We start from the raw sequence: 230686 nt of genomic DNA, 5'->3' as shown, positions 1-230686 counted from the left end.
GGGGGAAACGGATGTACCGGTGTTATCGAGTGACAATGTCCAATTGGTCGCTAATATTCCTGAAGCGACGATCATTTCGGCTTCTTTTTCGAAGGATGAACCTTATATGTATGCAAATACACTATCAGGGATTTCGGTTTATGATATCTCGGATCCTGCCAATCCGAAGCTGACTGGAAAAACGGCTCAGGCTCATTTTGAAAATGAAGATGGTGCTTTTGGGGAACGTCCTGATGGGAGCAAATTCATGCTGATCGGATACGATCCTGTCGGCGTCACCCCGACTTTTGAGGATAAAAGCATTTCGACTGGGAAAGAAATTGCAGTAGTTAATGTGTCAGACCCTGAAAATCCCTTTATCGCATCACGGATCAAGACAACGACCCGGACCCATACGGTGACTTGCTTATCGGAAGCATGTGAGTATGCCTATACGTCAGGAAGTGTGGATGATGAAGGGAACCCCGCCTTTTCCATCATCAATTTAAAAGACCTTACAAAACCATTTGAAGAGAAAGTACATGCGAGTTCAGTCGGTACGACCGGACACGATTGGGATATTGATTCAGCGGGAATAGCATGGCTTACAGGATTGCAAGGAACGGTGGCATATGACATATCAGACCCGTTGAACCCAGTCGTGCTTAATTCAACTGATGAACAAGGATTGCACGGGACAGAGTGGAATTCTTTCATCCACCATAATACACTCCGGCCGGATGGAGACCAATTCAAAAATCGCGGCAAAGGGGATATGGAAACGGATGAAAGTACAGAAAGGACCGGAGACCAAATCCGTCCTGGAGAAGTGTTGATGGTGACGGAAGAGGACTATCTCCATCCGGGAACGTGTGAAGATGAAGGATCATTCCAGACGTGGCATGTCCAGCATCTCAAAAAAACGCCAGGGCAGGATAAGTCTGCCATTGAACCGGGAACAGGAACGATCGAGCCTTTGGATTCCTGGAATTCGAAAATCCTGGATACAAATATCGATACACAGGCTGGATTCATCTGTTCGGCACATTACTCGTCCTATCATGAGGAAGGATTCGTTTCAATCGGTTTTTACCAGCAAGGTGTCAGGATCCTGGATGTAAGGAACCCGGCTGATATCAAACAGGTCGGCTACTGGTTCACCGGAATGCAAGAAGTTTGGGGAGCGGATTGGGTCCCTGCCCGCGATATGAATGGAGTCATGACCGGGGGGCAGTCGAACTTTGTTTATGCATACGATCCGACAAGAGGACTCGATATCCTTAAAGTCACTCTTCCAGATAAAGCTCCTGAACAAACGTCAGCGATTGAAGCTCCGATCAGTACAGAAATGATCCAGGTTCCAGCTTCACAATTATCAGATGCACTACAGGAAAAAATGTCCCATAAACACTAGGGACGTAAAATACACTAAGGCTGTCATACATGTCTTTTTTTGCGCCAATGATTATTCACACTTGAAGAATAAGTGTAACGAAGCTTGGTTTTATTTAAGCGAAATTCGCTACACTCCTGCGGGAAAAGCGAGCCAGGCGAGACCTTCGTTGCTGACCGGGTGCCTTCCGCTTTTTTATTGATAATGATGATATATAGGGATAGAATGATTCTATCACTTAAATGACTTCACGAAGTCGATGGTAAAGGAAGTGGTCCATTTGGGGATAGAACAGAAAATATTGCCCGCAATCCGGAATATGAAAGATTTCGAGAAATTACTCGACAGCAATTATGAATATCTTGTCCTGCTCGACAGCCATATCAGCCAACTCCGGAGCATTACACAAACCGCAAAACGTCATGGCAAGAAGCTCCTGGTTCATGTCGACCTGATCCAGGGATTGAAAAATGACGAGCATGCAGCAGCATTCCTAGCCCAGGATATAAAAGTCGACGGGGTCATTTCGACCAGGGCAAGCGTGATCATGACCGCTAAGAAAAAAGGGGTTCTTGCCATACAAAGGCTGTTTCTACTCGATTCAAGCGCCTTGAAGAAAAGCTATGCGTTACTTGAAAAAACGCAGCCTGATTATATTGAGGTCCTGCCAGGCATTATGCCGGAAATCATAACGGAAGTACATGAAAAAACAGGGATCCCTATTTTTGCCGGCGGACTGGTCCGTACGGTCGAAGATGTCGAAAATGCCCTATCAGCCGGTGCGACAGCTGCCACCACATCAAGGGCGAGTCTCTGGAAACATTTTGTAATAGGAATGTAATGAAAACAGATATTGACAGCGCTTTCCTCATCGTGTAACGTAGTGTACAAGTTAATAGCCATGTGACGGAGACGAGGAGATCCACACCTGTCCACTCATTTTTATAAATGAGTGGATATGTGTGGACTTTTCTATTTTCATCAGGCATGGCGAAACATATGAAGATCATTCTGCGCAGATGATCCCTACAACTACTTATTTTTTGTAAAGGTTTCCAATCTATCAATAGGAGGAAGCATCATGTCGACATTCATGGCAGAAATTATAGGAACAATGATTTTGATCATTTTGGGAGGTGGCGTCGTCGGTGGTGTCGTATTAAAAAAGACAAAGGCACAAGATTCCGGCTGGATCGTCATTACGATGGGATGGGGCTTGGCTGTTGCAGTAGCTGTCTATGCCGTCGGCGGGTTCAGTGGGGCACATATCAATCCTGCAGTAACACTGGGTCTTGCTTCGATCGGTGAATTTCCTTGGTCACAGGTCCCTATGTATATAACAGCCCAGATGATCGGAGCATTTTTTGGGGCTGTCATCGTGTACTTCCATTACCTGCCTCACTGGAGGGAAACGGAAGAACCGGAATTGAAGTTAGCGGTTTTTTCAACAGACCCTGCAATCAGGCATTCCTTTTCGAACCTGTTAAGTGAGGTTATCGGTACGTTCGTCCTTCTGCTTGGGTTGCTGGCGATCGGGGCGAATCAGTTTACGGAAGGGTTGAACCCGCTCATTGTCGGATTTTTGATTGTAGCGATCGGCTTGTCACTTGGAGGAACAACGGGTTACGCGATCAATCCTGCACGTGACTTAGGTCCCCGCATCGCACATTTTCTCCTGCCTATTGCAGGTAAAGGGACATCAGATTGGGGATATGCCTGGATCCCTATCGTCGGGCCGATTCTCGGAGGGGTGTATGGAGCCCTATTTTATAAAAAGATATTCTTAGGCATCGATTCGTTGGCCTTCTGGATCGTAGGAGCCATGATTTTACTCGTGTTGTCAGCAGCTTATATGACGAGTGAAAAAGAGTTGCCGATCAAAAATAAAGCAACGACAGCAAGCCTTAAAGAAACAATTCAATAATAGGGGAGGAATTGACATGGAAAAATACATTCTATCATTGGACCAGGGGACGACAAGCTCACGGGCGATCTTGTTCAATAAGGAAGGGGAAATTGTCCATACTGCACAAAGGGAATTTAAACAGCACTTTCCAAAGTCAGGCTGGGTGGAGCATAATGCCAATGAAATTTGGGGGTCGGTCCTGGCCGTCATTGCGCAGGTTTTATCCGAAACCAATACAAACCCTGAACAAATTGCTGCTATTGGTATCACGAACCAGCGGGAAACCACTGTGGTTTGGGACAAGACGACGGAAAAACCGATCTATCACGCAATCGTATGGCAATCCCGGCAGACGGCTGGTATTTGTGAAGAGCTGAAAGGAAAAGGTTACAATGATACATTCCGAGAAAAAACCGGCCTTTTGATCGATGCTTATTTCTCTGGAACCAAAGTGAAGTGGATCCTTGACAATGTAGAAGGTGCGAGAGAAAAAGCTGAAGCTGGAGACTTGTTGTTCGGAACCATCGATTCGTGGCTGATTTGGAAACTGACAGGCGGACAAGCCCATGTCACCGACTATTCCAATGCTTCGAGGACATTGTTGTTCAATATCCATGAATTGAAATGGGATGAAGAACTTCTCGATATTCTCGAAGTACCGAAGTCTATGCTTCCAGAAGTAAAACCATCGTCCGAAGTTTATGGCCATACGGTAGAGCATCATTTCTTCGGCCAGTCGATCCCAATTGCCGGGGTTGCAGGTGACCAGCAAGCAGCTCTGTTCGGACAAGCCTGTTATGAAGAAGGAATGGCGAAAAACACATACGGGACCGGCTGCTTCATGCTGATGAATACAGGTGAAAAAGCAGTGAGCTCCGATCATGGGCTCTTGACGACAATCGCTTGGGGAATCGATGGCAAAGTCGAATATGCGCTTGAAGGCAGTATTTTTGTTGCAGGTTCAGCGGTCCAGTGGCTCCGTGATGGGTTGAGGATGTTCAGCCATGCTTCTGACAGTGAAAAATATGCCGAGCGTGTAGAATCGACCGAAGGGGTCTATGTCGTTCCAGCTTTTGTAGGACTTGGTACCCCATATTGGGATAGTGATGTAAGAGGGGCGGTATTCGGGATCACCCGCGGAACCTCCAAGGAACATTTCGTAAGAGCTACGCTTGAATCATTGGCTTATCAGACGAAGGATGTATTGACAGCAATGGAGGCAGATTCAGGTATATCATTAAAGGCTTTACGTGTAGACGGCGGTGCAGTGAAGAACAATTTTCTCGCACAATTCCAGAGCGACATACTGGGAGTGGCAGTCGAACGTCCTGTCGTAAACGAAACGACTGCATTGGGCGCGGCATATTTGGCAGGCCTTGCTGTAGGATATTGGAAGGACCGTTCTGAAATTTCGAAACAGTGGAAAGTGGATCATACCTTTAAAGACAACATGGGTGAAGAGGAACGTAATTCGCTTTATGAAGGTTGGAAAAAAGCGGTACACGCAACTATGGCATTCAAATAAAAAGTATGCTACGATAAAAGTAAGTTAATATTGCTGGTCGGAGAAACGGAGAGACCACAACACCCGATAAGGTCATATGATTTTATAGGGAAGTTGTGGTCTCTTTTTGTTTTTTAAAACCAAAAATCGATAAACGTATTGTGGAAGAAACTTTGTAAGGGTTCTATAAAAAAGGAGTGCAAATGATGAAACCATCTTTTACAAGCAGAGACCGTATAGAGAAACTGCAAACCATGGAAAGTGAAGAATATGATGTATTCGTGATCGGAGGCGGAATTACCGGGGCTGGCATTGCGCTTGATGCAGCTGCCAGAGGGATGAATATCGCCCTTGTCGACATGCAGGATTTTGCAGCTGGAACATCGAGCCGTTCGACGAAACTGGTTCATGGGGGTCTTCGCTATTTGAAACAGTTTGAAATCAAGATGGTTGCAGAAGTCGGTAAAGAGCGTGCAATCGTGTATGAAAATGGACCTCATGTCACCACCCCGGAATGGATGCTTTTGCCAATCTATAAAGGGGGGACATTCGGTCGTTTCAGTACATCGTTCGGTTTGTGGGTTTATGACTTTTTAGCAGGTGTAAGACGAGGCGAAAGACGGAAGATGCTCAGCGCTGCCGAGACACTTGAGAAAGAACCGACTTTGAAAAAAGAAGGTTTGAAAGGCGGCGGCTACTATGTAGAATATCGTACCGATGACGCCAGACTGACAATTGAAGTCCTCAAGAAAGGTGTTGAACATGGCGTTCATGCACTCAATTATGTGAAAGTGGAAGAATTCATATACGAAGACGGTCGGGCAGTGGGCGTGGTCCTGAAGGATCAATTAAGTAATGGAACGTATAAGGTTCGGGCGAAAAAGATCATCAATGCTGCCGGTCCATGGGTCGACACTCTGAGAGACCGTGACAAATCGAAACAGGGGAAAACGTTGCATTTGACGAAAGGGATCCATCTCGTCTTCGGCCAGAAACGGTTCCCTTTACAGCAGGCGATTTACTTTGATACACCAGATGGGCGGATGGTCTTTGCGATTCCGAGGAACGGTAAGACCTATGTAGGTACCACGGATACGAATTATGAATCCGATATGAAGACACCAAGGATGACACATGCGGATCGTGAATATGTATTGGATGCGATTGATTTCATATTCCCGGACTTGAAGATAACCGCTGAGGACGTCGAGTCCAGCTGGGCCGGACTGCGACCCTTAATCCATGAGGAAGGTAAAGATCCGTCGGAGATTTCCCGTAAAGATGAAATTTTCATATCTGAATCGGGACTGATTACGATCGCTGGAGGAAAGTTGACGGGATATCGTAAAATGGCAGAAAGCATCGTCAATTTAGTGACAGAGCAATTGAACGAACAGGGATTCGGAACATTCCCTGGTTGCAGAACAAAGCACATGCCGATTTCTGGAGGAGACGTCGGTGGGTCTAAGAATTTTCTTGCATTCAAAGAAGAGAAGACTGAACAAGGTGTCCGGCTCGGGCTTGATGAAAACCTCGCTGAAAGATTAGTCCAACGTTACGGTTCGAACATCGATCATATATATGATATCTATACAAGTCTTGAAGAGGAAGTATCGATGCCCAAGTACCTCCATGCTATCCTCCAATACAGTATCGATGCAGAAATGGCAAGCAAGCCGATCGATTTTTTCATCCGTCGTACCGGAGCGCTTTTCTTCGATATCGAATGGGTCTACAAATGGAAAAGAGCTGTAATCGAATGGATGGCAGACCAGCTTGAATGGACAGAGGAAGAAAAGCATAGGTATGAGGCAGAGCTTCAAGAACACCTCACCCATTCCATCACCCCGCTTGATCTGAAAGAAGAGGAAACGGCGATATAACCGCTTTAAGAAGGTACCGACTTGCAAATTGACTAAGCAAAGTTAGGAATAAACAACCTAAAGTTAGGAATAAACACTAAAAAGTTGAGATTAGACATGAAACCGCATATCAAAACAGAATGAAAAAAGCTGGCCGTATAAAGGGCCAGCTTCATATTTGAAAGTATAAAAAGATTGTTGCGCTTTTCTCATATCCAGCCCAACGCCCAACCACTTGGATCACTTCAGTCCTCCTGCAGCGGTCGATACATTGATTTAAATCGAAGTGTTGACCCGCGCAGAACCGAACTTTGTTTGGTTCGAGCCTCCTCGTCGGACTCCCAGTGACCTTCGTGGCTGACCAGGGCGTTTGCGCTTTTCATATCATTGTCTGTATTGATTCTGCTGGATGTTTTGAGCGGGTGCATAGCTTTGCAGCATTTGCGTCATATCCTGTTGAGCAAGCTGTGCCACCTGATAATAATTATGCTTGTTTTGGTACAGGTAGATTTCATAGGCCATTTCGATAAAGTTCGGCACACTATCCGCAATGACCCTCCTTAATACAGGATTGGTCATCTCCAATGCTGCCATCGCAAATAACGATGCAGTGGATTTAGCCAAACCTAGCATATACCCTGACACACTTTCATCATTCACCTGGTTGGCAGAGGTGAATGGCTTTTTCGGTTGGCCAGGTGTCAGCCCATAAATCGTGTCATTGTTTTGCTGCATCTTATACACGCGTGTTGAGTGAGTCGGCTTTTGTCCTGTCGTGAAGGTTTCTACTATGGTGTTATACAGGTCGGTAATGAAGCTGTGTTGGCGATAAAGCATCGTGCGCAGCTCTTGATCCTTGATGAATTGATCATAAAGGAGATACTGATCGAGCATGCCTTTGATTGAAGATAATACTTCATGGCTATCGAATATTTCGTGGCCGCCATGTGCCATACTTGGGGGAACCAGGTTTGGTGTTGGATTCATGTTCTGCTGTGACTGGGGTTGCTGTTGTAAGTTTCCATTTTGGATTCCAAACGGCTTTGTATTCGGCTGTTGGGAAATGTTTGGATTCATTTGATTCTGCATTCCTTTTCCTCCTGCGTAAGTTTTTACGTCATTAGTGTTTCTACTAAGGTGGAAAACATGTATTAAAAAGAAGAAACTTATATTTTCAATACCTCTTTATTTACGGAATTATCTGACTTTGCTAAGATAAAGAAAGCGCCTATATATGGGATGTGCCTGTATTTTTTTAAAAAAATTTTCTCTTTTTGGGAGTGATTGCAGTGAGTTTAGTATTGCAAGAAGGGCAGCAGATCAAGGAATTTTTCCATCAACATCAAACGGAAATTGAAGAAAATTTGCTGGCAGAAGCAGTAAATGTAAAAGAGAAAATCGAAGAGATCCAAATGATCGGGAACATTAATCTCATTAAAAACGCCCATAGGCTTATCGGATATGTTGTGGAGCAGAATACAGAAGATCTTGAGAAATTTGCTGAGCAAGAAGGAATCGTATGGGCGAGGCATTCTATGACATTGACCTTCAAACTGGATTGGGTGCACGCAATCAGAAGAACCCTCTGGAGTTTCCTCTATAGATATGATCAAACACAGAATAAATCTGATTGTATAGAAGAATTTTATGCATTGGAAAAAACGATCAATGAACAGATCGACAAATTTCTAAATGTATTTTTTATCAGTTACTCAACGTATAAAGATAAGTTGCTTGAAGCAGAACGGAAATTGGTGGAAAATCTATCTGTACAAATCATACCGATCAGCTCAACGACGGCGATATTTCCATTAATCGGAACGATTGATAGCTCCCGGTCCGAAACAATAAAAGATAAAGTTTTGGCTGAAGTGGGCAAGGGAAGAATTCAAACCTTGATTATCGACCTATCAGGAGTAGCAGACATGGAGGGTGAAGGCACTCACCACTTGTTGAAAGTCATTGATGGCATTTCATTGATGGGCTGTGAAGCGATCATCACAGGAACGCGTGCCGATATAGCAAGCAAGATGGTGAAAGAAGGACTTTCCTTCAGGGATAAAGCTGAAGTGAAAGCGAACTTACAGCAAGCAATCACAGATGTCTTTACAGGGGAAGAACAATCTGACTAATAGGCAAGCGATACACTTCAAACCCAATTCACACCCCCACTACTATATCCAATTAGGTCCCACCTAGTAGTATCGACTCATATAAAGTAAACCTGTTTCGTCGTTTCCTCCGCAGGGTACATCCCTAATGTGTAATCATTATTACATAATAAACGTCCTAAGGAGGAAGGCGTGATGAGCGATAAACAAAATAAGAAACATGAACAGCTTGAACAAGACCGTGTGGATGATTCAGGTAAGAAATTGACGACCAACCAGGGTGTTAAAGTGTCTGAGGATGAATTTTCATTAAAAGCTGGTGAACGTGGTCCGACATTGATGGAGGACTTTCATTTTCGAGAAAAAATGACGCATTTCGATCATGAGCGTATTCCGGAACGGATCGTACACGCTCGCGGATTTGCTGCTCACGGTGAATTCCAGGTCTATGAATCGATGAAAAAATACACCAAGGCCGATTTCTTGCAAGACCCATCTAAGAAAACGCCTGTATTTGTCCGTTTTTCAACCGTGGCTGGATCAAAAGGTTCTGCTGAAACAGTACGGGACGCACGCGGTTTTGCGACGAAATTTTATACAGATGAAGGGAACTTCGATCTAGTAGGAAACAATATTCCGGTCTTCTTCATCCAGGATGCAATGAAATTTCCGGATCTTGTGCATGCGCTAAAACCTGAGCCACATAATGAAATACCGCAAGCTGCTTCAGCCCATGACACCTTCTGGGATTTCGTAGCAAATAACCAGGAGTCTGCTCATATGGTGATGTGGGCGATGTCTGGACGGGCAATACCAAGGAGCTTCCGGATGATGGAAGGTTTCGGTGTCCATACATTCCGGTTCGTAAACGAAAGAGGAGAAGCCCATTTTATTAAGTTCCATTGGAAGCCAGTACTCGGAACGCACGCTCTCGTATGGGATGAAGCACAGAAAATATCCGGAAAGAACCCGGACTTCCATCGTGTAGACCTTTATGAATCGATTGAAAATGGAAAATATCCAGAGTACGAATTAGGTGTGCAGATCATAAAAGAAGATGATGAGTTCAAGTTTGATTTCGACATCCTTGACCCGACAAAAATTTGGCCGGAAGAAGAGATTCCAGTAAAGTTGATCGGGAAATTGACCTTGAACCGTAATGTAGATAACGTATTTGCAGAAACGGAGCAAGTGGCGTTCCATCCGGGACACGTTGTCCCAGGCATTGATTTTTCAAACGATCCGTTACTGCAAGGCCGATTATTCTCATATACAGATACCCAGTTGATCCGCCTAGGCGGTCCGAATTTCCATGAGCTGCCGATCAACAGGCCAGTATGTCCATTCCATAACAATCAACGTGATGGTTACGGGCGCCATACAATCAACAAAGGACAAGTCAGCTATCATAAAAACTCACTTGCCCAAAACACCCCAGAAACAGCGAGTGAAGAAGAGGGTGGATTCAAACACTACCAAGAAAAAGTGGAAGGTCATAAAATCCGTGCCAGAAGTGATAGCTTCAAGGATCATTTCTCACAAGCAACCTTGTTTTGGAACAGCATGACCAAGCATGAAAAAGAGGATATCAAACAAGCCTTCAGTTTTGAACTTGGAAAAGTGGAGAGCAAATCTGTGCAGCAGCAAGTGGTCGACATGTTCGCAAATGTAAGCAAAGAATTAGCAACCGATGTGGCTGATGCTATCGGGGCTGAAAAACCTCAAGGCGAGGATTCCAATGTCACAAAAGCTTCGCCTGCGTTAAGCATGGATAATACAGTAAAGAAACCTGATACTCGGAAAGTTGCAGTTATCATTGCCGCTGACTTCAATAGTAAAGGGGTTACCTCAGTGTTGGATGAACTAAAGGAAAAAGGCGTTCAACCTGAAATCGTCAGTAATAAGCTGGGCGAGGTCTATACCTCAGATGGTAAGACGCTTGAGGTGGACCATACATTCCTGACTGCTGAATCTGTCTTGTTCGATGCGGTCTATGCTGTAGGTGGAAATGAGGGGGACAAGAAGTTTTATAATGATACAGCCTACTTCATCTCCGAAGCATTCAACCATTTCAAACCGATCGGAGCAACGCATGAAGGGACAGAATGGATCAAAAAATTAGGATTAGACAAAAGCCCTGGCGTTGTGATCGGTGACAATATCAACGAATTCACTAATCAATTCGTAGAGGCAATCGCCGTACACCGCCATTGGGATAGAGAACTAGTTTAAATGGATGAAAGCCGACTCGACACCTTCAGTGTTGGGATCGGCTTTATTAAATATAAAAGGCTATTCTCGATGAAGGAATGTCTAACTCCAACGTCCATCCACTTGGATCACTTCAGTCCTCCTGGGGCTGTCGACACATTGATTTAGGTCGAAGTGTTATCCCACGCAGAACCGAACTTTGTTTGGTTTGAGCCTTTTCGTCGGACTTCCAGTGACCTGTGGACTAAACAGGGCGCTTTTCTTATTTTTAGAAAGGGATTTAATGGTTTGTGACGAAAATATAACATATCCACATACTGGAAAATTCGCAAATATGGATGAATAAGCAGCAGATATGTACATAGAAACAACATTTGCTAAAGGAGAATATGATGCAGGATTTAAAATTACGTCTAAAAAAGATAAAGCATTTGACCGAAGAGAATCTCCAAATAGTTGATAAAGAAAACCTTGTACAGGATATGTTAGGACACATCGGGGATACAGATCCTGAACTGCGGGATACGTTAATCTATAGTACATTTGTGAGATTGATCACAAAAAAACATCTATCTGAGTCATTGATGATGGACCTTTTACAGACAAGCATAAATGAAGATCATTTGTTTCATCGTATTGAAGAAAGCGAGGGAGACGCTGTATTCGTACGTTCTTTTTCTGCTCTATTAGCAGCATTATTGTTAAAAGTAGATGCAGAAAGGCGTTTTCTTCCTGACCCCCTTATAGAAGAAGCTTGCAATCGATCAGTTGATTACATACTGCGTGAAAAAGACTATCGAGGTTTTGTAGAAGGGAAAGGATGGGCACATGCAGTGGCACACGGAGCTGATTTACTTGCTTCTGCAGTTGAGCACCCGGTTATCGACTCTGATAGGTTATTTCCAATTTATTTGGAAGGAATCAAGACATGCATAGGACGGGAAGATGGAGTTTATACCGACAATGAAGATGAACGCTTGACGGTCGTAATTGATCGGATGCTTCGGAAAGGTTTGACACCTAGCCAATTGAATATGTGGTTGGACTCGATCTGTTCTCAAATTCAAATAAAAGAGGAAGAAGGTTGGTCTCATTCCTTCTTTCTTTTTCGTACCAATACTACGAACTTTCTAAAGACGCTTTACTTTTTACTCAAGTCGAAAAAAGATACTCAACATTGCTGTAATACGATTGAAAGTCACCTTATAAAAGATTACCAAACACTTTATACTTGAAAGATAGATTATTTTCAGCTTTTAAATCAATGATGGTTTCCATTTTTTAAAAAATCTCAAAAGTACGAACAATTGTTCTTGTTATAATGTAAATTAAAGAGTATAATGATGAAGTGACCAAACTTAATTTAGGAGAGTGGAACAATGAAAAATCAAGCTGTACCTTATCTGACGTTTGATGGAAATGCGAAGGAAGCACTAGGTTTTTACAAGGATCTTTTTGACGGTGAGATCATTGAAAGCCAAACATTCGGTGAGGCGGATTTCCCCACTCCTCCAGAAGTGGATGAACGGATCATGCATGCCAAGTTCAAGAAGGGTCAGTTATTCTTCATGGTTTCTGATACTTTTCCAGGACACGGTATTGAAAAAGGCAGCAATATCTCATTGGTTCTTGAACTGGAAAATGAGGACGAAATCCAAAGCCTCTACGATCGTCTAAGTAAAGATGGTACAGTTCAGATGGAACTGCAGGATACATTTTGGGGAGCGAAATATGGCAAGGTGACGGATGCATACGGAATAACGTGGGACTTGAACTGCACCAAATAATGAATGACACTCTATAACTCAACGACGAAGCCGATTCTGATAAAAAGGATCGGCTTTCATATGAAGTTACGAACCTATACGAAAGCCCATTTTCACATTTGTTCTTTAAGTAAGCTGTGTTTGTCTAATTTAACCCAAATGACTGCCCCTTTCGGATGATCATATGGATGAGGTGTTTCAAACAAGTTCGGGTCAGTTAGTATCCATGCATAGGTATTCTTGTAGGGCAATGAGATACCATTTTCTTGAGAAACACAATGAAAGGATTCTCCCTTTTTGTACTCTTCAAAGCTTATTTTTCTACAACCAATCAGATCGGCTGTACCGAATATCATCCCCGTACCCCTTTTGATCAAAGCAATTCGGCTTCGGATTTTAGTATTTGAGCCTCTAATTTCCCACGTTTTCTTCCCGTCTAAAATAAAATCGATCCAAGATGATTTGATTAATAAACCATTCATAGTAAACTCCTTTTCTGACGGTGATTTTTCTGGCCATTTAGCAAAATACAAGCGATAATACTCTCATGCCCAGAAAAGCTGAATTCATTATGATCTCTATCATGACTAAAAGAAAACGTATTAAACGGTTCCCAATAGATTTAAACAAAGATCACCCATTAAATCACCTACAATTATAGACGAAACAAACCGGATTTGGTGGAAAATTACTTTTATTGGTGGAACCTTGCTAAGTCACCTTTCGCTATGATAAACGGGGAGCTGCAAGAAAACTAGGGCTATTACGAGAGAAGAAACTTAAAAGGAAATAAAATAAAAGCACAGTTGCCCTGCTCTGGAAATTGGCAGGGCTTATCGCTGAAATCTATAGTATGGATTGAAGAGGATACATGCATAACGTTTACTTTAAGAGGTGCATACAGGTGCTTTCAGTTCGTTAAAATTGCTAGCCGTTTACATTCGTGTTGGTAATGAATTTGATCCCTTTGACCCGCTCACAATCGACAATAAATGGATTATCATCGGTGGGATCGATCAATGTTACACAACAATCTTTATGATCAAGGCATGTAAATATATAGTCTTGATCTTCAAAAAATTCATCATCCCCAAAAGTAATTTGGACGACATCCCCTACGTTCAGTTTTTTAAACTGATTACATACACACCCTTTGCAATCTTTGTTATTGCATCCACAACTCATATCGATATCCCTCCCTTATTTTATTCATTCCTTCAGTTAATTCTCGATGATCTTCACTCCAGCTATCCGAGTACAATCAACGAATACGATAGAATCCTCTTGAGGTCTATTCAGGGTTATACAACATTTCTTTTCATCTAGACAAATGAATGTAAAATCTTCATTTTCAAAAAATTCATCTGTGTCATCAATTGCAAATTGGATCGTTGTTCCAGAATCCAATTTACGGAACAACTTACAAATACAACTATTGCACTCATCAAAATCTTTTCTCATGATTCCTCCTCCTTTAATTTGTAATTCTTAGGTGGCAGTTCCTGGTGCTGGGCCGTTTACGTTAACTATCTCGAATACGACAAGGTCGTTACAATCCAAGATAAAAACATTGTTATCTGTAGGATCGATCAATGTCACACAGCACGTTTTATCATCAAAACAAACGAAACGATATTCCTGATCTGCTTCAAAAAAGTCTTCTAGAAAAGCCAATCTGATCAAAGTACCTCTTTCCAGATCTCTTAGCAGATCACATAGACAACTTTTACATTTGTTTTCCTTTTTACCGTGTCGGGCTGTTTCCCCTTTATCCAAAAGCCCTTTTTTCCTCAATCTGAATCCCTCCCTTGATTTAGATAAAAAGATATACTACATCCTATGAGTACTGTGCATATATGTATAGACGGGCACCTAACAATTCCCTAAGGTAATTTCATTCACGCTTGTAACTTAAATCGATAGATACCTAAAAAATATTTGGTTTATGGTAATAAACCCGCCTATTTTAACTACCTTGCCGTGACCGGAATCTACTAAATTACGTAAACTATTACTAAAAATGGTAGAAAGAGGTAAGAGCTAAAATGAATTACTCCCCTGATAGACTCCTCATCCGTTTTCGTGATAATACTCCTCCTCAGAAATGTGCTCAAATCCATCGACTAGCCAACGCCAAAGTAATCCGGGATATAAAGGAATTGGCAGTCCAGGTCGTTGAGACAGATCCTTTCCAAATCAATACTTGCCTGCAATGTTACTCGCATTGTGATGAAGTTGAATACGTGGAAAGAGAAGCTATCGTCCAAAAGCGGCTTGTCCCGAATGACCCCTTGTTTCCCTATCAGTGGGGGGTTATGAAGGTTGTTGCCACTCGAGCCTGGAATATAACCAGAGGTTCGACAAAAGTCCCGATTGCAATTCTTGACACAGGCATTGATATGACCCACCCGGATCTTCAAGCTAAAATCATTTTGACTGCCAATTTTTCAAATTCCTCGCCTTTACAAGACTTAGATGGCCATGGAACTCATGTCGCTGGAATAGCAGCCGCTGTCACAAGAAATGGGATGGGAGTTGCTGGCCTAGCGATCAATCCCACCTTGATGAACATCAAAGTTCTCGATGATGATGGGACAGGCACTTTAAGCAGTGTCGTCCAGGGAATCGTCTACGCTGCAGATAACGGGGCGAAGGTCATCAACATGAGCCTCGGGACAACGGCCTTCAGTGCCACACTTCATAATGCGGTGAAATATGCCCAAAGCAAGGGTGTATTGATGGCGGCAGCGGCTGGTAATGATGGATTGAACCAGCAAAATTATCCAGCTGCTTTTGCTCAATGTATCAGTGTAGCAGCCGTTGATCTGAATGATACGAAAGCAATCTTTTCAAATTTCGGAGCTTCTTGGGTGGACGTCGCTGCCCCTGGGGTCGATATATTATCTACGATGCCGACCTATCCAAACCGCACCGGGCCGCAAAACTACGGTTACCTGTCAGGAACATCCATGGCGACACCATTAGTAAGTGGGCTGGCTGCTTTACTACTATCACTCAATCAAAATCCGAAGGTAGTCCGACAGACCATCGAGTCGACCACCGTATCTATTATTGGTACAGGGGTACTTTATCAATATGGTCGAATCAATGCTTACAATGCCCTGCTGAACCTTCCGCGCTAAAAAACACCTTCACAGCGAAGGTAGTTAGCTTGAGTAAGGAACAAATTGCCGCGATATTTTTTGATGATGTCACGATTTTTCATAACATTGTCGCAATAATCGCTGAATCTGTCGCGATTCCCCCCGATGATCGCTGGTCACCCTTCAAAGCGTCTTGACTGACTTCCGCTCAATCAAACGGAAAGGCATCTGCCTGTTACGGACAGGATCAGGTTTCAACACTGCGCCAAGAAGTTCCTTCCCCATTTGCTCCAATGGGAGATCGATCGTTGTCAGTTGTAAATATTCGGAAATCGGGTGGTTGTCAAAACTGATGATAGAAAGTTCATCTGCGATACGGATGTGTTCTTTTGAACACTGCATCAGAATCCCGGCAGCAACCTGATCGCTTGTCACCAACAAGGCAGTTGGTCTTTCTACTAGATGCATAAAACGATGGACCACTTTCTCACCATCGACAATCGTATAGGCCTGATCGAAAATCCAATCTTCATGAACAGGTTCATCGATCTTCTCCAACGTATCAAGATAGGCTGCTTCTCTTTGTTCACTGTTCTTGCCTGTCCGCCTGCCGATGCAATAACCTATTCGTTTATGGCCGCGATTGACCAGATGATCCAACCCGGTTTTAAAAGCTTGATAGTGATCGATGTAAACTGATTTAACTCCTAGATTTTCTCCGTCCTCACATACGACAATAGGTCCATATGTTTCATACTCCTCGATAATGCTCCATTTACATTCACGTGAGCAGATGATCAGGCTGTCAATTTGCTTCATCCTCAACATTTCCAGTGCTTCGATTTCCTTGTCCAAATCATAATCGGTTTGAAAAAGAATCAACTTGTAATCATTCTTACGAGCTTCGTTCGCAATCCCATCCAGAATGGAACTGAAATAGGGGTGATTGATGAAAGGGATGACAACGCCAATCAGTTTTGTCACACCCTTCGTTAAATGGACAGCGTTGATATTGATATGATATTTCATCTCTTCAATCGCTTTCAGGACAAGCTTTCTTTTTTCTTCACTCACATAAGGATGGTTGTTCAGCACTCTTGAAACCGTCGTTACTGAAACTCCAGCTGACTTCGCCACATCCCGGATATTCGTCACGTAACTCACCTCTTTTTTCGTAAAAACACTTGCTCTGAAACGCATTTCATACATTATAGTCAAATCAATTAAATCATATAAAGGACGTGGTAAGCATGTTAAGTGGTTTCATTGTATTGATCTCTCTATGTCTGCTGGAATTGGCAGGAGCTCATTTTGTTCTGAAAACAAACCCGGAGACCAGTGACAAGCCATATGACAGATACGAGGATTTTTTTTATGAATAAAGATAACCAGGACATTAGGCGCGCTTTTCTCAATGAGAAGTGTGCTTTTTAAAAGTTCATATACCATTTTTACCAATTTATTGATATTATTTTATAAAAGGTCTTCTCAAAATACAGAAAGAATATGAAAATAGGCATGTCCTTTTCTAATGTGAATTTTGGGTGGTAAAAAATCAAAAACGGGGGATTGGGTTATGAATTCATTACCTTTGGATACCATCGCCGTTCTAGACAAAATAGGAGACAATATTTTTATCCTGGATACTCATCTTGATTTTTTATTCATCAATGATCATGCGGTAAACTTGATTGATCAAATGAACTTCAAGCTGGATATAACGGGAAAAGAAGACCTCATTGGAAAAAACATCGAATTTTTGGACATGGATGGCTGTGAGACACTCTTGAATCTGCTCTACAATGGTCCTTTTCCAACCAAAGCGAACATCAATTTGCGCAACGGTTCTTCAGTCAAAATCCTCATTGATCGTTTCTACATAGGAGGAGAGTTGAAGGGGTATGTTCTGACATGGAAAGATGTTTCAGAATATGAAAGGGAATTGAAGGATATCAAGGCTGCACTCGACGAGTCCTTGATAGTCGCCTTCACAGACCGCCTGGGCAACATCACCCATGCCAATGAGAAGTTTTGTGAATTATCAAAGTATACAAGGGGTGAATTAATCGGACGTAACTATAAGATGTTAAGGTCGGGATACCATCCAGATCAATTTTTCAAAGATACCCAGCGCTATGTCAACAAAGGGAACTTATGGCAAGGGCAGATCATGGACAAAGCTAAGGATGGTTCGTGTTACTGGACGCAGACGACAATCTTCCCGTTAGGAAGCAATGATGGGAAACCTTATCAACAGGTTGTGATCCAAACCGATATTACAGAACAGAAACGTACAGAAGAGAAACTCCAGGCCACCTTGAAAGAATTGTCCGATTTCAGGTTTGCTTTGGACCAAGCTTCCATCCTCGGTATCCTCGACGACAACTATAGATTCATCTATGTGAATGATAACTTCTGCAAAATATCTAAATACGAAAGACAAGAACTTATAGGAAAAAGTCCTCGACTATTAAGTTCAGAGGCGTATCCGAATAACCAGTTCGATAGGATTTTAGATACGGTTAAAAAAGGCCAAATATGGCAAGGAGAGTTGAAGAAGTTTGCCAAGGACGGCTCGGAATATTGGGTTGAAATTACCGTCGTTCCACTATTGGAAAAAGACGGTAAACCTTATCAGTTCATAAGTTTTCAGCAGGATATCACAGTCCGGAAAAAGACAGAAGAAATGTTGCAGAGGACTGAAAAGTTGTCTGTAATTGGAGAGCTGGCGGCTGGACTTGCACATGAAATCCGCAATCCTCTTACCGCGATAAAAGGATTTGCACAGCTTATCGATATTAATACGGTATACAAGCAAGTCATTTTGGATGAAATCGATCGGATCAATTTCATAGTAAGTGAGTTTATGGTTTTAGCGAAGCCCCATGCCATCAAATTCGTATCCAAGCCTGTCATTCCTATGATCAAACAAATAGTCACAATTCTGGAATCAGAAGCAAACCTGAGGAATGTCCAGTTCGAAGTCGATCTGAACCAAAGTTCCCCACTAGTTTTATGTGAGCAGAATCAGTTGAAACAAGTGTTCTTGAATTTGATGAAGAATGCTATGGAAGCGATGCCGCATGGAGGCAAAGTGCACATTGATCTTGAAGTAATTGGCGGAATGGTAGAAATATCCATTAGAGATGAAGGAATAGGGATTGCCCCTGATAAGATCAAAAAGTTGGGAGAACCGTTCTTTACGACCAAAGAAAGGGGCAATGGCCTTGGGTTAATGGTCAGTTACAATATAATCCAAATCCACGGCGGGCATGTGCGGGTGGAAAGCGAACCGAACATCGGTACCTGTTTTACGATAACGATCCCTTTATGTAAAGAACCGATGATGTTTTAGAAAAAAAGCGCAAAACCAACTCGGAGTAGAGTTGGTTTTTTATACAGATAAGACAGTATAAAAATTTTGTTTCGAGAAGTGATGTCTAGCTCTACAGCCTAACCACTTGGATCACTTCAGACCTCCTGCGGTGGTCGACACATTGATTTAGTTCGCAGTGTTTGCCCACGCAGAACCGAACTTTCTTTGGTTCGAGCCTCCTCGTCGGACTTCCAGTGACCTTCGTGGCTGATCAGGGCGTTTTCGCTTTTCTTGACAAAAGAGGATTTTTGATAATGATAGAGAAAAAGAAGAAGAACTGAAAATGGAACGGAGGACATGATATGAAAAAGGATTTTGATAAGTTATAACGTTCCACGACTCCAACTTATGCCCGACCTCCACCTTAATGGCACCGAGTCAATCGTAAAAAAACAAAAATATGGAGGTTTGGTTATGAGAACGGAGAAAGAAATGATGGATTTGATCCTGTCAAAAGCTGAAAGGGATGAAAGGATAAGAGCAGTTGTATTGAATGGTTCCCGAGCGAACCCAAACGTCAAAAGAGACATCTTCCAGGACTATGACATTGTTTATCTTGTAAACGATATCGCCTCTTTCACGGATGATCATAGCTGGGTGGATTACTTTGGAGAGAGGATCATGATGCAGATGCCAGAGGAGAAAGTTTTACCTCTGGCCAACGATGACGGCAGATTCCCTTACCTCATGCAATTCATCGACGGTAATCGGATCGACTTGACGCTGATCTCTATTAATAAAATAGATGAGCTCAATTGGGAAAGCCTCAGCATTCCACTTCTGGATAAGGATGATCTTGTAAGTGACCTGCCCCCATCGGATGATCGGGATTTCCATATTAAGAGGCCGGGTAAAAAGGAATACGAGGATACATGTAATGAGTTCTGGTGGATTTGTCTGAATATCAGCAAAGGGCTTTGGCGGGAAGAATTGTCATATGTCATGTTCATGTATGAGCAGGTGAATCGGAATGTTCTGATCCGAATGGTCGAGTGGGATATCGGCATCCAGACGAACTTCAGTAAAAGTTCAGGCAAATTCGGGAAGTACTTCAGAGACTTCTTGAACGATGAGGACTGGGATCAATTTGTAGTCACATATCCTGGGCCAGGTTATGATAGGATTTGGGATGCCCTGTTTGCGATGTGCGACCTTTTCAGGAAAAAAGCGATAAGTGTAGCCGATTATTTCAGCTATGACTACCCTTATGAAGATGATCAGAAGGTTTCGGCATACCTGAGACGTGTTCAGCATCTTCCTAAGGGTTCAGAAACACAGGGACTGTAAGGTGGAAGTCTCATGATTCAAGTAGTTCCAGCAGAATTACAAGATACAGAGGACCTTTTACAAATTGATAAATCCGTGATCGGGAACACCAGTCGGAAATCCACGATTGAAAAAGCGATCCGGGAGGGAAGATGTCTTGTTGCACGCTTAGATTTTCCCGTTGGTTTTTTAATCTATAACACTGAATTTTTTGATTGCAGCTTCATTTCTCTTATCATCGTCCATCCATCGGAAAGAAGGAAGGGGAATGCTAGAAGCTTGATAGAATACTTTGAAACAATCTCCCCTACTAAGAAAATATTTTCCTCTACGAACGAATCCAATGGTCGAATGGCTAAGGTATTTTCATCATTGGGGTATGTGGTAAGCGGATATGTTGAAAACCTGGATGAAGGAGACCCGGAAATCTTCTACTTTAAAAGAACAGAATGAAAAAATGGGCGCTGTCTTATAGATGGCGTCTTTCTGCTTCTTAGAGCGAACCAATAAACTTGAGTCTGGTGCAATAAACCTTTGAACGGTGCAATACCGTTCTAGAAAAATGCAATTAATTTTCAAGCCGTTCATTGATCTACTGAAACCGTGCAATCATCCGCCGAAACCGTGCAATTATTTTTATAATCGTGCAATCTTCATTCAAAACGGTGCAATTATCTTCTGAATGCATTATCAAGGTCGTGATTTAAGATTGAAAAACAGTATGAAGTCCACCCATAGGGTTCCGTGGTACCGAAACTTACGTAGAATTTGCAAAAAAGCAGTTTAAACTGTAGTTTTGAGCCGACCAAATGGTCCTGCGCAGTAAAGTCCATCAAGTTTTGGTGTAGATACACTGCAGGCCAGGCATTACCAATCCACACGGCATCCATAAAAAATCCACCTCTGCTGTGAATCGATTGAATTGAGTGCAGGATTAAAAAGCTCGGAACAGAAATTGAATAAGATATATAAGTTGGACAGGAGATGACAACATGCATACTACCATAGCAATTGACAACATGGCTGAAAAGGACTGGGATCAGGTAAAGAAGATCTATCAGGAAGGTGTTGACACCGGGCATGCTACTTTTGAAACGGAAACACCAGCTTGGGAAAGTTGGGGCAGAAGCCATTTACCTGACTGCCGGTTCGTGGCAAGGTACGGTAAAGAAATTCTGGGATGGGCTGCGCTAAGTCCTGTTTCCAGTAGGTGTGTCTATGCCGGTGTTGCAGAAGTGAGTATTTACGTGAGTCAAAAGAGTCAGGGAAGAGGGATTGGAACTAAACTGCTCGATGTCCTGATCAAATGTAGTGAAAAACACTCCATATGGACGCTTCATGCTGGTATATTTTCTGAAAACATATCCAGCTTGGCAATGCATCAAAAGACAGGCTTCCGAGAAGTGGGACACAGAGAAAGAATCGGTAAAATGGCTGGAGTGTGGCGGGATATCATACTATTGGAACGGAGAAGCAGGAAGATAGGAATTGATTAAAAGCGATTGGAAGGGTGGAACATGATGAATTATAAAAAGCGTTAGATGATTACATATCCGCAACGAACATTCATGATTTTGACAATGTAGAGAGACTATTGGTTCTGGATAAAACGAGTGTAACGAAAGAGGAGATCAAAGATTACTTAGAAAACGCTTGGGATATAATCCGCGACGGAATATATCGGACCACCGATGTCCAGTAGGCCTCTGTTGATGGCCACTCAGCAGTCTGCATGTATAAATACAGATGGGAAGGATTCTATAAAAGGAGAATATACCTCTAGTTTAGGGCGTGCTACCAATGTCTTTGTAAAAGATCAAAAGGGCTAATGGAACCTGAAGCATGAGCCCTTGAGCAGATAACTTTCGCCTTCTTTAATCCCCGGATCAACTATGAAGAATTAGACAGCAAGAAAAGCGATGAATATCTTGAACTTCATTGATAGTGTGAAAGGGAAAGAAGGGGTGGAGAAGATGAAAAAGTCAATTGGTTTATTTGAAGGGATTGCATTGTATATTGCTGCGATTTTAGGTTCAGGCGTACTGTTTTTGACGGGTGTTACAGCATCAATTGCAGGACCAGCATCGTTGGTATCCTGGTTGATTGTCATCATGATTGGTTTTCCGCTTGCCTATTCATTTGCTTGTCTTTCCCGTGAATATGCTGATCCTGGGGGAGCTGCCACATTTGTCCGAAAAGCATTCGGCTATCATTTTGGAAACATCGTCGGTTGGTTTTATTTTGTTACGGCAGCGGTGGGGCAAACAATCGTGTCTATGACAGGCGCTTTTTATGTCAGCCAGGCCTTCGGGTTTACTAAAGTCGAACAGATGGCCGTTGCGTTACTTATACTTGTTATCGCTGGTATTTCGAATTTTTACGGCATAGAAGTGAGTGGTAAACTAGCCTTGCTCTTGAGTGCTTGTTTGCTTGGGTTATTGTTGTTAGCGGTATCAGTTTCCATTACAAGAATCGAATGGGGTCATTTCACTCCTTTCGTTTCAAATGGCTGGTATTCAATAGGTACAGCAGTCACCATCATATTCTATTCATTTTTTGGATGGGAAGCCATTTGTAATCTTGCAAACAACTTCAAAAACCCAGAGAAAGATATTGTAAGAAGTACTCTCATCAGTGCGATCATCATCGGTCTTCTATTCATGGCGTTAAGTTTTGTCACGATTGGTACTGGAACCTTCGGGAATACAGAAAGTGAGCTATCTCCCATTGGTGTTATTATGGGGGACATCATAGGATTGAATGCGAAAGGGATAACAGCAATCCTTGCGTTTGTCATTTGTGCAGGGACTTCGAATGCTTTTGTTGCAAGTCTCGCTCAGTTAGGCTTTTCGTTAAGCCGGGATGGTGCCTTTCCAAAAACACTGTCCATTTTGCACCCGATCAAACAAATTCCGAGGAGGATGGTCGCTTTTGTGATCGGTTTTGCTGCTTCAGGTGTGGTTTTAACAGAGTGGGTAGCGATGACATTCAATGATATACTATTCATCCCAACATCCTTAGGGATTTTAGTGTATATCTTGTCGATGGCATCTGGTATAAAATTATTGAAATTCAAAACTTTTCCATGGTGGTGTTCATTGGCTGCGCTGATCCTTTGTTTCCTTGTCCTTCCGTTTTTCGAATTGTATATATTTGTTCCGGTCATCGTCCTAGGATTATATACGATATATATGGTGTGCCAACGATATTTTGTTCATCAAAAAGGTAAGAAAACAAATGATTGCATCAAAAGATCTGACAATCGAAAAAATGTGGAAAGCAACAATCAGATGTGACGTGCGTTTTGACCACATATTCTATTATGTGGTCAAATCGAGCGGTATCTTCTGATGACATTCATGTAAATCCCAAGCTCCTAAATATGAAAACATCATCCTTTTCGGAACAGTGGAAAATGCCATTTAAGTGGGTTTCAATCTTGCAAAAGATGTCGGCCAGATCTGTATGAAATGGATTACGATCCCCAAATGCTCTCGTAGAAAAGGCTAAAAGGTAATTGGAAGAAACCTATCATGAAAAGCTAACTTTGAATCATTTAGCTGAGCCAGTTTTATCGATTCGGATCTTCAAAGAAAAAAACCAATTAAACACCTCGCAAGTATTTAGAAAAGTTAAGAATTCGAAAAGCGATCGACCTTTTAGAGTCGACCAGAATTTCAAGCACGGATATAAGCTTCCGTACCGGTTACGAGACATTGTCTAGTTTTTATAAAGCCTTTAAAAAGGAAACCGGCATCTCACCAAAAGATTTTTGTAAAATGATTGAATAAGAGGACGAGTTACAAGAACTTCCCTTTCCCTCTCTAGCTGCATTACCGATCATTGAAGGTGTTTTGGCGAAGGTGAGGTGTTGTTTTCAACTTCAGAAAACAAATCCTTTGTCTGGTTTTCTTGAGCTTGTGGTTGATTGATTGCTGTATTGGGATTCAACATCCTTTTTAGATCCCCGATATCTTGCTTTAATTGTTGGAATTCCTTCTTTGTCACAGGTTGTGCCACATTTTTCAGCATAAAACCGACTTGACCATTGGGTTCAAGAGTTGCCCATTTCACATCCTCGATAGCAGTCACATTTTGTTGGCGTAATTTCATTTCAAGTTGATCGACAGTTAATCGCATTTTTTTTAGATTTGATTCATTCAAGGTCCCATTTTCAATGACAATTTTTGATTTCCCAGTAATCAATTTCTCAGCAGGATTGAATTTAAGTTGTATGAATTCCATAACAACCAACGTCAATACAAGAATGGTGCCGACAAGAAATGTAGTCCATATATTTTTACCTGCAACGGGCTGTATCAAAAGGGATCCGATACCGACCATAATGACAGTTTGGGCCAAGGTCATCTGTGAGATGGATTTTCTCCCTGCAATACGTAATAAAAGAGTACCAAACAATATGATTAATACGGCTTTCCATATCCAATCTAAATCCATTCTTACACCTCCATTTCATATCCTTTCCTTCAAAAGGTCGCTTTTATACAACTCTTGATCAGCAATTTTTATTCCCTGTAAAATATTGTCCATATGGTTTTAGGATAGCTTAAAGGTTCTTCGGAGAAACTTTTATAACGAAAAATAAAAACGTGGAGGCTTTAATATGGATTCGAAAAAGAAGGACTTTAAAGATAGCGGAAAGGTTGCAGAAAAAAACTACGATCCCTCAGATTACGGAAAGAATTCAGTCGTAAATTCAGGCCTGGCAACAACCCATGAGCAAACAAGTGATACGTTGGCTGAAGGGACGATTGATGGCAAAATCGATGATATCAATGGGAAAGACGAAAAAATACCTAGAAAAGGGTACGATCGTTAAGTAAATAAGACGGGGTGTGAAACAGTATGCCAGGGAAAATCATGTTAATAGGGGGTCATGAAGATAAGCAAGGAAATAAAGAGATCCTGAAAATGTTTGCAGAACTCTGTGATTATGGAAGCATTGGAGTCGTTACGACCGCAAGCAGTGTCCCAGATGATGTATTCAAAGACTACAAGAAGGCATTTCACGCTTTGAAAGTGAAAGATATCATTCATTTTGATATTAAGGAGATCGACAAGGATAAGGAATTCATCGATAAACTGGACGAAATCGATGCATTGTTTTTTTCAGGCGGCGATCAACAGAAATTGTCTGATGTTTTTATCGAGAGTGAGTTCCTGACTAAAATGATGGAAAAGTGGGAGAATGGATTGCTTTTAGCAGGGACAAGTGCAGGAGCTTCCATATGGGGATGTAAAATGATTGTTCAGACTGAAGAAGAGAATCATGAAATCAAAGATATATCGATGATGGATGGGTTCGGACTGATCAATAACCTGATCATCGACCAGCACTTCTCACAAAGGGAAAGGTTCAGAAGGTTGATCTATGAGGTTGGAACGACAAAAGGGATCGGAATCGGAATTGATGAAAATACAGCTGCCATCTTTGAACAAAATCACCTGAAAGCGGTGGGAGAGAATATGGTGACGGTCATGGACGGGCGCAATATCTCCTTTTATGCTGCTGATAGGACCAATGAAGGCTCCGTGTCGGGAATCGAACTTCACCTAATGGAGAGCGGAGACAAATTTTCCATAGAGACAGGTGAATTAATAGTAGACATGGATGAGGGCTGAGAACTCCTTGATAGGAAGTTTTCAGCCCTCATTTCAGGTTAGAATCAATTAGTCCTGCTCGTGGTCCTTGTTAAGATCTGGCTTAGGTTCTTCGGAAAACTCAGTTGCATATTCATCATGCCGTGCATTACGATTACGTGCGTTTTCGTCATCAGGTAAGATTTGATTCACCATATAACTGTGGAAGAACCATTCTCCAACTGTTATTCCTATTGCTGCATATAATGAAGCAAGGCCTAATGGAATGTTCTCTTCTATGAATCCTCCACCAATCAACCAGGTCCCTAAAAACGCCAACCCGAAATCTGCCATCGTCGCGACTGCATTGCCGAATCGAGGCAAGATCACCAAATCACCTATGATATAGGCTGCAATCGTAAGAAAAAGGCTGATTGCAAAGATATCTCCGAAATTCACCCCATAAAATAGGCCAAGTACAATCCAAAGAACTGCAGTCACCATAACGAATTTGACTATTAATGCTCTAATATGCTTCATTTCATTCCCTCCTTGTTACTAATTTCTCCTAATATCCGACTGATATGCGGATTTGCCTGAAACGATGTAAAATAAAGGAATAGTCCGCCTTTGAGAAGAATAATAAGCATTAGAATGAAATGGAGGCGATTGCATTGGATCAAGTAGTGGACCTATATAAATATAATGCATAGGATAGGTCCTATAATAGAAAAGGCATAACTCTTGTCCCGAGATACGTTTTTTTATGATTACTCAGTGGCCAAATAGATTAATGGAGATTGTCATCTTAATTTCATAAAGTGTAAGGATGAACCAAGAAAACTTCACTAAGATTTGAAGTCAAGGTAACTCTGTAATCTAGACAAATATACAATCCGAATAGTTGTCTCGCCATAAACTGATAAAAGAATGAATAAAAGGGTGAGGAAATGAAAAGAGACAACTATTTGAAGTGGTCAGAGGTTGCTTATGGAGGAGAAAAGAACCCGCCGGATAACCCAGTTGACCTCCATGCCGGTTCATGGCCAACTTATTTTATCAAACGAAGGGGAAACCGTTTTGCAAATCCCCATGGATTTATAGATTTTAATCTTCGGAACCCCCAACATATTGATTGGGAAAATGAATTGAAGTCGGTACAGCAGACGTTGGCCAATATTACTCCTAAACAGATCAAGATTGCACAATACTGGGGAACAGGAGTTGCTACAAAACAATGGACACCGATCATCGATAGGCTGATCGACACATATGGTCTGACCCCGCCGTATGCGGCTAGAGTTTTGGCTGCTGTACACGCAGGGATAAACGATACGTTTGTTGTCGTATGGCATTACAAATACAGGTGGGATGTCGCCCGTCCAATCCAATACGATCCAAAATTAAAACCTATCCTATGTACACCTCGATTTCCGGCTTATGTTTCCGGGCATTCTGCAATCTCCAGTTGCGCAGCGGTTATCCTTAGCCATTTTTTCCCTGGGGAAGCTAAACGGCTCCAAAAACTTGCTGAACAAGCTTCCATTTCAAGGGTTTATTCAGGAATCCATTTCCCAGTCGATACTGAACAGGGGATGAAACTTGGAAAACGTGTCGGAGAAATTGTTGTTTCACGATTAAGCCAACAAAAAGATTCCAAAGGAAACCGTGTGGATAATCCGTCCTTCGAAAACCGGAATGCGGACTTGCTACCACCTCCTTACAACCAGGCTATACCATATCCATTCAATCAAAATTGTACTTCAAACACGAGATCCCCAAATCCTGAACGTTCTATAAACCGACCAAAGTTCTTTTACTCTGAAATATTCAATAAACTTTTATAAGAGGTTAATACTACGTTTACAATCAGCTGGTAGTATTTGAAATAACAACAAATCAGATTACATGCCCAGCATTTAAAGTATATATTACATTTCAGTAGAGGAGTTGTTTGAAGTGAAAAAGATCACAGTAGTGGGAACAGGGAATGTCGCCATGCGTACAGGACTTGAATTGGTCCGTCTTGGACATAAAGTGACTTGTCAGCAGGAACAACGAGATGCAAAGGCCCTATTGATTTCTCGAAATCACAATATGGAACTGACAGATGATAAGAAAGCTGCCTATAAAAACTCCTCGATCATTTTCTTAGACGTTGAAATTCCCATCCTAGGAGAAGACGAAGTGGACATGTCTGAAGCAGAAAAAATCATCGACGATATCTCTGAGTTTGTAAGACATGATTTCACCCTTGTCATAAACAGTGAAGTACCAGTGGGCACGAATAAGTGGGTACTGGACCAGCTTCGCGAAAAATTCGGTGACCTACCAATCAGGTTTGATGTTGTATCCAAAACCGATCTTTCCCATATCAATGGAAAAATCGTCATCGGCACACATAATGAAAGTTCAGCTGAAACCATCGATGCCATTTATAAAACATATAAGCACAAAATCATATTTACCACACCGGAGAATGCTGAATTCCACAACTTTGACCTAGCCTATGCCAACTAAAGATACAATACGAATCATATAAAAAGAGGCTGATCAATATTTGATCAGCCTCTTTTCTATAAACGATATCAAAATCAATACATTTAACTAGATCTTTCCAAGTGCTTTTTGGGTTGCTGGACCTACCACTCCGTCAACTTTCAGTTTCTTTGCTTTTTGGAATTTACGGACAGCGGCATCGGTATTGTGCCCGAATATGCCATCGATTCCATTCGTGCTATACCCTAACTCAGTCAGTCGTTTCTGTAGATTCTTCACCTCTGTCCCGCGGCTGCCCTTTTTCAAAACAGTGGTGGAAACAGGGACTGTTGAACGACTTGCTACTTTAAAACCATTTGCAGATGCAAGGGTGGTGAAGGATTTTCCTGAAGTCGTAATGATGACAGGGGTGTTCACAGGAACCCTGTTATATAGCCACTGCACCTCATTATTGTGCATCCGGATACACCCAGCACTTACATATTGACCAATCAGATTGGCGTTGTTGTTCCCATGGATGGCGTATGTGGTGCCCCATGTCCCTCTCGCGTTCAGGCCAAGCCAGCGGTTTCCTAGTGGGTTCCTCGGATCTCCACCTGGTATTTTCCCTGTATAATAGGGGCGGTTCACAATTTTATTGACAACTTTGAACCTGCCTTCTGGTGTATAGGAAGGCTTTTTCCCGGTAGCGACATGGAACACTTTGATCAATTGATTGTTTTCAAAGTATGCAAGTTGATTGTTCGATTTATTGATGATGATGTAAGAAGCTGATGAGGCTGACGCTGGTTGATGCACAAAGAAAAACATGAAACCGAACACTAACAAACCGACGATTATTTTCTTCAATCCTGTCTTCATTTCTCTCCGTCCATTCCCCTATAGATTTCAAAGCCTCTTATTCTATGTTGGAGAAGGGTAGAAGTATTACATTCCTGTAAAGAAATTTAAAGAAAAAATCATGAATCATTTTCAGGTTTTGTAAAATAAAAATTTCATAAGAAGGATGCTCTGATATGCTTGATTACTTCAAAAGGGATTGAAATCCTTTTGGGGCATTTTCTTTTCTGGATCAAAAAAATTGGGATTGTTTGTAACAACCGATTCTTCATATATCGTTCCTTTTCCTATGGTGAAAACCTCATGAAAGCAAGCGCTTACAAGGATTTTAAGCAATCTTTTTATTTGATTATCCGGAAGATTCTGATAACATATTACAAAACGGGCGAGCTGCCAATGACGTCTCAAATAATAAAATAGAGGAAGGTGAAAGTGTGACTTTACAAAAAATAGAACAAGAAAAAGCAAGTGATCCAATTACACCTTTACGACGTGATGTGAACCTTTTGGGTAATATGCTCGGTGAGATTCTGGTCCATCATGGCGGGGAAGAATTATTGGACAAAGTTGAAACGATCCGTAAATTGACAAAAGAACTTAGAAGAAATCGTGAAACCTCCACGTATGAAAAATTGAAAAATGAAATAAAGTCTTTAAAACCTCCGATCCGTTCCCAAGTGATCCGTGCATTCTCAATCTATTTCCACCTTGTGAACATTGCAGAACAGAACCATCGCATTCGCCGCCGCCGCGAATATCAGCTTTTTGAAGACCAGGGTGTACAGCCTTATTCGATTGAGAGTGCGGTCCTGTCGTTGAAAGACCATAACATCGATGAAAAGGCCCTTCAGAAGGTGCTCGATGAATTATCGCTTGAATTGATCATTACAGCACATCCGACTGAAGCAATGAAGCGTACTGTACTCGAAATTCAAAAAAGGATTGCAACGATCTTGAAACAACTCGATCATCCGCAATTGACGACTAACGAACGTGAACGGATACTGGAGAGCCTGTTCAATGAGGTGACTGTCCTATGGCAGACTGATGAATTGAGACAACGGAAACCGACCGTCATGGATGAAGTGCGTAATGGCCTTTATTATTTTGATCAGACATTATTTGACGTCCTCCCTGACATCCACCAGGAGCTGGAGGATCGGTTGGAAGAAAGTTACCCTGAGGAAAACTGGAACGTCCCGAACTTCCTCCGTTTCGGTTCATGGATAGGCGGAGATAGGGACGGAAATCCGAATGTTACACCAGAGATAACCTGGGAAACGCTAACCAGACAAAGAAATCTAGTGTTGAAAAAGTATGATGAAGTACTTGTCGAATTGATGAAGCGGTTCAGCCATTCCACTACTCGAGTCAACGTGAGTGAGGAACTTCAGGCTTCTGTAGAAAAGGAAGAATCCTTGATTCAAAAAGAAAACCGATGGCCGATAAAAGAAGAAATGTACCGCCGGAAGTTCGCCATCATCTTAGAGCGGTTGCGTCAGGTTGGAAAATCTGAAACAGGTTATCAATCCGCCGATCAATTGCTCATGGATCTTCAAATGATCCAGACAAGTGTAAAGCACCATCAGCCTTCAAAGCGCGAATTGAAGATGCTACGCAAACTGGTACGTCAGGTGAAACTGTTCGGTTTCCACTTGGCTACACTTGATATCCGTAACCACAGCGGAGAACATGAAGCAGCGATAGCTGAACTTTTACAAAAGGTGAACATCCAAAGCGATTATAGCAACCTCCCGGAAACTGAAAAGATTGAACTGTTGGAGGCGGTGTTGAAAGACCCGCGGCCTATAACACTGCTGAATGAAGACTATAGTGAAGAGACACAGGAAATGTTGAAAACCTTCCAATTGATCCGTGATGCCCATAAAGAATTCGGTGAAAACTCGATCGAAGTATATTTGGTCAGTATGACGGAATCAGCAAGTGATCTATTGGAAGTATTAGTCCTGGCGAAAGAAGCGGGCATTTACCGTCTTCATGCGAACGGAGAGGTCGAAAGTGATCTGAATGTAGCCCCACTGCTTGAGACCGTAGATGATTTGGTGGCAGGACCAGAGATTCTGAAAACGTTGTTCGAAATGGACGTCTATCGAAAACATCTGGACAAACGCAACAACCATCAAGAAGTCATGTTGGGCTACTCTGACGGAAGTAAGGACGGTGGAACGTTGACAGCTAACTGGAAGCTGTATAAAGCTCAGCAAGAAATTCATGAAATGGCAAAACAATACGATGTCCGCTTGAAATTTTTTCATGGGCGTGGAGGCTCACTTGGCCGAGGCGGAGGTCCGTTACACAGAAGTATTCTATCACAGCCTGCTGAAACGTTAGGTGATAGTGTGAAAATCACGGAACAAGGCGAGGTTTTATCGTCCCGTTACCTGTTGAGAGATATTGCATACAGAAGTCTTGAGCAAGGCGTTTCTACATTAGTTGAAGGTGCGGCCCAAATATCGAAGGAGACAGAGAAGGTACACAATCGCAATGAGTGGGATCAAGCGATGGAAGATATTGCGGATGTATCTCTTTCAAAATATCAATCTCTTGTATTTGCAGATAATGATTTCCTGACCTATTTCAATGAAGCCACTCCTCTTCAAGAATTAGGTGAATTGAATATCGGTTCCCGCCCGATGAAACGGAAGGACAGTACCAAGTTTGAAAACTTGAGGGCGATTCCATGGGTGTTCGCCTGGACACAAAACCGCCAGTTGATTCCAGCGTGGTACGCTGCAGGTACAGGATTGGCGGATTATGCTTCCAGAAGTGATGATCACCTGAAGCAATTACAGCAAATGTATGAGAACTGGCCATTCTTCAAGTCTACGATCGCTAACCTGCAGATGGCATTGACGAAAGCGGATATCCATACCGCTGAAGAGTATACAACTCTCGTCGGCGATCAGGTTATTGGTAAACGTATCTTTGAAAATATTGTGGACGAATACAACAAGACGAAACAGGTGCTCCTACAAATTACGGGTGATAACGAGCTTCTCGATCAGCAGCCGACGATCCAAGAATCCGTCAAGCTGCGGAACCCATATGTGGATCCATTGAACTTCCTACAAGTGGAACTGATCAAGGAACTGCGTGAAAACAAGACAGAAGATGCCGATACACTGACAGAAGTGTTACTCACAATCAGTGGCATTGCAGCAGGATTGCGTAATACAGGCTGATTGCCGGTCATTAAAAACTAGCAGGTGATTTTCAAAATTAAATCACTCTGCTAGTTTACTTTTTAAAAGATAAGAAAGTATAAATTCGATGAAGTGATGTTTAGCTTCAACGCCTAACCACTTGGATCACTTCAATTCTCCTGCGGCGGTCGACACATTGGCTGAGGTCGAAAGGGTTTACCCACGCAGAACCGAACTTTGTTTGGTTCGAGCCCCTCGTCGGACTTCCAGAAAAGCAAGGATTTAAAAGAGAGGGTTTGTGCTGGGACATTATGAATATACTTTTTGGCAAATTCGGTGATTTGTATATGTCCTCCATCTTAAGGGGAGGCACCAAATTTATTTTATGAGGGATGTTTATGTCAGTAATACAATACTCGATCGTAGATGTTTTTTCTCAAGGGAAATATACTGGAAACCAATTAGCTGTATTCAAGCTGACCGGATATGTTTCCGACCATGAAATGCAACAAATAGCCAAAGAAATAAACTTTTCGGAAACAACTTTTGTATTACCGGAAACGAATGAAAACTGTTACGATGTCCGTATTTTTACACCTAATCAGGAGATCCCTTTTGCTGGACACCCCGCTTTAGGCACTGCATTTATCATCCGAAACGAAATAGTACAGGAACCCCTGGATAAACTTAACTTAAAATTCAAAGCTGGGAACGTTACAGTTTCGTTTGATAATGAAAAAGAAATTCTATGGATGGAACAAAATACGCCGGCATTTGGAAAAATCCTGCACCCTGGTCAAGTAGCTGAAGTACTGAGTATTGATAAGCAACATATAGAGAATAGGTTTCCAATACAAGAGGTTTCTACTGGACTTCCTGTTATTGTCGTCCCTTTAAAATCATTAGACGCTGTTAAAAAAGTAAAGATAGATAAGGATAAATACTTCAAGTTAATTGAAGCTCTGGATGCTAAAGGAGTAATGGTTTTTTCTCCAGAAACCTATCATACGGAAAATGATTTGAATGTCAGGGATTTTGCAGAGTATTATGGTATTCCTGAAGATCCAGCTACCGGAAGTTCTAATGGCTGTTTGGCATATTATCTGGTTAAATATCGCTTCTTTGAAAGCGGTGAAATTAACCTTCGTGTAGAACAAGGATATGAAATCGATCGACCTTCCCTGTTGTTTTTAAACGCATGGGGAGTTAATGGGGAAATCAATGTTCATGTAGGAGGAAGAGTGGAAAAAATCGCTCAGGGTGAATGGTTCATATAGCATTAAGGGTTAAAAATTTTGTTTGTCAGAATAGTAGATTCTTACATTTTACAGAATTCAAAGGGGAAATGGGTACAGGGGCTTGTTTAAAATTAGGACAAGTCTTTTTTTTGATAAAATAACATTGAGGTTGAATTCCTTAATTTGAAATAATTGGTGTCATAATCAGGCCTAATTCTTATTCATTGTCTAAAGCTATGTCTTGAGAAACCAAACCGTGACGGTTGCCTATTATTCAAAAGGATTCCATGGGAGACTAACAATTGATCGGTCAGAATCTATAGATTTCAAATTCTTTTATCCTGACGAGACTCCTGAGAATACCGTTAAAAGTCACAAAGTGATATTAGATGAGTTTTTATCAATTCATAGGTAGTACAAACTTATTATTATTGGCTTGATAAAGCATTTTTTTATTAAAACGATATGGGTTGATAGTATGATTATTTTGTAGTTGAAAAATGGAGGTTGGAGGGGCTGTTTATGGATATTAAATTAGATGACTTGACTGGGACTGAAATAGGTGAATTGGTAAGGGGGCATCTTCAAGGCATGACACTCCATTCCCCGCCCGAAAGTATACATGCTCTTGATCTTGAGGCATTACGGAAACCAGAAATAACATTCTGGAGTGCATGGGAAGAGGGAGAATTAGCTGGATGCGGAGCCCTGAAGGAGCTTGACACCCACCATGGAGAAATCAAGTCAATGCGAACTTCTACATCACATCTCAGAAAGGGTGTTGCAAAGCGAATCCTTGAATACATAATTGAAGAAGCCAGGAAACGGAGTTATCGACGGTTAAGTTTGGAAACAGGATCAATGGATGCATTCATCCCAGCAAGAAGACTTTATGAGAATTTTGGATTTCAATATTGCAAGCCCTTTGCTGATTATATGGAGGACCCTAACAGCATGTTCATGACGATGGAACTTTAAGTGTTTTCATCCAATAGAAGGCTTGTCCATCAAGATTATCTTCTTTTTTATAAAGATTGAATTGATTTCACTGTTTTGAAATAATTGGTATCAAATACAGGAGTCTTGAAGGAGAGTGAGAGACTATGGGCATCGGCCAATTAGTGGATATAGGGGGAACAGATTTATATTACGAGTATGTTGGAGAGTCAAATGACGGTCCTACGATAGTGTTTGAGTCTGGATATGGATGGTCACTAGACAAATGGAACCCAATTAGAGAAGAGATCTCCAAGTTTGCAAGGATGTTTATGTATGACAGGGAAGGTGTAGGGAGAAGCGGTAATAGTGATCGACCAAAACATAGTCTGCAAATTATAGAAAATCTTAGAAACTTGCTTAAGAAAGCTGATATCAAACCACCTTACATATTGGTAGGACACTCATTCGGTGGCATCAATGTCAGATTATATGCTAGTAGATATCCTGCCGAGGTAAAAGGTATCATCCTTCTGGATTCCGCTCACGAAGATCAAAACAAGAAAATGGTTCCATTATTTACGAAGGATATTCAGCAAGTATATTTAGGACAATTCGTAGTAGAAGCATCTTTGGATGAATTTGAGGAGAGCCTGGAACAAGTACGTGGAACTACTCTCAAAAATATTCCACTCATTGTCATGACAGGGGGTACACAACAGCATCATACACAGGAGTCTATGGCTGCTTGGATGGATTTTCAAAAAGAACTTAAAAATTTATCCACAAAAAGCAAACACATTATCGTAAAAGAGGCTGGACATGCTATCCACCATGACAGCCCCAACATAGTAATAGATGCTATAAAAGAAATGGTATGCTCTATAGATAGCAGAAACTAAAGGAGCGTATTCCCGGAGGAAAAGATCCTTCTAGTTATAAGGATAGTTTTATGGATTAGACGAGCTCAACTTTTCGGTTAGGATAGTCCATTATCAAACGACTATCCTTGGCAATGTCACTACCGAAAATGCCATCTAGCTTAAAGAAAGTCGCATATTCTGTTAACAGCTTCCGCATGTTACTTAAGTTGTTTACTTTGTTCGATCCACTTTAGATAAATTTTCCGACCGTAAAAGGACAAAATTTGCTCTGACCGAAAAGGAATTCAAATGGTTGGATAGAAGTATAAGTACAGTCTTAATCCTTAATATAACTGTCGCTACTAGAAAGGAGCACCCTGTGAATATTGAATTTATTAAATTAACTGAAGCTACTTCATCCCATGTGGAGAAGTTAAACATGTGGGAAAACGATCCCACTTTGATTCCGTTGACTAGACCTAACCAAAACAAGGAGGAATTTGAACGCAAGAGAATAATCACCTTAGATGAACTGGCACAACGAATTGAACATAGTCATGTATATCTGATTTATCTCGATGACAAGTTGATTGGAGAAATGAACTATACGGTTGACCCGGATCACCTTTACAAAAAAGAACCTGGAACCGCCTGGATCGGGATTACAATAGGTGAAAAGGAAGGCAGGGGGAAGGGAGTCGGCGAAATGGCGATGTGCCATTTAGAGGAACAGATCAAGCTTCATGGGCTTAAGCGTATTGAACTTGGCGTTTTTGAATTTAATAAACAGGCGCACAAACTGTATCAGAAGTTGGGTTACCAGGAAATCAGACGGATCAAAGACTTCACCTATTGGAATGATAAAATGTGGTATGACATTCGTATGGAAAAGTATCTGGATTAGGGACAGAGGAGAGAGTTGAGTAGAGATTAAGGGTTCGATTTTGTATACATACATTACGCTTTAAAACGCATGTAATTTTCACAAAGGAAAATCGCATGTGTTTTTTCTTGTGAAATTTTATGTTCATTTGTTACGATTAAGATTGTTTAGGAGCGGACTAAGATTTTCCCTGTAGAATCCCAGTATCGAGGGAAATATCTTTAGCATCAAGCAAAGTTCATTAGGACATCAACCATTAGATAAGCACCCTTTTATGATTTATTTTAAGATGATTTGAAATTTGACAAATTGAATAAATTTCCTCAGGAGTGAACACGTTGACACATAAAGCCTATTTGGCACTTGCGCTTCCTCTGACCATCACCACCATCACCACCCCTTTATTGGGAGCAGTAGATACAGCTGTTGTGGGACATATGCCTGACCCGGCTTACATCGCTGCGGTAGCTGTCGGAACCATCATATTCAACACCATGTATTGGCTATTTGGCTTTTTACGGGTCAGCACAACCGGATTTACCACCCAATCTCATGGTGCTGATGATAAAGAGGGTATGATGCTTGCATTAATAAGACCTTTACTAATCGCTCTCCTTGTAGGGATTACTCTCATTATTCTCCAGTGGTCGATCACCCGTTTGTTTTTACCTTTGTTAACCCCTGATCAGAATGTACAGTCTCTTGCAACAGAGTATTTTAGTATAAGGATATGGGGAGCACCTTTTGGATTATTGAACTACGTGATTATCGGCTGGTTGATGGGAATGCTCATGATAAAAAAAACGCTGTTTCTTCAGCTTTATCTAAACCTTACGAATATTGTACTCGACCTCTTCTTTGTCATTATTTTAAACTGGGGAGTGCCAGGAGTAGCTAGTGCAACCTTGATTTCAGAAATCACCACGTTTGTGATAGGTCTGATTATAGTCTTGAAAGTGTCACCCTTTGAATTAAAGATACCTTCTATGTCAAAATTCATGAATACTTCGTCGTTTAAAAAAATGATGCAGATGAACCGTGATCTATTTATCCGTACATTTTGCCTATTGATCGTATTTAATTTGTTGACGGCAAAAGGGGCTTCATTTGGAACTGAAATACTTGCTGCTAATGCCATACTGATCCAGGTCCATTTCATCATGGCCTACCTTTTTGATGGTTTTGCAAACGCATCAAGTATAATGGCAGGAAGGGCGATCGGTTCAAGGGATCATTTATTGTATAAAATGACCATAAGGCTTTCTTGCCAGTGGGCTGTTTTCACCTCTCTAATCATAGCCGGTACCTACTACCTATTTGATTACCGCATTTTCCGCCTGTTCACAAAAATTCCAGAAGTTCTGGAGGAAGCACAGACCTATCAGAGCTGGATACTGCTTTTCCCGCTCCTCGCCAGTTTTGGTATAGTCCTTCATGGGTTGTATGTTGGTTCAACAGAAGCAGCCCCTATACGAAATAGTATGATATATGCCCTTATCTTATTTTTAATGGCTCTTTTCTTAACGGTTCCTAGTCTGGGAAACCATGGGTTGTGGTTCGCTTTCATCCTCTTTAGTGTAGCGCGTTCCTTTTTTTTACTCTTGTTTGTCCCAGGTTTACAAAAGAAGCTTTTTCCTTCAAATGAAATTTATGATGGAAAGAGGGGAAAAATCTATATAGGAATGCGTTCTTAGAAGAACAATAAATCTGCTAATGGCGAATCGTGTGATCGAACCGCACTGAAACGGTTAACTGCTATTGATGAGTTTCCTGTTTAATTGTAAATAAGTGGTAGAATATATACAAGAAAGCATATTCAGCTTATTTTCACGAGTGGGATCGTCAAAACCTTATTGACTGATAATTTACTGCGAAAGGAAGAAGGGGCTACCTCAAACATAGGTTTAGGTGCCCCTTTAATCGTTAAACTCGCACTAGCTCGAACCTGGATAGATCCACTATTAATATCCGTGTCTCTGTACCAAAGAGTGTCCCGACTTGATAGGCGAAGGTACCACATCTAGATTGATCATCAGTACAAAGTAAGGTGAAGATTGTCGGGCAGTCTGCTCCCGTTAAACATAATGGACCTTTACTCCCGACAAGGATAAATCGATCTCTCCCGCCAATAATTAATGATCGTTTTGTCAATTCTAGGACGATGAACGCGGTTTCCCCTTCATTTACGTTAACCATCTCGGTAGATGGATTGTAACCACTTGCTGCGGCATTTACTCGGTACGTTCCAGCCTCCAGTCCTGTAAATGCAAACAGTCCATCGGTGGTCGTAATCGAATCGATTATGGTTCCATCTAGCATACGGAGGACAACAAACGCTACATCAATGCGATTTCCTGTTGTTGCATCTATGACTTCCCCACGGATGGTGGAATGAACTTGCTGTGGACTAAGTGTAAAGGAGACAATCGTTTGCTCACCAGCGGTTAAAATGACGATCCGAGTAACTGGTGTAAGGCCGCTTGCACTGGCTAATACCTCAACTTCTCCAGGCGGCAGATTTCCAATTACATACTCCCCATTCAAATCTGTTGCTCCTCGACCAATTAACAGCCCGTTTTCATCGAACACACTGACAGATGCCGTTCGAACCGGATTCCCCTCTGAATCGGTGACAAATCCTCTAATTGAAGCCGGATTAGGTTCCAACTGGAAGGAAACTGTTGTCGTTTCATTAGGGGAAACCGTTTCCAATACTGCCTTGGATATGAAGTTGGATGCTGTTGCTCTTACCGTGTATTCACCAGGAGCAAGACCCTCAATCGTATAATTTCCATTTTGGTCAGTTATGGCATTGGTAATCGGTCTATTTTCGTTATTTAACACGACCAGGATAGCGCCAGGGATCGGATCACTGTTCATGTCGGCTACCGTTCCAACAATCCGTCCTGGCAACGGATTTAGGGCGAAATTAATTTCACGCGTTTCCTGGTTTTCAATGGTAAATTGTTGATAGCCATTTTGGAACTCAGGGTTCAATGCAACAAGATCATTAACACCTGGCTCGATTTTATTGAGCAAGTAGTTACCATTAATGTCAGTCTGGACTTCTTTCACAACCGTTCCTCCTGCATTCGTAAGCCGGATGCGAGTGTTAGGCAGCCCTTCCCCTGTAACTGCACTTGTAACGCGTCCAAAGACAGAGGCATGTAGTGGAGATAATAGGAAATCTTGTTCGGTTACTTGGTCACTGAAGACTTCATCGCTAGCATCGGCATTCCTGAAACCTTCTTTACTAGCTATAAACGTATAAACACCAGGAGTCAGTCCATTGATGACATATCTCCCCTGGAAATTAGTAGCCGTTGAAGCGATGATTGGACCAGCTGGTGAGAACAATCGTACGATAATGGTGGCACCCACAATCGGGGTCCCGTTTTCGTTTGCTTCTGTAAGCCCAAGAGATATAGCACCTGTCTCATCATTGTCCATGAATACCTCCCCCGCTACAGCACCAGGGTTCGGTAATAAGACAAAATCATTTGTCGTCGTTTCATTGGGAACGACTTCCGTACTCCACGATTCAGTACTGAAATTCAATTTGCTAATAATCAATTGGTAGTTGCCAGGCTCCAACCCAGTTACCTGGTAAAAGCCGTTGTTATCCGATAACACGGTGTGTAGGACTACCTGTGTCCGATCGAGAACTTGAACTGCCGCACCAGGAATTGGTTCTTCGGTCTGACGATTTGTAATGACCCCGTTAAGAGACCCCGGTTCAGGAGCCAATATCAGTTCTGTCTCCACTTGTTCACCAGGATCAACCACAATACCAACGGAAGTACTTCCGAATCTTTCCCTCCTTGCTGATACATTCAACGATCCAGGAGGTAAATCAGTAATAACGAACCTGCCGTCTTGATTCGCAAGCCCTGCAGCGATACTGATTCCATCTTCATTCGCGACTGTAATTTCCGAACCAGGTACTGGTTCTTCGGTCAACCGGCTTAGGACAATACCTACGATCGTGCTACTTAAAGGTTGCAAAACGAAAGGAACATTCGTTGTTTCATCTGGCCGTACAATAACCCCGACAGTAACGGTTTCATAACCATTAGCGGCTACATTAAGCAAATAGTTTCCTGGTGAGAGATTGATGAAACCAAATACCCCATCAGTTGAGGCCAGTACGGTCTGAAGGATGATATTTTCCGGAGTCATCAATCTTATAGACGTATTTCGCCCTATGATTGGCCGCCCTTGTTCATCCAGTACTGTTCCTCTAATTTCACCTGGATTCGATTGTAAAAATAAATTCACATTTGTTTCCTGTTCGCTTACAACATTTACTCCAACAGTTGCTTGTGCAAACCCATCTTTTATAGCGATCAGCGTATAGAAACCTTGGGGTAATTCCTGAAATAAATAGGATCCTGTTTGTGTCGTTACTGTCGTGGCAATTACAATGCCATTTCCATTTAGAACGGAAACAGTCACGTCTTCCTGAGGCTCACCAGTTTCAACTTCAAGGACAAAACCTCTGATAGACCCAGGATTTGCAGTCAAGGAAAAATCGAGGTCATTTAAGGCCTCTCCTTGTTCAAGGGTTATGCCTGTAGATTCTGCTGCAAACCCTGACGCCTTGACAAGTACAAGATATGTCCCCCTTTTCAAGTTCGTTATCGCATAGTTTCCGTTGCTATCTGTTGTAGCAAACCCGACGACAACATTATTCAGGTCGATTAATTTAACAGTCGCATTCGCTATAGGATCTCCAATTGAGTCAGTTACAGTTCCACTGACCGAAGCTGGCAATGGATCCAAAGAGAGATTGGCTATTGATGTTTCGCCCGACATTACCGTCGCCCCGACCGATTCTTGAGAATACTTGAGTGCGGAGGCAACAACATTGTATACACCTGGCAATAGTCCTGTAATTGAGTAATTCCCTAAACTATCCGAAACGGCTCTAGCGACGGGATCAATACTAGTCGACTTATAGACAAGTACAAGCGCTCCGACAATAGGTGCATGGGTTTGGCTATCCGTCACTTTACCACCAATGTTTCCTGTGTTCGGCTGAATATTGATATTCACCGTTTCTACTTGATCAGATACGATCGTGACTCCGACTACAGGACGGTTGAAATTTTCTTTGACGACGACCAGGCGATATTGATCAGGTGTAACCCCAGGGAAACGATAGAAACCATTCTGATCAGTATCAATCGATAAGATGCGGATACCCGTCTCCGTATATAGAATGACAGTTGCATTTGGAACTACCTCACCCGTCTCACTATTGCGGACAACCCCATTTACAAAACCGGGGTTTTGCGGCAGCAATAGATCAACCGTTTTGCTTTCATTTGCTATAACCATAGTGGTCGCCTCAGCTGTTCCAAATCCTTTTGCAAACCCGATGAGTGTGTATGAGTTCGGTTCTAATCCAAAGACCGTGTAATATCCGTCATCGTCACTCAGGGTAGAGGCAATGAGTGGACCTGATGGTGATAGCAACCTCACAAAAACCGTCGCTCCTGCAATTGCCTCTCCAGTTTCCTGATTTCGCACGATTCCATTTATACTCCCGACAATTGGAGTCAATGCAAAGCTAAGGATAGCAGTAGCTTCAGGTTCAATAGTGATGGTAGCTGTTTGAGTGGAGACATCCATTCCACCTGCAACGACCCGATAATTGCCTGGCTCCAATCCTTCAACTAAATATTGACCCGAGAGATCAGTTGTCGTACGGGTGATTTCTGATCCCGTGACGGTTGATATGACAACGACTGTACCCGGAATCGCATTCCCTGAGATAATATTTGTTATGAAACCCGTCAGAGAACCAGGATTCGGATGGAGTTGAACGGTTACGTTCGTTGTCTCATTTGGAATTAAGTTCACTGTCAAGGCATCGGAACCAAAACTTGATGCAGAAATACTTACTACAACCGTTTGAGGTGGCAGGTTGGTCAGTTCAAACGTACCGTCTTGATTACTTACGGTATAAGCCAGAAAGATTCCAGTCAGTGAATTCACTTCAACCCTTGCCCCAGCAATAGGGTCACCAGTTAGTTCATTCCTTACAATACCGGCCAACGTAGATGTAATTGGCGATAATGATACGGTTACGTTTGTTGTACTGCCTGCAGTAACATCGACTGAAACGGTTTTGGCAGCAAATCCTTCCTTACTCGCGTTGATCAAATAACGTCCCGGTGCCAGGTCATCGAAACGGAAGGTCCCATCCGACTGTGCGACAGCGGTTTGCAGAAGAAAACTGACTTCATTCAACAGTTTCAGTTGAATGTTACTTCCCGTAATCGGCTGACCGTTCTCATCAACTACTCGACCGCTAATATCACCGACTACATTCGTCAACGTTATATTCGCAGATGAAACCTGATTGCTCTGGATAATCACACCGATGGTTTCTGTGGAGAAGTTAGGTGCTGTCGCGACAATGTTATAACTTCCCGGTGACAAATCCTCAAATTTATATGCACCGAAGCTGTTTGAAAGGACCGAAGCAATAAACCCTCCATGCTCATCACGTAAAATTACCGTCACACCTGAAATTGGATCCCCATTTGGATTGAAGATTTCACCGATAGCCGAACCTGGATCAAATGTCAGCACAAAATCCAGTGATTGTGAAGACCCTGGAGTGAGTGTGACTCCAGTCATCTGGCTTCCTGTATTTGGAGCACTGACAACGACTTGAAACGATCCTGGCGGTAAATTTCCTATTGAATACCTTCCATTTGCTTCTGTAGCCCCGGTCCTGATCACATTTTCATTCAAGTCGATGACCCTGATGATCGCATTTCCAATCGGCTGTCCATCTGTACCTGAAACTTGCCCGGAAATCATCGATGGGTCCGGGATTAACGAAAGTGTTACTTCAGTCGTCTGATTCGATATGACAGCCGCACCGACTACATCTGCAGCAAAATTAGGTGCAGCTGCAGAGATGACGTAGGAACCAGGTGCCAAGTTTGGAAATATGAATTCACCCGACTGTGTTGCGACAGTTGAGGAGACCAACACACTGTCACTCGTAAACAAATTGATAATGGTATTGTCTACTATTGGGGTCACAGCACCTGAAATACTTCCCGGATTCGGCTCTAATGAGATGTTCCGCACCTTCGTATAGTTTTGTTCGACCACGACACCTGTGATCGCAGTCTGGAAGCTTTCGGCTGAAACGACAATCGTATAATCTCCCGGGGGGAGGCCATTAAACAAGTATTCTCCCTCTGAATCTGATAGGGTCGATTGTACCCTTACCCCGTTCTGATTGTTGATTAAAATCTCAGCCCCTGTTAAGGTTTCACCTGTTTGTGCATTTCGAATCGTTCCAGTAAGAGCACCTGGACTAGGTAATAAGCTTATATTGACTGTTTCAAGTTCGTTTGGACCAAGTACGATGGAGGCGGCATTCGTCTGGAAATCCTTTGCGGATGCGACGATGCTATAAAAGCCTGGGCTTAACCCCGTAACGAGGAATTGCCCGCCAGGATCAGTAAACGTATTCGAAATGACAGCTCCATTCAAATCAAGAATACGAACCTCAACAGACGCCCCAGCGATCGGGTCCCCCGTGGTACCATTCAGGACAGAACCTGTAATTGCAGAAGGTTGGGGAACCAATTGGAAGTTAGCAATACTCGTTTGATTCGAAAGCACATTCACTCCCGTAACGATACTTTGGAAGTCAGTCGCCAGGCTCGCCAATTGATACATACCTGGTTCTATGGAAGGAAGAGAATATACACCTTCATTATTCGTGACCGTTCTGGCAACGATAATATCCGACTGAGCCTGGCGTAAAACGAGTACAGCCCCTCCTATTGGATTTCCCTGGTTGTCAGTCACGTTTCCAGCTATATTCCCAGCCAGAGCCGTCATTGTAATTTCAACTATTGAGGTTTCGTCCGAACGAACAATGACACCTTGAGAGTGTGTTGCGAAGTTTTCTGCACTGACCGTAACCGAATAGGATCCAGGTGTAAGGTTGGAGAATCCGAATCTGCCCGTATTGTCCGTAACGATCGAACTTACTAACACATTTTCGGAAAACAATCGGACAAGCGCTCCCGAAATCGGATTCCCGGTTTGATCTGTAACTGATCCATCGATAGAACCGACAAGCCGTTGCATGGTTGCATTGACGGTGGTTGATTGGTTTTCCTCAACGACCCCGCCTAGGATTGTAGAGCCATATCCATCTGCAGAAAAGATGATACTGTAGCTTCCAGGGCGTAAGCTGCCAATTGTATAGGATCCATTACTGCTTGTAACCGTACTTGTGACGTCGATTCCAGATTGATCGATGACACGGACATTTGCAGATGGAAGGGGTATATTCGTTCTTTCATCCCTGACCGTTCCGGTGAATGTACCGAAAACGGTAACAAGCCGGAACGTTAATGTTTCGGTTTCACCTGCACTAAGGGTGGTACCCAGTGTCTGCTTGGCAAAATCATCCGCGCTCGCCTGGAGGAAATAGGTGCCAGGTGCTATTGAATTGAACGCAAATTGCCCATTTGTATCCGTAAAGGTAAAGGCTACAATAATGCCTGCTTCATTTTTAACTTGGACAAGAGCATCTGCAATCGGTTGTCCTGTCGTATTTTCCACAGTCCCATTAACAGTCGCAGGGTTTGGACTAAGGACAAAGTTCACCGTGGAAACACTATTTGGTGATACTTCCACACCTTCTGTTTTTGATTGGTAATTATCACGTGAAACACTGAGCGTATAATGACCTGGTTTTACTTGGGGGAAGTAATATGAACCTCCTGCATCTGTGACCGTTTGGCCAATCAACGCTCCGAATGTGTCCGTCAAGGTAACTCGTGCGTTCTGAAGCACACCACCACCCTGCGCAGTGACACTTCCATTAATTGAGCCTGGAAGCGGCGGGAGGGCTAAGTTCAACGTACTGATTCTATTGGACGAAACTGTTACTGGCTGAGTAACAGTTGTATATGCAGTCTTCGAAAAACGAACCGTATAACTCCCGGGTTCAATCGAAGTAAAGCTATAGTCTCCACTTCCATTCGTCGAAGTCGTCCCTATCTCGGTACCATTTTGAAGAAGTTCCACCGTAACGCCCGATAAGGATAAACCAGTGTTCCCATCTAAAACGGTCCCTGATAATCCACCAGTTTCAATAACTTGTAGATTTGTAACTTCTGTAGCTGGCGTAATCACACCACCGGTTGATAGATCATTCCCTGATGCTTTTGCATTTTCGAAGATCCGGGTTCCGGATGTAGTGAATGCCCCCTCCACATTGAAGATTAGTGATACGGAAGCCCCCGCTGAAAGGTTTCCGATCGTCCAATTCAGCGACTTGGCAGTGGTATTGAACGTTGCAGTTCCTAGTCCAACTGACTCTATAGTGAAACTGCTTATATTATCCAATCCAATAATGTCATTTACAGTAACATTTGTCGCTGCGCTTTCACCTGGATTAGACACTGTCAAACGGGCTCTATACGTATTGAATTGCCCAGCTATCACAGAAGACGGACCACTTAGAAGTGTTTTTTCGACATTCAGATCGGCCCTTATATCAGAATCTGAAACTGAAACAGGCTCAGAGAGAGTCTCTACAAATTGGAACCCTTCAATAAATCGTAACGAATCTTTGTTATAATTGTTTTCGTTTGTAGCGGTGAAGCCGATGAACTGTAACGCACTTACTTCTGTTACTCCTAAAATGGAAAACAGGGTAGAGGCAGGAATGAAAAAATCAAGGAAGAAATCCGGGTTTGAACTGAAGTTCGAATCAGCCGGGGTAACCCGGGCTACATCGAAATTGATGATTGGCCGGCTGTAACTCGGTTCCCCTCGACCATCCAATCCTTCAGCAGGATCATTCCACGAATTGAATTCCTTCACTGTATTTTTGATCAGGTTCAACTGTGCTCTCAAACCATTTACGGCTAAAAGGTAATCGTATGTTCCAGCTTCACCGCTTGAATTGATCAGAATCCCCCAAGAAAAACTCCGGAATGAAGTTTGAGCTATATTTCTTGGATCTCCGTTTAGACGTAAACGGAAATAGACGTTAGTGCCATCATAAGCAAAAAATAAAGAGGGATACGTTTGATTTCCTACAATGTCCGTCGAAATTGGACTTTCATCACCCGATGCATCAAACATAAAACGGTCATCATCAAGTCTTATCGGCAGATACTGAACGTTTTCTGGAAAAGACATCTCATTTTTTCATCTCCTCACATAACATTTCTAGGTATGTTATTCACTTACCAAACAATCTGCTAATGGAAAGTCGTAGAGTAGTACTTATGCCATACGATTGTAGGTACTGTGGTGTATGACTGGTTTGTGTTGTGGAGTTGATGAGGTGCATAAATGGTAAATTATGAAGTGGAAATTGGATGTAAAGTACTTGGCTAGGGTTTCTGAATACCTTACGAAATGAAAAACCGGGCGTAAGGTACTCATCGAGGGTTTCTGAGTACCTTATGAAGCGAAAAACCGGGCGTAAGGTACTCATCGAGGGTTTCTGAGTACCTTATGAAGCGAAAAACCGGGTGTAAGGTACTCATCGCGGGTTTCTGAGTACCTTATGAAGCGAAAAACCGGGTGTAAGGTACTCATCGTGGGTTTTAATGGGGAAAGTCAATGATATAAATATGCTCTATCTTTTATCCGCACAAAAGGATATCGTGAATAGAGTTAGGTGATTTTTGATTTTAGGCAGTATGAATATTTAAGTTCATAAGAATTACTCCATTTAGAAATCTTAAGGAAAAAGGAGGTATTTCTTATGATGGGTTTTATTGTAAAACTTTTTGTATGTCCACTAACCGTATTTTTTGCTGATCTTATTTTTCCAAATGTAAATTATGAGGCTTTTTATCAACCTATAATCGTAGGGTTAATCCTCGCTGTATCTGCCCATATGATGGAAGTGTTGTTATTGAAAAGAGGTACATTTTGGACTAGAACTATTTTGGATTTTATGGCCGCAACCGTGATTGTTTACTTTGTTTCATTATTTCAAGTGGCAACAGTCACTTTTTTTGGAGCTGTCTTGACTGCCATCCTCTTGACGATAACAGAGATCGTTCAACATCGCTGGTTGATTAACACTGGAAAAACTCAGAAATCGCGGGTTACTATTAGAACCCTTCCCTTAAGGAGAAACAATATTATCTAACTTTATATAAAAGTAGGGGAATCGATAACCATGAGCTTTTATACCATTATGAGAAACTAAATAAAAAACATATTTGCCTATTCAGCTTGTCCACACCAAAGGACTTGCTTCAGCATAAAAATAAATATCTCTTATAAAAAGGAGGTGGATTATATTGTCATATAAAGATGAAAACATCAACGTTGAAAACAGGCTTAAAGATGAAAACGTCAACGTATCAGAAAACGAACTTAAAGATAAAAACATTAACAAAGCTTACGTGAAAAAAAGCGGGAACTCTTACGTTGATATTGTAATTGATGTAGACAGTGAATCTAAAACTCGTGTTAAAGCACGTGCTAACCAGGACCAAGATCAGGACCAGGATCAAGATCAAGACCAAGACCAGGATCAAAAACAGCGACAAAAACAATTCGACTAATTTATTGACTAGGGACTGACCCCTAAAAAGGTGTAGACCTTCAATTACATTTAGTATTAACATTGAAGGAATTGTACACTTTTCGGGGGCCACTCCTTTTAATTTCCCAAAAGGAGGCTTGAATTTGGGCATGGACAACCAATCCGCCGTTAATCACAGTGGAAACTCTGACGTAGATGTGAATATCACGATCGATACGACCGCATTAGCTTATGCTTATGCTTGTTATATGCATGCTTCTGGCAAACTTAGTGATGAAGAGTTTGATAGGATGATTCGTAAATTAGATAAGCTTTTAGAAAAAAATAAACATATAAGCTCCCGTGATGCTGTATTAGAATCAAAGAAAAGCAAGAGAAAATCAAGTTCGTTTTCCCGACAATCCTCAAGAACAAAAGAGGAGGAAGATCATTTCATGTTCTTTTAGAATAATAAACGATTCAGAATCAGATTACCTTTTAGCCTATTACAATGGGGTGTTTTATTTAAAGCACTCCATTTACAAAACCTAAAACAATAATCAGTCAATTTCATACTTCCGAACTCTATCTATCACTATCAAAAATAAACCATGTATACGACTCCTGCCAAGACAATCCGGTAAATCGCGAAAGGAATCAGTTTGATTCGGTTGATCATTCTCAGAAAAAATTGTATGGAGAGTAAAGCAAAGATAAAAGCGCTAACAAACCCGACGATGAAAAACGGCAGAGCATCCATCGAAAAGTACTGCCAGTTTTTGACTAAGGAAAGGAAACTTGCTCCTGCCATGATCGGGACTGCCATGATAAAAGTGAAGTCTGCTGCTGCACGGTGGCTCATTCCCACAAGAACCCCACCGGAGATCGTTGAGCCAGACCGGGAGAATCCTGGCCAAAGGGAAAAACATTGAATAAGACCTACCGTAAGAGCTTGTTTGTACGTAATTTGGTCCACCGTTTTGACAGTAGCTTCTTTTTTACTGAAAAAATCCGCGAAAATCATGAAAAATGCCCCGATAACGAGACCAACCAAAACTGTTTCAGTCGAAAATAGATACTCATCGATATAGTCCTCAAACAATACCCCCAATACCCCAGCAGGCAATAATCCGACGATCACTTGGGACAATCTTAGTCGATTTTGTGGTTCATCACTATTAATGCCTTTCTTTCGTTTCAAACCGATCAGTCCGATCAATCTGTCCCAAAAAACGACGACAACAGCTAATATGGATCCAAGCTGGATGACGACCTTGAATGTATTGGCAACATATTTTGTCAGGAACTCTTTCGATTGAAGCCACATGTCATCAACGATAATCATATGCCCGGTTGACGAAATAGGGGCGAATTCAGTCAGTCCTTCGACCATTCCTAAGATAATCGCTTTTAAAAATAAAATCAGATCCATCAATCATTTATCCTCTCATTTAATGATCGTTCTTTCTCTTCTTAATAACAGATGTGATGAAGAATAGGAGGCCAGCAGCAATGATGATATAAATGATACTGGAGTAGATGTCCATAAATTCCAATATTTTATCCCATGAATGTCCTAACGCAGATCCAATCAGGACAAGAAATACGTTCCAAATCAGTGTACCGATTGTAGTAAAAAGGAGAAAAAGCTTGAACTTCATGTTTGACATGCCCGCTGGAATTGAAATTAAGCTTCGAATAAGCGGGACCATCCGACAGAAAAGCACCGTCCAATAGCCGTAATCGTCAAACCACTTGTCGGCTTTCCGGATATCCGATTTCTTGATCCGCAAAAGGGTTCCCCATCGATCGATGATCCTTTCAAGACGGGCTACATCCAAGAACAGACCCAACTGGTATAAAATCAAAGCCCCTGCTACAGAACCTGCCGTTGCGGATAAAATTACATAGGGGATACTCAGTGTGGAATAGGTTGTCAAAAAGCCACCAAAGGGCAAAATCACTTCAGATGGAATCGGTGGGAAAATGTTTTCCAGCGCCATCATTATAAAAATCCCGAAATAACCATAATGTTCCATGAAACTAGTAATCCAATTCTGCATCGGTTTCTCCATATCTAAGTTTGTCTTTGTTATATTAATCTATTTTTCAGCAGAAAGGAATATGAAAAAATACACATTTGTTTAGAACAAGGTTAGAACAGCTATCTGAGTTTTAACAGTGGGATCAGCGGGAATGGATAAGTGAAAAAAGCGAAACATTCAGGAGGGAGTTTACATGAAACACTACAGTGTTGTCCCAGACCGCGATGTGAACGGCTGGTTTGTGAAAATCGAGGAAACTGCACCTGCAGATCATTATGAAATGAAATCAGCTGCGATCGAATACGCAGAAGAAATTGCGAAAGAAAACAAACCGAGCAAGCTATCTATCCTTGATAAAAATTTGGAAGTCGAAGAAGAGAGGACATATTGATGAAAGGGCGACCAGAACATAAGTAAAGCCGATGTGCGGTCGCCTTTTTATCATTTAACATCATTTATTTCAACAACTAAAGGGTCAAACGCTACAATTATGAAAATATCTCGACAACTCAAGAATTATCTCGACATTTGAAAATATCCTGAAAACTAGATATTAAGGTCGGCTTGTTCAAGGTGGATGTCCTTTGCACCGTTAAAGGCGGCGAAAGCTTCGAGTGCATTTCGGATCGCATCACGCAGCTCGGTTGTTTTCTCCACCCAGGGTTCCAGCTGCAACAAGCGGACGATCAACACTTCATTTTTCCGATCGATTTGCGGATCCATCCTTCCGATCAGGCGATCGCCATATAGGATCGGCATCGCATAGGGGCCGTATTTCCGTTTAGAGCGAGGAGTATAGATTTCCCACTTATAATCGAATTCAAATAAATCCTTGATACGCTCCCGGCTCCATAAAAGATTATCGAGCGGGGATAAAAAGGTGGCAGTACCTTCCAACGACTTACCATCACCAACAAACTGTCCGAGCTCATCCATATCTTCAGCTAGCATGTAATATTGCCGTTCTGTTCCGTCAACTTCAAGTGGGATGACGGCTCCTGCATCGACTCTCCGCTCAACTTCTGCACGCCGTTCGACAGCTTTCAATTTTTGCCATCCGAATCTGGGGTCACGCGGTTCAAAGACACTATAGGCTCTGAGATATTTGTCAATCAGCATTTTCCGGGCTGTTTCTTCTTCCATTGCTCGGGTCTTTTCCAATAGATCTGAGCTGACTGTCCGTTCTGTAAGATCAAAATAACGCTCTGTCCGATCTCTTCTCACAACTCGTATAATGCCTGAATCCAACAACAGATTCAGCGCAAGCGAAGTTTCTTTCGTCTTTGGTAGCTTGTTGTCCCAGTATCCGTGGACGCGTTTTTCAGATTGGAAAGCCCGGGAAGGAAGCGGTCCTTCTGATCTCAATTGCTCGATCACTGCGTCTACCACAAGCCCTAGCTTTTCCAATGATTCAGCAACTTTCAGCTGGATTCGTTTACGCGTCGGTTCGAACAGCGGGAAATCCTCCATCGGGATGACACAGGCTGCATTCGCGAAATACTCGAACACTTTTCCTTCTGCTAAAAGACCATCCAGATGCCTCGTTTCATACCCTGGAATACGTGAAGCCAGTACTAAATGCTGGTTTCGTTCCACGACAGAGACAGGATCAAGCTGCACACATTCAAGTTTTTTTACCATTTGTAATGCGTCCGAACAACCTGCCTCCAATAAAGCTTGTTTAGATAAAAGGAATCTGCGCAGAGCAGATTTTTCCACAGGAAATTTTGCTGTCATGACTATCCCCCTGATTTATTAAAAGAATGCTTTTGAAAATCCTCAATCAGAACATATGGATCGCTGAAAACTTGGCGAAAGCCATAACCGACAAACAATGGGGTTGTTGGATATCGGGGGACGATCTTGATGTATATCTTATCCAGCCAATGGTAGAAAAAGAGATTATAGCTTGAGCAGCCTTTGTCATTATAATGATGAAGGATATAGTGTACAGTTTTCTGGATATAGTCCGCAGCCTGATCGATTCCGGTAAGATCATCATCCATGGCGATATTGAATTCGGTAAAACCGATCATCGGCATCGTCGATAGGTTTAGTTGGATCCCGTTGAAAGAATGGATTTCATCTCCCTTGAAATAATCCTCCTTCAGGTTTTCCCTGTAATCTGCGTCATGGAAGCCTATGATCTGCATGTGCGGGTGACGGACGGATCCTCCTGAAAGTGGACCATAGTTTTTAAAGAAAGAAACAGATTTATAGTTTCCTTGTTCCTCCATTTCAAACCATTTCTTGACTCCGAATCGGATCAGTTTATAAAGATGAGGTTTCGAATACTCGGAAAGTTCAGATTCACAATCGTCCGTTTCGATCAGCACAGTTTGAAATGCATCTTGGACTACAGGGTATTTATTCTTCACAAGGATGATCGAGTCCTGTGTCTCTAAAATTTCTGAAAGTCCTTCTGACACACAAAAAGGACAAGGTTTTTCCTGATGGATGTTATTCGGTTTTTTACGGGCGATCAATTTATCAAACTTCAGAATCGTATCCTTTTTCATAATATCACCATCGTGTTCATTCATATTAAAAAAACATCTTCTACCTAATTATACGGCTGATCAATTCGGTTCGTCCATGCTCAGGCATTTTCTTTTATATACCATCGGCAAAAAACCATGAACATATCCATTTCTATAATGAACGTATTTAGGATATTATGACCTTTGAACGTGGTCCATCATCTCTAAGGTAAGAAACACTTCAGTTATGATTCTTGAATCCGGTTCTATTCTTTGCTTCCTCCAAGAGTAGGCAGTTACAGGACGAACGTAGTGGTCGAATTCGGATTAGCCATGGACTAGTTGTGGAAAGTAGACTGATAGAGGAGTTGATAGGAAATGGATAGGAACATTGTTACTTATACTTTGGATAAGGTCAGAAAGGAAAAGCCGCTGGTGCACAATATCACGAATATCGTCGTGACGAACTTTACCGCAAATGGTCTGTTAGCTTTAGGGGTATCACCTGTCATGGCGTATGCGAAAGAGGAAGTTGCAGATATGGCCAAGATTGCAGGAGCGGTTGTTCTCAACATCGGCACATTAGATGAGACTGTGGTCGAGTCGATGATCATCGCCGGGAAGGCAGCGAACGAACATGGCGTCCCCGTCATTCTTGATCCAGTAGGCGCAGGGGCGACACCTTACCGGACAGAGACCGCACAGAAACTTTTAAACGAAATCAAAATTTCGATTTTACGGGGAAATGCTGCAGAAGTGGCCAATGTGATCGGAGAACAGTGGACGATAAAAGGTGTAGATGCTGGGGAAAGGAACCGTGATGTTATCGAACTAACAAGAAGTGCTTCAGAGAAGCTCGGGATTGTAGTAGTAGTTACTGGAGCGGATGACGTCATCTCAGATGGTGATAAGGCTTATGTGGTACGGAACGGTCATTTTATGCTCACGAGAGTCACTGGGACAGGCTGTCTGCTTAGTTCAGTCATCGGGGCTTTTTCGGCAGTGGAAAAAGATATGGTCAAGGCAGCAACCTCGGCTGTAGCAAGCTATGGGGTAGCAGCTGAAATTGCTGCTGAACGAAAGGGAAGTGAAGGGCCAGGGAGCTTCCAGGTCGAATTCCTGAATGCTCTTTCACAGGTTTCTGCTGAGGATATCCAGAAACTTGCTTCGATCGTGGAGCGATCGTTTCATCCGTTTTAATGTCGTACAAAAAATAGGATAGGGACTGGTGTAAGGGAACGGACTCTTTGCTGAAAATGTGTTGTCTGATAATCCGGTGTAATTCTTTTGTAAATAAATGATAAAGGGACTGTATATGGAAAAATTCAGGTGAAGTTGTCGAATGACTCACTAACCTGCAAGAAACATTCCCTATATAATCCCCACTTACTTCCATAATCGATTAAAAATCGAACTCTTTCAATGATGACTGAGACGTTTCAGGCAGTCCAATAGTAGGGATATTTATGAAGCTTGTCGATTTCTTTTTTAAATGAAGTTCATCGGAAATTCATACTGATTTTAATTAACCATCTTATAATCCCAAGTGTACCTATAAACTGAAGGGAGATTTTCTGATGAACCGAAAAGATTTGTTTCAGGATCCTGAAAAATTATTGCATCGGTCGATGAACCGGAAGGATTTTTTGGACAAGGTGAGTAAAATGGCAGTTGTCGGTTTGGGTATGGCACTGACACAGCCCTTGAACAATTTGAGAGTAGAAGCTGCTCCTCAGTTTACAAGTTATCCTTTCACGTTGGGGGTTGCTTCTGGTGATCCGTTATCTGACAGTGTGGTGTTATGGACAAGGCTTGCTCCGGAACCACTGAATGGCGGGGGGATGCCGAATTATAATGTACCGGTCCAATGGGAATTGGCTGAGGATGAAGCTTTCCGAAAAATCGTGCAGCAAGGAACGGAGCTTGCAACCCCTGAACTCGGTCATTCAGTACATGTAGAAGTTGGTGACATGGAAGCGAATAAACAATACTACTACCGCTTTAAAGCAGGTAACGAAATCAGCCCGGTCGGGAAAACCAAAACACTGCCTGCACCGGGACAACCTCTATCCAAACTGACTTTCGCTTTCGCCTCCTGCCAACAGTTCGAACACGGCTACTACACCGCTTACCGCCACATGGCGGAAGAAAAGCTCGATCTGGTTTTCCATCTCGGCGACTATATTTATGAATACGGCCCAAATGAATATATCTCCAAAACAGGTAATGTACGCACCCACAACGGCCCGGAAATCATCACGCTTGATGATTATCGGAACAGGTTGGCCCAATATAAAAGCGACAAAGACTTGATAGCTGCACATGCTGCCTGTCCTTGGATCGTAACATGGGATGACCATGAAGTTGAAAACAACTATGCCGATGAAATTCCTGAAAAAGGACAATCCGTTGAAGAATTCATCCAGCGTCGTATAAATGCTTACCAAGCCTACTATGAACATATGCCGTTGAGAAAATCATCCATCCCTCAAGGTCCGGATATGAACCTGTATCGTCGGTTTACATACGGTGATCTGGTTGAATTCAATGTGCTTGATACCAGGCAATACCGTGATGATCAAGCGAATGACGATGGAATAAAACCTCCAAGTGAAGAATCGATGGACCCGAATCGTACATTGACTGGTGAAGACCAGGAAAGATGGTTGCTTGAAGGGCTCGGCAGGTCGCAAGCCAGGTGGAATGTGTTGGCCCAGCAGGTTTTCTTCAATCAATTGAACTTTAATACTGCAGATGCACCTAAATACAATATGGATGCCTGGGATGGATATGCGGCTAACCGTGAACGTATCATTGATTTTATCAGTGAAAACCAGGTCGGAAATTTTGTCGTTTTGACCGGTGACGTACATGCTAATTGGGCTGGGGATATCAAAAAGGACTATAATGCCCCTGACTCAGCAACTCTTGGCTCTGAATTTGTCGGAACCTCCATCACCTCTGGCGGGGACGGAGCTGATAAACGGAAAGATACAGCCCAATTCCTGGCTGAGAATCCACATATCAAATTTTTCAATGATCACCGAGGTTACGTACGTTGCACGATAACGCCTCAAAAGTGGACAGCTGATTACCGTGTTGTACCATATGTCAGCCAACCTGGTGCACCGGTTGCTACCCGGGCTGTTTTCGAAATCAAGCACAATGAACCTGGCTTGAAACTGAAGGTTGATCAACCATTGTCCAATACGAAAAAACAATCTGCTGAAGTTGAAGGCGACCGGATTGAAGCCCAGGAAAAAGCCCATGAAAAACAAGTGAATAAAATCAAAATTGGAAATCGGTAGAATGAAGAGTGGACTAGCTTTTTCTAAAAGGCTAGTTCATTTTTTTATGCAAAGCAGAATGATCTAAAAATAAGCACTGAAACGGCAAAAATAAAAAATGATCTACAACACGGAAAATGGAATATAAGTAGGCACTTCTCAAAAACTCCGCCATAAAATGATAGGAGTTAGTTCATTTCTTCCGTGTTTGGAAGGGTGACTTTGGAGGTGGACCTATGGTGATGAAACCGCGGATGTTGAGAAGAGGGGACACGATTGGAGTGGTTACCCTTGGAAGTCCATTAGCAAGAGAAGTGATCGATGCCAGGATCAGTACGTTAAGAAACATGGGGTTCAATGTCATCGTCGGTAATCATGTTTACGATGTTGACGGCTTTCTTGCCGGCTCCCCGCAAGAGCGGGCATCCGATTTGATGAGCATGTTCCAGAACCCGCAAGTGAAAATGATTTTACCAACACGGGGTGGAGTCGGTGTAGCAGGCATCCTTCCGTATCTCGATTATAATCTTATCAAACAGAATCCTAAGATTGTTACAGGATATAGTGATATCACTGTCCTGCTGAATGTCCTATACCAGTTTGCAGATCTATTAACCTTTCATAGCTTGATGCTGATTGATTTCACGCCGGAAACTCCACCGTATAATATCAACCAGTTCTATACTATGACCTCGACTTTTTCACCAGTACGGCAAATAACGAACCCCCCTGGCATGCAATTGGTGGGAAGGGTTCCTGGCATTGTATCGGGAAGGATCGTCGGTGGGAACCTTACAGCTTTTGTCGGCTTGCTCGGAACACCGGCTGAAATCGATACGAGGGGTAAAATCCTTTTCTTGGAAGACACGCATGAACCGGTCAATACCGTATACCGTTATCTTGAACACTTACGATTGGCAGGGAAATTCGATGACTGTACTGGCATCATTATGGGTGAATGTACTGAATGTCCGGTAGCGTATGGGAAGACATACGAAGATCTGATCAATGACTTCCTGGTACCACTCGGGAAGCCGCTTATGACCAATCTCGCTTCTGGCCATGGGATGTTTAAAGCTGCAATTCCGATCGGGGCTAAGGTGCTTATGGACACGATCAACCGTACATTGACCGTCGTAGAACCGACAGTCATGCCTTGAGTGGAACGCAAAAACTTCCTGGAAATGAAAAAGTGCCTGTCCCAAAGAAATGGGAAACAGACACTCGTATTTATTCTTTTACTTGAATGCGATCTGTAACGGGAGCTTCAATAGGATTGCCCTGATTTTCCACATAGTCAATCATTGCATCTAAGGTAAGAGGTCCTGTTTCCTGGTTAGCTCCTTGTTTCAATATCGTAAAACCGTCCCCGCCAGTAGCAATATAATTATTGACGGTTACTGTATATTGTTTTTGCGGATCGACCGGATTTCCTTCTGAATCTGTGATTTCAAGAACTTTTGCACCCTCGGGAGCAGACTTGTCCCACGTATATTTCAAGCCGGAAATTTGGAGGATTCGTTTGGTTTCACCATTCCATTGCTGTTCTAATAATTTCTTGATTTGATCACCAGTCAATGTCATTTTCACAAGGTTGTTGCCAAATGGGAGCATTGTATACAACTCGCCCCATGTGGTTTCTCCTTGATCGAGGTCGGATCGTATACCGCCAGGGTTCATGAAAGCAAAGTCCGTTTCCATAGCGGCACGTTGGGAATCAGCTACTAGATTTCCGAGTGGTGATTCACCGCTTTCATCTGATTTCCTTGTAATGGGCTCTGATGTTTGACCGATTATCTCGTTGATCAGTGGTCCGACTTCTTCTTTATAGTGATCGACCATTCCTTTCACTTTTGCATCCGGAGTAATGCTGTCATGGTAAGTGGTCACGATTTCAGCCTGCTTTTTAACAATGTCTTTCGTTGTCGGATCGATCATCAAATCGACATCTGAAAAAGCCGTGCCATAAGAATAAGACTGGACAATCAATTTACCGTCAACTAGAGCATTGGAATAAGCATGGTTGTGGCCGCCGAAAATGACATCAACTTCATCATCGATCTCAGGGGCTAGTTCTGCCAATTCCCCAGAAGGATTTGTCCCGTCCGTGTTCGAGGATGCTGGCACATGTCCAAGTACAACGATGGATTTTACACCCTTTTCTTTTAATTCTTCAGCAGCCTCATTGATCGCTTCACCTTCATCTGTGAATTCCACATTTTCAATTCCACTTGGAAGGACGATGTTTTCCGTATCGGTAGTGACGACTCCGATGAAACCGATCTGTATTCCATTTACCCTTTCAATGACATAAGGAGGGAGAATCGGTTCCCCGGTAATCTTATCTTTGACATTAGCGACAGTATACGGGAAGTCAGCTCCTTCAAAATCTCCGGTAACCTCATGGGAACCGCCATTGATCAGTCTCTTCATTTCATCGACGCCTTCATCGAATTCATGATTACCGACTGTACCGACATCAAAACCGATTTCATTCAAAATTTCGATCGTAGGTTCGTCCTGAAGAAGGGAAGATACAGGAGAACTTGCACCAACAACATCACCAGCATGGACAAGCAAAGTATTTTTATTGTCTTTCTCATGCTTTTTTATGTAAGCTGCCAAGTATTCAGCTCCACCAGCTTTCCGTCCATTGATATTTTGATAAACATCGATCTGACCGTGAAAGTCATTGATACCTAAAAGCTGTACGGGAATATACTTGTTTTCTTCACTAGGGCCTAAAGGCTTTTTTTCTGGAGTGCCGGCGAATACAGATGTACAAGCCAACGAAAACGATAATAGGAAAGCGGGTATTATTTTTCTGAAATCTATCATTCTTTTAACCTCCTTATCACTTATTAAGATTAGCAAGCAAATTTTAATAGAAGGTTCAACTTCTATTACAGAAGTGTAAAAAATGATAGGCCAAAAAATTTGGCAGCAAGGCCGTTGATTATAGGTGTTGAGCAGAGCAGAATGGGAGGAAACAATCAGGGGAGGAATATAATGGGATCTAGTATGAGCATTGAAGAGTGGAGCCCCTCCGAAAGAAACAGGTCAAGAAGTCCAACCCAGAACTGATGAAATACGCATTGTATTATTTTCCGAATTGGGATGCTGCTCTCGACAGTGTAAGGTCTGATATGACATGCTAATTTATAAAACGTATACAAAAAAGGAGCTGCCTCGTACTCGTGGCCAGCCCCTTTTTACGTTTCTAGGATGTCTTGTTCAATTGCTTCTTCTCAAGCTTTATCTCGATCTTTTCCATCTCTTGTGGATTATTGATCAAGTTGTTTCTATTTTCTATGACTAGTTGTTTAAATGAGGTTTTACGCTTACGCATTGTCATCAACTCCTTCAATGCTATTGTACCACCTATTCCTTTTTAATAATCATGATAATTTTTAAAATTATGTGACAATTCATTCAATCATGAAAGGTCACTTTGTTTTTCTTTTATTTTCCGCACTTGATAATAGTTTCTATGTTCTAACACACCTGTCCCCAAAACAACTCCTGAAACGATGAATATGAATCCGAAGAGCTGGGCGGCCGCAATCGTTTCGTCTAGAAATAGATACGATCCAGTCAACGAGAAGAACGGTGTAAGATTGATGAAGATAGCCGTTTCACCTGCACCTAGCTGATGGATGGCACGATTATAAAACATATGGCCGATTCCAGTCGCTAAGATGGCAGATGAAGCGAACACAGCCCAGATCCAAGGCTTACCTGTCGTCAGGCTTTCAAGACCTTGAGGTTCAACTTTCAGGCTGATAAGGAACAAGAAGGCGGCCCCTATGATTTGCATCCAAAATGTGATGAGTCTCGCATCCATCGTTTCCGTCGCTTTTTTGATATAGATGAAACTGACAGCCTGAGCGAGCACACAAAGGAAAATATAAAAATCCCCTCGAGAGATGCTTGAAAGTTCTCCTGCACCATTCAATACGATAAAAGAAACCCCGATAAAGCCGAGGAATATACCGATGAACCTTAAGAGCGTCAACCGATCACCAAGGAACACGATCGCGAGGAGAGAAGTCATCAACGGAACCAGGGCGATGATAAGACCCGTATTCGAAGCTGTTGTCATCGTCAGGCCCATCGAGAGAAAGTAGTGATGACCAGTAATCCCTGTCAAAGAGCCGATCGTAACATAGACAAGCTGCTGACGTGTCATTTTGCGGAATTCCTTTTTGGAAGCTAAAAAAATCAGGACCACGATCCCAGCCGTCAATATACGGAAAGCGGTTATTGTGACCGGTTCAAAGTACTCGACGACCAGTTTGATGGCTATGACATTGAATCCCCAGATCATCATAAGCAAGAGTAATAGGATATAGGTTGCTGGTTTAGACAAAGCCCTCATCTCTTTCCTGTCTGTTCGAATGATAAGTGTATGTTACTCCTATCAAAACAGGTAGTCAAAAGAAATGTTTCGGGGTACGAATCAACACATTCTCCTTTTAATTTCAGAAAAAGAATATACTCCCTGTTTTGTAGTCAGAAAATGACGGTTTACTCGTGGGTGGGAATAGTCATTTCTACTCAAAGATTAAGATGTTGATTTCTTCATGTAGGAGGATATCATTATTTCAGAATAACTTTAAAGGAATAGGCAGATTTCTGTAGAATCCACTCGCTATACCTTACAACTTTATAGGTCAATACATATGGGAGTGATTCTATGTTAAAGCGTTTCGTGGCTTTTGCGGCATCCATATCCCTTGTCGCATCCATGGCAATACCAGTGTCTGCTGAAGGTTCTGGTGAAAAAGCACCTTCTTTTACCTCTAATACTGAGCAGTCAGCACCACAAGAGATTATCGTCCATACGAAAGACTCAAGTATCACTTCAGTCGCAAAGAAAGTCATCTCTGGAATTGATGGTGAAATCGTTGATGCTACCGATGAGTTTTTCGTTGTAAAAGTAAATGGCAATGTCTCAGAAGCAGTCGAGGCACTCGAAGCTCTTGATGCTGTAACGTTTGCTGAACCAAACGTCGAACTCCATGCAAGCTATATACCTGACGATCCTGCCTATCATTCGCTCCAATATGCCCCACAAAAAGTCGGTGCAGAAGAAGCCTGGGATGTTACCCTGAGCGATCCATCGGTTAAGATTGCCGTCATAGATACTGGAGTTGACTACAATCATCCAGATTTGGACGGAAAAGTACTGCAAGGCTATGATTTCGTGGATGATGATAACGATGCGATCGATGAGAATGAACATGGCACTCATGTTGCCGGGATTGCAGCAGCGAATACGGATAATGGTGAGGGGATTGCCGGAATGGCACCTAAAGCCTCTATTCTCCCAGTACGTGTGCTGGATGCGGATGGCAGCGGTACGATGGATGACGTCGCACAAGGTATCCGCTATGCTGCCGATCAGGGTGCTCAAGTGATCAACCTGAGCCTTGGCGGAAAAATCGGATCCAAGACGTTGGAAGCAGCCGTCAACTATGCATGGGAACAAGGCTCTGTCGTAGTGGCTGCTGCTGGGAACGAAAGTACACCGCTTCCCAGCTATCCGGCATATTACGAAAACGCCATAGCGGTAGCAGCGACTGATGAAAATGATGCGATTGCTTACTTCTCCAACTACGGATTATGGGTGGATATCGCAGCTCCTGGTGTCGACATCCATTCAACGATTCCAAACGGTGGGTATGCCACCTATTCAGGTACATCGATGGCTTCACCCCTCGTAGCAGGTGTAGCAGGTTTGCTTGCAGCCCAGGGTAAAAGCGCCGAACAAATCCGTACAGCCCTTGAGGAAACAGCAGTTGAGGTGACTGGTACATGCATACTTTTCCAAAATGGACGGGTAAACGCAGCAAACGCTGTAACACAATAAGCAAGTTAATGGTGGCTCAAAACCCCATGCTTTACAAAAAATAGAGGACACCAGATACCTTATTGGATGAAATTCAGAGTTTAACGACGAAATTGAGGAGTTTAACGACGGAAAAACTACTTTTAACGACGTTAACTGTACATTTATCGGGGAAACTAAAAATCAGCCTCCTTTTACCAAAATAGCGGTATAGATGTCCACTCTTTTTGTCACAAATGAGGGTAAATTGTCCTGTAAATCCTGAGGATAGGACCGCATGTTTCAGAAAAAACATAAGAACGATAAACCCTTGGAGATTTTCATTTTCTCCTTGGATTTTTCTTAAAGGATAAGAGAGTATAAAAAATTTTCTTGCGGTGAAGAAATATCTAGCTCCAACGCCCAACCACTCGGATCACTTCAGTCCTCCTGCGGCGGTCGACACATTGATTTAGGTCGAAATGTTTACCCACGCAGAACCGAACTTTGTTTGGTTCGAGCCTCCCCGTCGGACTTCCAGTGACCTTCGTGGCTGATCTGGGTGTTGGAGCTTTTATAAGGGCTTTAGGTCGGAAGTCCAAAATCTAATCGTAGAGCCATCAATTGTCCTTATCTTCCTGAAAATCTTTATTAAATAGAGACAGGTTGATCAGTAACAACGCCCACCCCTCCATCATACTGTGTTGAAGAGAGTAAAAGCTCAATCTCTTGTTTTTATTTTACACTCAACTCCAGTAATGAAGGATAGGGGGAAAGGCAATGAAAGAGTTCCGACAAGATCTTCAAGGGCTGGACATTGGCGATTATAATGCGAATGACTTTGTCCCGAGTGATTATTATGAAGAGTACGAAGATGAGTCACGCTTGTGTGTATTCGTAGGCCCTTGTTTCGGGCCATGCTTTGGTTCTTGCTTTGGTCCGTGTGGCAGGTGTTTCGGTCCATGCGGAAGATGCTTCGGCCCGTGCAGCAGATGTTTCGGCCATTGTGGTGGAAGATGTGGTGGCAGATGCGGTGGCAGATGCGGTGGTCCGTGCGGCGGCTGATAATTGGTCAACGTTTAAGAAGAATCCCAGTTTCAACGCTGGGGTTCTTTTCGTCTATCAAGCATATAAGACAAATTGACCTACATAAACTCATATGAAGCATTCAGAACAGCTCTCGGGTAAAGGAGGAGCGGAATGATGAGATTAAGCCCTTCGATGCGTATGAAAATGAACAGGGATACTTTCTTTCTGCCTGATCCAAAAGGCAGTGTGTATTTCAGGAACAACGCGGGTTCGTTTCAGATGGAAGGTAAGTCAATCGATCAGTGGGTAGAAAAATTGCTGCCGATGTACAACGGTGATTTTACATTGGAACAGATGACGGAAGGATTGCCCGGGCCATACAGGGATCGGGTTTTTGAGATTACAGAAACCTTGTACAAGAATGGATTCTTACGGGATTTGAGTCAAGACAGCCCTCATCAATTGGAAGAGGAAATCTTGAAAAAGTATGCTCATCAAATCGAGTTTCTGAACAGTTTCAGAGGCTCAGGGGCTTATCGTTTCCAGGAATACCGGAAAGCAAAAGTTCTTGCAATCGGTTCCGGACCAATCTTCCATTCATTGGTTTCGTCATTGCTTGAGTCCGGGTTGCCGAAATTCCACCTTTTGATCACTGATACGATGCAGACGAATCGAAAGCGATTGTCCGAACTGGTAACGCATGCACGGAAAACAGATCCCGACGTAGCGATCCAAATCATCTCTCAGGCAGAGAGCGGGAACTCCTGGAACGATGTCATCGAGCCCTTTGATTGTATATTGTACGTCTCCCAACAGGGCGAATTGGAGGAACTGCGTACAGTTGAATCCGCTTGTCAAAAAGGGAGAAAGATGTTCATCCCCGCTGTATTTATAGAGGGACTTGGTGTTGCTGGTCCAGTCATCCAACCTGGTTCAGAAGGATGTTGGTCGTCTGTATGGCAAAGCATCCACAAAACCGTATTTGAAAAAGAACGGGTATCAGAGTCCTATTCCACTACTGCTGGAGCGATGCTCACCAATCTATGTTCCTTTGAAATGTTCAAAAGCCTGACAGATGTTGCTGGTAGGGACCGCCTGCAATTCTACCTGCTGGATCCTTATACTCTGGAAGGAAAGTGGCATACTTTTATACCGAAACCGCGTAAGCTTGAACCTGTTAAATGGTTGGAGGAAGAACAGTTATTGGAAGGGTCGAAAGGAAAACCGGGTAATTTGTTCATGGCTCTCACCCAAATGACTTCTGATGTTTCAGGGGTCTTCCATCGCTGGGAGGAAGGTGATTTAAATCAAATCCCGTTGTCACAATGTGAAATCCAGGTAATTGATCCCCGCTCAGACGGCCCGGCTGAACTTTTACCAGCCGAAATTTGCGGCGGCCTCACTCATGAAGAGGCCCGGCGGGAGGCAGGATTGATCGGTTTAGAGACCTATGGCGAAAGGTTATTGGAGGAATTACAGCAGCCGAGTGATTCTGACACATTGATCGGAATTGGAGCAGGAGAAACGAATTCGGAGGGTGTGTACCGTGGCCTGCAAAAATGTCTTCTTAAGGAGCTGCGGACCCAAGCAGAGAATCATCAGTTCCCGGTTATCCCGGTCCATGTAAAGGCGATCAAGGATGACCATTGCAGCTTTCTTTTACAGTCCTTGAAAACGATGGGAAAAGAACCGGGAATCTTTGCTGGAAGAGAAGTGGCTGGTTTTCCAGTCATATGGATTGAGGTAAGAGACCGTTGGTACGGAAGTGTCGGTCTAGATCGTACGACTGCCCTCCGCAATGTACTTAAACATGCAGTCATGAAAGGGCAGAACAAACAAACCAATATCCATACGTTGGTGATTGAACATCCTTCCATCGCTGTGAATGAAAAGAATCTGGCAGAGTTTGAGGTTGTGCAGTCAGATGTGGATGAAAGTCTTCAGGATGCAAAGGAGGTATTAAGTAAAAGCAGGAGAACGCTCAATGTATTTGCGTTACCGATGGAACCATTGCTGAAAAAAGAACAGGCGGTCTTACTCGGTGTCATGCTAAGGAAGGAGGCCCCATTACTGTGAGGGACATAGTGCTGGTAGTTGGATACGGCATGCTCGTTGACAAAGTCTGTGAAAGGCTGGATATAGATTTTAAAGTCATACGTCGTGCCTCAATCGAAGAAGATATACCGGAAATGACCGAATTGGTCCTCGTTCTCCACGATACATGGGTCCCCTCTGTACATCAGCAGGCAGAAAATGTGTTCCGGCATCTGCGTATTCCATGGTTGAGAGGGTTCCTTTCATTCGGGGAAGGTGTGATCGGCCCACTCGTCCAACCCGATAAGGAAGGATGCTCTTATTGTGCTGACACCAGATTATTGGTTGCTGGTCGTGAGACACCGGAGATGTGGGGGTTGAGGGAACAAAGGATGGCACACGAAGACAGTCTCTCCCCAGATCCCTGGTCCTCTAATACAGGCCTCTTACAGCTTGCTTACCTGATTGCAGGGGAAGCGAAAAAGGCGCTCGAGGGAGACGACCCACAATCTGCCGATCACATTTATTTGATGAACATGAAAACATTGGAGGGATCATGGCGCTTTATCTTGCCAGAAGCCGTGTGTCCGGTTTGCAGCAATCTCCCGGAGGATGCTGAACAAAGTGCACGTATTACACTGAAGCCTAGTCCGAAAGTGAGTCCGGGCAGTTTCCGAACAAGGTCGATGGATGATCTGGAGAAGGTTTTGGAACACGATTACCTCAATACCCGGACAGGGATAACGAATCATAAGATGTATGATTCTGTGACGGTGTTCGCCGATGTCATCGTGAACCTCCCGCTTTTCAGCAGAAGTGAGGGGACAGGTGGGAGGACGTATTCCTATAAGCTGAGTGAAATGACAGGGATTTTAGAAGCATTGGAACGATCCTGTGGAATCGGTGCCCGCGGGAAGAGGACCGTGGTTTTTGACAGTTATCGGCATCTTGGACACCATGCGTTGGATCCGTTGGAGGTCGGGGTTCATGAGGATGAACATTATGACAAGCCAGATTTCCCTTACCAGAAGTTCAATCCTGATCGAAAAATGAACTGGGTATGGGGCCATTCGTTTTTACAAGACCGCCAGATCCTTGTTCCTGAACGGCTTGCCTATTACAGTTTGGGATGCGGGGATGGGTTCGTCTATGAAACATCGAATGGGTGCGCGCTCGGTGGTAGTCTTGAGGAAGCGGTCTTTCATGGGATCATGGAAGTTATCGAGCGTGATGCCTTCCTGATGACCTGGTATGCCCAGCTGAATCTTCCACGTCTGGACCCTTATTCTGCTGACGACAAGGAATTGCACTTGATGATCGGACGGATGAAGGAAATCGGCGGGTACGACTTTCACCTGTATAATGCCACGATGGAGCATGGGATCCCGAGTGTTTGGGCGCTGGTCAAAAACCGGAAGCAAAAAGGGATGAACCTCCTCTGTGCAGCGGGTGCCCACCTTGATCCGATAAGAGCGGTGAAGAGTGCGGTTTACGAACTGGCAGGAATGGTGATGTCGCTTGAAGATAAATTCGAGTCCCATAAAAGTAACTATGTGAAATTGTATCAGGATTCTTCGCAAGTTAATACGATGGATGATCACGGCATGCTTTATGGATTGAAAGAGGCTGAAGGAAGGCTCCAGTTTTTACTCGATGAAGATCGCCAGGTACAGTCATTTGCTGAAGCCTTCCACTGGGAAACCCATCACCGTGATCTGACAGAAGACCTGAAGAAAGTCCTAGACGCATTCAAGAATTTGGGGCTTGATGTGATCGTTGTGGATCAGACGACAGCTGAAATTAGGCGGAATGGATTGCATTGCGTAAAAGTATTGATCCCAGGCATGCTGCCGATGACTTTCGGTCATGACCTTACCCGGGTGAAAGGGCTGAAACGCGTTCTAACCGTACCAGCAGAGCTCGGCTATTATGATCGACCGCTGACGTACGACCAGCTTAATCCACATCCACATCCATTCCCATGACCAGCGAAAGGAGGGTGAAGGGTGAACCTTGATGAGTTTCTCCATAATCTCCATTATGACATCGATCAGGTGAAACCTCCGGATTTTGAGATCGATTGGGAGGATGCACCCTTGCCGTATAAACTTTATCGGGATCTGCCAACTATCCCTCTTTCTACCCAACTTCCATTGAAAGCGTCTGGCAGGAAACCAATGGCTTCACTCGAAACGATCGGCACTTTCCTCTGGCACGCTTATGGAATTACCCAATTCTCGGAGTCGATCTACATGGACTCGCCAGACCTTCTGCAACAGTTGCGACGCTTCGTTCCCTCGGGAGGAGGATTGTATCCGAACGAAGTGTACGTCTATTTAAAAGTAGAAGGGTTGGCGGATGGCGTCTATCATTATGATGCGGCCCATCACAGGCTTGGAATGCTCAGGGAAGGCAGTTTCGACAGCTATCTTACTCAAGCGCTCGGTTGGCGTTGTAACATTGAAAATTGTTTCGGAGCGGTTTTCGTGACGACGATGTTCTGGAAAAACTTTTTCAAGTACAATCATTTCGCCTATCGATTACAAGGGCTCGATGCTGGTGCGTTAATCGGCCAGATCCTTGAATTGGGGAAACGCTTCGGGTATTCATCCTATGTGTTTTTCCAGTTTCTCGACCGTGCCGTCAACCACCTGCTTGGATTGAAAGAGGAAGAGGAAAGTATCTATGCTGTCATCCCGCTATCCCATAAACCGGAATTCGGGTTGTTGTCGGGAGGAAAGGGTGACATTTCAGCTGATAGACTGATCAATCTCATGCCGGAATTGGAAACTGACTATTTCATCCGTTCGAAAAATATCCTGGATTATCCGATGATTACGAAAATGAATGAAGCAGCGATGTTCGACTCGATAGGATGCTTTTCTCCGAACAAAACCACGGAAACTGTAAAAGAAGAGGGGGAAACCATCTTTCTGCCCCAACACGACCGCCTAGAATACGATTTTACGACCGTTTGCCGGAAACGTTACTCGCCTGATATGGACTTTGCCATGAAAAAGGTGACTCAACGGGAATTATCAATCCTCCTGCAAGAGGTCGCAAAAAACTTTATCAACCAGAACGATTTGGGTGATTCTGGCGACAAGATCGAACTATATGGCTGTTTTTACAATGTTGAAGATATTCCGGATGGGGCATATCGCTACAATTCCTCAGCTCACTCTCTAGAGCTGATCCGGTCGGGCGATTTACGCCTTCGCTTGCAGTCAGGGATGACCGCCCATAACGTGAACCTCTATCAAGTACCGATTTGCCTGCATATCGTCGGTTCAGTAGATCATTTGAAAGAGGACTTGGGTTATCGAGGCTACCGTATCCAACAGATGAAAGCCGGAATGCTCATTCAGCGCTTACTCTTAGCAGCCTCTGCACTCGATATGGGAGGACATCCATTACTCGGATTCGATGTGGCAATGTCCGATACTTTATATGGATTCGAAGGGAAAAAATCGAGTCTTATCCAGATCCCGATTGGAACCCACCAACCACGCCCCTGGCTGAAAGGGATATTGATTTGAACGCATATTTGACCAGCTTGGACTAATAGAATGGAATGATGGAATTTAAAATGAAGGGGGTTACTTGATGCCATATATCAGTGTAGAAGAAGATCAGGTGGAATTGTACTATGAAGATGTGGGGGAAGGGGTACCAGTCCTATTCATCCATGGGGTGTGGATGAGCAGCCGCTTCTTCAAGAATCAAACCGAGCACTTCAGGAAGGATCACCGTATCATCCTTTTGGATATGCGGGGGCACGGTCAATCGGCGAAAGTACACCATGGCCATACTGTGGCGAATTATGCGAGGGATCTGCACAGTTTCATTGAAAAAATGGAGCTGAAGAATGTTGTCCTTGTCGGCTGGTCGATGGGAGCATTCGTCGTATGGGATTATTTGCAGCAGTTCGGTGATGACAATGTCAAAGGAACGGTCATTGTCGATGAATTGGCCTCCGACTTCAAGTGGGAAGATTTTCCGAGTGGTACTTTCGATTTCCCGACATTGATCCATCTGATGCGGGAAGTGCAGAATAATCGGGTAGGCTTCCTGACCGAGTTCATACCGCTCATGTTCAAGGAAGAGCTTGATCCAAAAGATTTCAATTGGATGCTGGAGGAAACTACGAAGCTTCCGGAGTCTGTCGCAAGTGCAATCCTGTTCGATCAGACGGTGGTCGATTATCGCGATCAGTTTAAAAACATCAAGGTGCCGACCCTGCTCTGTTTCGGGAGAGCGGAAAAACTGATTCCTGTCGAAGCAGGTGTGTTTTTGAATGAACACATCGAAAATTCCCATCTGGTCGTATTCGAAGACAGCTGTCACTGTCCATTCCTAGAGGAAGCTGAAGTGTTCAACGAGGTCGTAACAGAGTTCGTACAATCATTATAAAAGGATAAGGGGCTGTCCCATTAGTGTCTGACTCTCACCGTCCCTAGCAACATTTTGAGAAAAAGTGTGTTTTTGAAACAAAATGTTGTGTGGTGGTGTCTGACACTATTGTTTTGGGACAGCCCTACTTTTATGGTTTAAGTACAAAATGCTGGTTCATTAATGTACAGGGCCGTGCAATTCCTTGCCCGGTAATTCTATTATCTAAGGAGCTGTGCAATTTTTTGAAAATGATGCAATGCATTTTTGAAATAGTGCAATTAATTTTAAAACAGAGCAATTGTTTTTGAAAACGGTGCAATCGTCTCCGAAAACGGTGCAATTAAGAGGTCTGCACGTTCCAATAGATGAAAAAAATCGGTCTCTCACCGATTTTAACGATCATAAAAGTGAAAAACGATTGGATGGCAGTCTTTTTTAGCAAAAAACTTCAACTTGTACGCTGTTTCTGTCTCTACATCTCGACCACCGCTTTTGATGTAACTTATCACACAAAAATCTCGCGAATACCTTTTCCTATTTTTTCAACACCGATTTTTATTTTGGCATCGGGTACTTGCGATACGCTCAGCCGGATCCGGTTTTCCTTCCGATAGTCTGGCAGATACATATTCGTCGCGTCTTGGACGAGGACATTCTTTTTCTTCAAATGATCGACAAGGTGCCTTGCCTTTAATCGTCCTGGCACCTTAATCGTTGAATAAAAACCGGAGTCTCCTCCTGTAAATTCAGCTTCGGGTGGAAGGTACTGAAGATAGGACTGCTTAAGGATAGTACCCTTTTTCTTATATTGCTTTCTAAGTTTATCGATATGCGACATGAACATCCCGCTCTGCAAATAAATTTCTAGGGCCCCCTGGGTGAGGACTGGGGTATGGACATCTGCCGCAAATTTGGCTTTGGTAAAGCTTTCAAGCAGCGCCTCTGGCAACACCGCTAATCCTAACCTTAGACCTGGCAACAGCACTTTGGAGAAGCTTTTTGTATAGATGATCCTGCCGGATGGATCATAGGCAAACATCGGGTCTGCCTTTCTCCGTGTGTCCAGGTCTCCCATATAATCGTCTTCAATGATATATACGTCATATTTCTGGGCCAGCTCCACGATTTTTCGTTTTTCCTCGTTCGAATAGCTGTAACCTGTTGGATTCTGAAATCGTGATACGGTGTAAAAAAATTTGATGTTTCCTTCCTTGAAGGTTTCCTCTAGATGGTCCAAGTCGATCCCGCTGTTGGTCATTTCAATTCCAATTGCTTTCAAACCACGAGTGGATAAGGATTCGATAAAGCTGAAATGTGTCGGCTGTTCAACACAGATTTCAGCTTTTCCGTTTGGAAAGGGAAGAGAAACAAGGAGATCAAGTGCTTGTTGTGATCCTGAAACAATACAAATCCTCTCTGGAGGAGTAAAAACCTGGAGATCCTGCAGCTGTTTTGAAAGCTGGTGGCGCAGTGAGGTCAACCCTAAAGGCTCCGAGTAATGAAACATTTCCTCCTTGTAAAGGTCGATCGCTTGATTCATGCAATGTTGATAATCCCGATAAGGCATCTTGCTGGGGTCAGGACCTGCAGAGCAGAAATCGATCAATCCTTGTACGATGTCACCATCTGTCTTATTCCTGCCGACAAGGAAATAACCGCTTTTTGGGACAGAGTAAATCCTGTGTCCTTTTTCTAGTTCATTATAGGCTTTGATGACCGAATTGATACTGCATTGAAGCTCTTTCGAAAAAGCACGGACCGAGGGAAGTCGTGAACCGGGTTTCAGGCGGCCATCCCCCATCCTGACCTCGATTTCCTTTATGATTTGTTCATATTTCGTAGACAATCAGGATCCTCCCCTTTCGATCTGTATGGGTACAGATCGAAAAAATGAACCTTTTAGACATAAATCATGTTACGTATAGTTAATGATATCACAAGCTTGTTGATCATTGAGAAATACCTATCAAAAGAAGGAGGATGTAAAATGAAGATGTTGAGGACTGCCGCCTTACTTGTATTTTCTGCTTTGTTTGTATTTATGGGATTGGGTACAGTAACAGGTGCCGAGCACCAAAAGCCGAAGGACTTGGAAATCGGGGAGTTTTTTAATGATAAAGAAGGGACAATGGTATTGAAAAATCTCCAGAACGATCAGGTGTATGTATACAATAAAGAGAGAAGCATGGAAAGCTTCACACCTGAATCCACTTTTAAAGTTCCGAATGCATTGATCGGATTGGAAACCTTGGCGGTCAGGGATGAATATGAAGTAAAACGCTGGGATGGGGTCACCAGGCAATTTGCAGATTGGAATAGAGATCATACTTTAGCTTCAGGTATGAGACATTCGGTTATCTGGTATTATCAAGACATGGCACGTGATATTGGTGAAGAACAAATGCAGAGTCATGTTGATCTTATACAGTATGGAAACCAGGATATAAGCGGTGGAATTGATTCTTTTTGGCTGGACAGCAGCATGGAAATCTCAGCTTTGGAACAAGCGGATTTTATTGAAAAGCTGGTGGAGGAAGAGCTTCCTTTTGAAGAAAGACATCAAAAAACCGTTAAACGTATGATGATCCAGGATGAGCAGGATGAATATACCCTCTATGGGAAAACAGGGACAAGGCTGTCAGACTTTGGTCTTGGATGGTTTGTCGGGTTTGTCGAGACAGGAAATACGACATGGGTTTATGCAGTTAACATTGATGGCAGCGGAACCCAAGCGAAAAATATTACACTAGAGACTCTAAAAAAGAAGAACATAATTAACTAGAAAAAAGCAATCAGACGCGTTTCCATATAACGCGTCCCTTTTAATATCCTGCCAATTACTATACATTTCTTTTAACAGCCTGGACTGCATCTATAAGAGTTTTAAGGATTATCTAGGTTTGATCCTGGTTTTGACACCGTAATTATTTGCTCACTCTATTGTTTTTTGCGGAAATAATTGCTTCTTTGATTTGATTCGATGGGTTATGAAGCATTCTTCCGTGTCCTACCATTAGAACACTAGGGTCGTAGTCTAAAAGCTTTTCTGCTGATCGTATGGCTATATCTTTATCCCATGTAGCTAATGCAGGAAAAGGGAAGGACCAACGTATATCTCCTGAAACCGCTAATCCGCCTTTGGTTTGAAATGCATCACCTGCTATCAGGGTGTTGCTTCGTGTATCCAAAAAAGACATCATTCCAGGAGTGTGTCCTGGAGAGTGAATTGCTAGTAAAGAGCCGATCCGGTCTCCATCTTCTAGTAAAGTATCTGGTTTTGTCTTCACATTTTTCGGGATTCCACCTCTAATAGATTTAAAGCCTTCTCCTTCTTCAAGTGAAACATCCCCAGCCAAAATTTTTTCCTCTCGTTTTGGTAAAAGAACCTCTGCATTGGGGATCTGCTCTTTTAGTTCATCAAGTGCTCCAACATGATCACTATGGGCATGGGTTAATACTATCTTCTGAATTGGTTTACCGATCGACTCAGCTGTTTTAATAATTCCATTTTTACAGAACGGCATTCCTGTATCCACGATGGTGATGTAATACTCTTCCTCAACAAGATAGCAATTAATAGGGAATAAACGTGGCATGAAAGCTAACTGATATACTTCATTCTCTTTGATTACCTTCATTTTCTTTCCTCCAATAAACGAATGGCGTTAGCTTTATTTTAGCTCATACAATTCCTTTTTTATTAAAATTTGGAAAATTAATTTCTTGAAATAGGCTAATCAGTAAGTCCTTATAAAATAACTGGACATTTAGGAGTGTGTAAGATTGCCGGTTTATTCGGATTGAGTGGGTGAAATTGCAACTATTAACTGTTTGTCCTTTCGTTTATACTTTAAATATCCTTTGTAAACTACTGGAAGTGTTTAATAATGTTTAATCATTTAAAATCAGATTGCAAGAATTGCTTTGGGTTGTGCTGTGTTGCATTGCCTTATGCGGAATCAGCAGATTTTCCATTCAACAAAGATGGTGGAGAACCTTGCCGACATTTGTGTTCAAATAATTTGTGTTCTATACATGATCAATTGAGGGGAAGAGGCTTTCATGGTTGTGTATCTTATGAGTGCTTCGGTGCAGGTCAGCATGTTTCACAGTCTATTTATAAAGGTGAAGACTGGCGTGAGGATCTTGAACATGCTGAAGAGATGTTTACCGTATTTCCTCTTGTGCAACAACTTTTTGAAATGCTCTGGTATCTCAAACAAGCGCTTACCTTAAAAGAAACTCAATCGTTTCATGCAGGTCTTCAAAAAATGTACGAAGAAACCGTTGAACTAACCGAAAAAAAGCCAAAAGAGATTTTGGAAATAGATATTGTCGCACATAGAAACTGTGTCAACGATCTATTAAAAGCGACAAGTAAAGTGTACCGAGCTGATATCGTTAAAAAAGGTAAAAAGAAGAGAATAAAGAAAGGTTTAGACTACATTGGCGCAAATTTAAAAGGGCTAAATTTACAAGGTGAAGACTTTCGCGGAAAACTGATGATAGCAGCAAATTTAAGCCAGAGTGATTTGAGAAAGGCAGATTTTATTGGGGCTGATCTTAGAGGTGCAGATTTGAGAGGTGCTGACCTGACAAAGGCTCTTTTTCTTACACAATCGCAAATCAATTCAGCAACCGGGAACACTAATACTAGAATTCCAGGTCATCTGGATAAGCCAAGCCATTGGTTGAACAAAAAAATTTCTTAATCTGAAATTTGAGACCTCCCATTAGGGAAATGACAATAAAGTATCAATCATATCGAAACGATTTAGCGAGTTCTTCTATCTGGTGTCTTTCCAAAGCAGGGGTGGTTGAAGTCAATAGATACGAATGTTCATCATCGACTGGAAAGAGAAAATGAAAACGTTGGGTAACTTCCATGCTCTTGACATGCTCTAACACAAATCGGGTATTGTTATAGTACCAGTCTGATTTAATTTCATCGCCATGAAGTCCCCCTTCAAAATCAGGGATGATTTCAGTATCAAATTCTTCTGTCTTGATGTATTGAAGGGTGGCGACTTCTTTGTCATTTTTTTGAAGGGACCATCCGTTTTTTTCGTCCATGGTAATCTTTTCATAGATATCATCTTCCGTTTCAAATGTAAACATGCCACTTTCCTCGGACATCGTAGTCCCGCATCCGCTAAGGATAACAAGAAAAGCGATCATGCTTATTACAAAAAGACCTCTCATAGTATCCACCTTCCTGTTAAAATTCCCTTATAATAGCCTATTCTAACAAAAATAGGAAATACCTTTATATGAATTAAAAAGAGCTTCGTATTGGCGAACTTGTACGATTAAATGAAATGCCCACCAGTTTTTCATCCATCGCTTTCAATCCTTCATCCATCACTTCCGATTCTTTCTTTGTATTCCTATGCACAGTCTCCTTATGACCACATGATAGAGTTTGCACTCAACAAGCACGAAAAGAAGATGTTAGGTATCTTTACAAACAAAGAAAGATGTAAAGTTAAAAGTAAAAACCATGTTAGATATTCTTACATCATTATGTTCGTAACAGAAAAAATATGAAATACTTTTATCCAATACTTCGACAGCTTAACTAAAGCGAGAAGCTGAGGGGGAAAAATATATTTAGTTAGTAATCGATCTAACCAGATGATTAAAACCCAAGCATTATTGTCTGCGAAGCAATAGTTTACGGCCAATGGCCTGAAAAAAAACAGGTCGACAATTATGCTTTAACAATTTAAAGCGTTCATTGAACAAATGTCTTTCATTCTTTTGATGGATAGGAGGGAATACAATGATCCGAAAAACGAGGGATATTGGTGTACTAAGCTTTTTGATTTTAGCCATTCAAGTCTGGTTCCAGAGATTTTAATTCAACCGTAAGAGGAGGCATTCATTCATAGTGAAGGACCAAAAAGCTGCTTTATGGATTTCAACCATCGCAATGATACTATCGTTTACTGTTTGGTCGTTGATTGCCCAGGCTGCGCCCATGATACAGAGCATGTACCACTTAAGCGATACGAAACTCAGCCTGCTTATCGCGATACCTGTCCTTTTAGGTTCAGTGATGCGGATTCCACTAGGTATTGCCGCTGACCGTTTTGGCGGGAGGAAGGTCTATACGTTGACAATGCTTACTCTGATCCTTCCTTTAATAGGGGCAGGGTTCTCAACATCCTTTGAAATGCTGTTATTTTGGGCTTTTTTGATAGGACTAGGCGGGGCTACATTTGCGATTGCCGTTACTTACGTTTCTCAATGGTATTCATCGAAAAGCCAGGGGTATGTATTAGGGATTGTAGGATTAGGGAATATCGGAACTGCTGTTTCAGCCTTCACTGTCCCTACTGTGGTTTCGAAGTTCGGCTTATCATGGACTTTTTGGGGAGGTGCCCTATTAATGGGCTTGATGAGCATCATTTTTTGGCTGTGTACAAAAGAGGCACCTCTTACCCATAAAAAAACAACAGTGAAAGAACAGTTATCTGTTATGAAATATCAATCGCTATGGATATTATCTCTATTCTACTTTCTTACCTTTGGAGGGTTCGTAGCGTTCAGTCTTTATTTACCAACATTATTAAAAGGACTTTACGACGTTTCTTTAATCGACGTAGGGGTAAAAACCGCAGGATTTGTGGTGGTTGCTACATTCGTAAGACCTTTAGGAGGATACCTTGCTGATCGTTTTGGAGCTATAAAGCTATTAACGATTCTGTTTATCGGTATGGTAGGTACTTCGATTTTGATTCCTTTCGCAGTAGGAAATTTTATAGTATTCAGCATGGGATTCTTATTGATGGGTGCTTTTCTGGGAGCAGGAAATGGTGCAGTATTTAAACTTGTTCCCGATGTTGCACCTGGACAAACAGGAGCATCATCCGGAATCATTGGCGCAATCGGGGGGATCGGAGGGTTCGTCTTGCCATTGATTCTTGGATTCACAAAAGAGCTGACAGGGAGTTACACACTGGGATTCGGGCTTTTTTCGATCAATGCCATCATATGTCTGGTGGGATTAAAACATATGATCAGAGATGGAGAAACAAGTAAACAGAAGAAAAATGTCAAAGCTCTACCATCTATTCACTAAAACGGAGGGAACATAAATGGAGAAGAAAAAATTAGTATTAGTTGGAAATGGAATGGCAGGGGTTCGTTGTATTGAAGAAATTTTGAAAATCGATCCAGAAGCATTCGATATTACGATTTTCGGCCGTGAACCGCATCCAAACTATAACCGTATCCTTTTATCGACCGTACTTCAAGGGGACACCTCTATAGATGACATCACGCTCAACGAAAGAGATTGGTATGCAAAGAATAACATCCAACTCTACACAGGAGAATCTGTGATAAAGATTGATAAAGACAGCAAACAAGTGCATACAGACAAAGGGAAGCAAGTACAATACGATGAATTGATCCTTGCGACAGGTTCCTTACCATTCATGCTTCCGTTACCAGGTGCAGACAAGGAAGGTGTAACAGCTTTTCGGGACATAAAAGATTGTCAAACCATGATCGAAACGTCCCGGCAGTATGAAAAGGCCGTAGTCATTGGTGGAGGACTCTTAGGATTAGAAGCTGCCAGGGGATTGCTCAATCTTGGCATGGAAGTGGATGTCGTCCATATATGCGACTATCTGATGGAAAGACAGCTTGATCCAACTGCTTCTAAAATGCTTCAAAAAGAACTTGAGTCACAAGGAATGAACTTTCTCCTGAACAAACAGACTGAAAAGATCCTCGGAAAAGAGCGCGTGAAGGGTTTGCGTTTTAAAGATGGATCAAAAGTCTCTGCTGATTTGGTTGTCATGGCTGTCGGAATCAGACCAGACGTACAGTTAGCTAAGAACAGCGGTATCCAGGTCAATCGAGGAATTGTTGTGGATGATTATATGCAGACGGATAACCCTAATATTTATGCAGTTGGGGAGTGTGCAGAACACCGGGAAATTGTTTACGGCTTGGTAGCACCTCTTTATGATCAAGGTAAAATTTTAGCAGAGAAAATCTGCGGTGTGGAAGGGAAGAAGTACGAAGGTTCAGTGGTTTCGACACAATTGAAAGTATCAGGGGTGGATGTTTTCTCTGCAGGTCACTTTTTGGATAGCGATGATACGAATTCCATCAAAGTGTATGACGATTTTGATGGGACATATAAAAAGGTTGTAATCAGTGGGAACAAGGTTATTGGGGCTGTATTATTCGGTGAAATTAAAGAAGGGCCAAAACTATTGAGTATGATCAATAACGGCACTGATATTTCAGAACTTCCTAAGGTTTCGTTCCTTCAGGACTCGGGTGCTGAATCAACTGAGAGTGCAGTTGTTTCGATGGATAACAGTGAAGTTATTTGCGGATGCAATGGGGTCACAAAGGGTGAAATCTGTGAATCCATTGTGGAAAACGGGCTGACCACAGCTGATCAAGTAAAGGATCATACAAATGCCTCACGATCCTGCGGGGGATGTAAACCACTTGTTCAGGATCTTTTAGAATACACATTGGGTGACGAGTTTGACCAAAGTGAAATGAAGGAAGCAATTTGTGGATGCACCACATTAAGCCGTGAAGAAGTAATTGAAGAGATCAAGGATAAAAACTTAAAGTTTGTCAAAGAGATCATGAATGTCCTCGAATGGAAGAACGATGAGGGGTGCTCAAAATGCAGACCCGCACTCAATTACTACTTAGGAATGCTAAATCCTTCCGACTATGACGATGAAGAAGAATCCCGGTTCGTCAATGAACGTTTGCATGCCAATATCCAGGCAGATGGAACCTATTCTGTCGTTCCGAGGATGTATGGCGGTGTGACCAATGCCAATGATTTAAGAAAAATTGCAGATGTAGCCGATAAATATCAAGTTCCTATGATCAAATTGACTGGTGGACAACGTATTGATCTTTTGGGAATCAAGAAAGAGGATCTTCCCAAAGTATGGGCTGACCTGGACATGCCATCGGGATATGCGTATGGGAAGGCATTAAGAACCGTAAAAACATGTGTTGGCAGCCAATTCTGTCGTTTTGGAACCCAGGATTCCACTCAGCTTGGCATCGACTTAGAAAAGAAATTTGAACGTCTTAATACGCCACATAAAGTAAAAATGTCCGTGTCCGCTTGCCCAAGAAATTGTGCGGAATCAGGAATTAAAGATGTAGGAATCGTAGGGGTTGAAGGCGGTTTTGAAATTTATGTAGGTGGAAACGGCGGAACTCATTTGCGTGGTGGAGATTTATTATGCACAGTGAAGACGGAACAAGAGGTCTTCGATATCACTGCATCTTTCCTCCAATATTACCGTGAAACGGCAAATTACTTGGAAAGAACATCGAAGTGGGTGAACCGTATGGGGATCGAGCAAATCCGAGAGGTAATATTTGAAGAGGAACACAGAAAACGGTTGATCGAGCGGATGGATGAAGCATTGACGCATACAAGAGACCCTTGGAAAGAAATCACAGAAAACCAAGAGAAACAAGAAAAGTTATTCCAAAATTTATAAATATGTGTTCACTGCATTGAGTGTGTCTAAGGAGGAAAAGACGGATGGAGCGAATACAAGTAGCCAATGTTCGTGATCTGCCAGAAAAGATAGGTAAATCTATGAAAATTGGAAACTTCGACTTAGCTTTATTTAAGCTATCGAATGGAAATATACGGGCGGTTGAAAACAAGTGTCCTCACAATGGAGGTATGCTTTCTCAGGGGCTCGTCAGCGGTGACTATGTATTTTGTCCATTACACGATTGGAAAATTTGTATGAAAGAACGTATATGTGTATGTATAACAGAGCAATCAAAAGGTGGACCAGTTATGAATGATTTTCTAAGTTACTACCGTCAAAAAGAGAAAGAAACGGATACCGAAAAAGTTTCGGATACACAATGCCCTTACTGCAGTGTACAATGTACGATGCAACTCGTTGAACAACGTATTGTCGGCCGTGAAAATTACAAAGTTATCCCGAAGGATAATCCTACTTCAGAGGGCAGATTATGCATAAAGGGGTTACATGCCCACCAACACGCACTGCATAAAGAACGGATCCATTATCCTTTGTTAAAAAAGAACGGAGTGTTCGAACGGATTTCATGGCAAGAAGCATTGGCGTATATAAAGGATAAGTTTTCTGATATCCAACAGAAAACTGGCTTTGACGGTATAGGGGTTTATGGGGGAGGGTCACTTACAAATGAATCGGCTTATCTACTTGGGAAATTCGCTCGTGTGGCACTTAAAACAAAGTATATCGATTATAACGGTCGATTTTGCATGTCAGCCGCTGCTTCAGCAGCTAATGAAGCTTTCGGTATCGATCGAGGGTTTACAAACAAATTATCGGAAATCCCCTTTGCCCGGTGCATTATTCTTGCGGGAACGAACATTGCTGAATGCCAACCGACATTAATGCCGTATTTTACGAAGGCAAAGGAAAATGGTTCATTTATCATTGCGATCGATCCGAGGGAAACAGCCACTACAGAAATTGCGGATTTACATCTAAAAATTAAACCGGGCACGGATGCAGCATTAGTCAATGGTTTCCTTAAAGTGATCATGAATGAGGGACTGGCCGATGAGTCGTTCATAAATGAAAAAACAAACGGATTTCAAGAACTGAAAGAACATATTGGCACCATCTGTTTAGAGGATATTTCGACAATCACCGGAATTCCAGTTGAATTGATTCGATCTGCAGCCGTAAACTACGCTGCAAACTCAACAGGGATGATCTTCACGGCCAGGGGAGTCGAACAACAAACAGATGGTTATATGGCAGTCAGAAATTTTTTGAACCTTATATTAGTAACAGGGAAAATAGGGAAGATTGGTTGTGGTTATGGGGCTATAACAGGCCAAGGAAATGGTCAGGGAGGTAGGGAACACGGCCAAAAGGCAGACCAGCTTCCTGGGTACCGTCATTTAGAAAATGAAGAGCATCGCCACTATATTTCAAAGGTTTGGGGAATTGAGGAAACAGATTTACCTCGAAAGGGCGTTTCAGCTTATGAAATGATGGAAAAAATCGATGCTGGTGAAATCCAAGGCCTATTCGTAATGGGATCAAATCCTTTGGTTTCGAATCCCAATGCGAACTTTGTTGAGCAATCACTAAAAAAACTATCATGTCTTGTCGTTGTTGATTTATTCGCTTCTGAAACTGCAAAATTGGCAGACTTGATCCTGCCGTCAGCCTCTTACCTGGAAAATGAAGGGACAATGACGAATTTAGAAGGACGTGTGACGCTAAGGCGAGCAACCCGGAAATGTCCTGGTGAAGCAAAGCAGGACTGGAAAATCATTTGTGAGTTGGCAGCCGTCCTTGGAAAAAGTGAGTTTTTCCCATACGCTTCATCGGAAGATATTTTTAATGAGCTTAGGGAGGCAAGTCGTGGAGGGGTAGCGGATTACTATGGGATCACTTATGATCGTTTAAAGAATGAACGCGTCTATTGGCCATGCCCTGAACTAGACCATCCTGGAGAAAGTCGTCTTTTCACGAAAACGTTCACCCATCCAGATGGAAAGGGAAGATTAGTATCTGTTCAAAACAACTTTCCAAAAGAACGTCCCGACGGAGAATTTCCTCTTTACCTTACGACGGGAAGAGTCATATCCCACTATTTGACAGGTGTGCAAACAAGGAACAGTCCTACATTGAAGTCTCGGAATGTTGAATCGTTTCTGGAAATTCACCCGACTACTGCAAAGAAATATAAAATTGAAAACCAGGTATTGGTGAAAATTACATCCAAAAGAGGACAGATCACGGTGAGAAGCAAATATACGGATAAAATAAGGGAGGATACCATTTTTGTTCCCTTCCATTGGGGCGATGACCAAAATGTGAACCGGATTACACATGAAGCACTAGATCCAACCTGTAAAATGCCTGGCTTTAAAGTTTGTGCCGTGAACGTTAGCCCGGTTACAGACCTGAGTATAAATTAATCGTGGGAAGTTTGTTATAACCCTTGACACTATTGGTGTTCGGGTTTTTCTTTTGGGGATTTCTGATGAATTTCAAATGCCAAGGTAAGTAACAAATTAACATAAACCTACATTATCGGTTCATAACACTGATTGTTATCATGTACTATTTAGGACATTCTGTTCACTTTCCTGGACATTCTGTTCACTTTCGCAAATAATCTGTTCACTTCCCGGGACATTCTGTTCACTTCCCGGGACATTCTGTTCACTTTCGCGAATATTCTGTGCACTTCTCGTAATAATCTGTTCACTGCAAAACAAGGCTCTATGTACTTTTAACAATTTATTTGGTAAACCAGGTTCGTCCCAGAAACACAAAAAAGAGCTTGGAATCCAAGCTCTGTTCTTGTAATTCGTTAATGTATTTTTGCATTGCACAAGCTCTTAAATCTTTTCCGGTTACGCTTTCTGTTCCTGGAATTCAGGGTCCTTGTAAGGATGAGCTACCCAGCCGGATGGATCGATGAATAAGCGGACAGCGACCACCTGGCGATCATCCATCAAGGTGAAGAAATGCGGCGTCTCAACCGGTACGGAAATGACATCTCCAGCTTCCAATTCGACATCGAAATACCCGAGGTCATCTTGCCCCTTGATGATAAAAATACCGTGGCCAGCTGTGATTGCACGGACTTCATCTTCTGTATGCACATGGACTTGCTCGAACTTCTTCAATAAAGCTTCGAGATCTGGAGTATCTTCAGATAGCGCGACGACATCCCAGCTTACATAGCCATTCCGTTGAGCAAGTGAACGGATCTCTTCATCGAATATATCGAGTGTCTGCTGCTTCTGTTCATCATTGATCTTGCAGTTTCCTTTCAATTCGTCCGGGAGCTTGCTGGTATCCCATTTTTCGTAAAGGACACCTTGCTTCTCTAAAAATTCGCCGACTGCCTTGTCGCCATCGATCACTTCGTTCGTATTCCTGATTTTGATGACTGCCATTTTCAATCTCCTCCTTAAAATTATGAAAGACTTAAGCTTTTATATGATTTGATTTTCAGGTGATAGGAAAATAAAAATTCGAATGCCTCCAAGAATTTCTTTGCCTCAAATGCGCTTTTTCCCCAGACAGTGATCCCGTGGTTCCGGATCAGAATCCCATGAACCCCTTCACCCAGGTTTGCCGTCAACTCCTCTGTCAATGTCGGAATATCCGCATGGTTTTCCACGATCGGAACCATGATTTCTGCATCCTCATCCCATAGTCCGAAGGCTTTGATCAGCTCCTGTCCTGTAAACACGACACGCTTTTCATCGCCGTAAAGCTCTGAAATGACATTGTTGTCGACGGTGTGCACATGCAGACAGCAACTTGCATCCGTCCGCTGATAGATTTCCTTATGGATAAGCGTTTCTGCTGAAGGACGCAATAATGTTTCCTCAACCGGTACACAGTTTTCATCCACAAGGACGAAATCTTCTGCTGTCCTTTTCCGTTTATCTTTCCCGCTTGCTGTCACAAGGAACTGGAGTGGGTCGGACTGGACTTTGATTGATAGGTTTCCGCTTGTGCCAGGGAACCAGTCGCGGGCAGCAAGTTCATCTTTTACATCAGCAAGCTCATTCCAGCACTCATTCGATTTACTCATACTAGCTCCTCCTGTCTTTGTTTCAGTATTCCGATGACGTCATAGAAGGTTTCGAATGGTTTATAGACCAGGTCCAATTCACGGCATTTCTCGGTTAAAAAGCCCCTTGCGATCACCTGATCTGCCAGTTTCGCAGCTTGCAAGTCTGTAATTGAATCCCCGATCACGATCCTGTCAGATTTTTCAGGATCATAGTTTCTTAAAATCGAAGGCTTGCAGCAGCCACAGTCATTGTTGCAAAACCGATCACACGGATGCGGCCAGGTAATCCTAATCCTCTCGCCTGAGAAATCACTGCCGTTGCAGTAAATATCCTCGCGCGCAATGTCAAAAGGCTCAAGCAATCGATAGACGAAAAAATCGATGCCTCCGCTGACAATAAGCAGTTTGCTGTTCTGTTCTTTCGTAAACGCTACAAAGTCTTCAAAACCTGGCCGGAATTCCGCCTGCCGGATTGCGTATTCTTTGATATCATTTTTCAACTAGGCCGGAAGGAGGGAAAACATCTTTCCGACACCTTCACGGATTGAAATCCGCTGAGCTAAAATCGCATCCTTTAGTTCCTCCCATTCAGGTGGTGCAAACTTTTTCATGATGGCAATGATATTGTCGCTTTTCGTAATTGTACCGTCAAAATCACAAAAGATGATCGGTTGTCTGCTCATGATTTCACCTTCGCAGGACCCCATAGATCAAGCGCTTTTTTCAGTGGATCACTTCCTTCAGCCACCTGCTCCAATGATCGGCCGTCCAACACACCATCAATCGCATCACGGAATGCCCGGCCCCCAGCGTCAGCTCCGTCCGGATGACCGTGGATTCCCCCGCCTGCGTTGATGATGCTGTCGATACCGAAGTCATTGATGAGCAATTGTGTCAGTCCCGGGTGTATGCCGGCAGATGGGACAGGGAAGGCTTTTTTCAAAGGACTTTCATCTATTGTCAACGCTTCAGCAATTTCTTGGGTCTCTCCCTTATCCAGCGCTACACTTCCATAAGGTGAGGGGAACAGTACATAATCTGCACCAGCCAGGCGTAACAGTTTTCCGAGCAGGACTTTATTCGAAACACCGTAGAAGGGGGAAGGGGTAATCGCACCGCTGAATGCGGGATGCGCCATGATCGGCACATTGATTTCAGGGTCTTCCGCCAAAGCCTGCAGGGTATCCAACCCATAGGCGAATACATTGAACAACAGAGAGTTGGCGCCAAGTTCCACTGCACGCTTCGCTTTATCCTTCAAATCAAAGGTGCGTCCAGTCAAATTGACGGCATACAATGTGCGGTGGCCAGTTTCTTCATAAACTTCCTGCAAAACCTGCAGTCCGGACTTGATCCTTGATTCGAAAGGCGTCCTGTCGTTTTCGAAGAGGATTTCGTCATCCTTGACGAGATCGACACCGCCAAGTGACTGAAGACGCATTTGCTTGTCAAGGTCCTGTTGCTCCTTGCCGATCACGCCTTTGAAAATGCTCATCAGCAACGGACGGTTAAAAACACCCAGTTGTTTGCGGATACCGGAAATTCCATATTGCGGACCAGGATATTTTGAAACCAATGAATCCGACAGCTCGATATCGATCAGCTTGATTTCCCCATCCAATGAAAGCTTACCGAAGATCGTGGTCAAGATGGCAGGGATATCGTTGCTGAAATTAGCGGAAGGATAGGCGATCTTGATGATCCCTTTCGTCCGTTTTTCCCCAAAAAAGCGATCAGCCTTTTCATCTTCAGGAAGGTAGGTGACGCCAACCACCCTCCCTTTATGTATGCTCAACTGCTTTTGTTCCAAAACAGGCAGGTTCGTCCATGATCCGACGGTCAACCCGAGTGCGATCGATTCCGCTTTTTTCTCGAGACTTTCCTTTTTGTCATGCAGCAGATAGGTTGCAATGATTTCACTCATGACTTTCATCCTTTCAAGTAATCAACTATAGACTTTAAAGTTTATTAGAACCGGCACTGGCTAAAAGCATCACTTCTATGACTGAGCTGGTACTCGTACTCCTGTACGTTGAAGGTCATACAAAACCGGGTAACACAGAAATTCGCAGGTTATAAATTCGATAACCCATATGAAAAACCTCTTCCCACAAGAGGAAGAGGTCGAATGATCTCGGCTCCGTCCTCTCATCTGTCAGCTCTATGCTGCGAGAATTAGCACCTTGTTTTTAACAACAGTTAAAAGTCGGTTGCCGGGCTTCTTCGGGCTCGTCCCTCCACCTCTCTTGATAAGAGTCATGCAATTGAATTTCCAGTCAAATAGATTTATACCACGGATTATTACATGGAAAGTCATTCATGTCAATTCCTTGATTTGAATTTTTTCCACGATGCAATTGAAAAGCCTATGTTCAAATATTTTTCTTTTCTTTGGAAAAACCTGTTGACAGTTCAGAAGGTGTTCTGTAATATTCATTTCAAAGTTATCCAAAAATTTATATCTCTTATCAAGAGCAGGCTGAGGGAATTGGCCCTATGACGCCCAGCAACCGACCTTTTTGATCTATGTTCCAATAAAAGGCACGGTGCTACTTCCAACAGGATGATATTATTCATTCTGGCAGATGAGAGGGATGAAGACTACATACCTTCAACCTCTTTCATCAGAAAGAGGTTTTTTTGCACTATAAGGAAGTATAACACCTTTCCTAAGAAGTATAAGTACAGCTGCTCAGCCATCGCCAAGTTTTCTATATATTCAGAATCAGGAGGTTATCCCATATGTTAACGAAGCAATCAACCTATGAGCCTTTCACAACGGGGAAGGTCGTGGAGTACTTAAAAGAAGGAAATTACATTTCTAAGGGCAGTCCGGTGACATGTAAAGAGATCGGAGATGGAAATCTCAATTATGTTTTTCACGTAAAAGAAGAGGATACCGGAAAGTCGTTGATTGTCAAACAGGCCCTTCCATACGCAAAAGTGGTTGGCGAATCCTGGCCACTAACGCTGGACCGGGCACGGATCGAAAGTGAATCCTTGAAAGAGGCAGCAAAATATGTACCCGATCTTGTTCCACAGGTTTATGGGACAGATGAGGTATATGCTGCTACGATCATGGAGGATTTATCAGACTATACCATATTGAGAAATGGGCTGATTGAAGGAAGAAAGTATCCGAAACTGGCTAAAGATATCGGGACATTCATCGCCCATACCTTGTTCCATTCATCCGATTTCGGGTTGGAACCATCTGAGAAAAAGCTTCTTGCGACGAGATTCGTGAATCCTGAACTCTGTAAAATCACGGAGGATCTCGTATTTACAGATCCATTCTTCGATCATGACACCAATGATTTTCCTGAGGAATTACATCCCGAGGTCGAAGCCTTATGGGAGGATGATGAACTGAAGCTTGAAGCAGCCAAGCTTAAACATCTGTTTCTTACGAAAGGGGAAGCGCTGATCCATGGCGATCTGCATTCCGGAAGCATTTTTGCCACCGAAGACTCCACGAAAGTGATCGATCCTGAGTTCAGCTTTTTCGGTCCGATCGGATTCGATGTAGGTGCCTTTATCGCCAATCTGATCCTGAACAGCCTTGCCCAGGAAGCTCGGATTGAAGATGAAACTGTTCGTCGTGATTTCCAAGGCTATCTGCTCGATGTCATCAAAGAAACCTGGAACGTCTTTACGGCAGAGTTTACGAGGTTATGGGTTGAAAAAGGGATAGATCCGTTCCTTTCCGTACCTGGCTATCTCGATGCTGTATTGGATGACATCCTTCAGGATACGGTAGGATTTTCCGGTAACAAGATCATCAGGCGGACGATCGGCCTCTCACATGTAGAGGACGTCCATGGCATCGAAGACCCGGAAAAACGGTTGAATGTCCAACGAGAGGCACTCAAGACCGGTAGGCACTTGATCCTTAACCGACGTAATGTAAATACCATCGAAGACCTCATCAACCTTATAAAAGGAGTTTGACAGAATGATAGAAACAAAATTCATCCGATCAGTCAGCTGGGAAAACGATCGAGTCGTGCTGCTCGACCAACAAAAGCTGCCTCTCAAAACCGAATACATCCACCTTGATGATATAGAGGGCGTGTGGGAAAGCATCCATTCATTGAAAGTGAGGGGAGCTCCAGCGATCGGAATTGCTGCGGCATTCGGTCTTGCACTCTGGGCGAACAAGTTTCCGGGTCATTCGATTGAAGATTTCAAAACAGGTCTCCAGATACAGCGGGATTACCTTGCAGGTTCCCGGCCGACAGCGGTCAACCTATTCTGGGCGATCGATCGGGTGGTTGCAGCTGCATCCCTGGCGAATACCATCGATGAGGGAAAACAGATTGTCCTGGCAGAAGCCCTTAAAATCCAAACCGAGGATGAAGCAGTGTGCAGAAAGATTGGTGAATATGGCTTATCACTGCTTCAACAAGGGGATACCGTCCTGACGCACTGCAACGCTGGCGGGATTGCGACTGCCAAATACGGAACAGCTCTTGCACCTTTTTATCTCGCGAAAGAACAGGGTATCAACCTTTCCGTTTATGCGACAGAAACACGGCCCGTCTTGCAAGGGGCACGCCTGACAGCCTGGGAGCTACATGAAATCGGAGTGGATGTCACCCTGATCACGGACAACATGGCAGCACACGTATTGAAAAACAAGGTCATCTCAGCCGTAATCGTCGGTACAGACCGGATTGCAGCAAATGGGGATGTCGCCAATAAAATTGGGACACTTGGACTTGCCGTGCTTGCAAAAGCGTTCAATATCCCATTCTACGTTGCTTCACCTTTATCGACGATCGATTTGACCGTTTTATCCGGGGAAGAAATTCCGATCGAGGAACGAAACGGAGATGAAGTGACTCACTGGAACGGCACACGTGTAGCGGCCGAGGGAGTCAACATCTACAACCCTGCATTTGACGTGACGCCGCACGAATATGTGACAGGAATCATTACCGAAAAGGGCATCATAACAGGGAACTTGAAAGAGGGGTTGTTTAAAGTGAAAACGTCATAAAAGGAGGAGATGCAATCCGCAGCTTCCTGTCACTTTTAATAGGATAAGATATTTTGCGGTGAAGAAATGTCCAGCTCCACGGTCCAAACCACTTGGCTCACTAAAGTTTCTCCTGCGACGGCGACAGCCTCCTCGTCGGAGACCTTCGTGACTGAACAGGGCGATTCCGCTTTTCTTGATGTCCAGCTCCACCGAAACAGGGCTTTACACTTTTTTAACCAAGTATTCCGATGAAAAAACGGAGAATAATGAGGGGGAAAACCATTGAAACCATTTAAAACAGCATTCATCTTTCTTATACTATTTACCTTGATCCTGTCGGCTTGTACAAATGAGCAAGATACTGTAGCACCACAAGATACGGCGAAGGCGGAAAACAATGACAAATCAACAGAGGAAAAGGAGAGCACCTCTTCTGGTGATGTTTCAGCAGATATTCCTGAAGGCGTACAAGAACCTTTGAAAATCGCAGCGATCATGCAAATGTCGATCGGGACATTCTCCTCGCAATATGTACAAGGAGTAAAAGAACAGGTCGAAGCATTCGGTGGCGAAGTGCAGATCTATAATGCCGACAATGATCTTTCGAAAATGGCGACACACCTTGAAACGGCAATCAACCAGGGTGTCGACGGAATCTTGATCGATCATGGCCGTGCAGACGCACTTGAAAGCGGGGTAAAAGAAGCACTGGATAAAGGGATTCCAGTCGTAGCCTTTGATAGTGATCTGAACCTGCCAGGTGTGACGGTCATCGACCAGGACGACTACAGCCTAGCCTGGAGTTCATTGAAAACCCTCGCCCAGGATTTGAACGGGGAAGGGGAGATCGTCTACGTCTGGGTCGGCGGATTCGCCCCGATGGAGCGCCGTAATACGATCTATAAAGCCTTTAAAGAACGATATCCGAACATTAAAGAAGTCGCGAAGTTTGGAAATGCGACTGCAAACACAGCGCTTGATACGCAGAACCAGATGGAAGCGATCCTGAAAAAATACCCGGATGAAGGGGATATCGATGCGGTATTCGCTCCATGGGATGAATTCGCGAAAGGTGTAACCCGGGCACTGGAGCAGGCTGGACGTACAGAAATCAAAGTGTATGGAATTGACTTGAGTGACGAAGACCTTCAGATCATCCAGAAGGAAAACAGCCCTTGGGTAGCGACCGCAGCCACCGATCCAGCTGAAGTCGGCCGGGCTCAAGTCCGCTTTCTATACCAGAAGGCAGCTGGAGAAGAAACACCATCCATCTATTCATTGGACCCGCATCTCGTCAAACAATCTGAACTTCCTGATCAAACGATCTCCATGGGTGAAATCGGTGAGTATGTCAACGGATGGGGGAGTTCTGATGCAGGTGTATCCCCATGGATGAAATCATTAGAGGAAAAGGCCAAATAATATGAGCCAGTTGATCATGCGGAACATCAATAAACGATTCGACAAGATGGAGGTCCTCAAGAACGTTACATTTTCGGTCAAGGCTGGTGAAGTCCATGCGCTATTAGGTGTGAATGGTGCTGGCAAAAGTACATTGATGAAAATCCTTGCCGGTGATTATGAAAAGGATGGAGGGACGATCGAGATGGATGGAAAGGAAATCGCGATCGGCTCCCCGTCGGATGCTAAACGGCACGGAATCGGGATCGTTGTTCAGGAAGTGGATACCGCCCTTTTCCCGACTTTATCGATAGCTGAAAACCTCGTCATTGATGATTACACGAGCGGTTTCAAACTCTCGAGGTTATCGTGGAGGTCGATCCGAAAACAGGCTGAGGCGATTTTAACAGAGATGAACATCCTGCTGGATGTCAATAAACAGGTGGCAGATTGCAGCTTGTCTGAAAAACAAATGATCCTAATTGCCCGTGCAATAGCAGGCAATGTACGTTACTTGATCCTTGATGAACCGACTGCTCCTTTGAGCGAAAACGAAACGGAGACCCTCTTCAGGTTGATCAAAAAGCTTCGTGAAAAAGGCGTCGGTATCATCTACATCTCCCATCGTATGCCTGAAATTAAAAGGATCAGTGACCGATTCACGGTTTTAAGAGACGGTAAACTGATCACAACTGAAGAAATAAAGAATACGACGACAGGGCAGATCATCCGACAGATGCTCGGGAAATCGCTTCAGAACGTAAAACGACAACCGAAACCGATCTCGCCCAACACACTTCTTGAAGTGAAAAAGCTCCACGTTCCTGACACAGGTAAAGAAATCACCCTTAAAGTCCATGAAGGGGAAATCGTCGGGATTGCAGGTTTGGTCGGGGCAGGGAAAAGTGAAACAGCGAAAGCGCTGTTCGGAGCAGGAAGTGCGAAGGGATCCTGGATCATCAACGGGAAAGACAGGAAAATAGTTTCACCCTATGATGCCCTCAAACATGGGCTGAGCCTCGTACCTGAGGAACGCAGGAAGGAAGGGATCGTGACTGGACACAGCGTTGCTCACAATCTATCGCTTCCATCCTTAAAATCCTTCACGAAATTCGGCTGGCTCCAATTGAAAAAAGAAAAGGTTTTTTCCAAGGATAAAATAAAGCAACTTGGAATTGTCGCACCGTCCGAAGAAAGCCTTTTAAAGAATTTGAGCGGCGGGAACCAGCAGAAGGTTGCGATCGGTAAATGGATTTCACAGGACCGGAATGTCTTCCTTTTCGATGAACCGACTAAAGGGATCGATGTCAATGCGAAAAGGGAGATCTTCCAATTGATCGATTTACTTGCCGGCCAGGGGAAAGGAATCGTTTATTTTACAAGTGAAATAGAGGAACTGCTCCTGATTGCAGACCGGATCCTTGTCATGTATGACGGGGAGATAACATCGTCATTCACTGGTGCAGAAGCTACACGTGAAAATATCATGCAAGCAGCTACTGGAGGGAAGCTAAGTGAAACAAACAGTTGAAGTCAAAGGGCAATATTCTCCAGGAGCGAATTTCGTTATCAAGGAAAAACTCGTCCATTTTCTTTTCAGATATGGAACACTTCTAGTCATCGCCCTGTTGATTTTATTTTTCAGCGTCACGAACGAACGGTTTTTGACCTACAGCAATTTCACCGATATTTTACGATCGATTTCCATTGTTACGTTGGTGGCGCTTGGTGTCACCTTCACTTTGATCGTCGGTGGATTCGACTTGTCTGTTGGATCGACGGTGAGTTTGGCGACGATCGGAAGCGCTGCAGCACTTGTCTGGTATCGCCAGGAATTGCTGATCGCCCTTCTGATTCCGTTATTATTGGGGCTCGTGGTCGGCTTGATCAATTCCTTCATCGTGGTCAAAATAAAAATACCCGATCTACTTGCAACACTTGCAGTCATGTACATCGTCAACGGGATCCAGCTAACCTATACGAAGGGATTCTCGATATACAACAACATGCCGATGGCCGATGGAGGAACAGCTCCTGGCGTGTTCATACCTTCCTTCCTGTTCATCGGGCAAGGTAAACTGTTTTCGATTCCGTTCCCTGCCATTCTGATGATTTTCTTCGTTATCATCGTCCATTTGTTTTTATCGTACACAAAAGCGGGGAGACTGTTATATGTGACGGGTGCGAATCGGGAAGCAGCCCGCCTTTCTGGAGTTCCTGTCGAACGGTACCGGATGTATGCTTATGTGTTGAGCGGATTGTTCGCATCCATCGCTGGAATCGTACTCGCTTCAAGAATCGGCACTGGCCAGATCTCTGCCGGAGCACCACTCCTTATGGACGGGGTCGCAGCAGCATTGATCGGTTATTCCGTCCTCGGACAGGGGAAACCGAATCCGTTCGGCACATTCATCGGAGCTGTCTTGATCGGGATCCTGCTCAATGGGCTGACGATGATGAATGTACCTTACTACGCCCAGGATATCGTCAAAGGAACCATCCTTGTCGCAGCACTAGCCTTCACCTTTTATCAGAAAAAAGCAGCAGATTTTAAAATATAGAACGATCCATTAGCTTATTAAAAAAAGAAACCAACGGAGAAAACCGTGAAGGGTACCGATTATAGGGTGCATGACTATAAATCACACTTAGGAAGGGGCTGTCCCATTAGTGTCTGACTCTCACCGTCCCTAGCAACATTTTGAGAAAAAGTGTGTTTTTGAAACAAAATGTTGTGTGGTGGTGTCTGACACAATTGTTTTGGGACAGCCCCTTTTGCTTTAAAGGATAAGAAAGCATAAAAATTTTGGTTGCGGTGAAGAGATGTCTGGCTCCACCGCCCAACCACTTGGATCACTTCAGTCCTCCTGCGGCGGTCGACACATTGATTTAGTTCGAAGTGTTTGCCCACGCAGAACCGAACTTTGTTTGGTTCGAGCCTACTCGTCGGACTTCCAGTGACCTTCGTGGCTGATCAGGGCGTTTACGCTTTTTTTAATGTCTAGGTCCACCTCCTATCTGTATAAATGAATACGATTTTCAGCTTTCTTTCTTGTCCTTCAATCACATCACTTATAAGTTAAACGTACCTTCGAACTGCAGCTATCCCTAACAAAAGCAGTGGAATAAAAAGCCCGAATGTTAAAGCGTAAGATGGCCATACATAGAGAACAACGCTAGCTAAATAGACGATATTGGGACTGCTTACAAGGGAAAGAACAATAAGAATCATCCCTAAAGGGAATACAAGCATCCGGTACTCTTTTAGGTTTAAAATTTGGGCAAGACTTAAAGTAGATACAAAAAAGCAAATGGTCAGTTTATAAAAGATAGAAATAAACCACACGATTGCTACGATGGCTTCTATCCTTTGCAAAAAATCACCTATATTTATTTTTTGGGCCAGATAATAGCTGGGGTATAAATTTCTCGTCGTTTGATCTGCACCAATAACCAGGATAGTCAGAGCCGTCAGCACGATTAAAATCACTCCCCCCATCCAAGTTCCCATGAGAAGAGCCTTTCCAGCTTCTTTTGGTCTATTCACATAGGGGAAGATCATCAAGAAAAGAACCAGCTCAAGGAAAGGAAAACCGATAATTAGAAAGGAACTACGTAGTACGGGATTTATTCCCTCTTCAAGAATCGGCTGCATTTTTTCCAGCTCGATTTGAGGAGAAATAAAGATGACAAGCAATAGGAAAAGAACGATAAACCACGGAAAAAAAAGTTCTGCCGAGCGCGCCAAAGTTTCGAGCCCAAGGCGTGTACCCATAAGAACAATCAGGAGAAATAGGATATGGATGGATTTGATCGGCGTTTCCGGCATGAATTGCGTTGTAATGAAATCCCCCATATTGCGAAGAACGAGTGCTGCCAGGAGAAATGAGAAAGTAAAAAACAAAAAAGAGATGACTTTTCCGATCCATTTTCCAAGTATTTTTTCACTATATTCAACCAAAGTCATATCGGAATATAAATTTCCTAGAGAATGATATAACCATGCTAATAAAACCCCTACTACCACTCCAAGAATTGCAGCTAACCAAGCATCCTGTTTGGCTTCGGAAGCAAGCATGGAGGGGGCCAATATGAAAGAGCTTCCAGTCGTAAACATAAACACCAATACTGTAAATTGCTTACCGTCGATTTTACCGCTTTCGAGCATCTCTTTCCCTACTTTCCTTTCTACCTTAATATACCGAAAATAAAATCACTGATTGGCTTATAAATAACATTGATCCAATCCATAGGATTCGGGATAACGACCTGCAATCCCTGAGCTATATTTAACCCTGTCCCAAAAAGGAGCAGGATCCCAAATACCCATAATTCCTTTTTTAATCCTTTTTTCAACAGGGAAGGAGCTTCGATAAGCACAATCACAATAACTACTAAAAGAGTTCCTAAGATTACAATCATACAGATTTACCCCTTTCCTTCTTCTAGGAAGGATTGCCCATTGTACCTACTCGTCGTATTTGACATCTACCTCACCTGTACGGGAAATTTCACAAATTCCTGAATACGGTCGTTTGGTGTTATTTATGATAGGAAGAGGAGTGTGTTTCATCCTGAATCAACTCTTCAATATTATCGCTTTCAAACCAAAAATGAGGTTATTGGAATGTTTTTTCTTAATTGAGAAATTTTACATTAGTATAGTGTAACACTTATTTTTGAGATTTATTCTATTCTCATCTTCCAATTTTCCGTGTCCGTTTTTTAGTCTAGCTTCACTCTGACTATTAAACTGTTCACTTTTCGGAATTATCTGTTCACTTCTGGACTTAATCTGATCACTCTCCGAGGTAATCTGTTCATTTTTCGAAATAATCTGTTCACTTTTGCCATTATTCTGTTCAAATCAGTAACGTATCTTTTTTGCCTCCACTTCATGTTTTTCTCTCATCTATAAAGGGTAGATTTTTATATAGAGTTGAGTTGAAATCGATTAGTAAAGGAGTTTTGCGCTGAATCAAATAACACGGGATTGGACAGAATTAGTTCAAACCTATGAGAAATTAGATGAAAGTGAAAAGAAGAATGTTCAACAGAATTATCCGTTTGCTAGTGATTTGAGTGAGTTGGAGAACATGGCAGCACAATGGTATGATACGGTAAGTTAACTTTAAGAGAAAAAGAAACTAAGTGAAACCTCCTGGACTGGGGGTTTTGCTTTGGAAAAAACATAGAGATGGAGTGAAATGGAATGAAAGCAATCGTTATAGAACAATACGGCGGAAAAGATCAGCTCATCGAAAAGGAAGTTACGACTCCCACTCCGGGTGATGGCCAAATCCTGATTGAAATGCACGCAACGTCCATAAACCCGATTGATTGGAAGCTGCGAGAAGGGTATTTGAAAGAGATGCTTCCTTTCGAATTCCCGATCATTCTGGGTTGGGATGCTGCCGGAACTGTAAAAGAGATCGGCTCTAATGTTTCCCGCTTTAAAAAAGGGGATAAAGTATTCTCAAGGCCGGCGACCACAAATAAGGGGACTTATGCCGAATATGTCATAGCCGAGGAGTCATTAGTCACGAAAATGCCGGAAAATCTGGAATATGGCGAGGCTGCATCTGTGCCTCTCACCGGTTTGACGGCATGGCAGTGCCTATTTGATTTTGGCGGAGTAAAAGAAGGCGATAAGGTGCTGATCCATGCTGGTTCTGGAGGGGTCGGAACGATAGCGATCCAACTGGCCAAGAATGCTGGAGCGTATGTCGCGACTACCGCAAGTGAAAGAAACATCGAGTTCCTGGAATCACTAGGGGCTGATGAAGTCATCAATTACAAAGAAACAGACTTTAAAGATATACTGCATGACTATGATTTCGTTTTGGATTCCCTCGGGGGAGATATACAGGAAAAAAGCTTCGAGGTCTTGAAAAATGGGGGCAGACTTGCCTCGATCGTCGCTCCCCCGAACGAAGATCTTGCTAAACTGAAAGGCGTCAAAGCAGGCTTTGTATGGTTGGAACCTAATGGAGAACAACTCGATCAAATAAGGAAATTGATTGAGGAAGGTAAAGTCAAACCGCATGTCGGCCATACGTTTGAATTCTCTGAAGAAGGCCTGCGAAAAGCTCACGAACTCAGCGAATCACACCATGCAAGAGGAAAAATCGTGATACCGATAAAAGCATAATGAAACAAGTAAGCCACAGGCAATCGATCCGTCTGTGGCTTTTGCATTATACATCTACATTTCAATGTTAAACACTTCCTGAAGACCTGTCTTTCCTGTTGTGGTGACTTTGACAGCTCGAATGGTCGGCACCCGTTCGATCCATTTTAAATCAATAAGTCTTTCTAAAAGGGCATTTCCGACAGCCCCTGCGATGTGGTGACGCCTTTCACTCCAGTCCAAACACTTATGAATATAGGTACGACGCTTCTTTCTAACCTGTTCCAGATCGATTTCAAAATCATGGAAGAATGTTTCCCCTTCAGGAGTCAGGTTGAAGGTATTATCCTTATGTTCGAGGAAACCATGATCAAGCAATGAATCTGTCATTTTGACACCTAACTGCCCGGCAAGATGATCATAACAGGTTCGTGCATACCGAATGGCTTTATCATTTGTCGCCTGCTTGAATGATTTCACTTCAACTTTTGGAGCTAAAGACAAAAGTGATTCCAACACTTCTGCAACTTCATAGTTTTCAAGACCGTAGTATCTGTGTCTACCATGTTTTTCTACACGAACGACATTTGCCTCAATCATCTTCTTCAGATGGAAACTTGCCGTTTGGGGTTTGATTCCAGCGGTATAAGCAAGGCTGCTGGCGGGATGAAACCTGCCATCCAGCAATGCGGTCAGTATGACAGCACGGGATGGTTCGCTGATCAGCTTTGCGACTGCTGCTATATTTGGGCCAGCATTCATAATGATCCCTCCTATGTAATCCATATTTCGATGATAATGGAAACATCTATGTTTTACAATAGGGATATACAAAAAGGAGGCATTTATATGAACCAAATAGCTGAATTCTGTGAAACCAGGACCATCCATCCTAAAATCCTTTATTACGGAACACCGGTAATTTTATTGGTGACACTTAATGAGGATGAAACCGTCAATATCAGTCCTATGTCCTCTTCCTGGGCTTTGGGGGATATTCTTGTCCTGGGGATTGGTGTCGAAGGGAAGGCTTATGATAATTTGAATCGTCATGCAGAGTGTGTTATTAATATTCCGGGTCCTGCCCTTTGGGAACATGTCGAATGTCTGGCTCCGTTTACGGGGAAAGATCCTGTCCCAGTATCAAAGCAATCGATCGGGTTTGCATATAAAAAAGAAAAATATGAAATCAGCAATTTGACTCCAGTCCAATCGGAAAGTGTTAGACCGACACGTATACTTGAATGCCCGATCCAAATTGAAGCGAAAGTTCTGAATATAAGAGTCCCAGAATATCAACAAGGAATCGCGATTGTGGAAACGCAGTCTGTCCATGTTCATGCACATGAAAATATCATCAAAGAGGGGAATCATATAGATCCAGAAAAATGGAGCCCACTCATTTATAATTTCCGCCACTACTTCGGACTAGGTGATCAATTAGGTAAGACGTTTCGAGCGGAAACATAAGAAAAAGATCACAGAGTGTAGAGAAACCAAGTGTTTTTCTGCACTTTGTTTGTCCATTAAGAAAGTATAACTTTTCAGCGATGCAGTTAACCGACGTAGCAGAAAAGTGTATGAACGAAGTATAAGAGCTGCTAAGGCTCAGCCTTCGCCAAAGGCTTGGCAAAGCCCGAGTTTTCTTTATCCAAAATTTTAAAATTACGATCTGGAATTTTATGCTAAAATTGAAATGAAACACTCTCCCTGAACGGAACAGCAGAAAGGAAGGTTTAGATGGATCAAAAGATATTTAACTTGTGGATGGTCGTCATCGCTATTATATCTGTTTTTACTGGAGAAATCGTTACATTTATGATGCTTTACCTTGTCATATTCACCTTAAGAGAAATCAATAAAACAATACGATCGTTTTATGAAGATTGGAAAAATACTCGCCTCATAAAGTGAGGGTAGTGATTCGATAAGTACAGATGTACAAGGTCAATCCTGCAAACCCGCCACCGACGATCATCACCTGATAATCCAATCCTTTCACCACCCTTACCGATAAATTTCTTTTCCGCTTCTCATAAAGAATAAACGTTGCGATATCGTTCTTGCTGAGTCAAGATTAAACCAGAGGAGGGTTTAAAATGGAAATTCGTCAAATGAAGAAAACAGATTACGAAATCGTATCGCCATTGCTTGATGAGTGGTGGGGTGGAAGGCAGATGTCAGGTATGGTACCCAAACTATTCTTCAACCATTTCAACAATACTAGTTTCATAGCTGAACAGGATGGTAAAATTGTCGGCTTCCTAATAGGGTTTCTGTCCCAATCGTCTCCAGAAGAAGCCTATATCCATTTTGTCGGGGTCGATCCGGATTACAGGAAATATGCGATTGGCAGAACACTTTACCATCGTTTTTTTGAAGTTGTGAAAGAGCATGGAAGGAACACCATCCGTGCCATTACCTCACCGGTGAACAAAGGTTCGATCGCCTATCATACGAAAATGGGGTTTGAAATCGAAAAAGGGGACACAGAAGTGGATGGAGTCTCCGTATTTGCTGATTACGATGGTGCTGGTAATGATAGGGTCCTATTTGTAAAAAGATTATTTTAAAAACAAGGATGGATTATAAGGTGCTGAATAATAGGGAGTTGTGAGGGGAAGTCAATTTGAAAGGGTTTATATCACTTCAGTATTTATACGATTATCGTTATTAGCTGGTTGTTCATTGAATTCTCCTAAAGTCCATCAGGCAGATGTGGTGGAATGGAATGATAAAGGATTGGCAAAAGAGGAATACATATTTGTAGAACGAAAACTTTATCGCGTTAGGGACTAGATATCAATTCGCTCGAAACCAATCCGACCAAAATGATCGCTAGCAAAAATGCTGGATTCGATAACAACACTTTAACTCTAAATTTAAGACGTTTAAAAGGTTTATACAATCGATCAGCGAGACGATAGATCGGCACAAGAACAAGCGCGATTAACTGCGGTGATTAGATGGGCAGTAGAAAAAGGCGCATCTCTTCTTGAAGGAGAGGACGCCTTTTTAAAAAGATAAGTAGTTTTGTTTCAACGAAGAAATATCTAGCTCCAATGCCCTGCCAGTTAGCTCACTTCAGTCCTCCTGCGGCGGTCGACACATTGATTTTTGATCGAAGGATTTACCCACGCAGAACCGAACTTTATTTGGTTCGAGCTCCTCGTCGGACTTCCAGTGACTTTCGTGGTTGATCAGGGCGTTTGCGCTTTTCTTATCATCAAATCTTAAAGGGCGGAATCCAACGACCGTCAATATCTGTGAATTGATACTCTTTTGCAAGGTCGCCTATTCTCAGCACTTTTCCGTTTTTCTCCATGACATTCGGATCGCTTGCCAATGCCACTATTCCTCGACCGATATATAAAGGTGATTCAGTTTTTTCCAACCCGTCAGATTCATGCCAGTGCTCCTCATCAGTGTCATGATGCTTAAGCACAAGCTCTGTCCTCATCCATCCAGGTGATACAGCAAGAACAGCGATATTGTCTTGTTTCAGTTCAGTCGATAATCCAAAAGCCATCCTGGTCAATGCATTTTTCGCAAGATCGTAGTAAAAATGGCCAGTGTATTTATAATCGTCCCAAAAGGTTGTATGGATAATGAGTGCTTTCTCATTTTTCCGAAGCAGCGGTACAGCAAAGTGATTGGTCGCCAATTGTGCCCGTACCCCTGCTGTGAACATCGTATCCCAATGTTGTAACGGCAAATCCCAGAATGGGGCTGGTTCAATAGAGAGATCATGTGCTCCCCATACGTTATTGACGAGAATGTCAAGTTTGCCTTGTTCTTCATGGAGTTGGTCAATCACGGATTCCGTTTCCTTGTCTTTCGTATGGTCACATTGGACGGCAATACCCTTGCCACCTGAAGCTTCGATCTGTGCGACAGTATCATCGATCGTTCCCGGCCAATCATTCGTCGATTTTCCTTTCACACTTCGACCGGTGACGTATACCGTAGCGCCAGCTTTTCCTAGTTCCAAAGCGATGCCACGACCCGCGCCTCTGCTTCCCCCGGTAACCAATGCAATTTTCCCTTTTAATGGTTTCATAGTCTCAGTCCCCCTTGTAAAGAATATCTTCAGTTTAATTGATAATACCTGACAACCTGTGTCATATTTAAAGAAATAAATTCCGTTTCCCTTTAATTTCTTATCGCTATAAGTAAGAGGCGGACATGGAGTGTGGATTATATACGGGGCATCCAAAAGAAAAACACCCGTAGTCGGTGTCTTTCTTAAACGCGCATTAAGCTTCCTGGTATTTCACTTGTGTCAAGTTTTTCCGCATGATTCAGTAAAACTGCTTTATGTTTTCTATAATGGAAAACATTTCCTTAAACTGTCGCCAGTTGTTCCTCAAGACGATTAAGTGTCGATTTTGCCCCTTCAATTGCGCCGTATTCTTTAACCGCTTTATCTAGCTCCGCCACTGACTTGAAGAGCATTTGCATGGTAAGTTCGGTCTTATCTCCTTGCTCGTTAAAGGTCACCGTCACTCGAAAATGTTCTTCTTCTCCGTCTCCATGAGAGTATACGAGTCGTTCAGGACTTATGACCTCAATGTAGACGATCTTATTGTCATAGTCGACACCGTCGGGCCCGTGCATGACGTACTGCCATACACCGCCTGGCCTCACGTCTATTTCTTGAATCATGATGGTAAATCCACTAGGTCCCCACCATTTCTGTAAGTGCTCTGGATCCGTCCAGGAATTAAAGACGAGCTCACGTGAAGCATTAAAAATACGATTGATAATGAGTTCCCTATCTTTTACTGATGTTTGGCCATTTGCCATAATTTCATTCCCCCAAATATTATTTTACATTTACTGCTTTGTCTTGGTTCACTTCATTTATAATCTGATGTTTAATGGGGTTGCTTATTCTTCTTATTAAAGCGCCATATTCTTAGATTAAATCATTATCTTTATTCAAATAATCCTCTGTTAATGAGATTCGTCGTTATAGGCTCTCGTCCTATTTCACGTGACCATACAGATAATTGACCGATGTGGTGAATTTCGTGAGCGATGACATGCCGCATGATTTCCCCGTATCTAAAGGTGTACGCAATGCCATTAGAATCTGTTTCTGTGAGTTTTAATCCTTCCATTTCGTCCGTCCAGGATTTCACAAATGACTCTACTTCTCTATGATATTGGGTTAAAAGGTCCCGTACTTTGGATAAACTTGCATAGGCTTTAAATGGTGGTTCCTGAGGTTCTGGTTTGCCTTGTAGGCCGCAAATCCAACTATATTCGACATCCACAATGTGAAACAGGGTATATAGAATGCTGCCGACTCCACCTATTCTTTTTATCAATAATTCTTCTTCTGGAACCGTTTCACACCATGTAAACCAGTCATCCCGGACTTGCCAATTGTATTCAAATAATTTCAGCATATTACCTCCATCTAAATTACTTGAGCATCTTTTTCCTTATGATATGTTCTTCTAAGGAGGCCTTAAATCCTTTTTTATCACTGGACGTTTTTGAGGTATATAAAAACGAAGAAGAAATTTGTTTTTTATCTTATGTTGAGAAAATGTACATCACAAAAATTCATCCATGAAATTCGAAGGAGATATGTTTTTTCCAGAGGTTTTTTGTGAAATTAATGATTGAGTTAGATTGGATAATTTGAAATAATTGGTATTAAGCGAGTAACAGTTTAAAAGAATAAGTAATTTAAGGTAACAAAAAATTGGAGAAGATAATTACTTAATGATTTAGTCTAAAGGCGATATCCATACTTATACATTGAGCAGAGGAACGTTGTTTTCAAAGCCTTATAATGTGATTTGGATTATGCAAGATGACAACGTCTTAAATTATATGGATAAGGAAATTACGACCGAGTTATTTATTGGGGTTAGCTTGAAAAACAGATTGAGATATGTGTATGTGATGAAAATCGATAATAAAGTAATTGGTAGTTATGCGTTACTATTTTAATTAGTAATTTAAAGAAGAAGGAGGTAGATTATGACAGTGAATATCATTTTTCAATTTATTGTTTTTGGATTGCTTGTTTTATTCATTATCTCGTTTTCCCTATTTGTAAAAAGGTTCCTTGGTAATTCAACAAATAATAATAGCCAATTTATAGAAATCGGAAAGAAGTTGGATAAAATAATAGAAATAATGGAAAAGGAGAAAAAATAAATTTTTTGATACCCAGTGTAATACTGTAAATCTTTCGGTAATCGGAAGGGTTCCCTGTGAAGGAGATGTCTCAACTTGTTCCTTCCCAATACATATTAATAAACTTCCTTAAGGAGGATCTCATGCATAATTGGAAAAGAGAAATGATACATACATCACGTGGGGAATTTGAAGTATTTGTTAAAGGGGAAGGAGAACCATTATGTGTTACCCACCATTACTCAGAGTTTAACGAAACAGGTGATTATTTTGCAAATACCTTCACTTCCAGCCATCAAGTGTTTTTAGTGAATTTAAGGGAAACTGGAGCCTCCGAAAAAGCAGTAGAACCTTATCAGTTAAGTATGCTTGAAACAATTTTCGATTTGGAGGCAATACGTGAAAAGCTAGGATTTAATAAGTGGGGTTTTGCAGGACATTCAACAGGTGGAATGTTAGGGGTCATTTATGGCATCTATTTTTCTGATCACCTGAAATTTAATGTTACTGTCGGGGCAGCAGCAAGAGAGTACATGACTTTTTCAAAAGAATGCACTTACAATTCAGATCATCCTAAATTTCAAATAATGCAGGACCTTAATGAAACGTTGAAAAACCCTCATTTAAACGATAGAGAAAGAAAACGATTGGCTGCTGAAAGAGTTAAATTATCCTTACTTGAACCAGATATGTATGAGCAATTATTTTCACAAAACATAAACAAAAGAATGTCTGGAATACGCTTAAATTATTTCAGCCGGGAAGTACAAGTATTCGATGTAACCAGGAAATTGTGTCTTATTTCTACACCAACACTAATTATTTGCGGAAAGTACGATGTTCAATGTCCCGTTTCTTATTCAATAGAAATGCAGGAATTAATCCCCCATTCCACACTACTGGTTTTTAATAGAAGTAATCACTATCCTTTCTTGGAGGAAGCAGATCTCTTCATAAAGGAATTCAATAACTTTGTCAAAACAAGTATCTCATTGCAATAGCAACAAACTTTTAGAAAACCTTTGAAGGAGGATCTGATGAGAGGAGATCGCCTTGTATCGATTCTGTTGTTATTACAGGCCAATGGAAAAATGACAGCAAAACAACTAGCAGAGAAAATGGAAGTCTCTGAACGAACGATTTATCGGGATATGGATGCTCTTAGTGGGACAGGTATCCCTGTAATTGCAGATCAAGGGAAAAACGGTGGGTGGCGTTTACTGGAGAATTATCGGACCAACCTGACCGGATTGAAGGAATCAGAGATTCGTGCCCTGTTTGTCCCCCAATCTCCACAGTTGCTCAAAGATTTGGGTTTGACCCGTACATCAGAGGAAGCGAGGAATAAGCTGATGGCTTCACTTCCTGAATCTTATCGTCATAATGGAGAGGAGATCTGGAACCGGATCCATGTCGATACGGGTACATGGAGAAAACAGAAGGAGACGATCGGTGCTTTTGATGTCCTTAAAGAAGCGATATGGAAAAATCACAAAATTAAAATGGAATATCGAAGTGGGGACGGAACTGTAAGCATCCGTATTGTCGAGCCTCTTGGACTGGTTGCGAAAGGGAGCCGCTGGTATTTCATCGCTTCAAAGGAAAATGGTGAAATCAGGAACTACAGGGCTTCACGAATTCTATCCGCATTTCCCTTAGAAGAGACGTTTAAAAGACCGGAAGACTTCAACCTTAGCCAGTACTGGAACGAGTCAACAAACACTTTCATAGAGAGGCTGCCGAATTATGATGTACAGATAGAGGCAGCCCCTTCCATCCTGCCTAGACTGACATTCACCGACCGGTTTGTCCGACTTGTTGATGTCGAAGGGGAGAACAATAGGGGCTGGATCCCAGTGAAGCTATCTTTCAATACGGAAGAGGAGGCAAAAGGATATATACTAGGATTTGGAAATCAGATAAAAGTGATTGAACCAAAAGAATTGCAAGAGAAAGTTTTTGAAGCAGCCCAATCGATTGTGGATTTTTACAGCATACGGGAGGATGATTGATTATCTTACAAATGGATCGATACGGGATAATAAAAAACGGGCTATTGTGCACAAACGCGTTGTTTTTTAACTTAACATATTTAGACGGCCATTAATTAACTGGCTTTATTTAAGTACCCGAATAAAAACGACTATGGCCAAGGTAAAGCTGGCTGCCTTAAAATCCCCTCCGATTATAACGATCATCGCAATAACTTTCTTAGCTTTGTACATATCTCCCTATATTTTATTTTTCGACCATCCGTTACACCATCACAGTCGTCATAGGATGTTACCCTTGTTCAGACTCCCTAGTTAAAAATAGCGTTAACAGGTTATAAGGAATCGGTTATAAATTCAGGTCAGCTAATTATCGAAATGATTGTATAAAAAGGAGTTAATGTTTGGCACGGCAGGTATTTTAAGGGCGAAACATATGGGCAGATGCTTTTTAACTGAAAGTTCTGTAAAATGGTAGACAAAAGAAGTGCATAAAATGGGGATGAGTGAAAATGCTGGACCAGTTAAAATATATAGACGGCATTACGATTATTGATACATCAGGAACGATTTTATTCACCGTTAAATTCAATCCGAGGTTTCACATGGAGATTGATGAAAACGAGAAGATCATCGGTCAAAACCTTTTTTCTGCTTTTCCTTTGCTAGATGAACGATCCAGCACCCTCCTAAATGTGATGAAAACCGGGAAGCCGATTTTCCGTGCTAAACAAAGTATTGTTGATTTCAGAGGAATTGAAAAAGAAACCACAAATGTTTCATTACCGATAAAAGCCCATGGGAAAATTATCGGGTCGATCGAACTTTCAATGGACATAAGCCAATCAGAACATTTTCCCCGTTCCGTTATAGAAATTGATTCAAGCTCATTTAATGGCAAACAGTTAAAAAAGAGGATTAACCCTGAAAGAGCGGTTTATTCTTTTGAAGATATCGTGACCAATGATGAAGTGATGACTCAATTGAAAGAATCTGCGAGGAAGTTTGCTAGTGGGGATTCTTCCGTTTTTATATACGGGGAAACAGGGACAGGCAAAGAATTGTTTGCACATGCAATACACAATGCGAGTGGACGATCTGTAAAACCATATATTACACAGAATTGCGCTGCACTCCCTGAGAGTTTAATTGAAAGTCTCCTGTTTGGCACAAAACGGGGAAGTTTTACAGGTGCTGAGGACAATCCGGGCTTGTTTGAACTGGCTGACGGAGGAACCCTGTTCCTTGACGAAATAAATTCAATGCCCATTCACCTTCAGGCAAAACTGCTAAGGGTATTGGAGGATGGTTACGTCCGTAGGCTAGGTGACACAAAGCTGAGGGAGGTTGATGTCCGGATCATTACGGCATCTAATATACACCCAGCGCAATGCGTAAGGGACGGAAGTTTACGTCAAGATCTTTATTTCCGGCTCGGAGTTATGACGCTGGCGATTCCTCCATTACGTGAAAGGAAAAAAGACATACCTCTGCTGGTAGATTACTTCGTCAGTAAACTGAATAAAAGCCATGACAAGAATATTGCTCATATTTCAAGAAGTTCTCTTGAAGTTCTGCTGGGATATGAATGGCCAGGAAATGTCAGGGAGCTTGAAAATGTGATCGAGTACGCTTTAAACCAGGCTGATCCTTGTGAAGATACGTTACAATACAATCATTTAGAACAGCAAATCAAGCATTTGATGAATGTCCAACAATCGTATTCGTCTACTAAAATCAAACCGTTGAAAGATGAGATTGCGAATTTGGAAAAGGCTAGAATTGAACAAGCTATCCTTCTAACCGGAGGGAATGTATCAAAAGCCGCCAGGATGCTTGAGATTCCTAGACAAACGTTACAAAATAAAATGAACCACTATCGAATCAACTAATGGGCGATAGGTGCCGAAATCTTAACGATTGATTGCCTGTTTTATAACAATTCTCATTCTTCTAAACCGATTTACTTGTAGGCAGGATCCTTTTGTAAGGGGTTTTGCCTGCTTTTTTGTTCAATTTCCCCACATAATTTTGTATTGGCATGAGTTTTGCATGTTAAGTATATAAGTCAGAAAAAGGACGGGGAGGAATAAACCAGTGAAAATCGGAGTTTTAAAGGAAGTTAAAAGCGGAGAATCACGAGTCGTTTTAACACCAAACGAAGTGAAGCAATTGTCTCGTAAAGGTCATTCTGTATTGGTGGAAAAAGATGCGGGACTCCTGGCGGGATTTCCCGATCCATCTTACCTGAAGGCAGGAGCAGAAATTGTACAGCGGGCAAAAGAGATTTTCGATCAAGCCGATCTTGTTGTAAAAGTGAAAGAAGTCAGCCCCGAAGAGTATTCTCTTCTTCAACCAGGGCAAATCGTTTTCTCATGTCTGCATCCTGCGGCAAACAAGGAAGAGGTTGATGCGTTGCTTGAAAAGGAAGTTGTGGCGATCACAGCAGAGGATACTCACCGTTTCGGATCGCCAAATTGTGAGGTGGCAGGGAAGCTGGGTGCATTGATGGGAATTCAATACCTTCTTACGCCAAACGGTGGATCAGGAAAATTAGTGGGGGGGATAGGAGGTGTTCCCGGAATCCATGCGTTGGTCCTAGGAGGAGGAATCGTCGGAAAAAGTGCGGTTGACGTCCTCGCTTCATTGAGGGCACAAGTAAGGTTACTGGACATTAACATCGGCGTCTTGCGGGAAGCTCAATTTCTTTTTCCTAAGAATGTGACGACTGGATTTTCGAATCAAGAAACCATCAGGGAAATTTTGCCGAACATGGACCTTGTCATCAACTGTGTAAAATGGCCGAAACAACGAACAGACCATCTGATTACAAGGGAAATGATCAATACGATGCAAAAGGGATCTGTGATTGTAGATATCAGTGCAGACGTCGGAGGAGCAATTGAAACCTATCGACCAACAACGTTTGAAGAACCGATTTACACGGTAGAAGGTGTTATCCATTTTGGGGTGGACAATATACCAGGCGCTGTTCCAAACACAGCTTCGATCGCGTATGCTGCCTCTGTTTTCCCGTATATTCAATCGATTGCCGATAAAGGGGTTGAACAAGCCTTGCGTGATGATGAATATCTTCGGGGAGGACTTACTATATACAAGGGCAAGCTGACCCATGAAGAAACAGGTCTTATTCAAAAGCGACAATGGGTGAAACCAGAAGAGTTGTTAAACTGAGTTTTAATAAGAAGGAGGAAGCGTATGGAATTAGGGATATTATCACTTGTACCGGCAACGGTTGCGATCATCTTGGCCTTTGTAACAAGAAATACAGTTTTCTCGCTTGCTGTTGCCTGTTTTGTCGGCGTGCTTTTAGCGGGTCAAGGGCTATTGGGATTCCCGGACTTACTTAAAGAAGCATTAGGGACAACGAGTTTTTCATGGATTTTATTACTTGAACTTTTTATCGGGGTATTAATTGCTTTCTTTCAAAGAACTGGGGCCATTCAGCAATTTACGTTAGTCATGGAGCGCAAGAATTTAAGCAGGGTCAAGACACAGCTGGTTTCCTGGTTTTTGGGTATGTTCGTGTTCTTCAGCGATTACTTTAGTCCGTTATTTGTCGGATCTACAATGCGAAATTTGTCAGATAAAGCGAAAATATCGAGAGAAAAATTGTCTTATATCGCAGATTCGACTTCTGCACCTGTAAGTGTCATCGTTCCGATCACAGGTTGGGCGGTATATATTTCAGGCTTATTAGTCGGTATGGGTTCCATAGCAAGTCCTGATTCGGCGATGAAAGTGTTCGTCCAGGCTATACCCTTTAACTTCTATGCTTTATTATCGGTTCTCTTTGTCGGTCTACTTGCAATGCGGGTCATCCCCGATTATGGCCCGATGAGAAAAGCAGAAGAACGGGCACTGAATGAAGGAAAGGTGTTGCGTGACGGAGCCGAACCGTTAATGGGGGAAGAATTGACTGAAACACCGCCATTTGAGGGGATAAAACCTAATATCTTCTTAAACTTTTTCCTGCCTGTCTTGATTGTGATATCCATCGCGGTAGGGACGTTTATCGTATTGGACTCAGCAAAAACAATGGAAGCATTTTTGACAGCGTCTGTTATTTTAGGTATTATCATGCGATTACAGGGTATTCCATTCAATGAGATTATGAAAACAGCCACTGCCGGGATGAAAGGTGTATTACCTGCAATCATCATTTTAGCGTTTGCCTATGCATTGAACAAATTGACAGAAGACATCGGGACAGCCGATTACATTGTTTCCGCCAGCGGGAATTGGTTGAGCCCAAGCCTGCTGCCGTTTGCTACCTTTATGATTGCTTCAATCATCGCTTTTGCGACAGGTTCCTCCTGGGGTACTTTTGCAATCGTCATGCCTTTAGCCGTCCCGCTTGCTTTTAACTATACAGGTGATGAGGTGACGACACTTGTTTTGGCTACGATAGCAGCTGTTGGAGGCGGGGGTGTATTCGGGGACCATTGTTCACCCCTGTCAGATACCACCGTTCTAGCCTCGACTGGAGCAGCCTCCGATCACATGGATCATGTCAAAACACAGATTCCATATGCCTTGACAGTAGCTGCAGTTGCATGTGTTTTTTATCTGATCGTAGGAGTCATTTTTGTTTAGAACAGGCTGTTAAAATTGTATGTAAAGAATAAAGATGAGGATGAGGCATTGAAAATAAATAAGTCATAATGAAGGGCTGTCCCAAAAGAAAGTATCAGACCTCCATCACAACATTTAGTCTCAGTTTTGAGACTAAATGTTGCAAGAAACGGAGAGAGTCAGACACTTATGGGACAGCACTTTTTTATTGTTGAGTATAGATATACGACACGGAAACTTATATCAATTACTTATCAATGTCACCTTTTAATTTGTTGTCATTTTGAATAAATTAATCTTACATATCACAGCTGTGTAACAAAAGACAACCACCTTAACAGTTCCCCTGCTCAACTCACGAGAGTCCTCATTATGGAGCTTAACACAGACACCTGTGTTTCATCATAGTCCAACAAAAAGAGTTTCACTTGATTCTCGTAAATCTCCAGACGCTCCATACATAAGGAATAAAATGCATGACGACGCGACAATATAGTATATATATCTTCGGAAATTTCTGGTATATTACGATACGTCAAAACGCTTAAACGATCTGCAAATTTTGTTGACGAAAATGGTTTAAACGTTTTTTCACCCTAAGTTTACAATGGACCATTTTGGAAATAATAAATGAAAAAGTGGCAGGAGGTAAGAAGATGAGACGTATAAAAAAATCGTTGAAAAATCGACGGAGCCAATCCTTGCCTACACAAAACGATGAAATTAAAAATAAAGAACATTTAACCGGGAATCTTAAAGAAAATATACAAAAAGTAAAAGAAGAAACTGGTAACAGTGATGATATCATCGTCCGAGAAATACGCACTGGAAAAGAAAGAAAGCTGAATGCCGCACTCATTTATACCGATGGATTGATTGATAATCGATCCATTCAAGATTTCATTCTGGAATCATTAATGTTTGATATTCAGGATATCGAAACGGACAAAAAGCCTTCCTCTAAGGAAAACCAGCTACAACAGTTGAAAGATTCTGTTTTAGCAGTCGGAGATTTAAAAGATATCACCGATTACAACACGCTCTTCACCTCTCTGTTATCAGGTCATGTGATTCTTTTGCTGGACGGTTATACACAAGGCTTTGCGATTGGAATGAAGGGTGGAAAAGTCCGCGGTGTGTCAGAGGCAACAACTGAAAGTACGGTCCGTGGTCCAAAGGAAGCTTATTCAGAAAGTTTACGTACCAATACATCCCTGTTAAGACGCAAAGTCAACGATCGCAACCTTTGGTTAGAAACGAAGAAAATTGGAACGGTTACGAAAACAGATGTTTCAATTGCTTATATTAAAAACATTGCCAATGACAAGGTGGTAGAAGAAGTTCGGCAGCGACTTGATCGAATTGAAATCGATGGGATTCTGGAAACCGGCTATATTGAAGAGTTGATCCAGGATGAGACATATACACCTTTCCCTACTATTTTCACTACAGAGCGTCCAGATGTCACAGCTGCCAATCTCTTAGAAGGACGAATCGCTATTTTTGTTGATGGAGCCCCTCATTGTCTAATCGTTCCGGCACTGTTCGTTCAATTTTTCCAAACAGCAGATGATTATTATCAACGTGCAGATATTGTTACACTGCTCCGTATTCTTCGGTTCATTGGATTTTTCATAGCGCTCCTTGGTCCATCCTTATACATCGCGATTACGACGTTTCATCAGGAAATGCTGCCGACACCGTTGCTTATTAACCTGGCTGCTCAACGTGAAGGGGTTCCATTTCCTGCCTTCATTGAAGCACTATTGATGGAAGTCACATTTGAAATATTGCGGGAAGCCGGAGTTCGAATGCCGAGGACGATCGGTCAGGCGGTTTCAATTGTCGGGACACTCGTTATTGGAACAGCAGCTGTCGATGCCGGCATTGTTTCCGCAGCAATGGTTATTGTTGTAGCGATTACGGCGATTTCAAGCTTTATTGTCAGTTCGTTCAATCTTTCTATTTCCGTAAGAATGTTGCGTTTTGTTTTTATGGGATTGGCTGCCTCTTTTGGTTTATTTGGGATCAGTATCGGTCTGCTCGCTCTTACTCTTCATTTATGCAGTTTGCGTTCATTCGGAGTACCTTATATGTCACCACTTGCTCCTTTCAATATGGAAGGGCAAAAAGATGTGCTTATCCGGTTTCCACGCTGGGCTTTATTTTCACGTCCACGTCTCATTAACCAGAAAAATCTAAAGCGGGAAGATGTTTCTTCACCAAAGCCGGAATCTCAGAAGCGAAAATAGCATCCGGGAAAGTGGGCTGACCCATATCCATTTTTGATGGAAAACATACAAGGTAAAAATGAAACGGACCTGTTTGATCGAATTCAGGACTACGAATCGAAAATGAATGAACCCGATCTCACAGTCAATTGAAGCATAAGAATCCAATGTTCGTACAATTAAAGGAGTCATACGATATGTGGGTTATTACGGGAATACTTCTCGTAGCAATTTTGATCATTATTATAGAAGTACCTGCACTTTGGAAGGAAAGACAAAAGAAGGAGTTATGGGTTTTTTCACTGTTGCTTCTCATTGGGGTAGGATTAAGTATTGCGGTTGGTCTGGATGCGAATATTCCCAATCCTTTCGATTGGATTGCATTACTATTCAAACCGTTAAGCGATTTTATGATGTGGTTATTGAAATAGAGATCCTTGAGAAAGAGAAAGGTGGATTACGTATGAAAAGAGCAATCCATTTATTCATCATTATGTTCCTTTTACTTAATCTTTTGACTGGTTGTTGGAACCGGCGGGAGCTGAATGAACTTGCCATCACGGTCGGATTAGCTATCGATAAATCAGATGATGAGTTTCTTGTCACTGCGCAGGTCGTCAATCCCGGCCAGGTAGCAGCTAAACAGGGAGGAGGCCAGAAAACACCGGTTACAACCTATCAAGAGAAAGGAAGCACGGTCTTTGAAGCGATAAGAAGAATGACTACCCGTTCACCTAGAAAACTTTTCTTTCCTCATCTACGAATTTTTGTAATAAGTGAAGAGATAGCTGAAGAAGGTCTTGGAAGAACATTGGATTTTATATCGAGGGAACACGAATTGCGAACAGACTTTTACATTATAGTTGCGAAAGATACAAGGGCGGAGAACGTATTGGAAGTGATGACAGGATTAGAAGATATTCCCGCAAACAAGCTGTTTTCATCTCTTGAAGCCTCTGAGAGAGCATGGGCCCCTACAATGGCAGTGACAGTAGATGAACTGACCACGGACATCGTGACTAAGGGAAAACATCCTCATTTAACAGGAATCCAAGTTATAGGAGAAAATAGAAGAATAGGAGGAAGGTTGGAAAATGTCCAGGAAATTGAACCTGATGTTAAATTGAAATATAGCGGGATGGCCGTGTTTAAAGAAGATAAACTAATCGGGTGGTTGGACGAAGAGGGCAGTAAAGCGGTTAATTATGTTCAAGAAAATGTAATCAGTACACTTGGAGAAGTGCCTTGTCCAGAAGAAAAAGGGAAAGTTGCAATAGAGGTCATTCGCACAAAAGCTGATTTGAAAGGGAGGGTTGAAGATGGTTTGCCAAAGGGGACGGTAAAAATTCAGGTGGAAGGGAATGTTGGCGACGTTCAATGCAAAAAGCTTGACTTGACAAAAACGAAAACAATCGATGATTTGGAAAAAAGAGCGGAAAAAAAAATCGAAAAGCTCATTGAATCGACTATAACGTTAGCACAGGAGGAATTTAAACTCGATTTTTTTGGCTTTGGGGATGCGATTCATCGTTCGAATCCTGACTATTGGAAAAAGGCAGAGAAGGATTGGGACGAAAAATTCACAGACATGCCAATAGAGGTGGAAGCAGTTGTAGAGATTCGACGGCTTGGTACAATTGGAAATTCACCGCTTGAGAAAATAAAGGATTAGATACCCTGGTCAAGTTTAAAGAGTAAACAAGGAAAAATAAAAGTTATTAAAGCTAGGAAGAGGAAGGGAGGGCTGATTCGATGTTGGATAACCAAAAAATATCGGTTCGTCAATTCAGGATACTAGTCATTTTATTTACCATTGGCACGTCCATTTTGATTGTTCCAGCAACCCTGGCATTTGAGGCGAAACAAGATGCTTGGATTGCAGCGATCCTCGGTGTGGGTATGGGGTTGTTAGTCATACTTTTATACAATAAACTAGGCCTCATGTTTCCAGACATGACCTTTGTCCAAATGAATCAAAAGATTTTAGGTAAATGGTTAGGTAAAATGGCTTCCCTCTTATTTTTTTCACTGTCATTTACGTATGCTTCTGCCCTTTTATTTTATACGGGTAACTTTTTTATTACAGAAATCATGCCAGAAACGCCACTTGGGTCCCTTGTAATCCTTATGGGTATCATAATGGTGATGGCAGTCCGATATGGTCTAGAAACCTTTGCACGATCCGCAGAGATTTTCTTCCTATTGTTCTTTTTCCTTTTTATCACCCTAGTTTTTTCTCTCACCCCCGAAATTGAAGTTGAAAACATACAGCCTGTGTTTGAGGTAGAGTTCAAACCTTTACTTCGGGGAAGCATTTTTTTGGTCGTGACATCAACGGTAAATGCGGTTGTTTTATTGATGATTTTTCCAGCCAATGTCAATCAGCAGATGGAAGCTCAAAAATCTTTTTTGATCGGAAGTTTGATTGGCGGACTAGTAATGATCATCATTACTTTATTGGGGATCTTTGTTCTTGGTCCTTATTATTCAGCAACAGAAGTATATCCAGGCTATGATCTGACCAAGGAGATTAATCTCGGTGATTTTGTGACACGAATTGATGCGATCATGGCCGGAATGTGGATGATCACCATCTATTTTAAGTTGATCCTTTATTTTTACGCCTCTGTATTAGGGTTTACGCAAATTCTGGAGATAAAAGATTATCGGCCTTTCACTTTACCGTTAGGGATGATTGCCATCGTCCTTTCTGTTATCGTCTATCCCAATGTTGTTTATCAACAGGAGTGGGATACCAAAACGGCAAACGCTTATTCTTTGACTGTAGGGTTATTTTTACCCTTATTGCTGTTAGGAGTTGCTGTTTTCCGAAAAAAAATGGACCAGAAAAAACACACTTGAGCAATCAGTAGAGGTAGCATCATTGGATAAAAAGTTGCATTCCATTAATGCATCTCTAAAACTGCCTTTATGCGTGAAACCCCTTCTTCTATCAAATCTTCGGTTAAACTACCGTATCCCATAACAATCTTATTTTTATGTTCCCCTTTTGAAATGGCGTATGGTTCGATTGGGTAGACGATTACTCCTTGTTCCTTCAAACGATTGACCAGGCTTTTAGTGAAATCAACTCCATCCAATTCCAATACGAGATGCATTCCAGCTGCTTTTCCATGGATTTTGAAATGGCTGAAGTGTTTGCTGATCGAACGGACCATTGCCTTCCTTCTCTGTTTATAAATACTTTTCATCCTTCTTACATATCGATCGAGATAGCCTTCTTTGATGAAATGAGCTAAAACCATCTGATCGATCGTACCAGTATGTCTATCCAAATACCATTTCTTTTGACGGATTTGTTTCACAAGATTCCAGGGTAATACCATATACCCGATCCTGAGGGAAGGAGATAAGATCTTGCTGAATGTACCGACATATATGACATTTTCAGGATCCAACCCTTGCATAGAAGCTACAGGAATTCCCTCATAAGTGAACTCGCTGTCATAATCATCCTCTACAATGTAAGCGTTATGTTCCCTTGCGTATTCAATCAATTGGATTCTTCTCTGGATAGGCAAGGTGCCACCCAATGGAAATTGATGGGATGGAACGACGAATATAAAGCTGGGATCATGCTGTTTTGGCAAACACTCGGTTACGATTCCTTTTTCATCTACTGGTGCTGGCAATACATCCGCTCCAGCGTTTTTAAAGATAGGAAGCATCTCATCAGCGATTGGATCCTCGATGATCACTTTTTTATTTTGAGTCGTCAGAAACTTTGTGATCAAATAAAGACCTTGTGTGGCCCCTGATGTAATGATGATTTGTTCAGGATGGCAATTCACGCCTCTAACTCTTGAAAGATAACGTCTTAAAGTATTTCTTAACTCGGTGATCCCTTGGGAAGGGTTATACCCGAATAATCGATCCTCTGACTGTAAACAAACTTCCCTGGTAAGATTCCCCCAGATGCTTCTCGGAAAATAGTCCATGGCAGGGTTGCTTGCTTTAAAGTCTATTGAATCAACCGATGGTAAGGGATCCGAAACAATATGTTGATCTTCTGATAGTGATGGTTGCTCTGATTTTTTAACCAATAAGGAAGAACCTTGTGATACATAAGTTCCAGAACCAGGCCGGACTTCTATATATCCTTCAATCATCAATTGGTCATATGCTTCTAAGACAACATTCCGTGACACGCCGATATTCGTTGCAAGCTCCCTGGAAGAAGGAAGTCGTTCTCCAGCTTGGAACTCATTGTTTAATATCCTGCTGCTTATTTGATCATAGACCTGTTGGGGGAGTGTCCGATCAGAAGGTCGATTGACAGAAAAGTTCAGCAAAGAAAGTCCTCCTAGTTAAAATTGGTACTATGAAAATGATGATTAATTGGTTCTATTATATACCAGTATATCATGTTATCCTTCTCATAAATTCAATTGGAGGTCAGAAGATGAAAACAATAGGGTTGATAGGCGGTTTGAGCTGGGAGTCTACTTCGGAATATTATCGGATCATCAATGAACAAGTAAGATCGGAATTGGGAGGGGTACACTCAGCGAAGTGTCTGCTCTATTCATTTGATTTTGAGGAGATTGTCCGACTGCAAAAATCCGGAGCATGGGATATGGCTACGGCAAAAATGGTCAATGCAGCAGTTACGTTAGAAAGAGCAGGCGTTGACCTGATTTTGATATGCACCAATACAATGCATAAGATGGCAGAAGAAGTACAGAGCAATCTATCTGTTCCTTTATTGCATATCGTAGATGCGACTGCTTCCAAAATCAAAGAAGCTGGTCTAGACTGTGTAGGGCTATTAGGGACAAAATATACAATGGATAAGGACTTTTATAAGGATCGTTTCCAAATGAAGCACGATATTAAAGTTATCACACCCGACGAAGAGGATAAGGAAATGGTTCACAACGTCATTTTTAATGAACTATGCCAGGGGAAAACGCTTCAGCACTCGAAGGAACGATATCTTGAGGTGATCGAACGGTTAAGAGAGAGGGGTGCCCAGGCTGTGATACTTGGTTGTACTGAAATCTCAATCCTGATCCAACAGAGTGATACAAGCATGAAACTGTTTGATACTACAAGCATACATGCAAAAACTGCGGTAGAGCTGGTAATGGGAGAGGACAATAATAAGAAAAAAATGATATTCCAGTGATGAAGGTAATGTAACAAGACAATGGCATGGGATAAAAGAGGGACATAAAAAAGCCGGATCCAAAAGGATGCACCCGGCAATGTAGAAGTATCATCTCAATGATGACGCTATATCTAACTTCTACACGCTCGTATGAACCAGATCAGGTCCAAAGGGTCAAGAAACATTAATAGCAGGAAAAGCGAGCCAGGCGAGGCCTCGCAGTACCTACAATTTAAGGATCTTCGACTAAAAACCTACCATGTCCTTTGGTGAACATCATCTATACGGACATTCGAGGACGAAAAACCGGGTGCAAGTACTCTATAAACACTCTATACGGACATTCGATTGTGAAAAACCGGGTGCAAGTGCTCTATAAACACTCTATACGGACATTCGAGTGCGAATATCCGAGTGCAAGTGCTCTATAAACGCTAGAAGCCAGCATATCCTGTGTAAGTAGGGAGGGTGCGGAATTAGGTTAATTCAGAGAATTGATGTCTAGCTCAGCGACCAGTCACTTGGATCACTTCAAACTTCCTGCGGCGGCGACAGCCTCCTCGTCAGTTTTCCAGTGACCTACGTGACTAAGCGGGTCGCTTCCACTTTTGTTTCAAGGAAGAAGCGGGCATCTATTTTAAGAATATTCTATTATTTTAGAGGATAGGAGGGATGATAGCGTTTTATCACAGGATGTTACCGTTTACATTAGATTTTGATTTTATTTATATAACAAATATAATTAATAGTCAGAAAAGTCTTGCAAAATCTAATGGATGGAGTGATTAGTGATCAGTATAACCGCATTTACTAACGAAAAAGAAGTTTATTCTGTTACTGGAGAAGAACAAATTGGAACCATTCGCTTAATGGATCAAGAAGAAGTAGAAAACGTCATAAATGAAGCAAAAGAAGCTCAGCCTTATTGGTACAGCATTGATTTGTATAAAAGGGCTGAATTTCTCCATGAATGGGCAGATCAATTGTTGGAAAATCAGGAGAAAATCGCTGCGACTATTTCCAAAGAAGTAGGGAAAGGGATCACTTCTGCTAATAAAGAGGTTGTTAGGACAGTAGACTTGATCCGATATATTGCGGAAGAGGGTTGCCGAATGCATGGGGAACTGATGAAAGGGGATTCCTTCAAGGGAGGCAGCACTTCAAAAATTGCAATGATTGATCAGGAGCCATTGGGTGTCATACTTGCAATCTCACCGTTCAATTACCCGGTAAACCTCGCTGCTTCCAAGATTGCACCAGCCCTTATTAGTGGAAATGCTGTAGTGTTCAAACCTGCCTCTCAAGGCACTTTAAGCGGTTTACTTATGATCGAAGCCCTGCTCGAAACCGGTATCCCGCCAGAAATCGTTCAAACTGTTACCGGGAAAGGATCTGAAATTGGAGATTTTTTGGTTACCCATCCAAAGATCGACATGATTACCTTCACTGGAAGTTCTGCAACAGGACAAGCCATTTCATTAAAATCCAAAATGATTCCGCTCGTTTTAGAATTAGGCGGTAAAGATCCAGCTATTGTTTTAAAAGATGCAGATTTAGACTTAGCTGCAAAACAAATAGTAAGCGGCGCTTTTTCTTATTCTGGGCAACGCTGTACAGCTATTAAACGTGTATTCGTTCACGATGAGGTAGCAGATGATCTGGTCAAGGTCATAAAAGAGAACATCGATCAGTTGTCAATTGGACTGCCAGAAGAAGATGCAACGATTACTCCGTTAATCGATACTAAAGCAGCAAATTTTGTTGAGGAATTAATTGATGATGCGATTAGAAAAGGTGCTACTCCGATTGTTGGAAACAAACGGGAAGGGAACCTGTTGCATCCTACTCTACTGGATAATGTTACTTCTGATATGAGAATTGCCTGGGAGGAGCCGTTTGGGCCAGTATTACCGATCCTCCGTCTAAACAGTGAGGAAGAGATGATCGAGTATACAAACGATTCAGAGTACGGCTTACAAGCAAGCATCTTTACGAAAGATGTTCAAAAAGCGATCTTATTGGGATCAAAGTTAAACGTAGGATCAGTACAATTGAATGCTAAAACAGAACGAGGCCCAGACCACTTTCCATTTATCGGCACCAAAAAATCCGGTCTCGGTGCACAAGGTGTACGACGAAGCATCGAATCAATGACGAGGGATAAAGTTTTTGTACTCAATCTTTGATCAGCAATAGTGAATACATTCAAAAAGGCTGACACCTTCTCTAGGGTCAGCCCTGAATGTTAGAATGATCAAATTCCTTTCAAGGCATCTATATACCGTTGATAATAGGCATCAACATTGTTCAATAGCAGTAATTCAGTATAGAGGTAGACTTTCATATTGAAGTCATTGAAATCGATCGAAGTGAGTTCTTGTATCTTCTTTATTCGATAATTCAACGTGTTCGGATGGATGAACAATTCGTTAGCAGTCTGCTTACCCTTTCCGTCATTTGCCAGAAACACTTCAAGTGTCCGGAGTAGATCTGTCTGTTTTGCAGCATCATTCTTGATCAATGACAACAGGTCATCGCTATAATAATCCTTTGATGTATTTTTTTCATAGAGGGTAGGCAAGTAACGATATATTCCCAATTGAGCAAATTCCCGTGGCATCGATTCGGGACGCGGACTGATGAAGTTTGCCGTCTCAATGACCTCCAACGCTTCTAAAAAGCTCTTTCTCATTTGATGCAAGGAGGTATATTCCTTTCCCACCCCGATCAAAAAGTTATAAAATTGTTCTTCTCCTGTTTGTTCTTTTACCTTTTCAGTCAGGTTCCTGGCTAATTCAAGGGTAGAAAACGGTTTGTCTACTTTCCCATATAGAACGAGGATCATTTGATATTCCGTTTTCAATGTATAGATGTTCGCATGGAGACGGGAATCGTGCACCAGCCTCTCAAGATGATCGAGTATAGGCTTATAGTGAGGGGATGTTATCGAATAAACTGCGACTGTGAACCGTTCCGGCAATGTCAGTTTAGCCAGGGATGCATCATGGCGTAATTGACTTTCACTTCCATATTCATGTTGAAGCAGCCGCCATAATACTTCTTCTTTTTTGCCTTTTTTGACATTGACCCTTGCGTAAGCATCATTGATCAAATTGCCAAGGTGAGGGGAGATTTCCTCAAGGAAAGCAAGCTCTTCATTTTGAAGAAGATGTCTGGATTCCTGGATCCAAATATATCCCATGGTATTCCCAAGGTACTTTGCTGCAATGACGACACGCTGGTGGAACCCTAACTCTTCCATAGGTTGGACCCGGATCGGATCAGAATGTTTTTCCAGGCGGTGTACAATGCCCTCTTTTTTGAGTCGATCGATGATAAAGATCGGACATTTTTTTGATAGGATCGTCTTTTGCTGTGTTTGATCGAATTTATCGAAAGTGGAACTATAGGAAATCAATTCAAAATTTTTGTTTTCAATAATCACGGGGTTGCCTAATTTTGAACTGATCAATTCTGTTGCTTTATGGATATCTTCTGCCTGTAGGATCAATTCTTTTGCTTCCATAGGAATCCTTACCTTTCCGAGAGAGCTTTATTATCCCTTATTATAGCGTTTTATTACGAAAAGAAAAGGGAAAAGCTCCCCCTTGTCGGGAGAGCTTTGTCAGAAATAGCTTGAATTCACTATCCAAATTAATATTTTTCGGAAATGGTCTCCTGAGAAGCTGAAAGCAGATACGACGAAATGGCTTCTGCAACTGCTTCTATAGCTTGATCGGCAATTCCTTGGTACGCTTTTGAGAGATAGCCGACAACTTGCTTTGTGTTTGCCTGATTGCGAGAGCGATCTCTTCTTCGGTACGAATCCTTTCATTGTTGACAAGAAGATCGTGTTTTTGTCCTAATTCTGCCTTTACTTGTTGTAATGCCTTTATTTTCTGCGATTGAAATGGTTCGTGCTTATAAGGTATTGTAAGTTTCCCTATTCACCTGTCAGAAAGAGATGGACAAATCTATAAAAAAAAGAGGTTGAAACAAAACATTTCAACCTCTTTTTTACATTTTAAATTATTCCTCATCCATAAATGGATATGCAATTTCTGTCGTTGGAGCAAAGTTTTCTTTGATAATACGAGGACTTGTCCAACGAATCATGTTAAATACAGAACCTGCTTTATCGTTTGTGCCAGAACCACGAGAACCGCCAAATGGTTGTTGATTAATTACCGCACCAGTTGGTTTATCATTGATATAGAAGTTTCCAGCTGCACCAGATAAGCGGCGTTCTAAGTGCATAATTGCTTCACGATCTTGTGCAAAGATCGCGCCTGTTAATGCATACATAGACGCTGTATCTACTGCAGTCAATGTTTCTTCTAATTTGTCATTTTCATATACATAAATCGTTAATACTGGTCCAAAAATTTCTTCTACCATTGTTTTGAAGTTTGGATTTGTTGTCACAATGATTGTCGGTTGAACGAAATATCCAACAGAATCATCATAAGTACCACCAGCAATGATTTCTGCTTCTTCAGAAGCGGCAGCATAGTCGATGTAGCTTGTGATTGAATCAAAAGCTGCTTTATCAATTACAGCACCCATGAAGTTTGTAAAGTCTTGGATATCCCCTACTTTAAGCTTAGCAGTTTCTTCTACTACCCCAGCCTTCACTTCTTCCCACATGCTTGCAGGGATGTAAGCACGAGAGGCTGCTGAACATTTTTGACCTTGGTATTCAAACGCACCACGAACAAGGGCAGCTGCTACTTTATCTGCTTGTGCAGTTTCGTGAGCAAATACAAAGTCTTTTCCACCAGTTTCCCCAACCAAACGAGGATATGATTTATAGTTTGTAATGTTTTCTCCTACTGTTTTCCAAATTGTTTGGAACGTACTAGTTGATCCAGTAAAATGGAATCCAGACATACGAGGGTCTGTTAACACTACTTCCGATACTTGTGAACCACGAGAAGGCACGAAGTTGATTACGCCTTTTGGCAATCCTGCTTCTTCTAAAATACGCATGAAGTAGTAGTTTGATAGTATAGCAGTAGTTGCTGGTTTCCAAACGACTACGTTCCCCATTATTGCAGGAGCTGATGGTAAGTTCCCACCAATTGCTGTGAAGTTAAATGGAGAAATTGCTAATACAAAACCATCTAATGGACGGTATTCTAAGCGATTCCAAATATTCTTCACATTCTCCGGTTGAATTTGATAAATTTGATTAGCATAATCAACGCCAAAGCGTAAGAAATCTGCTAATTCTTGTGCAGCATCAATTTCAGTTTGAAAAGCTGTTTTGGATTGTCCTAACATCGTAGCAGCATTCATTACGTCACGGTATGGACCAGAGATTAAATCAGCAGCTTTTAAGAAAATGGATGCACGGTGTTCCCATGGCATATTTGCCCATGATTCTTTTGCAGCCAATGCCGCTTCTACAGCATCACGCAACTCTTTTTCTCCAGCTTGCGAAAAGTTTGCCAAAACATGTTGATGATCATGCGGCATAGCCACTTGCTTCACTGTATCTGTCTTAATATTTTCTCCATTAATAATCACAGGGATATCGACTACGTTATCAGATTGGCGCTTTAATTCTGCCTTTAATGTTTCCCTTTCTTTTGTACCTGGAGCATAGGTATTGCCAGGCTCATTTTTAGGTGTTGGGATTTTGAACATTCCGTTACTCATTCTTTCACATTCCTTTCTATATAAATATAATTAGCTTATATCGACAAATTGTAACATAATCTTTCTATTCTTGCGCTTTTTTCCTCTTACGAATACGGATTTCTACTTGTCATTACTATTTATCGATGATAAGACTTATGAATTTTTTCAATAAAATTTACTTGCTAAAGATTCCTTTCAAAGCAAACGCAACATTTGCAGGCCTTTCCGCAAGACGTCTCATGAAGTACCCATACCAATCCTCCCCGTAAGGCAGATAAATACGGACAGTATACCCTTTTTCCATAAGATCAGACTGCAATTGGTTCCTCATTCCATAAAGCATTTGAAACTCGAAACGGTCATTCGGGATTTTGTGTTCTTCAACTAATTTGATAGTGTAATCGATCATCGCATCATCATGGCTTGCTACAGCTGTATAATGACCGTTCAAGAGATTCTTTTTGATGAGATGTTTCAAATTCTCATCCACCATTTGTTTGTCCAGGAATGCGACTTTACCAGATTCCTTATATGCTCCCTTTACAAGCCTTAAATAGGGAGAAAATTGTTGAAGATCATCCATATCCTTCTCAGATCGAAACAGGTAGGATTGGATCACCGTCCCCAAATTTTCGTACTTCCGCCGAAGTGTTTTAAAAATCTCAAGGATGGCATGGCATCTAGAGGAATCTTCCATATCGATGGTTACTGTGATTCCACTCTCCTTCGCCGCGGATAGAATCAATTCCATATGCTCCATCACAAGGTCATTACTGATATCCAATCCTAAGGATGTCAGTTTTACAGAGATTTCAGTGTTCAATTGATGATAACCGATCGCTCGTATACGTTGGATGCATTCCTGAGCATGTTCTCGTGCAACCTCAACGGAATTGACGAACTCACCAAGATGATCGACTGTAACCCGGAATCCATCCTGGTTCAATTGAGTAATCAATGGAATTGCCTGAGAGAAGTTTTCCCCCCCTATAATCTTGTCAGCCCCAAATCTTGATCCCCAACGTTTGGCTAGTCGATCCAGGACTTTATTGTTAGAGAGATACAAGAAAAAGCGCCTGCTTATGGCTTCCAAGATCACCACACCTCCTTATATTGATTTTTCCCTGCAGCTCAGGGTAAGTAAACGAAGAATTTGTTTGACTATTTCATCTGTTAAGAAAATTATATCGAGGGTGAACCACTCAAAACAACGTGCTCAGACCACAATAATTTCAGTGCCGATTTATGATTCATACACAAAAGGAAGCTATGTAGTCAAATAAAAAAACAACGAGCTTGAAGTTCAAGCTCGTTGTTTCCTTTTCCCGAATACTTTCTTCCGTAAACGCAAAGCTATGATCAGCGTATGACCAAGCCTTGGCTTTACTGGAGTTGTTTAAGATATTCGTCGAATCGTTCGTATTGGGAAGTGACTCCCTCGACTACACCCATGTCCTTGACTTGCTTAAGGGCTTCTTCGGTAGCAAACTCAGTACTGCTGATCAGTTTCGTCTTTCCATCATGATCGAGGAAAGTCATCGTTATGAGAGTCTCGGGCATCCCATCCGCTTTATTGCCCTCTGCATCCGAGAACGCATCGGTGTAGACGATTTTTTCAGACTCAACGATTTCTTTATAGACGGCTAACCCCCAGGATTCCATGCCGTAAAAGTCTCCCTGGTTTTTATCTTCACAAAGCATGCAATAATGCCACACACCACCAGGCTTGAATTCGAATTGGTGAACCGTAGTCTTCCAGCCCTTTGGCCCCCACCAATTCTCCAAATGTTCCTTTTCCGAAAAGGCTTTGAAAACGAGTTCACACGGTGCATCAAAGATTCTTTCAATAATCAGGTTCCGTCCTTCTACGTTTGTTTTAACACTGTTGGTTACTTTACTTTCAGACATTTTAAAACCTCCTAATTTAAAATATCAATCAAATACGAAAACCAACGATCCTCCTCTCGTAAAAGCATGACCTCATGCCCTTATTCGCCATGTTCCTTCTGTTTACCTTTCAGTTCCTCCAAATACTCATCCAACCTGTCAAAACGCTCATCCCAGACATTCTGAAATGATTCCAGCCAATCATCAAGTTGTAAAAATGGCTGTTGACGTAGCTTGTAAATACGTTTGTTTGCGATTGGCTGCACCTCTACAAGTCCTGCCTCACTGAGAACTCGGAGATGTTTGGATACTTGAGGCTGGCGAAGCCGAAGTTGGTCTGCGATTTCCCCGACAGTATAAGGTTCATCACGTAGAAGTTCGACGATCTGAAAGCGGTTAGGTTCGGCAAGCGCACTCAATATTTTCTCCATGTCATAAATATACTCTATACGGAATATTCTTGTCAAGGAATATTAATGAAAATCACGGAACTTTTTTCAATTCTTCCCGTAAATAACATATCAACAGTTTTTACAAGGGGTGGTCAGATGAAATGGTTATTGGTTATCGCGACGATCATGTTTAACACAGGTTTATCGTATGCGTTTTCAAAGATAGTAGGATGGAGCTTCATCGAATCAATCTTTTTATGCGGATTGCTTCTTTTTATCATCATTTGGATGACAATGCTTAATGGGAGTATATCCAACAATACTGTGAATGCTAGTTTGAAAGGGACCACAGGTGTAACAACTGGTGAAATCAAACCATTCACACTCACATTCAATCCTTTTATCCTCGGAACCATCATTTACCTTTTGATAAGCGGCATTGCGACAGTCGTTTATTACTTTCCTTATTTTACATAATGAAGAATTCATAGGTGATGACATGATGAATAAAAGAATGATCGGGTTTACAATCATATATGTAATGAAGATTCTACAGTCTACTTAGAAAAATGGGATTTTATAATTGGAAAGAAATTTAGAAAAAGAAATATTAGATGAACTGAAAAGCATCAATCAATCGTTACAAAAACTTACTGAAAAAAATAATGAAGTGAAGCAGCCATCGATCCTTATCGATATAGTCAAATCCCTGTTGGTAGGGATCTGCATCGTAGGTCCTGCCATTGCCGTTTTATATGGACTATTTCAAATTTTGGGCAGTTGAGTGAATTGAGAGGATTGCCAGTCAATTTGGTGATTTAACCTCAGTTTTGAACTTCTTATAGATGAATTAATGCTTGAGTTCGTGACGGACCTATCATCATAAATTGCCGAAGCAGGATTGATGGTTATGTGTCTTGTTTAAAACCCGGATAATTTTTTTAAAAAACACGGGTACTTTTTGTTGACATTATGAATAAGATGTCATACAGTTATGTCAGTAATAACTGACATTTCTAGGTGAGGGTAATGCTATGAATGGTAATAAGAAATTGGATACTTCTGAAAAGATTATGATGGCAGCTATCGATCTAATGGCTGAACACGGCTACAATGGAGTGTCAACGCAAGAAATCGCGACTAGGGCAGGATTTAGTGAAAAAACATTGTTTCGTCACTTCCAAAGCAAACAGAACTTATTAGAATCCGCCTTTAATCGTTATCATTATGCTGAAGAAATGAAAGACCTGTTTCTCAAAAAAATCGAATGGGATCTTGAAAAGGACTTGCTGATGGTTTGCCGCAGCTACCACAGGATCATGTATCAGAATCGGAAATTGATTAAAATAAGCACTAAGGTAGGCGATAGCCTCCCAGGATTTCGTGAACGAACACACCAACATCCTCAACAGTTAAAAGAATTCTTAACTGGATACTTTGAAGAAATGTATAAAAAGGAAAAGATCATTGAAACAGATTTTGAAAGCAACGCCAAAGCTTTTTTGTACATGAATTTTGGTGCGGCGATGGGCAGGATGAACAATGATCCAATATTCGCTGGTACTCCTATCGAATCCTTCATTGAAGCGAGTGTTTCGATCTTTACTAGGGCATTAAGACCCTAGTACATTTTTTGGACGATTATGTCAGTAAGTAATGACAGACATTGTTTGGTGTAATCAAGGGGGTGATGGTGCAAATTGGATTTATAAAAGAAAGGAGAATGAATATGGAGTTAGATGTCCAGCAACAAACTGGAGAGAAATTGATGAGGATCGTGATGTTCACTCTTGTCCTCTCGGCGATGAGCGTGTTGATGTTCAATTTCGTGCTCCCGCAAATAAGTGAAGAGTTTGGTCTCACGAATGCCCAAGTAAGCTGGGTTACATCATCGTATGCCTTGATTTACGGTATTGGGACGATCATTTATGGGAAACTCGCAGACCATTACAAGCTTAAGGATCTTCTGACATTCGGATTGTTACTTTTTGCGGTAGGTTCACTGATCGGGCTCACTTCCCAGACCTTTTGGATGGTCCTTGTCGGGAGGTGTATGCAGGCAATGGGAGCAGCAGCAATCCCTGCAACAGCTATGCTTATTCCCATCCGCTATTTCCCACCTGAACGACGTGGATCTGCCATGGGGCTGGCATTCGTCGGGCTGGCCCTCGGTAGTGCACTTGGTCCGGTCATGTCTGCTTTGATATTAAGTGTTGTTCATTGGCGATGGTTATTCTGCATACCGTTGTTCATCTTGATTACGTTGCCTTTCTACCAAAAATATTTGGGAGATGAGCGTGGGAATCATACAAAACTTGACTGGATGGGAGGAGGACTGCTGGCTGCTTCAGTGACTCTACTGTTACTGGGCGTTACGGTTGGAGCATGGTTGTTCGTTATTGGAGGATTGTTGTCTCTCGTACTTTTCATTGTACGGATACGTTCTGTCCAAGAGCCCTTCATACAACCTGGTCTTTTCAGTATTAAGAACTATACCATTGGGCTGATCATCACTTTTCTGATAAGCGGAATCGGTTTTTCCCTTTATTACCTTAGCCCATTACTTTTGGCAGATATCCATCAGCTCCCACCCAGCTGGATTGGTTTTGCCCTTGTTCCAGGGGCAGCAGCCTCAGCCATCCTGGGGCGAAGCGGGGGAAGACTGGCAGACTTGAAAGGCAATTCGTATTTGTTTTTCATAGCCTCCATGTTACTTGTATCATGTTTTGTTTTACTATCCACCTTTACAGGGGTGTCACCCGTGCTCATAGCGATCTTTCTGATACTTGGTAATGTTGGGCAAACGTTCATGATGATCGCGATGTCCAATTCAGTATCAATGACCTTATCGAAAAAACAGGCTGGAGTGGGGATGGGGCTTTTAACGATGTTGAATTTTATTGGAGGTGGAATGGCTACAGGGGTATACGGGAAGATGGTGGATCTGGGGTCTGCAGGCCATTGGAATCCGGTACATCACTACTCGGACGGTGCAATATACAGCAATATCTTTCTCATTCTCGCTGTTCTGCATGTAGCCATCCTGTCTCTTTACGTCATCCAGTTCAACAGAGGAATAATCATTCGTTCTAAAATTGTCGGGGAAGATCAGACAGTCAATGAAAAGTGAATCATGATTGTAATGTAAAAGAACAATCACAAAATGATCTTTAAAAAAATTCAAATGATTTCAGGGAGGAATACATTATGCAAAAAATAGCAATCATTATCGGGAGCACAAGACCAGGACGAAACGGTGAAGCAGTCGCCCGCTGGGTGTACAGTATTGCGGAGCAGCGTACGGATGCTGAGTTTGAGATTGTCGATATTGCGGACTATGATCTTCCGTTGCTGGATGAACCAATGTCTCCGGCTTTAGGTCAATACACAAAGCCGCATACAAAGAAATGGTCCAGGAAAATCGCTTCCTTCGATGGTTATATCTTCGTGACACCTGAGTATAACCATGCTACTTCCGCTGCACTTAAGAACGCAATCGATTTTCTATATAATGAATGGACCAATAAGGCTGCTGGTTTTGTAGGGTATGGGGCTGCAGGAGCAATCAGTGCCGTTGAGAATCTCAGGACGATCATGGGTGAACTTCAGGTTGCTGACGTAAAGGCTCAAGTTCGACTTTCGCTCTTTACCGATTTTGAAAACTTTAGTGATTTCAAACCTGCCTCTCATCAGGTGACTTCAGTGGATGCGATGATCGACCAGGTAATTGCCTGGAGCGATGCATTAAGTGTGCTGCGAAATAACTAAATAAACCTGAATTGAATGGGAAGCCCCATTTCCTATGTTTCGGATAACTCGATGAACAAGAGGCTGCTCACCTTGTGCAAGTAGGTAAGCAGCCGAATTTTATACCTGATATTCAAATTGCTTAGAGTAGAGCTGTGCATATGTTCCACTACGTTCGATCAATTCATCGTGGGTGCCTTGTTCAGCGATCCCGTCTTTAGTCAGAACGATGATCCGCTGTGCATTACGAATCGTGGAAAGTCGGTGGGCGATAACAAGTGTCGTACGGCCTTTTGCCAATACTTCCAGTGATTCCTTCACAATGCTCTCACTCTCATTATCGAGTGCGCTTGTTGCTTCATCTAAAATAAGAACTGGCGGATTTTTCAAGAAGACGCGGGCAATACTGAGTCGTTGTTTCTGACCTCCAGAAAGTCTGACGCCTCTTTGGCCAATCTCTGAGTGGTAACCGTTCGGCAAACTAATAATGAAATCATGGGCATTGGCGTGTTTTGCAGCCATTATGATTTCTTCGTCTTTCGCGTTTGGTTTCCCGTAACGGATGTTTTCCATTACTGTGCCTGTGAATAGATACACATCCTGCTGGACGATGCCGATGTTTTTCCTTAAAGAAGACAACTCAATATCCTTCACATTCACTCCATCAAGCAGCACTTCTCCATCTGTCACATCATAAAATCGCGGGATCAACGAGCATAACGTCGTTTTCCCGACACCCGACGGACCGACTAATGCCACATACTCTCCAGGTTGGACATGCAGTGAGAGGTTTCCCAGGACATTGTCCAAATGATCATCATAGCGGTAAGTGACCTGTTGGAACTTAATATCACCATTTGCCTCCTCAAGAATGATAGGACTTTCACTGTTCTCGATCGCCGGCTTCAGATTCATGATTTCCATAAAGCGTTGGAAACCGGTGATCCCTTCTTGAAACTGTGTGCTCATATGTGTCAGACGTTGGATCGGCTCGACCATGAAACCAATATACAGCAGAAAGGTGATCAGATCAGCCAAATCCAGTTTTTGATTGATGATACTTGTACTGCCGATGATTACTACCGTGACAGTGATCAACTGGATGAGTGTCTCTGCAATATTGTAGAAAACAGCTTCTGTCCGATAGGTTTTTTTACGACTTTCAAGGAAACGATCATTTTCTTGATTGAACTTACCGATCTCGATTCCTTCATTGGCGAACGATTTTACGACACGGATCCCGCCAAGACTATCCTCAACCTGTGCGTTTACATCTGCAATCCGTTCTTTATTCCTTCTTAAGGCTGTGTTCAACAGCTTATTGTAGTACACGGACGCTACAACAAGGACAAATAAGAAGCAAAAAACGGTAATCGTCAATGGCGCATTGATGAAAAACAGGATGACGAATCCACCGATGAAACGGACCAAGTACTTGGTGTAGTCTTCCGGACCGTGATGATACAGTTCTGAAAGGAGCAGTAAGTCATTGGTGATCCGGGACATCAACTGACCGGTCTTTTCCTTGTCATAAAAGCTGAAGGAAAGTTTCTGCATATGCGTAAACAGCTCGCTTCTCAAGTCCCTTTCCATCCGCGCTCCAATTTCGTGTCCTTTGTAATCGACAATATAGTTTCCGATGTTCTGGATTGCAACCAGGATGAGCATAAGTGCGCCGATCGAGTACACCTCTTCCAAAACGGTGGAGAGGTCGCTTGCCAGCAACTCCTTCGTTACGTATCGCACGAGCAAAGGAAACACGAGGACGAGAGTGGATGTAAAGAATGCACAGCCTAAAACGGTTAAGAACATTGCCTGGTATGGCTTATAATAAGATAAAAATTTTTTGATTGGAAATTGCATGTTTTACCCCTTTTAGTGTTCATTCGCAAAACACATATAAGGGGGTACACAAATTACGTGAGTGTTCCTCCCTTATATAATTGGACTTTCCGACTTTTCATGTTTCTCATGTAAAAGACCTCCTCGTTTATTGGTACTTCTATTTTAATCGATTTAATCGGAAAATGAACCTTTTTATTTTGAAAAAGCAAACATCACAAAAAGAAGGGTTAGTACGGAAAGTGGAGAACTTTTTAAAGCAGTCACATTAATGTTGGGGTGAATTCATGGCCGTAAAACAGAATGATAACGCTACCCTCCGTACCGTCCGTGTAGAAGATGCGATGGAAGTTTTGACGATTCAACGTGACGTGATTGGAGAAGGGGAATATTTTATCAACATTCCGGAAGAGTTCGATAGGACGGCTGAGCAACAGCGGGAGTGGATTGAAAAGGTTTTAAAGAACGATAGGGATACCATGATCGTAGCAGAAGTAGATGGAAAAGTGGTTGGATGGATCGTGTTTATCTCACAAGAACGAAAAAGGTTGTCCCATACTGGCTCTTTCGGAATCATGATTGAAGAACAGTACAGAAACAGAGGGATTGGGAGGTTGTTGTTACAAGAGATGATTACCTGGGCAGAGAACAATCCATTGATCGAAAAAGTCAGTTTAGGCGTATTTTCGACGAATCACCGGGCAATCGCAATATACAAAAGTATGGGATTTGTCGAAGAAGGGCGGAAAGTAAAGGAATTCAAGTTCAGTGAAAATGAATATGTAGATGATGTTTTGATGTACAAGTATATTTAGAAGGGGCAGAAACAACTGTAATTGTTGTTCCGCCCCGCCTTTTAATTCATAAAGGTATTTTGATCATGTACCAAATACCATGAGTCAGTCATTTTGCGAAATACTAATGTCAGATAATACTGTTTGTTGTAGGGTTCGCCGTTCTGGTCCCGGTCATCATAATTGACTTTCACTACGCTATACCCCATATCTCTGGATATTTCTTCTCTCACCATGGTGTATTGAAAGGTCCAGTCAGGATCTTGAAACCAATCTTTATGGAAATCGATCACTTTTTCATATCCCTCAACAAAATGTCCGTTTGGCATGACGACGCTGACATCTACGATTTTGGATAATGTCCTTGAAAAGGACGCTAGATCCTTCTGTTGTATAGCTTTTAAATGTTTTTTTATAACGGATTGATAATTCATTTTCATCCTCCTGGTATTGTGAGGATCAATGACATGATCAGGAAGAATGACCCTCACTCGTTATTTTATAATCAGCATTGGTACAGATTTTTTTATAGAACATTAGTCATCACTCCTTCCATCGTTTTTTGGTATTAAAGTCTATTCTCCAATATAGACGCGATTCCTTTTTTACCAGAAAAAATATGGCTTGAGCCTTACGTGACGTAATGGTTTATAGTTGAATCACCGGTAAATCCAGCGCGCGAAATGAGGGGATGATCATTGGAGATAACGTAGTTTGGAAAGTAGGGGAACTGGCAGAGTTGACGGGTATAACGGTTCGAACACTAAGATATTATGATCAGATCGGTTTGCTCTCGCCATCCTGTTATTCAGATTCAGGATATAGGCTGTATGACGAAACCGATTTATCACATCTGCAGCAGATTTTATCCTTGAAAGATTTAGGGCTGTCACTTGAGGAGATCAAAACGATTCTCTCTGATAAAAGTTATGATCCAGCAAAAGCCGTTTCCCTTCAAATCGACCGGCTTAAAGAAAATATCAGGATCCAGCAGAAGTTGTTGAAGGAATTACAAAATGTGTCAGACCTCATGAAAATGAAGGAACCGTTGACAGTCGAAAATTTTACGCAACTGTTCGGAATGATGAAAAAGAGTCATGAAAAATATTTCACTGGACGAAAAACAAATATGGAAAACCACTTGGATCGCTTGGAGGATTTCCTTGTAAAAGATCCAGGTCCAAAGGAGGAACAATCATGAGTGAACGATTTGCAACCCATGACACCTTTGTCATTGAAAAAAATTATAATGCTCCACCTGCACAAGTTTTTGCCGCATGGTCAGATCCTGCTTTCAAAGCAAAATGGTTTGCAGGGGCAGATGAATTCGATTTTCAGGTTGGTGGAGTGGAGACGAACCATGGCGGGCCATCAGGGGGACCGGTCTACACTTTTAAAGCCCAATATCAAGAGATCGTACAGGATGAGCGTATTGTCTACTCCTATACGATGGATCAAGAAGAAACGAGGATCTCCGTATCAGTATCAACTGTTGAGTTCAAGCCTGCCGGATCAGGGACAAAACTGATCTACACCGAGCAGGGGGCGTTTCTGGATGGCCATGATTCTGCAGCTTCTCGTGAGCATGGAACAAGGATCATGCTGGACAATCTGGGTGAAGAGCTGCAACGTGCGGAGATTTCAGACCGGGAAATCGTGAATACACGAATTTTCGATGTATCACGCGAAAGGATGTTCCGAGCGTTCACTGACCCGGAACATCTTGCGCAATGGTGGGGGCCGAAGGATTTTACGAATACGTTCCACGAATTCGATATAGGCCCAGATGGTGTTTGGCGTTATACGATGCACGGTCCAAACGGGGTAGATTATGAAAATAAGAGTGTCTTTATCGAGGTTGTGGAACCTGAACGGATCGTTCTTCGCCATTTGGAGCCGGTTCATGTATTCCTGCTATCGGTTACCCTTGAGGAAAGGGAAGATAAAACCGAGTTGACCTGGCGAATGCTCTTCGAATCAGCCGATGAATGTAAAAAGATCAAAGAATTTTGCTACAAGGCAAATGAAGAGAACTTGGATCGTCTCGAGGCACAGCTGGAAAAAATGGTTAGACAAACAAAATAGTGCTTCGCATCTATAGAAAAAGGTTTGCTGAAGACAAGTTCAGCAAACCTTTTATCAAATCAATATGAAACTATGTCAGATTCACCCCATGTCGAAGGAACGCGGCTGCTTCAAGTTCCGATATACCACTTCGTCTTGCAATCTCAGACATTTCAGGGGACAATTTCGGTGCGAAATTCCTTGGAGGAGCGGCGTATCCCATTTGCCGTTGGCGTCCAGCGTTTCTGTAATCGAATGGACCCCAAATGGCAAAGGTGAGGCCAGGAGACTGGATATTAAGGAAAAGGGTTTTTCCATCTGGTGAAAAGGTCGGTCCACAAAACTCGGAATTGTTTATCCGATTGTTGGCAAAAGCATATACTTCTCCTTCAGGTGTAATACCCATCACCCGGTTACCGCCAGGGCCATCCTCTGCAAACATGAGGTCGCCCCAAGGGGTGATGACGATATTATCAGGGCTTTCCATTTTATTTGCTTCAGTCCCTTCGTAAAACAACTCCAACGTTTCAGTAGAAGGGAAATAGCGGTAGATTTGACCGAGACGTTTTTCTCCTCCAGCCGTATCATCAAACCAGAAAACCCCGCCTGCAAAATAAGCACCTTCTAAACGATTGAACCGAACACATCCGCTATTAAGCGCATCATCATGCGGCTCTTCTTTATTGACATCTTTCCAGATTACCCCGAATTTTTGCCCCGGGTTCATGAAGTCAGCATCTGGATTCGTTTTTTCTTCAATCGCGAGAGCTTGTAGTTTCCCGCCTTTTTGCAGGGCGCCTGGTTTTGGACTCCGATCATTCGGAATGTACCTGTATAGAAAGCTGGATCGCTCATCATTAGCTGGATCGTCTGGATCGATCTTTCCACGGAAATCATCTTCTGTAAGATAAACGATTCCTGTTGCTGGATCGACGGCTGTCGCTTCATGTGAAAAGAAACCCATCTCACGGATCGGTGTTTTTGATAGTTTGTTTTCCGGATCGTCGGGCATGACTTCAAATACATACCCATGGCCATCGGTACGTGTTTCTTCACATGTGAGCCATGTTCCCCAAGGAGTTGCTCCTCCAGCGCAGTTTTGCATCGTACCAGATGAGGTGACATACTCTTTATGTACTTTGCGATCCGGTCCGATGATCAAGGCAGTCGTCCCACCTGGTGCTAGACGATTGTATGGATTTTTACCTGGTACTGCAGACTCTGTTCCGCTCAATTCATGATTTCGTACAAGAATGGTAGAACTTTGAGGACCTTGAAAGGCAGCCATTCCGTCAAAATCACCTGGTATTGGTGCACCATTCGTCATTGATTTCCCTTCCTCAGAGAGGATCCGGTATTGAAATCCTTTCGGCAGGTCGATCACGCCACCCGGATCTTTGACTAGGGGACCGAAACCATTGAATGAGTATGGGGATTGTGATGTACCTTTCGTATTTGCAAGGACGTTAGTCGCGTTACCAGTCATCCCTGCAGAACCAAGTGCCAGGGCAGCCATACCCATCCCACTCATCTTAAGAAAGTCTTTCCTACCCATAAGCATTTGTTCTCTTTGTTTGCCCATTGTAACTCCTCCTTCGTTATTTTCCCATTCATCTAATATGTAACAAACGTAGCAAATGAGTTTGAAGGTAATGTTAGAAAATTGTAAAAATTTGAAGAAGAGTGTAGAAGGGCTAGAGAGAAATGGTTGCCAGGATTCAGCTGATGATGCCAAACATCTTTCGGACGTGCTCCAGGAAGGCTTTTTCCGATATTTTATCTTTGTGGACTTTTCCATTGATCCAGCGGGTAAGGGTCTTATCTGTCAAAGACACCGTTCCTTCGTCGGTGAACTTCATAAGAAGCGGTCCCTTGTTGAATGGTGAACGTTCGTTTTCCATAAGCACTTCTTGGATTTCATTGAATTCACTCAGACTTGTCACTGATCTTTTGGAGTCGATCACGTAACCGATGCGCCAGTCATTGTCCTTATGAGCGAGCTTTAACATAAGAACATAGTCACCGTAATCACTCGTAGATGCTTCGACTTTGAATTGACCGTTGGATGAAGTCACGACTACGCCATTCATCGGAACAGGTTTTAATGGCAGATTGCCTCCAAATCCGGTATCGACAAGATAATCTTGGCCTCCGTGACGGAGGATGATCGCAACATGAGTCCTGCCGAGATTCGTCCATTCACCAGTTTCGCTATTGAATACGTCACCGCGTACCAGTGTGACATCGAAATCATTTTCAAGCAGGAAAAGATAGAGCAGCCCATTCAACTCGTAGCACAACCCGCCCTCATTTCTGGCAAGCATTTTATCGATCAACGATTCATTCGTAATATCAAACTTTTCCTGATTGGTGATCCGTAGATTTTCAAAAGGGATGGTCCGTGCAGTTTTTTCAAGTATCTCATCCAGCTTCTCAAATGTGATCGGTTCCTCGTCAGACAACCCGATCCTTTTTCGGAACAATGCGTCCATTACGATTCCTCCTAACAAATTAGTTAATTCCACTTTATAGAAAAATAAATACAAAGAAAAGAGATTGCACTTTTAGGATGCAAACAATTATTTGGTGACGTACAATGCATGAATGCCTATTCTAAAAATCGCAAGTACCGAGGTTTCAAGACAGGGTTTCCACTTTTCAATTCATTTATTGTATAATAATGGTTAGTTAGGGAGGTGGTAAATAATGGCGAACAGCAGCATTCATTTGCCAGAATTTGCAGCAGCTCATGCAAAGCCTGTTATGGGAAAGGCGATACTTTGTATGGGATGGAATTTGAACTAATCGCCTGTCGATCCTGATAACATGGTTTTGCGCCTTATTTTATTGATTGTCCGATTAAAAATAAGGAGCTGAACTGAAATGAACAAAACAAATAATGAACCATTCATCAGACCTGATCAATTCAATTTTATCAGGGCTCAAGTCCGGAATCTGGTAAGCGCACATGCATCTGTCAAAGACAAGGATGTCCTCAAAGCTTTGAAATATGGCTCGTTGGAAAAATCACTGAATCTTTTTTCTGCTATCGATAAAAAAGTGGAGCCACTTCTTGACGAGATGGTTGAGATCGAAAAAGCAACGGAAGCGGAGAGGTTTCTTGACGAACTGAATGCGTATGTCATTCCATTTCGGAATATATCAGAAAAAACCGTTCAGAAATTGTTTCCTAAGGCAAAAAAACTAAAGATGCCTTCACACGAGGAATTCAATTTTAAAGAGCTTTCCTATATAGGGTGGTATGATATCCGTTCCAACAGAAAGTATCTTATCGTTGAAGTGGATGGGAAACTGAAGGGATTTCAAGGAACCTTCCAGGATAGCAATCGGAAAAGCATTTGCACATTATGCGGCGGATATGAAGAAGTCGGCCTGTTCATGTGTAAAGTAAAGAGCGGGAAAGAAACCTATCTGAGCCGAGGGAACTATATCTGTAAGGACAGTCAAATATGTAACCACAATATGACGACAAGAACCAAACTAAACGATTTTGTGTCGTTGCTGAACCAAAACTGAGGGGGAATCCTCTCAGTTTTTTTAGTCTTTTTATAGCTGAGGAACAACTATGATCTAAATGATCAGGAACGGGCAGACGGGTTTTCAATGTCGGAGTTAAGGTATACAAATAGCTTTATGGAAACCTTAAGGGAAGCAAAACCGGGTGTAAGGTCCCCAACCAGGCTATATGGAACCTTTAAGGGAAGCAAAACCGGGTATAAGGTCCCCAACCAGGCTATATGGAACCCTTAAGGGAAGCTAAGCCGTGTATAAGGTCCCCAACCAGGCTATATGGAACCCTTAAGGGAAGCAAAACCGGGTATAAGGTCTCCAACCAGGCTATATGGAACCCTTAAGGGAAGCAAAACCGGGTATAAAATCCCCAACCAGGCTTTATGGAACCCTTAAGGGCAACAATATCGGAGTTAAGGTACTCATTATAGCCTCATAGGATCCATGATTAAGGAAAAAGTTTAATATAATGTACTCATGAAAATTCACTTTACATAATAAGAAGATTTTCCGTGCCCTACCTGTTTATAGTTCTTATAAAGAATTTTACGGGTGCTCTTTTTTTCCTTAGTGATTTTACACCATTCATGTATTTGGTTTGTCGTGATCTTATCGTCCGGAAAAAGCAGCTTGAACTCTTGGACAGATCTTAGAACTGCAGTTTCATAGTCTTCTTTCTCTCCACATTTAGCGCAAAAGAAGTAGAGTCTGGTGTTCTGTTGATAAAACCCGAAACAACTAGGACAATAAATCCCTTTTTTCAGTTGTTCATAACGATAGTCGGGTAATCGGAAATTTGGGGTTTCGGTTAAATGAAGGGACAACAATTGCTCTGCAATTTTTTTATGGTTACCCTGCAATCGCGAGGTTTTTTTCTTGGTATTTTCAAGGAATCGATTAAGCTGTGTTGGAAAAATAATATTCTGGTTGAGGGGGGCTTGGTAAAGATGGAATTCGGGGTTGACAAAAATAAGATAGGCTTCAACAGGGATATTACATCCTAGATCCTGAAGCAGCCGTCGCAATAGCGATTCATTTCGTTGAACTTGCAGCAACGGATTCTTTATTTCATTTCCGGCTATAGAGTACCATCTCTCTCCATCGACATAAAAATCACCACAATAATTTTTCACTTCGAAAAGGTAAATGCTCTTTGTGGATATCATCAACGAATCGATTTGGAACAAGGTGTTATGGTGCTCCAATAATAAATCATTGATGACCAGCCGTCCGTCTAAAAGTGGTACGATCCGATCATCGAACTCTGACTCGCCCTCAAATCCTTGCTTGAGGTTCAAATAGTAGAGTTCATCTGGGCCAGGCAAACCCATTCGGATAAGTAAAGACCTCATAATCTTTAATTCTAATGATTCCTCACGCGGTTTCATTATCAATATACATCCCTCCTTTATATCCATCATAAAGTTTCTTTAATGTATTAACAACATTTCCCATACCACGTGCCTATTTTCAAGTTCGATCTTTACTGCCGTTTCACATCTAATCTGGTTTCATATACTGCTGTAAGACAAGTTAAAGGAGAGAGAGGATGGAGAATGAATTGACTGGGCGGATCGTATTGCCGGATGATCCGGACTACAGAAAAGCCCGAAAGAACCTTAACCTGTTCAAGTCGAAATTCCCTGGGGTAATCGTATTTTGTCAGGAGGAAAAAGATGTCTTAAATGCATTGAAGTTTGCACGGGAAAATGATATCCCTTTCCGAGTAAGGAGCGGCAGGCATAGTTATCAAAATTTCTCGATTCTGAACAAGGGGATTGTCATTGATATCAGTGAAATGAACTCTGTTTCGGTGAATGGATTTCAAAGAACGGCTCTCATTGAGGCTGGGGCTGATTTAGGAAATGTATATAACAGCTTATGGGAGCATGGTTTCGCATTACCAGCTGGTACAGAGTACAGTGTAGGAGTAGCCGGCTTGACCTTAGGGGGAGGGATCGGATACTTATCAAGGTTGCACGGTCTCACCTGCGATAACCTCCTCGGTGTCCGTATGATCGTCCCGAAAGGAGAGTCTGAAGCTGAAATTATCGAAGCAACGAAATATAAAAACAGAGAACTTTTCTGGGCGTGCTGTGGAGGTGGCGGGGGCAACTTCGGAATCGTCACCCTGTTCAAGTTCCGCGTCCATCGGATCAAGGATGTATCGCTCTTCCGAGTGGAATGGGACTTCGACCAATTGGAACCCGTCTATGATGTATGGCAGAATTGGGCACCGTTTACAGATAACAAATTGACTTCATCAATTGAGCTGAAAGCAAAGAGTCAGAACCTGATCCTTGCAGAAGGACAATACGTTGGCCCGAAGGAAGAACTGATCGAATTGATCCGGCCATTGATTAAAGTGACCGAACCCCGGAAAGTACAAGTCGCCGAGCTGCCATTCAACAAAGCATTCGACTATTTCAATTACCCAGCCGGAAACATTCCTTCTTATTTCAAGCGTTCTGGTTCATTCGTGTATGAACCAATCCCCGAAAAAGGGATCAAAATCATGAAAAAATTCCTTGAACTAGCACCGAACGAAGATGCTCAGATCTGGCAACAGGCACTTTCAGGGGCAGTCCAAAAAGTCCGTCCGACTGACACGGCCTATTGTCATCGGAACGCACTGATCGCACAAGAATATAACACGACATGGAAAGACGGTGATGAGGCACGTATAAATATCGAGTGGGTCCTCGCGTTACGAAAACATATGGAACCATATACGAAAGGTGATTACGTCAACTGGCCTGATTTATCGATAAAAAATTGGCCCGAGTCGTATTACGGGGAAAATTTCGATCGTTTGAGAAAAGTAAAAACGAAGCTGGATCCAAGGAATGCTTTCCGCTTCCGACAAAGCATCCCCCCATATACAGATTAAAAGGAAAAAGGTCCACTCAAAGAATGAGAGGGCCTTTCGTACTTTTTAGCGGGTTATAAATTTCAATAATAGAACTTGGATCAGGAATCCGGTAAGCAAACCTGGAATGACAAACAGCATAGGCAGCCAAACGGGACCTAAGACCACACCAAATAAAGAGACCTTCGCTGAAAACATCAAGCCAACGGTGACCCAGTAGGCCATAAAGACAAAAGGCAGATATGAATAGGGGTTTCTATCTCCACCAGCATTTTTATAAGCATCCCACATCGCAAAGAAATAGAGACACGGGTAAAACATCAGCCAGCCAAAATTTGTATGTTGAATCGCGGTTTCAATTTCACCATTGAAACTTAATAGGATGACTTCATTAAAATTCGATTGCACATTGATGATGAATTCTAGAGCGATGAACACGATCCCTTTTAGATATTGGCCATTCAATAACTGGCCAAAGCCAGGAAGGGCAATGCTCCAAAGGAGTTTTTCCATCTTAATTCCCTTTTCTCTTCATTAATTCGTCACGGTCTGCCGCTTTTGGCGGTTCCTCCATCCAGCCGTTCTCAATCATGATATTGGCCCCATCTTCAGCAAATTTTGCGAGTTCACCTACAAGTCGTGCATAATGTACCTCTAGATCACGTCTGGGACTTACAGAAACACTTACACCGTATTGTCCGATCCCTGACGCAACCAACCCCGCAATATGGAACATCATCAATTTATCAGAAAAAGGTGCCGTTGTGGATTCACTGACTTCCGATGTTATTTTCTGTGAGGATGAAAGGTCTTCCTCATTCAAGATCGAACTGAAAACTTCATAATGTTTTGATGAAATTTCTCTGCCTCTCTCCATGAATTTTCTTACTTTCTTAGATTGGGCAACCTGGCTGAATCCTGTGATCAAAGCCTCACCAAGTGCATTCCTTTCCGCATTGAAAACAAGATTCAATATTTCAGTGCCGACAAGAGGGCGTCGATCACCGAACCAACCGAATAAGAACTGTTGTTTTTTAACAAAATCGGCCTTTTCAGGTATTGGGATGTGTGGTGTACGAGTATAGATGCCTTTCTCTTGTGCAAGTTTTCTACTCATGGTTGTAAGTTCTTCTGATTCATTCAATGCTTGTGAATAGAATCCAGCCACATCATCCCTTGCTGATAAGGAAAACATCATGCTTTCCCCTGACAGGCTTAGCCTACCCATATTCAATATATACAAAAGAACCATGGCATCCGAGAATAGCCTGGGTGCATCAGGATTCACATCACTTTTTGTAAAACCAACTGGGAGCGGATAATTATCTCCGTGCATAATCTCGGAAATCGATTGGATACGATTAGTTGAGAAATCCAAAATATAGTGTAAGATTTTAAGAATCTCTTCATCTTCCACAGTTCTTAAGAAATACTCAACTCCGCAAATGATCATTGTGCTGTATTGATAAGTCGTCCATAGATTGGCTATTTCGGATGAAGTCAATTTCGCATTATGTTTGATCGTCACTCCAGACACCTCTATCTTATATAGTTTATCTAAATCAATATGATCAAGTATCCGCTCATTCGTCCCAATCAATCGTATAGGTGGTTCTTCCATCCATCCATATGAAATCAGAATATTCGCTCCATCTTCTGACAGCCGATCAGATTGAACTGTTACATATTGAAAGAAATACTCGTTCCATAAATGCCGACCTCTAATGCAATCAAGTTTATCGGAAAATGGCGAGACCTTTGAGTTCGTCGCAAACGTAACTGCGTCATCGGACTTGGAAGATCGTCCGCCCTTAGGATCACACTGAAGGTTTTACTACTTTTTTGAGCGATTTTTTACCACAGACTAAAAATTAAGCCCGAAACACATATGTATGTACGTATTTTTCACCTTAATCTGGAATATATTCACTAATTGATCGAAATGGGGAAAAATCATAGGGAAGGAAAAATGAAGGATTCAGAGAATGTATGATTGATCAATTATTAGGAGGGATGTATCATGTTTCAGTCCTTGAACCATTTTTTGCGATCCTGGGAGTTCGAAAATGAAGGTACACAGAAGCTGCTGAATCATTTGACGGACGAAGCTCTTGACCAGAAAATCACTTCTGAGAACTGGAATTTAGGACGGATTGCCTGGCATATCATTGAATCGATCTCAATCATCACTTCGAATACGGAGTTGAAATTTGAATCACCGGCTGAAGGTCATCCAGTCCCAAAATCAGCACAGTTCATATCAGCGTGTTATCAACAGACGACAGAGACATTCATCAAGGCTTTAAAAGACCAATGGAGTGATCAGACTTTAGAAGAACGGATTGATTTCTTTGGGCGTGAAATACCGAATGGTTCCCTGTTGATGTTCCTGCTTCAGCACCAATGCCACCATCGTGGTCAAATGACTGTTCTTATGCGGCAAGCAGGGTTGGCTGTCCCGGGGATCTATGGCCCTTCGAAGGAAGAATGGGCAAAAATGGGGATGGAAGCTCCTTCCAAGTAATTCAGTTCAAACAAATGCACAAGCTGGACCCAGCTCAAGAAGCATTCAGGATAAAGCAAGATCAACGACTGACATTTTCAATAGAGTGGAGGAGAAAATGAGTGAAGCGATTATTCACGGATTCGTTTTAGCTATCGGCCTTATCATCGCTCTCGGGGCACAGAATATTTTCGTATTTAACCAGGGAGCATTGCAGCCTACTATTATACGGGCACTTCCAGTTATTCTGACAGCCTCGATCTGTGACACGATCCTGATCGCCATTGCTGTTTTGGGTGTTTCTCTCATCGTATTGACTTTCCAATGGTTACAATTGACCATTTTGGGGATAGGCTTTATTTTTCTAATATACATGGGGTGGTCGATATGGAACAGCCGATTGTCCAGGGAGAATTTATTAGACAAGATGTCTGTCAAAAAACAAATCACCTTCGCGATTTCCGTTTCGTTGTTGAATCCACATGCAATCCTCGATACCGTCGGGGTAATAGGCACAAATGCGATTCGTTATTCAGGGCAGGAGAAACTTGCCTTCGCTCTAACGTGCATCATTGTATCCTGGCTTTGGTTTTTCGGATTGGCGGTTGCGGGCAGGATGGTTGGCCGGGTTGATAGGAAAGGGACTTGGATGAACCGTCTCAACAAAATATCTGCCATCATCATTTGGATTGTTGCTTTATATATTGGAAAGGAATTCATAAACGTTTACCTATGAACATGGAATAATGCGATTGCCAATGGCTTATCCTAAATGTGTGCAAAAATACACAGAGGAGCGATTCATTGATGGATAACGTAAAATTGGCAATCATCTATTACAGTTCCACAGGGACGAATTATCAACTGGCAAGATGGGCTGAAGAAGGTGGAAAAGCAGCAGGTGCGGAAGTGAAAGTGTTGAAAGTACCTGAACTCGCTCCAAGAGAAGCAGTTGAATCCAATCCGGCCTGGCAAGCCCATCTGGAGGAAACGAAGGATGTACCAGAAGTACGACTGGATGATCTTGATTGGGCGGATGCAATGATTTTCAGTATGCCGACTCGGTTTGGCAACTTGCCGGCACAGTTGAAACAATTTCTTGATACGACGGGCGGGCTGTGGTTTAATGGAAAACTCGTCAACAAAGTAGTGAGCGGTATGTCGTCCGCGAACAACCCCCATGGTGGACAGGAAGCGACAGTCAAAGCTCTATATACGACCATGATGCATTGGGGCGCAATCATCGCTGCTCCTGGTTATACTGATCCTGTAACATTCACCTCAGGCGGCAATCCTTATGGAACGAGTGTCACTGTCGACCAGGATGGCAATATGCAAGAAGATGTTCAGGAAGCTGTCAAGCATCAGGCGAAACGTACGGTCACCATCGCTTCTTGGGTGAAACAAGGGCAAAGCTGAACGGCTGTGTATAAATAGGAGCAAATAAAAGCGAGGAGCTGGCCGGAAAAAACCTTTTCTTTTGGCCAGTTCTTTTTATACGTTAAGAAAAATAACTTTTCAGCGATGTAGCTAACCGATGTAGCAAAAAGTTTACGAACGAAGTATAAGTGTAGCTAAGGCTCAGCCTTCGCCAAGTCGTCGGACTTCCAGTGGCCTTCGTGGTTAACCAGGGCGTTTCCGCTTTTCTTGATGTCCAGCTCCAACGCCCAACCACTTGGATCACTTCAGCCCTCCTGCGGCGGCGACAGCCTCCTCGTCGAACTTCCAGTGACCTTCGTGGCTGATCGGGCGTTTCGCTTTTCTTGATCGTACAAAAAAGAACCCACCGACCCATCTATTGCATTCTATATTTCGATGAAAGTCGAAGTGTCCCTCGGTTATAATGACAAAAAGAGGAGGAGTAATGAATGGTTACGTATCATACAAAATTGGAGGACTTTCGTAAATTCCACCAGCTGTCATCTACATTCGTATTGCCGAATGCCTGGGATGTGATGAGCGCCAAAATATTCGAAAAAAATGGATTCAAGGCGATCGGGACAACCAGTGCAGGCATTGCAGCATCGTTAGGGTATCAGGATGGTGAACAAATTCCTTTTGACCAGATGCTTACTGTTCTAGAACGTATCGTCAAGGCTGTGAACGTCCCTGTAAGCGCAGATATCGAAGCAGGATATGGAATAACCGTGGAAGAGATTGAAACAAATGTCCAGAGAATCATCCAAACAGGAGCTGTCGGCATCAATATTGAAGATGGGACAGGGGATGCTAATGAACCTATCGGGGATATATCATCACAAACCGAGAAAATCGCTGCCATCAAAGAACGTTCAATTACTTCTGAATCAGGGTTGTTCATCAATGCAAGGACCGATATCTATTGGTTGGATATCGGAGATCCTTCAAGCCGTTTCCAAAAAACGCTAGAGCGTGTAAGAGCTTATGAAGAAGCAGGGGCTGATTGCATCTTCATACCTGGCCTTCATAATAAAGAAACTATCAAAAATCTGAGAGCTGAAATTTCTTGCCCAATCAACCTGTTGGTCAATTCTGATTTGCCATCGCTTGAAGAGCTTTCCAAAATAGGCATTGAGAGGGTCAGTACCGGATCCGCACCATTCAGAGCAACTGTGACACTGTTGGAGAAACTAAGCAAAGAGATCAACAACGACCAGACTTTTCACCTTATGACTGAAAATGTTCTTCCTTATGGGAAGATATTCATTCCAGAAGATAATCTAGTAAACTAGTAGTTCAACCGCACAAACATTCCCTGCTGGTAGAGCATAATCTATCAGCAAGGAGTTGATACTTTGAAAAAGAATAGTATACATGCTAACCGACCGGTAAATTCTCCTTTTAATCCAGCATGTCCGTGCGAACTTCAGCTGAAGATCATGAATGCCCCTGTTGAAATCGAAGCATCTGGAAAAAGCCTGGGTTCCGGTTATCTAACCCTTACTGGAACGCTTTGTCCCGCATGCAAAAGTGCAGGAAGCAAATTCAATGCACGGGTTCACGGAGATTTTGCTTACAATTATGTTGGAGAGCAGCTTAAAGGGATAACAAGCCAGTCCAATTATATAGATGCCTATGGACAAGGGCATGTTGCTGACAGGGCTGCCGACTATAATTTGCTTTTGGTTGAGAATTCAAATGGTGACATCATGATTTCGCTTACGATCAGGACAGAGATCATCGATTTCAATTTTAGTGGCGTTACGCGTAAGCAAAACGTAATAAGACGAAATTGCACATCATAAAATATTTTAAAAAAATTATTGACAACAAGAACATTTGTTCGTATACTTATATCAGGCGCTTAACCTCCGCCTAAATATTTGGAACTTTGTTCTATATCTTGAGGCTATTCGCAAATTGATTGGTGCAGCGATCAGATGCGGGTAGCCATCTTTTTTTTGTTCTAGAAATTACTTCTATCTTCCGCTTCTCCTTCCTATTAGAATGGAAGACAGGGAAATTGATAGGGGGATCAAGTCAGTAATGGGGCACCAAGCGAGGAATCATCTTGATCATAAGCCATTTTTCATTTCGGTGATTTTTTTATTATTCATAGGGATTTATACATACACTGGCAATAGCTTGCCGGCATCCGACGAAGCAGAAGAACCACGGGTAACAGAGGGTTTAAGTGACAAACAGACAAGTCTTGTCCCAAAATCTGTTCAATACGAGAAGCGTGCAGAAGTCACAGAGAATGAATACAGACGGATTGGCTATTACGCAGGTTGGTCTGCTTATTCAGGGTTTAATGTGGAAGACATTGATGCCAGTAAGCTGACACATATCAACTATGCTTTTGCCAACATTTCGGAGGACGGAAGAATAGCAGTAGGAGATCCTTGGGTGGATATAGAGTATCCATATCCAGGTGATACGGAAAATCAAGCAATCAAAGGGAACTTCAATCAGTTGAAAAAGCTGAAGGAACAAAACCCCCATCTGAAGACCCTGATCTCTGTCGGCGGCTGGACTTGGTCTGAGAATTTTTCAGATGTTGCGCTTACAGCGGAATCACGTACCAATTTTGCGAAAAGCGTTCTTGAATTTGTACAGAAATATGGTTTCGATGGGGTCGATCTGGATTGGGAATATCCAGTAAGAGGGGGATAGCCTGACAATATCAACCGTCCTGAAGATGCACGTAATTACACACTGTTATTAAAGAAGATCAGAGAGACATTCAATGCCCAAACCAAAAAAGATGGAGAAAAGTATATTCTGGCGATTACAGCAGGCCCTAGTAAACATCATGCTCGAAATTTGGAATTGGACAAGCTCCATGAATATGTCGATTATATCCAACTGATGACATATGATATCCATGGTGAATGGGATGAGCTCACGGGATTAAATGCACCTTTGTATCAGGATCCGGAGAGCGGATTTTTTAAAGACTGGAGTGTACATGATTCTGTCCGAACGTTCATCGGGCAAGGAGTTCCAGCTGAAAAGCTTGTTATGGGTCTCCCTTTCTACGGAAGAATGTTCAAGCAGGTCAATGATTCTGGGAATGGTCTATACCAACCTTTCTCCGGTGGCGGAAAATCAGTCAGTTTTGCCGTACTTGAGGCTCAATATATTGATAAAAATGGGTATACTCGAATTTGGGATGACGAATCCCAAGTGCCATTGCTTTGGAACGGGGACACAATCATCAGCTATGATGACACTGAATCAATCGGTCATAAAACCGATTATATAAAAGCGAAGGGACTTGGCGGCGCAATGATATGGGAGCTGAGCCAGGACCCTGATGAGGTATTGCTGACAAAAGTGGATGAAGAATTGAAGTGAAAAGCCTTGAATCTTTAGCTAATCCATCATTATGGGCATTTTCTTTTATAAAGAAAGTGTCTATTTTACTTTCCTCATGCCTTCTACTAACTTCTACTAACTTCTACTAAAAAATGCTAAAGGAACTAAAAGTACTTATCTAGAATTATGGAAGAATAAACACTTTCATGAATAGGGGGTGGGTATAAGATGTCATTGTTAATAGATGATAATGATACGAATTGGTATAAAAGTATTATCCAAGCAGTTAATGACGGAATACTTGTAATCGACTTTTATGGAGTGGTCCAAATAATTAATAAAGAATATACAAACATCACCGGCGTGACAGAAAGTGAAATTGTTGGTGAGCTTCTAAGAGATGTGAGGCCTGGTGCTGAACTACCTGAAGTTTTACTTGATGGAAAGATTAGGTCTGGAGTATTCCGTAAAGAGGGAAAGAACAATTATATTGTTGACATGGCTCCAATCTATAATGGAAATAAAATAATAGGTGCAGTTTCTGTTTGTAAAAGCTTAAAGGAAGTTCACCATCTTACACAAGAGCTAAATAGGAGTAAAAAACGTTTAAAACAGCTTGAGGAAATGGTGGAGAGCTTTCATCGAACCACATATTCCTTTGAAGATATTGTCGGCCAAAATAAAGGATTGCTCAATGCCATCCATACTGCCAAAAAGGCAGCAGGAACCGATTTTAACATCCTTATTTTAGGTGAAAGCGGTACTGGGAAAGAATTGTTTGCCCAGGCCATCCACCACATTAGTAGCCGTAATAGCCACCCATTTGTTCCGGTTAATTGCGCCGCTATACCTTCTACATTATTAGAGAGCGAATTATTTGGCTACGAAGAAGGTGCTTTTACCAGCTCAAAAAAAGGTGGAAAATCAGGTTTGTTTGACCTAGCAGACAATGGAACGCTATTTTTGGATGAAATAGGGGACATGCCACTTGAAATGCAAGCAAAGGTATTAAGGGTAATGCAGGATGGGGTAATACGAAAGGTTGGCAGCCTTCATGAAAGAAAAGTGAATGTACGAGTGATTGCTGCTACGAATAAAGACCTGGAAAAAATGATTTCAAAGGAGCGGTTTCGGGCGGATCTTTATTACAGGTTGAACACTTTCCAAATCAAGATACCTTCCTTAAAATCTCGGAAGGATGATATCCCTCTTTTGGTAGATTATTTTTTACAGAATGCTAACCTCCATTCCCTTTCTCCAGATGAATCATTTATTGATTTATTGATGAGTTATGATTGGCCAGGTAATATTAGAGAACTGAAAAACACAATCCATTATGCAATGAATATGACAGAGTCCTCACGGCTGAAAGCTGGAGACCTTCCTGATACGATAAACAGAAATGGACAAAGGTCGGGTGAAAAAACCTTAGAACGGATCATTGAAGAGACTGAAAGAGATGCAATTTTGGATGTACTCAACAAAACAGGAACTGACTTGAAAGGAAAAAAGCTTGCAGCAAAAAAGCTGAACATCTCTTTAGCAACCTTGTATAACAAAATTTCCAGACTCGATATTCCTTTTTGATTCTAATATGTTAGAAACCCTTCTAAACTATGAGAAATCCTTATACCTAGCATTGAGGAAGAGTTTATCATGGCCGATATTTGTTTTGAAAGTTCTAATTTTTTAGAAAAATTAATTAGGAATTCAGTTCAAACCCTCATCATTGAGGGTTTTTAAATTGGCATATTTCTTGCATTATAGTATAGGGAATCAACCTACAAGAGAGGGGGATAGGATACAAACGGTGAAAATGTAAACGTTTTCAATAAAACATATGGGTTGGGAGGAAGATGTATGATTGCGTTACTTGGGTTTTTAACGATTTTCTTATTTTTAGCACTGATTTTAACGAAAAGAGTCTCAGTCATTGTAGCATTGATCCTTGTTCCTTTGATATTCGCGTTAATCGGAGGATTCGGGAAAGAGTTGGGGGCCTTAATGTTAGAAGGAATAACCGGCGTTGCCCCAACTGGTATCATGCTGGGATTTGCCATTCTCTATTTTGGTGTGATGAACAATGCTGGATTATTTGACCCGGTGATCCGTAATGTCCTTAAGCTTGTTAAAGGTGATCCATTGAAAATAGTTATAGGGACAGCAGTCATTACCATGCTCACGCATTTAGACGGATCGGGGGCTTCCACCTTTTTAATCACGATTCCAGCTTTATTGCCTTTATATGAAAAAATGGGTATGAGCAGGCTGGTTTTAGCAGGTACCGTTGCGTTAGGAGCAGGTACAATGAATATGGTTCCGTGGGGTGGTCCGACTGCACGAGCTGCAAGTGCTTTAGAACTGACTCCAGAAGAAATTTTCAACCCTCTTTTACCGGCAATGATCGTTGGCTTGCTTTGGGTCCTTTTCGCTGCTTATATGATGGGAAAAAAAGAGAGAAAACGTGTAGGCATTAAGGATATCCAATATGATTTTCATCAGGAACTGACTGATGAGGAAAAAGATATGAGAAGGCCTAAGTTATTCTGGTTTAATTTAGGACTGACCATTATTACAATCATTGCCCTGATTAAAGTATGGCTTCCTTTGCCAGTTGTTTTTATGGTATCATTCGCAGTTGCTCTCTTAGTGAATTATCCAAAACCTGATGATCAGCAAAATCAAATAAAAACGCAAGCATTTGGAATGATTACCGTTGTCTCGATTATATTTGCAGCCGGAATATTTACTGGAATTCTGAATGGCACAGGGATGATTGAAGAAATGGCGAACGCACTTGTAGCGCTTGTCCCTCAAAGTATGGGCAATATCATTGCTGTGATTGTCGCTATAACAAGTATGCCATTCAGTTTGCTCTTTACTCCAGATGCATTTTATTTCGGTGTTTTGCCAGTTCTGAGTGAAACTGCAGCTGCGTATGGCGTTGAATCAGTAGAAATTGCAAGAGCTGGAATACTTGGACAAATGACAACAGGTTTTCCGCTGAGTCCCTTAACAGCATCTACATTTTTATTGGTTGGGTTAGCTAACGTTGAATTAGGTGACCATCAGAAATTTATCTTCAAATGGGCGTTCGGAACTACTATTATCATGACAATTGTTGCTTTGATCATAAGAGTCATCTGACTTAAAGGGCGTGGATAGGATGAAAAAGATAAGAATTGGTGGAGGAGCTGGTTATAGTGGAGACCGAATTGAACCAGCTTTAGAAATTATGAAAAAGGGAGACCTCGATTACATCATTTTCGAATGTCTGGCTGAAAGGACGATTGCACTAGCCCAACAACAAAAGTTAGCAGACCCTGATAAAGGGTTCAACGAATTACTTGAGTATCGCATGGAAAAAGTCTTACCTATCTGTACTGAAAAAAAGATAAAAGTAATCACAAATATGGGTGCAGCAAATCCAGTATCAGGAGCAAGATTGGTCAAAGATATTGCAGTACTTCTAGGTATAAAGAATTTAAAAATTGCAGCTGTTTTAGGGGATGATATTTTTTCAGTTATTGATGATTATAAAGATTTCACCACATTGGAGTATGGAAATAAACTATCGGAAATAAATGGACAAATCATCTCAGCCAATGTTTATTTAGGGGCAGAGGGGATCCAGCAGGCTCTTCAGAATGGGGCAGATATCGTCATTACAGGAAGAGTGACAGATCCTTCTTTAGTCATCGGACCTTTATTATATGAGTTCGGATGGGAAATAGACGATTATGACCTGCTCGGAAAAGCCACATTGGCAGGTCATTTACTCGAATGTGGGGCTCAAGTAACAGGAGGATATTTCGCAGAACCAGGGTATAAAGATGTTCCGGACTTATGGAACGTTGGATTCCCGATTGGGGAAGTATATGAAAATGGCGACATAATCATTACAAAGCTTACAGGGGCTGGTGGAAAAGTTACCACAGGGACTGTTAAAGAACAAATTCTATACGAAATACACGATCCTTCAAATTATATGACACCTGACGTTAATGCGGATTTTTCACAGGTCACTGTAAAAGAAATCGAGCCTGACAAGGTTTTGATTACTGGAGCTACAGGTAGGGAAAAAAGCGGTTATTACAAAACAAGCATAGGGTATAAGGATTGTTATATCGTTGAAGCAGAAATAAGTTATGGAGGGTCTGGAGCATTTGAAAAAGCTAAATTAGCATGTGATATCGTCGAAAAGAGAATCCGACATACCGACTTATCTTTTCAAGAATTAAAAATAGATTATATTGGGGTGAATTCGCTATTCTTTTCCAGTGCCCCAGACTTATCTGGAAAAGGTTCCAGTTGTAATGAAGTCCGGCTGCGAGTAGCTGGAAGAACAAAGTTAAAAGAAGAGGGTATTATGATTGGAAATGAAGTAGAAGCTTTATATACGAATGGTCCTGCTGGTGGAGGTGGCGTCAGAATAAACGTAAATGAAATCGTATCGATTGCTTCCATCCTTATACCGATAAAGGATATAGAAACCCACGTGATTTTTGAGGAGGTATAAGCGATGAAATTACGTGAAATTGCTCATTCAAGAACAGGCGATAAAGGGAATATATCAAATATCTCCTTGATTGTTTATAATATGGACGACTATGAGTTAGTGAAAGAACAAATCACCGCTATAAAAGTAGAAGAATGGTTTCAGAATGTCGTGAAAGGTGAGGTGATCCGTTATGAAATACCGAGCTTGGGAGCATTGAACTTTGTAATGACCAACGCCTTAGGTGGTGGTGTGACACGTTCCCTATCTCTTGATCGGCATGGAAAAAGCTTAAGCTCCTTTCTTCTTGAAATAGAGCTAACAACTTGACTGAAATATTTTTGGAACTGACTCTTTTTAGTCAGTTCCTTTCTTTTTCTTCATCATGAACTTTCTCAAGTAGTCGACATAATGCTCGTCACGGGCGAGCCATGCGAAATGGTGGCGTTTGACATATCGTTCTGCAGCTTCAAAATCCGAAAAACGATGCTTAATCCTTTCCAGATTAAGTTCAACCACCCAGCTTTCCGGTTCCTCTTCATAGATCCAGAGACGATCTTCATTCCGGTTTTCATAAAGGGTACCTTGAGGCGTCTCTTTCAAATTATAATGATTTCGGAATGCGTCCTGCCGCATCGGTTCGATGAGGAAAGCTGCTTTAGCGTACAGTTCATAGGATTCTTTATTCATTGAGCAGCCTGCCGCTTTCGCATGTCCTCCTCCTCCATAATAGCCCGCAACCGCGGAGACATCCACATCGTCATGGATTGTACGAAAACTGATTTTCTTTCCGCCCATGTTCAGGATTGTGATGTAATCCAAATGGCGATTCGCCGTACCTAGTTCGTTGCCGAGTTCTGAATGATAAGATTCAGCATGGACGATGCCTGTACAATAATCTCCGACGAACGTCTGGACAAGTTCCCGTTTCTTCCTTCTAATATAGCGTTCAATCTTATCCTCTTCCATTTCAAGGAGCTTTTGCTCGAATTCATCGTATTCAAAATGGTCCTTATCTTCAAACCTCGGTATCATCTTCTCGATAAACTCCTCGATCGATACCATGTAGAACAGGTCGTTCAGCTGTTTTGCCTTGATGTTATCATTCTGTTCCCATTCCCACGTATCATATTGACGGACAAGCTCGACGAATTCTTCGAGAACAGCCGATGGTTCCAAAAGTTGATGATGGACAAGATACTCATATAAAAGGGAAGTAGCACAAGCCAGTCGACCATCGTCATTTTCCACTTTCACATGTCCCCAATCATAATCATTAAAGTGGACCGCGGTCTTATGATGATCGATCAACTGTACGAGTCCGCCCTCTTTTGCATAAGCATCAAGCGCTTTTTCATTCTCTTCGTTGACGGATAAATCCGTGATGAATAACGTCGTGTCTTTATTCTGTTTCTCATCTTTCCGTTCAAGGAACCGCTCTACCTGAAAATCCAGCCCAGTCACTGAATTATATCGGACATCCACACGATCACCAAATGCGATTTTGGCAACGATCCCACAGGCAACTCCATCCAAATCATTATGAGTCAACAGTTTATACATAAAAATCTCCCCTGAATGAACAATAGTTTTCCAAGCTGTTTTAGTGTTGTTGAAATAGGATGGGACTATTCATCGAAATCGTATTCAGCAAATCCTTTCTGTTCCGATCACCAGTTTATTGATCCTAGTAAGATCGACGTTCCCGCCTGAGATCACCGTCACGACCTTTTTTCCTTCGATTGGGAGTTTTTTGTTCATTAAAGCGGCAATCGTCACCATGCTTGACGGTTCGATGACCTGTTTCATCCGTTCCATCACAAAGCTGAATGCAAGGCGGATTTCCTCATCCGTCACTAGAACAAGATCATCCAAATATTTCTGAATGACAGGGAACGTCATGTCTCCCGGTTGGGTTGCACGGAGTCCGTCTGCAATCGTGGAAGTCGGAGGAATCGATGTGATCTGCCCGTTTTGCAACGATAAAAACGTATCATTTGCGGTTTCAGGTTCAACACCATATACCTTGATGTCCGGATGGGTTTCCTTAATGGCGGTCAAAATGCCCGAGATCAGCCCACCGCCGCCGATCGGGACGACCACTGCATCCACGTCCTGTACTTGTTCAAGGATTTCAAGTCCGGTCGTCCCCTGGCCAGCCATGATATATGGATCGTCATAGGGAGGGATGAAGACACCATTTTGTTCCTCAGCAATCTCAATCGCCTTCGGAATCCGTTCAGCAGAGGTTGTACCGCATTTTACGATTTTTCCACCGTACGCCTCGATTGCATTCATTTTACATGGGTTTACATCTGTTGGAACCACGATTGTCACTGGGACACCGAGCTTTTTGGCGATGAAGGAAACCGCCTGTCCATGGTTCCCTGACGAGGCAGCCGTAACTAGCTCCGCACCTTCTTTCATGACCTGTTTTACTTTATTCGTCGCACCACGGATTTTGAATGAGCCTGTCTTTTGAAGATGTTCGCATTTGAAAAAAATCTGGTTTCCGCAAAGCTGCGAAAGCTGTCCGGATTGAAGGATGGGAGTAGCGTTGATCGTGTCTTGAATGTTCTCACGTGCTTTTCGTATATCCTGGATTGTAATCATATTATCTGCTCCTTTTTTAAAAAGTACCTGCTTTTCTTTTTCTATAAAAACATCAATTATTCCTTTGTGGGCGATATGAAATGAGTACTGAGGTTTTGGAAAACAGTAAAACCGGCGACACAGTAACAGACATGTTCGAGTATGAAGAAGATGGGTATGTCTTTTTTTGTTTTAAAAAGCTTTCTAATGATTTTCTAATCTTCCTTTCATGGTTCCTTAAAGTGGGCGGGTTAATCTTTTTATAGAACATTGAGGGAGGAAAATGAAATGAATATATTAGTGGCACCATCCGGTTTTAAAGAAAGCTTGGGAGCGGATCAAATTGCAACATGTATGAAAAAAGGAATCTTGAATGTCATCCCTGGGGCCAAGGTTACCACCCTACCTCTAGTAGATGGAGGAGAAGGCTTTACGGAGACGATGGTCAATTGGACGAACGGAGAATTGCATACAGTCGTGGTCACGGGTCCTCTCCGCAAAAAAGTGGAAGCATTGATCGGCTTTCTCGGTGATACACAAAACAGGACTGCAGTCATCGAAATGGCTTCTGCAGCTGGATTGAAACTGGTACCTAGATATCGAAGGAATCCGTTGCTTACGACTTCATATGGTGTCGGAGAACTTATCCAAGCTGCTCTGGATCTTGGGGCGGAGCGGATTTTGATAGGATGTGGAGACTCTGGGATAAACGATGGGGGGATCGGCATGGCAGAGGCTCTTGGAATTCGTTTCTTCGATCAAAACATGAATCAGATTGATGTAAAAAAGGGGGCTGTCAGCCTTCAGGAAATCGATTCGATCGATTTGTCCCTTCGTGATCCCCGCTTGAACAGAACTGAACTTGATGTTGCATGCAACTGGCACAATATCCTTTGTGGAGTGAACGGAGTGGCGAGAGTCTTTGGACCCCAAAAAGGAGCAAAAGATCAGCAGATCGCTTTACTTGAAGAAGGGCTCGAACACTATGCAGCTAAAATCAAAGAAACGGCAGGGTATTGTGTCCGCGAAATACCGGGAGGGGGAGCATCCGGTGGCCTCGGAACAGGTCTGCAAGCTTTGCTCGGTGCGGTCCTCCATCCCCGATTCGATCTGATCATGGATTATATGGATATCAATGATCACCTTCAGAAGGCAGACTTGGTTTTGACGGCAGAAGGCAGCATTGATTTTCAAACACCGCGTGGGAAAATACCAGCATTAGTGGCGGATAAAGCAAAAGCATTCGGTAAACCTGTAATCGCGATAGCAGGCACAATCGGTAAGGACGCACAAGTGAACTATCATCATGGTATCGATGTGTTCACAAGCATTCTCCAATCGCCATCGAGTCTTGAACAAGCGATGGAGAAAACTGAGGAATGGGTGATCGACTGTACAGAAACCACGATGAGGATGCTTTCGGTAGGCTTTGAACTTGCAGCCAGCGTGCCATCATTCGTATTGAATAGGAAGGGAATATCATGAATACCGCTATTACCCGATCAGATAGAAGAGCAAAAAGGAAAGAAGTGAAAATTGGATGGCTGAATAATATCAGTAATATCCCCCTTTCCTGGATAATATTAGTCGTCTTAAGTATATTCTTTTTAATCCTTCCTACTGAATTGGAGTTCGATGGAAAACTGGCGATCATCACGTTCATAGTGGCGACGTATTGTTGGGTTGTAACATCCGTCCCGCCGGCCATTGTAGCTATTGGAGCGGTCTTGTTTTTGACCGTAACAAGGGCTGTAGATCAGGAATTGTTCTATTCTTCCTTGTCATCAGACGTGATCTGGCTGATGATAGGCGCTTTCATTGTTGGAGCGGCGATGCAAAGCACAGGGCTCGCGACCCGGCTTGTCACCTTGTTGCTTTCAAAAGCGAATACTGTTTCAGGACTGTTCTTTTTGTTGACCATTTTGATTCAGTTGCTTACGTTTTTCATACCATCAACATCGGGCCGTGCATCGGTCATGCTGCCGATCTATCGGCATCTTGCGAACGTGGTGGGGAACAGGAAAGTTGAAAAAGGCTTGTCCATTCTGATACCTGTCATTATTTTGATTGCTACTAGTGCTACATTGATCGGGGCTAGTTCCCATCTTATTGCTAATGATTATCTAGAGAAGTTCGGTCATGATAAGATATCGTTTCTTACATGGATGGTGTGGGGTGTTCCATTCGTACTGATAGCAAGCTTCCTAGCTTGCAGCGTCATCCTGTACATATTTCTGGATCCTGACACACGAGGTAAGGTGACTCCCAAGATGGCGGATCGAGATGGTAGAAAGGCAAAACTGTCCGATAAGGAGAAAGTGGTTTTATCTGTATTCAGCTTGATGGTGGCCCTTTGGATGACAGAAAAACTGCATGGCATAGAGATTGCAACAGTCATCATGGCAGGTGCATTGATTCTGGTTCTACCTAGGTTAGGAGTGCTTGATTGGAGGAAGGGAATGGAATCGGTATCGTGGAGCCTGATCCTTTTTGTGGGTGCGGCTGTCTCGCTTGGTGAAGCATTGGTCAAAACGGGAGCCGCGGAATGGGTTATGGATTCTTTGCTGATAATGACAGAAGGGATCTTGTTTCGAGGAGAATTCATCACACTGCTCCTACTGTCGGTCATCAGCCTTACCTCCCATTTATACATTACCTCTCATACAATGAGAGTAGTCATCCTGATGCCTCCGCTTTTATCATTGGCATTGACAGAAAATATCAACGCCGTTCCATTCGTTTTTCTGTTGGCAGTCGGAATGAATTATTGCATCACTTTTCCTGTAAGTTCTAAAGCACTCCTCATCTTTTCAGAAGAAAAGGGCGGATTTGAAGCAGCTGAATTACAAAAATTGAGCAAAGTGCTTTCCGTCATCTACATTGCGTTAATGCTTGTATTCTATTTCACGTATTGGCGTTGGACTGGACTGACCCTTTAAGAGGCGTTGGAGTAAGAATATTGCTCTGCTGTATTAAAGGATGTTATCATCTAACTTAATATCGGAAGGAAGGATGTATAGATATGTCGTTGGAAAGTGTAAAAAAACATTTTAAACAGTGGAACCGCGAAAATGATGTAATGGAGTTCGAAACATCAAGTGCCACGGTGGAAGAAGCAGCTGAAACGATTGGTGTCATGCCGGCGCAAATTGCAAAGACGCTTTCTTTCAGGGGGCAGGACGATAAAGATATCTTGATCGTTGCGGCGGGGGATGCAAAAATCGATAACAAAAAATTCCGCGAGTTGGTAGGGATCAAGGCACGCATGCTCAAGCCTGATGAAGTATTGGAGCAAACCGGCCATGTCGTCGGTGGCGTCTGCCCGTTCGGATTGACAAACGAAATGGATGTGTACCTCGATATTTCCATGAAACGCTTCGAGACTCTTTTCCCTGCATGTGGAAGCACCAACTCTGCCATCAAACTGACCCCAGAAGAGCTATTCGAGTATTCGCTTGCCAAAGAGTGGGTTGATGTGTGTAAAGGATGGACTGAAGAACTTGTTGCGGAAACTGTTACAGCCCACAGGGATTGACCTTATTCAAAGTATAATAGGACGCTATCCGACCATGATATGCTTCCCTCATAGTAGGCAGAAAAACCTGTCTATAATGAAGGGGATTTTTCTATAAGGAAACCAGGAAAACATATGATATCGAATTTAAGAAAAGGGCTGTTGACTGTCCGTTAGCTGATTTGAATAAATGGATTGGGAGAGTGGAAATAGTTCATGGAAAAGGGTCGGTGCCACCTGTAAGAGGTAACCGACTTTTTTTGGTTGATCCATTATAAAGCAATTATTGAAAAAAAGAAGTGCAATTACATATTAAACCGTGCAATTAAGAATGTTCCGATGCAATGATTTTTTGTAACCGCGCAATTAATTTTAATTCCGGTGCAATCATCCTCAGAAATCGTGCAATTCCGATCTATCAACCGAATTAAATAAAGAAAAAATCGCTCAGTGAGCGATTTTCTCCGAATGATGGATGAATTTACTGGAATATGATCATCTGTTGCTCATTTTGTCCCTGCTTTTCTTCGGAACATAGTCGAAGATCTCGTGGGTTTCGAATAATTCAATGACTCCGCTGACCCAAGAGAGATAGTCCAATCCATCATATAACTTTTCAAGGTCTTTCTCGATCAATGCTTTCGTTTCTTCATCCAGATTGTCTTCTTCAGCCAATTCCTTCAGCTCTCTGATAGATTTTCTCATCGAACTGGTTTTGGGGGTTATTTGTTTTCGCCAATGATAGCAAAAGAATTTGATGAAACTTTCATAATTATCTTCTTCGACCTGATAGATGTCCTTCCGTTCGCCTTTTTTCCAAACCTTTTTAACGAGGCCGATTTCAATCAGTTCCCTGACCGCATTGCTCATGCTTGCTTTGCTCATTCCCAACAGGCTTGCCATATCATCTAATGTCATCGGTTTTTCATAGTAATACATGATGGACATCAGACGCTTCAGGGTATGATGCATGCTGTATAATGTCTGGGATTCTGAATTCTGCTCAATGATCCGTTCTCTTATTTCTTTAAATTTCTCATTCAAGCGAAACACACCTTTAATTCCAAACTAGAATTACTTCGTCCTTCATCTTTTACTCTATTCTAGACCAAATATTTTGTAAAGTATATCCTGAACGTCTAAAATCCCTTAAACGATCATGAAGATCGGTTGATCACCGCTGATAGGAAGACCTTTCCGGCGATCAACATCGATTTTTCATCGACATCGAATTTCGGGTGATGGTGCGGATAGAATGCATTGATTTCAGGATTTCCTCCACCGATCCAAAAAAATGTACCAGGTAAAGCGTCGACATAATAAGCGAAGTCTTCGCCGCCCATATCCGGTGGTTTGACTGTGACGTTCTCTTCACCGACGATTTCCGTCGAAAGCTTTTTGATGTATTCGGTTTGTTCCGGGTGATTGTATAACGAGATATAGCCTCTATTATAGTTGACATCGATCGTTACACCATGTTTTTCCCCTGTTTTTTCACAAATCAGCTTTAATTCGTTTTCAACCTGGTCCCGGACATCCTGGTCATATGTTCTGACGGTTCCTTTCAAATAAGCTTTATCCGGGATGACGTTATGAGTGTCCCCACTTTGGAATGCGCCTACCGTCACGAGTGCAGGGTGGAGGGGGTCCACACGTCTGCTGACGATGTTTTGTAGATCAACGACAAGATGGCTTCCTATGATGACAGGATCTTTTGAACGATGTGGCTCAGCTGCGTGCCCACCTTTTCCTTTGATCGTAATATCGAATGCGTCAGACGAAGCCTGCACATATCCATCATTAAGCGCAACGGATCCGATCGGAAAATTCACTTCCACGTGGGCTCCGTATACTTCATCAACACCTTCAAGGCAACCATCTTCTACCATCGCTTTTGCTCCACCAGGGGCCATTTCCTCTGCATGCTGGTGAAGGAAAACGACTTCCCCTTCAAGTTCATCTTTTATATGGCTCAACACTTTCGCGACTCCGAGCAAGGCTCCTGTGTGGATATCATGTCCGCATGCATGACTGACACCAGGGACCTTTGATTTGTAGGGGGCATCTTTTTCATCATTGACGAGTAATGCATCGAAATCCGCACGCAAAGCGAGTGTTTTCCCAGGTTTTCCACCCTTTAAACGACCGACGACCCCATTGCCGCCGACTTTCGTTTTCACTTCCAATCCCAAGTCTTCCAGGTATTTCGCGATCATTTCCGGTGTCCGTTTCTCCTGGAAAGAGATTTCTGGATGCATGTGAAGGTCTCTTCTGATGTCGACCATTTCAGGATAGATTTTTTCTAATAGATCAAATGCTTTTTGTAACAACAAGTTAACGCCTCCAAACTCAAGTTATACATGATGACTGATTGTATATCTATTACTCGAATGAAATTTCCGTCGTGATGATCCTTCCTGTAGGATGTGGATCGAAACCTTTTAGATCAGCTCTTCCAGCCAGAGCAGGTGTCGCATGGACTAAAGGCACGATCGGCGGGTCCTCGTGCATGATTTCCTGAGCTCGTTTATATAACTTATCCCGTTTATCTTGATCCGTAATGGTCCGGGCTTCACTTAACAAGCGGTTCAGTTCATCGTTCGCATAGCGTGTGGAATTCAAGCTGCCAATGTTATCTTCATGCCATAAGTTGTAAATGAAATCATCGGCATCACCATTTGTTCCTGTCCAACCGAGAATAAATGAATCTGCTTCGCCTTCTTTGACTTTATCCAAGTAGGTCGCCCATTCATAAGAAACGATTTCTGCCTTTACACCGATTTTTTCAAGATCGGATTGAATCGATTCCGCTACTTTATTTGCATCAGGCATATAAGGACGTGCTACAGGCATTGCCCATAATTCCATTTTAAAACCGTCAGGATAACCTGCTTCTTTAAGTAGTTCTTTTGCTTTTTTAGGGTCATGCGGATACGCTTCAATTTCATCATTATAGCCTTGGATGACAGGCGGGATCGGATTTTTGGCAGGCTCTGCCTGGCCAGCGAAAAAGGCTTTGATGATGGCCTCCTTATCCACGGCATGATTCAATGCTTGGCGAACCAGCTTGTCATCGAACGGTTCTCTCTCAACGTTGAACCCTAAGTATCCTAGGTTAAGCGATGGCCTTGAAAAGACTTTAAAGTTTTCGCTTTGTTCGATCTCGTCAATGTTCTCTGGGTTCAGCCCATCCATCAAGTGAATCTCCCCGCTTTTCAACGCATTCAGGCGGTTGCTGTTATCCGGGATGATCCGGAATATGACCTGGTCCAATTTCGGATGACCATCTACCCAATAATCTTCATTTTTGTTCAAGGTCACCCTGTTTTTCCTTTTCCATTCTTCAAATGTGAACGGTCCAGTTCCGACCGTGTTACTGCCATATTCCTCTCCATGTTCTTCGATTGCTTCAGGGCTTGAGATCGAGAATGGCGTCAATGCAAGATCCTTCAAGAACGTAGGCTTTGGATATTTCAGTGTAAACTTGACCGTATGTTCATCAACAGCTTCCACCGATTCGATGACATGATTTTCATCGCCTTCGTAACCACCGAAAACAGATCCATACATGAAGAATTTATCTTCATCTGCATTCATCCATCGTTCAAAGTTATAAACGACGGCCTCAGCATTGAATGGAGTCCCGTCATGGAATTGCACACCCTCTTGAAGTGTAAATGTGTAACTCAATCCGTCATCTGACTCTGTCCACTCTTTTGCAAGAAGAGGTTCCACTTTTGTCTTCCCTTCAGTGAACGTGACCAACGTTTCCAAGATGCTTTGCGATACATTTTCTGAGACTGAATCCGTGACTTCAGCCGGGTCGAGGGAAACCGCATCACCTCCAAGCCCGATAACCAAAGTATCAGGCTTCTGGTCAGTTGCTTTCCCATCGCCATTGTTCGAGCATCCCACTAATGCAAGCATCAAACACATCAGTAGGATCAGAAAGCCTCTTCTAAACATTCCTTAACCAACTCCTAAATGATAAATTTATTATCATTGCCACTTCAAAATCGAAGGGGCATAATGACCTGGATTAAACTTCTTCAGGGATTGTCAGGCGTTTTGAATTCGTTTTTATGACTCATACAATATGTACAGTTTGTACAGTATATATTAAATGAAGTGTAAACCCATTATATCGGACATACCAGTCAATGTAAAATGAATATTCAGTATATTTGGGATTTTTTTATGTCAAAGTTTTGAACATGAAGTGGTTGAAGGAGGTTGCTTTCGAAAAAGTGAAACCGAATCAGGTTCGAAGCGTCTATTACATTATAAAAATAGCGATAAGGAGAATTTACTATGGAGCCGGTTTTCATGATTGAATATTTATTATTATTTGGAGCTTTCGGCCTTTATCAGGTCTGGGCTTTTCTGAAACGTAAATCATTAAAGGCGAAGCTGCTGCCGATGTTCCTCATCTGTGGAACAGGAATCGTCCTATCTTTTTTCTTGCGATGGTACCTTTTCATGTTTGTCGCTGTCCTAATCGAGACGATTCTATTTGTCACCATGGCTGTCCTCTTGATTGAGATTTTCATAGAATTCAATAAATCTGGGAAGACATCACGTTTGTGGAAGCTAGCTTTTTTCGAAATTCTTTTCATCCTCCTGTATCTCTGGTTAACGAGGATCATCTAATCGGCAACATTACAAAAACAAGAAGGAAAAATCTGGGCGTCGTAGAATCCTTATTTAGTTTAGTGAAATTCCGGACATCTATGACCTTAACCTCACAATAGGTATGGTCTTTTTCATTTGTCCATAAAAACGTTTGGAAGGAAGGATGACATGCAACAAAAAACGAAAGCCTTATTTGAATGTGAGGTAATGGAGAAGGAGTTCAACCTAGTTGGCCAAAGTGTGACAGCCAATTTTCCGGATGCTTTTCCGCAAGCAGCGATGGATATCCATTACAAATTTGAGCAACGAAGAGATGAAATCAAGAACGCTGTAAATCGTGACGTCATTTATGCTCCCTATATGTGCAACGAGATCGTTGCCACCTACTTCGGTTGCCTTGAAGTGAGGGACCTCGAATCGATCCCAGCGGCCATGGTCGGTTTTCATGTTCCAGCAACGAAGTACGCCAAAATCACCTGCACGAACAGGACGATTGAAGAAGGGTATACGAAACTATTCGAATGGATGAGAAATAACAGATACAAACAGAAATGGTTCGATCAATCATTCCCAATTGAAATTTTCTATATCGAAGAAGGGGTGGAAGAGGAGACAGTCGAGCTGCTCGTCCCGTTCATTGAGGATAAATAGGGGGACAAATTCGAGAAATCGGACAGCAATATGTTCAACGTGCAAGGTCATAAAAAAGACTAAAAGCATGAAACATTCCACACACTGTTTTCGTAGAATACCACTGAAAGCAGGTGTTGAAAGATGTTCAGACGATTTACCTCAATATTCATCATCCTATTGACGTTTGTGACCTTTCCTCTCCAGACATTTGCGGTGGAGTATTCGATCAACCGCACACAAATCGATGCGTATCTACAGGAAAACGGTAGCGTAAATGTAGAGGAAACACACACCTATGAATTTGAAGGGAAGTTCAATGGGATCACGAGAGAATTGATTCCGAAAAAGGGCACAGAGATAACTGATTTTAAGGCAAACGAAAACGGAAAGCCACTACAAGTTGAAAAAGAAGGATATATATATATAATCCACCGGAAAGGAAAAGACGAAACGATCACGATCGATCTCACCTATACGATCGAAAATGGTGTGGACGTTTATTCCGATGTCGGGGAATTCTACTGGCCATTCTTTGATGAAGGCAATGAATCCACCTATGAAGACCTGACTGTGACGGTCCAGCCGCCGAGCAAGACAGATGATGTGATCGCCTTCGGTTATGACGAAGCTTTTGATAAAGCATCCATTCAGCCTGACGGTACTGTCACTTTTAAGTTCGGTAAAGTTCCGGATGGCCGTAACGGCGATATCCGGGTCGCTTATGACCAGACACTTTTTCCGAGTGCAAACATGACACCAGATCAACCGATGAAAGACGAGATCCTCGGCGCTCAACGCAAGATAAATGAGGAAGCCGCTGCAAAAGCGGCAAGACGGAACACAATTGAGACGATCGGACAATTCGTCATTCCGATCTTTGCCTTCATCATCCTGGCATTGATTTTCACGACAGGTGTGAAAAGCCTGATTCGAAAACGTGCTGTAGAAAGAGAAGCGAACCTTTCAGATCGGATCCCGAACCAGTGGATAAGCTTACCAGCGACGATCTATTTTTCAAATTATAAACTCCTCCCCCCTGAAGCCTTATCCGCAGCCTTGTTGGATCTCGTCAGGCAGGATTATGTGAAACAAGATTCGGAAAACCGATTCCGTATTGTCACACGGGAAGGTACCATGAAACAAGAAAAAGTCCTCATGGAATGGTTGTTTGATGAAATCGGTGAAAACGAAAAATTCGGCTTCGAAGACCTGACCCGTTATGCGAAAAAGAAAAGCAACCACGAAACCTACCAAATATACCAGACGAGATGGAAGCAAGCGCTGGAGGAAGAAGTGAGAGAACAGAAACTGTATGAGGGTAAAGTGAGGTATCGTTTAGGAGTTGGCCTGTCAAGTCTATTGGTGCTACCGTTCATCATCCTTTTTCCGATATACGGGTTGTTTTTCTGGATGTTGATGTCGATCATCGTCCTAATCGTGACCATCACCTATGCCTTCGCTTACCATCCGCTTACATGGAAGGGGGCACTGATCGCTTTTGAATGGAAAGCGTTCAAGGAAAAGTTCCGAAAGCTTTCTGACGACGACTGGCAATCATGGCTAGAGGATGACCGGATGAGAGCCTTCATCTACGGGTTAGGTACGAGGGATAAAAAAATCCTTAAGAAAAACGAAGAGCTTGCCAAGGTTTTTTATGGTTCAAAAACAAGCAGCCCGGAAGTCGTTTATTCTATGGATGTAAGCACCATGATCATCCTCGCTTCAGTGGCTTCCGCAAGCTTCAGTACAGCAAATGAATCAACCAATCCATCCTCCTCAAGCAGTTCCACGGGAACAGGCGGAGGTGTCGGTGGGGGCGGAGGAGGATCAGGGGCATTTTAAAGAATGGGATAAAGTGCTGAGAAAATGCGTATCAGGATGAAGGATTGTGTCCTATTCTTTTGTCCCAAAATGAAACAAAGTAATTAATCGCCCCTCTTCAAGTCGGGGCGATTTTCTTTCGGTGGATGTTTCTACTATATGTTGGTTGTAGTTGCAAAAAGTATCGCTATATAGGGGAGTGTCTTATTCACTGTGATCCCCTTCTATTATTTGTACATATCCTTCTTCAGCATTTACCCGGATCCTCTGTCCGTTTTTGATTTTTTGAGTTGCCCCATCTATTCCGACGACCGCAGGAATCCCATACTCACGCGCTACAACCGAACCATGCGTCATCGTACCTCCAATCTCCATGACCAGGGCTTTAGCTGACTGGAACAATGGTGTCCAGCCCGGATCAGTGAAAGGAGCGATCAGAATTTCACCTTCCTGTAAATTGGATTCCTCTGGTTTCAAAACGACTCTTGCAATACCTTCAACATTACCTGCGGAGGCAGGTGTTCCAATCAAAGCTCCCTCAGGCGCATGGATATCAGAAAGTACAGCTGTGACTGATTCACCATCACTCGTCAATATGCGAGGAGGCGTAAGTTTTGCATAATGGGAATAAGCTTCTTTCCGCTCCTGGATGATTGAGTCGATATCACCTTCAAAGTTCCCGTGCATGATCGAAAGGAGATCATGCAATGAAAAATAGTACATATCTTCTGTCTGTTGAAGCCTGTTTTCTTCGACCAGTCGTCTTCCTCCCTCTAATAAAGCTTGCCGGTACTGATCCATATAATGGACAAGTACATATTTATGGTGTTCTCTCATACCCATCAAATGGCGGGAGACGGAGACTAGCCGTTTGATAATCCTGGCTTTCCACCAACCGTCAGACAATTCTTTGGCTCGTTGGATCAAACGTTCAGCAGCTTTGTCGGCTTCCAGCTGGCCTTGCTTGAATTTTTTCCGGTGTTGGCCAGGTGCTACACTCCGGACATGGGTCAGGATAGAGGGGACGAGTTGGGTAGGGGCTTCGTGCCATCTAGGTTTGGTAATATCAATTTCCCCAGAACAGCGCATGCCATAGTTGTCCATGAAGTCCTCGAATTCTTCCCGGAAGGCATGTCCCCCGTTTAATCGGTCCATCCCCTGGTAAAAAGTCTCATCTTCAGCAGTTTCAAGATATTTGAATAGCTCAGGGTGTTCTCTCACGATATCCGCAAGGTCTCCGACTTTAAGGCCCATTTCGCTTGTCACATTGCCTGGCAGTGATTTTTGTAACAATTTCACATCTTGGTCATCCCCTAACCACCAGTTCGACAACATCCTTAATAATTTATTTGCGACCATTCCCGATACAAAATAAGGGAATAACTTGGGTAGGATTGAGAGGAACAATGTCCCGACGCTATCTTGAATTTTTCTGATCCGATCAGTACTTGAGAATCCTGATAATTGTTCTTTGGCTTCTTTTACGAAGCGATCGAGGGTTTGATCTGCTTCCCTAGCCGCTTTTTCAGGATTCGCAAATAGAACGTTTTTCATCACTTTCGTACCGACCGGGCTGAGAAGTTTGATGGCACCCCTTTTTATTGCGGGATTCGACTGTGCATCCTTCATGAATTCATCACGCTGGACCAAGTTTGATAGAGCATTCGCCATTTTTTCGTCCATCGCCTTCATCAAGAAAGTATACAGAATACGCGACTCCTTCAGATAGAGGACATTGGTAAGATCGATATAAATTCTGCCGCCAATCTCCTGAACATAAGGACATTCAGAAGCGACCGTCTCTTTCCCGAAAGGAAATAATGTTTTCCATAAGGATGAAGCTAAAGGTTTCATTACATCCGTCATCATTTGGGCATGGCTGACAGATACATAAGCATGTAACCTATCATCCTTCTTTTCAGGTAAAGGATATAGGGATGTGATCGGACGGCTCTGTACAATGTGAAATTCACCATCGACCAAGCACCATTCAATATCTTGTTCCGAGCCATAATGTGCTTCAATCGCCTTTCCTATTTCCGCCAAACGAATGATTTCGTCATCCTTCAGTGCTTGTTCACCCTGTTTATCAGGAGGGAGTTCCTCTGTGACGGTTCCGCCTTCCGGTTTGGAAAAAATCGCAATCTTCTTTTCAGAAATCTGTTTTTTAATAATTTCGCTTTCCCGGACATGATACAAATCGGCAGAGACGACTCCAGACACAAGGGCCTCACCTAAGCCGAAGCTGGCATCAATCGATAGCGTCTCCCGATGGCCCGTGATGGGATCAGCGGTGAACATGATACCGGATACGTCGGGATTGACCATTTCCTGCACGACGACGGATAGGAAGACAGACCGATGATCAAACCCGTTTTTCGTTCGATAGGAGATGGCTCGATCGGTGAATAAGGAAGCCCAACAATTCTGGATAGCTTGAAGAAGCTCCTCCTGCCCCCGAATATTCAAATAAGTATCCTGTTGCCCCGCGAATGAAGCATTTGGCAAATCTTCAGCTGTAGCGGAAGAACGTACGGCATACGATTTTTCCTGTCCTATAGTGATCCATGCCTCTATAATGCTTGATTTGATCGAATCTGAAATAGTTAGGGATTTCAAATGGTTCCGGATCCTTTGGCCTAATCTACGGATTTCATCCAAGTCGTCAGCCCTTACTTTTACAAGTTGATTGAATAGTTCCTCCATCTCTGTGCTTGATTCGATGAATGTACGGTAAGCCGATGTTGAAACACAGAAGCCATCAGGAATGGGTAATCCAACTTTTGTCATTTCACCAAGGTTTGCACCTTTTCCTCCTACATTGGGTAAATGTGTTTTGTCGATTTCAGCAAAGTGAAGAACATATTTTTCCAATTCGCTTCCTCCTTCGGATCGATTCGTTTTTTACGGATGATTGTGGATTGAATTATAAACATTGTGTTGATAATACAACGATGTGTTCGCTGTCATTCTATCCAATATCAAGCGATCCGACCATAAACAATATACGTCGATCTGTTGCATAACGAACACATATAGGAGATGAATCTATATTTAAGACATAAATAAAGAAATTGTTGATTGATCGAATGGAGGGAAAAGGAGAACCGGACACTTGTTTCTCCCATCGTGACAACTCATTAAATGGTATGATTATGGTGATTAATTGGAGTTATAACCAACACCTTATTGTTTAAACCGTGTCATTGTGGCTTCATAAGGTGGATGCATTGTATCGTTTAGGGGAGGGGAACAGGATGGTGACGTTTGAAATTAGACGGCCGAGAGATGGTGACATACAAAAGGTGAATCGATTTTTCAGGTTAGTGATTACAGACACGTTCAGGAAAGAAGGTATAGAGCAGAAAATTGAAGATATGGAAGAAGAAATCGAAAGTAAGAGAAAATATTTAGATTACGACCTAGCAAGTAATGGTCAGAAACGGTATTTTCTGATTGCTGTGGCTGATGACGAGGTCATTGGGTCGATTGAATATGGACCCGTAAGTGATCTCATACGAACGTGTACGAATGAAGCTTTAAAAGACCTGGTGGAGGTAGGGACAGTCTTCGTCCATCCAGACTATCAGGGGAAGGGGTTCGGCAATTCCTTGTTGAATGCGATGTTTCTTTCTTTAAAGAAGAAAGGAATGGAAGAATTCTGTTTAGACAGCGGATATGACAATGCTCAAAAAATCTGGAAAAAGAAATTCGGTGAACCTGATTATTCGCTTAAGGATTATTGGGGGGAAGGATTGGATCATTTGATTTGGAAAGTCAAGATCAACGACGTATTAAAATAACGAAGAAAAGCGAAAACGCCCTGGTTAACCACGAAGGTCACAGGAAGTCAGACGAGGAGGCTCGAACCAAACAAAGTTCGGTTCTGTGTGGGTAACTTCTTAAGTAGGACTTCAATGTGTCGACCCCCCCAGGAGGACTGAAGTGATCCAAGTGGTTGGTCGTTGGAGCTGGACAGTTCTTCACCATAACCAAAATTTTTATTCAAGAAAGGGCTGTCTGATCACTTTTTGTGTGGACAGCCCCATTTTGTATCAAATGGTGATCACGAATCTCAATCAGTAAGATAGTCCATGACCGTATTCGTAAAGGTCTGGGATGGTGACAGGGAGTTTGCCTGTAGGATTCACTTCGCCGGCGATGACTTTCGCAAGCGCTTTAACCGAGACATCCCGAAATCCGTAGGTCACCACATTGGCGTGAACGTCAGGAAATGCGATGATATCGTAGGGATTCCGCATTGAGGCGACGACCACTTCCTTACCTGTTTCCATCAATTCTTTTACGAACCGCTGTTGTGCATTGTTGAGATTTGCGCTATAAGCGGTCACAATTACCGTATCTTTATCAGCAGCCTGCTGGACAGCGTTCGCAATTTGGGTCGAGGTCGGGCTTGTTCCAGTCGCATATGCTGCTGCGGAGTATCCCTTTTTCGACAATAAGTCAGCTAGCATTCCTGGATTTCCGATCGAAGGACCTGTGATCAAGACATCTTTTTCCGTATCAAGCGGCAATACATCATCATTTTTTACAAGTGTGATGCTGTCTTCCGTCATTTGGTCTGCAAGCGCCAGATTCCCCTCTTGACCGATATTTTCAATCGCGTCTTCAGGTGTCTTTGGGTCATGGAATAGCCCCCGTTTAAACTTCAACTCCAGGATACGGAAGACCGACTCATTCAATCGTTTCCCTGAAATTTCACCGCTTTTCACCGCGTCCAAAACCGCATTGTAGGCAAGTGGGACATCAGGCGGATTCAGTAAAATGTCTGCTCCAGCTATGAAAGCCTCGACCGGTACACGATCGGGAGGAACGACATTCGCTCCGGACATTCCTAGGCTGTCTGTGATGATGACACCGTCAAACCCCATTTCCTTACGAAGCAAGTCCGTCAGGATCGGTTTGGACAATGTGGCAGGAAGTCCAGAATCATCGAGGGCGGGGACGACGATATGGGCAGGCATGATCGCATCGATTCCGGCATCGATCGCAGCTTTGAATGGTTTTAAATCAACTTCGTGTAACGTCTCAAGATCATGGTTGATGATCGGGAGACCATAGTGGGAATCCACATCCGTGTCGCCATGGCCAGGGAAGTGTTTTGCTGTCGCCATCACGTTTTCATTTTGATATCCGGTTACTTGAGCGGCACCCATTTCTGCTACTAGATCAGGATTCTCCGAAAAAGATCGAACCCCGATGACCGGATTATCCGGATTCATATTCACATCCAATACAGGAGCGAGATCCATATTGATGCCAAGGCTCTTCAATTCAAGTCCCATGATTTCAGCAGATTGCCGTGCATACTCGGCAGATCTGGTTGCGCCAAGTGCCATGTTCCCCGGGAAAACCGTAGCAGGTTCTGTCACACGGGCCACCACACCACCTTCTTGATCCGTCGCAATCATCAACGGGATCGGCATCCGTTGCTCCATCGCGATATCCTGCAACCCGTTCGAGAGGGCATTGACCTGTCCGAAGTCAATCGGTGTTCCGATATTGTCCGTCCAGTTGAAGTAGATGATACCCCCGATGTGGTACTTCTCAATCGCTTCTTTGAAGTTTTTCACGCCACGGTTCCGCCTTAAGTTGGTCTCTTCATAACTCGGATCGGTAGGTGTTTGTCCATAGACATGGATCATAAACAATTGACCGACCTTTTCCTCTAGGCTCATGTGTTGAATTTTATTCTGGATCCAACCTCTGCGCGCTTCTTCATCATCCCAACCCGGCTTGGTCGGGTCATCCCAGGATGCATTTGCAAAACTTGGTACGAAGAGAAGCATGGCTATCATCAAAAGTGTCGCTCTAGCAAAGAACTTTTTCAAGGTAATTCATCCCCTTTCAAAATCGGTCCATTATTTCCTCGGGCCAAAGTGATGTCCGCAATGACAGGCAAATGGTCGGAAGCTAGTGTAGATAATACTTCGCTATGTTGTATAGTCATTTTATCGGATGTAAAAATGTAATCGATTCGCTTGCTTGGTGAAAGGGCGGAGTATGTAAATCCAGGCGAATCATCTGGGTTGATGCTCCATGCATCAGTGAAATTATCGAATAACGGCGACAACTCTGGTGCATTAGGTATGGCGTTCATATCACCGACAAGAATCTTGTCACCAGCCTGATCCTCAAAGATATTCAGCATATCATCGACCTGGATCATTCGGACGGTCGGATCACCGCGGTAATCCAAATGAGTGACGTAAAAAGGGACGATTTTTCCATTCACATTAATGATGGCTTCAGCAAATCCTGGTGAAGGTGTCGGTTTAGGTTCGGCATTTTGTGTAGAAAGTCTCGTAATCTCGTGGTTAGTTGCTTGAAGAATCGGATACTTGCTAAGTACAGCTACTCCAAATTGTCTTCTAGGGGTATCTTCTGAAGGAGGATCGAAATCATAAATTGGGGCGAAGAAATAATGCATGTCCAGCTGCTCGGCGATGTCTTTGACGATGTTGTCATAGTTGCTGCGTGCTCCCCAATGTACATCGACTTCCTGTAAGCCGATGATCTCTGCACCGGACTCCTCAATGACCTTGGCGATCCGTTCAGTGTCATACACACCATCTGACCCGGCTCCAGCATGGATATTGTACGTCATGACACGGATATTTACCTCTGTACCGGTGGAATCCTCTTTGGCGAATACGGTTCCGGATCCACCGACCATACCGGAGATGAGCATTCCCAATACAGCAACACGTAGCATCAACTTGAAAACATTCAAATCGTGTCCACTCCCTTTCAATGGATTACGCTTACATGGAAAAGTGTAGCAACAACTGGTATAGATGTCTATACGACCATGTTCCTTAATATACCAATTCGAGGACAAAACATAGGACCCTTGTATCAGTTAAGAGGAAGTGTTACGAAAAATAAGTAGATAAGTAACATACGAGGCTAGCGGGATATGATGAAATAACATAGGCGAGAAATTGCCCGCAGAGAGCGATTATATTTCCGAATTCAATCTATACGATAGACTGCCTTTCTTAAAGACATAAAGATTGTATTGAATAAAAAAAATTGTAATAATTAGTAGTATCTAGTTCTGTGAGTAAAGTCCTATTTTTCAGCGAGGTTTGTTAAAAGCAATCGATGGGTGGCAAGCCAGGGTAAAACCTTTTTAATTTGGTTGACATTTTCGTCTTAGCAGCATAGTCCATGCTTGAATTTATATTCAAACCAGCCGAAATAATGGGTGAGAGCCATAAAACACATTATACATAATCTTCCGAATTTATATAGGTTGGTGACTTGATGTGCCCCAACAGCCTATTATCAGTTCCGTCATCAGATTGGGTGTAAAAATGGGAGGATGAAGTCACTTTATAAGAAAAGAGCTGGATGCCGATAGAATTATAAATGGTCTTTCTTCAATAAACGTAGATAAGAGAAAATGAGGTGTATGAAGGGTGGACAAAATCCGGGAAAGTAATCAATCAGGAGGCATGTTGCTTGATGAGAGACAGGCAGTGCGATTCTTCGATGTATTGAAGGCAAATGTCGAACGTTCCAAAACCTCCATGACAGCCATTTTCCTGACGGTTCATAGTCAGACGATTTTCCGGAAGGAAGACGAGGATTTCATCGATCAAGGGATTACATCCTATTTAGTAAGTAAGATCAGACAGACAGACGTAGTCGTCAAATTGTCAAAACCTTATCAATGGGCTGTCATTTTATCACAAAGTAAAGAAGAAGAAGCAAAAGCGTTCTTAGAACGTATATTTAACGATGTAAAAGATAGTGATGATCGCTTATTCCTGATCTATGATCTGATATTTTCTTCGGGTGTCGCTGAGATCGGGAATGGCGATGTACAATTTGAAGATTTGTTGGACAAAGGACAACAAGCGTTAGCCAATTCTTCAAGAACAGGAGATTGGGTTATTGAGTATGTCATTGATTATAAAGAAAAGAACATGGAGGAAGTTAAGGTAAGTATCATCGAGGAAGATGAAATCCTTACGAATATCCTGACTGCTACTCTACATAACATATCTTCGGATCAGTTTCAGCTGCTTATAAGGATGTTCCAAGAGGGGGAGGACTTTCTTCAATCAGATTGGTCTTCCACAAGTCATACACACCTGATCATCATGAATGATATTTTACCAAGAAAGAATGGTTTGGAAGTTTTGCATATGATCAGGAAGCTCCCGAATAACAAACGATTCATCATTTATATGATGACGAAAAGAAACTCAGAAGAAGATATCATTTATGCATACGAGAGCGGAGTCGATCATTACATCATAAAACCATTCAACATTCGCCTGCTTGAAGCACAATTGAAAAGAACACTGGAAAGGTTATGGGTATGATCGGCTTATCGATTGAGATATTAAGCAGAATAATTATCGTCAACCTGTTGATCCTTATGTGTTTAGCCATATATGTCATCATTCTGCATAAGAGAAAAAACATACAGATCAGACGTGACGAGAAGTATTTAAAGGAGATCCAACATGGCTGGTATCACTATCTCATCAATAAAGGAGAAAGAGCAGATAAAAGATTGGTTCCTGAAAATGAAGATGAGATTCGAGTAATAGAGAAAATATTATCAAGCTATTTGGCGAATATATCGAATCCAGATATCCACAAAAAAATAAGAAGTTTTTCAAATCAATACCTGAGTCACTATTATGGTGATCAGCTTAAGCGAAGAAAGTGGAGTGCAAGGATGAACGCATTATACCGGATTTCTGATTTTCAAATTGACATTCTTCTCGACGACTGCAAAAAACAAGAACTTAAAAAATGTTCAAAGGAAGAGTGGTTACAATTACTTAAAATCTATTCGAAATTCGACATTAACTCATGCATAGAGAAAATCATCATTGAACCAGTCCTATTTTCAGAACATGAATATCGAAAACTAGTACTCAATTTCGAGCAGGACCATCTCGAAAGATTGCTGCAGGTGTTCGATGAAGTACCGAGACCCTGTCAATTTTCAATCATTGATACGTTAGGGCTGAAGCGAGAGACGGATTATGTCCCTTTCTTAGAAGGACTGTTACATCATGAAGAAGCTGAAATACGTATCCGATTGTTGAAAGCGATTTATGAGAGTGGGTGGATCATAAACCCCGAGACTTATCTGCATTTTGTCCATTCATCTTTATGGGAAGAAAGGTTGATGGTGACCAAGCTATTAGGCCGATTACCCTTGGATGAGACTTTTTCCTGCTTCAAGATCCTATTGGAGGATGAGTCTTGGTGGGTCCGTAATCAGGCAGCGAAAACAGTCGGAAGCATCAAAAATGGAAAAGAAAAGCTGCAAGCCTTTATTCAAACGTCGAGGGATAAATTTGCCATTGAAATGGTAAATGAAATCCTTAAGAAAGGATCTTGAATGAATAAATGAGTATCGATCGTCCAATGGAGCTTCTTAGCCTCTTCTTCGGAAATGTGATCATCATTTATATGGTTGTCGTCATTCTATCCTATACAGTGATGTTGACGATTGCTTTCCTCCATATACGAAAGGACTATCAGCTGGATAAAGACGGGATAGATGAGGGGAACCTCAACGCGGCTTTAATGAAACCAGTGACGATTATCGTCCCGGCTTATAACGAAGAAGCAGGAGTACTTGATACGATTCACTCTTTGTTAAGTCTTCGCTTCCCACAAACAGAGATCATCATTGTGAATGATGGGTCGACAGATGATACACAACAGAAACTGATAAGTGAATTCCATATGAATAGGGTTGAGAAAGTCGTACGAAAAGAGATTCCGACAGAACCGATCCGTCATATATACCAATCTAATGTTAATCAAAATTTATGGTTGATTGAAAAGGAAAACGGTGGAAAAGCAGACGCGCTGAACGCTGGAATCAACTTGGCCAGGTACCCTTATTTTTGTTCGATTGATGGAGATTCGATTCTTAATGAGAAATCCCTTTTGCGTGTCATGAATCCAATCGTATCCTCCAATGATGAAGTGATCGCGGTTGGCGGAAATGTCCGTATTGCAAACGGGCATCACGTTAAACTTGGTTCTGTTTTTGAAGCTAATTTATCAAAAAATCATCTTGTCGTCATGCAAGTCATCGAGTATTTACGGGCCTTCATGATGGGAAGGATTTCATTGAGCAAATTCAATCTCGTCCTTATCATTTCAGGAGCTTTCAGTGTGTTTTCAAAGAAATGGGTCGTAGAGGTTGGCGGATATTCAAAACATACAATGGGAGAAGACATGGAGTTGGTCGTCAAACTGCATCGTCTTCTGAAAGAAAAGAAGCTGAAGAAGCAAATCCAATTCGTACCAGACCCTGTTTGCTGGACTGAAGCTCCCCAAAGCTACGCTGTGTTAAGGAGGCAAAGGAGACGATGGCATCAAGGATTGGTCGAAAGTCTTTGGAAACATAAAAAAATGACATTCAATCCGAAATATGGAGCGATCGGGATGATTTCATTCCCATACTTTTGGCTGGTAGAATGTCTAGGGCCACTGATTGAACTAGGAGGGTATGTCTATATTATCATCGCCTTTTTCTTTGGTGGGATGTATTATGAATTTGCGATACTGCTCACCCTCCTCTTCATTTTATATGGAGCTGTATTTTCCACTGCTTCGGTATTATTGGATGCATGGAGTAAAGATATCTACCCGCGGACAAGCGATGTCGTACACCTGATTTTCATGTCCCTGACGGAGGTTTTCTGGTTTAGACCTCTAACGTTGCTATGGAGATTAGAAGGGTTCTTCCATTTCTTATTAAGACGGAAAGAATGGGGAAATATGCAACGAGCTGGGTTTACCAAGAAAGGATCATCATTATGAAGCGTTTTTATATTCTAGGATTGTTTCTCGTATCCATTATCCTAACACCGATCGTGGTATGGCATTTAGATTCTGCGAAAAATTTAAAGGTTGCTATTTTTGATAAGACAGTTCCGACTGAAACATACCGGGAACACCAAGGAGTTACATGGGTTCTGAATCATTTAAATTATGTAACGAAGGAGAATGAGTCATACAATGCCAATGAGGATTACTATGGCTTTTTTCCAAATGAAAAAAAAGAAGATTATACGACTCGTCCGCTTCCGGCGGATCTATCTGAATATGATGTCATCTATTTGGCAGATACCTATGGTGTATATGAAGAGGACCTGCCATGGTTTAAGAAAAAGCGTGAAGGCTCCCGCTCAGAACAGATTCATGGCGGACTGGAAGAAAAAGAATGGCACTCGATTGTAGCGCGATTGAATGAAAATGAAAAAAGTCTATTCATTGCGGAGTTCAATACATTCGCTTCTCCGACAAGTGAAGCTGTAAGAAATTCAGTGACAGACTATCTTGAAGTTGATTGGTCAGGGTGGATCGGGCGATATTTCAATGAGCTTGATCCTGTTAAGAATAGGGAAATTCCACAGTGGATTTTGGATGAATTCCAGGAGACATGGGATTATAGCGGAGAAGGATTCATTTTAGTGAATGACATCGACTATGAAGTCGTGGTCCTTGAAAAGAATACTCATGTAAAAGGAAGCGGGATCAATCTAACCTTTACAGAAGAAGGACAAGGACAATTTAATCTGAAGAAAAGCCCTGATTATCAATATTGGTTTGACATCGTCACCCCGAAAAATGGAAGCAAGGTGCTGGCAAACTATGACTGGGAGCTTACAAACAGAGGAAAACAAGTGTTGAATGATCATCAGATTCCTCTTGAGTTTGCCGCTGTGCTGACAAAAGAAAATGGTGCATCATCCAATTATTATTTTGCAGGAGATTTCAATGATATTGAGAAAGTGCCAAGCTTTTATCAGATGAAAGGGCTGGATCATGTATATAAGATCGCTCAGAAATATTCGGATGATGCGTTCTATTGGTCAACCTATGTGCCAATGGTGGAGGCGATCCTGGAACGGTTTGAAAGCAGATCGACACCATCCGTTTCGAAGGCTGAGGAACTTCAATACACTTCCCGGATCGAGAACGATTCATTTGAAATCTTAAAAGACGATAAATGGGTTCCATTCCCTATCAAAGGCGTCAATATGGGAATGGGAAAACCGGGTCATTTCCCAGGTGAAGCAGCGATAACCGAGGAGGAATATTACGACTGGCTTGTACAGATCGGGGAAATGAATGCGAACAGCATACGTGTCTATACGCTTCATCCTCCAGGATTTTATAAGGCTTTGAAACGATACAATGAAAAGCACGAAGAGAAAATCTACATCTTTCATGGCGTCTGGATTGATGAAAAAAACCTGGAAGAAACACTAGATGCCTATAAGCCTGAAAATCTTGAGGAATTCCAGGATGAGATCAGGAAGATTGTCGATGTCGTCCACGGAAATAAAATCGTGGAGGTAGAACGAGGACATGCCTCAGGTGTTTATCAAGCAGATATATCCCAGTATGTAATAGGTTGGATCCTGGGAATCGAATGGTATCCGGACATGGTTAAGAATACGAACGAAGTACACGCCACGATGGAGGATTATCATGGTCAGTACTTTCAAACGAAGGATGCACAGCCGTTTGAAATTTGGCTCGCGCAACAAATGGATACGCTCGTCAAATATGAAGTTGATCATTATAACTGGATCAGACCGATAAGCTTTACGAATTGGGTAACGACGGATATTCTGGAGCATCCATCCGAACCTGATGAAAACGAGGATCTGGTCAGCGTCGATCCTAATGTCATCTACACGAAGGGCAATATGGATCTGACAGATCAATTCGCTTCCTACCACGTCTATCCGTATTATCCAGACTTTTTCAATTACGAGGAATCTTATCAGAATTATGTCGATCATCGTGGTGAAAAGAACAGCTATGCTGCCTACCTTTCAGATTTGCATAACGCCCATAGACTTCCCATTCTGGTGGCGGAATTCGGAGTCCCGAGTTCAAGGGGGCTGACACATGTAAATCCATTTGGTTGGAACCAAGGATTCTTGTCAGAAAAAGAACAAGGGGTCATTATTCGTCATCTTTATGAAGATATCATGGCAGAACAGCTTCTTGGTGGACTCATTTTTACCTGGCAGGATGAGTGGTTCAAACGGACATGGAATACGAAGGATTATGACAATCCAGAGCGCAGACCATATTGGTCCAATGCCCAAACGAATGAACAACAATTCGGTTTATTAAGTTTCGATCGGCATAAAATCAAGGTTGACGGGGCGACGGACGATTGGAATGAAAAAGCGCTTTATGCCAAGATGGATGAACACCTGAAGGCACTATATGTTGACCATGATGAAAGGTATCTGTACCTTCGAATCGATTATGACAAGGAAAGGGAGGGCTACCCGAAGATTCTTTTGGACGTCATCCCGGATCAGGGAAATCATTTCATTGTTGGACTTGAACAGACGAAATTTTCGAATGGTGTTGATTTCCTTATCAACCTAATTGAGAAGGAATCAAGCATCTTGGTTGATGCGTATTATGATGCATTTACATATCATTATGGTCATCAATTGGAGTTGATTCAACCGCAACCGCCATTACCTGAGAAAAACAGCGGGATATTCTCAAAACTGCGATATGCTTTGAATAAGGAACTGTCCATCACTATACAGAACCGTGTCATTCCTTTCCAATCTTATGAAACAGGGAAATTGAAGATTGGAAATGGAAACCCTGATTCAGCCGATTATGATTCACTGGCAGATTATCATGTCAATGAGGATGGATTGATTGAACTTCGGATTCCTTGGCTATTGCTCCATGCAAAGGACCCAAGTCAAAAAGAGTTTACTGGGAATTTGTATTCAGACGGTTTGGAGGCAAGCACGAAAATCGAACAAATCAATATTGGCGTATTATTCTTTGATGAAGATCAACAAGTGATCGATTCATTCCCTTCAATAAAGAATGATGTTTTAGTTGAAATGAATGGGTACAAGTGGCAGAATTGGAATTCCCCGCAATATGAAGAACGCTTGAAGCAATCCTATTTTATTGTGAAAGATCTTTTTGGAAACGATTGAAATGCAAAAGGTGTTTTTATCGCCATAAAAAGCATCGACGCGAAGGGTATTTAGGAAACGATACCCAATTTGTTGGCTTCTTCTCCATACCAGTCCCAACATTGTTTATAAGGTCAATAAAGGTTTTCTCAACAATTTCAACGTGTAGAGGAGCGTTGACGGAAGGGGAAACATGGGCCTATATAAAATCTGCCCTGGAAACGCCGTATGCGATCATTGTACATCCGGCAGACCCGGAACGTGTTTTTCTTTCCTATACTCTATGCTATTTTTAATCTCAAAATTAAAACCCAACACGGTTATAAGGTACTCAGAGAAGGTTTCTAAGTACCTTATAAGCCGGAAAAACATGTAAGGTACTCAGAAAAGTCCTCTAAATACCTTATATGGGGAACAGATCCTTAATACGGAAAACTATAGGCATATGCAAAGTTCTATTTATCGGCTGTTTAGCTTTACAATTGACTCTATAATTTGGTCCCAGTCTTCACTATGAATTTCATGACCTGATCCCTCAAGAGGTATTAATTCGGCATGAGGGATGGATTTTGCAAGGGCAAGTCCGTGCTCGTATGGCAGGGCAGGATCTTCCGTACCGTGGATAACGAGAACAGGTACGCTGATCTCTCCCATTCTATCGTAATAGGCTTCTCCACCTTGCAGCATCGCATGATTAAATCTGCTCGGCAGCTGTTTGGCACGATCAACCTCCCTTTCTGCCAGTTTATACATTCTTTCCTTCTCATAGGTTTTGGAACCAGATAACGTTTTCCAACCATCGGCAAGATAGGCGATGACAGCCTCCCGATTAGACCAGTCTATAGAAGCACTTTGCGCATGGTGGTCCAGAATTTTCTGATCCATAGGAGGCAGTTTTTCCATCTCAGTTCCGAACACACTCGATGCAATCAACGTAAGTGTTAATACCCTCTCCGGATACCTCAAGGCAAGAATCTGGCCGATCATACCGCCCATAGACATTCCAACGATATGAGCCTGCTTTAAAGAATAAGCATCGAGGACCCCTGCTGCATCTTCAGCGAGATCAGTTATTGTATAATTTGTAGTACCCGCATCATAAGTAGTTGATCGTCCCAGATCCCTATGATCGTACCGTATAACGAATCTTCCCTGATCAGCGAGGCGGAGACAGAATTCCTCATCCCACCAATCTAATGAAGACATCGCACCCATGATCAAAAGGACAGCAGGGTCTTTTGGATTTCCAAAACTCTCAGTACAAATGTCCACTTCATTTATTTTCAGGGTCTGTTCATTCATGCTTTTTCTCCTCCGTATATTTATTATCTAATCCCACGTTTTTTAGGCTTGCATAAATGATTTTAGTCGTATCCACTTGATTATCATACTGAATCCTCCTTTTAAAGGAATAAATATATATTTCTATAAAAGCCGGAAACTTCCTGTTATCTCCAATGAGGGTTTCAATAATACGTTGTGGTTTATATCGTATAAATCGCTCCATTATTAGAATAAAAGGCGTACTCCTAAAAATGGGTACGTCTTTTATTTTAAAATGGATCCATTATCGGAGTTGTTCTAATTTTGTTCAAATGTGTGAGGATATCGACAACATGATATATATGGACTTAATCATAGAGAAATCCTTAGATTGAATATAAAGATAAGAATGACTTCAAAGTTCATTGTAATGCCTATAACCTGAGCGGTTCCTTTTTATAGTCTCCAAATCTGTATATAATAACGATAATTTACAAATAGTAATAAAACGTTAGAGGAGGGTTGATTGATTATGGGTTTTACAGTCTTTTTCTTTATTGCATATCTTGTTTCCTCATTGTTCATTATCATGGAAAAGAAATTATCCATCGTTCACAGTACATTTATCTACTTATTGATGTCCATTATCACAATCAATGTATCATGGATCGTTACTGAAGAATTGAAATTAATTGAGGTGACGGATGAAACAATGAATTATTTAGCGTTCATCATCAACCGAACAATCATTACGCCTATGATTTTAGTCATGCAATTGCACCTTATATATAAATACAAGTCAACGGCAACTACTTTTTTAATAACACTTTGTTCTTTAGGGACTTTGCTCATTGTCAGAGGATTAGCGATCTATTTCAATATTCATACGTATAAAAATTGGAATATAGGATTTGATTTGGTTTTTTTCCTGGTTTTGCATCTTATTGCATTCTATACATACCGATTATTGCGTAATCGATCCTATCGTGAGGTGAATGAATCATAATGCTATGGGAAAATTTTGACAAAAATGAAATCAGCATTTTACTATTGATGGTCATAACATTTACCATCGTCCGGCTTCTTCCTAAGAGGCTGCCTCCAAATATTGCATATTTAAGTTTATTATGGGGGCTAGCGAGTGGTATGTTTTTGGATTTTACAATAGGGGGAGGGCAAATGGACTTTTATATGGTTAATGATGCCCATAAATATGAACTGTTCGACTTCCTTTATTATGTTTTGTTCAGTCCATTTAGTTATTTCTTTGTCTATTTTTATGAAACACTCGGTATTAATAAAAAGACATTCATATGGTATGTAATAGGGTGGAGTTTCATTGCGGTGGGGATGAATTGGCTCCTCATTTGGTTAGATATCATCCAGTTTCAGAAGGGTTTTGAACTTCCCTATTCATTTGCGGTATTTTTAATTATCCAGACAACTACAGGCCTATACTATGAGTTCATTAAATCAAAAAAGGAAGTAATGTTAGGTTAATGCACTTCAATGTTTGGTAGCTCATTTTCAGCCAATCAGAGTACATCCATAAAAGCACTTAAAGAAAGTAAAAGGATATTCACCTCTTACCCAGATCGGGTCTATCAAAAAAGGGATCGGCTGTCTAAATCAGTTCATCCCTTTTTCGTATGTTATTGATGATAAGTCGGACTCCTGGTCATAATGAGCCTGTCAGAATTCATTTTGGATGGTTTACACATAGCAGGAGGGAGACCATCCGTTATGGATCCGGATCTTCATCGCTTTCACCAGATTACATGAAGATCAATTCACCTATTGCCATTCAAAACATCAATAATATCCCTGGTTATATAAAAGTTGCAGAGCTATATTCAGGGGAAGAAAGTTCATACACTGGTTTTGGAGGAAGATCTTTTGTCCACCCGTATTTAGTATTTGCAAAAATTTTACTTACCTTACCGAGTCTTTAAAATACGAAAATAGTAGCTTCATAGTTTTATTCTATCCTTTTATTGCACGTACATAACGAAAGGATGGAATAGACGATGAAGAAACGATGGAAGAATGGATTGATGGCTGCTGCACTTTTTGGCATGGTTACAGGTTTTGCTTCACAGGCAACGGCAGCAATTCAAAGCGAGACTGCACCAAGTCTGAATCCGAACAAGATCTTGAATGTCGCTCATCGGGGAGCGTCAGGCCATGCACCGGAGCATACGCTTCCTTCTTATGAACTCGGTGAGCAGATGAAGGGCGATTATGTCGAAGTCGACCTACAGATGACAAAAGACGGTGAATTGATCGCGATGCACGATGAAACCCTCGACCGCACGACTAACGGCACCGGATTGGTAAAAGATCATACGTTAGAGCAAATCAAACAATTGGATGCTGGCAGCTGGTTTAATGAAATGAACCCTGAAATGGCAAAGGAAGAATATAAAGGCTTGCAGGTGCCGACGCTGGATGAAGTGATCGAAAAGTTCGGAAAAAGCGCCAACTATTACATCGAGACGAAATCACCTGAAGTGTATCCAGGCATGGAAGAGAAGCTCCTGGAAACCCTTGAAAGACATCAATTGATCGGGCCGAACGCTCCTTCAAGCAAAGTGATCATCCAGTCATTCAGCCCTGAAAGCTTAAAGAAGGTTCATGATCTGAACACAAGGATCCCGCTTGTCCAATTGTTATGGTATACAAGCCCTGCCACCATCACAGACGCTGAGCTTGACCAATACAAAGAGTACGCTATCGGTGTCGGGATGAACCACAATCAGATCGATGAAGCTTATGTACAAAAGGTCCGAGAGCATAACCTATTGATCCACCCGTACACCGTCAATGAAAAGGAAGACATGCAAAAGCTCCTCGACTGGGGTGTCACCGGCATGTTCACCAACTATCCTGATCGATTGCACGAAGTATTGGAAAGTAGATAACATAAAAAAGGGATAGATTGCGGAATACAGTCTATCCCTTAATATCACCTCATGTTTCCAACGGAGTACTGACTATAAGTTTTCTATTAAGCTGATCAGCTTCTTCTAATGCCTCTTCATCATTTAAAATTTCTTGAGGTTTTACACCTTCACCTATAATATAGTCTTTGAACTCCATCCCGATGAATTCGCAGATATATTTGAACTGATCGACTAAAGGGAGCCCTTTTATTCTAGGTTCATCTCCGCCAACTACGAGCAGGTAAGCTTTTTTCTTTCCCATCAATTCCTTGAATCTCGGAAACTCCTCATCTCTGATCGTTTGTGACCAACGATCAATAAACGTCTTCATAACACTGGACATCCCATACCAATAAAGTGGAGTAGCGAATATTAAAATATCCGAACCCATTACCGACTCAATAATCCGATCATAATCATCCTCAACTTTCGTGAATCCTTGTGGCTCATGTCGTTGATCGACGATATCTTTAATGTGGAAGTCCTTCAAAAAGATCTTTTTCGCGGGAAGGTCTCGGATGACATGCTCTGCTAATAATTCAGTATTCCCGTTCTTTCTGGTACTTCCGTATATGATAGTCACTTCCATTCAGATCACCTCATACTTTAGTTTTCGTTTTTCTTTATGACTCGTGAAAAAAAACTGTACCGCTACACCTACAACTATCAATCCTCCCATGCAGAGAAAGCCGACACTTGGAGAAAAGACATCGATCAGGAGACCAAGCCTAATGGCAAAGACGCCCTGTAAAAGCAAAGCAATTCCCATCCATACAGAAAGCGCCCGTCCCATTAAATTTTTCGGTACGATCTCCATGAGCATCGTATTCATAATAATCCGTAACGAAGAATTGGAAAGTCCAATCAGGAAACTTCCTACATAAATCAGTACGATCAATTGGTTTCCATCCAATTCTTTAGTCAATAAAATTGATAGTATCGATAATATGAATTTAGGAGAAGTATAGAATAATTCGAAAAGAGTTACAACAATCGGGATTTCCTTACAGGTTTAAAAAGCATACATATAGGCGATACTCGATTCTTCTTTAAATGATGTCCTGGAAAATCCTTCAAAGCAAGCCGTTCATTACATCCCATTTTTTAAGCTGTGAACAGTTACAAGCCTTTAATGGAGTAACGAAAAGAGTCAAATACACATTTTGCTGATGCTACCTCTAAAATTGACCAGTTGAAGGCACTATAAACACTCTATACGGACATTCAAGCACGAATAACCGGGTGAAAGTGCTCTATAAGCACTCTTTACGGACAGTTGAGCGTGAAATTTCAAACGTAGAGAACCATCAAAGCAACAATATTCCTTTTATTGTAATCTATCTGACGGACTAGAGAATTAGACATTTTCCACAAAATGTTGGTGGTGGCACCTTTTTAGGTGAATATACCTAAATGACAGGTACCAAGAGCTGATAAAATTGGTGAATTCAGTTCTATTAGAGCATTTCTTCCATAACAATTCTATCTATAATTAGAATGATATAACTATTTTTAATATAAAGGGGTTGTGTGTCTTGAAGAGGGCTTTACGGAAGATAGGGAGAAAGGTATTGGCTGTAGCTGCAGCTTTAACATTGATTTCGACACCTGTAACGTGGAATTCAGTTGATGCTGCACCAAAGAATAAGGATGAAAAACATGATGTGGAATTAAGAATCCTAGGAACCACGGATATCCACATGAACTTATATAACTATGATTATTACAAGGATACAGAGACAGATGAATTCGGACTGGTAAAAACAGCGACATTAATTAAACAGGCACGATTCGAAGCGAAAAACACACTATTATTTGATAATGGCGACTTAATTCAAGGAAATCCGCTTGGAGACTTCAAAGCAAAAGTTGATGTTTTGAAGACAGGCGAGGTACATCCGGTTTTTCAGGCGATGCAATTACTGGACTATGATGCTGGTACACTCGGCAATCACGAATTTAATTACGGCTTAGATTATTTGAATGAAGTGCTTGATGACGCTCCGTTTCCATATGTGAGCGCAAATGTGTTCATGGATGACGGCGACGATGATCCAACAAATGATGATTACTACAGTAAGCCATATGAGATTATCAAGAAAAAAGTAGTCGATGAAAAAGGAACAAATCAGGTTCTACGCGTAGGAGTAACCGGTATTGTAACACCGCAAATCATGCAGTGGGACAAAGCTCATCTTGAAGGAAAAATCATTACGAAAGACATTGTAAAATCAGTGGAGGCCGTTATTCCGAAGATGAAAAAGGATGGAGCAGATATCATTATTGTGCTTGCCCACTCTGGAATCGGTGATGCGGAATATGCAGAATTTGAAGAAAACGCAACATACGACTTAACAAAGGTTAATGGAATAGATGCGATTATTACCGGACATAATCATTTAAACTTCCCTGGTGATTTTAAGAATCTTCCTGGAGTGGACGAGGAGAAAGGAACGATTAATGGTGTTCCCGTTGTGATGCCAGGCAGCTGGGGTAACAAGCTTGGTGTGATGGACTTGATACTTTCAAAGGTCGAGGGTGATTGGATTGTAAAGGACTCCAAGACAAGCTTAAGAGCCATTTATTCAAAAGAATCAGGAAGTCTTGTCGATGCAGATCCAGAAGTGTTGGAAGCTGTGAAGGAAGCACATGAAGGTACGGTGAATTATGTGCGTCAGCCAGTAGGGACAACGACAGCTGATATCCACAGTTACTTCGCACTTGTCCAGGATGACCCTTCCATCCAAATTGTAACGAATGCACAGAAATGGTACATTGAAAAGCAATTAAAAGGTACAGCTGACGAAAACACGCCAATTCTATCGGCGGGTGCGCCATTTAAAGCAGGCGGCAGAAACGGGGCAAGCTATTATACGTTTATTCCTCAAGGGGAGATCGCTGTAAAAAACGTAGCAGATCTATATCTGTATCCTAACACGGTTGCAACTGTTAAGGTAACAGGTGCAGATGTAAAGGAATGGCTGGAAATGTCTTCAGGACAGTTTAAGCAGATCGATCCTAACAGCAACAGCGAGCGAGCTTTAGTAAATAATGATTTCCCAACTTACAACTATGATGTCATTGACGGCGTAACTTACGAAATCGATGTGACAGAGCCGGCTAAATATAATAAAGACGGCAAGGTGATCAACGCTGAAGCGAACCGAATCAAAAATTTACAATACAACGGAGAGCCTATCAGCTTGGAGCAGGAATTCATTGTTGTCACAAATAATTACCGTGCCAGCGGGAACTTTCCCGGGGTAAGAAACAACAAAGCAGTTGAATTGTATCCAGATGAAAATCGCCAGGTCATCATCGACTATATTCGCGAGCTTGGCACGATTGACCCGTCTGCAGATGGAAACTGGACATTTGCCCCGGTCAGCAATAACGTGAAGGTAACATTTGAATCAGCTAAAGAAGCGATCCATGCCCTTCCAGAAAACGAAACCATCAAATATGCTGGTGAAGCAGCTAACGGCTTTGGTAAATATATCATAGAACTTCCATAACAATAAAAGGTGCCTGACCCCTACCACTTAATATGGTGAGGGTCAGGCATCTTTATTATATGCTTCCAACTTCCAAGTCCTAAAACATTTCCATTCACTAGAGAGTTTGCAATAAGATAAATCACGAAAGGGGAAGCGTTAGGATTTTACAACGCTAAGGAGACTCGGAACACAAAAATATCCGAATTCCACCACCTAAGGGGATAGGTTCATTTAAGTTTGACGTACAAATTGTAAAAAAACGTCATGGAGCTAACGGAGAACGTTAGTTGAGCTTCGCTTTCTTAAATGAAAAGTAACATATCATTGTTCCCCTAAGCTCCTTAAAACAACCTTTAGTTAATTTCATACGGTACATTTTGCTTGTTCCTGTTTAAAAGGAGTGGACACGTGACTGTTGCTAATTTTGATTTTTCCATCTACTGCAAATATTGAAATGTATTCACATGGTTTATCTGGGTAGATTAAACTTGTTAAGGCATATTCCCCTTCATTTACAAATAGTTCAATGGAAGAAGAATCAATAACCACATGTAGTTGTATGTTGTTAACATTGCCTATTTTTACTGCTTGTCTATATGAAAAGCTTTCCGAAAAATCAATTACTCCAGAGCTTTTACGATCTAAGACCACTGTATTCTCAGTTGAATCAAAGGTGATTTTTGTAAAATGTTCTTCTGTATGGTGAAGGATGATGCCGAATCGTGTTGCATTAAGTCTTTCTATATTTAATACCAACTCCAAATAGGATTTATTTATCTTATATTCTTTCCATCCATCTCCAATCCCTATTACATTTTGAATGTTTTCTTTATAAGAAAAATAGGAATCTAGTTCCTTTACTGGTTTTTGAATGACTTTATATATTTCTCCATTTTTCCGGAGGGATAGTTCCCTTGGTAATGTCATTTGACTTCTCCAGCCCTCAGTTGGAACTTGATTCGCATATTGCCAGTTACTCATCCATCCTAAATAAATGCGTCTGCCATCCTCTTTAGGAATATCAGAAAAGCTGACCCCTGCATAATTATCTTTTCCAAAGTCCAACCAGTTATATGATTCATCATCGGCCGTAAATTTAGAACCATCAAAGCTTCCAATAAAGTATTGCGTCCGAGAACCTGCTTCAAATTGAGGGTTATCTCCAACGCTTACAAATAAAACCCATTTTGTTTCTTCACTGTTTTCTACCTTTAATTGAAATAAATCTGGGCATTCCCACACGCCGTCATGAACACCAATATTATCTCCAAATTCACTCTCAAACTTCCAATCTATTAAATTTTGTGAAGAATAAATAGATATTGTTTGACCTGTTGCTAATACCATAACCCATTTATCTGTTTCCTTGTGCCAAAAAACCTTAGGGTCTCTAAAGTCACTTTTGTTCTCATGTTCGAGTACGGGATTTCCTTGATACTTAGTCCAAGTTCTGCCATTGTCATGACTAAAAGCTAAACTCTGTGATTGTTTCGGTGGTATTTCCTCACTGCCATCTAAGTGATGCGTAAAAATTAACACTAAACCTGGCTTATTGGGGAAGAAACCGGTAGTATTATTCCAATCGACTACTGCACTTCCGGAAAAAATGTTCCCAAGTTCATCTGGGTATAACGCGATATCCAGTTCCGTCCATTTAATCATGTCTTTACTGACGGCATGTCCCCAATGCATAGGTCCCCATATACTGTCTTCAGGATTATATTGAAAGAAAAGGTGATATTCACCTTCAAAATACACTAAGCCATTTGGATCATTCATCCAATTTTTTTTTGGTGCAAAGTGTAAATGCGGTCTATATTTTTGTGAATAATTTATTGTCATTTTGGTAATCCTCCATTTTTATATCAAACATATCTAAATGATTCGTTACTATTAATCTCCTTATCCCAGATGTTCTAGGGGATACTTAATATACTTTAAAAACTGTAACTGAGAATCTCCAGCAAAATGCGAATTTACCGCCCAAGTCTTAGTAAATGAAATGACCTATACTTTAGGATCAATAAAATTATGTGAATCTAATTTCAATACATTTCTCAACATTGTTTTTATTCATTTTGCTGACTGTCCCTATAACACTTTTGATACTTCTAATCTCAAAGAAACTTTTATTTAATCCCCGTTCCAGATCCCCCAAGTCCCTGAAGTAAATACTTCTGCGCCACGATATAGACTATAATTAATGGTATCGTTGATATGGTAAGAATCGCCATTACCTGATTCATATAAACAGGGGGGGTTGAATTTATGTTGGTAATAGCTACTTGAAGAGGAAACTTTTCTGTATCTGTTAAAACCATTAAAGGCCACAAGTAGTCATTCCAACTTAAAATAAATGATAATGTTCCAACCGTCGCAATAGCAGGTTTGGACATTGGTAATAAGATTTTCCAAAAAATAGTCCAGTAGTTAGCCCCATCTAATTTGACAGATTCTATGATTTCATCTGGTATGGCATTAAAGAAGTTTCTAAAAAGATAAATGAAAAATATATTTGCAATCATCGGTAATATCACCGCTAATCTTGTATTCAATATTCCTAAATCATGCGCCACCGTAAACTGAGTAATAATTAATGTTTCTCCAGGTACAATTAACAGTGCAATTAATAGTCCAAACAGCACTTTTTTGCCTATAAAATTAAATTTAGAAAAGGCATATCCTGCCATGGCATTAACAACAATAGACCCTAATGTGACCACTATTGCATAGGTGAGACTATTAAATATATATTGAAAGACATTGAACCTGGAAAATAGTTCTTGATAGGTTTGAAACCATTCAGAAGGATCCAAGGATGGAAGCAGGGATTGGATACTGCCCATATCGACATAGATACTTGATTCAGATTTCATTGAGGAAGCTATCATCCATATCATAGGAAAGATAAAAATACATGCTAATAAAATCAAAAATGTATATTCTATTACCTTTTTCGATTTTCTCTTCACTTAGAATCATCCTCCCTTGATACTTTACTTTGTATAATTGTTACAATCCCAATCAGTATTCCAAAAACAACTGTCATCGTACTTGCGTAACCAATCAGTCGATCTGTAAATCCAGTTTGATAAATATAGTAAACCGGAGTTATTGTAGAATTCATCGGTCCACCTTGGGTCATAACCATTGGTTGAATAATCAATTTAAACGCAGCAATCAGTGTTGTAATCATAATTAAAATGGACGTAGGTTTTAACAATGGTAATGTAATATGAATAAAATTCTGCCATTTGTTTGCGCCATCAATTTTACTAGCTTCATACACACTGGAAGGTATGTTTTGAAGTCCAGCCAGGAAAATTAACATCTGATAACCTGCACCTTGCCAAGCGGACACAAAAACAATGGTATACATCGCTTGATCGGGACTAGTCAAGAACGGCTGCGGGTTTATTCCAACTCGCTCTAAGATGACGTTGATTAATCCTTCTGATGGGTTTAATAGGTATAACCAAAGAACAGAAATAACGACTAAAGACAACACTACTGGAGCGAAAAATGCTACTTTAAAAAACATATTTCCTCTTCTTTGTTTATTAATTAATAAAGCTAACCCAAGAGCCGAACCTATTTGTACAGGTATTACACATACAACAAATAGGCCAACATTCTTTAAGCTTTGTATAAAGATGGGATCTTTAAAAATGGCAATGAAATTGTCCAGGCCGACAAATTGTGTATTATCTGGCGTTAATAAGTAATAGTCTGTGAATGCATAATAAATGGCTATTAAGGCAGGTAAAAGCAAAAAAAGTCCTAATAGTATTAAAGCTGGTAATAAAAACGAGTACGCTGCTATATTCTCCCTTGCATTTATATTCTTCATCTGTATTAACTCCTTTTAAAAGAATCCGACTTGGAAATGCTCCAAGCCGGATTGCCCATCTTTTATTTTAAAGCTTTATCAATTTGTGCAGCTTTTTGATCCAGTAATTTTTGTATATTATTATTCTTATCGTAAGTTAAATCGCTAATGGTTTGTTGAAATACCCTGCTAACTTGCGGGTATTTAGGTAATGCTGGTCTGGCATGTGCTGTTTTAGAGTTTTGCTCGATTAGAACATTCATTTGAGGAGAAACCTTATCTTTCACTTCTTCTACTACTGAATGAGCTGCTGGAAGTACAGAGTTTGCTAAACTGATTTCTGTAAGCGATTCTGTGGATGTCATAAAATCGATTAATGCACCGGCTGCTTCTTTCTTTTCCGTTGTAGCTGACATCGCATATTGCCATGATCCGGACGGTGAAACTAACTTATTGGTATCAGGGGAGGTAGGGTACGGCATAATTCCATATTCTACATCTGGGTAGCTACTATCCATTTCCGCAATAGTCCAAGAACCAGTAAATTTCATTGGATATTTCCCAGTTTGAAAGGCCTTTTCAACGGGCGTCTTCGTGGTGTACCCATTTTCGACCATATCTTGAATGAAACTCATTGTTTTTACGCTGTCTTCATCATTGAAAATGCCCGCTGCTTTTGTTCCGTCTTCATTGACTATGTTTCCTCCCTGTGACCATAAAAATGGTGAGAAGGCATACATTAACCATTCGCTTTTATCATTCAAGCCCATGTCTATAGCAGGAGCATCATAAGTATTAACTAAAGTTTCACATAACTCCATGAATTGGTTCCAATCCCATGGATCATCAACTGTTGGTAAAGTAGATAAGTCAATACCTGCATCTTTCAACATTTGTTTGTTATAAAAGATACCGACACCAGACTCTGAATATCCAACCGCATACAAATTCCCATCATATGTTCCTTGTTGGATTATACTTGGCAATAAATCATCTTTATTGCTTATATAATCATCAATTGGTGCTATCATTCCTGATTCTGCGTACGCCGCAGTATTAGGCCCATCCAAAGTAAATACATCTGGTAACGTATCAGTTGTCAATGCCGCATTAATCTTATCCTCATATCCACCGCCACTACCACTTCTTGGGATAAACTCGATGGTTGCTGAGTACTTTCCTTGATATTCTTGATTAAATCGATCAATAATTTTTTGCATAGCTTTACCTTCTGCAGTTTCTTTAGAAGTATGAACCCATATTGACACTTCATTTTTGTTATCACTGGATGCTTTGTCCCCGCTACAGGCTGCAATTATCATGACTAAGAATGAACAAACAATTAAAATCATAAACTTTTTCATTTTACCATTCTCCTCCCTTTATAAAAAGATACCAATACCAACCAGCAATGCATATTACTTCTCAATGCAGGATACTTCTTATTGGTTATGTAACCGCCTACAAAAATAGTATATCAACCGGTTTCATATGTCAACCGGTTGACATATTGTTTCAAAAAATTTTGATTTTTTTTGGTGAAGAAATTAAAACTACCCTCCTGTAGTTTCACCTTCAATTAATTTACCAGGTATAATGGTTTCTAGTTGAATGGCATCATCTTTATCATCCATTTGTTTCACTAAGAGTTCAATCGCTTTTTCTGCAATTTCTTTTATGGGTTGTTGTACTGTACTTAACTCAGGTAGTAATAACCTAGTGGTCTCTGTACCATCATATCCTATTACTTTTAGATCTGTCGGAATGTCGATGTTCCTTTCTTTAGCTTGTCTTATTACCTGTGAAGCAATTAAATCATCACTGGCAAAAATACCGTCGACTCGTGGGTTTTCTTCGAATAGTTGTTTTATTATTTTAAAATGATCATCTATTTCATAGGTAAGGGGAGTTAATTGATTTGCCCTCATAATATCCTCATAAGCTTTTCTTCTTAAATTTGCTGGAGTCTCTAAAGAGATGGGACCATTAATGTGAATGATATTTTTACAACCTTTATTAATTAGCAATTGTGTAGCTAGCTTTCCTCCATGGTAATTATCGCTGGAAACCACAGGAATTTTACTCGATAAATAACGATCAACCCCTACAACTGGTAAATTAGGGATCTCATATTCTTCAATCCCTTTATTATGGGCGCCCGCTATTATTCCATCTACTTGATTTCTTTGGAGCATATTCAAATAATTTTTCTCTTTATCCTCTCGCCCTTGACTATTACATAACAACACCTTGTATCCTAAAGTTGCAGCAATATTTTCTAAATGAAAAATTAGTTGTCCATAGAAAGGGTTGCTTGTTGTTGGAAAAATAAGACCAATTAAAAACGTCTTTTTTATGAACAGCGATCGGGCAACTTCATTGGGATAGTAATTTAATTGCTCCATAGCTTTATGCACTTTTATTCTTGTGTTTTCACCTATATAACCACGATTGTTTAGAACCCTCGAAACAGTTGTCGGTGAAACACCAGCAACTTTGGCAACGTCTTCAATTTTCGGTTTCATAATACATTTCCTCCCACAGTAACTATAATCATATATAAACCGATAATAATCTTACCATATTTGATAATTGATATGGGAAGCATTAGCATTCTTTAATTTTTACAGAGAAGTGAAGCTGTTGGCAAGGAACAAATATGTAGGCAATTGGACAGAATCAACCTTTATTGAAAAATGTATTTGAATTGTTGAAAGGTGTAGTAAATAAAAGTAATAAATTTTCACATCAACAAAGTTTTCTTTATGCAAAGACCCAGATGTTGATAAAAAAAGATTCAAACCTATATTAAATAAAGAAAATAATTTTCGGTTCAAAAATGAAAACCAATCCCAAAGAAAGTGGTGAGTAATTGAAATGAGCGATAGAATTAAGATTATGGAGTATGATCCGAACTGGATAAAAGCTTTTGAATTAGAAAAAAGCTGTATATCTTCTCTTCTTGGTGAAGAAGCGATAACAATCGAACATATAGGAAGTACATCGATTCCAAATCAGGATGCAAAGCCAATCGTAGATATTTTCATTGGTGTTTCACCATTTAAAGAATTAGCTTTTTACAAATCGGTTTTTGATTCAGTGAGCTATAATTATATTAAGACAGGTATGAGAGGGAGATATTTGTTTTCTAAATGTACCGATGGAACCTGGACTCATAATATACATGTCCTCCCATTTAATGATGAATTTTATACGAGAAAAGAATTTTTATTTAGAAATTATCTGAGAGAACATCCTGATTTAGTTCAAGAATATGGAGAAATCAAAAAGAAACTTGCAAAAAGTTACGGGAAAACGATGGAAGAATACACTCGTTCTAAAACTGATTTTATACAAAAAGTAGTCGATGCTGCAAGAACAGAAAAGGGATTACCTTTACAAAATGTTTGGGAAGATTAAACAATTCAGCATCGGCCTATCCATCGATGAACGAACATAAAATGAAAGGGATTTTAAAAAAAACTGTGAGATTTATAGGAGGGTACATATGCGATTTCTTATTGTAGGTGCTGGAGGGACTGGCGGTTACTTCGGTGTCCGGCTTGTCGAAAAAGAAGAAGATGTAACTTTTCTAGTTCGCCCGAAAAGACAGAAACGACTGAATAACACAGGACTTAAAATTAATAGTATACACGGAGACTTCCATGCACAGGTAGAGACAATAACGAGCGGTGATGCAGCCGATCCATTTGATGTCGTTCTTCTTTCGGTGAAAGCCTACCAATTACAGAAAGCGATTAAAGACATTGCTCCTTATATTGGAGAACGAACCGTCATTCTCCCATTATTAAATGGATACAATCATTTTTCGGAGCTGAGAAAAGCGTTTGGTGATGAAAAAGTACTTGGTGGCTTCTGCTTTATTGAAACGACGCTTGACAAGGAAGGAACCATTATTCAGTCGAGTGCTCGACATGATCTTATTTTCGGTGAATGGAATGGAACAAGATCAGAACGGGTAGAAAAGATTCTTCATCACTTAGATCATGCTGGATTTACAGTTGTTCTTAGTGACAACATTCAGAAGGGCATCTGGCATAAGTACATTTATATTGCAAGCATGAGCGGAATCACAACGCTGATGGAGGCACCAATAGGTCCGATCTTCTCAGAACCAAGAGGAAAGGATGTGTATCGTAAACTGTTATCCGAGATCGTTGACATTGTAAAAAAGTCAGGGGCACCAATATCTGAAAACATTGCTGAAAGTACAATGGAGGTAATGGAATCACTCCATCTATCAATGAAGTCTTCAATGCAACGTGACATGGAGAAACAACTTCCGGTTGAAACCGATCATATTCACGGCGCTTTATTGGCACTTGCTTCACCTAATGATGCCGATTATCCGATCTTGCAAACTGTTTATGGGAGGCTAAAAGTGTATGAACACGCATTAAAAGATAGTACGAATGAGTCAAAATAGCCTTGTCGGAACCTGTGATATCGATTCGTAGGCTTAATTTTTTTACCTATTATTGATTCACTATAGAGAACCTTTAATTCTGTTCCTTCTATAATCAATACTGTATTCATTTCGAATTGACATAATGCTTCCAACGTGTTTTCGAAAATCCAGTTATACCAAGGTTTTTTTGGATACCCCACTTTTTCTTTTTTCACAATCGGGACAGGATCTGTGATTGTGTTAGTTATATATGAAAAACACTCGATAAAAACGAGTGTTTTTCAATAGTTATTTAAAGTTTATAGCTTTTCTAGGCACCACTGGAATTAATGTACCAATTAAAGCAATTCCTGCACATACAACAAACATCATGGGAAAACCAGTAAGTGCCAAACTACTCACAGTTAGAAAAATACTTTGCGGAACCGATTTGCCCCATTGCCTTATCCATCTTATTTTCTTCGTTAGATAAGATTAATGACTCATAAATTAATGCTTCATCTGCACCACTAAAAAATGTGGCAGCGATTCCTGTTAATAAGCTGCTCAAAAAGAAGACCCAAGAATCATAAGCCCAAAGTAATATTCAATTGACGGGGTCAGTTTAGCTGAAAATCAATTTTTTTGATAAGTTTCGAAATTACTCCGTATCTTTTCTAAGTTATTGTTCGTTTTATAATATAAATGAGTTTGTAGGAAGGGGAAATTGTGATGCAAAAGATGCTCATTCTGGGTGCAAGTGGTCTTGTAGGAAGAGCCTTAATACATGAGTTTAGTGATGATTTCGACCAATATGGAACGTATTTTTCTTCGTTAACTAGTCTCCCTAAAGATAAGCAGTTCCAATTAGAAGTTCAGCAACTCGAAAAGCTGAAGGAAATTATAAGTACAATTAAACCTGACATAGTGATTTCTTGCCTCAGAGGAGAGTTTGATCAACAGTTCAAGTTTCATAAAGAATTGGCTATAGAATTACAAAATAAAAGTAGCCGTGTTTATTACTTTTCTACCACAAATGTATTTGATGGGGACTCTTCTAGGTCCCACACAGAAACAGATATACCTATTGCTGAATCAGATTATGGGAAATTCAAAATTGGGTGTGAAAATATGCTGAAAGAAATTTTGGATGAACGAGTAATGATCATCCGAATCCCAGCAATATGGGGTAAGGATTCACCAAGATGGAAATTAATCAAAGAAAGCATAAAAAATAATAAAGTGATAGATGTGTACAGCAATCTCGTATGTAACAATCTTTTGGATGTTCTGTTAGCAAAACAATTACGATTTATTATTGAAAATCATTTAAAAGGTATATTTCACTTAGGTTCAGTGGATATGATGACTCACGGACAATTTTATGAACAGATTATAAGTAAACTCGCAAGTGAAAAGAACATATTACGATATCGTTTATATCAGGATAAAGTCGACACTTATTATTTTAGATTAACTTCAAATCGTGATGATATTCCAAGTTCACTACAAAGTACGAATCAAGGTATCATGTCTTACTTGTTGGATTAAATGGCAAGGAATTAAGCTCTAACGGGGGTGTTAGTAAATTCTTAGAAGGCATTTACTTGAAGAAAGAAATGACGAAAAAAAGGAAAAAACCGTTCAATTTCTGAACGGAATTAGGTGTGTTAGAAATTTTATTTAAATTCCTGTTTTGATACCAAAACCAACTAAAATTAAGCCAGTTGATTTTTGGAAAGCCTTCTGAAATTTGGAGTTTTTCAACCATTTTTTTGCGTAATCAATTAGATAAACAAGAATTAGAAACCAAAATCCAGCGAGTAAGGTAAGGATTAATGCTAACACAATCAATTGCTGATTTACATTTCCGTTCAAATTGATAAATTGAGGCATTATCGTTATATATACCAAAACAGTCTTTGGATTAAGAATGTTACTAAGTAACGCTTGCATAAAGGAATCTTTATAATGCCGATTTGAAGACTTTGTAGGTGTATTTGCTTGTTCTTGAATTTCTTCTATAGAAAAAATGCTTTTAGTAAAAATACTTTTTATCCCTAAATAAACTAAGTATGCGGCTCCCAAATATTTAATTGTACTGAAAAGAATCACAGACTTTGCAATGATGACGGATAATCCAAGAATAGCAATAAGTGTCCAAAAAGAAAGTCCCGTTACCGTTCCGAGAACTGTAAAACGCCCAGCTTTTGGACCATAGCTAAGTGTGTTTTTCACCAGAAGCATAGTATCTGCTCCTGGTATTATAACCATCATTGCAGCTATTGAGATGTATGTTAGTAGGCTATCCATACTATTTCACTCTCCAAACACGATTTTTATTTTTCAGTATTAGATTAATAGGTATTTATCTAAGAACCGTCAAATATGTTATCCTTTTTCACCTCTCCCCATTATTTGATTTGCCATCACTTTTTCAGTTCTCATCATTTTATTTTAATTCATCTTTTAAATAGTGACTACTTAAGTAACTACTTATGTAAGTGTATCAGATTCATTTGGAAAAAATCAACGGATTTTGCTAAAATATTAGTTACAAAGGTAGCGACTAACGTTGTGTTGGGAGGATTTATGAAAGAAAACATTTTAGAAACATTAAAAAATCTGAACTTTACCGAATATGAAGCGAAAGCATATCTTACCTTATTGGAAGAATCGCCTTTAACAGGCTATGCAGTTGCAAAAAATTCCGGTGTACCACGTTCAAAAATATATGAAGTTCTGGACAATCTCGCCATGCGCGGAGATATTTTGGTTAGTCCTGGAAACACACCACAATATACCCCTGTTCCTGCAAAGGAGCTAATTAAAAATCGTCGAAAAAAAGTAGAAGAAAATTTTGAACTGGCAGAAAAATCATTAGCGCAGTTTGAACAATCTGCAAGTGACCGTGTAAATATCTGGAATATTACGGGGCGCAGTGAAATCCTAGATAAAGTAAAAGCTTGCATCCATTCTGCTAAAAAAAGAATACTCTTAGAAATTTGGAAAGAGGATTTCATAGAATTGGAATCTGAATTAAGGGAGGCGTTTAATAGAGGGGTCATTATAACCATTATTGCTTATGGAGAAATCATATTAGATTTCGCAAATGTTTACCTCCATGATTATAGTAGTGAAATTACAGAAGAGTATGGTGGACGATGGCTTGTATTTAGTGGAGATGATTCAGAGGTAGTTGCAGGTATTGTCTCGCTGGGGAAAGATAGTCGCGCAGCATGGACAAAGCATGTAGGATTAGTCATGCCTATTACAGAGGTTATAATTCATGACCTATATCTCATGGAAATTATGGAGAAACATAGAGAACTCTTAGAGGAAAGTTTTGGGGAAAATCTCATCCATTTACGTCGGAAATTTTCTATCTATCCTGATTTTAAAAAACATTACGTGAAATAGATTTGCACTATATTCTTGTCTCTGTTTTATACAACATAATAAGAAAATAGGAAGTGAGCATTACTTGAAAGCAAGTAATGCTCATATTGTTTATGCCGCAATATCCTGTTTCAGTTGAAGCATATTCGCTTGTACTAAACGCCTTCTCACGGTAATTCCAATCCAACTTGCTAAAAAGGCCTTTATAAGTCCCACCACAATGAAAGGGTAGGCTCCAACAGCTAATGCTTCAGACCATGAAAAATCCAGTACGAGTTTTAATTGAATGGTTCCCATCAATAACGTGACGATCATTCCAACTGTATTAGCAATCATACCCATCTTAAGCGTAAATGAAGTTTTCTCCAGTATGAACCCAGTTATAAGTGCAGTTAAAATAAATCCAAATATGTATCCACCTGTAGGGCCAAAAAGTACGGAAAACCCAGCCTTCATTTCGGCAAAAACAGGTAACCCAACTGCTCCAAGGGCTACATAGCAGACCATGGATATAGCTCCGTATCTACTGCCCAGAATCGTTGCCGCAAGCCCTACCGCAAGTGTTTGTCCACTGATTGGTACAATAGGTAATGGAACCTCGACTTGAGCGAATATAGCGGTAATGGCAGCGAACATAGAACATAAAATTAACATTCTTAATCTTTCATTTCTTACGACCATTTTCGTGTCTCCTCCTAATACGTTAACTAAAAACATACTTAGGTTAACATACTTATGTGACTTTGATAAATAGTATGATTCATGGAAGGAAAATTGTCCTAAATCTTGAAATAGTCTACTGACCGTACTTATAGTGAAGATGGATCATTACTGGGCAGCTAAAAACAGAATAGAAGCGAAAAAGGAAGCGTGAAAGCGATGCAAGAAAGTGCCATTATTGATCTATATGACATTTACAGGGAACAGACGCTAGACCTACTTCGTTTTATTATGGAAGAACAAGCAGATGTCAGGGGTCATTGATAATATTAAAAGATCTTTGAGATAAAGAAAGGTACAGTTCATCAGAAGCTATTGTTGAATACAACAGAAAGAAAATGGAGTGCCCCTGTCAAGTAGACAGTAATAAAAAGGATTTTTAAGCAGCCTGATCTCTGAATAGGAGCTCAGGTTGTATAATTTCTTTTGAAACGTCTGGTGATTATAAAAACGTATGTACAGGTGAAGGGTTCTTTAACAATATTTGATTGTACCACTTTTCCTTATAATTGGGTTGGCTTTAGTAATAAATGGATTTAAAAAGGAATAGTTTATTCAATTATAGAGTGCGAGAGCTGAGGATCGATTTGAAAATCTTCAGCTTTTTACTTTTTCAAGAACTGGGCAGTTAAGTTGAAAAAGCCTTTAATCTGAAACCTATTACCTTATTCAATCGTAAAATTTAGTAAAGCAATAAACTGAAAGGAGATTGTATGAGGAAAACAAATCTTATACTGGTAACAACAATATTGATCTTAGTGGGGTGCCAAGGTAATAACCAGGGAAAGGAACAGGAAAGTAGTACGGAAAACAGTAATTCAATTGTCTTTTCTGTTAAACAGCCTGGATTAAAAAGTTATATAAAAGAAGCTTATGGTTCGTTTCCTGACATTCAATGGAACAATAGTCCCGCGAAAAGACAATGGACAGAAAAGGAAAAATCAGAAGTCATCCAACATTCTAACGAGGTACTTTCAAGTATAGATGTCGTGAAAGAAATAGATGATTACGAAATTCATTTGAACGGTAAATTTATCGCTGCCAAATACCGTGCAGGTTTTAATTATTTTATATTACCTGATATAGAAGAACCGTATAACAACATTTATATGGGAACAGAGGATAAAGCATATAAATTAAAAGCTGATAAAGAGGCGGTTCAAAAGATTATTCAATGGATGAAGGATAACAAGGAATAACAAATATTGGATGTTTTTTAGCTGACGGGGCGTTATTTTAAAAAATGATCGCCTCTTTTTATTGAAGAAGGATATAGGAGGGCAAATTATTGAAAAGAAAATTTATTGCTATTGGTCTTTTGTTTTTATTGATATTGTTTGGTTGTAATAAAGAGAAGGAGTATAAAGAGATATTAAATGATGAACGGATAGATACATTGATACATCAGGAAAAAGTGGGTGAAGGTGTTGTTCTATTCTACATACCTAACGTAACAAGTGATGGAGAATTAATTGAGGCCAGGTTTATTGAAAAAACATTATTTGGTTGGGAAGCTTCATCCTCAGATAGAGGTGGAGGAAGTTCATTGCAATCTATCCCAACTATCTTTCTTCCAAGAATGAGTGGTCAATCTTTACTATTTGGATTCAATCCAAACAAAAATATTAATAAAATTACTGTTGAATATAAATATGGGGAAGATGCAAAAGAAATTCAAGCTAAGACAATAGAAGATAATGAAATACATATTTGGTTTGCATTTGTAGAAATGCCAAAAGTAAAAACACTATATACAATTAAAGGGTATTCAGATGGTAAATTGATTGAAACTACGAGAGAAGAATCGGTTGAACCCCATACTAAATAATAGAAGTTATTCCATACGAGGGGGTTTTTCTGCAATAAAGCATACAAACCACTCTAAAAACGATCTTTTACAAACGGAATAAGGAAGGTGTCTTTCTTTTTGAAAAGATTGTGATAAATCATATTTTTTGAAATAATTGGTATTAAACAAGTGGGCAGTATGAACAATGTCAAATTAGAAGGGATTGAGGTAATGCTTACGTTACAGCCAAAAGAAGAGGATGTATTACATAGAATAATGCGATTTTATATATATGAATTCAGTAAATACATTCCAGTCATAAGGTTGGAGCAGAATGGTGCTTCCAAGCCATTTAATTTAGAAAGATATTCGTAAGTGCACAAATGTATTATTCACTTTCTCGGCCGCGATATCGAGCACGAATTTGTGCCTATAAGCTTTTCGACAAGACGATGTGTGGGTTCATTCCTAGAATCGTTACGGTACCCAAACATAACCAAAGATTTTTTTTGTAATGGCCAGACAATCAGGGGTAGTACCAGCGAAGCTGTCACCACCCGCAATAAGGAAATGTCAAGATTACAATAAGTTGTTTAAGTTTAATACTTCCAACACGTATACCCCCGTCCTGTTTTGGATGGGGGTAAAATAAAGTTGTTGAATTGTTGATAACAATACACTTCACCGAACTTAAAACTTGCCAATAAAATCGTTTAGTATTGGGTTACTTCGTCATGAAATTACTTCTGCACTATCTGAATAAGGTTGCCACATGTATCGTCGAAGACAGCTATTGTGACTTCGCCCATTTCTGTCGGCTCCATAGTAAACTTCACGCCTTTTTCCATTAATCGTTTGTACTCTTTACGAATATCTGCAACACCAAACATTGTTGCTGGGATGCCATCGGCAAATATCTTCTTTTGATACTCTTTGGCGGCAGGATGGTCATTCGGTTCGAGTAAAAGCTCGGTACCATCATGATCATCGGGAGAAACAAGCGTTATCCACCTAAATTCTCCGGCGGGAACGTCCTCCTTTTTTACAAACCCCAGCTTTTCTGAATAAAACTCTAGTGCCTTGTCTTGATCTTGTACGAATATACTGGTAACAACGATTTTCATACTGTTGTTGCCTCCCTTGTTATTTGTGACGCATGGTGCTGTGCTAACAATCTGGTTGCACGCAAAACAACCCACACATTCGTCAGAAAGTCCTGTTCTGATATTATAAAATTACTCTATCCATCCTTTCAGTAAGTTTTTAAGTGGTTCGTTGTTAAACATAAGTACTCGATATTTTCCCTTTCGTTTTGATTTTACGAGCCCTGCATCTTCCAATGTAGTAAGATGTTTAGCGATCGCCTGTCGCGAAATGGTAAGGTCGTGCTTCATAATGAGACGTGCCGTAAGTTCATACAACGTCAGCTCGTTGCGTTCGGATAGTTCGTCTAATATAAGCCGCCGAGTCGAGTCACCAAGTGCTTTGAATATAGCGTCTTTGTCCCAATTCATATATCAAGTATAAGCAACTCTACGGTTGCAGTCAATAATAAGTAACTGTAGAGTTGCGTAATAAAGGAACCGTATCATGCAATCTTAACAAGTTAAAGTCACATAATTGTAATTTTTAACCTTATAGAAATAAAAGTAGAATTTTTTATGCAATCGTCATAGACAAAAACGATCGTTATTGAGACGTTTGTCTTGGAGAAATGTTTGGTGTAAAAGATGCAGCTAGGCCGCAAGGGAGGGGGGATATCACTTATATCGATCAAAAAGATCCCGGAGAGCCAGTTCTGAATGGGAAAATATCCAGCGTATTGTATTGTCACTCGCCCTGAAGTCCACCGATCTATACTTCGCGAAGAGTCAAAGAAATTAAAATAACGTGGAAATCATGTTCAACTGGTAACCAGCAGATGAAGTCAGAGTACGTATCCCAAGTGATCGGAAAGACATGCGGGCGGTGAGCAGCACTTATACAACATGACCGATTTTTTTTACAATACCTTCAAACGTTCCAAAATGACCGAGGTCTATTGAAACGATAGGAGTTACACTGTCACTTTGGCCTATAATTTGCGCTTAATTTAAGTGTTATTTTACACACCCAACTTTAATGTTGCTTTGAAATAAAGTTTGATTAAATTGAAACTAATAACCTTTATAAAAGAACAAAAAGAAAGAGCTTCGTTGCGAACGAAGCACTCTTCCACTTTGGTTAGTTTCACTGCCCCTAAATACGGCAGTCGAGTTTCTTATCTCTTTAAACAAGTATCTTAGTACTCATCCTAGCCCTCATAATTTTTCAATGGCATCCCTACATATTCGCGGAATGATCGAATCTTAGCTTCCTCGAACTCAAAGACAATGGCGAGTTCATTGTTGTAAGGATTATGGTTTAATATTCCTTCTGCCCGGAACACTACCATTCCATAATTCGTATCCTCAAGCTCTACTAAAGGAGTTAGACGGACTTGCAGAACTTCACGTTCAAAGCGAATCAGTTCCTCGAATCGCTGTTTACCGTACTGTACCAATTTCCAATCTTCGAGAGGAAGTGGAACGTAAAAATGGAAGTCATTCGTGACTAGTGCAAGAAAATCTGCCGTTTGGCCATCTTCAATAGCACGGCGAAAGGATTGAAACGCCTGATGGCTCCGATTCTGGGTGGATCCTTCCGATACCTTCGTTACATCGGCTTGCTGTTTTTTCATAAATTCATAACCTCCTTCAACTTTTTACACTCTACTGTATCATTTAAACTTAAAATCTTTTATTCAACCTTTATACTAGCAATGGGCATGCTAAAGACTCCGACTTGTTTAGTTCAGGTTCTCTTCGCTACTGGTTTAATGCTTACCTTGACTGACCTTAAGTAAGAACCACAGGTTACAAGGTGCATCCCTTCATGGATCAATCCAAAGTTGAGCAACTCGCCCGCCTGATTAATGGTGAGCGGTCCCAATTGCAGCGGTCATGTCCTGAACGTTTTAGCGAATCCTGTTGTTATAGGAACCAGGTGGAATGTCGAACAGTTCCTCAGGGATGGCCTGCACCTGCTGCAGCAACACTTGACGTACGGTTTTTGTCGTGTTGATAATCATTTCATTTCAGACATGTTGATGTCTCCTTTGCAATGAGAGACGCTTGATATGTTCCTAGTATAGGTCTTATGGAACTTTCCATCAATGAATGTCAGTAGATCCTTTTTGAGGAGGTCAGCATGGGTCATGTACAAACCATGCGGACCGTTTTCATTCACGATAAACTGATTATTCGGTACGAGCTGTGCTGAGTTTACCGTTGCCCCAATCTTTATAGAAGAGTCGTGTATCACCATGGGCTTCAAAGTATGGCATATTGTTTACCTCCCTACACTTTTTGATATTGCAGTACTTTTAAAAGACATGAAATGGTTGTGAAATGCATCGTTTCATGAACGGTCGCAAAGTTGAATACCTCTCCAAAGGTTTCGAATTTCAGTGGTCCCAATTCAATAGGCGGATCCATTTGTTGATCAAATGTGTTAGAAGGTATATCGGTAACATTAGAAAGCTGCCTTGATAGGTTTTGAATAAGTTCTTCTTTGGTCGGAGGTATGGGACTCCAATCAGACGGCTTCGTTCCTGTGTTAAATAATTGTGCGTAGTTATCTGGAAGACCGGAATTAATCGGTAAACCTAATGAAAGAAAGTACTCATGGGTGAAGGTAATATGTCCGACATTCCATCTAATTGTATTGTTGAATTGATTGGGTTGAACGTCAAACAGATCCTCAGGAATCGATTCAACTAGTTGAATAACCATTTGGCGAACAGATATAGCCGTACTTAACAACGCATTTGACATAATAAAAAACCTCCATTCATTTTTGAAAAATTCAAATAACTGGTTACAACGCAAGTATATCTAGCCTTCAAAAGGTTATCAATGCAGTGTTTCTTATTATTATGATAAGTTATACTTATGAAAACGTTTGGAAGGGGAGTTAACATGGAATTACGGCAGTTGGAATACTTCATGGTTATCTGCGAGGAACTTCATTTTTCAAGAGCAGCAGAAAAAATTATGGTTTCTCAACCTAATCTAAGCCAGCAAATCAAGTTACTAGAAAGTGAATTGGGTGTCCCTCTCTTTAATCGCATCGGCAAACGGATCACCATAACAGAAGCTGGTAATCTGCTATACGAACAAAGTAAGCATATTTTTTCACATTTGAAGCAAGCCCAGGAAAGCATTTCGGAACTGAAACAAATAAAAGGCGGTTCTCTCACCATTGGGGTCTTACCTGGAGATGCTGATCTTATGTTTAATTCACTGCTTCTAGATTTTCACGGTACCTATCCGAATGTTTCCTTATCATTAGTCGAAATCATTACAGTCGCCGAACAAGTCATTGAAGGAATTATTGATATTGGTGTGACCACATCCCCTAATCCAGATGAAAGAATTGTACAAATACCTCTTTTTCATGAAGAGTTCTCTTTAGCCGTTGCCAAAGAAACGCCACTTGCAAAGAAAAGGTCCATTCAACTTAAGAATCTTCAAGAGATGAAGACAGTGATGTTTCCCCCTGATCATCAGTGCCGCAAATTAATTGATCATCATTGTCAAGAATTGGGATTTCGAATTAAACCTACAATGGAAACAACGACCTTATCATCATTGATTACCATGGTTGAAAAGGGGATTGGAGTAACCGTTCTGCCTAGACTGCTACTTGAAAATCTCCATGATAAAAACATTCAAACGATCAAAATAACGAACCCCACACCTAGTCAGGATATTTGTCTTATATATCGGACTGATAAATACTTAGGATTTGCTGCACGGACGTTTATACAAGCAGTTAAGGATTACATTCAAACTGCACAAAAAAATGCACTGACTTATTAACTACCGTCTCTGTTATGTAGGACCTGCTGTTCATCTCATTTATTGACATATCAATCCATATGGTGGACTTAACTTGTAATACAAATTAAAAGGATCGGTTCCGTACGAAAAATGAATTGGTTATTTTCTTTTTTGGTGGTTCTTTTGAACGGTAAATTATAAGGTTGTCTAAGCTATAATAAAATGGCAATAGAATACGGCCCTTTCCTGAAGGGTGGTCGGCACACTCCCACGTCAGTTTCAAAAGGGGGTGATGCCTCCATGACGGTTTATCAAGGCGCTTTCAATTATACTCACATTGGGGCTTCCGATCGTTGCTATACTGTCTTACCATAAAAAATAGACCGCCCTTCAGCCTGAACAACTAGGGGCAGTCTGTCCTTGATATATAAGCCGATCACCTATTTGTGTAGTTTTTTATTATGATGGTTTGTCAATCTAACTCCGACACTTCTTCCCAAAATGCTTCGTATGAAGCCTTCTGATAGAACTTATCTACAAATTTTCCTGATTGTGACACTCCCCATATGACATTTGTCATACATCATGATGACGTTTATGACTACTCCAGTACGTAAGTTTTCTCTACAATAGGACTAGAAGGTTTATCCACAGAAGTGATTTGCCTTAAGGAGGAAACATGAGGAAAAAACTAGCAGAACTAAAAACAAAAGTAGCGCCTTATGAAAAATCTGATACCAAATCAAGCATTTATCAGCTCATCAATACCATTCCGCCATTCTTCTTGATTTGGTTCCTTGCATATCAAAGTTTGTCTGTTTCTATTTGGATATCGCTTACATTAGCAGTCGTGGCAGCATGTTTTGTCGTCAGAACGTTTATCATTTTTCATGACTGTACACACCAATCTTTTTTCAAAAACAAAAAAGCGAATCGAGTTCTCGGTACGATTACTGGAATAATTACCCATTTTCCGTTTGTAAAATGGAAACGTAGTCATACGATCCATCACGCTACAAGCGGCAATCTAGATAAACGTGGAACGGGAGACGTTTGGGTAATGACGGTTGATGAATATGTTGCTGCGACTGTTTGGGCCAGATTGTTGTACCGCTTATACCGGAATCCAATCGTTATGTTTGGGTTAGGGCCATTCTATCTTTACTTTATATCGAACCGTTTTAACCGAAAAGGGGCAGGACGAAAGGAAAGATTGAACACATATTTGATCAATTTTGCGATAGCTGCTATCTATGCGCTATTAGTATGGGCCATCGGCTGGAAGGCTTTGCTGATCATACAACTCCCTATCCTTTTCGTTTCAGGCTCGCTCGGCATTTGGTTATTTTATGTCCAGCATCAATTTGAGGATTCCTACTTTGAAACGGAAGATGAGTGGGATTATGTAAAAGCGGCTGTAGATGGGAGTTCCTATTACAAGCTTCCGAAGGTGATGCAATGGTTAACAGGAAGTATTGGATTCCATCATGTACATCACTTAAGTCCACGAGTACCTAATTATAATTTGGAAAAAGCACATGAATCGACACCGCCGTTACAAAAAGTAACAACGATTACGTTTGCTTCAAGTTTGAAATCGATTCGTTTCCGTTTATATGATGAGAAAATCAAATCATTTGTTAGCTTTAAAGAGGTTAAAAAACTTCTAGATACTCCAAAATCCAGAGTACACCTGAAGAATATAAGGCTAAGCCTGCAAGAAAAATAAATACGAATGCAAAAGCCCTCCTATTTTGACTGGAGGGTTTTGTTGATAAATTAAGAAAAGGTCGCCTTACTGTAAAGATGGTGTGTATGCTTTTTGTTATACTTAATCAAAGAGCTGGATGATAGACTGACGGAAATAAAATAATAAAACAAAGGAGGCCGCTATGCAGAATTGGTTTCACATCATTCCGAAAAATAAGGGGCTTAGCTCCTATATATGGATCATCTTTTGTATTTTGCCTTTCTATTTTATTTTTCGATCATCCTCAACATTGGAAATTATTTTTGGTATTTTGATGTTTTTGCTGTTTTTTGCATCGTACCGGCTATCCTTCCTTTCCAAAGGTTGGCCAGTCTATGTATGGGTAAGTATAGAAATGGCTATAAGCATCGTCATGACTTTGCTTTTTGGCTATGTTTATTTTGCACTTTTTTTGGCGTTTTTTATTGGGAACATTCAAAATAAAATTGGATTTATAACATTATATGTGGTTCATCTTGTTAGCACGATCGCAACGATCAGTATCGTCTTCTTTAAACAAAGTGAAATGATGCTATCCCAATTTCCCTTTATCATCATAAGTTTGATCGGTGTGATCCTGTTGCCGCTCACTATGTACAATCGAATCAAACATGAAAAATTAGAAGGACAATTAGAAGATGCAAATGAAAGGATTTCTCGGTTGATGATTATAGAAGAACGTCAGCGGATTGCGCGCGACTTACATGATACCTTGGGACAAAAGCTCTCACTCATCGGATTGAAAAGTGATTTGGCTGGAAAATTAATGTACATTAATCGTGATGCGGCGAAAATCGAAATCAATGATATCCACCAAACGGCCAGGACTGCACTAAAAGAAGTTCGTGAAATGGTTTCAGACATGAGGGGAGTAAAACTCAAAGATGAAATCGCCCATATCAAGCAAATGTTAGAAGCTGCCAATATAGAGTTCATTATGGAGGGAGACCCAGAAAGTATCATGACTCCTTTATTCGTCGAAAATGTGTTGAGTATGTGTTTTAAAGAATCTGTAACCAATGTTGTTAAGCATAGCCAGGCATCTTCCTGCAGCGTCGCAATTGAGCAATCACCGAATGAAGTAGTTATTAAGATTCACGATAATGGAATCGGTATCCCTGCTCAAGAAGATTCTTTCACAGGGCATGGCCTGCAGGGGATGAGAGAACGTCTAGAATTTGTGAATGGAAGCCTAGAGATTGAGTCATCAAACGGAACGGTACTTACTATTCGGGTTCCTAATGTTATTCAACAAACGAAACAGGAGGGGTTGGTGTGATTCGAATTGTCATTGCTGAAGATCAACGAATGTTGCTTGGAGCTCTTGGGTCTCTGCTTGATTTGGAAGAAGATATGGAAGTCGTCGGTAAAGCAAGGAACGGAGAGGAGGCATTGACTCTCGTTAAGGAACACCAGCCCGATATCTGTATCATGGACATTGAAATGCCGTTGAAAAGCGGACTTGATGCGGCGGAAGAATTGAAGGATGATCCTTGTAAAGTGATTATTTTAACAACCTTCGCCAGGGCGGGTTATTTCGAACGTGCACGGAGAGCCGAGGTAAAAGGCTATTTATTAAAAGACAGCCCGAGTGAGGAATTAGCGAACTCCATCCGTGTCATTATGGACGGTCGACATGTCTACGCTCCGGAATTAGTTGATATTGCGTATGGTGATGGTAATGAAAATCCACTGACTGAGCGTGAAAAACAGGTGATCAATCTGATTGCCGAGGGGAAAAATACCAAGGAAATTGCAAGCGAGCTCTATCTTACCAATGGGACTGTCCGTAATTATGTTTCCATCATCCTTGATAAACTCAATGTAAGTAACCGGATTGAAGCCATTTCCCGATTTAAGGAGAAGGGTTGGTTTAAATAAGCTCAAGGAGTTCCATTTTTGATTGTAGGTTGTTAAGAATGATACAACAATAAAAGAAGGGATGCTTTTATTTTAGTACACGAAAGGCTACCCAACTTTCCGAGCAAAAGACAATGGCGGTTCCTTAAGATCTTACGTAATCGTGCCATTTAATTGAAGAAGGGTTTGTACAAAATGATGATATTTGAAATAATTGGTACTAAGTTAAAGAGCGGTTTAGTCACATATAATTGTAAAATGCATTTAAGTAATTAGGATGTGAATTTAAATGAGTTTTCATTAATTTTGGAAGAGACTAAGGATAAGAATCCATTATGGTTTGGATTAGAAAACGAACCAATAGGTACTGATCGTGAAATAATTAAAATTGAAAGACTATTTTCAGTTACACTCCCTGAAGAATATAAATTATTTATCAAAAGGTATGGTGGGGGTTATTTTGCTTTTACCAATATCTTTTCAGTTAAAGATAGTGAATGGAACATAGTACAAATAAATAACGAGATCAAACTCATTAAATCCCATAATTTTATAGCTATTTCTGAAAATGAAGTTGGAGATTTTTACGGATTTAAAGTTAATAATGGTGTGTGCAATCCAAAGGTGAAATTCTATAATCACGAATTAGATCAAATAGAAGAAACAGAATATCAGAACTTATACGAATATTTGTTAAAAGTGGGGCTCAAGCAATTGGGTAGCATTAGTTGAAGAAGAGGTTAACTAAAAAGAGGGATATAGATGGTAAAAAGTCGAAGATTAAAAATCGGTGATGTTTACGCAATCCCCCTACCTAATGAAAAGTATGCCTTTGGAAAAGTATTCAAAGCTGGTTTTGGGATATATGAACATATAGGTGATAGTATCGAGGATTTACCTGAAAAAGAAGTATTTCAATTTAATGTAAGCGTATATAAGGATGTTTTGACCTCTGGGAAATGGGAAATTGTTGATAGTTGACCATTTTCAAATGAAAAAGATGCTTTTCCACCACCGAAATATATAAAAGATGCTATATCAGGTAAATACTCTATTTATTATATGGGTGAGATAAGGAAGTCTAACCATTCAGATTATGAAGGTTTGGAAGTTGCAGCTGTTTGGAATGAGAATCATATTATCGATAGAATTATTGGAAACGACAAATGGCATAAAGACCTCTAAAGTTATTTAACAATCGGGCGCTTTCCTGTAGTAATGATTGCGCTCTTTTTACTTTTAAGGGCTAGATTTTAGAATAAAGGGTTTGGGAGGATATGTGCAGAAATACTGAAGTCGAGTAATATGGTATCATTATTATTGAATCATAATTGATAAACAATAAATCATTGAAGAGGTATGTATTTGAATAAATTTGATTTCGTTTCAGAAACAGAAAGACTAATCATAAGGCCATTAAAAGAAGATGATTATAAAAATTGGCTAAATGAATTTAAAAACAGACATCCATCTCAGCACAAATACGATAAAGGAAAAATTGACATGAGTGAATGTACTGAAGAATGGTTTGCAGATTTGGTGAAAAAACATCAGGAGTTAGCATATAACGATACAGCTCACGTATTTGGAGTTTTTCGGAAAGATGATGGTACACACTTGGGAATGATAGACTTCTCTACATTAGCAAGACATGATTTTCAATGGGGTAGAATAGGCTACACTATTCATAATCAGTATTGGCGAAAAGGTTACGCCAAAGAGGCAGTAAGAGAGGCATTTAATATCGCCTTTAGAGATTTGAATTTCCATCGTATTGAAGCTCATATCAACATTGGTAATACGCCTTCTATTAATTTAGCAAAAAGCGTAGGAATGGAGTTTGAATGTACAAGGAAAGGATTTATATTTGAATTTGGTGAATGGACTGATCATCTGGTATATTACATAAATTCAAAATAAGAATTATTCAGCTAAAGGGCGCGATTGTGGAGTAAACGACTTTTATGTACAGTCGAAGTACCTTACATAAAAAATTAAACAACTATATTTTAACCCCGTCTTAAACTTAGGACGGGGTTATGGGTGTTGGGGTTTTCGGATAATATCGTATTTAGATTAGAAAGAAAGTTTTTGATATTGGCTTGACAAGATTATGTATCTTACTTAACATTGAAAATGATTCTCATTGTTAACTAGGAGGAAACCATTTTGCTTAATAGATTAAACAGTCGGAATACTTTCATAACAGCTATATATATTTTAATTTTATCAACGTTATTACTTGGTTGTACAAATTCTAGCAATGTTGATTCAGCGTCTAAGAACGATAATGACAACATGTTGACGATTGCTTGGCAGAGAGATGTAGGAGAAATGAATCCTCATGTTTATAATCCTTCACAATTATTTGCCCAGTCGATGGTTTATGAACCGTTAGTAAGCTACCAGGATGGAGGCGAGCTAAAACCGCATCTAGCTGAGTCATGGGATATTTCTGAAGACGGGAAAGTATATACGTTTCATCTGCGTCAAGATGTGAAATTTTCCGACGGAACAAAATTTAATGCAGATATTGTGAAAAAGAACTTTGATACTATTTTGAATAATGCTGGATTACATAGTTGGTTAGGTTTCATTAATAAAATAGATCGGACGGAAGTAATCGACGAAAATACTTTTAGACTGACATTAACCGAACCATATTATCCAACGATTCAGGAGTTAGCTGTTGTTCGACCAGTTCGTTTCTTAGGTGAGGCTGGATTCCCTGAAAATGGGGATACCTCAAAAGGTGTCGTTGAACCAGTCGGTACAGGTCCATGGATTTTAGAGAAACATAAAGCTGATGAATATGCAATTTTCAAACGCAATGAAAACTATTGGGGTAAGAAGCCAAAAGTAGAAAAAATAAAAGTGAAAATCATTCCTGATGTGGAAACGAGGGTTCTTGCTTTTGAAAAAGGTGAGCTAGACCTTCTTTATGGAGAAGGTGTCATCAGTTTAGATGATTTTAAACAATTGGAATCCACCGGTGATTATGAAACTAGCATTTCTGAACCAGTCGCAACGAGGCAACTAGTTTTAAATACAAGGAAAAAACAGCTTTCCGATGAACGCGTACGTCAAGCGCTACATTATAGTTTTAATAAAGAAGCAATGGTTGAGGGAATCACTAATGGGTACGAAGAGAAAGCAGATCATATTTTGCCGGAAAATTTCCCTTATACTAAAGACATTGATGTTAAGCCAATAGGATATGATGTAAAAAAAGCAAAATCGTTATTAGATGAAGCAGGATGGAGGCTTCATAAAGGGAAAAAGGTTCGTGAAAAAGATGGACAGCCTCTTGAAATCGAGTTGATGTATAATTCAGCAGAACCGATTCAAAAAGTAATGGCAGAAACACTTCAATCTGAGTGGGCAGCAATTGGTGTCAAATTAAACATTGTTGGAGTTGACCTAACAGATCAAATTCAAAGATTTAAAGAAAATAAATTTGATATTAATTTCTTTAGTAACTATGGTGCTCCTTATGATCCGCATACTTTTTTAAACATTATTGCATCAAAAGGATTTGGATTTAATGAGGCAATTTCAGCATATCCGAACAAAGATGAATTACTGAAACAGATTGCGGAGGTTCCACAAACAACAGATGAGAAAAAACGCCAACTGCTTTACTCGTCTATTTTAAAATCAGTACAAGACCAGGGAGCTATTGTTCCTGTTTCTCATATTAAGAAAACAGCGATTTATCAAAAAGATGTCACTAATTTCAATTTCCCTGCTAATCGTGACGAACATCCATTCACAGGAATTAGCATCGAGAAGTAAATGATCAGGAGGCTTTTATGGGCACCTATGTATTGAAACGAATTATGTCCATTATTCCGGTTTTTCTTTTGGCCACACTTCTTACGACTGGAATGATTCACCTTTCATCGGTGGATCCGGCCGAGGCTTATTTAACAGCCGCCCATATCCAACCGACTGATGAGATTTTGGCTCAGAAAAGGCATGAGTTTGGTTTAGATCAACCATTCCTCCTTCAATATGTAAACTCTATTATAAAGATATGCCAACTTGATTTTGGCATATCTTATGTTTCGAATAAGCCAGTTTGGGACGAGGTTACATACCGAATACCAGCAACTATCCAGCTAGCTTTAGGGAGCATAGTAATTGCAGTGCTCGTCAGTGTCCCCCTAGGCTTCCTTGCTGGAGTGAAGAAAAACAGCCTTATTGACCATTTTAGCCGTGCTCTCTCCTTTTTCGGGGCATCCATTCCCTCTTTTTGGCTAGGGTACATACTCATTTTTTTCTTTTCTGTTAAACTTGACCTTTTCCCAGTTGAGGGAATTGGGACATGGCAGCATCTTGTTCTGCCTTCCGTTACGCTGGCTCTCCCCTTAATTGCGATGTATACAAGGCTGTTGCGAGCTAGCGTTCTGGAAAATATGCGAGAACCCTATGTGCTATTTGCCCGGACAAGGGGTATTAAAGAAAAAACAATTATGGGAAAACATGTCTTGAGGATTGCCATATCCCCGATGATTACTGGACTTGGGATGAACCTTGGAAAACTACTGACTGGAACGATCATCGTTGAAGCGGTTTTTTCTTGGCCGGGGTTTGGTCGTTATTTTATTGAAGCTATTTTTAATCGTGATATACCTGTAATTCAATGCTATGTACTCATAGCAGCTAGCTTATTTATCGTCAGCAACTTAATTGTTGATCTTATTCAAATGTTTATTGACCCGCGCATTTCCAGGAAAGAAGGTCAGCAATGATGGCAAGGATACGGAAGATATTCAGAAGCCAAAAAGTGATTACAATATGTTCTATGGTACTAGGTATTCTTATTATCATCGCCATATTTGCTCCATGGATAGCACCAAATGATCCTATTGCTGTCAATTTAGTCTATAAACTGCAGCCTCCATCCTGGGAATTTCCATTAGGAACCGATCATTTGGGAAGATGTAATCTGTCACGCATATTATATGGGACACGCATTTCGTTAGGCTTTGCGATGCTTATTTTCATTTCATCATTATCGATTGGTTTAATCCTTGGAACCTTTTCGGGATATAGAGGCGGTTGGATTGATCATGCTTTGATGAGGTTTTGCGATGGTATTTTGGCCTTTCCAAACCTTATCCTTATTCTAGGGCTGGTTGGAATATTCGGACCTGGACTTAAGCAAGTCATCATAGCGATCATGCTTGTGCAATGGGTTTATTATGCGAGAATGTTCAGAGGAATGGTACTTAGTCTGAAAGAACATAACTTTATTGCTGCTGCGAAAATAAGCGGTTCTTCTCAATGGAAGATTATTAAAAATCATATTGTCCCAAATGTACTCCCTCCACTTGTCGTAATGGGTACATTAGAGATGGGCTGGGCTATCATGGATATTTCCGCCATGTCTTTTCTTGGATTAGGAGTACAAGCCCCTACACCTGAATGGGGAGCAATGATCCACGAAGGAAAATCGTATATTCGTACCAATCCAGAAATAATGCTTTATCCAGGTTTGGTCATTATGCTAGTTATTGTTACATTCAATTTATTAGGCGAAGCGTTATCAGATCGATACAGTATTAAACGTCGTTTTTAAAAAGGAGTGAGAATGTTGGGAACAGAACATCCAAATGTGTTACAAGTTAGCGATTTACATGTACATGTAAAATCAAATAATGGTGTTAACACACTTGTACAGGATATAAATTTTACACTAAAACGAGGGAAGATACTTGGTCTCGTTGGAGAAAGTGGATGCGGTAAAACCGTTACAAGTATGTCCATTCTTCAGCTTCTTGATCGGAAAACAAAAACGATTGAAGGCAGTATCGTTGTAAAAGGACGCGAATTGAACGGTTTAGACGATATAGAAATGCGTAAGATCCGTGGCAAGGATATAGCCTTTATTATGCAAAATCCGATGAATGCCTTTACGCCTGTTTTTACTATTGGCCATCAATTTATTGAAACAATTCAATCACATACGCAATGGAATAAAAAACAAGCAACAGAGATTGCCATTGAGGCGATGCATCATGTAAACTTACCAGATCCTGTTAAACTTTTAAAATACTATCCCTTTCAATTAAGTGGGGGTATGCTTCAACGGGTGATGATTGCTATTGCAGCATGCTTACATCCAGCCGTTATTATCGCTGATGAACCAACAACCGCACTTGACGTAAATAATCAGAAGATAGTGCTGCGCCACTTAGATAAAATTCGCTCTGAATATGGTTCAGCCATTTTATTAATTTCCCATGATCTCGGAGTTATTTCTGAAATGGCAGATGAAGTAGCCGTTATGCAGAATGGTAGAATAGTAGAAAAAGCGGATGTGTTTCAATTATTTGATGAGCCACAGCATGAATATACGAAAAAACTATTAAATGCACGCTCAATATTACATTCCGATGAACCCATCATTCATTTTGCTTGACATATGATAGTCATTTATAAGGGGTGAACAAATGAGTTTATTACAAGTAAAGGAAGTAACTCATAGCTACGGATCCCGATCGATTTTCAACTGGAAAGACCGTTCTAAAAAAGTACTTTCTGATATTTCCCTCTCTATTGAAGAAGGAACATGCTTAGGATTGCTTGGTAGGAGTGGAGCAGGTAAAAGTACTTTAGGAAAAGTCATTCTCGGTTTGGAACGACCACAAAATGGACAAATTCTGTTTCAAGGTCATGATATTTATACTGCAGATAATCATACTCGTAAAAAAATCCGTCGGGATCTTCAAGTTGTCTTTCAGGATTCATACTCATCAGTCAATCCCCGCATGACAGCCGAACGTATTATTGCAGAGCCTTTAGAAAACTATGAAAAGCTTACAGTAGCTGAACAAAAACGAACCATTATTGAATTGCTAGAAAGGGTCGGACTGAGTGAAGAGGATTTGAAAAAATACCCGCACGAATATAGCGGCGGGCAATTGCAGAGGATCAATATTGCAAGAGCAATCTCACTTAAGCCTAAGCTGATTGTCTTAGACGAATGTGTAAGTAGTCTGGATATGGTTACTCAAACCCTTATATTAGAATTACTAAGGGAGCTTAAAGAGGACTTCGGGTTATCCTATTTCTTTATTACCCATGATATTAAATCCGCCTATACGATTAGTGATACATTAGGTGTACTGGAAAAAGGAGAACTAGTCGAGCTTTACGGTTCGAAAAATCAGTTTTTCACTTCAGAACATCCTGTCGTAAAGGAGATGAGAGGTTCCATACTTTCGGAGCATCCACGTTATCGTTCAGTTAGAACAAGAGAAAAACATCCTAAAAGTGTTTAGATTTATCCGTACCTCGATTTTGTTAACATATGGGTATTCAGAATTATTAAGCTTTAAGGATGCTTTACTTGAATCACTTCAGAAATCGGGCGCGATTACGGAGCAGATGAGGGCTGTTATAGCAGTCCTCTTTTTATATACGTGGCGCGAATAGTGCAATTACACTTAGATTTAAAGTGCCTGCTTTCAGACAGCAGCAGATGCTTTTTCAATAAAAAGTGGAGGACATATAATCAAAGAAGCCCTTATCTAAAAGTATTAGATTGGGCTTCCTTGCACCTTATAACTTCGATTATATAAAATTTTCTTTTTAGCTCAAAATTATTATACATACGACACTTAAGCGTTCTTCAATTCCTCTGTTAATCTTAGGAATTCTTTTTTGTTTCTATCTCGTAAGGACTGGTCGATTTTTTGTTGGATTTTCTCTTTTCGGAAATCAAGCAGAGCCTTGTCTAACACCATTTCAGCACATAGAGAGTCTATAACATTTCCTTGAGATTGAGGTGAATAAAGTAAATTCTTTTCCATAAAAAATCAACTCCTTGACCTTTTTTCTATTATACTAATAATTTTCATACTATTCAAATATTTAATTTGCAATTATACTGACAAAAATAATTTCAATTTATTATTTATTCTTGATACATAGAAATGTTCAGCAAAATACTCTTCTGCTTTATATAAAATAGCTTATTGGTATCATAACTTAAAAGAATTCACACACTTTTTTAACGTACGGAATTATCAAGGTATTAAAAGGTGTCATAACTTAGCATCCTAAATAAAACTATAATAGAGACATGTTGAAAATATGGCTACTCTAGGGTAAGTACAAAATAGCAATAAAAGAAGTTTTATATTCTTCATAAACGGGCCAGGTTATTAAAGATCGACAAGAAAAAAAGCAATCTGGAAGAAACAGAAAAAAGCAGCAGATGGTATAGTAAAGATAAAAATAAAGGAGGTAGTCTGTTTGGAAATGACAAGGGGAGAATTCAACGGTGGAAATAACATTGCTCTAAAGATTCCTAAATTCAAGTACAGCGAGACTGTACATTTTTATAAGGAAGTGATCAAGCTGCCATATTTGGGCTTTATGTCTGAATCACATGCCTTTCAGTTTGGTGATGCCACACTGTGGTTGGATTGTATGGAAAATTATTCTCAGCAAGATGTATGGCTGGAGATTCAGACAGACAATGTGAAGGTAGCAGCAGAGTATTTACATGAGAATCACATTAATAGAAGAGACGAAGTGGAGGTACACGAGAACTCAGAGGGTTACTGGATTTCGGATCCCTGTGGAACGATCCTTAGAGTCAATCCACGAAAATAGGAATTAAATAAACCCGGCATTGCAAGTTATTCCTGAAAGGGTGCGTTTGATAATGCGAGATTTTTCCTTATTCAACAATCGATAATTGAATAACAGCAGGGTTTTTCACGTAAAAACTATGCTACGTATAAACAACGGACAGTTTTTACCCTATTGGAACCTTCATTTCACTAATAAACTCTTATTCTCGAATACTAAAAAGCCTTGAGATATAAAATCTCTAGGCTTCTTTACATCGGTTATTCAATAAAATACATCTTCCCATTCATTTCAAGAGATACTGATGATTGTTTCAACTCTTCCTTTAGAGACTTGGTATAGGCAACTACTTGATTAATTTTTTGCTTATCCAAATCTTCTGCATAGCTATATACAATCGTTACTTTCTCCTTGACCAATTGATTATCATCAGATAACCACGATCCTGTCCCATCGATCGCTGTTGCTCCTCCAAACATTTTTGAGAATTCCTCTAACGTTTTGTTAACATATGGAGTATTATCGATTGGTTGATCAACATTATATGTAGACGGTATATAAATTTTTACTACTTCTTCAAGGTAGAATTGCCCCTTTAATGCTGAAGATTGTTTCACTTTAGAGGTTTCTTGATGTTCTGTAGCGTACACAGCATTGCATAAAAAGACAATTAATAGAATCGGGATGATCCAATAGAAGATTTTTTTCCTTTCCAACATTGCCACTCCTTTTTATTCAATTTTGCTGACAAAACAATGGTGAATTTTCTATCTATCATTATACATGCCGCAATCAATTTAACGTGGAAAATTTTAATTTTATTTTTTATTATCATTGGAAACGTCCCAATAGAATGTATCTAAACTGGATCACCCTAAAACGTTAATATATAAGTGTTTCCTTAACGTTGTAGGGGTACGGAAACGATTTGAAGAATGAGGGGCCACTATGGAAAATAAAGCCGAAAATGAATAATTAGACGTTAAGTGACAATACAATTGTTCCATTAAAGGGCCATTTATAGGAGTAAGGGAAGGGGCAATTTATAAGGGTTGAATCCGAGTATCAACAGCAAAAGTAAAATGGAGTGCAGGCTTAAAGGCAAGCACTCCATTTTATATTTAGTTTTCACTTTCAGTAAAAATTTGAAAGGTCACGCCGAATTTATCCGTTACATCACCAAAAGCTGGGCTAAAAGGGGTTTCTCCAAATGGCATATTGATTTGACCGTCTTGCTGCAAGGCTTCAAAAATTCGTTTTGATTTTTCCACGTCGTTTGTTGAAATGCAAATTGTCACCTGTTTACCCTTTTCAATAGTCGAACCACCTGGAGCATCAGAAAACATGAGCTCCGTTTCACCCACTCGTAACTTTGCGTGTGCCACAAGATTCTTCAGATCATCGGTGAAAGTATTAGGCATTTCCGGCATATCTCCGTAAGTAATAATTGTAAGGACTTCAGCACCGATTGCTTGTTCATAAAACTGAATAGCTTCCCTTGCGTTCCCTTCCATATTTAAATAAGGGGTAATTCTTACTGTCATCATCAGTCAACTCCTTTTATTATTCTTATCAATTGTAGCAAATGAATAATTCTTTGATTTCTTTTCGATTGCTATCTTGAACAACCAACAGCAAACGATACTTTGTTATGAACTTAAGTTATACCTTAAACGGAGCACTTCAGTTGAGTAACAAATTAAACTGATTATCCTTGTAAAACACGACAAATTTAAAAAGTCGATTAACGTTAGTGGATCGGCTTTTTTCGGTTAACTGATTAGCGTACAAAATTCCGAAATGTAGTAGGTACCAAAAGAAGTTCGGATGTTCTGATTCTGAGGTTGTCTTTCTTCATTATCAACCTATGAGTATTTGCTTAGCCTAATAAAAGGGCAACAGGAGGAGGTATCAGGTTGATAAAGGAAGAATTATTTATAGAAGAAGTCAATCAAATTAAAATGTTTGGAGGCAAGGGGAGGAATAATGACTGACAGTTATCCAGAAATAGGTGAAGTGATTGGATATATTCATCAGCATATATACGAACCGTTATCACTTTCCGAGTTGGCTCGTTATGCTGCCTATAGCCCGTACCATTTCACTCGCATTTTTAAAGAAAAAATGGGTATCTCTCCGATATATTATATTTCGGCTTTGCGTCTTCAAAAGGCAAAGGATTTGTTACTGCACACGAATTTGAGAGTACGGGATATTGGACTGGAAATCGGTCAAAAAAGTTTAGGAACATTTACGACCCGATTTACTGATCGGGTAGGCATGACACCTTCCGATTTTCGGGACTCAGTGCAGAGATCGGAGAATCATTTTCGTTCTTTACAAAAGCTTAGCGACTGGTCTGATTCTCATATTTTCACAGATCAACATGCAACCATAAAAGGAACCGTTAAAGCGACCGTTCCTTTTGAGGGATTGGTTCTAATCGGTTTATTTGCTAAACCAATACCTGAAGGGCTCCCGATCCATGGAACGCTCGTTTCTTCGTTAGGAGACTTTCACATAATAGATGTCAAACCAGGCGTTTATTACTTAATGGCTACCTCTGTCTCTTGGGGAATGCAGGCCATGGACTTTCTGCTTCCTCAAAAAACCTTACGGACGCGATCGAAAAAGCCAATCATCGTAGAATCGGGTTCCTCCGTCCCACATCAAGATGTAATTCTCTATCCTCCACGACTCGACGATCCACCAATCCTTATCTCTTTGCCATTGTTAATGAATAATTTTCTCCAAAAAATTCAAAAACATAGCGAAAGATAGGTGTACAATAACAAACAGTGAAGACACTCTTTATCACGTTGACTGGTTTGTACATCTGGTTGTTATGATCGATGCTTTAGCCATCGCAAATACAGATACAACTGGTACCATGCGCGCTGCTCTTCATATGGCTCGAACAGCTAAAGGAAATGGTTACAAAATGTATGTTTAATCAATGGCATTACGGTAGCCATTGATACAAAAATTTTACCGCAAACGGAAAATCTGACCCTTGATTTTCAAAACACTCCCCAAGGGAAGGGGCTTGTCATGCTAGGGGAGAATAATTGTTGCTAATTGTATAGAATTAATCATCGATTCTATTAACGAACCATTAATTTTTTTTGCTAACAGGAGGGAACGTATATGTACCGTTCAATTATTCTTGGGACAGGCCCAGCGGGATTAACCGCAGCGATCTATTTAGCACGTGCCAATATGAAACCACTTGTCATAGAAGGACCGGAACCAGGCGGACAGCTAACTTTAACAACGGAAGTTGAGAATTTCCCTGGTTTTCAAGATGGGATTATGGGTCCTGAACTAATGGATACCATGCGAAAACAAGCAGAGCGTTTCGGCGCGGAATTCAAACGTGGTTGGGTAACGAAAGTAAAACTCGACAAATCACCATTCACCTTATTATTGGAGGGCTCTGAGGAACTAAAAACAGAATCCCTTATTATCTCAACGGGTGCTTCTGCAAAAATGTTAGGAATCCCTGGTGAACAAAAAAATATAGGAAAAGGCGTGAGTACATGTGCCACCTGCGATGGTTTCTTCTTTAGAGGGAAAAAAGTGGTCATCATTGGTGGTGGGGATTCAGCGATGGAAGAAGCAACGTTCCTAACAAAATTTGCAAGTGAAGTCCACATTATCCATCGTCGGGATGATCTCCGTGCTTCTAAAATCATGCAAGATCGTGCTAAAAGCAATGATAAAATTACATGGGGATTAGATCGTACACCTCTTGAGATCATCTCCGGAGATAAAGGTGTCAGTGGGTTAAAGTTAAAAAACAACAAAACCGGTGAGGAAGAAATCGTTGAAACAGATGGAATTTTTGTTGCCATTGGTCATCGACCAAATACGAAATTTCTTGAAGGACAGCTCAAAACAGATGAAACGGGCTATATTTTAGCCGAACCAGGTACCACAAATACAAATATTCCTGGTGTGTTCGCATGTGGAGATGTGCAAGATCATAAATATCGTCAAGCAATTACAGCAGCAGGGACGGGTTGTATGGCAGCTATGGATAGTGAGAAGTTCTTGGAAGGGAACCGTTTTATTGATTGGAGTTCAAGTGTATAGAGGCAGCTGAGACCAGTGTTTTAGGACGCTGGTCTTATTTTTCAAAATAAATCAATTTTTTTTGATGATAAGAGTTGCAATCTGAAATCTTCAGTGTATAATAACATTAAATCAATAAAATTTGATCAAATGATTATGAGGGGGCGAAACAAGTGAAGACAATACCATTTATCGATACATCATTAGAAAAGACATTTCAAGTATATGAAGCAAAGTTTAAAGCACTTGCTGATCAGAAGCGCCTCCATATCATGTACTTGCTTTGCCAGCATGGTTCTACATGTGTATGTGACCTTGCAGAAATGGTAGGGATGCCGCAATCAAAACTTTCCTATCATTTAAAGATTTTATTGGATGTAAATTTGATTACTAAAGCAACAAAAGGAACGTGGAGTTATTACGAACTCAACCAAGATGAAGTGAATCATGTGTTATCGAGTGAATTGTGTTGTTTGTTTCGCCCATCATGTTAATTTTTACATTATATATCAATTAAATTTGATATTAAGTTCATGAATGTCATAAAAAGGATTGTTTTAGCTAAATAATCAAAAATTATTGATTAATAGGGCTTCTTATTTACAACTACTCGTTTCTTTTTGTCATAGTTATCTGTACCAATTAATTCTATACCAGGAGGTTTACTCAATGAATGATTACGTCTACCGTACGATTGCTGAAGAACAAAAACAAAAACTTGAATTTGCTAATCGAGATGCTTGGAAATACGAAAACATTTATAAATATCATCCATTGTTTTCACTTAAATCCATTTTCAAAAGAAAAGAATTAGAAAAACCTGTATGTGTTACTTGCTGCAGTTGCTAATTCATTTTTCATGTTAATTGTTCCCTTTGTTAGACACTTTAACCGGTTTTGATACTTACTCCTTATGAAGGAGGTGATTCATGCTTTTGATTTAAGCGCGTCAAGCATTTCTTATGAAAACATATATCTGAAGGAGGATTTTAGATGTTAAACGTACATGTTGGATTAAACGTAACAAATTTAGAGAATAGTATAGAGTTTTATAATAAAGTATTTGGTGTCGATCCTGTAAAAGTGAAAAAAGACTATGCAAAGTTTTTACTCGAACAACCAGGATTAAACTTTACCTTAAACCAGAGTAACCAAGTAGAAGGAAATCAAGTTGGACATTTTGGGTTTCAAGTAGAGACGGAAGAAGAAGTATTATTGCATAAAGAAAGACTTGAAAAAGAAGGGTTCTTTGCAAGAGATGAAATGGATACAACCTGTTGCTATGCGGTTCAAGATAAATTTTGGGTAACAGATCCGGATGGGAATGAGTGGGAGTTTTTCTATACGAAGGTAGATGCAGAAGTTCATTCCGATTCAGCATCTACACCGATTACCACAGCAAGCACTTGCTGCAATGACTAGTAAGTAGCAAGCCTAGTTATTCCATCAAATGGGCGCAATTCAAGTGTATTGGATTGCGCCCATTGTTCCGTTAAAGGGCCAGATTGTGGAGGAACTATTATAATGTGCAGTAGACTTATACTGCACAGCAACGAATTATAAGTTTGGTTAATGTTATTTTCTATAATGCATTTCACGATGAACTCTTAATGTTCAAAATTCATAAATTCACCTCTTTTATATTCTGAGTTGATAGAGAATGTAATAATCCTTTCTAAAAATAAAAAAGGATAAAGCAAATCGCTTTATCCTGAAAAATTCTCATTAAATCGTCTCTCATAATCTTCCATCTCATTTTGAATAAATTCTAACCTTCTGCGACTATAATTAAGGGATAACCCAAAATCATATTGAGTAGTTTGATAATTTTGTGGAAGTATCAAACGGATTAAATATTCAAAATAATGGAAGAACAATTGGTCAAATTCAATTAATTTTTCTTTCCATTCATCCAAGTCAAAGTCTTTTCTTGTAATCATTTGAGGTGTATATTCTATATTACCACTAACATATCCCATCATCATGCTATTATATTGCTCACCTAAATTTTTGGTATATAAGCTACCTCTATGTTTTACATAGTTATATAATTGTCTCACCTCAAACGTTAGAGGGTTGTTATTAAAGGCAAGTAAATGTTGCCTGAAATCTTCCCTGCCTCTTAACCCAACCACTTCAAGTAGGGTTGGAAAAGTACAGAACCCAGAGTATTTTTGATAGTATCTAGGCTTCTCCATGAATAGAAATGAATTATCTCCTAAATAAAACCATATAACTTGCCAAGATAAATCGATGGCGTAGTTGTAAAAAGATAAAGCACTCTGAAGAAATTTAGATCTTATGTATCTTAGGTGTGTATCATCATTTTGAGATATTAATTGACCAAAATTTTCACAATCGAAATCTGAAAGATAAGACCTTCCATTACTAAAGGCATAATAGACATCACCAATTTTATGTGCTGCGTAAATGATATTAGGTTCAAAATTCATATAATGAGCATCCCAAGGCTCTAAATCGAACCAATGATCCACACTGAAATCACTGTATAATTCTTGTATGGTAGTCAACTGCTTCACCCGCTTAATTTGATAGAATTACAGTATAATATTACCATATTAAATAAAATAAAATAACGTCTTTAATTTACGTCATTTCTTATTCAAGTAACGGAGCTTATGTTGAACAAGAAAGCTGAAAAACTTGCTGCGCAGTACAACGATACTATTCAATAGAAAAGATATTTAACAAATGGGCGCAAGTGCGGCTGAGCTTAGGTCGTATCATACAACGGGTGGGATTCCCGTCGAGTAAGAACTAGCCATTCGCTCGTAGCGAGTCTTGGAGGACTAAAGGTAACTTTAGTCTTTAAGCGTAGACAGTGAGGTGGAGCAGCCGTCAAGGCTGAAAATCTGATGGAGTGAAAGTCTCCTGTCATTAATTGGTCGATTCAGATGACTAGCATATCCAATGCGTGGGGAGGTAACAAACCATGTTCTGCTTGGAAGTAGAAGTCACGGCGGCCTGTTCTACACAGAGGGAACAGGGTCGGAACAGCCTACGTGGCGAGCAAACACAGAGGCCAGAAGGCTTTAACGAATACTGCAGTCCCGAAATCTACGCCCCTCATTAGAAGCTATTGGAGGGATTGTTGCTTAGCGTCGACCTTTGTCTTACGGGGGAAGACCGATGTCCTACAGGAAGAAACGATCAAAAGCACTGTAGGAGCAGCCGGGATATGGGTTCTAGCATCTGTGGAAAGATTTTCAGAGATAACGACGGGAAGGTCCTACTTCAAATTGATAAGGTACTTATCAATAAAGACTTTCCATATAAGAGGCAAAATAGAAAATGGGAAGATGATTTAGGACTGGCGTATGAGGTCGTAGTAGCTATGAGGGAAGAGTAATGTCTTCTTAAGTATAAGTAAATTATACTCCTAATCAAGGTAACACCTCTGATAGGGCAAAGGACCTCTGGGCACTTGGAGAGTTCGAACATTATAGACACTGAGCTATACAGTATGTTCAGAACTAGCTTACTAGTAAACCTACAAACGATGGGAGAATGTGTACCAACATTTAAGCCTGCGGTTGTATGGGAAGGCTTGTATGTGATTACCAAGGTCAGAACCGGACTCGGGAAATCCGACCGTCCGGGATCGTAGGGGGGCTATAGGAAACGTGATTCAACTGAATGCGCGCGTCTATTTTCTACCCGACAGCGGGCCGAAAGCCAACTGGTTGAAGGGATTGAGCTCCATAATGATTGTAAGTCGAGAGGGCTGATGCTTTTTGCGCTGCAGAAAGCTACATTTTACCTTTCGTTAAAGGCAAGAAGGGTAAAACCTCTCTGGAGTCATAGACCTTGGCACGTTATACATTGATATGATACGGCAACTCAGGAGACCCTACCGGTCTTTTCTTTCTTTTAGAAGAGTATGGTGTACAAGCGATAAAAAGCAAGGAAACCAAATGCCGATGTAGGGAGTCGGATAGCAGCGTAGTACAATGAAGTTGGGTAATGCCGATGGAGGAAAGGCTGCTACCTAGTTATCACCCTTACTAGGGACACATTTACTACACACAGAGGTAGGTATTTTAAATGGAAACAAAACTACTAAGGATAGCAGAATTAGCAAAGTCTGATCCTAAAATGGAATTTACATCGCTAGCACATCTATTAAATAAGCAAGCACTAGCTCAATGTCATCATGGATTACCCAATAGGAAAGCATCAGGGATCAACGGTACAACTAAAGAGCAATACGGTGAAAATTTAGAAGAAAACATAGAGGAGTTAGTAAGTAGGCTTAAAAGCAACAGCTATCGTCCTGTTCCAGTAAGGAGAATGTATATTCCGAAGCTCAATTCAAACAAGAAAAGACCATTAGGAATACCGGAACATGAGGACAAGGTTGTACAAAAAGGCATTACGAAGATACTAAATACCCTCTATGAAAATGATTTTCTAGATTGTTCCTTTGGGTTTCGTCCAAACCGTAGTTGTCATGATGCTTTGAAAATACTGAACTTCTATATTGAAAAGAGATCAGTAAATTATGTAGTAGATGTCGATATTAAAGGATTCTTTGACAACGTTGACCACAAGTGGATGATGGAGTTCTTAAAACTGCGAATTGCTGACCCCAACTTACTAAGAATAATTGGTAGGTTTCTTAAAGGTGGATACATGGAGGAAGGGAAGAAATACAAAACAGACAATGGCACACCGCAAGGTGGAGTAATATCTCCGGTATTAGCCAATGTATATCTTCATTATGTTCTTGACTTATGGTTTAAGAAAAAGGTCAAGAAACAATGCAAGGGACAGGCATATATAGTAAGGTATGCAGATGATTTTGTGTGCTGCTTCCAATATCAGAGCGAAGCCCAGGAATTCTTCCAATCATTAAAATGTAGATTAAAGAAATTTAACTTGGAAATTGCCGAGGATAAAACTAAAATTATCCCCTTCGGGCGGTTTGCGGAAAAAGATGCAAAACGCAAGGGAAATAGTAAACCAGCAACCTTTGATTTCCTAGGTTTTACTCATTATTGCGGTAAAAGTAAAAAAGGGAAATTTCGGGTGAAACGGAAATCGAGTCGGAAGAAAGTCCAAGGTAAACTAAAAGAGTCTAAAGAATGGTTGAAGAAGAATAGAAATAAATCTATCCATATGATCATGGATAGAATTAGACGCTCGCTTATAGGTTATTACAACTATTATTGCATCACTGATAATATCCTAAGTGTCAGCAACTTCAAAGACAAAATCGAGAACTTACTGTTTAAATGGCTCAATAGAAGAAGTCAAAGGAAATCCTTTACATGGGATAAATTCAGACTGTTTCTTGATAAATATCCACTACCTTCACCAAGAATTAAAGTGAATATATATGAATTAAGAAAAAAGATTAGCTATATTCTGTGAATGATTACTAGGAGGAGCCGTGTGCATTAATAGTGCAAGCACGGTTCTGGGAGGGGGTGGAGTCAATTTACCGTAAGGTAGAAAGGCTCCATTCTACTCGACTTGTTTAACAACGATTTGAAGGATAACCAAAAACATTTGTCCTTTGTATATTTCGAATCATCAAGTGGAGCGAAAAACCGGTTACTATAGTATGAAGGATTTATAAATAAAAAGAGTCCTAAATGGACTCCCCCTTGAATTCTTGATATACATAATTGGGTGTTGTCATTTTATTATTAATGTAAACCTGTGGATCTCCCGTAGTGACATATCCATCACTAATATGCTGTTCAATTACATCATTGTACATTCCGGCAACCCGACATAAGTTATCAATTACATGATAAAGATTATGTTCATCACATCTTTGGCAAGTAGCCCACAATTGAATATCGTTTAGCTGCTTATTCATTTGTTTAAGAAAATCTAAATCAAATGTTTCTTCAAGTTTTACATAAGACATTTAAACATCTATCCCTTCAAAATTAAATAAATACAGTATAGTATATTAATTTATCTGTAATTAAATTCTGAATTAGTTTATTTTAGCGATAGGGTGCTTAAACGGAATAAGAAATAAGGAATAGTACAAATAATGAACAATAGGGCCAGATTGCATAGGAACTCAGTAGACAAATACCGTGCAGCAAATATATTCATTTTAAAGAAATTTGTGAAATAGTATACCTAAGCTAACTCACTTATTGTTGAATAGCAGAAGTAGAAAATCTTACGATTTGTAATTGTACATAAAAAAACAGCCAAAATTTGATTATTGGCTATTTTAAACGTACTAAAAATTCATTTTTATAAAATTGTTCTACTGTTAAATCTACTTGTCTAAGACTTATTTCATACAACTCTTTGTTATTGAGTGATAAAGTATCCTCAACGTATTTGTACAAACTTAAACCATTTATCTTTTCCAAATATTCATTGTAAGGAATCTCTGAAACTAAATTATATTCAAATATCCTCTCAAAAAAGTAGCTGATACTAATTCGGACAATTTGAGCATCTAAGTTTAATTTTAAATTCTCTTTGAGGCTGGAATATAGGGTTGTTAGATATCTAAACGGCACAATTCCACGTATATATGGGACAAAATTAAGTTCCATCATAGTAAATAAAATATTCATTGATTGTGATATATATCCTATCTGTGAAAAGAAAAATATTTCACCAGCTGCACAATTTTTATTTCCTATATATTCTGTTTTTACAAAATCAACAAATCTCTCTTTTAAATTGCCACTGCGATAACCATTATCATCCCAACCAAATAATATCCATGTCTTTACTGCATCTTTTAAATTCTGTTCAATATCATCGAAAGTTTTAATCTTTTTAAAGTAATCTTCGGTATTCGAGATATCATTAAAAAGTGATACAAAAAATTGCTCTGAAGCTTTCCTAACTATATCAATTGGTATAATTGTGCGAATAGGTAAAATAAAAAAGTCATTAGAGCAACTTTCAATTAGTCTTAAAGATTCCTTTATATTAGCTTGGGCAACAGAGGCAAGTTTTTCTCTTATATTTTTAGGTGTTTCTCGGTTTAAAAGATTTAAATAACTAATTAAAGGGTCATCTATCAAACAAATACTTCCAGTTATTTTCATTGAATAATGCTGCATATATTCTAGGTCAACTTTTGTAACTGCTGTTAGAAAAACTGTATCTATTTGAGGAAATTCATATTTATAGATATTTAACAATACAGGCTCATTTTGTTTCCAAAAGAGATTTACTTCTTCAATAAATTCAATAAAATATTCGTCTTCCCATTCAATTAGTCCCATATCTAATAAAGCTTTATATTCATTTTGAATATGTATAAGTTCTTCTTGAAATTTAGTTTTTGTCATTTTCCTTTCACCTCTAAATGAGATGGGTAACCGTATAGTTCCTTTAATATATTTAGTGTTTTTTGCATTAACAGATGACAATCATGCCATACACTTTTAAGTTTCTGCTGATTTTCTATGTCTGGAACGCAATGAAACTGATGACTAGCTGTATTGCATTTTAATAAACTGCTCTCCCTAATAGCCCCCCACAAACCATGTTCATAAATAGAATCGTAATCATATAAATGTTTATAAAGATTTGATTCCCCAACCATTTCAGCTTTAGTTTTAATATTATGGCGATCAAAATAATTTAAATCCATATCAATAAAATCTTTTCCTTTGTATTCTTCCACAATTAGACTTAGATATTTATATTCAACATGACTATTTGGATATACATCACCAGTATCTTCATATCTTTCAGTAATAAGCTTGAATTGACCTAAACCATAATATTGATATTCTTCCCATATATTTGGTTTCTCTGACTCCCTTAAAATCAGATATTTCATCATTATATAATTCTCAATTAATGATCTAACAACATTTCGGCCAGTGATTGTATTATAAAGATTATGCTCAATTAATTCTAAAAAGCGTTTATAGGAAAACGTTGATAAACCTAATAAAACCAACATTTTGTGATCTAAAGGGGAAACTGTATGAAAAAGATCGGTAAAATATTTCAACTCTTTATAACAATTTTCTAATGCTGTTTTTTTATCTAAAGCATCTTCTATTTCAAATTGAACACTAAATAATTCACAATCCGTCAATTCACTCATCCTCTCCCAAAACATTTCTAAATATGTTATGTTAGGATTTTCCTCAAAATTTGTTGACATCATTTCTAAGTTCCTTACCATTGGTCTAATCAATGGCATTAAATGATTATTGTGTGTTAAATCCGGATATTGATTAATTAATTCACTTTGATCCTCGGGCATAATTATTTTATTTCTTAATTGAATATAATAAAAAACTAGATATCTAATATCAGTTGTTTGTTCTGAATGTTGACTTGAAAACGTTTGTATTGTTGATTCTAATTTACTTATTTTATCTTCTATACCTTCATCCTTATTTGAAAAGTATTTTGAAAAAGGGCGGCTAATTGAATAAGTAATAATTATGGTTAGCGGACTTAAAACGCTTTTCTCTATTTTACTTGATAAGTACTGATAGAAATCTTGTTGCTTTTCTTCATTTAATTGAAGAATATATGAAATTTTAGGTTGCATAATTGTGTCAGGTAAAAATTTATTTAATTCCTGTAAGATATCTTGGATTAAAATCATTGCTTTTTCTCGAGGATGAGAATCAAAAATTAAAGCTAGCCACATATACTCAGGTAACCTTCCTAAATACCATTGTTCCTCTTTACCTAATTGCGTTAATAACTCATTAAACGGAGTTACAAATTTGCCACTTTTAAATTTATGTCCTTTATATTCTTTAACCATTGACACCCCTCCTTAAAGGTTTCTTAAATATAGTATAGCAAATATATTTATCGTATTTTATAATTAATGTAAATAATTCAAGGTTTTGGAATGCTGTACTGAATATCTTGATTATCAGGATTGCATATTGCCTTGACGGATTTTTATTTCGAAGAAGAACAATTAATAGATACAAAATCATTTACTACACAGTACATAGATTTTATAAAGTTTTTAAAATGATAATTTATCTTCTTAACTAAAGGGAGTCGTTTAAATAAGGTTTGTGAAACAATCTTCCACAAAAGGGCGCGATTGTGGAAGATTATGACTAACGACTTTGAATCATTAGTCTTTATGGAAAGGTTAAATGCTTTTAACGGTATTGTGGGATCATCTTTACCGGTTATGCGATGATCGAAAATATATGGGTCATTTATCTTTATCATAGATACTATAGGTTGGTTTTGATGAAATCGGTATTTCCACATACGGGGGACGATCAGTTCCCAGAAGTGAATTGAATGCTACGTTAGCCATGGGAGTACACTATCTTATACTATAGCAGTCTGTATTCCCGTTTTAGGAGGAATCATCTGGTCTGCCTTTGGATCAATCACCCTCTTTCTTATTTATCGTTAAAATAAGTGCTTCGTTTTTCTCACGTCGATTACAAAAATAAGCTCTTAGTAAAGGCCCCTATCTTAAGTATCAGGGTGCAAATTTTACATGTTCTGGATAAATCCGTCAAAAACCATACAGACCATATAAAGTCCCAATGATTTTAATGAATTAAGAAAGATACACTCATAATCTAAGTGTGTCTTTTTTGAATTTCCTGCGTATCATAGTGCTTGCTTTTTGATGAAGGAGGAAGGCTTGATCGAGAACTGCAAGTAAATTGATTGGTAGAATTGACTTAATTTTAAGCGATTAAAAGGTTATTTATAGGTATATATAGTATTTGTGTGAAAACGAAAGGGGAGATGACTGTGAATGATAAATTAAGTGTCTCTTTAAGGAAACAATCATTTTATATGGATTATTTCAATAGCCGGGAATCTGACAAAGTAATGAAAAGCTACCATTTGCATCAAGACTATGAAATTTTTCACTTGCTTCAAGGGGAATGTGTTTATTTAATCAATGGAAAAACGTTTAACGTGGAGAAAGGCCAGCTCGTATTCATCTCTAAAAACATTATGCATAGAACGATGAAAGTGAAAGGAAAAAACTATGCAAGAATGGTTATCAATTTTCGAGAAAACTTCCTCAATGAAAGTGAACAAGAATTGATCCGGATCCTATTCCATAACAGCCCTCCTGTGGTGATGATTCCAGAATCTAAGCAAGCTCTATTCGATCAGATCATCCACAAGCTATACAGCGAATATCAACACGATGAAGACTATCTGGACATCTATAGTCGTTCACTCCTGAACCAGCTACTAATCGAATCCCTGAGATTAGTAGAAGAGAAGAGTCCATACAATAATAGAAATGTTGACATCCAACAGGAGAAAGGAGCAAACGATATATCTGACATCATGATCCATATTAATGATTCCTTTTCCTCTGACGTTTCACTCCCCTCCTTATCCCGGCAGTTCCATATGAATGAACAATATATCAGCAGGTTGTTCAAACAAGTGACAGGATGCAGTATCGTCGATTATGTCAATGCTGTTCGTGTAAATGAAGCAAAAAGACTTTTGCTGGAAACGGACATGAAAATCAACCAAATTGCCCTTCGGATCGGTTATTCCAATCCTGTTCACTTATGGCGTGTCTTCACTCGAATAACAGGTACATCTCCAAAACAATATCGAGAGACGAACTCAGGATAAAGTAGTCAAGCATCAAGAAATGTAAGCGTTATCATTTCATTTGAACAATATTTGTAATAACAACGTTGTTATA

General features: G+C 41.0%; 199 protein-coding genes, 4 pseudogenes and 2 riboswitches (1 of these 205 only partly in view). Of the genes and pseudogenes, 130 read left to right on the top strand and 73 right to left on the bottom strand.

What is annotated here, in order from left to right; translation table 11 throughout:
• From L1611_RS09205 to L1611_RS09185, 5 genes are all read left to right on the top strand, one after another.
• On the top strand, positions 1 to 1393 hold the 3' portion of the coding sequence (locus L1611_RS09205) for an LVIVD repeat-containing protein (protein WP_236312771.1). 80 nt of this gene lie to the left of the window's left edge; only the last 1393 of its 1473 coding nucleotides appear in the window; the start codon falls outside the window, past its left edge; its stop codon occupies positions 1391 to 1393.
• 259 nt (positions 1394 to 1652) lie between these two features.
• On the top strand, positions 1653 to 2213 hold the full coding sequence (locus L1611_RS09200; protein ID WP_265738392.1) for a glycerol-3-phosphate responsive antiterminator: 561 nt from the start codon (positions 1653 to 1655) through the stop codon (positions 2211 to 2213).
• A gap of 240 nt (positions 2214 to 2453) precedes the next feature.
• Positions 2454 to 3296: an MIP/aquaporin family protein gene (locus L1611_RS09195; protein WP_236312770.1), complete on the top strand. Its 843-nt coding sequence runs from the start codon at positions 2454 to 2456 to the stop codon at positions 3294 to 3296.
• Positions 3297 to 3312: 16 nt separating this feature from the next.
• Entirely contained in the window at positions 3313 to 4803 is a 1491-nt protein-coding gene (gene glpK, locus L1611_RS09190) for a glycerol kinase GlpK (RefSeq protein WP_236312769.1), read from the top strand.
• Between the two features lie 182 nt (positions 4804 to 4985).
• Entirely contained in the window at positions 4986 to 6665 is a 1680-nt protein-coding gene (locus tag L1611_RS09185) for a glycerol-3-phosphate dehydrogenase/oxidase (RefSeq protein ID WP_236312768.1), read from the top strand.
• 363 nt (positions 6666 to 7028) lie between these two features.
• Here the strand turns inward: L1611_RS09185 and L1611_RS09180 are convergent, their stop codons facing one another.
• Positions 7029 to 7733, bottom strand: coding sequence for a spore coat protein (locus tag L1611_RS09180; RefSeq protein ID WP_236312767.1), 705 nt, complete (start codon positions 7731 to 7733; stop codon positions 7029 to 7031).
• Between the two features lie 200 nt (positions 7734 to 7933).
• Here L1611_RS09180 and L1611_RS09175 point away from each other — a divergent pair, with 200 nt between their 5' ends.
• The 4 genes from L1611_RS09175 to L1611_RS09160 all read left to right on the top strand — a co-directional run bounded on the left by L1611_RS09175 (position 7934) and on the right by L1611_RS09160 (position 12753).
• Positions 7934 to 8776 (top strand): STAS domain-containing protein, encoded by an 843-nt coding sequence (locus L1611_RS09175; RefSeq protein ID WP_236312766.1) that lies wholly within the window; start codon positions 7934 to 7936, stop codon positions 8774 to 8776.
• 174 nt (positions 8777 to 8950) lie between these two features.
• A complete protein-coding gene (locus L1611_RS09170; RefSeq protein WP_236312765.1) occupies positions 8951 to 10987 on the top strand; it encodes a catalase in 2037 nt (678 codons plus the stop codon).
• Positions 10988 to 11358: 371 nt separating this feature from the next.
• A complete protein-coding gene (locus L1611_RS09165) occupies positions 11359 to 12201 on the top strand; it encodes a DUF2785 domain-containing protein (RefSeq protein WP_236312764.1) in 843 nt (280 codons plus the stop codon).
• Between the two features lie 144 nt (positions 12202 to 12345).
• Positions 12346 to 12753, top strand: coding sequence for a VOC family protein (locus tag L1611_RS09160; protein ID WP_236312763.1), 408 nt, complete (start codon positions 12346 to 12348; stop codon positions 12751 to 12753).
• A gap of 92 nt (positions 12754 to 12845) precedes the next feature.
• Here the strand turns inward: L1611_RS09160 and L1611_RS09155 are convergent, their stop codons facing one another.
• The 4 genes from L1611_RS09155 to L1611_RS09140 all read right to left on the bottom strand — a co-directional run bounded on the left by L1611_RS09155 (position 12846) and on the right by L1611_RS09140 (position 14526).
• Positions 12846 to 13214, bottom strand: coding sequence for an ASCH domain-containing protein (locus L1611_RS09155; protein ID WP_236312762.1), 369 nt, complete (start codon positions 13212 to 13214; stop codon positions 12846 to 12848).
• A gap of 445 nt (positions 13215 to 13659) precedes the next feature.
• Positions 13660 to 13917 carry a hypothetical protein gene (locus tag L1611_RS09150; RefSeq protein WP_236312761.1) on the bottom strand — a complete coding sequence of 86 codons (258 nt, stop codon included), beginning with the start codon at positions 13915 to 13917 and terminating at the stop codon, positions 13660 to 13662.
• A gap of 36 nt (positions 13918 to 13953) precedes the next feature.
• Positions 13954 to 14193 carry a hypothetical protein gene (locus tag L1611_RS09145; RefSeq protein WP_236312760.1) on the bottom strand — a complete coding sequence of 80 codons (240 nt, stop codon included), beginning with the start codon at positions 14191 to 14193 and terminating at the stop codon, positions 13954 to 13956.
• A gap of 27 nt (positions 14194 to 14220) precedes the next feature.
• Positions 14221 to 14526, bottom strand: coding sequence for a hypothetical protein (locus L1611_RS09140; protein WP_236312759.1), 306 nt, complete (start codon positions 14524 to 14526; stop codon positions 14221 to 14223).
• 251 nt (positions 14527 to 14777) lie between these two features.
• On the opposite strand from L1611_RS09140, the gene L1611_RS09135 reads away from it, so the two are divergent.
• The gene (locus L1611_RS09135; protein WP_236312758.1) at positions 14778 to 15875 is read left to right on the top strand and encodes a S8 family peptidase; all 1098 of its coding nucleotides are present in this window, start codon (positions 14778 to 14780) and stop codon (positions 15873 to 15875) included.
• Between the two features lie 144 nt (positions 15876 to 16019).
• Here L1611_RS09135 and L1611_RS09130 read toward each other — a convergent pair whose 3' ends face one another.
• Positions 16020 to 16991: a LacI family DNA-binding transcriptional regulator gene (locus tag L1611_RS09130; protein ID WP_236312757.1), complete on the bottom strand. Its 972-nt coding sequence runs from the start codon at positions 16989 to 16991 to the stop codon at positions 16020 to 16022.
• A 421-nt stretch (positions 16992 to 17412) separates the two neighbouring features.
• Between L1611_RS09130 and L1611_RS09125 the strand changes: the two genes are divergently transcribed.
• The 6 genes from L1611_RS09125 to L1611_RS20930 all read left to right on the top strand — a co-directional run bounded on the left by L1611_RS09125 (position 17413) and on the right by L1611_RS20930 (position 24269).
• Positions 17413 to 19191: a PAS domain-containing sensor histidine kinase gene (locus tag L1611_RS09125; protein ID WP_236312756.1), complete on the top strand. Its 1779-nt coding sequence runs from the start codon at positions 17413 to 17415 to the stop codon at positions 19189 to 19191.
• Positions 19192 to 19626: 435 nt separating this feature from the next.
• The gene (locus tag L1611_RS09120) at positions 19627 to 20499 is read left to right on the top strand and encodes an aminoglycoside 6-adenylyltransferase (RefSeq protein ID WP_236312755.1); all 873 of its coding nucleotides are present in this window, start codon (positions 19627 to 19629) and stop codon (positions 20497 to 20499) included.
• Between the two features lie 12 nt (positions 20500 to 20511).
• Entirely contained in the window at positions 20512 to 20931 is a 420-nt protein-coding gene (locus L1611_RS09115) for a GNAT family N-acetyltransferase (protein ID WP_236312754.1), read from the top strand.
• 539 nt (positions 20932 to 21470) lie between these two features.
• Entirely contained in the window at positions 21471 to 21974 is a 504-nt protein-coding gene (locus tag L1611_RS09110; protein ID WP_236312753.1) for a GNAT family N-acetyltransferase, read from the top strand.
• A 477-nt stretch (positions 21975 to 22451) separates the two neighbouring features.
• Positions 22452 to 23774 (top strand): APC family permease, encoded by a 1323-nt coding sequence (locus tag L1611_RS09100; RefSeq protein ID WP_236312752.1) that lies wholly within the window; start codon positions 22452 to 22454, stop codon positions 23772 to 23774.
• A gap of 342 nt (positions 23775 to 24116) precedes the next feature.
• The gene (locus L1611_RS20930; RefSeq protein WP_407681716.1) at positions 24117 to 24269 is read left to right on the top strand and encodes a helix-turn-helix domain-containing protein; all 153 of its coding nucleotides are present in this window, start codon (positions 24117 to 24119) and stop codon (positions 24267 to 24269) included.
• 49 nt (positions 24270 to 24318) lie between these two features.
• Here L1611_RS20930 and L1611_RS09095 read toward each other — a convergent pair whose 3' ends face one another.
• The gene (locus L1611_RS09095) at positions 24319 to 24936 is read right to left on the bottom strand and encodes a DUF421 domain-containing protein (protein ID WP_236312751.1); all 618 of its coding nucleotides are present in this window, start codon (positions 24934 to 24936) and stop codon (positions 24319 to 24321) included.
• A gap of 166 nt (positions 24937 to 25102) precedes the next feature.
• Between L1611_RS09095 and L1611_RS09090 the strand changes: the two genes are divergently transcribed.
• Both L1611_RS09090 and L1611_RS09085 read left to right on the top strand, forming a co-directional pair.
• A complete protein-coding gene (locus L1611_RS09090; RefSeq protein WP_236312750.1) occupies positions 25103 to 25318 on the top strand; it encodes a YozQ family protein in 216 nt (71 codons plus the stop codon).
• A 26-nt stretch (positions 25319 to 25344) separates the two neighbouring features.
• Positions 25345 to 26121, top strand: a complete 777-nt coding sequence (locus tag L1611_RS09085) for a cyanophycinase (protein WP_236312749.1) — start codon at positions 25345 to 25347, stop codon at positions 26119 to 26121.
• Positions 26122 to 26169: 48 nt separating this feature from the next.
• Here L1611_RS09085 and L1611_RS09080 read toward each other — a convergent pair whose 3' ends face one another.
• The gene (locus tag L1611_RS09080) at positions 26170 to 26619 is read right to left on the bottom strand and encodes a YndM family protein (protein WP_236312748.1); all 450 of its coding nucleotides are present in this window, start codon (positions 26617 to 26619) and stop codon (positions 26170 to 26172) included.
• Positions 26620 to 27029: 410 nt separating this feature from the next.
• Between L1611_RS09080 and L1611_RS09075 the strand changes: the two genes are divergently transcribed.
• The gene (locus tag L1611_RS09075) at positions 27030 to 27926 is read left to right on the top strand and encodes a vanadium-dependent haloperoxidase (protein ID WP_236312747.1); all 897 of its coding nucleotides are present in this window, start codon (positions 27030 to 27032) and stop codon (positions 27924 to 27926) included.
• Positions 27927 to 28038: 112 nt separating this feature from the next.
• The gene (locus L1611_RS09070; RefSeq protein ID WP_236312746.1) at positions 28039 to 28599 is read left to right on the top strand and encodes a hypothetical protein; all 561 of its coding nucleotides are present in this window, start codon (positions 28039 to 28041) and stop codon (positions 28597 to 28599) included.
• A gap of 87 nt (positions 28600 to 28686) precedes the next feature.
• Here the strand turns inward: L1611_RS09070 and L1611_RS09065 are convergent, their stop codons facing one another.
• Positions 28687 to 29439 carry a L,D-transpeptidase family protein gene (locus L1611_RS09065; protein WP_236312745.1) on the bottom strand — a complete coding sequence of 251 codons (753 nt, stop codon included), beginning with the start codon at positions 29437 to 29439 and terminating at the stop codon, positions 28687 to 28689.
• Positions 29440 to 29852: 413 nt separating this feature from the next.
• Here L1611_RS09065 and ppc point away from each other — a divergent pair, with 413 nt between their 5' ends.
• From ppc to L1611_RS09035, 6 genes are all read left to right on the top strand, one after another.
• Positions 29853 to 32621, top strand: coding sequence for a phosphoenolpyruvate carboxylase (ppc, locus tag L1611_RS09060; protein WP_322972532.1), 2769 nt, complete (start codon positions 29853 to 29855; stop codon positions 32619 to 32621).
• Between the two features lie 359 nt (positions 32622 to 32980).
• Entirely contained in the window at positions 32981 to 33859 is an 879-nt protein-coding gene (locus L1611_RS09055) for a PhzF family phenazine biosynthesis protein (protein ID WP_236312744.1), read from the top strand.
• Between the two features lie 483 nt (positions 33860 to 34342).
• Positions 34343 to 34798: a GNAT family N-acetyltransferase gene (locus L1611_RS09050; RefSeq protein WP_236312743.1), complete on the top strand. Its 456-nt coding sequence runs from the start codon at positions 34343 to 34345 to the stop codon at positions 34796 to 34798.
• Positions 34799 to 34923: 125 nt separating this feature from the next.
• A complete protein-coding gene (locus L1611_RS09045) occupies positions 34924 to 35658 on the top strand; it encodes an alpha/beta fold hydrolase (protein WP_236312742.1) in 735 nt (244 codons plus the stop codon).
• Between the two features lie 340 nt (positions 35659 to 35998).
• Positions 35999 to 36523, top strand: a complete 525-nt coding sequence (locus L1611_RS09040) for a GNAT family N-acetyltransferase (RefSeq protein ID WP_236312741.1) — start codon at positions 35999 to 36001, stop codon at positions 36521 to 36523.
• A 317-nt stretch (positions 36524 to 36840) separates the two neighbouring features.
• Positions 36841 to 38196, top strand: a complete 1356-nt coding sequence (locus tag L1611_RS09035; protein ID WP_236312740.1) for an MATE family efflux transporter — start codon at positions 36841 to 36843, stop codon at positions 38194 to 38196.
• A gap of 229 nt (positions 38197 to 38425) precedes the next feature.
• Here the strand turns inward: L1611_RS09035 and L1611_RS09030 are convergent, their stop codons facing one another.
• Positions 38426 to 46699, bottom strand: coding sequence for a carboxypeptidase regulatory-like domain-containing protein (locus L1611_RS09030; protein ID WP_236312739.1), 8274 nt, complete (start codon positions 46697 to 46699; stop codon positions 38426 to 38428).
• A gap of 574 nt (positions 46700 to 47273) precedes the next feature.
• On the opposite strand from L1611_RS09030, the gene L1611_RS09025 reads away from it, so the two are divergent.
• From L1611_RS09025 to L1611_RS09015, 3 genes are all read left to right on the top strand, one after another.
• Positions 47274 to 47666: a DUF2512 family protein gene (locus L1611_RS09025; protein ID WP_236312738.1), complete on the top strand. Its 393-nt coding sequence runs from the start codon at positions 47274 to 47276 to the stop codon at positions 47664 to 47666.
• 154 nt (positions 47667 to 47820) lie between these two features.
• Entirely contained in the window at positions 47821 to 48087 is a 267-nt protein-coding gene (locus L1611_RS09020; protein ID WP_236312737.1) for a hypothetical protein, read from the top strand.
• Between the two features lie 124 nt (positions 48088 to 48211).
• Entirely contained in the window at positions 48212 to 48514 is a 303-nt protein-coding gene (locus tag L1611_RS09015) for a hypothetical protein (protein ID WP_236312736.1), read from the top strand.
• 131 nt (positions 48515 to 48645) lie between these two features.
• Here the strand turns inward: L1611_RS09015 and L1611_RS09010 are convergent, their stop codons facing one another.
• Together L1611_RS09010 and L1611_RS09005 are read right to left on the bottom strand one after the other, a co-directional pair.
• Entirely contained in the window at positions 48646 to 49479 is an 834-nt protein-coding gene (locus L1611_RS09010; RefSeq protein WP_236312735.1) for an undecaprenyl-diphosphate phosphatase, read from the bottom strand.
• A gap of 19 nt (positions 49480 to 49498) precedes the next feature.
• Positions 49499 to 50110, bottom strand: coding sequence for a DedA family protein (locus L1611_RS09005; RefSeq protein ID WP_236312734.1), 612 nt, complete (start codon positions 50108 to 50110; stop codon positions 49499 to 49501).
• A gap of 175 nt (positions 50111 to 50285) precedes the next feature.
• On the opposite strand from L1611_RS09005, the gene L1611_RS09000 reads away from it, so the two are divergent.
• Positions 50286 to 50483, top strand: coding sequence for a DUF2188 domain-containing protein (locus L1611_RS09000; protein ID WP_236312733.1), 198 nt, complete (start codon positions 50286 to 50288; stop codon positions 50481 to 50483).
• 155 nt (positions 50484 to 50638) lie between these two features.
• Here the strand turns inward: L1611_RS09000 and L1611_RS08995 are convergent, their stop codons facing one another.
• Complete coding sequence (locus L1611_RS08995; protein WP_236312732.1) at positions 50639 to 51829, bottom strand: winged helix-turn-helix domain-containing protein; 1191 nt, start codon at positions 51827 to 51829, stop codon at positions 50639 to 50641.
• Between the two features lie 2 nt (positions 51830 to 51831).
• Complete coding sequence (locus tag L1611_RS08990; RefSeq protein ID WP_236312731.1) at positions 51832 to 52635, bottom strand: DUF4931 domain-containing protein; 804 nt, start codon at positions 52633 to 52635, stop codon at positions 51832 to 51834.
• Positions 52636 to 52950: 315 nt separating this feature from the next.
• Between L1611_RS08990 and thiM the strand changes: the two genes are divergently transcribed.
• From thiM to L1611_RS08975, 3 genes are all read left to right on the top strand, one after another.
• On the top strand, positions 52951 to 53772 hold the full coding sequence (thiM, locus tag L1611_RS08985; protein WP_236312730.1) for a hydroxyethylthiazole kinase: 822 nt from the start codon (positions 52951 to 52953) through the stop codon (positions 53770 to 53772).
• 377 nt (positions 53773 to 54149) lie between these two features.
• A complete protein-coding gene (locus L1611_RS08980) occupies positions 54150 to 55880 on the top strand; it encodes an alkaline phosphatase D family protein (protein WP_236312729.1) in 1731 nt (576 codons plus the stop codon).
• A 215-nt stretch (positions 55881 to 56095) separates the two neighbouring features.
• Positions 56096 to 57019, top strand: a complete 924-nt coding sequence (locus tag L1611_RS08975; RefSeq protein WP_236312728.1) for a S66 peptidase family protein — start codon at positions 56096 to 56098, stop codon at positions 57017 to 57019.
• Between the two features lie 70 nt (positions 57020 to 57089).
• Here L1611_RS08975 and L1611_RS08970 read toward each other — a convergent pair whose 3' ends face one another.
• The 3 genes from L1611_RS08970 to L1611_RS08960 form a co-directional block, all read right to left on the bottom strand.
• A complete protein-coding gene (locus tag L1611_RS08970; RefSeq protein ID WP_236312727.1) occupies positions 57090 to 58697 on the bottom strand; it encodes a bifunctional metallophosphatase/5'-nucleotidase in 1608 nt (535 codons plus the stop codon).
• A gap of 382 nt (positions 58698 to 59079) precedes the next feature.
• Positions 59080 to 59208: an FbpB family small basic protein gene (locus L1611_RS08965; protein ID WP_236312726.1), complete on the bottom strand. Its 129-nt coding sequence runs from the start codon at positions 59206 to 59208 to the stop codon at positions 59080 to 59082.
• A gap of 87 nt (positions 59209 to 59295) precedes the next feature.
• Entirely contained in the window at positions 59296 to 60237 is a 942-nt protein-coding gene (locus L1611_RS08960; RefSeq protein ID WP_407681715.1) for a DMT family transporter, read from the bottom strand.
• Positions 60238 to 60555: 318 nt separating this feature from the next.
• Between L1611_RS08960 and L1611_RS08955 the strand changes: the two genes are divergently transcribed.
• From L1611_RS08955 to L1611_RS08930, 6 genes are all read left to right on the top strand, one after another.
• A complete protein-coding gene (locus L1611_RS08955) occupies positions 60556 to 61731 on the top strand; it encodes a S8 family peptidase (protein WP_236312724.1) in 1176 nt (391 codons plus the stop codon).
• A gap of 738 nt (positions 61732 to 62469) precedes the next feature.
• Positions 62470 to 62754 carry a heterocycloanthracin/sonorensin family bacteriocin gene (locus L1611_RS08950; RefSeq protein WP_236312723.1) on the top strand — a complete coding sequence of 95 codons (285 nt, stop codon included), beginning with the start codon at positions 62470 to 62472 and terminating at the stop codon, positions 62752 to 62754.
• Positions 62755 to 62889: 135 nt separating this feature from the next.
• Complete coding sequence (locus tag L1611_RS08945) at positions 62890 to 64794, top strand: putative thiazole-containing bacteriocin maturation protein (protein ID WP_236312722.1); 1905 nt, start codon at positions 62890 to 62892, stop codon at positions 64792 to 64794.
• Complete coding sequence (locus L1611_RS08940) at positions 64791 to 66737, top strand: TOMM precursor leader peptide-binding protein (protein ID WP_236312721.1); 1947 nt, start codon at positions 64791 to 64793, stop codon at positions 66735 to 66737. Before L1611_RS08945 ends, L1611_RS08940 begins: the two co-directional genes overlap by 4 nt.
• Positions 66738 to 66758: 21 nt before the next feature.
• Positions 66759 to 68291 carry a SagB family peptide dehydrogenase gene (locus L1611_RS08935; RefSeq protein ID WP_236312720.1) on the top strand — a complete coding sequence of 511 codons (1533 nt, stop codon included), beginning with the start codon at positions 66759 to 66761 and terminating at the stop codon, positions 68289 to 68291.
• 67 nt (positions 68292 to 68358) lie between these two features.
• Positions 68359 to 69165 (top strand): alpha/beta fold hydrolase, encoded by an 807-nt coding sequence (locus tag L1611_RS08930; protein ID WP_236312719.1) that lies wholly within the window; start codon positions 68359 to 68361, stop codon positions 69163 to 69165.
• A 487-nt stretch (positions 69166 to 69652) separates the two neighbouring features.
• Here the strand turns inward: L1611_RS08930 and L1611_RS08925 are convergent, their stop codons facing one another.
• Positions 69653 to 70993 carry an aminotransferase-like domain-containing protein gene (locus tag L1611_RS08925; protein ID WP_236312718.1) on the bottom strand — a complete coding sequence of 447 codons (1341 nt, stop codon included), beginning with the start codon at positions 70991 to 70993 and terminating at the stop codon, positions 69653 to 69655.
• Positions 70994 to 71134: 141 nt separating this feature from the next.
• Between L1611_RS08925 and blaOXA the strand changes: the two genes are divergently transcribed.
• Positions 71135 to 71929, top strand: coding sequence for a class D beta-lactamase (gene blaOXA, locus L1611_RS08920; RefSeq protein ID WP_407681714.1), 795 nt, complete (start codon positions 71135 to 71137; stop codon positions 71927 to 71929).
• 142 nt (positions 71930 to 72071) lie between these two features.
• Here the strand turns inward: blaOXA and L1611_RS08915 are convergent, their stop codons facing one another.
• Complete coding sequence (locus L1611_RS08915) at positions 72072 to 72785, bottom strand: MBL fold metallo-hydrolase (RefSeq protein ID WP_236312717.1); 714 nt, start codon at positions 72783 to 72785, stop codon at positions 72072 to 72074.
• 249 nt (positions 72786 to 73034) lie between these two features.
• Here L1611_RS08915 and L1611_RS08910 point away from each other — a divergent pair, with 249 nt between their 5' ends.
• The gene (locus tag L1611_RS08910; RefSeq protein ID WP_236312716.1) at positions 73035 to 73859 is read left to right on the top strand and encodes a BTB/POZ domain-containing protein; all 825 of its coding nucleotides are present in this window, start codon (positions 73035 to 73037) and stop codon (positions 73857 to 73859) included.
• Positions 73860 to 73902: 43 nt separating this feature from the next.
• Here L1611_RS08910 and L1611_RS08905 read toward each other — a convergent pair whose 3' ends face one another.
• A complete protein-coding gene (locus L1611_RS08905) occupies positions 73903 to 74349 on the bottom strand; it encodes a hypothetical protein (protein ID WP_236312715.1) in 447 nt (148 codons plus the stop codon).
• A 688-nt stretch (positions 74350 to 75037) separates the two neighbouring features.
• Between L1611_RS08905 and L1611_RS08900 the strand changes: the two genes are divergently transcribed.
• From L1611_RS08900 to nasC, 3 genes are read left to right on the top strand one after another with little or no spacing between them, the layout of a single operon-like run.
• The gene (locus L1611_RS08900; protein ID WP_236312714.1) at positions 75038 to 76231 is read left to right on the top strand and encodes an MFS transporter; all 1194 of its coding nucleotides are present in this window, start codon (positions 75038 to 75040) and stop codon (positions 76229 to 76231) included.
• A gap of 16 nt (positions 76232 to 76247) precedes the next feature.
• A complete protein-coding gene (gene nirB / locus L1611_RS08895; protein WP_236312713.1) occupies positions 76248 to 78653 on the top strand; it encodes a nitrite reductase large subunit NirB in 2406 nt (801 codons plus the stop codon).
• Between the two features lie 44 nt (positions 78654 to 78697).
• On the top strand, positions 78698 to 81103 hold the full coding sequence (nasC, locus tag L1611_RS08890) for an assimilatory nitrate reductase catalytic subunit NasC (RefSeq protein WP_236312712.1): 2406 nt from the start codon (positions 78698 to 78700) through the stop codon (positions 81101 to 81103).
• A 441-nt stretch (positions 81104 to 81544) separates the two neighbouring features.
• On the opposite strand, the gene L1611_RS08885 is transcribed toward nasC, so the two are convergent.
• From L1611_RS08885 to L1611_RS08870, 4 genes and pseudogenes are all read right to left on the bottom strand, one after another.
• The gene (locus L1611_RS08885) at positions 81545 to 82093 is read right to left on the bottom strand and encodes a cupin domain-containing protein (protein ID WP_236312711.1); all 549 of its coding nucleotides are present in this window, start codon (positions 82091 to 82093) and stop codon (positions 81545 to 81547) included.
• 20 nt (positions 82094 to 82113) lie between these two features.
• Entirely contained in the window at positions 82114 to 82740 is a 627-nt protein-coding gene (locus tag L1611_RS08880; RefSeq protein ID WP_236312710.1) for a methylthioribulose 1-phosphate dehydratase, read from the bottom strand.
• Positions 82737 to 83405 (bottom strand): annotated as a pseudogene (locus L1611_RS08875) (2-hydroxy-3-keto-5-methylthiopentenyl-1-phosphate phosphatase). Before L1611_RS08875 ends, L1611_RS08880 begins: the two are co-directional and overlap by 4 nt.
• On the bottom strand, positions 83402 to 84646 hold the full coding sequence (locus L1611_RS08870; RefSeq protein WP_236312709.1) for a 2,3-diketo-5-methylthiopentyl-1-phosphate enolase: 1245 nt from the start codon (positions 84644 to 84646) through the stop codon (positions 83402 to 83404). The pseudogene L1611_RS08875 and the gene L1611_RS08870 overlap by 4 nt, the downstream one beginning before the upstream one ends.
• A gap of 221 nt (positions 84647 to 84867) precedes the next feature.
• Positions 84868 to 84978, bottom strand: a riboswitch (SAM riboswitch).
• Between the two features lie 206 nt (positions 84979 to 85184).
• Positions 85185 to 85314: riboswitch (SAM riboswitch) on the top strand.
• Between the two features lie 150 nt (positions 85315 to 85464).
• On the opposite strand from L1611_RS08870, the gene mtnK reads away from it, so the two are divergent.
• From mtnK to L1611_RS08845, 5 genes are all read left to right on the top strand, one after another.
• Positions 85465 to 86673 carry an S-methyl-5-thioribose kinase gene (gene mtnK / locus L1611_RS08865; RefSeq protein ID WP_236312708.1) on the top strand — a complete coding sequence of 403 codons (1209 nt, stop codon included), beginning with the start codon at positions 85465 to 85467 and terminating at the stop codon, positions 86671 to 86673.
• Positions 86674 to 86677: 4 nt separating this feature from the next.
• Entirely contained in the window at positions 86678 to 87724 is a 1047-nt protein-coding gene (gene mtnA / locus L1611_RS08860; protein ID WP_236312707.1) for an S-methyl-5-thioribose-1-phosphate isomerase, read from the top strand.
• Positions 87725 to 87988: 264 nt separating this feature from the next.
• On the top strand, positions 87989 to 89128 hold the full coding sequence (locus L1611_RS08855; RefSeq protein ID WP_236312706.1) for a sugar ABC transporter substrate-binding protein: 1140 nt from the start codon (positions 87989 to 87991) through the stop codon (positions 89126 to 89128).
• A 1-nt stretch (position 89129) separates the two neighbouring features.
• Entirely contained in the window at positions 89130 to 90638 is a 1509-nt protein-coding gene (locus tag L1611_RS08850; protein ID WP_236312705.1) for a sugar ABC transporter ATP-binding protein, read from the top strand.
• A gap of 37 nt (positions 90639 to 90675) precedes the next feature.
• A complete protein-coding gene (locus tag L1611_RS08845) occupies positions 90676 to 91668 on the top strand; it encodes an ABC transporter permease (RefSeq protein ID WP_236312866.1) in 993 nt (330 codons plus the stop codon).
• Between the two features lie 518 nt (positions 91669 to 92186).
• On the opposite strand, the gene L1611_RS08840 is transcribed toward L1611_RS08845, so the two are convergent.
• Both L1611_RS08840 and L1611_RS08835 read right to left on the bottom strand, forming a co-directional pair.
• A complete protein-coding gene (locus L1611_RS08840) occupies positions 92187 to 93275 on the bottom strand; it encodes a GerAB/ArcD/ProY family transporter (RefSeq protein WP_236312704.1) in 1089 nt (362 codons plus the stop codon).
• Between the two features lie 20 nt (positions 93276 to 93295).
• Positions 93296 to 93529, bottom strand: a complete 234-nt coding sequence (locus L1611_RS08835; protein WP_236312703.1) for a hypothetical protein — start codon at positions 93527 to 93529, stop codon at positions 93296 to 93298.
• A gap of 790 nt (positions 93530 to 94319) precedes the next feature.
• Here L1611_RS08835 and L1611_RS08830 point away from each other — a divergent pair.
• Entirely contained in the window at positions 94320 to 95258 is a 939-nt protein-coding gene (locus tag L1611_RS08830; protein ID WP_236312702.1) for an NADP-dependent oxidoreductase, read from the top strand.
• A 54-nt stretch (positions 95259 to 95312) separates the two neighbouring features.
• Here L1611_RS08830 and L1611_RS08825 read toward each other — a convergent pair whose 3' ends face one another.
• Complete coding sequence (locus L1611_RS08825) at positions 95313 to 95999, bottom strand: ArsR/SmtB family transcription factor (protein ID WP_236312701.1); 687 nt, start codon at positions 95997 to 95999, stop codon at positions 95313 to 95315.
• Between the two features lie 87 nt (positions 96000 to 96086).
• On the opposite strand from L1611_RS08825, the gene L1611_RS08820 reads away from it, so the two are divergent.
• From L1611_RS08820 to L1611_RS08810, 3 genes are all read left to right on the top strand, one after another.
• Positions 96087 to 96707 (top strand): flavin reductase family protein, encoded by a 621-nt coding sequence (locus tag L1611_RS08820; RefSeq protein WP_236312700.1) that lies wholly within the window; start codon positions 96087 to 96089, stop codon positions 96705 to 96707.
• Positions 96708 to 96977: 270 nt separating this feature from the next.
• Entirely contained in the window at positions 96978 to 97151 is a 174-nt protein-coding gene (locus L1611_RS08815; RefSeq protein ID WP_236312699.1) for a hypothetical protein, read from the top strand.
• 185 nt (positions 97152 to 97336) lie between these two features.
• Positions 97337 to 97810: a GNAT family N-acetyltransferase gene (locus L1611_RS08810; RefSeq protein ID WP_236312698.1), complete on the top strand. Its 474-nt coding sequence runs from the start codon at positions 97337 to 97339 to the stop codon at positions 97808 to 97810.
• A 653-nt stretch (positions 97811 to 98463) separates the two neighbouring features.
• On the opposite strand, the gene L1611_RS08805 is transcribed toward L1611_RS08810, so the two are convergent.
• The 3 genes from L1611_RS08805 to L1611_RS08795 all read right to left on the bottom strand — a co-directional run bounded on the left by L1611_RS08805 (position 98464) and on the right by L1611_RS08795 (position 100651).
• The gene (locus L1611_RS08805; protein WP_236312697.1) at positions 98464 to 99297 is read right to left on the bottom strand and encodes an SDR family NAD(P)-dependent oxidoreductase; all 834 of its coding nucleotides are present in this window, start codon (positions 99295 to 99297) and stop codon (positions 98464 to 98466) included.
• A 284-nt stretch (positions 99298 to 99581) separates the two neighbouring features.
• Complete coding sequence (locus L1611_RS08800) at positions 99582 to 100043, bottom strand: SRPBCC family protein (protein WP_236312696.1); 462 nt, start codon at positions 100041 to 100043, stop codon at positions 99582 to 99584.
• 131 nt (positions 100044 to 100174) lie between these two features.
• The gene (locus L1611_RS08795) at positions 100175 to 100651 is read right to left on the bottom strand and encodes a DinB family protein (RefSeq protein WP_236312695.1); all 477 of its coding nucleotides are present in this window, start codon (positions 100649 to 100651) and stop codon (positions 100175 to 100177) included.
• A gap of 83 nt (positions 100652 to 100734) precedes the next feature.
• Here L1611_RS08795 and L1611_RS21010 point away from each other — a divergent pair.
• From L1611_RS21010 to L1611_RS08745, 11 genes and pseudogenes are all read left to right on the top strand, one after another.
• Positions 100735 to 100853: pseudogene (locus L1611_RS21010) on the top strand (dihydrofolate reductase); the annotation flags it as partial.
• 381 nt (positions 100854 to 101234) lie between these two features.
• Positions 101235 to 101414: a DUF4083 family protein gene (locus L1611_RS08790; protein ID WP_236312694.1), complete on the top strand. Its 180-nt coding sequence runs from the start codon at positions 101235 to 101237 to the stop codon at positions 101412 to 101414.
• A gap of 122 nt (positions 101415 to 101536) precedes the next feature.
• The gene (locus L1611_RS08785) at positions 101537 to 102394 is read left to right on the top strand and encodes an alpha/beta fold hydrolase (RefSeq protein ID WP_236312693.1); all 858 of its coding nucleotides are present in this window, start codon (positions 101537 to 101539) and stop codon (positions 102392 to 102394) included.
• Between the two features lie 36 nt (positions 102395 to 102430).
• A complete protein-coding gene (locus L1611_RS08780) occupies positions 102431 to 103405 on the top strand; it encodes a helix-turn-helix transcriptional regulator (RefSeq protein ID WP_236312692.1) in 975 nt (324 codons plus the stop codon).
• A 491-nt stretch (positions 103406 to 103896) separates the two neighbouring features.
• Entirely contained in the window at positions 103897 to 105276 is a 1380-nt protein-coding gene (locus tag L1611_RS08775) for a sigma-54 interaction domain-containing protein (protein ID WP_236312691.1), read from the top strand.
• A gap of 205 nt (positions 105277 to 105481) precedes the next feature.
• Positions 105482 to 106579: an alanine dehydrogenase gene (locus tag L1611_RS20805; RefSeq protein ID WP_236312690.1), complete on the top strand. Its 1098-nt coding sequence runs from the start codon at positions 105482 to 105484 to the stop codon at positions 106577 to 106579.
• Between the two features lie 24 nt (positions 106580 to 106603).
• Positions 106604 to 108001: a Na+/H+ antiporter NhaC family protein gene (locus L1611_RS08765; protein ID WP_236312689.1), complete on the top strand. Its 1398-nt coding sequence runs from the start codon at positions 106604 to 106606 to the stop codon at positions 107999 to 108001.
• Positions 108002 to 108636: 635 nt separating this feature from the next.
• Positions 108637 to 110232, top strand: coding sequence for a spore germination protein (locus tag L1611_RS08760; protein ID WP_236312688.1), 1596 nt, complete (start codon positions 108637 to 108639; stop codon positions 110230 to 110232).
• A gap of 176 nt (positions 110233 to 110408) precedes the next feature.
• Entirely contained in the window at positions 110409 to 110642 is a 234-nt protein-coding gene (locus L1611_RS08755; RefSeq protein ID WP_236312687.1) for a hypothetical protein, read from the top strand.
• Positions 110643 to 110674: 32 nt separating this feature from the next.
• The gene (locus L1611_RS08750) at positions 110675 to 111883 is read left to right on the top strand and encodes a Ger(x)C family spore germination protein (RefSeq protein WP_236312686.1); all 1209 of its coding nucleotides are present in this window, start codon (positions 110675 to 110677) and stop codon (positions 111881 to 111883) included.
• Between the two features lie 80 nt (positions 111884 to 111963).
• Positions 111964 to 113073 (top strand): GerAB/ArcD/ProY family transporter, encoded by a 1110-nt coding sequence (locus L1611_RS08745; protein ID WP_236312685.1) that lies wholly within the window; start codon positions 111964 to 111966, stop codon positions 113071 to 113073.
• Between the two features lie 44 nt (positions 113074 to 113117).
• Here L1611_RS08745 and pdxR read toward each other — a convergent pair whose 3' ends face one another.
• Positions 113118 to 114524: a MocR-like pyridoxine biosynthesis transcription factor PdxR gene (gene pdxR, locus L1611_RS08740; protein WP_236312684.1), complete on the bottom strand. Its 1407-nt coding sequence runs from the start codon at positions 114522 to 114524 to the stop codon at positions 113118 to 113120.
• Positions 114525 to 114634: 110 nt separating this feature from the next.
• Here pdxR and L1611_RS08735 point away from each other — a divergent pair, with 110 nt between their 5' ends.
• Both L1611_RS08735 and L1611_RS08730 read left to right on the top strand, forming a co-directional pair.
• Positions 114635 to 115360, top strand: a complete 726-nt coding sequence (locus tag L1611_RS08735) for an aspartate/glutamate racemase family protein (RefSeq protein ID WP_236312683.1) — start codon at positions 114635 to 114637, stop codon at positions 115358 to 115360.
• Between the two features lie 770 nt (positions 115361 to 116130).
• Positions 116131 to 117528 (top strand): NADP-dependent glyceraldehyde-3-phosphate dehydrogenase, encoded by a 1398-nt coding sequence (locus L1611_RS08730; protein WP_322972530.1) that lies wholly within the window; start codon positions 116131 to 116133, stop codon positions 117526 to 117528.
• 68 nt (positions 117529 to 117596) lie between these two features.
• On the opposite strand, the gene L1611_RS08725 is transcribed toward L1611_RS08730, so the two are convergent.
• From L1611_RS08725 to L1611_RS08705, 5 genes are all read right to left on the bottom strand, one after another.
• Complete coding sequence (locus L1611_RS08725; RefSeq protein WP_236312682.1) at positions 117597 to 118868, bottom strand: PucR family transcriptional regulator; 1272 nt, start codon at positions 118866 to 118868, stop codon at positions 117597 to 117599.
• A gap of 503 nt (positions 118869 to 119371) precedes the next feature.
• Positions 119372 to 121003 (bottom strand): L-glutamate gamma-semialdehyde dehydrogenase, encoded by a 1632-nt coding sequence (gene pruA / locus L1611_RS08720; protein ID WP_236312681.1) that lies wholly within the window; start codon positions 121001 to 121003, stop codon positions 119372 to 119374.
• A gap of 157 nt (positions 121004 to 121160) precedes the next feature.
• Entirely contained in the window at positions 121161 to 122078 is a 918-nt protein-coding gene (locus L1611_RS08715) for a proline dehydrogenase family protein (RefSeq protein WP_236312680.1), read from the bottom strand.
• A 290-nt stretch (positions 122079 to 122368) separates the two neighbouring features.
• Positions 122369 to 122893: an SRPBCC domain-containing protein gene (locus L1611_RS08710; RefSeq protein WP_236312679.1), complete on the bottom strand. Its 525-nt coding sequence runs from the start codon at positions 122891 to 122893 to the stop codon at positions 122369 to 122371.
• An 80-nt stretch (positions 122894 to 122973) separates the two neighbouring features.
• The gene (locus L1611_RS08705; RefSeq protein WP_236312678.1) at positions 122974 to 123303 is read right to left on the bottom strand and encodes an ArsR/SmtB family transcription factor; all 330 of its coding nucleotides are present in this window, start codon (positions 123301 to 123303) and stop codon (positions 122974 to 122976) included.
• Positions 123304 to 123420: 117 nt separating this feature from the next.
• Between L1611_RS08705 and L1611_RS08700 the strand changes: the two genes are divergently transcribed.
• The 5 genes from L1611_RS08700 to L1611_RS08680 all read left to right on the top strand — a co-directional run bounded on the left by L1611_RS08700 (position 123421) and on the right by L1611_RS08680 (position 127032).
• Positions 123421 to 123741, top strand: a complete 321-nt coding sequence (locus L1611_RS08700; protein ID WP_236312677.1) for a hypothetical protein — start codon at positions 123421 to 123423, stop codon at positions 123739 to 123741.
• A gap of 106 nt (positions 123742 to 123847) precedes the next feature.
• On the top strand, positions 123848 to 124048 hold the full coding sequence (locus L1611_RS08695) for a hypothetical protein (RefSeq protein ID WP_236312676.1): 201 nt from the start codon (positions 123848 to 123850) through the stop codon (positions 124046 to 124048).
• A gap of 250 nt (positions 124049 to 124298) precedes the next feature.
• Positions 124299 to 124889 carry a TetR/AcrR family transcriptional regulator gene (locus L1611_RS08690; RefSeq protein WP_236312675.1) on the top strand — a complete coding sequence of 197 codons (591 nt, stop codon included), beginning with the start codon at positions 124299 to 124301 and terminating at the stop codon, positions 124887 to 124889.
• A gap of 104 nt (positions 124890 to 124993) precedes the next feature.
• Entirely contained in the window at positions 124994 to 126394 is a 1401-nt protein-coding gene (locus L1611_RS08685) for an MFS transporter (protein WP_236312674.1), read from the top strand.
• Positions 126395 to 126471: 77 nt separating this feature from the next.
• Complete coding sequence (locus tag L1611_RS08680; protein WP_236312673.1) at positions 126472 to 127032, top strand: NADPH-dependent FMN reductase; 561 nt, start codon at positions 126472 to 126474, stop codon at positions 127030 to 127032.
• A 99-nt stretch (positions 127033 to 127131) separates the two neighbouring features.
• Here L1611_RS08680 and L1611_RS08675 read toward each other — a convergent pair whose 3' ends face one another.
• The gene (locus tag L1611_RS08675) at positions 127132 to 128874 is read right to left on the bottom strand and encodes an ABC transporter ATP-binding protein (RefSeq protein ID WP_236312672.1); all 1743 of its coding nucleotides are present in this window, start codon (positions 128872 to 128874) and stop codon (positions 127132 to 127134) included.
• A gap of 266 nt (positions 128875 to 129140) precedes the next feature.
• Between L1611_RS08675 and L1611_RS08670 the strand changes: the two genes are divergently transcribed.
• Complete coding sequence (locus tag L1611_RS08670; RefSeq protein WP_236312671.1) at positions 129141 to 129668, top strand: GNAT family N-acetyltransferase; 528 nt, start codon at positions 129141 to 129143, stop codon at positions 129666 to 129668.
• 41 nt (positions 129669 to 129709) lie between these two features.
• On the opposite strand, the gene L1611_RS08665 is transcribed toward L1611_RS08670, so the two are convergent.
• Positions 129710 to 130081: a YybH family protein gene (locus L1611_RS08665; RefSeq protein WP_236312670.1), complete on the bottom strand. Its 372-nt coding sequence runs from the start codon at positions 130079 to 130081 to the stop codon at positions 129710 to 129712.
• Positions 130082 to 130338: 257 nt separating this feature from the next.
• Here L1611_RS08665 and L1611_RS08660 point away from each other — a divergent pair, with 257 nt between their 5' ends.
• Together L1611_RS08660 and L1611_RS20800 are read left to right on the top strand one after the other, a co-directional pair.
• The gene (locus L1611_RS08660) at positions 130339 to 130848 is read left to right on the top strand and encodes a MerR family transcriptional regulator (RefSeq protein ID WP_236312669.1); all 510 of its coding nucleotides are present in this window, start codon (positions 130339 to 130341) and stop codon (positions 130846 to 130848) included.
• On the top strand, positions 130845 to 131732 hold the full coding sequence (locus L1611_RS20800; protein WP_322972529.1) for an SRPBCC family protein: 888 nt from the start codon (positions 130845 to 130847) through the stop codon (positions 131730 to 131732). The genes L1611_RS08660 and L1611_RS20800 overlap by 4 nt, the downstream gene beginning before the upstream one ends.
• Positions 131733 to 131802: 70 nt before the next feature.
• Here L1611_RS20800 and L1611_RS08645 read toward each other — a convergent pair whose 3' ends face one another.
• A complete protein-coding gene (locus L1611_RS08645) occupies positions 131803 to 133293 on the bottom strand; it encodes an alkaline phosphatase PhoX (protein WP_236312668.1) in 1491 nt (496 codons plus the stop codon).
• Positions 133294 to 133429: 136 nt separating this feature from the next.
• The gene (locus L1611_RS08640) at positions 133430 to 134203 is read right to left on the bottom strand and encodes an arylamine N-acetyltransferase family protein (RefSeq protein WP_236312667.1); all 774 of its coding nucleotides are present in this window, start codon (positions 134201 to 134203) and stop codon (positions 133430 to 133432) included.
• Positions 134204 to 134594: 391 nt separating this feature from the next.
• Here L1611_RS08640 and L1611_RS08635 point away from each other — a divergent pair, with 391 nt between their 5' ends.
• On the top strand, positions 134595 to 135248 hold the full coding sequence (locus tag L1611_RS08635) for a FusB/FusC family EF-G-binding protein (RefSeq protein ID WP_236312666.1): 654 nt from the start codon (positions 134595 to 134597) through the stop codon (positions 135246 to 135248).
• Positions 135249 to 135727: 479 nt separating this feature from the next.
• Here the strand turns inward: L1611_RS08635 and L1611_RS08630 are convergent, their stop codons facing one another.
• Complete coding sequence (locus tag L1611_RS08630) at positions 135728 to 136630, bottom strand: nuclease-related domain-containing protein (protein WP_236312864.1); 903 nt, start codon at positions 136628 to 136630, stop codon at positions 135728 to 135730.
• 161 nt (positions 136631 to 136791) lie between these two features.
• On the opposite strand from L1611_RS08630, the gene L1611_RS08625 reads away from it, so the two are divergent.
• Entirely contained in the window at positions 136792 to 138132 is a 1341-nt protein-coding gene (locus tag L1611_RS08625) for an FAD-dependent oxidoreductase (protein WP_236312665.1), read from the top strand.
• Positions 138133 to 138177: 45 nt separating this feature from the next.
• Here the strand turns inward: L1611_RS08625 and L1611_RS08620 are convergent, their stop codons facing one another.
• Together L1611_RS08620 and L1611_RS08615 are read right to left on the bottom strand one after the other, a co-directional pair.
• Positions 138178 to 138624 (bottom strand): hypothetical protein, encoded by a 447-nt coding sequence (locus tag L1611_RS08620; RefSeq protein WP_236312664.1) that lies wholly within the window; start codon positions 138622 to 138624, stop codon positions 138178 to 138180.
• Between the two features lies 1 nt (position 138625).
• Positions 138626 to 139732, bottom strand: coding sequence for a DUF3231 family protein (locus L1611_RS08615; RefSeq protein WP_236312663.1), 1107 nt, complete (start codon positions 139730 to 139732; stop codon positions 138626 to 138628).
• Between the two features lie 399 nt (positions 139733 to 140131).
• Between L1611_RS08615 and L1611_RS08610 the strand changes: the two genes are divergently transcribed.
• From L1611_RS08610 to L1611_RS08565, 10 genes and pseudogenes are all read left to right on the top strand, one after another.
• On the top strand, positions 140132 to 140635 hold the full coding sequence (locus L1611_RS08610; protein WP_236312662.1) for a DinB family protein: 504 nt from the start codon (positions 140132 to 140134) through the stop codon (positions 140633 to 140635).
• 97 nt (positions 140636 to 140732) lie between these two features.
• Positions 140733 to 141350 (top strand): LysE/ArgO family amino acid transporter, encoded by a 618-nt coding sequence (locus tag L1611_RS08605; RefSeq protein ID WP_236312661.1) that lies wholly within the window; start codon positions 140733 to 140735, stop codon positions 141348 to 141350.
• Between the two features lie 71 nt (positions 141351 to 141421).
• Positions 141422 to 142033 (top strand): NAD(P)H:quinone oxidoreductase, encoded by a 612-nt coding sequence (gene wrbA, locus L1611_RS08600; RefSeq protein ID WP_236312660.1) that lies wholly within the window; start codon positions 141422 to 141424, stop codon positions 142031 to 142033.
• A 449-nt stretch (positions 142034 to 142482) separates the two neighbouring features.
• Entirely contained in the window at positions 142483 to 143325 is an 843-nt protein-coding gene (locus L1611_RS08595; RefSeq protein ID WP_236312659.1) for an isocitrate lyase/PEP mutase family protein, read from the top strand.
• Positions 143326 to 143388: 63 nt separating this feature from the next.
• Positions 143389 to 143838 carry a hypothetical protein gene (locus L1611_RS08590; RefSeq protein ID WP_236312658.1) on the top strand — a complete coding sequence of 150 codons (450 nt, stop codon included), beginning with the start codon at positions 143389 to 143391 and terminating at the stop codon, positions 143836 to 143838.
• A gap of 202 nt (positions 143839 to 144040) precedes the next feature.
• Positions 144041 to 145393, top strand: a pseudogene (locus L1611_RS08585) (glycoside hydrolase family 18 protein).
• 189 nt (positions 145394 to 145582) lie between these two features.
• On the top strand, positions 145583 to 146941 hold the full coding sequence (locus tag L1611_RS08580) for a sigma-54 interaction domain-containing protein (RefSeq protein ID WP_236312657.1): 1359 nt from the start codon (positions 145583 to 145585) through the stop codon (positions 146939 to 146941).
• Between the two features lie 273 nt (positions 146942 to 147214).
• On the top strand, positions 147215 to 148501 hold the full coding sequence (locus L1611_RS08575; protein WP_236312656.1) for a CitMHS family transporter: 1287 nt from the start codon (positions 147215 to 147217) through the stop codon (positions 148499 to 148501).
• Positions 148502 to 148520: 19 nt separating this feature from the next.
• Positions 148521 to 149873: an acyclic terpene utilization AtuA family protein gene (locus L1611_RS08570; RefSeq protein WP_236312655.1), complete on the top strand. Its 1353-nt coding sequence runs from the start codon at positions 148521 to 148523 to the stop codon at positions 149871 to 149873.
• Positions 149874 to 149876: 3 nt separating this feature from the next.
• The gene (locus L1611_RS08565; RefSeq protein WP_236312654.1) at positions 149877 to 150182 is read left to right on the top strand and encodes an AtuA-related protein; all 306 of its coding nucleotides are present in this window, start codon (positions 149877 to 149879) and stop codon (positions 150180 to 150182) included.
• 27 nt (positions 150183 to 150209) lie between these two features.
• On the opposite strand, the gene L1611_RS08560 is transcribed toward L1611_RS08565, so the two are convergent.
• On the bottom strand, positions 150210 to 151415 hold the full coding sequence (locus tag L1611_RS08560) for a DHH family phosphoesterase (protein ID WP_236312653.1): 1206 nt from the start codon (positions 151413 to 151415) through the stop codon (positions 150210 to 150212).
• A gap of 84 nt (positions 151416 to 151499) precedes the next feature.
• Positions 151500 to 152465 (bottom strand): threonine/serine dehydratase family protein, encoded by a 966-nt coding sequence (locus tag L1611_RS08555; RefSeq protein WP_236312652.1) that lies wholly within the window; start codon positions 152463 to 152465, stop codon positions 151500 to 151502.
• Positions 152466 to 152732: 267 nt separating this feature from the next.
• Here L1611_RS08555 and L1611_RS08550 point away from each other — a divergent pair, with 267 nt between their 5' ends.
• The 3 genes from L1611_RS08550 to L1611_RS08540 all read left to right on the top strand — a co-directional run bounded on the left by L1611_RS08550 (position 152733) and on the right by L1611_RS08540 (position 155979).
• Positions 152733 to 153929, top strand: a complete 1197-nt coding sequence (locus tag L1611_RS08550) for a glycerate kinase family protein (RefSeq protein ID WP_236312651.1) — start codon at positions 152733 to 152735, stop codon at positions 153927 to 153929.
• The gene (locus tag L1611_RS08545; protein ID WP_236312650.1) at positions 153926 to 155383 is read left to right on the top strand and encodes an SLC13 family permease; all 1458 of its coding nucleotides are present in this window, start codon (positions 153926 to 153928) and stop codon (positions 155381 to 155383) included. Before L1611_RS08550 ends, L1611_RS08545 begins: the two co-directional genes overlap by 4 nt.
• An 83-nt stretch (positions 155384 to 155466) precedes the next feature.
• Entirely contained in the window at positions 155467 to 155979 is a 513-nt protein-coding gene (locus tag L1611_RS08540) for a YbaK/EbsC family protein (RefSeq protein ID WP_236312649.1), read from the top strand.
• Between the two features lie 474 nt (positions 155980 to 156453).
• Here the strand turns inward: L1611_RS08540 and L1611_RS08535 are convergent, their stop codons facing one another.
• From L1611_RS08535 to L1611_RS08525, 3 genes are all read right to left on the bottom strand, one after another.
• Positions 156454 to 157002: a GbsR/MarR family transcriptional regulator gene (locus L1611_RS08535; protein WP_225067325.1), complete on the bottom strand. Its 549-nt coding sequence runs from the start codon at positions 157000 to 157002 to the stop codon at positions 156454 to 156456.
• A 113-nt stretch (positions 157003 to 157115) separates the two neighbouring features.
• Complete coding sequence (locus L1611_RS08530; protein WP_236312648.1) at positions 157116 to 158291, bottom strand: M20 metallopeptidase family protein; 1176 nt, start codon at positions 158289 to 158291, stop codon at positions 157116 to 157118.
• A 49-nt stretch (positions 158292 to 158340) separates the two neighbouring features.
• Positions 158341 to 159924 carry an ABC transporter substrate-binding protein gene (locus L1611_RS08525; RefSeq protein ID WP_236312647.1) on the bottom strand — a complete coding sequence of 528 codons (1584 nt, stop codon included), beginning with the start codon at positions 159922 to 159924 and terminating at the stop codon, positions 158341 to 158343.
• Positions 159925 to 160269: 345 nt separating this feature from the next.
• Between L1611_RS08525 and L1611_RS08520 the strand changes: the two genes are divergently transcribed.
• From L1611_RS08520 to L1611_RS08510, 3 genes are all read left to right on the top strand, one after another.
• Entirely contained in the window at positions 160270 to 160608 is a 339-nt protein-coding gene (locus tag L1611_RS08520) for a hypothetical protein (RefSeq protein ID WP_236312646.1), read from the top strand.
• Positions 160609 to 160758: 150 nt separating this feature from the next.
• Positions 160759 to 161241 carry a GyrI-like domain-containing protein gene (locus L1611_RS08515; RefSeq protein WP_236312645.1) on the top strand — a complete coding sequence of 161 codons (483 nt, stop codon included), beginning with the start codon at positions 160759 to 160761 and terminating at the stop codon, positions 161239 to 161241.
• Positions 161242 to 161364: 123 nt separating this feature from the next.
• The gene (locus L1611_RS08510; protein ID WP_236312644.1) at positions 161365 to 163065 is read left to right on the top strand and encodes a DUF2207 domain-containing protein; all 1701 of its coding nucleotides are present in this window, start codon (positions 161365 to 161367) and stop codon (positions 163063 to 163065) included.
• Between the two features lie 183 nt (positions 163066 to 163248).
• Here the strand turns inward: L1611_RS08510 and L1611_RS08505 are convergent, their stop codons facing one another.
• Positions 163249 to 165918, bottom strand: coding sequence for a phosphoenolpyruvate synthase (locus tag L1611_RS08505; RefSeq protein ID WP_236312643.1), 2670 nt, complete (start codon positions 165916 to 165918; stop codon positions 163249 to 163251).
• Positions 165919 to 166301: 383 nt separating this feature from the next.
• On the opposite strand from L1611_RS08505, the gene L1611_RS08500 reads away from it, so the two are divergent.
• Positions 166302 to 166847: a GNAT family N-acetyltransferase gene (locus L1611_RS08500; RefSeq protein ID WP_236312642.1), complete on the top strand. Its 546-nt coding sequence runs from the start codon at positions 166302 to 166304 to the stop codon at positions 166845 to 166847.
• A gap of 276 nt (positions 166848 to 167123) precedes the next feature.
• On the opposite strand, the gene L1611_RS08495 is transcribed toward L1611_RS08500, so the two are convergent.
• Together L1611_RS08495 and L1611_RS08490 are read right to left on the bottom strand one after the other, a co-directional pair.
• Positions 167124 to 168896, bottom strand: a complete 1773-nt coding sequence (locus L1611_RS08495; protein ID WP_322972528.1) for a glycoside hydrolase family 3 protein — start codon at positions 168894 to 168896, stop codon at positions 167124 to 167126.
• Positions 168893 to 169798: an endonuclease/exonuclease/phosphatase family protein gene (locus L1611_RS08490; RefSeq protein WP_236312641.1), complete on the bottom strand. Its 906-nt coding sequence runs from the start codon at positions 169796 to 169798 to the stop codon at positions 168893 to 168895. Before L1611_RS08490 ends, L1611_RS08495 begins: the two co-directional genes overlap by 4 nt.
• A 691-nt stretch (positions 169799 to 170489) precedes the next feature.
• Between L1611_RS08490 and L1611_RS20795 the strand changes: the two genes are divergently transcribed.
• The 4 genes from L1611_RS20795 to L1611_RS08470 are packed head-to-tail and all read left to right on the top strand — an operon-like array spanning position 170490 to position 177056.
• The gene (locus L1611_RS20795) at positions 170490 to 171401 is read left to right on the top strand and encodes a response regulator (protein ID WP_236312640.1); all 912 of its coding nucleotides are present in this window, start codon (positions 170490 to 170492) and stop codon (positions 171399 to 171401) included.
• Complete coding sequence (locus tag L1611_RS08480; protein ID WP_236312639.1) at positions 171398 to 172438, top strand: HEAT repeat domain-containing protein; 1041 nt, start codon at positions 171398 to 171400, stop codon at positions 172436 to 172438. Before L1611_RS20795 ends, L1611_RS08480 begins: the two co-directional genes overlap by 4 nt.
• A gap of 8 nt (positions 172439 to 172446) precedes the next feature.
• A complete protein-coding gene (locus L1611_RS08475) occupies positions 172447 to 173877 on the top strand; it encodes a glycosyltransferase family 2 protein (RefSeq protein ID WP_236312638.1) in 1431 nt (476 codons plus the stop codon).
• Positions 173826 to 177056, top strand: a complete 3231-nt coding sequence (locus L1611_RS08470) for a hypothetical protein (protein WP_236312637.1) — start codon at positions 173826 to 173828, stop codon at positions 177054 to 177056. Before L1611_RS08475 ends, L1611_RS08470 begins: the two co-directional genes overlap by 52 nt.
• A gap of 438 nt (positions 177057 to 177494) precedes the next feature.
• On the opposite strand, the gene mleCBF is transcribed toward L1611_RS08470, so the two are convergent.
• A complete protein-coding gene (mleCBF, locus tag L1611_RS08465) occupies positions 177495 to 178337 on the bottom strand; it encodes a CBF family alpha/beta fold macrolide esterase (RefSeq protein ID WP_236312636.1) in 843 nt (280 codons plus the stop codon).
• A 493-nt stretch (positions 178338 to 178830) separates the two neighbouring features.
• Here mleCBF and L1611_RS08460 point away from each other — a divergent pair, with 493 nt between their 5' ends.
• The 3 genes from L1611_RS08460 to L1611_RS08450 all read left to right on the top strand — a co-directional run bounded on the left by L1611_RS08460 (position 178831) and on the right by L1611_RS08450 (position 181219).
• Positions 178831 to 179304 (top strand): hypothetical protein, encoded by a 474-nt coding sequence (locus tag L1611_RS08460; protein ID WP_236312635.1) that lies wholly within the window; start codon positions 178831 to 178833, stop codon positions 179302 to 179304.
• The gene (locus tag L1611_RS08455; RefSeq protein WP_265738390.1) at positions 179304 to 179798 is read left to right on the top strand and encodes a hypothetical protein; all 495 of its coding nucleotides are present in this window, start codon (positions 179304 to 179306) and stop codon (positions 179796 to 179798) included. The genes L1611_RS08460 and L1611_RS08455 overlap by 1 nt, the downstream gene beginning before the upstream one ends.
• Before the next feature lie 527 nt (positions 179799 to 180325).
• On the top strand, positions 180326 to 181219 hold the full coding sequence (locus L1611_RS08450) for a glycerophosphodiester phosphodiesterase (RefSeq protein WP_236312634.1): 894 nt from the start codon (positions 180326 to 180328) through the stop codon (positions 181217 to 181219).
• 49 nt (positions 181220 to 181268) lie between these two features.
• Here L1611_RS08450 and L1611_RS08445 read toward each other — a convergent pair whose 3' ends face one another.
• Together L1611_RS08445 and L1611_RS08440 are read right to left on the bottom strand one after the other, a co-directional pair.
• Positions 181269 to 181829, bottom strand: a complete 561-nt coding sequence (locus L1611_RS08445; RefSeq protein ID WP_236312633.1) for a flavodoxin family protein — start codon at positions 181827 to 181829, stop codon at positions 181269 to 181271.
• Positions 181830 to 182180, bottom strand: coding sequence for an MFS transporter (locus L1611_RS08440; RefSeq protein WP_322972538.1), 351 nt, complete (start codon positions 182178 to 182180; stop codon positions 181830 to 181832). It lies immediately after the preceding gene.
• A gap of 595 nt (positions 182181 to 182775) precedes the next feature.
• Here L1611_RS08440 and L1611_RS08435 point away from each other — a divergent pair.
• Positions 182776 to 184755, top strand: a complete 1980-nt coding sequence (locus L1611_RS08435; protein WP_407681713.1) for a bifunctional 2',3'-cyclic-nucleotide 2'-phosphodiesterase/3'-nucleotidase — start codon at positions 182776 to 182778, stop codon at positions 184753 to 184755.
• Positions 184756 to 185100: 345 nt separating this feature from the next.
• On the opposite strand, the gene L1611_RS08430 is transcribed toward L1611_RS08435, so the two are convergent.
• The 5 genes from L1611_RS08430 to L1611_RS08410 form a co-directional block, all read right to left on the bottom strand.
• On the bottom strand, positions 185101 to 186579 hold the full coding sequence (locus tag L1611_RS08430) for a glycoside hydrolase family 32 protein (RefSeq protein ID WP_236312631.1): 1479 nt from the start codon (positions 186577 to 186579) through the stop codon (positions 185101 to 185103).
• 287 nt (positions 186580 to 186866) lie between these two features.
• A complete protein-coding gene (locus tag L1611_RS08425; protein WP_236312630.1) occupies positions 186867 to 187709 on the bottom strand; it encodes a carbohydrate ABC transporter permease in 843 nt (280 codons plus the stop codon).
• The gene (locus L1611_RS08420; RefSeq protein WP_236312629.1) at positions 187706 to 188587 is read right to left on the bottom strand and encodes a carbohydrate ABC transporter permease; all 882 of its coding nucleotides are present in this window, start codon (positions 188585 to 188587) and stop codon (positions 187706 to 187708) included. The genes L1611_RS08425 and L1611_RS08420 overlap by 4 nt, the downstream gene beginning before the upstream one ends.
• Before the next feature lie 62 nt (positions 188588 to 188649).
• Positions 188650 to 189930 (bottom strand): ABC transporter substrate-binding protein, encoded by a 1281-nt coding sequence (locus L1611_RS08415; RefSeq protein ID WP_236312628.1) that lies wholly within the window; start codon positions 189928 to 189930, stop codon positions 188650 to 188652.
• A gap of 189 nt (positions 189931 to 190119) precedes the next feature.
• The gene (locus tag L1611_RS08410) at positions 190120 to 191091 is read right to left on the bottom strand and encodes a LacI family DNA-binding transcriptional regulator (protein ID WP_236312627.1); all 972 of its coding nucleotides are present in this window, start codon (positions 191089 to 191091) and stop codon (positions 190120 to 190122) included.
• A gap of 352 nt (positions 191092 to 191443) precedes the next feature.
• Here L1611_RS08410 and L1611_RS08405 point away from each other — a divergent pair, with 352 nt between their 5' ends.
• Positions 191444 to 191986, top strand: coding sequence for a GrpB family protein (locus L1611_RS08405; RefSeq protein ID WP_236312626.1), 543 nt, complete (start codon positions 191444 to 191446; stop codon positions 191984 to 191986).
• Between the two features lie 88 nt (positions 191987 to 192074).
• Entirely contained in the window at positions 192075 to 193013 is a 939-nt protein-coding gene (locus L1611_RS08400) for a ketopantoate reductase family protein (RefSeq protein WP_236312625.1), read from the top strand.
• A 376-nt stretch (positions 193014 to 193389) separates the two neighbouring features.
• Here the strand turns inward: L1611_RS08400 and L1611_RS08395 are convergent, their stop codons facing one another.
• Positions 193390 to 193545 carry a hypothetical protein gene (locus L1611_RS08395; protein ID WP_236312624.1) on the bottom strand — a complete coding sequence of 52 codons (156 nt, stop codon included), beginning with the start codon at positions 193543 to 193545 and terminating at the stop codon, positions 193390 to 193392.
• Positions 193546 to 193706: 161 nt separating this feature from the next.
• Between L1611_RS08395 and L1611_RS08390 the strand changes: the two genes are divergently transcribed.
• Complete coding sequence (locus tag L1611_RS08390) at positions 193707 to 194525, top strand: sugar nucleotide-binding protein (RefSeq protein WP_236312623.1); 819 nt, start codon at positions 193707 to 193709, stop codon at positions 194523 to 194525.
• A gap of 132 nt (positions 194526 to 194657) precedes the next feature.
• Here L1611_RS08390 and L1611_RS08385 read toward each other — a convergent pair whose 3' ends face one another.
• Entirely contained in the window at positions 194658 to 195287 is a 630-nt protein-coding gene (locus L1611_RS08385; RefSeq protein ID WP_236312622.1) for a homoserine/threonine efflux transporter, read from the bottom strand.
• Positions 195288 to 195566: 279 nt separating this feature from the next.
• Here L1611_RS08385 and L1611_RS08380 point away from each other — a divergent pair, with 279 nt between their 5' ends.
• Positions 195567 to 196394: a TrmB family transcriptional regulator gene (locus tag L1611_RS08380; RefSeq protein WP_236312621.1), complete on the top strand. Its 828-nt coding sequence runs from the start codon at positions 195567 to 195569 to the stop codon at positions 196392 to 196394.
• 90 nt (positions 196395 to 196484) lie between these two features.
• On the opposite strand, the gene L1611_RS08375 is transcribed toward L1611_RS08380, so the two are convergent.
• Positions 196485 to 197054: a biotin transporter BioY gene (locus L1611_RS08375; protein WP_236312620.1), complete on the bottom strand. Its 570-nt coding sequence runs from the start codon at positions 197052 to 197054 to the stop codon at positions 196485 to 196487.
• 752 nt (positions 197055 to 197806) lie between these two features.
• On the opposite strand from L1611_RS08375, the gene L1611_RS08370 reads away from it, so the two are divergent.
• The 3 genes from L1611_RS08370 (at position 197807) to L1611_RS08360 (ending at position 199257) form a co-directional block, all read left to right on the top strand.
• Entirely contained in the window at positions 197807 to 198292 is a 486-nt protein-coding gene (locus tag L1611_RS08370; RefSeq protein WP_236312619.1) for a hypothetical protein, read from the top strand.
• Between the two features lie 89 nt (positions 198293 to 198381).
• Positions 198382 to 198921 carry a hypothetical protein gene (locus L1611_RS08365; protein WP_236312618.1) on the top strand — a complete coding sequence of 180 codons (540 nt, stop codon included), beginning with the start codon at positions 198382 to 198384 and terminating at the stop codon, positions 198919 to 198921.
• Positions 198922 to 199080: 159 nt separating this feature from the next.
• Positions 199081 to 199257 carry a hypothetical protein gene (locus L1611_RS08360; protein WP_236312617.1) on the top strand — a complete coding sequence of 59 codons (177 nt, stop codon included), beginning with the start codon at positions 199081 to 199083 and terminating at the stop codon, positions 199255 to 199257.
• Positions 199258 to 199622: 365 nt separating this feature from the next.
• Here the strand turns inward: L1611_RS08360 and L1611_RS08355 are convergent, their stop codons facing one another.
• From L1611_RS08355 to L1611_RS08340, 4 genes are all read right to left on the bottom strand, one after another.
• Complete coding sequence (locus L1611_RS08355) at positions 199623 to 200006, bottom strand: VOC family protein (RefSeq protein WP_236312616.1); 384 nt, start codon at positions 200004 to 200006, stop codon at positions 199623 to 199625.
• A 111-nt stretch (positions 200007 to 200117) separates the two neighbouring features.
• A complete protein-coding gene (locus L1611_RS08350; protein ID WP_236312615.1) occupies positions 200118 to 200396 on the bottom strand; it encodes an ArsR/SmtB family transcription factor in 279 nt (92 codons plus the stop codon).
• Positions 200397 to 201175: 779 nt separating this feature from the next.
• A complete protein-coding gene (locus L1611_RS08345) occupies positions 201176 to 201601 on the bottom strand; it encodes a nuclear transport factor 2 family protein (RefSeq protein ID WP_236312614.1) in 426 nt (141 codons plus the stop codon).
• A gap of 658 nt (positions 201602 to 202259) precedes the next feature.
• Entirely contained in the window at positions 202260 to 202736 is a 477-nt protein-coding gene (locus L1611_RS08340) for a DinB family protein (RefSeq protein WP_236312613.1), read from the bottom strand.
• Positions 202737 to 202880: 144 nt separating this feature from the next.
• Here L1611_RS08340 and L1611_RS08335 point away from each other — a divergent pair, with 144 nt between their 5' ends.
• The 12 genes from L1611_RS08335 (at position 202881) to nikE (ending at position 214643) form a co-directional block, all read left to right on the top strand.
• Entirely contained in the window at positions 202881 to 203783 is a 903-nt protein-coding gene (locus tag L1611_RS08335; RefSeq protein WP_236312612.1) for a LysR family transcriptional regulator, read from the top strand.
• A 640-nt stretch (positions 203784 to 204423) separates the two neighbouring features.
• Entirely contained in the window at positions 204424 to 205473 is a 1050-nt protein-coding gene (gene desA, locus L1611_RS08330; protein ID WP_236312611.1) for a Delta(5) desaturase DesA, read from the top strand.
• A 163-nt stretch (positions 205474 to 205636) separates the two neighbouring features.
• Complete coding sequence (locus L1611_RS08325; RefSeq protein ID WP_236312610.1) at positions 205637 to 206773, top strand: sensor histidine kinase; 1137 nt, start codon at positions 205637 to 205639, stop codon at positions 206771 to 206773.
• Complete coding sequence (locus L1611_RS08320) at positions 206770 to 207375, top strand: response regulator (protein ID WP_236312609.1); 606 nt, start codon at positions 206770 to 206772, stop codon at positions 207373 to 207375. The genes L1611_RS08325 and L1611_RS08320 overlap by 4 nt, the downstream gene beginning before the upstream one ends.
• Positions 207376 to 207660: 285 nt before the next feature.
• Positions 207661 to 208086, top strand: coding sequence for an SMI1/KNR4 family protein (locus L1611_RS08315; RefSeq protein WP_236312608.1), 426 nt, complete (start codon positions 207661 to 207663; stop codon positions 208084 to 208086).
• Positions 208087 to 208116: 30 nt separating this feature from the next.
• On the top strand, positions 208117 to 208335 hold the full coding sequence (locus L1611_RS08310) for an Imm26 family immunity protein (RefSeq protein ID WP_236312607.1): 219 nt from the start codon (positions 208117 to 208119) through the stop codon (positions 208333 to 208335).
• 384 nt (positions 208336 to 208719) lie between these two features.
• The gene (locus L1611_RS08305; protein ID WP_407681712.1) at positions 208720 to 209274 is read left to right on the top strand and encodes a GNAT family N-acetyltransferase; all 555 of its coding nucleotides are present in this window, start codon (positions 208720 to 208722) and stop codon (positions 209272 to 209274) included.
• A gap of 249 nt (positions 209275 to 209523) precedes the next feature.
• Positions 209524 to 211149: a nickel ABC transporter substrate-binding protein gene (gene nikA / locus L1611_RS08300; RefSeq protein WP_236312605.1), complete on the top strand. Its 1626-nt coding sequence runs from the start codon at positions 209524 to 209526 to the stop codon at positions 211147 to 211149.
• 17 nt (positions 211150 to 211166) lie between these two features.
• A complete protein-coding gene (nikB, locus tag L1611_RS08295) occupies positions 211167 to 212108 on the top strand; it encodes a nickel ABC transporter permease subunit NikB (protein ID WP_236312604.1) in 942 nt (313 codons plus the stop codon).
• A complete protein-coding gene (gene nikC, locus L1611_RS08290) occupies positions 212105 to 212938 on the top strand; it encodes a nickel ABC transporter permease subunit NikC (RefSeq protein ID WP_236312603.1) in 834 nt (277 codons plus the stop codon). Before nikB ends, nikC begins: the two co-directional genes overlap by 4 nt.
• A 15-nt stretch (positions 212939 to 212953) precedes the next feature.
• The gene (gene nikD / locus L1611_RS08285; protein WP_236312602.1) at positions 212954 to 213781 is read left to right on the top strand and encodes a nickel import ATP-binding protein NikD; all 828 of its coding nucleotides are present in this window, start codon (positions 212954 to 212956) and stop codon (positions 213779 to 213781) included.
• Positions 213782 to 213812: 31 nt separating this feature from the next.
• Positions 213813 to 214643, top strand: a complete 831-nt coding sequence (gene nikE / locus L1611_RS08280; RefSeq protein ID WP_236312601.1) for a nickel import ATP-binding protein NikE — start codon at positions 213813 to 213815, stop codon at positions 214641 to 214643.
• A 339-nt stretch (positions 214644 to 214982) separates the two neighbouring features.
• Here the strand turns inward: nikE and L1611_RS08275 are convergent, their stop codons facing one another.
• Positions 214983 to 215174 carry an IDEAL domain-containing protein gene (locus tag L1611_RS08275; protein ID WP_236312600.1) on the bottom strand — a complete coding sequence of 64 codons (192 nt, stop codon included), beginning with the start codon at positions 215172 to 215174 and terminating at the stop codon, positions 214983 to 214985.
• A 451-nt stretch (positions 215175 to 215625) separates the two neighbouring features.
• On the opposite strand from L1611_RS08275, the gene L1611_RS08270 reads away from it, so the two are divergent.
• Positions 215626 to 215982 (top strand): hypothetical protein, encoded by a 357-nt coding sequence (locus tag L1611_RS08270; protein WP_236312860.1) that lies wholly within the window; start codon positions 215626 to 215628, stop codon positions 215980 to 215982.
• Between the two features lie 239 nt (positions 215983 to 216221).
• Here the strand turns inward: L1611_RS08270 and L1611_RS08265 are convergent, their stop codons facing one another.
• Positions 216222 to 216680 carry a DUF3574 domain-containing protein gene (locus tag L1611_RS08265; protein ID WP_236312599.1) on the bottom strand — a complete coding sequence of 153 codons (459 nt, stop codon included), beginning with the start codon at positions 216678 to 216680 and terminating at the stop codon, positions 216222 to 216224.
• A 402-nt stretch (positions 216681 to 217082) separates the two neighbouring features.
• A complete protein-coding gene (locus tag L1611_RS08260) occupies positions 217083 to 217505 on the bottom strand; it encodes a VOC family protein (protein ID WP_236312598.1) in 423 nt (140 codons plus the stop codon).
• A 442-nt stretch (positions 217506 to 217947) separates the two neighbouring features.
• Between L1611_RS08260 and L1611_RS08255 the strand changes: the two genes are divergently transcribed.
• From L1611_RS08255 to L1611_RS08235, 6 genes and pseudogenes are all read left to right on the top strand, one after another.
• Positions 217948 to 218742: a helix-turn-helix transcriptional regulator gene (locus tag L1611_RS08255; protein ID WP_236312597.1), complete on the top strand. Its 795-nt coding sequence runs from the start codon at positions 217948 to 217950 to the stop codon at positions 218740 to 218742.
• Between the two features lie 168 nt (positions 218743 to 218910).
• Positions 218911 to 219039 (top strand): annotated as a pseudogene (locus tag L1611_RS20925) (HesB-like (seleno)protein); the annotation flags it as partial.
• Positions 219040 to 219108: 69 nt separating this feature from the next.
• Positions 219109 to 220056: a thioredoxin-disulfide reductase gene (gene trxB, locus L1611_RS08250; protein ID WP_236312596.1), complete on the top strand. Its 948-nt coding sequence runs from the start codon at positions 219109 to 219111 to the stop codon at positions 220054 to 220056.
• Positions 220057 to 220208: 152 nt separating this feature from the next.
• Positions 220209 to 220529, top strand: coding sequence for an ArsR/SmtB family transcription factor (locus L1611_RS08245; protein ID WP_322972527.1), 321 nt, complete (start codon positions 220209 to 220211; stop codon positions 220527 to 220529).
• Positions 220530 to 220704: 175 nt separating this feature from the next.
• Positions 220705 to 220884, top strand: a complete 180-nt coding sequence (locus L1611_RS08240) for a hypothetical protein (RefSeq protein WP_236312595.1) — start codon at positions 220705 to 220707, stop codon at positions 220882 to 220884.
• 144 nt (positions 220885 to 221028) lie between these two features.
• A complete protein-coding gene (locus tag L1611_RS08235) occupies positions 221029 to 221457 on the top strand; it encodes an ArsI/CadI family heavy metal resistance metalloenzyme (protein WP_236312594.1) in 429 nt (142 codons plus the stop codon).
• A gap of 284 nt (positions 221458 to 221741) precedes the next feature.
• Here the strand turns inward: L1611_RS08235 and L1611_RS08230 are convergent, their stop codons facing one another.
• On the bottom strand, positions 221742 to 222566 hold the full coding sequence (locus L1611_RS08230; protein WP_236312593.1) for a hypothetical protein: 825 nt from the start codon (positions 222564 to 222566) through the stop codon (positions 221742 to 221744).
• Between the two features lie 668 nt (positions 222567 to 223234).
• On the opposite strand from L1611_RS08230, the gene L1611_RS08225 reads away from it, so the two are divergent.
• Together L1611_RS08225 and ltrA are read left to right on the top strand one after the other, a co-directional pair.
• Positions 223235 to 223405 carry a hypothetical protein gene (locus L1611_RS08225; RefSeq protein WP_236312592.1) on the top strand — a complete coding sequence of 57 codons (171 nt, stop codon included), beginning with the start codon at positions 223235 to 223237 and terminating at the stop codon, positions 223403 to 223405.
• A gap of 695 nt (positions 223406 to 224100) precedes the next feature.
• A complete protein-coding gene (gene ltrA, locus L1611_RS08220; RefSeq protein WP_236312591.1) occupies positions 224101 to 225429 on the top strand; it encodes a group II intron reverse transcriptase/maturase in 1329 nt (442 codons plus the stop codon).
• A 220-nt stretch (positions 225430 to 225649) separates the two neighbouring features.
• Here ltrA and L1611_RS08215 read toward each other — a convergent pair whose 3' ends face one another.
• From L1611_RS08215 to L1611_RS08205, 3 genes are all read right to left on the bottom strand, one after another.
• The gene (locus L1611_RS08215) at positions 225650 to 225934 is read right to left on the bottom strand and encodes a hypothetical protein (RefSeq protein WP_236312590.1); all 285 of its coding nucleotides are present in this window, start codon (positions 225932 to 225934) and stop codon (positions 225650 to 225652) included.
• Between the two features lie 316 nt (positions 225935 to 226250).
• Positions 226251 to 227339 (bottom strand): hypothetical protein, encoded by a 1089-nt coding sequence (locus L1611_RS08210; RefSeq protein WP_236312589.1) that lies wholly within the window; start codon positions 227337 to 227339, stop codon positions 226251 to 226253.
• Positions 227336 to 228787, bottom strand: coding sequence for a DUF5677 domain-containing protein (locus tag L1611_RS08205; protein WP_236312588.1), 1452 nt, complete (start codon positions 228785 to 228787; stop codon positions 227336 to 227338). Before L1611_RS08205 ends, L1611_RS08210 begins: the two co-directional genes overlap by 4 nt.
• Before the next feature lie 971 nt (positions 228788 to 229758).
• On the opposite strand from L1611_RS08205, the gene L1611_RS08200 reads away from it, so the two are divergent.
• Complete coding sequence (locus L1611_RS08200; protein WP_236312587.1) at positions 229759 to 230613, top strand: AraC family transcriptional regulator; 855 nt, start codon at positions 229759 to 229761, stop codon at positions 230611 to 230613.
• The last annotated feature ends 73 nt before the right edge of the window (positions 230614 to 230686 follow it).

The organism is Pseudalkalibacillus salsuginis, from assembly GCF_021646685.1.
Lineage (GTDB): Bacteria > Bacillota > Bacilli > Bacillales > Fictibacillaceae > Pseudalkalibacillus > Pseudalkalibacillus salsuginis.
The sequence above is the reverse complement of the archived record's forward strand: the minus strand, read 5'-3'. Positions and strand labels throughout refer to the sequence as shown.

Coding starts and splice junctions, on each gene's coding strand:
- L1611_RS09195 (WP_236312770.1), top strand. CDS start 2,454: ATGTCGACATTCATGGCAGAAATTATAGGAACAATGATTTTGATCATT.
- glpK (WP_236312769.1), top strand. CDS start 3,313: ATGGAAAAATACATTCTATCATTGGACCAGGGGACGACAAGCTCACGG.
- L1611_RS09185 (WP_236312768.1), top strand. CDS start 4,986: ATGATGAAACCATCTTTTACAAGCAGAGACCGTATAGAGAAACTGCAA.
- L1611_RS09180 (WP_236312767.1), bottom strand. CDS start 7,733: ATGCAGAATCAAATGAATCCAAACATTTCCCAACAGCCGAATACAAAG.
- L1611_RS09170 (WP_236312765.1), top strand. CDS start 8,951: ATGAGCGATAAACAAAATAAGAAACATGAACAGCTTGAACAAGACCGT.
- L1611_RS09165 (WP_236312764.1), top strand. CDS start 11,359: ATGCAGGATTTAAAATTACGTCTAAAAAAGATAAAGCATTTGACCGAA.
- L1611_RS09160 (WP_236312763.1), top strand. CDS start 12,346: ATGAAAAATCAAGCTGTACCTTATCTGACGTTTGATGGAAATGCGAAG.
- L1611_RS09155 (WP_236312762.1), bottom strand. CDS start 13,214: ATGAATGGTTTATTAATCAAATCATCTTGGATCGATTTTATTTTAGAC.
- L1611_RS09150 (WP_236312761.1), bottom strand. CDS start 13,917: ATGAGTTGTGGATGCAATAACAAAGATTGCAAAGGGTGTGTATGTAAT.
- L1611_RS09145 (WP_236312760.1), bottom strand. CDS start 14,193: ATGAGAAAAGATTTTGATGAGTGCAATAGTTGTATTTGTAAGTTGTTC.
- L1611_RS09135 (WP_236312758.1), top strand. CDS start 14,778: ATGAATTACTCCCCTGATAGACTCCTCATCCGTTTTCGTGATAATACT.
- L1611_RS09125 (WP_236312756.1), top strand. CDS start 17,413: ATGAATTCATTACCTTTGGATACCATCGCCGTTCTAGACAAAATAGGA.
- L1611_RS09120 (WP_236312755.1), top strand. CDS start 19,627: ATGAGAACGGAGAAAGAAATGATGGATTTGATCCTGTCAAAAGCTGAA.
- L1611_RS09115 (WP_236312754.1), top strand. CDS start 20,512: ATGATTCAAGTAGTTCCAGCAGAATTACAAGATACAGAGGACCTTTTA.
- L1611_RS09110 (WP_236312753.1), top strand. CDS start 21,471: ATGCATACTACCATAGCAATTGACAACATGGCTGAAAAGGACTGGGAT.
- L1611_RS09100 (WP_236312752.1), top strand. CDS start 22,452: ATGAAAAAGTCAATTGGTTTATTTGAAGGGATTGCATTGTATATTGCT.
- L1611_RS09095 (WP_236312751.1), bottom strand. CDS start 24,936: ATGGATTTAGATTGGATATGGAAAGCCGTATTAATCATATTGTTTGGT.
- L1611_RS09090 (WP_236312750.1), top strand. CDS start 25,103: ATGGATTCGAAAAAGAAGGACTTTAAAGATAGCGGAAAGGTTGCAGAA.
- L1611_RS09085 (WP_236312749.1), top strand. CDS start 25,345: ATGCCAGGGAAAATCATGTTAATAGGGGGTCATGAAGATAAGCAAGGA.
- L1611_RS09080 (WP_236312748.1), bottom strand. CDS start 26,619: ATGAAGCATATTAGAGCATTAATAGTCAAATTCGTTATGGTGACTGCA.
- L1611_RS09075 (WP_236312747.1), top strand. CDS start 27,030: ATGAAAAGAGACAACTATTTGAAGTGGTCAGAGGTTGCTTATGGAGGA.
- L1611_RS09065 (WP_236312745.1), bottom strand. CDS start 29,439: ATGAAGACAGGATTGAAGAAAATAATCGTCGGTTTGTTAGTGTTCGGT.
- L1611_RS09055 (WP_236312744.1), top strand. CDS start 32,981: ATGTCAGTAATACAATACTCGATCGTAGATGTTTTTTCTCAAGGGAAA.
- L1611_RS09050 (WP_236312743.1), top strand. CDS start 34,343: ATGGATATTAAATTAGATGACTTGACTGGGACTGAAATAGGTGAATTG.
- L1611_RS09045 (WP_236312742.1), top strand. CDS start 34,924: ATGGGCATCGGCCAATTAGTGGATATAGGGGGAACAGATTTATATTAC.
- L1611_RS09030 (WP_236312739.1), bottom strand. CDS start 46,699: ATGTCTTTTCCAGAAAACGTTCAGTATCTGCCGATAAGACTTGATGAT.
- L1611_RS09025 (WP_236312738.1), top strand. CDS start 47,274: ATGATGGGTTTTATTGTAAAACTTTTTGTATGTCCACTAACCGTATTT.
- L1611_RS09010 (WP_236312735.1), bottom strand. CDS start 49,479: ATGGATCTGATTTTATTTTTAAAAGCGATTATCTTAGGAATGGTCGAA.
- L1611_RS09005 (WP_236312734.1), bottom strand. CDS start 50,110: ATGCAGAATTGGATTACTAGTTTCATGGAACATTATGGTTATTTCGGG.
- L1611_RS09000 (WP_236312733.1), top strand. CDS start 50,286: ATGAAACACTACAGTGTTGTCCCAGACCGCGATGTGAACGGCTGGTTT.
- L1611_RS08995 (WP_236312732.1), bottom strand. CDS start 51,829: ATGACAGCAAAATTTCCTGTGGAAAAATCTGCTCTGCGCAGATTCCTT.
- L1611_RS08990 (WP_236312731.1), bottom strand. CDS start 52,635: ATGAATGAACACGATGGTGATATTATGAAAAAGGATACGATTCTGAAG.
- thiM (WP_236312730.1), top strand. CDS start 52,951: ATGGATAGGAACATTGTTACTTATACTTTGGATAAGGTCAGAAAGGAA.
- L1611_RS08980 (WP_236312729.1), top strand. CDS start 54,150: ATGAACCGAAAAGATTTGTTTCAGGATCCTGAAAAATTATTGCATCGG.
- L1611_RS08975 (WP_236312728.1), top strand. CDS start 56,096: ATGGTGATGAAACCGCGGATGTTGAGAAGAGGGGACACGATTGGAGTG.
- L1611_RS08970 (WP_236312727.1), bottom strand. CDS start 58,697: ATGATAGATTTCAGAAAAATAATACCCGCTTTCCTATTATCGTTTTCG.
- L1611_RS08965 (WP_236312726.1), bottom strand. CDS start 59,208: ATGCGTAAGCGTAAAACCTCATTTAAACAACTAGTCATAGAAAATAGA.
- L1611_RS08960 (WP_407681715.1), bottom strand. CDS start 60,237: ATGAGGGCTTTGTCTAAACCAGCAACCTATATCCTATTACTCTTGCTT.
- L1611_RS08955 (WP_236312724.1), top strand. CDS start 60,556: ATGTTAAAGCGTTTCGTGGCTTTTGCGGCATCCATATCCCTTGTCGCA.
- L1611_RS08950 (WP_236312723.1), top strand. CDS start 62,470: ATGAAAGAGTTCCGACAAGATCTTCAAGGGCTGGACATTGGCGATTAT.
- L1611_RS08945 (WP_236312722.1), top strand. CDS start 62,890: ATGATGAGATTAAGCCCTTCGATGCGTATGAAAATGAACAGGGATACT.
- L1611_RS08930 (WP_236312719.1), top strand. CDS start 68,359: ATGCCATATATCAGTGTAGAAGAAGATCAGGTGGAATTGTACTATGAA.
- blaOXA (WP_407681714.1), top strand. CDS start 71,135: ATGAAGATGTTGAGGACTGCCGCCTTACTTGTATTTTCTGCTTTGTTT.
- L1611_RS08915 (WP_236312717.1), bottom strand. CDS start 72,785: ATGAAGGTAATCAAAGAGAATGAAGTATATCAGTTAGCTTTCATGCCA.
- L1611_RS08910 (WP_236312716.1), top strand. CDS start 73,035: ATGTTTAATCATTTAAAATCAGATTGCAAGAATTGCTTTGGGTTGTGC.
- L1611_RS08905 (WP_236312715.1), bottom strand. CDS start 74,349: ATGAGAGGTCTTTTTGTAATAAGCATGATCGCTTTTCTTGTTATCCTT.
- nirB (WP_236312713.1), top strand. CDS start 76,248: ATGGAGAAGAAAAAATTAGTATTAGTTGGAAATGGAATGGCAGGGGTT.
- nasC (WP_236312712.1), top strand. CDS start 78,698: ATGGAGCGAATACAAGTAGCCAATGTTCGTGATCTGCCAGAAAAGATA.
- L1611_RS08885 (WP_236312711.1), bottom strand. CDS start 82,093: ATGGCAGTCATCAAAATCAGGAATACGAACGAAGTGATCGATGGCGAC.
- L1611_RS08880 (WP_236312710.1), bottom strand. CDS start 82,740: ATGAGTAAATCGAATGAGTGCTGGAATGAGCTTGCTGATGTAAAAGAT.
- L1611_RS08870 (WP_236312709.1), bottom strand. CDS start 84,646: ATGAGTGAAATCATTGCAACCTATCTGCTGCATGACAAAAAGGAAAGT.
- mtnK (WP_236312708.1), top strand. CDS start 85,465: ATGTTAACGAAGCAATCAACCTATGAGCCTTTCACAACGGGGAAGGTC.
- mtnA (WP_236312707.1), top strand. CDS start 86,678: ATGATAGAAACAAAATTCATCCGATCAGTCAGCTGGGAAAACGATCGA.
- L1611_RS08850 (WP_236312705.1), top strand. CDS start 89,130: ATGAGCCAGTTGATCATGCGGAACATCAATAAACGATTCGACAAGATG.
- L1611_RS08840 (WP_236312704.1), bottom strand. CDS start 93,275: ATGCTCGAAAGCGGTAAAATCGACGGTAAGCAATTTACAGTATTGGTG.
- L1611_RS08835 (WP_236312703.1), bottom strand. CDS start 93,529: ATGATTGTAATCTTAGGAACTCTTTTAGTAGTTATTGTGATTGTGCTT.
- L1611_RS08830 (WP_236312702.1), top strand. CDS start 94,320: ATGAAAGCAATCGTTATAGAACAATACGGCGGAAAAGATCAGCTCATC.
- L1611_RS08825 (WP_236312701.1), bottom strand. CDS start 95,999: ATGAATGCTGGCCCAAATATAGCAGCAGTCGCAAAGCTGATCAGCGAA.
- L1611_RS08820 (WP_236312700.1), top strand. CDS start 96,087: ATGAACCAAATAGCTGAATTCTGTGAAACCAGGACCATCCATCCTAAA.
- L1611_RS08815 (WP_236312699.1), top strand. CDS start 96,978: ATGGATCAAAAGATATTTAACTTGTGGATGGTCGTCATCGCTATTATA.
- L1611_RS08810 (WP_236312698.1), top strand. CDS start 97,337: ATGGAAATTCGTCAAATGAAGAAAACAGATTACGAAATCGTATCGCCA.
- L1611_RS08805 (WP_236312697.1), bottom strand. CDS start 99,297: ATGAAACCATTAAAAGGGAAAATTGCATTGGTTACCGGGGGAAGCAGA.
- L1611_RS08800 (WP_236312696.1), bottom strand. CDS start 100,043: ATGGCAAATGGCCAAACATCAGTAAAAGATAGGGAACTCATTATCAAT.
- L1611_RS08795 (WP_236312695.1), bottom strand. CDS start 100,651: ATGCTGAAATTATTTGAATACAATTGGCAAGTCCGGGATGACTGGTTT.
- L1611_RS08790 (WP_236312694.1), top strand. CDS start 101,235: ATGACAGTGAATATCATTTTTCAATTTATTGTTTTTGGATTGCTTGTT.
- L1611_RS08785 (WP_236312693.1), top strand. CDS start 101,537: ATGCATAATTGGAAAAGAGAAATGATACATACATCACGTGGGGAATTT.
- L1611_RS08780 (WP_236312692.1), top strand. CDS start 102,431: ATGAGAGGAGATCGCCTTGTATCGATTCTGTTGTTATTACAGGCCAAT.
- L1611_RS08775 (WP_236312691.1), top strand. CDS start 103,897: ATGCTGGACCAGTTAAAATATATAGACGGCATTACGATTATTGATACA.
- L1611_RS08765 (WP_236312689.1), top strand. CDS start 106,604: ATGGAATTAGGGATATTATCACTTGTACCGGCAACGGTTGCGATCATC.
- L1611_RS08760 (WP_236312688.1), top strand. CDS start 108,637: ATGAGACGTATAAAAAAATCGTTGAAAAATCGACGGAGCCAATCCTTG.
- L1611_RS08755 (WP_236312687.1), top strand. CDS start 110,409: ATGTGGGTTATTACGGGAATACTTCTCGTAGCAATTTTGATCATTATT.
- L1611_RS08750 (WP_236312686.1), top strand. CDS start 110,675: ATGAAAAGAGCAATCCATTTATTCATCATTATGTTCCTTTTACTTAAT.
- L1611_RS08745 (WP_236312685.1), top strand. CDS start 111,964: ATGTTGGATAACCAAAAAATATCGGTTCGTCAATTCAGGATACTAGTC.
- L1611_RS08735 (WP_236312683.1), top strand. CDS start 114,635: ATGAAAACAATAGGGTTGATAGGCGGTTTGAGCTGGGAGTCTACTTCG.
- L1611_RS08725 (WP_236312682.1), bottom strand. CDS start 118,868: ATGGAAGCAAAAGAATTGATCCTACAGGCAGAAGATATCCATAAAGCA.
- pruA (WP_236312681.1), bottom strand. CDS start 121,003: ATGAGTAACGGAATGTTCAAAATCCCAACACCTAAAAATGAGCCTGGC.
- L1611_RS08710 (WP_236312679.1), bottom strand. CDS start 122,893: ATGTCTGAAAGTAAAGTAACCAACAGTGTTAAAACAAACGTAGAAGGA.
- L1611_RS08705 (WP_236312678.1), bottom strand. CDS start 123,303: ATGGAGAAAATATTGAGTGCGCTTGCCGAACCTAACCGCTTTCAGATC.
- L1611_RS08700 (WP_236312677.1), top strand. CDS start 123,421: ATGAAATGGTTATTGGTTATCGCGACGATCATGTTTAACACAGGTTTA.
- L1611_RS08690 (WP_236312675.1), top strand. CDS start 124,299: ATGAATGGTAATAAGAAATTGGATACTTCTGAAAAGATTATGATGGCA.
- L1611_RS08685 (WP_236312674.1), top strand. CDS start 124,994: ATGGAGTTAGATGTCCAGCAACAAACTGGAGAGAAATTGATGAGGATC.
- L1611_RS08680 (WP_236312673.1), top strand. CDS start 126,472: ATGCAAAAAATAGCAATCATTATCGGGAGCACAAGACCAGGACGAAAC.
- L1611_RS08675 (WP_236312672.1), bottom strand. CDS start 128,874: ATGCAATTTCCAATCAAAAAATTTTTATCTTATTATAAGCCATACCAG.
- L1611_RS08670 (WP_236312671.1), top strand. CDS start 129,141: ATGGCCGTAAAACAGAATGATAACGCTACCCTCCGTACCGTCCGTGTA.
- L1611_RS08665 (WP_236312670.1), bottom strand. CDS start 130,081: ATGAATTATCAATCCGTTATAAAAAAACATTTAAAAGCTATACAACAG.
- L1611_RS08660 (WP_236312669.1), top strand. CDS start 130,339: ATGATCATTGGAGATAACGTAGTTTGGAAAGTAGGGGAACTGGCAGAG.
- L1611_RS20800 (WP_322972529.1), top strand. CDS start 130,845: ATGAGTGAACGATTTGCAACCCATGACACCTTTGTCATTGAAAAAAAT.
- L1611_RS08645 (WP_236312668.1), bottom strand. CDS start 133,293: ATGGGCAAACAAAGAGAACAAATGCTTATGGGTAGGAAAGACTTTCTT.
- L1611_RS08640 (WP_236312667.1), bottom strand. CDS start 134,203: ATGGACGCATTGTTCCGAAAAAGGATCGGGTTGTCTGACGAGGAACCG.
- L1611_RS08635 (WP_236312666.1), top strand. CDS start 134,595: ATGAACAAAACAAATAATGAACCATTCATCAGACCTGATCAATTCAAT.
- L1611_RS08630 (WP_236312864.1), bottom strand. CDS start 136,630: ATGAAACCGCGTGAGGAATCATTAGAATTAAAGATTATGAGGTCTTTA.
- L1611_RS08625 (WP_236312665.1), top strand. CDS start 136,792: ATGGAGAATGAATTGACTGGGCGGATCGTATTGCCGGATGATCCGGAC.
- L1611_RS08620 (WP_236312664.1), bottom strand. CDS start 138,624: ATGGAAAAACTCCTTTGGAGCATTGCCCTTCCTGGCTTTGGCCAGTTA.
- L1611_RS08615 (WP_236312663.1), bottom strand. CDS start 139,732: ATGGAAGAACCACCTATACGATTGATTGGGACGAATGAGCGGATACTT.
- L1611_RS08610 (WP_236312662.1), top strand. CDS start 140,132: ATGTTTCAGTCCTTGAACCATTTTTTGCGATCCTGGGAGTTCGAAAAT.
- L1611_RS08605 (WP_236312661.1), top strand. CDS start 140,733: ATGAGTGAAGCGATTATTCACGGATTCGTTTTAGCTATCGGCCTTATC.
- wrbA (WP_236312660.1), top strand. CDS start 141,422: ATGGATAACGTAAAATTGGCAATCATCTATTACAGTTCCACAGGGACG.
- L1611_RS08595 (WP_236312659.1), top strand. CDS start 142,483: ATGGTTACGTATCATACAAAATTGGAGGACTTTCGTAAATTCCACCAG.
- L1611_RS08580 (WP_236312657.1), top strand. CDS start 145,583: ATGTCATTGTTAATAGATGATAATGATACGAATTGGTATAAAAGTATT.
- L1611_RS08575 (WP_236312656.1), top strand. CDS start 147,215: ATGATTGCGTTACTTGGGTTTTTAACGATTTTCTTATTTTTAGCACTG.
- L1611_RS08570 (WP_236312655.1), top strand. CDS start 148,521: ATGAAAAAGATAAGAATTGGTGGAGGAGCTGGTTATAGTGGAGACCGA.
- L1611_RS08565 (WP_236312654.1), top strand. CDS start 149,877: ATGAAATTACGTGAAATTGCTCATTCAAGAACAGGCGATAAAGGGAAT.
- L1611_RS08560 (WP_236312653.1), bottom strand. CDS start 151,415: ATGTATAAACTGTTGACTCATAATGATTTGGATGGAGTTGCCTGTGGG.
- L1611_RS08555 (WP_236312652.1), bottom strand. CDS start 152,465: ATGATTACAATCCAGGATATACGAAAAGCACGTGAGAACATTCAAGAC.
- L1611_RS08550 (WP_236312651.1), top strand. CDS start 152,733: ATGAATATATTAGTGGCACCATCCGGTTTTAAAGAAAGCTTGGGAGCG.
- L1611_RS08545 (WP_236312650.1), top strand. CDS start 153,926: ATGAATACCGCTATTACCCGATCAGATAGAAGAGCAAAAAGGAAAGAA.
- L1611_RS08540 (WP_236312649.1), top strand. CDS start 155,467: ATGTCGTTGGAAAGTGTAAAAAAACATTTTAAACAGTGGAACCGCGAA.
- L1611_RS08525 (WP_236312647.1), bottom strand. CDS start 159,924: ATGTTTAGAAGAGGCTTTCTGATCCTACTGATGTGTTTGATGCTTGCA.
- L1611_RS08520 (WP_236312646.1), top strand. CDS start 160,270: ATGGAGCCGGTTTTCATGATTGAATATTTATTATTATTTGGAGCTTTC.
- L1611_RS08515 (WP_236312645.1), top strand. CDS start 160,759: ATGCAACAAAAAACGAAAGCCTTATTTGAATGTGAGGTAATGGAGAAG.
- L1611_RS08510 (WP_236312644.1), top strand. CDS start 161,365: ATGTTCAGACGATTTACCTCAATATTCATCATCCTATTGACGTTTGTG.
- L1611_RS08500 (WP_236312642.1), top strand. CDS start 166,302: ATGGTGACGTTTGAAATTAGACGGCCGAGAGATGGTGACATACAAAAG.
- L1611_RS08480 (WP_236312639.1), top strand. CDS start 171,398: ATGATCGGCTTATCGATTGAGATATTAAGCAGAATAATTATCGTCAAC.
- L1611_RS08475 (WP_236312638.1), top strand. CDS start 172,447: ATGAGTATCGATCGTCCAATGGAGCTTCTTAGCCTCTTCTTCGGAAAT.
- L1611_RS08470 (WP_236312637.1), top strand. CDS start 173,826: ATGGGGAAATATGCAACGAGCTGGGTTTACCAAGAAAGGATCATCATT.
- mleCBF (WP_236312636.1), bottom strand. CDS start 178,337: ATGAATGAACAGACCCTGAAAATAAATGAAGTGGACATTTGTACTGAG.
- L1611_RS08460 (WP_236312635.1), top strand. CDS start 178,831: ATGGGTTTTACAGTCTTTTTCTTTATTGCATATCTTGTTTCCTCATTG.
- L1611_RS08455 (WP_265738390.1), top strand. CDS start 179,304: ATGCTATGGGAAAATTTTGACAAAAATGAAATCAGCATTTTACTATTG.
- L1611_RS08450 (WP_236312634.1), top strand. CDS start 180,326: ATGAAGAAACGATGGAAGAATGGATTGATGGCTGCTGCACTTTTTGGC.
- L1611_RS08445 (WP_236312633.1), bottom strand. CDS start 181,829: ATGGAAGTGACTATCATATACGGAAGTACCAGAAAGAACGGGAATACT.
- L1611_RS08430 (WP_236312631.1), bottom strand. CDS start 186,579: ATGACAATAAATTATTCACAAAAATATAGACCGCATTTACACTTTGCA.
- L1611_RS08420 (WP_236312629.1), bottom strand. CDS start 188,587: ATGAAGAATATAAATGCAAGGGAGAATATAGCAGCGTACTCGTTTTTA.
- L1611_RS08415 (WP_236312628.1), bottom strand. CDS start 189,930: ATGAAAAAGTTTATGATTTTAATTGTTTGTTCATTCTTAGTCATGATA.
- L1611_RS08410 (WP_236312627.1), bottom strand. CDS start 191,091: ATGAAACCGAAAATTGAAGACGTTGCCAAAGTTGCTGGTGTTTCACCG.
- L1611_RS08405 (WP_236312626.1), top strand. CDS start 191,444: ATGAGCGATAGAATTAAGATTATGGAGTATGATCCGAACTGGATAAAA.
- L1611_RS08400 (WP_236312625.1), top strand. CDS start 192,075: ATGCGATTTCTTATTGTAGGTGCTGGAGGGACTGGCGGTTACTTCGGT.
- L1611_RS08390 (WP_236312623.1), top strand. CDS start 193,707: ATGCAAAAGATGCTCATTCTGGGTGCAAGTGGTCTTGTAGGAAGAGCC.
- L1611_RS08385 (WP_236312622.1), bottom strand. CDS start 195,287: ATGGATAGCCTACTAACATACATCTCAATAGCTGCAATGATGGTTATA.
- L1611_RS08380 (WP_236312621.1), top strand. CDS start 195,567: ATGAAAGAAAACATTTTAGAAACATTAAAAAATCTGAACTTTACCGAA.
- L1611_RS08375 (WP_236312620.1), bottom strand. CDS start 197,054: ATGGTCGTAAGAAATGAAAGATTAAGAATGTTAATTTTATGTTCTATG.
- L1611_RS08370 (WP_236312619.1), top strand. CDS start 197,807: ATGAGGAAAACAAATCTTATACTGGTAACAACAATATTGATCTTAGTG.
- L1611_RS08360 (WP_236312617.1), top strand. CDS start 199,081: ATGAACAATGTCAAATTAGAAGGGATTGAGGTAATGCTTACGTTACAG.
- L1611_RS08355 (WP_236312616.1), bottom strand. CDS start 200,006: ATGAAAATCGTTGTTACCAGTATATTCGTACAAGATCAAGACAAGGCA.
- L1611_RS08350 (WP_236312615.1), bottom strand. CDS start 200,396: ATGAATTGGGACAAAGACGCTATATTCAAAGCACTTGGTGACTCGACT.
- L1611_RS08345 (WP_236312614.1), bottom strand. CDS start 201,601: ATGAAAAAACAGCAAGCCGATGTAACGAAGGTATCGGAAGGATCCACC.
- L1611_RS08340 (WP_236312613.1), bottom strand. CDS start 202,736: ATGTCAAATGCGTTGTTAAGTACGGCTATATCTGTTCGCCAAATGGTT.
- L1611_RS08335 (WP_236312612.1), top strand. CDS start 202,881: ATGGAATTACGGCAGTTGGAATACTTCATGGTTATCTGCGAGGAACTT.
- desA (WP_236312611.1), top strand. CDS start 204,424: ATGAGGAAAAAACTAGCAGAACTAAAAACAAAAGTAGCGCCTTATGAA.
- L1611_RS08325 (WP_236312610.1), top strand. CDS start 205,637: ATGCAGAATTGGTTTCACATCATTCCGAAAAATAAGGGGCTTAGCTCC.
- L1611_RS08310 (WP_236312607.1), top strand. CDS start 208,117: ATGGTAAAAAGTCGAAGATTAAAAATCGGTGATGTTTACGCAATCCCC.
- nikB (WP_236312604.1), top strand. CDS start 211,167: ATGGGCACCTATGTATTGAAACGAATTATGTCCATTATTCCGGTTTTT.
- nikC (WP_236312603.1), top strand. CDS start 212,105: ATGATGGCAAGGATACGGAAGATATTCAGAAGCCAAAAAGTGATTACA.
- nikE (WP_236312601.1), top strand. CDS start 213,813: ATGAGTTTATTACAAGTAAAGGAAGTAACTCATAGCTACGGATCCCGA.
- L1611_RS08275 (WP_236312600.1), bottom strand. CDS start 215,174: ATGGAAAAGAATTTACTTTATTCACCTCAATCTCAAGGAAATGTTATA.
- L1611_RS08270 (WP_236312860.1), top strand. CDS start 215,626: ATGACAAGGGGAGAATTCAACGGTGGAAATAACATTGCTCTAAAGATT.
- L1611_RS08265 (WP_236312599.1), bottom strand. CDS start 216,680: ATGTTGGAAAGGAAAAAAATCTTCTATTGGATCATCCCGATTCTATTA.
- L1611_RS08260 (WP_236312598.1), bottom strand. CDS start 217,505: ATGACAGTAAGAATTACCCCTTATTTAAATATGGAAGGGAACGCAAGG.
- L1611_RS08255 (WP_236312597.1), top strand. CDS start 217,948: ATGACTGACAGTTATCCAGAAATAGGTGAAGTGATTGGATATATTCAT.
- trxB (WP_236312596.1), top strand. CDS start 219,109: ATGTACCGTTCAATTATTCTTGGGACAGGCCCAGCGGGATTAACCGCA.
- L1611_RS08240 (WP_236312595.1), top strand. CDS start 220,705: ATGAATGATTACGTCTACCGTACGATTGCTGAAGAACAAAAACAAAAA.
- L1611_RS08235 (WP_236312594.1), top strand. CDS start 221,029: ATGTTAAACGTACATGTTGGATTAAACGTAACAAATTTAGAGAATAGT.
- L1611_RS08225 (WP_236312592.1), top strand. CDS start 223,235: ATGGGTTCTAGCATCTGTGGAAAGATTTTCAGAGATAACGACGGGAAG.
- ltrA (WP_236312591.1), top strand. CDS start 224,101: ATGGAAACAAAACTACTAAGGATAGCAGAATTAGCAAAGTCTGATCCT.
- L1611_RS08215 (WP_236312590.1), bottom strand. CDS start 225,934: ATGTCTTATGTAAAACTTGAAGAAACATTTGATTTAGATTTTCTTAAA.
- L1611_RS08210 (WP_236312589.1), bottom strand. CDS start 227,339: ATGACAAAAACTAAATTTCAAGAAGAACTTATACATATTCAAAATGAA.
- L1611_RS08205 (WP_236312588.1), bottom strand. CDS start 228,787: ATGGTTAAAGAATATAAAGGACATAAATTTAAAAGTGGCAAATTTGTA.